This is a genomic window from Nocardioides sp. 1609 (assembly GCF_004522105.1).
Classification (GTDB): domain Bacteria; phylum Actinomycetota; class Actinomycetes; order Propionibacteriales; family Nocardioidaceae; genus Nocardioides.
The window spans coordinates 345,461-573,653 of record NZ_SPUJ01000001.1 but is presented as its reverse complement, the minus strand read 5'-3'; the positions used below and the strand labels follow the sequence as shown (position 1 = coordinate 573,653).

At 73.7% G+C, this 228,193-nt stretch carries 217 protein-coding genes, 1 tRNA gene, 1 pseudogene and 1 riboswitch (2 of these 220 cut by a window edge); of the genes and pseudogenes, 138 read left to right on the top strand and 81 right to left on the bottom strand.

Translation table 11 applies throughout. The features are described 5' to 3' along the window. The 5 genes from E4623_RS02605 to clpX all read left to right on the top strand — a co-directional run. Positions 1–907: the 3' portion of an alpha/beta fold hydrolase gene (locus tag E4623_RS02605; protein WP_134764937.1), read on the top strand. It extends 302 nt beyond the left edge of the window; only the last 907 of its 1,209 coding nucleotides appear in the window; its start codon lies off the left edge, out of view; it ends in the stop codon at positions 905–907. Between the two features lie 23 nt (positions 908–930). Continuing rightward, positions 931–1,419 carry an SRPBCC family protein gene (locus E4623_RS02600; protein ID WP_134764936.1) on the top strand — a complete coding sequence of 163 codons (489 nt, stop codon included), beginning with the start codon at positions 931–933 and terminating at the stop codon, positions 1,417–1,419. Positions 1,420–1,540: 121 nt separating this feature from the next. Next, complete coding sequence (locus E4623_RS02595; protein ID WP_280633633.1) at positions 1,541–2,146, top strand: ATP-dependent Clp protease proteolytic subunit; 606 nt, start codon at positions 1,541–1,543, stop codon at positions 2,144–2,146. Positions 2,147–2,156: 10 nt separating this feature from the next. Further along, a complete protein-coding gene (locus E4623_RS02590; RefSeq protein ID WP_134764935.1) occupies positions 2,157–2,762 on the top strand; it encodes an ATP-dependent Clp protease proteolytic subunit in 606 nt (201 codons plus the stop codon). Between the two features lie 146 nt (positions 2,763–2,908). Further along, positions 2,909–4,210, top strand: coding sequence for an ATP-dependent Clp protease ATP-binding subunit ClpX (gene clpX / locus E4623_RS02585; RefSeq protein ID WP_134764934.1), 1,302 nt, complete (start codon positions 2,909–2,911; stop codon positions 4,208–4,210). A 265-nt stretch (positions 4,211–4,475) separates the two neighbouring features. Here clpX and valS read toward each other — a convergent pair whose 3' ends face one another. From valS to E4623_RS02570, 3 genes are read right to left on the bottom strand one after another with little or no spacing between them, the layout of a single operon-like run. Then, positions 4,476–7,103 carry a valine--tRNA ligase gene (gene valS, locus E4623_RS02580; RefSeq protein ID WP_134764933.1) on the bottom strand — a complete coding sequence of 876 codons (2,628 nt, stop codon included), beginning with the start codon at positions 7,101–7,103 and terminating at the stop codon, positions 4,476–4,478. A gap of 56 nt (positions 7,104–7,159) precedes the next feature. Further along, the gene (locus E4623_RS02575; protein ID WP_134764932.1) at positions 7,160–7,819 is read right to left on the bottom strand and encodes a hypothetical protein; all 660 of its coding nucleotides are present in this window, start codon (positions 7,817–7,819) and stop codon (positions 7,160–7,162) included. After that, on the bottom strand, positions 7,816–8,385 hold the full coding sequence (locus tag E4623_RS02570) for a SigE family RNA polymerase sigma factor (protein WP_134764931.1): 570 nt from the start codon (positions 8,383–8,385) through the stop codon (positions 7,816–7,818). The genes E4623_RS02575 and E4623_RS02570 overlap by 4 nt, the downstream gene beginning before the upstream one ends. A gap of 143 nt (positions 8,386–8,528) precedes the next feature. On the opposite strand from E4623_RS02570, the gene E4623_RS02565 reads away from it, so the two are divergent. Both E4623_RS02565 and E4623_RS02560 read left to right on the top strand, forming a co-directional pair. Beyond that, positions 8,529–9,902: a folylpolyglutamate synthase/dihydrofolate synthase family protein gene (locus tag E4623_RS02565; RefSeq protein WP_134764930.1), complete on the top strand. Its 1,374-nt coding sequence runs from the start codon at positions 8,529–8,531 to the stop codon at positions 9,900–9,902. Then, complete coding sequence (locus tag E4623_RS02560) at positions 9,899–10,273, top strand: DUF4233 domain-containing protein (RefSeq protein WP_245154803.1); 375 nt, start codon at positions 9,899–9,901, stop codon at positions 10,271–10,273. The genes E4623_RS02565 and E4623_RS02560 overlap by 4 nt, the downstream gene beginning before the upstream one ends. Before the next feature lie 3 nt (positions 10,274–10,276). Here the strand turns inward: E4623_RS02560 and E4623_RS23100 are convergent, their stop codons facing one another. Both E4623_RS23100 and E4623_RS02555 read right to left on the bottom strand, forming a co-directional pair. After that, a complete protein-coding gene (locus E4623_RS23100; RefSeq protein WP_245154801.1) occupies positions 10,277–10,576 on the bottom strand; it encodes a hypothetical protein in 300 nt (99 codons plus the stop codon). A 9-nt stretch (positions 10,577–10,585) separates the two neighbouring features. Continuing rightward, on the bottom strand, positions 10,586–11,611 hold the full coding sequence (locus tag E4623_RS02555; RefSeq protein WP_245154800.1) for a PLP-dependent aminotransferase family protein: 1,026 nt from the start codon (positions 11,609–11,611) through the stop codon (positions 10,586–10,588). Between the two features lie 70 nt (positions 11,612–11,681). On the opposite strand from E4623_RS02555, the gene E4623_RS02550 reads away from it, so the two are divergent. The 11 genes from E4623_RS02550 to E4623_RS02500 all read left to right on the top strand — a co-directional run bounded on the left by E4623_RS02550 (position 11,682) and on the right by E4623_RS02500 (position 22,949). After that, positions 11,682–12,389: a pyridoxamine 5'-phosphate oxidase family protein gene (locus tag E4623_RS02550; protein WP_245154798.1), complete on the top strand. Its 708-nt coding sequence runs from the start codon at positions 11,682–11,684 to the stop codon at positions 12,387–12,389. 134 nt (positions 12,390–12,523) lie between these two features. Continuing rightward, the gene (gene ndk, locus E4623_RS02545; protein ID WP_134764929.1) at positions 12,524–12,934 is read left to right on the top strand and encodes a nucleoside-diphosphate kinase; all 411 of its coding nucleotides are present in this window, start codon (positions 12,524–12,526) and stop codon (positions 12,932–12,934) included. Positions 12,935–13,177: 243 nt separating this feature from the next. Further along, positions 13,178–14,209: a rod shape-determining protein gene (locus E4623_RS02540; RefSeq protein ID WP_134764928.1), complete on the top strand. Its 1,032-nt coding sequence runs from the start codon at positions 13,178–13,180 to the stop codon at positions 14,207–14,209. Next, the gene (gene mreC / locus E4623_RS02535) at positions 14,206–15,135 is read left to right on the top strand and encodes a rod shape-determining protein MreC (RefSeq protein ID WP_134764927.1); all 930 of its coding nucleotides are present in this window, start codon (positions 14,206–14,208) and stop codon (positions 15,133–15,135) included. The genes E4623_RS02540 and mreC overlap by 4 nt, the downstream gene beginning before the upstream one ends. Then, on the top strand, positions 15,132–15,650 hold the full coding sequence (gene mreD / locus E4623_RS02530) for a rod shape-determining protein MreD (RefSeq protein WP_134764926.1): 519 nt from the start codon (positions 15,132–15,134) through the stop codon (positions 15,648–15,650). Before mreC ends, mreD begins: the two co-directional genes overlap by 4 nt. Next, on the top strand, positions 15,647–17,782 hold the full coding sequence (gene mrdA, locus E4623_RS02525; protein WP_134764925.1) for a penicillin-binding protein 2: 2,136 nt from the start codon (positions 15,647–15,649) through the stop codon (positions 17,780–17,782). Before mreD ends, mrdA begins: the two co-directional genes overlap by 4 nt. A 10-nt stretch (positions 17,783–17,792) precedes the next feature. Then, on the top strand, positions 17,793–18,956 hold the full coding sequence (gene rodA / locus E4623_RS02520; RefSeq protein ID WP_134764924.1) for a rod shape-determining protein RodA: 1,164 nt from the start codon (positions 17,793–17,795) through the stop codon (positions 18,954–18,956). Positions 18,957–19,035: 79 nt separating this feature from the next. Beyond that, positions 19,036–19,584: a hypothetical protein gene (locus tag E4623_RS02515; protein ID WP_134764923.1), complete on the top strand. Its 549-nt coding sequence runs from the start codon at positions 19,036–19,038 to the stop codon at positions 19,582–19,584. Positions 19,585–19,672: 88 nt separating this feature from the next. After that, positions 19,673–20,434, top strand: coding sequence for a YcnI family protein (locus E4623_RS02510; protein ID WP_134764922.1), 762 nt, complete (start codon positions 19,673–19,675; stop codon positions 20,432–20,434). After that, the gene (locus tag E4623_RS02505; RefSeq protein ID WP_134764921.1) at positions 20,431–22,092 is read left to right on the top strand and encodes a copper resistance protein CopC; all 1,662 of its coding nucleotides are present in this window, start codon (positions 20,431–20,433) and stop codon (positions 22,090–22,092) included. Before E4623_RS02510 ends, E4623_RS02505 begins: the two co-directional genes overlap by 4 nt. Next, the gene (locus E4623_RS02500; protein WP_134764920.1) at positions 22,092–22,949 is read left to right on the top strand and encodes a hypothetical protein; all 858 of its coding nucleotides are present in this window, start codon (positions 22,092–22,094) and stop codon (positions 22,947–22,949) included. The genes E4623_RS02505 and E4623_RS02500 overlap by 1 nt, the downstream gene beginning before the upstream one ends. 8 nt (positions 22,950–22,957) lie before the next feature. On the opposite strand, the gene E4623_RS02495 is transcribed toward E4623_RS02500, so the two are convergent. The 3 genes from E4623_RS02495 to E4623_RS02485 form a co-directional block, all read right to left on the bottom strand. Beyond that, entirely contained in the window at positions 22,958–23,314 is a 357-nt protein-coding gene (locus E4623_RS02495; RefSeq protein WP_134764919.1) for a VOC family protein, read from the bottom strand. 58 nt (positions 23,315–23,372) lie between these two features. Beyond that, complete coding sequence (locus E4623_RS02490) at positions 23,373–23,780, bottom strand: hypothetical protein (RefSeq protein ID WP_134764918.1); 408 nt, start codon at positions 23,778–23,780, stop codon at positions 23,373–23,375. Between the two features lie 67 nt (positions 23,781–23,847). After that, positions 23,848–24,411 (bottom strand): DUF664 domain-containing protein, encoded by a 564-nt coding sequence (locus tag E4623_RS02485; RefSeq protein ID WP_134764917.1) that lies wholly within the window; start codon positions 24,409–24,411, stop codon positions 23,848–23,850. Positions 24,412–24,555: 144 nt separating this feature from the next. Here E4623_RS02485 and E4623_RS02480 point away from each other — a divergent pair, with 144 nt between their 5' ends. From E4623_RS02480 to E4623_RS02450, 7 genes are all read left to right on the top strand, one after another. Then, the gene (locus E4623_RS02480) at positions 24,556–27,492 is read left to right on the top strand and encodes a Na+/H+ antiporter subunit A (protein WP_209020510.1); all 2,937 of its coding nucleotides are present in this window, start codon (positions 24,556–24,558) and stop codon (positions 27,490–27,492) included. Beyond that, positions 27,492–27,926, top strand: a complete 435-nt coding sequence (locus E4623_RS02475) for a Na(+)/H(+) antiporter subunit C (RefSeq protein ID WP_134764915.1) — start codon at positions 27,492–27,494, stop codon at positions 27,924–27,926. Before E4623_RS02480 ends, E4623_RS02475 begins: the two co-directional genes overlap by 1 nt. 70 nt (positions 27,927–27,996) lie before the next feature. Then, a complete protein-coding gene (locus E4623_RS02470; RefSeq protein ID WP_245154794.1) occupies positions 27,997–29,682 on the top strand; it encodes a Na+/H+ antiporter subunit D in 1,686 nt (561 codons plus the stop codon). Beyond that, entirely contained in the window at positions 29,679–30,257 is a 579-nt protein-coding gene (locus tag E4623_RS02465; protein WP_134764914.1) for a Na+/H+ antiporter subunit E, read from the top strand. The genes E4623_RS02470 and E4623_RS02465 overlap by 4 nt, the downstream gene beginning before the upstream one ends. Then, positions 30,254–30,565 carry a monovalent cation/H+ antiporter complex subunit F gene (locus E4623_RS02460; RefSeq protein WP_209020454.1) on the top strand — a complete coding sequence of 104 codons (312 nt, stop codon included), beginning with the start codon at positions 30,254–30,256 and terminating at the stop codon, positions 30,563–30,565. The genes E4623_RS02465 and E4623_RS02460 overlap by 4 nt, the downstream gene beginning before the upstream one ends. Then, a complete protein-coding gene (gene mnhG / locus E4623_RS02455; RefSeq protein WP_134764913.1) occupies positions 30,562–30,951 on the top strand; it encodes a monovalent cation/H(+) antiporter subunit G in 390 nt (129 codons plus the stop codon). Before E4623_RS02460 ends, mnhG begins: the two co-directional genes overlap by 4 nt. A gap of 124 nt (positions 30,952–31,075) precedes the next feature. Further along, positions 31,076–33,061 (top strand): TIGR03960 family B12-binding radical SAM protein, encoded by a 1,986-nt coding sequence (locus tag E4623_RS02450; protein ID WP_134764912.1) that lies wholly within the window; start codon positions 31,076–31,078, stop codon positions 33,059–33,061. Between the two features lie 9 nt (positions 33,062–33,070). Here the strand turns inward: E4623_RS02450 and E4623_RS02445 are convergent, their stop codons facing one another. The 5 genes from E4623_RS02445 to E4623_RS02425 form a co-directional block, all read right to left on the bottom strand. Then, positions 33,071–33,574, bottom strand: coding sequence for a hypothetical protein (locus tag E4623_RS02445; RefSeq protein WP_134764911.1), 504 nt, complete (start codon positions 33,572–33,574; stop codon positions 33,071–33,073). Between the two features lie 14 nt (positions 33,575–33,588). After that, positions 33,589–34,686, bottom strand: a complete 1,098-nt coding sequence (locus E4623_RS02440; protein ID WP_134764910.1) for a hypothetical protein — start codon at positions 34,684–34,686, stop codon at positions 33,589–33,591. Continuing rightward, positions 34,679–35,014: a hypothetical protein gene (locus E4623_RS02435; protein ID WP_134764909.1), complete on the bottom strand. Its 336-nt coding sequence runs from the start codon at positions 35,012–35,014 to the stop codon at positions 34,679–34,681. Before E4623_RS02435 ends, E4623_RS02440 begins: the two co-directional genes overlap by 8 nt. Positions 35,015–35,047: 33 nt before the next feature. Then, positions 35,048–36,046 carry a hypothetical protein gene (locus tag E4623_RS02430; RefSeq protein ID WP_134764908.1) on the bottom strand — a complete coding sequence of 333 codons (999 nt, stop codon included), beginning with the start codon at positions 36,044–36,046 and terminating at the stop codon, positions 35,048–35,050. Positions 36,047–36,148: 102 nt separating this feature from the next. Then, positions 36,149–36,886 (bottom strand): DUF4190 domain-containing protein, encoded by a 738-nt coding sequence (locus E4623_RS02425; RefSeq protein WP_134764907.1) that lies wholly within the window; start codon positions 36,884–36,886, stop codon positions 36,149–36,151. Between the two features lie 105 nt (positions 36,887–36,991). Between E4623_RS02425 and E4623_RS02420 the strand changes: the two genes are divergently transcribed. From E4623_RS02420 to E4623_RS02375, 10 genes and pseudogenes are all read left to right on the top strand, one after another. Continuing rightward, a complete protein-coding gene (locus E4623_RS02420) occupies positions 36,992–38,176 on the top strand; it encodes a winged helix DNA-binding domain-containing protein (RefSeq protein ID WP_134764906.1) in 1,185 nt (394 codons plus the stop codon). Between the two features lie 25 nt (positions 38,177–38,201). Continuing rightward, on the top strand, positions 38,202–38,945 hold the full coding sequence (locus tag E4623_RS02415; protein ID WP_134764905.1) for a TIGR03936 family radical SAM-associated protein: 744 nt from the start codon (positions 38,202–38,204) through the stop codon (positions 38,943–38,945). Positions 38,946–39,270: 325 nt separating this feature from the next. After that, positions 39,271–42,978 carry an Rne/Rng family ribonuclease gene (locus E4623_RS02410; protein WP_209020453.1) on the top strand — a complete coding sequence of 1,236 codons (3,708 nt, stop codon included), beginning with the start codon at positions 39,271–39,273 and terminating at the stop codon, positions 42,976–42,978. A gap of 177 nt (positions 42,979–43,155) precedes the next feature. Then, positions 43,156–43,458, top strand: coding sequence for a 50S ribosomal protein L21 (rplU, locus tag E4623_RS02405; protein WP_134765405.1), 303 nt, complete (start codon positions 43,156–43,158; stop codon positions 43,456–43,458). Between the two features lie 34 nt (positions 43,459–43,492). Then, positions 43,493–43,747, top strand: a complete 255-nt coding sequence (gene rpmA / locus E4623_RS02400) for a 50S ribosomal protein L27 (RefSeq protein WP_134764904.1) — start codon at positions 43,493–43,495, stop codon at positions 43,745–43,747. 121 nt (positions 43,748–43,868) lie between these two features. Beyond that, positions 43,869–45,257: pseudogene (gene obgE / locus E4623_RS02395) on the top strand (GTPase ObgE); the annotation flags it as partial. 139 nt (positions 45,258–45,396) lie between these two features. After that, entirely contained in the window at positions 45,397–46,521 is a 1,125-nt protein-coding gene (gene proB, locus E4623_RS02390; protein ID WP_209020452.1) for a glutamate 5-kinase, read from the top strand. A 103-nt stretch (positions 46,522–46,624) separates the two neighbouring features. Next, positions 46,625–47,812 (top strand): cysteine desulfurase family protein, encoded by a 1,188-nt coding sequence (locus E4623_RS02385; protein ID WP_134764902.1) that lies wholly within the window; start codon positions 46,625–46,627, stop codon positions 47,810–47,812. Position 47,813: 1 nt separating this feature from the next. Continuing rightward, the gene (gene mnmA / locus E4623_RS02380) at positions 47,814–48,941 is read left to right on the top strand and encodes a tRNA 2-thiouridine(34) synthase MnmA (protein WP_280633627.1); all 1,128 of its coding nucleotides are present in this window, start codon (positions 47,814–47,816) and stop codon (positions 48,939–48,941) included. Between the two features lie 7 nt (positions 48,942–48,948). Next, entirely contained in the window at positions 48,949–49,962 is a 1,014-nt protein-coding gene (locus E4623_RS02375) for a methionine synthase (protein WP_134764900.1), read from the top strand. Between the two features lie 226 nt (positions 49,963–50,188). Here the strand turns inward: E4623_RS02375 and E4623_RS02370 are convergent, their stop codons facing one another. From E4623_RS02370 to E4623_RS02360, 3 genes are all read right to left on the bottom strand, one after another. Next, positions 50,189–51,796 (bottom strand): MFS transporter, encoded by a 1,608-nt coding sequence (locus tag E4623_RS02370; RefSeq protein WP_134764899.1) that lies wholly within the window; start codon positions 51,794–51,796, stop codon positions 50,189–50,191. After that, positions 51,793–52,446, bottom strand: a complete 654-nt coding sequence (locus tag E4623_RS02365; protein ID WP_245154792.1) for a TetR/AcrR family transcriptional regulator — start codon at positions 52,444–52,446, stop codon at positions 51,793–51,795. Before E4623_RS02365 ends, E4623_RS02370 begins: the two co-directional genes overlap by 4 nt. Positions 52,447–52,569: 123 nt before the next feature. Beyond that, positions 52,570–53,193, bottom strand: coding sequence for an alpha/beta fold hydrolase (locus E4623_RS02360; RefSeq protein ID WP_209020451.1), 624 nt, complete (start codon positions 53,191–53,193; stop codon positions 52,570–52,572). A gap of 74 nt (positions 53,194–53,267) precedes the next feature. Between E4623_RS02360 and ligA the strand changes: the two genes are divergently transcribed. Beyond that, complete coding sequence (ligA, locus tag E4623_RS02355) at positions 53,268–55,445, top strand: NAD-dependent DNA ligase LigA (protein ID WP_134764898.1); 2,178 nt, start codon at positions 53,268–53,270, stop codon at positions 55,443–55,445. Positions 55,446–55,449: 4 nt separating this feature from the next. Here ligA and E4623_RS02350 read toward each other — a convergent pair whose 3' ends face one another. The 3 genes from E4623_RS02350 to E4623_RS02340 all read right to left on the bottom strand — a co-directional run bounded on the left by E4623_RS02350 (position 55,450) and on the right by E4623_RS02340 (position 57,503). Continuing rightward, positions 55,450–55,737, bottom strand: coding sequence for a DUF1540 domain-containing protein (locus E4623_RS02350; RefSeq protein ID WP_134764897.1), 288 nt, complete (start codon positions 55,735–55,737; stop codon positions 55,450–55,452). An 81-nt stretch (positions 55,738–55,818) separates the two neighbouring features. Further along, positions 55,819–56,988: a hypothetical protein gene (locus E4623_RS02345; RefSeq protein WP_134764896.1), complete on the bottom strand. Its 1,170-nt coding sequence runs from the start codon at positions 56,986–56,988 to the stop codon at positions 55,819–55,821. Continuing rightward, positions 56,985–57,503, bottom strand: a complete 519-nt coding sequence (locus E4623_RS02340; protein WP_134764895.1) for a SigE family RNA polymerase sigma factor — start codon at positions 57,501–57,503, stop codon at positions 56,985–56,987. Before E4623_RS02340 ends, E4623_RS02345 begins: the two co-directional genes overlap by 4 nt. An 87-nt stretch (positions 57,504–57,590) precedes the next feature. Between E4623_RS02340 and E4623_RS02335 the strand changes: the two genes are divergently transcribed. Beyond that, positions 57,591–58,109 (top strand): MarR family transcriptional regulator, encoded by a 519-nt coding sequence (locus E4623_RS02335; protein ID WP_134764894.1) that lies wholly within the window; start codon positions 57,591–57,593, stop codon positions 58,107–58,109. Between the two features lie 54 nt (positions 58,110–58,163). On the opposite strand, the gene E4623_RS02330 is transcribed toward E4623_RS02335, so the two are convergent. Next, the gene (locus tag E4623_RS02330; protein WP_134764893.1) at positions 58,164–59,321 is read right to left on the bottom strand and encodes an acyl-CoA dehydrogenase family protein; all 1,158 of its coding nucleotides are present in this window, start codon (positions 59,319–59,321) and stop codon (positions 58,164–58,166) included. A gap of 71 nt (positions 59,322–59,392) precedes the next feature. On the opposite strand from E4623_RS02330, the gene E4623_RS02325 reads away from it, so the two are divergent. Beyond that, entirely contained in the window at positions 59,393–60,073 is a 681-nt protein-coding gene (locus tag E4623_RS02325) for a TetR/AcrR family transcriptional regulator (RefSeq protein ID WP_134764892.1), read from the top strand. Positions 60,074–60,095: 22 nt separating this feature from the next. Here E4623_RS02325 and wrbA read toward each other — a convergent pair whose 3' ends face one another. The 3 genes from wrbA to E4623_RS02310 form a co-directional block, all read right to left on the bottom strand. Next, a complete protein-coding gene (wrbA, locus tag E4623_RS02320; protein WP_134764891.1) occupies positions 60,096–60,689 on the bottom strand; it encodes an NAD(P)H:quinone oxidoreductase in 594 nt (197 codons plus the stop codon). 129 nt (positions 60,690–60,818) lie between these two features. Further along, positions 60,819–61,514, bottom strand: coding sequence for an FAD-binding oxidoreductase (locus tag E4623_RS02315; RefSeq protein ID WP_167736433.1), 696 nt, complete (start codon positions 61,512–61,514; stop codon positions 60,819–60,821). A gap of 8 nt (positions 61,515–61,522) precedes the next feature. Beyond that, complete coding sequence (locus tag E4623_RS02310) at positions 61,523–62,149, bottom strand: sulfite oxidase-like oxidoreductase (protein WP_134764890.1); 627 nt, start codon at positions 62,147–62,149, stop codon at positions 61,523–61,525. A gap of 41 nt (positions 62,150–62,190) precedes the next feature. On the opposite strand from E4623_RS02310, the gene gatC reads away from it, so the two are divergent. From gatC to E4623_RS22900, 21 genes are all read left to right on the top strand, one after another. Beyond that, positions 62,191–62,490 carry an Asp-tRNA(Asn)/Glu-tRNA(Gln) amidotransferase subunit GatC gene (gene gatC / locus E4623_RS02305; protein WP_134764889.1) on the top strand — a complete coding sequence of 100 codons (300 nt, stop codon included), beginning with the start codon at positions 62,191–62,193 and terminating at the stop codon, positions 62,488–62,490. A 41-nt stretch (positions 62,491–62,531) separates the two neighbouring features. After that, complete coding sequence (gatA, locus tag E4623_RS02300) at positions 62,532–64,019, top strand: Asp-tRNA(Asn)/Glu-tRNA(Gln) amidotransferase subunit GatA (RefSeq protein WP_134765401.1); 1,488 nt, start codon at positions 62,532–62,534, stop codon at positions 64,017–64,019. Next, positions 64,019–65,512, top strand: a complete 1,494-nt coding sequence (gene gatB / locus E4623_RS02295) for an Asp-tRNA(Asn)/Glu-tRNA(Gln) amidotransferase subunit GatB (protein ID WP_134764888.1) — start codon at positions 64,019–64,021, stop codon at positions 65,510–65,512. The genes gatA and gatB overlap by 1 nt, the downstream gene beginning before the upstream one ends. Positions 65,513–65,700: 188 nt before the next feature. After that, positions 65,701–65,777: riboswitch (cobalamin riboswitch) on the top strand. 92 nt (positions 65,778–65,869) lie between these two features. Next, positions 65,870–67,465: a prenyltransferase/squalene oxidase repeat-containing protein gene (locus tag E4623_RS02290; RefSeq protein ID WP_134764887.1), complete on the top strand. Its 1,596-nt coding sequence runs from the start codon at positions 65,870–65,872 to the stop codon at positions 67,463–67,465. A 2-nt stretch (positions 67,466–67,467) separates the two neighbouring features. Further along, on the top strand, positions 67,468–68,433 hold the full coding sequence (locus E4623_RS22435; protein ID WP_167736432.1) for a hypothetical protein: 966 nt from the start codon (positions 67,468–67,470) through the stop codon (positions 68,431–68,433). Between the two features lie 53 nt (positions 68,434–68,486). Continuing rightward, complete coding sequence (locus E4623_RS02275) at positions 68,487–69,557, top strand: energy-coupling factor transporter transmembrane component T (protein ID WP_134764884.1); 1,071 nt, start codon at positions 68,487–68,489, stop codon at positions 69,555–69,557. After that, positions 69,554–71,143 carry an ABC transporter ATP-binding protein gene (locus E4623_RS02270; protein ID WP_209020449.1) on the top strand — a complete coding sequence of 530 codons (1,590 nt, stop codon included), beginning with the start codon at positions 69,554–69,556 and terminating at the stop codon, positions 71,141–71,143. The genes E4623_RS02275 and E4623_RS02270 overlap by 4 nt, the downstream gene beginning before the upstream one ends. Further along, complete coding sequence (locus E4623_RS02265; RefSeq protein WP_348537279.1) at positions 71,140–71,988, top strand: ECF transporter S component; 849 nt, start codon at positions 71,140–71,142, stop codon at positions 71,986–71,988. The genes E4623_RS02270 and E4623_RS02265 overlap by 4 nt, the downstream gene beginning before the upstream one ends. Before the next feature lie 235 nt (positions 71,989–72,223). Next, positions 72,224–73,249, top strand: coding sequence for a phosphate ABC transporter permease subunit PstC (gene pstC / locus E4623_RS02260; RefSeq protein WP_245154791.1), 1,026 nt, complete (start codon positions 72,224–72,226; stop codon positions 73,247–73,249). Beyond that, positions 73,249–74,454 (top strand): phosphate ABC transporter permease PstA, encoded by a 1,206-nt coding sequence (gene pstA, locus E4623_RS02255; protein ID WP_134764883.1) that lies wholly within the window; start codon positions 73,249–73,251, stop codon positions 74,452–74,454. The genes pstC and pstA overlap by 1 nt, the downstream gene beginning before the upstream one ends. Beyond that, positions 74,451–76,220 (top strand): phosphate ABC transporter substrate-binding protein PstS, encoded by a 1,770-nt coding sequence (locus E4623_RS02250; RefSeq protein ID WP_134764882.1) that lies wholly within the window; start codon positions 74,451–74,453, stop codon positions 76,218–76,220. The genes pstA and E4623_RS02250 overlap by 4 nt, the downstream gene beginning before the upstream one ends. After that, entirely contained in the window at positions 76,217–78,835 is a 2,619-nt protein-coding gene (locus E4623_RS02245; protein ID WP_134764881.1) for a hypothetical protein, read from the top strand. The genes E4623_RS02250 and E4623_RS02245 overlap by 4 nt, the downstream gene beginning before the upstream one ends. Further along, on the top strand, positions 78,832–79,794 hold the full coding sequence (locus E4623_RS02240; RefSeq protein ID WP_134764880.1) for a class E sortase: 963 nt from the start codon (positions 78,832–78,834) through the stop codon (positions 79,792–79,794). The genes E4623_RS02245 and E4623_RS02240 overlap by 4 nt, the downstream gene beginning before the upstream one ends. Before the next feature lie 127 nt (positions 79,795–79,921). Continuing rightward, a complete protein-coding gene (locus E4623_RS02235; RefSeq protein WP_134764879.1) occupies positions 79,922–81,493 on the top strand; it encodes an Ig-like domain repeat protein in 1,572 nt (523 codons plus the stop codon). 96 nt (positions 81,494–81,589) lie between these two features. Continuing rightward, a complete protein-coding gene (locus tag E4623_RS02230; protein WP_134764878.1) occupies positions 81,590–82,417 on the top strand; it encodes a phosphate ABC transporter ATP-binding protein in 828 nt (275 codons plus the stop codon). Positions 82,418–82,482: 65 nt separating this feature from the next. Beyond that, the gene (locus tag E4623_RS02225) at positions 82,483–83,208 is read left to right on the top strand and encodes a siderophore-interacting protein (RefSeq protein WP_280633625.1); all 726 of its coding nucleotides are present in this window, start codon (positions 82,483–82,485) and stop codon (positions 83,206–83,208) included. A 203-nt stretch (positions 83,209–83,411) separates the two neighbouring features. Further along, entirely contained in the window at positions 83,412–84,911 is a 1,500-nt protein-coding gene (locus E4623_RS02220; protein ID WP_134764877.1) for an exopolysaccharide biosynthesis polyprenyl glycosylphosphotransferase, read from the top strand. Beyond that, positions 84,911–85,978: a glycosyltransferase family 4 protein gene (locus E4623_RS02215; protein WP_134764876.1), complete on the top strand. Its 1,068-nt coding sequence runs from the start codon at positions 84,911–84,913 to the stop codon at positions 85,976–85,978. The genes E4623_RS02220 and E4623_RS02215 overlap by 1 nt, the downstream gene beginning before the upstream one ends. Positions 85,979–86,107: 129 nt before the next feature. Further along, positions 86,108–89,686, top strand: a complete 3,579-nt coding sequence (gene mfd / locus E4623_RS02210) for a transcription-repair coupling factor (protein WP_134764875.1) — start codon at positions 86,108–86,110, stop codon at positions 89,684–89,686. Then, the gene (locus E4623_RS02205; protein WP_134764874.1) at positions 89,683–90,423 is read left to right on the top strand and encodes a hypothetical protein; all 741 of its coding nucleotides are present in this window, start codon (positions 89,683–89,685) and stop codon (positions 90,421–90,423) included. The genes mfd and E4623_RS02205 overlap by 4 nt, the downstream gene beginning before the upstream one ends. A 2-nt stretch (positions 90,424–90,425) precedes the next feature. Continuing rightward, entirely contained in the window at positions 90,426–91,679 is a 1,254-nt protein-coding gene (locus E4623_RS22900; RefSeq protein WP_245154789.1) for a MazG nucleotide pyrophosphohydrolase domain-containing protein, read from the top strand. A gap of 22 nt (positions 91,680–91,701) precedes the next feature. Here the strand turns inward: E4623_RS22900 and E4623_RS02195 are convergent, their stop codons facing one another. Both E4623_RS02195 and E4623_RS02190 read right to left on the bottom strand, forming a co-directional pair. Next, positions 91,702–92,955 carry an APC family permease gene (locus E4623_RS02195; protein WP_134764873.1) on the bottom strand — a complete coding sequence of 418 codons (1,254 nt, stop codon included), beginning with the start codon at positions 92,953–92,955 and terminating at the stop codon, positions 91,702–91,704. Positions 92,956–93,119: 164 nt separating this feature from the next. After that, positions 93,120–93,980 (bottom strand): M12 family metallo-peptidase, encoded by an 861-nt coding sequence (locus E4623_RS02190; protein ID WP_134764872.1) that lies wholly within the window; start codon positions 93,978–93,980, stop codon positions 93,120–93,122. 280 nt (positions 93,981–94,260) lie between these two features. On the opposite strand from E4623_RS02190, the gene eno reads away from it, so the two are divergent. The 10 genes from eno (at position 94,261) to E4623_RS02140 (ending at position 101,218) form a co-directional block, all read left to right on the top strand. Further along, complete coding sequence (gene eno, locus E4623_RS02185; RefSeq protein WP_134764871.1) at positions 94,261–95,538, top strand: phosphopyruvate hydratase; 1,278 nt, start codon at positions 94,261–94,263, stop codon at positions 95,536–95,538. 31 nt (positions 95,539–95,569) lie between these two features. Further along, a complete protein-coding gene (locus E4623_RS02180) occupies positions 95,570–96,184 on the top strand; it encodes a septum formation initiator family protein (protein WP_134764870.1) in 615 nt (204 codons plus the stop codon). Between the two features lie 7 nt (positions 96,185–96,191). Further along, on the top strand, positions 96,192–96,689 hold the full coding sequence (locus tag E4623_RS02175; RefSeq protein WP_134764869.1) for a DUF501 domain-containing protein: 498 nt from the start codon (positions 96,192–96,194) through the stop codon (positions 96,687–96,689). Then, positions 96,682–97,614 (top strand): exopolyphosphatase, encoded by a 933-nt coding sequence (locus tag E4623_RS22895; RefSeq protein WP_134764868.1) that lies wholly within the window; start codon positions 96,682–96,684, stop codon positions 97,612–97,614. The genes E4623_RS02175 and E4623_RS22895 overlap by 8 nt, the downstream gene beginning before the upstream one ends. After that, on the top strand, positions 97,599–98,315 hold the full coding sequence (locus E4623_RS02165; protein ID WP_209020448.1) for a uracil-DNA glycosylase: 717 nt from the start codon (positions 97,599–97,601) through the stop codon (positions 98,313–98,315). Before E4623_RS22895 ends, E4623_RS02165 begins: the two co-directional genes overlap by 16 nt. Next, positions 98,312–98,842: an ACT domain-containing protein gene (locus tag E4623_RS02160; RefSeq protein ID WP_245154787.1), complete on the top strand. Its 531-nt coding sequence runs from the start codon at positions 98,312–98,314 to the stop codon at positions 98,840–98,842. The genes E4623_RS02165 and E4623_RS02160 overlap by 4 nt, the downstream gene beginning before the upstream one ends. After that, positions 98,839–99,414 (top strand): peptide deformylase, encoded by a 576-nt coding sequence (gene def / locus E4623_RS02155; RefSeq protein WP_134764866.1) that lies wholly within the window; start codon positions 98,839–98,841, stop codon positions 99,412–99,414. The genes E4623_RS02160 and def overlap by 4 nt, the downstream gene beginning before the upstream one ends. 7 nt (positions 99,415–99,421) lie before the next feature. After that, positions 99,422–99,495: transfer RNA gene (locus E4623_RS02150), tRNA-Leu, on the top strand. Positions 99,496–99,561: 66 nt separating this feature from the next. Then, positions 99,562–100,194 (top strand): class I SAM-dependent methyltransferase, encoded by a 633-nt coding sequence (locus E4623_RS02145; protein ID WP_134764865.1) that lies wholly within the window; start codon positions 99,562–99,564, stop codon positions 100,192–100,194. 154 nt (positions 100,195–100,348) lie between these two features. Beyond that, positions 100,349–101,218, top strand: a complete 870-nt coding sequence (locus E4623_RS02140; protein ID WP_134764864.1) for a Bax inhibitor-1/YccA family protein — start codon at positions 100,349–100,351, stop codon at positions 101,216–101,218. A gap of 117 nt (positions 101,219–101,335) precedes the next feature. Here the strand turns inward: E4623_RS02140 and E4623_RS02135 are convergent, their stop codons facing one another. Then, complete coding sequence (locus E4623_RS02135; protein ID WP_134764863.1) at positions 101,336–102,364, bottom strand: SGNH/GDSL hydrolase family protein; 1,029 nt, start codon at positions 102,362–102,364, stop codon at positions 101,336–101,338. A gap of 44 nt (positions 102,365–102,408) precedes the next feature. On the opposite strand from E4623_RS02135, the gene E4623_RS02130 reads away from it, so the two are divergent. The 6 genes from E4623_RS02130 (at position 102,409) to E4623_RS02105 (ending at position 108,407) form a co-directional block, all read left to right on the top strand. Beyond that, the gene (locus E4623_RS02130) at positions 102,409–103,815 is read left to right on the top strand and encodes a cystathionine beta-synthase (RefSeq protein ID WP_134764862.1); all 1,407 of its coding nucleotides are present in this window, start codon (positions 102,409–102,411) and stop codon (positions 103,813–103,815) included. 113 nt (positions 103,816–103,928) lie between these two features. After that, positions 103,929–104,570: an ABC transporter permease gene (locus tag E4623_RS02125; protein WP_134764861.1), complete on the top strand. Its 642-nt coding sequence runs from the start codon at positions 103,929–103,931 to the stop codon at positions 104,568–104,570. Next, on the top strand, positions 104,567–105,754 hold the full coding sequence (locus E4623_RS02120; RefSeq protein ID WP_134764860.1) for an ABC transporter ATP-binding protein: 1,188 nt from the start codon (positions 104,567–104,569) through the stop codon (positions 105,752–105,754). Before E4623_RS02125 ends, E4623_RS02120 begins: the two co-directional genes overlap by 4 nt. Then, positions 105,747–106,565, top strand: coding sequence for an ABC transporter permease (locus E4623_RS02115; RefSeq protein WP_245154786.1), 819 nt, complete (start codon positions 105,747–105,749; stop codon positions 106,563–106,565). Before E4623_RS02120 ends, E4623_RS02115 begins: the two co-directional genes overlap by 8 nt. After that, a complete protein-coding gene (locus E4623_RS02110; RefSeq protein ID WP_134764859.1) occupies positions 106,565–107,557 on the top strand; it encodes a glycine betaine ABC transporter substrate-binding protein in 993 nt (330 codons plus the stop codon). The genes E4623_RS02115 and E4623_RS02110 overlap by 1 nt, the downstream gene beginning before the upstream one ends. Positions 107,558–107,609: 52 nt before the next feature. Further along, positions 107,610–108,407 (top strand): aminoglycoside phosphotransferase, encoded by a 798-nt coding sequence (locus tag E4623_RS02105; protein ID WP_134764858.1) that lies wholly within the window; start codon positions 107,610–107,612, stop codon positions 108,405–108,407. Positions 108,408–108,740: 333 nt separating this feature from the next. On the opposite strand, the gene E4623_RS02100 is transcribed toward E4623_RS02105, so the two are convergent. Continuing rightward, complete coding sequence (locus E4623_RS02100) at positions 108,741–109,112, bottom strand: YchJ family metal-binding protein (protein WP_348537278.1); 372 nt, start codon at positions 109,110–109,112, stop codon at positions 108,741–108,743. A 195-nt stretch (positions 109,113–109,307) separates the two neighbouring features. Between E4623_RS02100 and E4623_RS02095 the strand changes: the two genes are divergently transcribed. Then, complete coding sequence (locus E4623_RS02095) at positions 109,308–110,696, top strand: sigma 54-interacting transcriptional regulator (protein ID WP_134764857.1); 1,389 nt, start codon at positions 109,308–109,310, stop codon at positions 110,694–110,696. Continuing rightward, positions 110,689–112,743, top strand: coding sequence for a VWA domain-containing protein (locus E4623_RS02090; protein WP_134764856.1), 2,055 nt, complete (start codon positions 110,689–110,691; stop codon positions 112,741–112,743). Before E4623_RS02095 ends, E4623_RS02090 begins: the two co-directional genes overlap by 8 nt. Positions 112,744–112,837: 94 nt before the next feature. On the opposite strand, the gene E4623_RS02085 is transcribed toward E4623_RS02090, so the two are convergent. Together E4623_RS02085 and E4623_RS02080 are read right to left on the bottom strand one after the other, a co-directional pair. Next, positions 112,838–113,224, bottom strand: coding sequence for a hypothetical protein (locus E4623_RS02085; protein WP_134764855.1), 387 nt, complete (start codon positions 113,222–113,224; stop codon positions 112,838–112,840). A 60-nt stretch (positions 113,225–113,284) separates the two neighbouring features. Then, on the bottom strand, positions 113,285–114,166 hold the full coding sequence (locus tag E4623_RS02080; RefSeq protein ID WP_134764854.1) for a cobalamin-binding protein: 882 nt from the start codon (positions 114,164–114,166) through the stop codon (positions 113,285–113,287). 35 nt (positions 114,167–114,201) lie between these two features. On the opposite strand from E4623_RS02080, the gene E4623_RS02075 reads away from it, so the two are divergent. The 4 genes from E4623_RS02075 to E4623_RS02060 are packed head-to-tail and all read left to right on the top strand — an operon-like array spanning position 114,202 to position 117,103. After that, positions 114,202–114,981, top strand: coding sequence for a TSUP family transporter (locus E4623_RS02075; RefSeq protein ID WP_134764853.1), 780 nt, complete (start codon positions 114,202–114,204; stop codon positions 114,979–114,981). Then, positions 114,978–115,616, top strand: coding sequence for a YigZ family protein (locus E4623_RS02070; RefSeq protein WP_134764852.1), 639 nt, complete (start codon positions 114,978–114,980; stop codon positions 115,614–115,616). The genes E4623_RS02075 and E4623_RS02070 overlap by 4 nt, the downstream gene beginning before the upstream one ends. Positions 115,617–115,620: 4 nt before the next feature. Continuing rightward, a complete protein-coding gene (locus E4623_RS02065) occupies positions 115,621–116,421 on the top strand; it encodes a VOC family protein (protein WP_134764851.1) in 801 nt (266 codons plus the stop codon). Between the two features lie 40 nt (positions 116,422–116,461). Beyond that, entirely contained in the window at positions 116,462–117,103 is a 642-nt protein-coding gene (locus tag E4623_RS02060) for a DUF6518 family protein (protein WP_134764850.1), read from the top strand. A gap of 8 nt (positions 117,104–117,111) precedes the next feature. Here E4623_RS02060 and E4623_RS02055 read toward each other — a convergent pair whose 3' ends face one another. Further along, entirely contained in the window at positions 117,112–118,233 is a 1,122-nt protein-coding gene (locus tag E4623_RS02055) for a hypothetical protein (RefSeq protein ID WP_134764849.1), read from the bottom strand. After that, a complete protein-coding gene (locus tag E4623_RS02050) occupies positions 118,230–118,661 on the bottom strand; it encodes a hypothetical protein (RefSeq protein WP_134764848.1) in 432 nt (143 codons plus the stop codon). Before E4623_RS02050 ends, E4623_RS02055 begins: the two co-directional genes overlap by 4 nt. Positions 118,662–118,788: 127 nt before the next feature. Between E4623_RS02050 and E4623_RS02045 the strand changes: the two genes are divergently transcribed. Then, positions 118,789–119,325, top strand: coding sequence for a DinB family protein (locus E4623_RS02045; RefSeq protein WP_134764847.1), 537 nt, complete (start codon positions 118,789–118,791; stop codon positions 119,323–119,325). A 17-nt stretch (positions 119,326–119,342) separates the two neighbouring features. Next, positions 119,343–119,822, top strand: a complete 480-nt coding sequence (locus tag E4623_RS02040; protein WP_134764846.1) for a GNAT family N-acetyltransferase — start codon at positions 119,343–119,345, stop codon at positions 119,820–119,822. Between the two features lie 3 nt (positions 119,823–119,825). Here E4623_RS02040 and E4623_RS02035 read toward each other — a convergent pair whose 3' ends face one another. Beyond that, positions 119,826–121,163, bottom strand: a complete 1,338-nt coding sequence (locus E4623_RS02035) for an AarF/ABC1/UbiB kinase family protein (RefSeq protein ID WP_134764845.1) — start codon at positions 121,161–121,163, stop codon at positions 119,826–119,828. Positions 121,164–121,413: 250 nt separating this feature from the next. Here E4623_RS02035 and E4623_RS02030 point away from each other — a divergent pair, with 250 nt between their 5' ends. After that, complete coding sequence (locus E4623_RS02030) at positions 121,414–122,664, top strand: ArsO family NAD(P)H-dependent flavin-containing monooxygenase (protein WP_245154785.1); 1,251 nt, start codon at positions 121,414–121,416, stop codon at positions 122,662–122,664. Positions 122,665–122,811: 147 nt separating this feature from the next. Here the strand turns inward: E4623_RS02030 and E4623_RS02025 are convergent, their stop codons facing one another. Both E4623_RS02025 and E4623_RS02020 read right to left on the bottom strand, forming a co-directional pair. Beyond that, positions 122,812–123,405 (bottom strand): hypothetical protein, encoded by a 594-nt coding sequence (locus E4623_RS02025; RefSeq protein WP_134764844.1) that lies wholly within the window; start codon positions 123,403–123,405, stop codon positions 122,812–122,814. A gap of 142 nt (positions 123,406–123,547) precedes the next feature. Continuing rightward, the gene (locus E4623_RS02020; RefSeq protein WP_167736430.1) at positions 123,548–124,528 is read right to left on the bottom strand and encodes an NAD(P)H nitroreductase; all 981 of its coding nucleotides are present in this window, start codon (positions 124,526–124,528) and stop codon (positions 123,548–123,550) included. A gap of 234 nt (positions 124,529–124,762) precedes the next feature. Here E4623_RS02020 and E4623_RS02015 point away from each other — a divergent pair, with 234 nt between their 5' ends. Further along, positions 124,763–125,419, top strand: coding sequence for a response regulator transcription factor (locus tag E4623_RS02015; RefSeq protein WP_134764842.1), 657 nt, complete (start codon positions 124,763–124,765; stop codon positions 125,417–125,419). A gap of 29 nt (positions 125,420–125,448) precedes the next feature. On the opposite strand, the gene E4623_RS02010 is transcribed toward E4623_RS02015, so the two are convergent. Further along, positions 125,449–125,874, bottom strand: a complete 426-nt coding sequence (locus E4623_RS02010; protein WP_134764841.1) for a pyridoxamine 5'-phosphate oxidase family protein — start codon at positions 125,872–125,874, stop codon at positions 125,449–125,451. A gap of 194 nt (positions 125,875–126,068) precedes the next feature. Here E4623_RS02010 and E4623_RS02005 point away from each other — a divergent pair, with 194 nt between their 5' ends. Next, on the top strand, positions 126,069–127,778 hold the full coding sequence (locus E4623_RS02005) for a GAF domain-containing protein (protein WP_245154784.1): 1,710 nt from the start codon (positions 126,069–126,071) through the stop codon (positions 127,776–127,778). Positions 127,779–127,810: 32 nt separating this feature from the next. On the opposite strand, the gene msrA is transcribed toward E4623_RS02005, so the two are convergent. Further along, the gene (msrA, locus tag E4623_RS02000; RefSeq protein WP_134764839.1) at positions 127,811–128,461 is read right to left on the bottom strand and encodes a peptide-methionine (S)-S-oxide reductase MsrA; all 651 of its coding nucleotides are present in this window, start codon (positions 128,459–128,461) and stop codon (positions 127,811–127,813) included. A 124-nt stretch (positions 128,462–128,585) separates the two neighbouring features. On the opposite strand from msrA, the gene E4623_RS01995 reads away from it, so the two are divergent. The 4 genes from E4623_RS01995 to ilvA are packed head-to-tail and all read left to right on the top strand — an operon-like array spanning position 128,586 to position 133,850. Continuing rightward, positions 128,586–129,752, top strand: a complete 1,167-nt coding sequence (locus tag E4623_RS01995) for a cystathionine gamma-synthase (protein WP_245154783.1) — start codon at positions 128,586–128,588, stop codon at positions 129,750–129,752. Then, complete coding sequence (locus tag E4623_RS01990; protein ID WP_134764837.1) at positions 129,752–131,143, top strand: glutamate mutase L; 1,392 nt, start codon at positions 129,752–129,754, stop codon at positions 131,141–131,143. Before E4623_RS01995 ends, E4623_RS01990 begins: the two co-directional genes overlap by 1 nt. Continuing rightward, positions 131,140–132,636: an AI-2E family transporter gene (locus E4623_RS01980; protein WP_245154782.1), complete on the top strand. Its 1,497-nt coding sequence runs from the start codon at positions 131,140–131,142 to the stop codon at positions 132,634–132,636. The genes E4623_RS01990 and E4623_RS01980 overlap by 4 nt, the downstream gene beginning before the upstream one ends. After that, the gene (gene ilvA / locus E4623_RS01975) at positions 132,633–133,850 is read left to right on the top strand and encodes a threonine ammonia-lyase (protein WP_134764835.1); all 1,218 of its coding nucleotides are present in this window, start codon (positions 132,633–132,635) and stop codon (positions 133,848–133,850) included. Before E4623_RS01980 ends, ilvA begins: the two co-directional genes overlap by 4 nt. Before the next feature lie 647 nt (positions 133,851–134,497). Here ilvA and greA read toward each other — a convergent pair. Together greA and E4623_RS01965 are read right to left on the bottom strand one after the other, a co-directional pair. Then, a complete protein-coding gene (gene greA / locus E4623_RS01970) occupies positions 134,498–135,001 on the bottom strand; it encodes a transcription elongation factor GreA (RefSeq protein ID WP_134764834.1) in 504 nt (167 codons plus the stop codon). Positions 135,002–135,141: 140 nt separating this feature from the next. Beyond that, the gene (locus E4623_RS01965) at positions 135,142–135,543 is read right to left on the bottom strand and encodes a DUF4307 domain-containing protein (protein WP_134764833.1); all 402 of its coding nucleotides are present in this window, start codon (positions 135,541–135,543) and stop codon (positions 135,142–135,144) included. Between the two features lie 107 nt (positions 135,544–135,650). Between E4623_RS01965 and mca the strand changes: the two genes are divergently transcribed. The 4 genes from mca to E4623_RS01945 all read left to right on the top strand — a co-directional run bounded on the left by mca (position 135,651) and on the right by E4623_RS01945 (position 140,140). Further along, positions 135,651–136,526, top strand: coding sequence for a mycothiol conjugate amidase Mca (mca, locus tag E4623_RS01960; RefSeq protein ID WP_245154876.1), 876 nt, complete (start codon positions 135,651–135,653; stop codon positions 136,524–136,526). A gap of 1 nt (position 136,527) precedes the next feature. Further along, positions 136,528–136,872, top strand: a complete 345-nt coding sequence (locus tag E4623_RS01955) for a hypothetical protein (RefSeq protein WP_134764831.1) — start codon at positions 136,528–136,530, stop codon at positions 136,870–136,872. A gap of 125 nt (positions 136,873–136,997) precedes the next feature. Next, positions 136,998–138,596: a GMC family oxidoreductase N-terminal domain-containing protein gene (locus tag E4623_RS01950; protein ID WP_134764830.1), complete on the top strand. Its 1,599-nt coding sequence runs from the start codon at positions 136,998–137,000 to the stop codon at positions 138,594–138,596. Beyond that, entirely contained in the window at positions 138,593–140,140 is a 1,548-nt protein-coding gene (locus E4623_RS01945; protein WP_134764829.1) for an aldehyde dehydrogenase family protein, read from the top strand. The genes E4623_RS01950 and E4623_RS01945 overlap by 4 nt, the downstream gene beginning before the upstream one ends. A gap of 34 nt (positions 140,141–140,174) precedes the next feature. Here E4623_RS01945 and E4623_RS01940 read toward each other — a convergent pair whose 3' ends face one another. Continuing rightward, a complete protein-coding gene (locus E4623_RS01940) occupies positions 140,175–140,561 on the bottom strand; it encodes a thioredoxin domain-containing protein (RefSeq protein WP_134764828.1) in 387 nt (128 codons plus the stop codon). A gap of 46 nt (positions 140,562–140,607) precedes the next feature. Here E4623_RS01940 and E4623_RS01935 point away from each other — a divergent pair, with 46 nt between their 5' ends. Continuing rightward, the gene (locus E4623_RS01935; protein WP_134764827.1) at positions 140,608–141,033 is read left to right on the top strand and encodes an SRPBCC domain-containing protein; all 426 of its coding nucleotides are present in this window, start codon (positions 140,608–140,610) and stop codon (positions 141,031–141,033) included. A 24-nt stretch (positions 141,034–141,057) separates the two neighbouring features. Here the strand turns inward: E4623_RS01935 and E4623_RS01930 are convergent, their stop codons facing one another. The 3 genes from E4623_RS01930 to E4623_RS01920 form a co-directional block, all read right to left on the bottom strand. Then, entirely contained in the window at positions 141,058–141,801 is a 744-nt protein-coding gene (locus E4623_RS01930; RefSeq protein ID WP_209020447.1) for a hemolysin III family protein, read from the bottom strand. 85 nt (positions 141,802–141,886) lie between these two features. Beyond that, a complete protein-coding gene (locus E4623_RS01925; RefSeq protein ID WP_134764826.1) occupies positions 141,887–142,816 on the bottom strand; it encodes an ATP-binding protein in 930 nt (309 codons plus the stop codon). An 80-nt stretch (positions 142,817–142,896) separates the two neighbouring features. Next, entirely contained in the window at positions 142,897–143,829 is a 933-nt protein-coding gene (locus tag E4623_RS01920) for an AIM24 family protein (protein ID WP_134764825.1), read from the bottom strand. A 103-nt stretch (positions 143,830–143,932) separates the two neighbouring features. Between E4623_RS01920 and E4623_RS01915 the strand changes: the two genes are divergently transcribed. The 3 genes from E4623_RS01915 (at position 143,933) to E4623_RS01905 (ending at position 147,381) form a co-directional block, all read left to right on the top strand. After that, positions 143,933–144,706, top strand: coding sequence for an isoprenyl transferase (locus E4623_RS01915; protein ID WP_134764824.1), 774 nt, complete (start codon positions 143,933–143,935; stop codon positions 144,704–144,706). Positions 144,707–145,043: 337 nt separating this feature from the next. After that, complete coding sequence (locus E4623_RS01910; protein ID WP_134765390.1) at positions 145,044–146,372, top strand: PhoH family protein; 1,329 nt, start codon at positions 145,044–145,046, stop codon at positions 146,370–146,372. Positions 146,373–146,607: 235 nt separating this feature from the next. Beyond that, on the top strand, positions 146,608–147,381 hold the full coding sequence (locus tag E4623_RS01905) for a lytic transglycosylase domain-containing protein (protein WP_245154781.1): 774 nt from the start codon (positions 146,608–146,610) through the stop codon (positions 147,379–147,381). Between the two features lie 55 nt (positions 147,382–147,436). On the opposite strand, the gene E4623_RS01900 is transcribed toward E4623_RS01905, so the two are convergent. Genes E4623_RS01900 through E4623_RS01885 form a run of 4 tightly spaced genes read right to left on the bottom strand, consistent with a single transcriptional unit; the run spans position 147,437 to position 150,633 of the window. Further along, positions 147,437–147,898, bottom strand: coding sequence for a hypothetical protein (locus E4623_RS01900; protein ID WP_134764822.1), 462 nt, complete (start codon positions 147,896–147,898; stop codon positions 147,437–147,439). 37 nt (positions 147,899–147,935) lie between these two features. Then, complete coding sequence (locus E4623_RS01895) at positions 147,936–148,535, bottom strand: class I SAM-dependent methyltransferase (protein ID WP_134764821.1); 600 nt, start codon at positions 148,533–148,535, stop codon at positions 147,936–147,938. Then, the gene (locus E4623_RS01890) at positions 148,532–149,230 is read right to left on the bottom strand and encodes a class I SAM-dependent methyltransferase (protein ID WP_245154875.1); all 699 of its coding nucleotides are present in this window, start codon (positions 149,228–149,230) and stop codon (positions 148,532–148,534) included. The genes E4623_RS01895 and E4623_RS01890 overlap by 4 nt, the downstream gene beginning before the upstream one ends. A 2-nt stretch (positions 149,231–149,232) precedes the next feature. Beyond that, a complete protein-coding gene (locus E4623_RS01885; RefSeq protein ID WP_134764819.1) occupies positions 149,233–150,633 on the bottom strand; it encodes a class II fumarate hydratase in 1,401 nt (466 codons plus the stop codon). A 59-nt stretch (positions 150,634–150,692) separates the two neighbouring features. Between E4623_RS01885 and E4623_RS01880 the strand changes: the two genes are divergently transcribed. Genes E4623_RS01880 through E4623_RS01870 form a run of 3 tightly spaced genes read left to right on the top strand, consistent with a single transcriptional unit; the run spans position 150,693 to position 151,913 of the window. Continuing rightward, the gene (locus E4623_RS01880) at positions 150,693–151,070 is read left to right on the top strand and encodes a metalloregulator ArsR/SmtB family transcription factor (RefSeq protein WP_134764818.1); all 378 of its coding nucleotides are present in this window, start codon (positions 150,693–150,695) and stop codon (positions 151,068–151,070) included. Further along, the gene (locus E4623_RS01875) at positions 151,067–151,315 is read left to right on the top strand and encodes a hypothetical protein (RefSeq protein ID WP_134764817.1); all 249 of its coding nucleotides are present in this window, start codon (positions 151,067–151,069) and stop codon (positions 151,313–151,315) included. The genes E4623_RS01880 and E4623_RS01875 overlap by 4 nt, the downstream gene beginning before the upstream one ends. A 22-nt stretch (positions 151,316–151,337) precedes the next feature. Then, positions 151,338–151,913, top strand: coding sequence for a hypothetical protein (locus E4623_RS01870; protein ID WP_134764816.1), 576 nt, complete (start codon positions 151,338–151,340; stop codon positions 151,911–151,913). Positions 151,914–151,967: 54 nt separating this feature from the next. Here E4623_RS01870 and E4623_RS01865 read toward each other — a convergent pair whose 3' ends face one another. Both E4623_RS01865 and E4623_RS01860 read right to left on the bottom strand, forming a co-directional pair. Beyond that, a complete protein-coding gene (locus tag E4623_RS01865; protein ID WP_134764815.1) occupies positions 151,968–152,651 on the bottom strand; it encodes a hypothetical protein in 684 nt (227 codons plus the stop codon). A gap of 71 nt (positions 152,652–152,722) precedes the next feature. Further along, on the bottom strand, positions 152,723–153,085 hold the full coding sequence (locus tag E4623_RS01860; protein WP_134764814.1) for a helix-turn-helix domain-containing protein: 363 nt from the start codon (positions 153,083–153,085) through the stop codon (positions 152,723–152,725). A 94-nt stretch (positions 153,086–153,179) separates the two neighbouring features. On the opposite strand from E4623_RS01860, the gene E4623_RS01855 reads away from it, so the two are divergent. Together E4623_RS01855 and E4623_RS01850 are read left to right on the top strand one after the other, a co-directional pair. After that, positions 153,180–154,034: an SDR family oxidoreductase gene (locus E4623_RS01855; RefSeq protein WP_134764813.1), complete on the top strand. Its 855-nt coding sequence runs from the start codon at positions 153,180–153,182 to the stop codon at positions 154,032–154,034. 50 nt (positions 154,035–154,084) lie between these two features. Then, positions 154,085–154,273 carry a hypothetical protein gene (locus E4623_RS01850; RefSeq protein WP_134764812.1) on the top strand — a complete coding sequence of 63 codons (189 nt, stop codon included), beginning with the start codon at positions 154,085–154,087 and terminating at the stop codon, positions 154,271–154,273. Positions 154,274–154,328: 55 nt separating this feature from the next. Here the strand turns inward: E4623_RS01850 and E4623_RS01845 are convergent, their stop codons facing one another. Further along, on the bottom strand, positions 154,329–156,047 hold the full coding sequence (locus E4623_RS01845; RefSeq protein ID WP_134764811.1) for a fumarate hydratase: 1,719 nt from the start codon (positions 156,045–156,047) through the stop codon (positions 154,329–154,331). Positions 156,048–156,114: 67 nt separating this feature from the next. On the opposite strand from E4623_RS01845, the gene E4623_RS01840 reads away from it, so the two are divergent. Next, positions 156,115–156,744: a DUF1707 domain-containing protein gene (locus E4623_RS01840; RefSeq protein WP_134764810.1), complete on the top strand. Its 630-nt coding sequence runs from the start codon at positions 156,115–156,117 to the stop codon at positions 156,742–156,744. A 64-nt stretch (positions 156,745–156,808) separates the two neighbouring features. Here the strand turns inward: E4623_RS01840 and ugpC are convergent, their stop codons facing one another. The 5 genes from ugpC to E4623_RS01815 form a co-directional block, all read right to left on the bottom strand. Beyond that, on the bottom strand, positions 156,809–158,008 hold the full coding sequence (gene ugpC, locus E4623_RS01835; RefSeq protein WP_134764809.1) for a sn-glycerol-3-phosphate ABC transporter ATP-binding protein UgpC: 1,200 nt from the start codon (positions 158,006–158,008) through the stop codon (positions 156,809–156,811). A gap of 3 nt (positions 158,009–158,011) precedes the next feature. Further along, a complete protein-coding gene (locus E4623_RS01830) occupies positions 158,012–158,845 on the bottom strand; it encodes a carbohydrate ABC transporter permease (protein WP_134764808.1) in 834 nt (277 codons plus the stop codon). Continuing rightward, positions 158,845–159,786, bottom strand: coding sequence for a sugar ABC transporter permease (locus E4623_RS01825; RefSeq protein ID WP_245154780.1), 942 nt, complete (start codon positions 159,784–159,786; stop codon positions 158,845–158,847). Before E4623_RS01825 ends, E4623_RS01830 begins: the two co-directional genes overlap by 1 nt. Further along, complete coding sequence (locus E4623_RS01820) at positions 159,783–161,033, bottom strand: extracellular solute-binding protein (protein WP_167736429.1); 1,251 nt, start codon at positions 161,031–161,033, stop codon at positions 159,783–159,785. Before E4623_RS01820 ends, E4623_RS01825 begins: the two co-directional genes overlap by 4 nt. Before the next feature lie 311 nt (positions 161,034–161,344). Continuing rightward, a complete protein-coding gene (locus E4623_RS01815) occupies positions 161,345–162,271 on the bottom strand; it encodes an alpha/beta fold hydrolase (RefSeq protein ID WP_134764806.1) in 927 nt (308 codons plus the stop codon). A gap of 77 nt (positions 162,272–162,348) precedes the next feature. Between E4623_RS01815 and E4623_RS01810 the strand changes: the two genes are divergently transcribed. Further along, complete coding sequence (locus E4623_RS01810) at positions 162,349–163,179, top strand: alpha/beta fold hydrolase (RefSeq protein ID WP_167736428.1); 831 nt, start codon at positions 162,349–162,351, stop codon at positions 163,177–163,179. Between the two features lie 77 nt (positions 163,180–163,256). On the opposite strand, the gene glpX is transcribed toward E4623_RS01810, so the two are convergent. Then, complete coding sequence (gene glpX / locus E4623_RS01805) at positions 163,257–164,291, bottom strand: class II fructose-bisphosphatase (RefSeq protein ID WP_134764804.1); 1,035 nt, start codon at positions 164,289–164,291, stop codon at positions 163,257–163,259. A 35-nt stretch (positions 164,292–164,326) separates the two neighbouring features. After that, on the bottom strand, positions 164,327–165,550 hold the full coding sequence (locus E4623_RS01800) for an SLC13 family permease (protein WP_209020446.1): 1,224 nt from the start codon (positions 165,548–165,550) through the stop codon (positions 164,327–164,329). Positions 165,551–165,604: 54 nt separating this feature from the next. Here E4623_RS01800 and E4623_RS01795 point away from each other — a divergent pair, with 54 nt between their 5' ends. Continuing rightward, positions 165,605–166,207, top strand: a complete 603-nt coding sequence (locus E4623_RS01795; protein ID WP_134764803.1) for a DUF4245 family protein — start codon at positions 165,605–165,607, stop codon at positions 166,205–166,207. Here E4623_RS01795 and E4623_RS01790 read toward each other — a convergent pair. The 3 genes from E4623_RS01790 to E4623_RS01780 are packed head-to-tail and all read right to left on the bottom strand — an operon-like array spanning position 166,179 to position 168,038. Next, complete coding sequence (locus E4623_RS01790) at positions 166,179–166,391, bottom strand: exodeoxyribonuclease VII small subunit (RefSeq protein ID WP_134764802.1); 213 nt, start codon at positions 166,389–166,391, stop codon at positions 166,179–166,181. The two genes, E4623_RS01795 and E4623_RS01790, sit on opposite strands and share 29 nt — an antisense overlap. Continuing rightward, a complete protein-coding gene (gene xseA / locus E4623_RS01785) occupies positions 166,388–167,653 on the bottom strand; it encodes an exodeoxyribonuclease VII large subunit (RefSeq protein ID WP_134764801.1) in 1,266 nt (421 codons plus the stop codon). Before xseA ends, E4623_RS01790 begins: the two co-directional genes overlap by 4 nt. Before the next feature lie 10 nt (positions 167,654–167,663). Further along, complete coding sequence (locus E4623_RS01780) at positions 167,664–168,038, bottom strand: GntR family transcriptional regulator (protein WP_245154779.1); 375 nt, start codon at positions 168,036–168,038, stop codon at positions 167,664–167,666. A gap of 64 nt (positions 168,039–168,102) precedes the next feature. Here E4623_RS01780 and E4623_RS01775 point away from each other — a divergent pair, with 64 nt between their 5' ends. Beyond that, entirely contained in the window at positions 168,103–168,987 is an 885-nt protein-coding gene (locus E4623_RS01775; protein ID WP_134764799.1) for a PfkB family carbohydrate kinase, read from the top strand. Position 168,988: 1 nt separating this feature from the next. Here E4623_RS01775 and E4623_RS01770 read toward each other — a convergent pair whose 3' ends face one another. The 6 genes from E4623_RS01770 to E4623_RS01745 all read right to left on the bottom strand — a co-directional run bounded on the left by E4623_RS01770 (position 168,989) and on the right by E4623_RS01745 (position 176,872). After that, positions 168,989–169,822: a helix-turn-helix transcriptional regulator gene (locus E4623_RS01770; RefSeq protein ID WP_134764798.1), complete on the bottom strand. Its 834-nt coding sequence runs from the start codon at positions 169,820–169,822 to the stop codon at positions 168,989–168,991. A 32-nt stretch (positions 169,823–169,854) separates the two neighbouring features. Continuing rightward, the gene (locus tag E4623_RS01765; RefSeq protein WP_134764797.1) at positions 169,855–170,643 is read right to left on the bottom strand and encodes an SDR family oxidoreductase; all 789 of its coding nucleotides are present in this window, start codon (positions 170,641–170,643) and stop codon (positions 169,855–169,857) included. Positions 170,644–170,761: 118 nt separating this feature from the next. Continuing rightward, on the bottom strand, positions 170,762–172,426 hold the full coding sequence (locus tag E4623_RS01760; protein ID WP_134764796.1) for an FAD-dependent oxidoreductase: 1,665 nt from the start codon (positions 172,424–172,426) through the stop codon (positions 170,762–170,764). Between the two features lie 44 nt (positions 172,427–172,470). Next, on the bottom strand, positions 172,471–172,971 hold the full coding sequence (locus E4623_RS01755; protein WP_134764795.1) for a calcium-binding protein: 501 nt from the start codon (positions 172,969–172,971) through the stop codon (positions 172,471–172,473). A 66-nt stretch (positions 172,972–173,037) separates the two neighbouring features. Beyond that, entirely contained in the window at positions 173,038–176,052 is a 3,015-nt protein-coding gene (locus E4623_RS01750; RefSeq protein WP_134764794.1) for a BTAD domain-containing putative transcriptional regulator, read from the bottom strand. Positions 176,053–176,164: 112 nt separating this feature from the next. After that, positions 176,165–176,872 (bottom strand): calcium-binding protein, encoded by a 708-nt coding sequence (locus E4623_RS01745; protein WP_134764793.1) that lies wholly within the window; start codon positions 176,870–176,872, stop codon positions 176,165–176,167. A 130-nt stretch (positions 176,873–177,002) separates the two neighbouring features. Between E4623_RS01745 and truA the strand changes: the two genes are divergently transcribed. From truA to E4623_RS01730, 3 genes are read left to right on the top strand one after another with little or no spacing between them, the layout of a single operon-like run. Then, positions 177,003–177,821 (top strand): tRNA pseudouridine(38-40) synthase TruA, encoded by an 819-nt coding sequence (gene truA / locus E4623_RS01740; protein WP_245154778.1) that lies wholly within the window; start codon positions 177,003–177,005, stop codon positions 177,819–177,821. Continuing rightward, positions 177,814–178,464, top strand: coding sequence for a methyltransferase (locus tag E4623_RS01735; protein ID WP_209020445.1), 651 nt, complete (start codon positions 177,814–177,816; stop codon positions 178,462–178,464). Before truA ends, E4623_RS01735 begins: the two co-directional genes overlap by 8 nt. A 40-nt stretch (positions 178,465–178,504) precedes the next feature. Next, positions 178,505–178,960 (top strand): Clp protease N-terminal domain-containing protein, encoded by a 456-nt coding sequence (locus E4623_RS01730; protein ID WP_134764792.1) that lies wholly within the window; start codon positions 178,505–178,507, stop codon positions 178,958–178,960. A gap of 35 nt (positions 178,961–178,995) precedes the next feature. On the opposite strand, the gene E4623_RS01725 is transcribed toward E4623_RS01730, so the two are convergent. Genes E4623_RS01725 through E4623_RS01705 form a run of 5 tightly spaced genes read right to left on the bottom strand, consistent with a single transcriptional unit; the run spans position 178,996 to position 183,837 of the window. Beyond that, positions 178,996–180,315: an ABC transporter substrate-binding protein gene (locus E4623_RS01725; RefSeq protein WP_134764791.1), complete on the bottom strand. Its 1,320-nt coding sequence runs from the start codon at positions 180,313–180,315 to the stop codon at positions 178,996–178,998. Beyond that, complete coding sequence (locus E4623_RS01720; protein ID WP_134764790.1) at positions 180,312–181,463, bottom strand: branched-chain amino acid ABC transporter permease; 1,152 nt, start codon at positions 181,461–181,463, stop codon at positions 180,312–180,314. Before E4623_RS01720 ends, E4623_RS01725 begins: the two co-directional genes overlap by 4 nt. Further along, complete coding sequence (locus tag E4623_RS01715; RefSeq protein WP_134764789.1) at positions 181,463–182,341, bottom strand: branched-chain amino acid ABC transporter permease; 879 nt, start codon at positions 182,339–182,341, stop codon at positions 181,463–181,465. The genes E4623_RS01720 and E4623_RS01715 overlap by 1 nt, the downstream gene beginning before the upstream one ends. 12 nt (positions 182,342–182,353) lie before the next feature. Then, positions 182,354–183,055, bottom strand: coding sequence for an ABC transporter ATP-binding protein (locus E4623_RS01710; RefSeq protein WP_134764788.1), 702 nt, complete (start codon positions 183,053–183,055; stop codon positions 182,354–182,356). Further along, on the bottom strand, positions 183,055–183,837 hold the full coding sequence (locus tag E4623_RS01705) for an ABC transporter ATP-binding protein (protein ID WP_209020444.1): 783 nt from the start codon (positions 183,835–183,837) through the stop codon (positions 183,055–183,057). Before E4623_RS01705 ends, E4623_RS01710 begins: the two co-directional genes overlap by 1 nt. A 159-nt stretch (positions 183,838–183,996) precedes the next feature. On the opposite strand from E4623_RS01705, the gene E4623_RS01700 reads away from it, so the two are divergent. After that, a complete protein-coding gene (locus tag E4623_RS01700) occupies positions 183,997–185,226 on the top strand; it encodes a helix-turn-helix domain-containing protein (RefSeq protein WP_134764787.1) in 1,230 nt (409 codons plus the stop codon). Here E4623_RS01700 and E4623_RS01695 read toward each other — a convergent pair whose 3' ends face one another. The 6 genes from E4623_RS01695 to E4623_RS01670 all read right to left on the bottom strand — a co-directional run bounded on the left by E4623_RS01695 (position 185,227) and on the right by E4623_RS01670 (position 191,608). Further along, complete coding sequence (locus tag E4623_RS01695; protein WP_134764786.1) at positions 185,227–186,384, bottom strand: acyl-CoA dehydrogenase family protein; 1,158 nt, start codon at positions 186,382–186,384, stop codon at positions 185,227–185,229. Positions 186,385–186,497: 113 nt separating this feature from the next. Beyond that, on the bottom strand, positions 186,498–187,289 hold the full coding sequence (locus E4623_RS01690) for an SDR family NAD(P)-dependent oxidoreductase (protein ID WP_134764785.1): 792 nt from the start codon (positions 187,287–187,289) through the stop codon (positions 186,498–186,500). Positions 187,290–187,343: 54 nt separating this feature from the next. Beyond that, positions 187,344–188,096, bottom strand: a complete 753-nt coding sequence (locus E4623_RS01685) for an SDR family oxidoreductase (protein ID WP_134764784.1) — start codon at positions 188,094–188,096, stop codon at positions 187,344–187,346. Positions 188,097–188,106: 10 nt separating this feature from the next. Next, positions 188,107–189,261: an acyl-CoA dehydrogenase family protein gene (locus E4623_RS01680; RefSeq protein ID WP_134764783.1), complete on the bottom strand. Its 1,155-nt coding sequence runs from the start codon at positions 189,259–189,261 to the stop codon at positions 188,107–188,109. Positions 189,262–189,271: 10 nt separating this feature from the next. After that, entirely contained in the window at positions 189,272–190,420 is a 1,149-nt protein-coding gene (locus tag E4623_RS01675) for an acyl-CoA dehydrogenase family protein (protein ID WP_134764782.1), read from the bottom strand. 237 nt (positions 190,421–190,657) lie between these two features. Beyond that, positions 190,658–191,608 carry an aminoglycoside phosphotransferase family protein gene (locus E4623_RS01670; RefSeq protein WP_134764781.1) on the bottom strand — a complete coding sequence of 317 codons (951 nt, stop codon included), beginning with the start codon at positions 191,606–191,608 and terminating at the stop codon, positions 190,658–190,660. Positions 191,609–191,791: 183 nt separating this feature from the next. Between E4623_RS01670 and E4623_RS01665 the strand changes: the two genes are divergently transcribed. The 5 genes from E4623_RS01665 to E4623_RS01645 all read left to right on the top strand — a co-directional run bounded on the left by E4623_RS01665 (position 191,792) and on the right by E4623_RS01645 (position 198,258). Next, the gene (locus E4623_RS01665) at positions 191,792–192,343 is read left to right on the top strand and encodes a SigE family RNA polymerase sigma factor (RefSeq protein WP_245154777.1); all 552 of its coding nucleotides are present in this window, start codon (positions 191,792–191,794) and stop codon (positions 192,341–192,343) included. Next, complete coding sequence (locus E4623_RS01660) at positions 192,336–194,072, top strand: hypothetical protein (RefSeq protein ID WP_134764780.1); 1,737 nt, start codon at positions 192,336–192,338, stop codon at positions 194,070–194,072. Before E4623_RS01665 ends, E4623_RS01660 begins: the two co-directional genes overlap by 8 nt. 106 nt (positions 194,073–194,178) lie before the next feature. Continuing rightward, positions 194,179–195,468: a hypothetical protein gene (locus tag E4623_RS01655; RefSeq protein ID WP_134764779.1), complete on the top strand. Its 1,290-nt coding sequence runs from the start codon at positions 194,179–194,181 to the stop codon at positions 195,466–195,468. 55 nt (positions 195,469–195,523) lie between these two features. After that, positions 195,524–197,239: an ATP-binding cassette domain-containing protein gene (locus E4623_RS01650; protein ID WP_134764778.1), complete on the top strand. Its 1,716-nt coding sequence runs from the start codon at positions 195,524–195,526 to the stop codon at positions 197,237–197,239. After that, on the top strand, positions 197,236–198,258 hold the full coding sequence (locus E4623_RS01645) for a GNAT family N-acetyltransferase (RefSeq protein WP_167736427.1): 1,023 nt from the start codon (positions 197,236–197,238) through the stop codon (positions 198,256–198,258). Before E4623_RS01650 ends, E4623_RS01645 begins: the two co-directional genes overlap by 4 nt. Positions 198,259–198,382: 124 nt before the next feature. Here the strand turns inward: E4623_RS01645 and E4623_RS01640 are convergent, their stop codons facing one another. Then, positions 198,383–199,693: a trypsin-like peptidase domain-containing protein gene (locus tag E4623_RS01640; RefSeq protein WP_134764776.1), complete on the bottom strand. Its 1,311-nt coding sequence runs from the start codon at positions 199,691–199,693 to the stop codon at positions 198,383–198,385. 123 nt (positions 199,694–199,816) lie between these two features. On the opposite strand from E4623_RS01640, the gene E4623_RS01635 reads away from it, so the two are divergent. Together E4623_RS01635 and E4623_RS01630 are read left to right on the top strand one after the other, a co-directional pair. Continuing rightward, positions 199,817–201,394: a long-chain-fatty-acid--CoA ligase gene (locus tag E4623_RS01635; RefSeq protein ID WP_134764775.1), complete on the top strand. Its 1,578-nt coding sequence runs from the start codon at positions 199,817–199,819 to the stop codon at positions 201,392–201,394. Between the two features lie 33 nt (positions 201,395–201,427). Then, positions 201,428–202,399 (top strand): YihY/virulence factor BrkB family protein, encoded by a 972-nt coding sequence (locus E4623_RS01630; protein ID WP_134764774.1) that lies wholly within the window; start codon positions 201,428–201,430, stop codon positions 202,397–202,399. 53 nt (positions 202,400–202,452) lie between these two features. Here E4623_RS01630 and E4623_RS01625 read toward each other — a convergent pair whose 3' ends face one another. Next, the gene (locus E4623_RS01625; protein WP_167736426.1) at positions 202,453–203,631 is read right to left on the bottom strand and encodes an NAD(P)/FAD-dependent oxidoreductase; all 1,179 of its coding nucleotides are present in this window, start codon (positions 203,629–203,631) and stop codon (positions 202,453–202,455) included. A gap of 174 nt (positions 203,632–203,805) precedes the next feature. Here E4623_RS01625 and E4623_RS01620 point away from each other — a divergent pair, with 174 nt between their 5' ends. The 4 genes from E4623_RS01620 to E4623_RS01605 all read left to right on the top strand — a co-directional run bounded on the left by E4623_RS01620 (position 203,806) and on the right by E4623_RS01605 (position 210,481). Continuing rightward, a complete protein-coding gene (locus E4623_RS01620; RefSeq protein ID WP_209020443.1) occupies positions 203,806–204,273 on the top strand; it encodes an EVE domain-containing protein in 468 nt (155 codons plus the stop codon). Next, positions 204,270–205,178 (top strand): alpha/beta hydrolase, encoded by a 909-nt coding sequence (locus E4623_RS01615; protein ID WP_245154776.1) that lies wholly within the window; start codon positions 204,270–204,272, stop codon positions 205,176–205,178. Before E4623_RS01620 ends, E4623_RS01615 begins: the two co-directional genes overlap by 4 nt. Positions 205,179–205,310: 132 nt before the next feature. Continuing rightward, positions 205,311–209,183, top strand: coding sequence for a Pls/PosA family non-ribosomal peptide synthetase (locus E4623_RS01610; protein WP_134764771.1), 3,873 nt, complete (start codon positions 205,311–205,313; stop codon positions 209,181–209,183). After that, entirely contained in the window at positions 209,180–210,481 is a 1,302-nt protein-coding gene (locus tag E4623_RS01605; RefSeq protein WP_134764770.1) for a M1 family metallopeptidase, read from the top strand. Before E4623_RS01610 ends, E4623_RS01605 begins: the two co-directional genes overlap by 4 nt. Before the next feature lie 191 nt (positions 210,482–210,672). Here the strand turns inward: E4623_RS01605 and E4623_RS01600 are convergent, their stop codons facing one another. Then, positions 210,673–211,962: a citrate synthase gene (locus E4623_RS01600; protein WP_134764769.1), complete on the bottom strand. Its 1,290-nt coding sequence runs from the start codon at positions 211,960–211,962 to the stop codon at positions 210,673–210,675. Between the two features lie 284 nt (positions 211,963–212,246). Here E4623_RS01600 and rplM point away from each other — a divergent pair, with 284 nt between their 5' ends. The 7 genes from rplM to E4623_RS01565 all read left to right on the top strand — a co-directional run bounded on the left by rplM (position 212,247) and on the right by E4623_RS01565 (position 218,123). Further along, entirely contained in the window at positions 212,247–212,690 is a 444-nt protein-coding gene (gene rplM, locus E4623_RS01595) for a 50S ribosomal protein L13 (RefSeq protein WP_134764768.1), read from the top strand. 38 nt (positions 212,691–212,728) lie between these two features. Beyond that, positions 212,729–213,238 carry a 30S ribosomal protein S9 gene (gene rpsI / locus E4623_RS01590; RefSeq protein ID WP_134764767.1) on the top strand — a complete coding sequence of 170 codons (510 nt, stop codon included), beginning with the start codon at positions 212,729–212,731 and terminating at the stop codon, positions 213,236–213,238. Positions 213,239–213,357: 119 nt separating this feature from the next. Next, positions 213,358–214,707: a phosphoglucosamine mutase gene (gene glmM, locus E4623_RS01585; RefSeq protein ID WP_134764766.1), complete on the top strand. Its 1,350-nt coding sequence runs from the start codon at positions 213,358–213,360 to the stop codon at positions 214,705–214,707. Between the two features lie 70 nt (positions 214,708–214,777). Next, positions 214,778–215,803 carry a GNAT family N-acetyltransferase gene (locus tag E4623_RS01580; RefSeq protein ID WP_134764765.1) on the top strand — a complete coding sequence of 342 codons (1,026 nt, stop codon included), beginning with the start codon at positions 214,778–214,780 and terminating at the stop codon, positions 215,801–215,803. Between the two features lie 31 nt (positions 215,804–215,834). Continuing rightward, positions 215,835–216,380: an FKBP-type peptidyl-prolyl cis-trans isomerase gene (locus tag E4623_RS01575; protein ID WP_134764764.1), complete on the top strand. Its 546-nt coding sequence runs from the start codon at positions 215,835–215,837 to the stop codon at positions 216,378–216,380. 16 nt (positions 216,381–216,396) lie between these two features. After that, complete coding sequence (locus E4623_RS01570; RefSeq protein ID WP_209020442.1) at positions 216,397–217,323, top strand: ATP-binding cassette domain-containing protein; 927 nt, start codon at positions 216,397–216,399, stop codon at positions 217,321–217,323. After that, complete coding sequence (locus E4623_RS01565; protein ID WP_134764763.1) at positions 217,320–218,123, top strand: ABC transporter permease; 804 nt, start codon at positions 217,320–217,322, stop codon at positions 218,121–218,123. Before E4623_RS01570 ends, E4623_RS01565 begins: the two co-directional genes overlap by 4 nt. Positions 218,124–218,141: 18 nt before the next feature. On the opposite strand, the gene coaA is transcribed toward E4623_RS01565, so the two are convergent. Next, positions 218,142–219,140: a type I pantothenate kinase gene (gene coaA / locus E4623_RS01560; RefSeq protein ID WP_134764762.1), complete on the bottom strand. Its 999-nt coding sequence runs from the start codon at positions 219,138–219,140 to the stop codon at positions 218,142–218,144. A 67-nt stretch (positions 219,141–219,207) separates the two neighbouring features. Between coaA and glmS the strand changes: the two genes are divergently transcribed. The 9 genes from glmS to rimI all read left to right on the top strand — a co-directional run bounded on the left by glmS (position 219,208) and on the right by rimI (position 227,889). After that, the gene (gene glmS, locus E4623_RS01555; protein ID WP_134764761.1) at positions 219,208–221,064 is read left to right on the top strand and encodes a glutamine--fructose-6-phosphate transaminase (isomerizing); all 1,857 of its coding nucleotides are present in this window, start codon (positions 219,208–219,210) and stop codon (positions 221,062–221,064) included. Between the two features lie 133 nt (positions 221,065–221,197). Beyond that, on the top strand, positions 221,198–221,548 hold the full coding sequence (locus E4623_RS01550) for a holo-ACP synthase (protein ID WP_134764760.1): 351 nt from the start codon (positions 221,198–221,200) through the stop codon (positions 221,546–221,548). Positions 221,549–221,677: 129 nt separating this feature from the next. Beyond that, positions 221,678–223,081: a bifunctional ADP-dependent NAD(P)H-hydrate dehydratase/NAD(P)H-hydrate epimerase gene (locus tag E4623_RS01545; RefSeq protein WP_134764759.1), complete on the top strand. Its 1,404-nt coding sequence runs from the start codon at positions 221,678–221,680 to the stop codon at positions 223,079–223,081. Then, a complete protein-coding gene (alr, locus tag E4623_RS01540) occupies positions 223,078–224,220 on the top strand; it encodes an alanine racemase (RefSeq protein ID WP_134764758.1) in 1,143 nt (380 codons plus the stop codon). Before E4623_RS01545 ends, alr begins: the two co-directional genes overlap by 4 nt. A gap of 14 nt (positions 224,221–224,234) precedes the next feature. Further along, positions 224,235–225,302: an alpha/beta hydrolase gene (locus E4623_RS01535; protein ID WP_245154775.1), complete on the top strand. Its 1,068-nt coding sequence runs from the start codon at positions 224,235–224,237 to the stop codon at positions 225,300–225,302. Continuing rightward, positions 225,299–226,210 carry a tRNA (adenosine(37)-N6)-threonylcarbamoyltransferase complex ATPase subunit type 1 TsaE gene (tsaE, locus tag E4623_RS23420; RefSeq protein WP_348537277.1) on the top strand — a complete coding sequence of 304 codons (912 nt, stop codon included), beginning with the start codon at positions 225,299–225,301 and terminating at the stop codon, positions 226,208–226,210. Before E4623_RS01535 ends, tsaE begins: the two co-directional genes overlap by 4 nt. Continuing rightward, positions 226,207–226,767: an isochorismatase family protein gene (locus E4623_RS01525; RefSeq protein ID WP_167736425.1), complete on the top strand. Its 561-nt coding sequence runs from the start codon at positions 226,207–226,209 to the stop codon at positions 226,765–226,767. Before tsaE ends, E4623_RS01525 begins: the two co-directional genes overlap by 4 nt. A 10-nt stretch (positions 226,768–226,777) precedes the next feature. Next, a complete protein-coding gene (tsaB, locus tag E4623_RS01520) occupies positions 226,778–227,416 on the top strand; it encodes a tRNA (adenosine(37)-N6)-threonylcarbamoyltransferase complex dimerization subunit type 1 TsaB (protein WP_134764755.1) in 639 nt (212 codons plus the stop codon). Continuing rightward, positions 227,413–227,889 carry a ribosomal protein S18-alanine N-acetyltransferase gene (rimI, locus tag E4623_RS01515; RefSeq protein ID WP_134764754.1) on the top strand — a complete coding sequence of 159 codons (477 nt, stop codon included), beginning with the start codon at positions 227,413–227,415 and terminating at the stop codon, positions 227,887–227,889. The genes tsaB and rimI overlap by 4 nt, the downstream gene beginning before the upstream one ends. 16 nt (positions 227,890–227,905) lie before the next feature. Here the strand turns inward: rimI and E4623_RS01510 are convergent, their stop codons facing one another. Next, a protein-coding gene (locus tag E4623_RS01510) for a hypothetical protein (protein WP_134764753.1) crosses the window boundary here: on the bottom strand, positions 227,906–228,193 show its 3' end. It continues 1,095 nt past the right edge of the window; only the last 288 of its 1,383 coding nucleotides appear in the window; its start codon lies off the right edge, out of view; the stop codon is at positions 227,906–227,908.

Sequence of the window (228,193 nt, the reverse complement as noted above, 5' to 3'; positions counted from 1 at the left end):
GGCGGCCGCGGTCAACGGGCTGATCGGCGACCGGCTGCTCGAGGAGCGCCCCCAGCTCGCCATCGCGATGGCGGTCCGCCGCGACGAGGTCGACGTCGACCCCGAGCGCTCCGCCCTGGCCGCCGCGTTCCCGGACGCCGGCGGCCGCCTGGTCCTCTTCGTCCACGGGCTCTGCGAGGACGAGACCCACTGGTCGCGACACCGCGACCGCACCGGCACGACCTACGGCGAGGCGCTGGCCGCCGACGGCTGGACGCCGGTGTTCCTCCGCCTCAACACCGGCCTGCCGCTGCGCGAGAACGGCGTCGCGCTGGCCGCGCTGGCGCAACGGCTGGTCGAGCAGTGGCCGGTGCCGGTCGAGCGGATCGTGCTGGTCGGGCACTCGATGGGCGGGCTGGTCGTGCGCGCGGCCGGCGCCGTGGCGGCCGGCGGGGCGTCCGACGGCGCGGCGTCGGACGGCTCCGGGCCGGCGTCCGGCGACTGGAACGCGCTCGTCACCGACGTGGTCACCCTCGGGACGCCGCACCTCGGCGCGCCGGTCGCGCGCGGCGTCGGGCACGGCAGCCGCGGGCTGTCCCGGCTGCCCGAGACGGCGGCGTTCGGGCGGATCCTCGACTGGCGCTCGGCCGGTGTCCACGACCTCGTCGCCGGGCTGACCGACGACGTCGCGCCGCTGCCGCACGCGCGCTACCACCTCGTCTGCGCCACCCTCACGTCGTCCGAGCGCCACCCGGTGGGCCACGTCGTCGGCGACCTGCTCGTGCGTCCGGAGTCGGCGTACGGGAGGGACCGGTGGGGCGGCGAGCTCTTCCCCGGCGCCGACGTCCTGCACGTCGGCGGCACCGACCACTGGGGCCTGCTCAACCACCCCGACGTCCTGGCGTCGCTGCGGACCTGGCTCGCCTGACGGCCCGGTGCGACGATGCGACGATGAGCGCCCCCGCCGCCGACCGCGAGCTCCGTGCCGAGACGGTCGTCGCGGCGCGCCCGCCGCAGGTGTGGGCGGTCCTGAGCGACCTCGACCGGATGCCCGAGTGGAGCCCCGAGCTGGTCGCGATGAGGCCGCTGCTGCGCGGCGGGTTGCGGCTCGGTCAGCAGTACGTCGGCATCAACCGGCGCGGGCTCGTCGTCTGGCCGACCCGCTCCGTGGTGACCGCGCTGGACGTCGGCCGCGCCGTCGCGTGGGACACCCGGTCGAGCGGGGCGCGCTGGGTCTGGGAGCTCGAGCCCACCGCCGACGGGCACACCCGCGTGGTGCACCGCCGCCCGGTGCCGCGGCGGCTCACCGCGCTCAGCGGTGTCTTCGCGACCGTGCTCCTCGGCGGGACCGCGGGTCACGCCGACGAGCTCGAGGCCGGGATGGCGGCGAGCGTCGAGCGGCTGCGGGCCGCCGTCGAGGACGGCGCCGCGAGCGCCTGACACGCCGCCCCGGACGTGCCTTCTGCTGTCCGCGAACACCACCCGATCTCCCGTGGAAGTGTCGGTGTCACGGGCTAGGGTCGACGACGTGAACCAGAACTCCACTCACCCGGCCCCGATGATGGGTGGCGGCGGCGGGCTTAACGTGCTCGACGACCACATCTACCAGCGACTCCTGCGCGAGCGCATCGTCTTCCTCGGCTCCGAGGTCCGCGACCAGAACGCCAACGCGATCTGCGCCCAGCTCCTGCTGCTGTCGGCGGAGGACCCCGAGGCCGACATCTTCCTGCACATCAACTCGCCCGGTGGCTCCGTCGACGCCGGCATGGCGATCTACGACACCATGAACTACATCCCCAACGACGTCGCGACCGTCGGCATGGGCCTGGCCGCCTCGATGGGCCAGTTCCTGCTCTGCGCCGGCACCAAGGGCAAGCGCTACGCCCTGCCGCACGCGCGCATCATGATGCACCAGCCGTCCTCCGGCATGGGTGGCTCGGCCTCCGACATCAAGATCCAGGCCCAGCAGTCGCTGCACATCAAGAAGGTGCTGCTCGACCTCATCGCCGAGCACACCGGCCAGCCGGTCGAGCAGGTCATCGCCGACGCCGACCGCGACCGCTGGTTCACCGCCGACCAGGCCCAGGAGTACGGCCTCGTCGACCAGGTCATCAAGAGCGCCCGCGAGGCCGCCGACGACGGGCGCCCGGCCCGAGTGAAGGACTGAGGTAGCAGCTGTGAACTACTACATCCCCCAGTGGGAAGAGCGCACGTCCTACGGCTTCCGACGCATCGACCCCTACGGAAAGCTGTTCGAGGAGCGCATCATCTACCTCGGCACGCCGATCTCCGACGACGTCGCGAACGCCGTCATCGCCCAGCTGCTGTGCCTGCAGTCGATGAACCCCGACCAGGACATCAGCATCTACATCAACAGCCCCGGTGGCTCCTTCACCGCGCTGACCGCGATCTACGACACGATGCGGTTCATCAAGCCCGACGTGCAGACCGTGTGCCTGGGCCAGGCCGCCTCGGCGGCCGCGATCCTGCTCGCGGCCGGTTCTCCCGGCAAGCGGCTGGCGCTGCCCAACAGCCGGATCCTGATCCACCAGCCCTACACCGAGGGCACGTTCGGCCAGACCTCCGACATCGAGATCCAGGCCAACGAGATCCTCCGGATGCGCGACCTGCTCGAGAAGATGATCAGCGACCACAGCGGCCGACCGATCGAGGAGGTCAGCCGCGACATCGAGCGCGACAAGATCCTCACCGCCGAGCAGGCCGTCGAGTACGGCCTGATCGACTCGGTGCTCGAGTCGCTCAAGACCCCGGCCCTGGCCTGAGTCCTGCTTGACCGCCGTCGGTCCGCCGTGTCCGTCCCCGCCCGGGGACGGCGCGGGGTACCGTCGGAGGGTTCCGGCCCCGGCCGGCGCCCGCTGTCCCCGCACCACCCCCGGCTCGACTCGTCGCACATCTGGAGGATCCACCCGTGGCACGCATCGGTGACGGAGGCGACCTGCTCAAGTGCTCCTTCTGCGGAAAGAGCCAGAAGCAGGTGAAGAAGCTCATCGCCGGACCCGGCGTCTACATCTGCGACGAGTGCATCGACCTCTGCAACGAGATCATCGAGGAGGAGCTCAGCGAGGGCACCGAGGTCAGCCTCGACGAGCTGCCCAAGCCGAAGGAGATCTTCGACTTCCTCAACTCCTACGTGATCGGCCAGGAGCAGGCCAAGAAGTCGCTCGCCGTGGCGGTCTACAACCACTACAAGCGGGTCCAGGCCGGTCTCCAGCCGAACTCGGGCCAGGGTGGCAAGAGCGGCAAGCACACCAAGGACGAGGTCGTCGAGGTCGCCAAGTCCAACATCCTCGTGATCGGACCCACCGGCTGCGGCAAGACCTACCTCGCCCAGACCCTGGCCCGGATGCTGAACGTGCCCTTCGCGATCGCGGACGCCACGGCGCTCACCGAGGCCGGCTACGTCGGCGAGGACGTCGAGAACATCCTGCTCAAGCTGATCCAGGCCGCCGACTACGACGTCAAGAAGGCCGAGACGGGCATCATCTACATCGACGAGATCGACAAGGTGGCCCGCAAGTCGGAGAACCCCTCGATCACGCGCGACGTCTCCGGCGAGGGCGTGCAGCAGGCGCTGCTGAAGATCATCGAGGGCACCACCGCCTCGGTGCCGCCCCAGGGCGGTCGCAAGCACCCGCACCAGGAGTTCATCCAGATCGACACCACCAACATCCTGTTCGTGGTGGGCGGTGCCTTCGCCGGCCTCGAACACATCATCGAGCAGCGCGTCGGCAAGAAGACGCTCGGTTTCACCGCCGACGTCCGCGGTGCCGAGGAGCGCGCCCAGGAGGACCTGCTCGCCATGGTCCGCCCCGAGGACCTCACCAAGTTCGGCCTCATCCCCGAGTTCATCGGCCGGCTGCCCCTGATCGCGAGCGTCAACAAGCTCGACCAGGAGGCGCTGGTCCAGATCCTCGTCGAGCCGCGCAACGCGCTCACCAAGCAGTACCGCAAGCTCTTCGAGCTCGACAACGTCGAGCTCGAGTTCACCGACGACGCCATCGCCTCGATCGCCGACAAGGCCCTCGAGCGGGGCACCGGTGCCCGCGGGCTGCGCGCCATCATCGAGGAGGTCCTCCTCCACGTGATGTACGACGTCCCCTCCCGCGGCGACGTCACGAAGGTGATCATCACCCAGCAGGTCGTGCTGGGCGAGGAGGCCCCGACCCTCGTCCTGCGCGAGGCGGAGCCCAAGAAGAAGAAGTCGGCCTGACGCCAGGCCCCAGGAGCGCGGCGACGGGGTGCTGGCGTCGTCGGTGCTCGAGCGAGCGGCAGCCGAGGAACGAGGCCGCGACCCGCGGGCCGATACCCCCGGCCCACCGAGGCCATCGTCAGCACACACCCGCACGACATAGATCGACCCGTCACCTATGGGTGACGGGTCGACCTAGACACCGCGCTGACCCGTCACCTATGGGTGACGGGTCGGCCCAGACATCACGCTGACCCGTCACCTATAGGTGACGGGTCAGCGTTGGTCAGGACTCGGTGGGGGTGGGGGCGGGGGCGAGCTCCGCGGAGACCGCGATCTCGGTGGCGGACTCGTCGGTGGTGAGGACCAGGTCGCCGGTGATCCGGCCGACGGCGCGCAGGTCGGCCTCGGCCCTGCGGACGGCGTCGACGGCGTCGGCGGGGCCGGTGACCTCGACCCGCGACAGGGGCGCCTTCATGCCGACCTTGGCCTGCGACTTCGCGCCGCGGATGCCGCCCAGGGCGGCGGCGACGGCGTCGACCATGGCGGGGTCGGACGCGGCAGCGGAGCCGAGCTCGGTCGCGACCGGCCAGGCGGCGCGGTGGATCGAGCCCTCCTGCCACCACGACCAGACCTCCTCGGTCACGTAGGGCAGGAACGGCGCCAGCAGCCGCAGCTGCACCTGCAGCGCGAGGGAGAGCGTGGCGCGGGCCGACTCGCGGGCGGTCGACTCCTCCTCGGCGTACGCACGCTCCTTGACCAGCTCGAGGTAGTCGTCGCAGAACTCCCAGAAGAAGCGCTCGCTGACCTCGAGGGCCGTGGTGTAGTCGTAGGCGTCGAACGCGTCGGTGGCCCGGTCGATGACCCGGGCGAGCCGCCCGAGCAGCGCGCAGTCGATCGGCTCGACGACCCGCACGGGGTCGAGCGAGCTCGCGCCGACGTTGCCGAGCACGAACTTGGAGGCGTTGAGGACCTTCATGGCCAACCGGCGGCCGACCTTCATCTGCGTCTCGTCGAACGGCGAGTCGAGGCCCGGGCGGGCCATCGCGGCACGCCAGCGGACGGCGTCCGCGCCGAACTTGTCGAGCACCTCGGTCGGGACGACGACGTTGCCCTTGGACTTCGACATCTTCTTGCGGTCGGGATCGAGGATGAAGCCCGAGACCATGGCGTGCGACCACGGGGCGGCGTGGTTCTCGAAGTGGGCGCGCACGACCCGGGCGAAGAGCCAGGTGCGGATGATGTCGTGGGCCTGCGTGCAGAGGTCCATCGGGAAGACCCGCTCGAACAGGTCGGGGTCCTCCTCCCAGCCGCCGGCGATCTGCGGGGTCAGCGACGAGGTCGCCCAGGTGTCCATGACGTCGGGGTCGCCGAGGAACCCGCCCGCCTGGCCGCGCTGTGCCTCGTCGTAGCCGCGGGGGGCGTCGGTGGACGGGTCGACCGGCAGCTCGGCCTCGCTCGGGACCAGCGGGTGCGCGTAGTCGGGCTCGCCCTGGTCGTCGAGGGGGTACCAGACGGGGAACGGGATGCCGAAGAACCGCTGCCGCGAGATGAGCCAGTCGCCGTTGAGGCCGCCGACCCAGTTGTCGAAGCGGCTCTGCATGTGCGGCGGCAGCCACTGGATCTCGGTGCCGCGGTCGATCATCTCGGTGCGCAGCGCGGTGTCGCGGCCGCCGTTGGTGATGTACCACTGGCGGGTGGCGACGATCTCGAGCGGCTTGTCGCCCTTCTCGAAGAAGTTCGTCATCCGCTGGGTCGGCCGGGGCTCGCCGTCGAGGTCGCCGCTCGCGCGCAGGGCGGCGACGACGGCCTCGCGGGCCGAGAACACGGTCTTGCCCTGCAGCTCGGCGTACGCCGCCGCGGCGGTCTCGCTCGCGAGCCACTCCGGCGTCTCGCGCAGGAAGCGGCCGTCGCGACCGATGACGGTGCGCACCGGCAGCTGCAGCTCGCGCCACCACGTGACGTCGGTGAGGTCGCCGAACGTGCAGCACATCGCGATGCCGGCGCCCTTGTCGATCTCGGCGGCCGGGTGCGCGAGCACCGGGACCTCGACGCCGAAGACCGGCGAGGTGACCGTGGTGCCGAACAGCGGTTGGTAGCGCTCGTCGTCGGGGTGCGCGATCAGCGCGACGACGGACGGGATCAGCTCGGGGCGGGTCGTCTCGACGTGGAGCGGCTGGCCGTCGGGCCGGTGGAAGGCGACCCGGTGGTAGGCGCCGGCGTACTCGCGCGACTCGAGCTCGGCCTGTGCGACGGCGGTCTGGAAGGTGACGTCCCAGAGGGTCGGCGCCTCCTGGAGGTAGGCCTCACCGCGGGCGAAGTTGCGCAGGAACGCGCGCTGGCTGGCCACCTGGGCCTTCCGCCCGATGGTCGTGTAGTGCTGCTTCCAGTCGACGGACAGGCCGAGCGTGCGCCACAGCGACTCGAAGACCTGCTCGTCCTGCTCGACGAGCTCGGAGCAGAGCGCGATGAAGTTGGGCCGGCTGATCGGCACCTGCTTCTTCGGGTCCGGCTTCTCCGGCGGCGTGAAGTCGGCGTCGAAGGGCAGCGTGGGGTCGCAGCGGACGCCGTAGTAGTTCTGCACGCGGCGCTCGGTCGGCAGACCGTTGTCGTCCCAGCCCATCGGGTAGAAGACGGACTTGCCGCGCATCCGCTGGTAGCGCGCGACCAGGTCGGTGTGGGTGTAGGAGAAGACGTGCCCGACGTGCAGGCTGCCGCTCACCGTCGGCGGCGGGGTGTCGATCGAGTAGACGTTCTCGCGCGGCTGGGTGCGGTCGAAGGCGTAGGTGTCGTCGGCCTTCCACTGGTCGGCCCACTTCGTCTCGAGGCCCTCGAGAGCGGGCTTGTCGGGTACGACGAGCGCACGCTCGGGCGCGCTCGTCGTGTCCGTGGCCTGCTCGATGATCTCGGTCATGACCGAAATTCTAGGGCGGGTGCGTGGCCGCCGACGCATCGGCGCAGGTGGGAGGCTCAGGAGTGCGAGCCGAGCGCCTCGGTGGCCAGGGCGAGGATGGCCTCGACCTGACGGTCCGCCCCGGCGACCGGGACGGCCCCGCAGGCGGTGACGCTGGCGCCGATCGTCGCCGTCCCGCCGTTCCCGTCACCCACGACGAGGGCCCAGGCCGAGGGCTGGACCAGCATGGTGGCGCACTCGGGCGCCAGCTGCTCCAGGCGCGGGAGCGCCTCGATGTCGGCGACCAGCGCGGTGGCCTCCTCGCCGACGACCACCGCGCCCATCGCCTTCTCGCCGAGGTCCGCGCCCCCACCGACGCTCGACGTGGCGGGGCACAGGCGCGCCCAGGCCGCGTCGTCCGGGAGGTCGCCGGGCCGGAGCGCGTCGACGACCACCGGCGCGTCGGGGCACGGCTGCGGGGCCGGGACGGCCGGCTCCTCGGGCGCGGGGTCGTCGGCCACCTGCTGGCGCCCCGGGGCGTCACCGCCGTCGAGGGCGAGCGGGACGGCGACGCCGACGCCCACCACCGCGACGGCGGCGAGGGCGACCAGGGCGCGGTTGCGCCGGGTCACGGCGCGGGCGCGCTCGGTGACGGCGGTGGTGCGGGCCGCGGCCGCGAGGTCGGGCTGGTCGGGGGCGGTGCTGTCGAGCAGGTCCTTGAGATGACGGTCGGTCATGACGGGTCTCCTTCGAGCGGTTCGGACAGGTGGCCGCGCAGGGCGGGGGAGGAGCGCAGGCCGGACGTCGCGCGGGAGGCCTGGCTCTTGACGGTGCCGACGGACACGCCGAGCGCATCGGCGGTCTGCTGCTCGGTGAGGTCGTCGAAGTAGCGCAGCACCAGCACCGCGCGCTGCCCGCGGGGCAGGTCGGCGAGGGCGGTGAGGACGTCGTGCCGGGTCGCGGCCCGGGCGGCGACGTCCGGCTGGTCGGGACGGTCGGGGCGGTCGGGGAGCTGCCCGGTCGGTCGCTCGCCGTTCCAACGACGGCGCCACCAGTCGGTGTAGGTCGAGACGAGCGCGCGGCGCACGTAGGCCTCGGCGCCCTGGTGCCGCGTGATGGTGTCCCACTTGCGCCAGGTCTTCACCAGCGCGGTCTGCAGCAGGTCCTCGGCCTTCTGGGCGTCGCCGGTCAGCAGGAACGCGCTGCGCCACAGCGCCGTGGACCGGGCGGCGACGAAGTCCTCGAACGAGGCCCCGGTCCCGTGCTGCGGGCTCGTGGCGGTCTCACTCACTCCGGTGTCCATGTCTCACCCCTTCACCCTCCACGACGAGGCGGCCCGGCGCGAGGGTTGTCACCGCGCCCGAGGTTTCTGCGCTGGTCGGCGCGACGGCGGGCCGACTCGGCGTTGGGACCGGGCGCGGGGCGACGGCCTAGACTCGGCGTGACATGAGTGAGACCCCGGACGTACCTGACGCACCCCGCCTGGCCCAGAGCTTCGAGGAGGTCGAGGACGCGCTGCTGTCGCGCTGGCCCGAGTCGAAGCTGGAGCCCTCGCTCGACCGGATCCGGGCCTTCACCGAGATCCTGGGCGACCCCCAGACGTCGTACCGCTCGGTGCACCTGACCGGCACCAACGGCAAGACGTCCACCGCGCGGATGATCGACACCCTGCTGCGGGCGCTCGACCTGCGCACCGGCCGGTTCACCTCCCCGCACGTGGAGCGGATGACCGAGCGGATCAGCATCGACGGCGAGCACCTCGACGACGAGGCGTTCGTGCGGGCGTTCAACGACGTCGCGCCGTACACGCACCTCGTCGACGCCGACCAGCCGCACCCGCTGAGCTTCTTCGAGACCGTCGTGGCGATGGCCTACGCCGCCTTCGCCGACGCCCCGGTCGACGTCGCGGTGGTCGAGGTCGGCATGGGTGGGGCGTGGGACGCCACCAACGTGATCGACGCCGACGTCGCGGTGCTGCTGCCGATCGCCGTCGACCACGCGCGCTACCTCGGTGACACGCCGGCCTCGATCGCGCAGGAGAAGGTCGGCATCATCAAGCCGGGCTCCGTGGTGGTCTCGGCCGCGCAGGAGCCGGACGTCGCCGCCGTGATCGCCGAGCGGGCCGCCGAGGTGGGCGCGAGCGTGCTGCGCGAGGGCATCGACTTCGGGGTCGCCGCGCGCTCCGCGGCCGTCGGCGGGCAGGTCGTCTCCCTCCAGGGGATCCGGGCCCGCTACGACGACGTCTTCATCCCGCTGTTCGGGGCGCACCAGGCCCAGAACGCCGCCGTGGCGCTCGCCGCCGTGGAGGCGTTCGGGGGCGACCAGGCCCTCGACGACGACATCGTGCGTGCCGCCTTCGCCGAGGTCAGCTCGCCCGGCCGGCTCGAGGTCATCCGCCGCAGCCCGACCGTGATCCTCGACGCCGCCCACAACCCGCACGGCGCCGAGGCCACCGCCGCGGCGCTCGAGGACTCCTTCCAGCTCGACCCGATCATCGGCGTCATCGGCGTGATGAACGACAAGGACGCCGAGGCGCTGCTCGCCGCGTTCGAGCCGCACCTGGCCCACGTCGTCTGCACGCAGAGCTCGACCGAGCGGGCGCTCGCGGCCGCCGACCTCGGCAAGGTCGCGATCGAGGTGTTCGGCGAGGACCGGGTCACCGTCGAGCCGCGGCTGGCCGAGGCCATCGAGCAGGCCGCGACGCTCGCCGAGGCCGGTGAGGTGCTGAGCAGCTCGCTGAGCTCCGGCGCCGTCCTGGTCACGGGGTCGGTCATCACCGTCGGGGAGGCCCGCGCGCTCCTGAAGGGACGGACGGCGTGAGCGAGCGCACCCGCTCGCCGCGGCGCGGCATGTGTGCCGCCGTCCTGTCGCTCGAGGCGATCACCCTCGGGCTGAGCACGCCGGTGATGATCACCGTCGCCGGCGTCGCGCCCGGCACCGCGCTGCCGATCGGGATCGGCCTGACCGTCGCCTCCCTGCTCGTGGCCGGGATGCTCCGCCAGGAGTGGGGCTACGCGCTGGGGTGGGCGATCCAGGTGGCCGCCGTCGGCCTCGGGTTCCTGGTCACGACGATGTTCTTCCTGGGCGGGCTGTTCGGCCTGCTCTGGGCGACGGCGTACTTCCTGGGTGTGAAGATCGAGCGCGAGCGCGCGGCGGCGTACGCCGCGTTCGACGCCCAGCAGGGCACCTGACCCTCAGCCGCCGTCGAGGCCGCGGCGCAGCGCCGCCAGCGCCCGGTCGAGCTCGGCGTCGGTGACACCGCCGAAGCCGACGACCAGGCCGGTCAGCCCCGAGCCTCGGGTGTAGTCGGTGAGCAGCGGGACGTCGAAGCCGGCCCGCCGCGCCGCGTCCCGGGCGGACAGCGCGCGGTCCTGGTCGATCAGCCAGGTCGAGTACATGCCGGCGCTCGGTCCCGCCGGCGTCGCGCACGGCGCGAGCACCTCGGCCACCCGGGGGGCGCGCTCGGCGTAGACCCGCCGGGCGGAGCGGACCACCTTGTCGACCTACCCGTCGCGCAGCAGGGCGACGAACGCCCGCTGGACCGGCCAGGACACGCCGTCGTGCCGAGCGCTGCGCCGGCGGCAGACGGCGTCGAGCAGGTCGGGCGGCGGGACCATCCAGCCCAGGCGGAGGCTCGGCGCGACCGACTTGGACGCCGTCCCGACGTAGGCGACGCGGCGCCGGTCGAGCGCGGCCAGGGCCGGCACCGGGGCGACGTCGTAGCGGAACTCGGAGTCGTAGTCGTCCTCCACGACGACCGTGCCGGCGGCGCGCGCCGAGGCGAGCAGGGTGAGCCGGTCGGGAGCCGGCATCACCAGGCCGAGCGGGTGCTGGTGGGCGGGCGTCACGTAGGCGGCGGCGCTGCCGCCCAGGTCGGTGACCGGGCGCCCGGCCGGGAGGTCGACGACGTCGCGACCCGCGGAGCGCACCGTCTCGACCGCCGCGCGGTAGCCGGGGTCCTCGAGCGCGACCGAGCCGGGCGGCAGGACGTCGAGCAGGTGGCGCAGCCCGTCGGTGGTGCCGCCGGTGACCAGCACCTCCTCGGGGTCGACGCGCAGGCCGCGGGTGCGACCGATCCGCTCGGCGAGGGCGGCACGCAGCTCGGTCAGGCCGCGGGCGTCGTCGTACCCGCGCGGTGGGGTGGCCGCGGACACCTCGCGCCACGCCCGCCGCCAGCCGGCGCCGTGCCGCGGGTCGATCCAGGGCGTGCCGGCGTCGAGGCGGACCAGGGGCGGCTCGGCCGGGGTGAGGCGTCGCGGGGGAGCCGTCGCGGTCGCGTGGCCGGCCGTGGCGACGTACGTGCCCGACCCTCGGCGGGTGTCCAGCCAGCCCTCGGCGAGCAGCTGGTCGTAGGCCTGCTCGGCGACCGATCGCGAGACGCCGAGGTCGGCGGCGAGGGCCCGGGAGCTCGGCAGCCGGGCGCCGCGGGGCAGGACGCCGTCGACGACCAGGTCCCGCACCCCGGCGGAGAGCTGGCGGTGCAGCGGGTCGGCGGCCGTGCGGTCGAGGACGACGGGGAGGTTCGGCACGCGAGTGTCCTGTTCGACTGGTCGGGAAGTGGCCCGTTCGTGCAGGCCACTTCGGTGTCACCCTAGAGCCGTGAGCACGCCCCCGTCATCGTCCCCGTCATCGTCCCCGTCATCGCCGCTGTCCCCGACCGAGCGCACGACCGTCCGCCGCGGCAGCAACCGCGCGCTGGCCGACCGCGCCGAGATGTTCGCCCTGCTGGACGACGCCCTCGTCGCGCACGTCGGCGTCAACGTCGGCGACCACCCCGTGGTGCTGCCGGTCGCGTTCGCGGTCGACCCGGACGGCCCGGACGACGACGGCACGCTCTACATCCACGGCTCGGTCGCGGCCCGGTGGCTGACCGGGGCCGGCTCGACGACGATCTGCGTGACCGTGACCGAGCTCGACGGGCTGGTCGCCGCCCGGTCGGGGTTCCACCACTCGATGAACTACCGCTCGGTCGTCGTCATCGGGCCGGCCCGGATCGTCCGGGACCCCGACGAGAAGGCGCACGCCCTCGCCCTCACGGTCGACCACATGGTGCCGGGCCGCTCCGCCACGCTGCGGGCGAACACCCGCAAGGAGCTGGCCGCCACCTCGGTGCTCGCGGTCCCGCTCCGCGAGGCCTCGATGAAGAAGCGCGCTGAGGGTCCCGTCGACGACCCCGAGGACGTCGAGGCCGGCGTCTGGGGCGGCGTCATCCCGCTGCGCCGGGTCTCCTCCGGCCCGGTCTCCGGCGACGACTCCCACGACGACGTCCCGGCCGACGTCGTCGCCCGCGCCGCCTCGTTCGCCTAGCGAGCCCGGTTCGACGGGATCCGGTTCGACGGGGATCCGGTCCGACGGGGATCCGGTTCGACCGGGATCCGGTTCGACCGGGATCCGGATCACCGCGTCATCGCGCCCCACGACGGAGCACTACGCTGCCCGGTATGACGCAGCGCACCCTCGTCCTCCTCAAGCCCGACACCGTCCGCCGCGGACTGGTCGGGGAGGTCCTGTCGCGGTTCGAGGCCAAGGGGCTGACGATCGTCGCGATGGAGCACCGTGCCATCGACGGCGAGATAGCCGACCAGCACTACGCCGAGCACGTCGAGCGTGACTTCTACCCGCCGCTGCGCACCTTCGCGACCAGTGGCCCGCTCGTCTCGCTCGTGCTCGAGGGCGACGAGGCGATCGACGTCGTCCGTGCGATCAACGGCGCCACCGACGGCCGCAAGGCCGCGCCCGGCACGATCCGCGGCGACCTGTCGCTCTCGAACCGCGAGAACCTCGTGCACGCCTCCGACTCACCCGAGTCGGCCGAGCGCGAGATCGCGCTCTGGTTCCCCGCCCTGGGCTGAGGGGTGCTGCCGTGACGGCCGGCGACCCGGGCCGCGGCGTCCCGACGAGGAGCGCGGCGACCGCCCGGACGCGCCACCCGACGACCTGACCGGTCCCGCCGACGGTCGACCGGTTCGCGACACACCCCACGCGCCTCCGGCGTCACACCCGTCCCACTGCTTACGCTCGCTACCGGGTACGGCGTCCGTGCGCGCGTCATGCCTCCTTCCCCGGATCGCGCACGAGCAGTGAGGCGTGCGCGCATGGCGAACAGCATCATCGGCCGCGACATGGCCGTCGATCTCGGCACCGCCAACACGCTGGTCTACGTCCGGCGCAAGGGCGTGGTCCTCGACGAGCCGAGCGTGGTCGCCCTCAACGACACGACCGGCGAGGTGCTGGCGGTGGGCCACGAGGCCAAGCGGATGGTCGGGCGCACGCCCGACAACATCACCGCGCTGCGGCCGCTCAAGGACGGCGTCATCGCCGACTTCGACGCGACCGAGCAGATGCTGCGCCACTTTATCCAGCAGGTGCACCGCCGCCGCTACTTCGCCAAGCCCCGCATGGTCATCTGCGTGCCGTCCGGCATCACCGCCGTCGAGCAGCGTGCCGTCAAGGAGGCCGGTTACCAGGCCGGCGCCCGCCGGGTCTACATCGTCGAGGAGCCGATGGCCGCCGCGATCGGCGCCGGCCTGCCCGTGCACCAGCCGACCGGCAACATGGTCGTCGACGTCGGCGGCGGCACCACCGAGGTCGCGGTGATCTCGCTCGGCGGGATCGTCACCAGCCTCTCCATCCGAACCGCCGGCGACGAGATCGACCAGGCGATCGTGAGCTGGATGAAGAAGGAGCACTCCCTGATGCTGGGGGAGCGCACCGCCGAGGAGGTCAAGATGACCCTCGGGTCGGCGTTCCCCGCGACCGACGAGCCGGTCGCCGAGGTCCGCGGACGCGACCTGGTCAGCGGCCTGCCCCGCACCATCGAGGTCAGTGCGACCCAGATCCGGCACGCGATCGAGGAGCCGCTGCACGCGATCGTCGACGCCGTCCGCGTGACCCTCGACCAGACCCCGCCCGAGCTGGCCGGCGACATCATGGACCGCGGCATCGTGCTCACCGGTGGCGGCGCGATGCTCCGCGGCCTCGACGAGCGGCTGCGCCACGAGACCGGGATGCCGGTCCACGTCGCGGAGAAGCCGCTGCTCTCGGTCGCGCTCGGTGCCGGTCGCTGCGTCGAGGAGTTCGAGGCGCTGCAGCAGGTGCTCGTGGCCGACAACCGGCGGCACCGATGAAGCCCTTCCCCCAGCGCCGCTACGGCCTGGCCCGCAACGAGGGCGGCGAGCCCGGCAAGGGGACGCCGCCGCGCTCCCTCGTCCTCGCGCTCGTCCTGGCCTGCGCGAGCCTGATGGTCCTCGACCAGAGCGGCTCGGTGCTCGACCCGGCCCGCCGCGCCGTCGGCGAGGTCGTCGGACCCGCGCAGTCCTTCACCGCCGGCGCCGTCCGCCCGTTCGTCGAGCTGCCCGAGTGGTTCGAGGACAAGGACCAGATGCGCGGCGAGCTCGCCTCGCTCGAGGCCGAGAACGACCAGCTGCGCTCGCAGGTCCGCACCACCGACCTCGACCGCAACCGGCTCGCCGAGTTCGAGGGCCTCACCGCCGCTGCCACCGACCTCGGCACCGCGCTGGTGCCGGCCCGCGTCATCGGCATCGGCGCCTCCCAGTCCTTCTCGGCCACCGTCACCATCGACGCCGGCTCCAGCTCGGGCATCACCCCCGACCTCACCGTCCTCAACAACGACGGCCTGGTGGGCCGCGTCCTGCGCGTCACCAGCACCACCGCGACCGTCCTGCTCGTCGTCGACCCCGACTCCGCCGTCGGCGCCCGGGTCGCGGCCGACATGGAGCTGGGCTTCCTCACCGGCCGCGGCGACCTCGGCGACGAGGCCCGGCTCGACCTGGAGCTCGTCGACCAGACCGTCGTCCCGCGCGAGAGGGACGTCGTGGTGACGTGGGGGAGCCGCAACGGCGACAGCCCCTACCTCGCCGGGATCCCGGTCGGCGAGGTCGTCTCGGTCTACAACAGCGTCCGCGAGACCAGCCAGCGCGCGGTGATCGACCCGTTCGTGGACTTCGCCGCGCTCGACCTCGTCGGGGTCGCGGTGCCGTCGGGCACCCGCAGCGACCGCGCCGTCGTCGAGGCGGACGGGAGCCTGCGATGACCGGCCTCTCCTCGGTGCGCGTCGCCTTCGTCGCGCTCGCGGCGGCCGTCGCCCTCGTGCTGCAGACCACCGTCTTCCCGCACCTGGCCTGGCACGGCGTCGGGCCGAACGTCGTCCTGCTCGTCGTCGTCGCGGCGGGGCTCGCCCGCGGCGCGCACTTCGGGATGGTCCTCGGCTTCGGCGCCGGTCTGCTGCTCGACCTCGCGCCGCCCGCCGACCACGCCGCCGGTCGCTGGGCGCTGGCCCTGCTCGTGGTCGGGCACGTCGCGGGCCGGGTCCGCCAGGACGCGCCTGCCGGGGTGGGCGGTGCGCTCGCCGCCGTCGCCGCCTGCTCGTTCCTCGGCTCCTCGCTGTTCACGCTGACCGGGCTGCTGCTGGACCCGGGCGCCGGGGTGCCGGACCTGCTCGAGGTCGTGCTGGCCGGGGTCGTGTGGGACCTGGTCCTCGCGGCCTTCGTGGTCCCGGTCGTGATGCGCGGCCTGACCCGGCTCGACCCCGCGGCGCTCGCCACATGAGCGCCGCCACGTCCTCCGCGACCCGCAGCCGGCTGCGGCTGATCGTCATCCAGGCGCTGGTCTTCTCGCTGTTCGCGACGCTGCTGGTGCGGCTCTACTACCTGCAGGTCGTCAGCGGCGCCGAGTACCAGGGCCGCGCCGCCGCCCAGTCGGTGCGCGAGATCGTCGTCCAGCCGACGCGCGGCCTGATCGTCGACGACCAGGGCCGACCCCTGGTCACCAACCGCCTGACGTGGGTCGTCTCGCTCGACCGCACCGTGCTCGACAAGCTCGACGAGAAGGACCGCCGGACCCTGGTGAGGCGGGTGGGCAAGGTGATCGACGTCAGGCCGGGCCGGATCGAGAAGAAGCTGGTCACCTGCGGCGCCGAGGGCTCCGAGCCGGGTGTGTGCTGGAACGGCTCGCCGTACCAGCCGGTGCCCGTCGCCGAGGACCTCGCCCAGCGCAAGGCCCAGCAGCTGCGCGAGCAGCCCGAGGACTACCCGGGCGTGGTCGTCGACCAGCAGACCGTGCGCGCCTACCCGAAGCCCTTCGGGATCAACGCCGCCCACCTGCTCGGCTACCTCAGCCCGATCACCGAGGAGGAGCTCGACACCGCCGAGGGCAACGGCGACCGGTCGGTCAACGGGGCGTCGGTCGTCGGCCGCGCGGGCATCGAGCAGCAGTACGACCAGTGGCTGCGGGGCATGCCCGGCTACGACCAGGTCGAGGTCGACTCGATGGGTCGCGTGATGGGCGACGAGGAGCGGGTCGAGGCCCAGCCGGGCGACACCCTGGTCACCTCGATCGACGCGAAGGTCCAGAGCATCGTCGAGCAGCAGCTGCACGAGACGATCACCACCGCCCGCGCCACCCGCGACACCGTCACCGGTCGCAACTACGTCGCCGACGCGGGCGCCGCGATCGTGCTCGAGGCCGACACCGGCCGGGTCGTCGCCGCGGCCAGCCAGCCGACGTACGACCCGTCGGTCTGGGTCGGCGGCATCACCAAGAAGCAGCTCGCGGAGCTCTACTCCGAGGAGGCCGGCACCCCGCTGCTCAGCCGGGCCACGCAGGGCCAGTACGCCCCGGGCTCGACGTGGAAGCCGTTCATGACCGCCGGCGCGCTCACGCACGGCTACGACGAGGACACCCGGCTCAACTGCTCCTCGTCGCTGGCCGTCGGCAACCGCGACTTCAAGAACTACGAGTCCGGCGCCTACGGCTACATCTCCTTCGCCGAGGCCCTCGAGGTCTCGTGCAACACGTTCTTCTACCGGGTCGGCCTCGACTACTGGCAGCGCTACGGCTCCGACGTCGACGACGTCGACGCGCAGGACCCGCTGGTCGAGGAGGCGAAGAAGTTCGGCTTCGGCCAGGAGACCGGCATCGACCTCCCCGGCGAGGCGTCCGGCCGGATCGCGGACCGCCGCTGGAAGCGCTCCTACTACCAGTCGATGAAGGAGTACTACTGCGGGATCGCCGACGAGCCCCAGGACGACGACACCTCCGACTTCGTCTACACCTTCGCCCGTGAGTTCTGCATCGAGGGCTTCGCCTACCGCGCCGGCGACGCGGTGAACTTCGCGATCGGGCAGGGCGACACCATCGTCACCCCGCTCCAGCTCGCGCGGGCCTACGGTGCGATCGCCAACGGCGGGACGCTCTACGAGCCGCGGGTCGCGCGGGCCGTCGTCGCCGCCGACGGCACCGTGGTGCGCGACGTCAAGCCGCGCGTGGCCGGCACCGTCGACCTCCCCGACCACGTGATCGGCTACATCGACGACGCCCTCAAGGGGGTCACCCGCCAGGGCACGATGGCGTGGCGGATGACCGGCTTCCCGCTCGACGAGGTCGAGATCCGCTCGAAGACCGGCTCCGCGGAGGTCTACGGCAAGCAGTCGACCTCGTGGGTCGCGTCGTACTCCGACGACTACGTCGTGGTGATGATGGTCAGCCAGGGCGGCACCGGCTCGGGCACCTCGGGCCCGGCGGTCCGCAAGATCTGGGAGGCGCTGTACGGCGTCCGGGAGGACCGGGTCGTGCCCGACAAGGCCGCCGTGCCCGGCACGACGCTGCCGCGCGACCTGCCGGTCTTCCAGGACGACGGCTCGATCCTGCCGCCCGCCATCCGCACCGACGACGACCAGTGAGGGGCCACCTGTGAAGACCGTGCCCGGCCTCGACCGGCTGCTGCTCCTCGCCGTCGTCGCGCTCAGCGTGATCGGCTGCGTCCTGGTCTGGTCGGCGACCAGCGCGCGTGCCGACCTCACCGGCGGCGACCCGCGCGCCTACCTGCAGAAGCAGATCATCAACGTCGCCATCGGGCTCGGCCTGCTGGTCGTCGTCCTGATGACCGACCACCGGTGGGTGCGGATCGTCGCGCCGCTGGTCTACCTCGCCTCGATCGGCGGCCTGGTGCTGGTGCTGACGATGGGGTCGGTCGTCAACGGGTCGAAGTCCTGGTTGATGGTCGGCGGGATGTCGATCCAGCCGTCGGAGTTCGCCAAGCTCGCCGTCGTCATCGGCATGGCCCTCGTCGTGGCCGAGCGCTCGGAGGGACGCCGGCGCGGGCGGATCGGCCTGGGCGACGTCGTCCTGCTGCTGCTCATCGCCGGGGTGCCGGCCGTGCTGATCCTGCTCCAGCCCGACCTCGGCACCATGCTGGTGCTCTCGGCGACCGTCTTCGGCGTGCTCGCCGCGATGGGCACGCCGCGGCGCTGGCTCGCGCTGCTCGGTGCCGGCGGGGTCGCCGGCGTCGTCGCCGCGGTCACGGCCGGGGTCCTCGAGGACTACCAGGTCGACCGCTTCCTCGCCTTCATCGACCCCGACCTCGACCCGCGCGGAGCCGGCTACAACGTCGAGCAGGCCCGGATCGCCGTCGGCAACGGAGGGATGTTCGGCCAGGGCCTCTTCAACGGCTCGCAGACCCGGTCCGGGTTCGTCCCCGAGCAGCACACCGACTTCGTCTTCACCGTGGCCGGCGAGGAGCTCGGCCTGGTCGGGGCCGGCCTGCTCATCGCGCTGCTCGGCATCGTGCTGTGGCGCGCGCTGCGGATCGCCCAGCGCACCGACGACGTCTTCGGCCGGGTCGCCGCCGCCGGGATCGCCTGCTGGTTCGGGTTCCAGGCCTTCCAGAACATCGGCATGTGCCTCGGGATCATGCCCGTCACCGGCGTCCCGCTGCCCTTCGTCTCGTACGGCGGCAGCTCGATGTTCGCCTCGATGCTCGCCGTCGGCCTGCTCCTCAACATCTCCCGGCGGACCGCCGAGGCACCCGCGGCCCGGCTCCAGCCGACCTCGCGGGCGCTCGTCCCTGCCCGGTGACCCGCGCCCGCGCGTCCCGGAGCGTCGCAGGTTTCGGCCCGGCGCAGCGCCGCCGCGTCCGAACGGGCAGAATGAGCGGGTGCTGACGGTCCGAGTCCTGCCGCGCGAGGGTGTCACCCTCCGCGCCGCGGCGACGACCGTCGAGGTGACCGGCGTCCTGGCCCTGGGCCACCTGTGGGCCGGCGGCACGCTGCCCTCGGCCGCCTGGGTCGTCGCGATGTCCGTCGTCGTCCTCGGCGCCGGGCTCCTGGTGCTGCGCGGGCGCATCCGCCCGCTGGTCGCCGTCCCGGTGCTGGTCGCCGCGCAACTGCTGCTGCACGCCTGGATCACGGCGCTCACCCCGACCGCGATGTCGGGGGGCGACCCCCTGCACCACCACGTCCACGCCGTGCTCGACCCGCGGATGCTCGCCGTGCACGCCGCCGGGGGTCTCGTCACCGCCCTGGCCTGGGAGCTGCGGGCGCGCGCGGTCGAGGTCGTGGTCAGCTGGACCCGTCAGCAGCTGCCGCCGCTCCCGTCGCTGCGCCTGGCGCCCGCGCCGGTGCCGGCCCCGGTCGCGCTGCTCACCCGCTTCGTCGTCTCGGCCGCGCCCCGGCGCGGCCCACCGGTGGTCCCCGCCCCCGCCTGACCTCCGCCGACTCGTCGACGGACGGTCCGGTGAGTACGCCCGACCATCCTCCGCAGCGATCGCTGCACCCCTCGACGAAGGAACCACCATGACCACCCGACGCATGCTCGCGCGCCTCGGCGCCACCGCCGCCGGCACCTCCGTTCTCGCCCTGGGCCTCGTGGCCCCGGCCTCCGCCCACGTCACCGTGACGCCGTCCGACACCGCCGCCGGCGCCTACACCGTGCTGACCTTCAGCGTCGGCCACGGCTGCGAGGGCTCCCCGACGACGTCGATCGCGATCCAGATCCCCGAGGGGATCAACGCCGCGACCCCGACCCGCAACGACTACTACGACGTCGAGAAGACCGTCGAGAAGCTCGACCCGCCGGTGACCGACTCGCACGGCAACGAGCTCACCGAGCGGGTCTCGACGGTGACCTACACGGCGAGGACGCCGCTGCCCGACGGCTACCGCGACACCTTCGAGGTGCAGGTGCAGCTGCCCGAGGACGCCGAGGGCCAGGCCCTGGCGTTCCCGACGATCCAGACGTGCGAGAAGGGCGAGACGCCCTGGACCGAGATCGCCGCCGAGGGCCAGTCCGAGGACGACCTCGAGAGCCCGGCCCCGGCGTTCGAGGTGACCGCCGCCGGCGCCGACGCGCACGGTGCGGGCGAGGAGACGGCCGAGCCGGCCGAGGAGACCGCCGCGGAGACCTCGAGCGACACCGAGGCGTCCGCCGAGCCGGCGTCCGAGGCGTCGGACGACGACTCCGGCAACGGGCTCGCGATCGCCGGCCTGGTCGCCGGCATCGCCGGCATCCTCGTCGGTGGCTTCGCGCTCCTGCGCGGTCGCACCACCTCCGCGTGAGTCGAGGACCGGTCCCGCGGCTCCTCGGAGCCGCGGGGCTGGTGCTCGCCGTCCTCCTGCTGGTCGTGGGGGCGGCGGCACCGGCCTCCGCCCACGCCACGCTCGTCAGCAGCGACCCCACCGAGGGTGAGGTGCTGGCGAGCACGCCCGACGTCGTCACGTTCACCTTCGACGAGGCGGTGTCGCTGCCGGCCGACGGCGTCCTGGTCTTCGACGCCGCCGGTGACCCCGTCGCCGCCGACGCCTCGAGCAGCGACAAGGAGATCGTCGCCGACCTGCCCGACACCCTCGACGACGGCACGTACGTCGTGGTGTGGCGGGCGATCTCGGCCGACGGCCACCCGATCGCGGGGTCGCTGACGTTCTCGATCGGAGCGGCCAGCGCCGAGGTCGCGGCGCCGAAGGTGCCGGAGGCCGACCCCGGCCAGGTCCGCACGGCGCTGAGCGTCGTCCAGGGCCTCGGGTACGTCGGCCTGCTGACCGCCGCGGGCCTCGTGCTGTTCCTGGCGTGGGCCCTCGGCGGCGTCCGGGTCGACGACGCCGTCCGCCGGCGGCTCGAGACGGTGCTCTGGTCCGCCGCCGGCGTCGCCGTCCTCGCCGGCACCGCGGCCGTCCCGCTCGCCGGCGCCTACCAGCAGGGGCTCGCGCTGAACCAGCTCGGGGAGTCCACGGCCGTCGACCTCGAGTTCGTCGGCGACGACCTCCTGGTCCTGGCCCTCCAGGCCGTGGGGCTGCTGGTCGCCATCACCTGCCTCGGGACCACCCGGACCCGGCGGCGGGTCGCTGTCCTCGCCGCCGCGGTCGCGGCCCTGTCGCCCGCGCTGGTCGGGCACTCGCGCGCCATCGAGCCGGTGTGGCTGGTCACCACGACCGACCTGCTGCACCTCGCGGCCGGCTCCGCCTGGCTGGGGGGCCTGGCGGGCCTGGCCCTCACGCTGCGCTCGCTCAGCGGGCGCGAGCGCGACGCCGCCCTCGTGCTGAGCCGGTTCTCCACCGTGGCCGCGGGGTCGCTGGGCCTGCTCGCGGTGACCGGCGCGCTGATGGGCTGGCGGATCCTCGGCGGGTGGGGCCCGCTGTTCGAGACGACGTACGGGCGGCTCCTGCTCGTCAAGGTGGCCATCGCCGCCGTCGTCGGCCTCGTCGCCGGCTACAACCGCTTCCGGCTCCTCCCGGCGGCGACGGGCGGCATCGGCCACTCCGCCCGCCGCGGGGCCGTGCTGCGGGTGGGCGGCGCCGTCCGCGTCGAGACGGCGCTGATCGTCGTCCTGCTGGGGGTGACCGGGTTCCTCACGAACCAGTCGCCCCGCGAGGACGCGCCGACCCGCGCACCGGTGGCCTCGCGCGTCGAGGTCGGCGTGCTCGCCGACGCGAAGGTGCTCGCCACGATGGTCCCGGGCACCCGCGGGCCCAACACGGTCACCGTGCAGGTGCAGGACCAGGCCGGCGACCCGGTCGACGGGTTCGCGGAGCCCTCGGTCGCCATCCGCTCGGCCGACGGCAGCGTCGACCTCGGCGAGCAGCCGGTGCTGCCGGTCGCCGCGGGCACCTACGTCGTGGAGACGGTGGTCCCGTCGGCCGGCACGTGGGAGGTGCAGGTCAGCCTGCGCGCCAGCGAGTTCGAGAACCCGGTCACGACTGTCACGTTCGAGGTGGGCTGATGAGGAAGACATGGCCAGGACGCGCCCTCGCGGCGCTGGTGCTGCTGCTGGCGGTGGCCGGCTGCTCCGACGACCCGGAGGTCGAGGAGGGCCGCCAGGTGCTCTCCCCGGCCGGGGACGGCCAGCAGCACACCCACACGACGCTCCTCGGGGACGGCACCACGGCCGACGCCGGCGGGTACCGCCTCGCCGACCTGCAGTTCCCCGACGTGTCCCGCGAACCCGGCGACCTGACCTTCCGGATCCTCGACTCCCGGGGCGGGGCGGTCACCGACTACGTCGAGGAGCAGACCAAGCTCCTGCACCTCTACGTCGTGCGCGACGACCTGACCGACTTCCGGCACCTGCACCCCGTGCTCGAGGACGACGGCACGTGGCGCGCGCGGGTCGACGTCGCCGACCCCGGGGAGTACCGGGTGGTGGCGGAGTTCCTGCCGGCGGCGCAGGAGGACGGCAGCCACGTCGTCCTCGGGGTGCGGGCCCTCGTCGAGGGCACGTCCCCGCCGACCGGCGAGGCTCCGGGCAGCACCGCCTCGGACGGGGTGGTGACCATCGCCGGTCCGGAGACGCTGGCGGCGGGGGTGGACTCGCAGTTCGAGATGACCGTCAGCGACGGCGCGTCCGGGGTGCTGAACCTCGGGACCTACCTCGGCTCCTACGCCCACCTCACCGGCTTCGACGTCGAGACCGGCGCCTTCGTGCACGCCCACCCGATCGGGGCACCGACGACCACCGACGCCGGCAGCGACCTGACCTTCCACACCTCGTTCGACGTCGCCGGCACCTACCGGCTCTTCGTGCAGGTGCGGGTCGACGGGTTCGTGCACACGGTGCCGCTGACCACGACGGTCGCCTGAGCCGCCGATCAGCCCAGGCAGAGGCAGAACGGGTGCCCGGCCGGGTCGAGGAAGACCCGGAAGGTCGTGCCGGGCTGGTGCTCGTGCCTCGTCGCGCCGAGCTCGACGACGGCCTGCTCGGCCACGTCGAGGTCGTCGACCACGACGTCGAGGTGGCTCTGCTGCGGCACCTCCTGGGTCGGCCAGGTCGGGCGGCGGTAGTCCTCGACCTGCTGGAAGCACAGGCACGCGCCGTAGTCGGCCCGGACCTCGAACCACTCGCCCTCGTCGCGCACCTCCCAGTCGAGCAGGGCGCCGTAGAACCGGGCGAGGAGACCGGCGTCCGGGCAGTCGAGGACGGTGGTCGGGAAGCGTGCGATGGCCATGGCCGCAGGCTAGGACCGAACCCGGACGGACGGCGTCCTCGGAACGCGCAGGTGGGCCTCAGGGGTTGCGGCGGACCCGGATCGTCGGGCTCACGTCGGCCTTGCAGCCGGGCTTCGGGCCGACCTTGGCGAAGAAGCGGCCCTCCGTGCCGGTGTTGCCGGTCGACCAGACCCAGCTCGAGCCCTCGAGGCCGGTGGTGTCGGAGGCCCACAGGTGCGGCTCGCCGTCGACGAGCTTGAAGACCTTCACGGTGCGGTCGGCCGCGCAGAGCGCCGGGCGCGCGCTCTTGACCACGCCCGACATGTCGGTGCCCTCCGCGGTGATGGTCACGGTGACGGCGGCGCGCGCCGGTGCCGCCTGCGCCGGTGCTGCCTGGGCGGAGGTGCCGGCGCCTGCCGCGGCGAGCGCGACCCCGCCGGTCACGAGTGCGGCGGCGACGGCCTGGGTGATGATCGATGACTTCACGGATGCCTTCCCGGGGACGTGTCTCGCCCCTTCGGGAGGAGGAGCGCCGAGATCGCCGCGGGATACGTCAGCGGCCCGGTGGGACCCAGCCGGGGTCGGGGTCCTCACCGGTGCGGCCGTCGACGGCCTCGCGGAGCAGGTCGGCGTGGCCGGTGTGGCGCCCGTACTCCTCGAGGAGGTCGCACAGCAGCCGCCGCAGCGACGCGTGGTGGCCCTCGCCGTCGCTCGCGTGCACGAGCTGGTCGGGGCCGCCGTCCCGCAGCGCCGCCGCGAACCGCTCCCGCGAGCGGGCGACCGCGCCGTCGTACAGCGCGTGGAGGACGGCGGGGGTGTCGTCGGCCGCGCTGGTGAGCTCCCAGTCGTTGCTCCCGTCCCACCCGGTGCTCGCCCACGGCTCGCCGAGCGGCTCCCCGCGCAGCTTCACCGTGGAGTGGAAGTCCTCGGCGGCGGCGAGGTGCTTGAGCAGCCCGCCCAGCGTGAGCGACGAGGCGCCGACCGTCGTGGCCAGGCCGGCCGCGTCGAGGCCGTCGGCCTTCCAGCGGAACGTCGCCCGCATGCGGTCGATCGCGCCGACCAGGTGCTCTGCCTCGGTGCCGGCCAGGGGCGGCTCCCACGGGGGAGGGGTCGTCATGGCGCGACGCTACGGCGCCACGCGGACGGAATCCGTCCGCGAGGCGGCGCGGTGGGCGACGTCCGGGCACACCCGCCGTCCTTGTAAACTCATCCCCGGGTCGCCGGGAGCGCCGGCGACCTCCTCGCGCGCTCGCCCACCGTCCTGGGCCGCGCGTCCGTTCGACCTCTGGAAGGCCGACCCCTGCTCGCTCTCGTCCTGGCCCACGGCGTTGCTGCGGCTGTCGCGCCCGGGTTGGTGCGGTGGCTGGGTCGTCGCGCCTTCCTGGTGCTCGCCCTCGTCCCGCTCGTCGCGGTGGCCTGGGCCGTCACGCAGAGCACCGAGGTGCTCGACGGCGGCGTCCTGACCGAGACGACGCGGTGGATCCCCTCGCTCGGGTTCGGGGTCGACCTGACCCTCGACGCGCTGCGCTGGCTGATGGTCCTCGTCGTCGCCGGCGTCGGGGTGGTCGTGCTGGCCTACTGCGCCTGGTACTTCGAGGACGGCGCCCCCGGGCTGGTCGGCTTCGCCAGCAGCTTCTCGGCGTTCGTCGGCGCCATGCTCGGGCTCGTCCTGTCCGACAACCTGCTCCTGCTGTTCGTGTTCTGGGAGCTCACCACCATCTCCTCGTTCCTGCTGATCGGGTTCGACCCGACCAACCGGGCGAGCCGGCGGGCCGCCATCCAGGCGCTGCTCGTCACCACGCTCGGCGGGCTGGCGATGCTGGTCGGGATGCTGCTGCTGGGCCACGAGGCCGGCTCGTTCTCCCTCGCCGAGATCGTGGCCGACCCGCCGTCCGGCACCGCGACCACGGTGGCCGTCTGGCTGGTCCTGGTGGGCGCGCTGAGCAAGTCCGCGATCGTCCCGTTCCAGTTCTGGCTGCCCGGCGCGATGGCGGCGCCCACCCCGGTGAGCGCCTACCTGCACGCGGCGTCGATGGTGAAGGCCGGGCTGCTCCTCGTGGCGCTGCTCGCCCCGGCGTTCGCCGACGTCCCCGGCTGGCGTCCGGTGCTGCTGACCCTCGGCGTCGCGACGATGATCTCCGGCGGCTGGCGCGCCCTGCGCCAGATCGACGTCAAGCTGCTGCTGGCGCACGGCACCGTCAGCCAGCTGGGCTTCCTGCTCGTCCTGCTGGCCATCGGCAGCCGCACCGCCGCCCTGGCCGGCACGGCTCTGGTGCTGGCGCACGCGCTGTTCAAGTCCACCCTCTTCCTCACCGTCGGCATCGTCGACAAGCTCGCCGGCACCCGCGACCTGCACGTCCTCAGCGGCGTCGGACGTCGGATGCCGGTCCTCGCCGTCGCCGCCGCGCTGGCCGGCGCCTCGATGGCCGGGCTGCCGCCGCTCGTCGGCTTCCTCGGCAAGGAGACGATGTGGGCCGCGCTCGTGGAGCTCACCCACGCGGGCAACCCGGTCGGCGTCGCGCCGTGGGCCGGCTGGCTGCTCGTCGTCGGCGTCCTGGTCGGGTCGAGCTTCACCGTCGCCTACACCGCCCGCTTCCTGTGGGGCGCCTTCGCGACCAAGCCCGACGTCGCGCCCACGCCGCTCGCCCCCCTCGCCGTGCCGTTCGCGGCGGGACCGGTGCTGCTCTCGGCGCTCGGTCTCGGTCTCGGCCTCGCCGGCGCCGCGCTCACCTCGGCGTTCGACCCCTACGTCGTGCAGCTCGCCGCGGGCGACCACGACGAGTACCTCGCCCTCTGGCACGGCCTCGAGCTGCCCCTGCTCCTGACCGCCACCACCCTGGCCGCCGGACTCGGGCTCTTCGCGGTGCGTGACCGGCTCTGCGCGTTCCAGCAACGCGTCGAGCTGCCGATCTCGGGCGGCCGCGTCTACCGCGCGATCCTGCGCGACATCGACCGGCTGGCCGTCGAGGTCACCGGCACGGTGCAGCGCGGCTCGGCGGCGGCGTACCTCGCGATCATCCTGCTGGTGCTCGTCGCGGGCCCCGGGACCGCGCTCGTGCTGGCCCTCCTCGACGGACCCGACCTCCGCGTCGTCGCCTGGGACGGCTGGGGCCAGCCCGTCGTGGGCCTGGTGATGATCGTGGCGGCGGTCATGACGGTGCGCTCGCGCCGGCGGCTGCGCGCGTTCATCCTCGCCGGCGTGACCGGCTACGGCTGCGCGCTGCTCTTCGTGCTGAACGGCGCACCCGACATCGCGCTGACCCAGGTCCTGGTCGAGACGGTCGCGCTGGTCGTCGTCGTCCTCGTGCTGCGGCGGCTGCCCGACTACTTCACCGACCGGCCGCTGCGCCCGATCCGCTACGCGCGGATGGCCCTGGCCGCGGTCATCGGCGCCGTCGTGTCGGGGATCCTCGTCGTCGCCGGGAGCTCGCGCACCACCGAGGCCGTCTCGACGGGGTTCGCCAAGGCCGCCTACGAGTTCGGCTACGGCCGCAACGTCGTCAACGTGACCCTGGTCGACATCCGGGCGTGGGACACCTTCGGCGAGATCTCGGTGCTCGTCGTCGCCGCCACCGGCGTCGCGAGCCTGATCTTCCTCGACACCCGCAGCGGCGGCGTACGACGGCTGGCGGAGGCCGACCCGCAGGCCGTCGAGACGACGGGTGCGCCCGGCGCGACCCGGGTGCGCCGGATCTGGCTGCCGGCGCCCGGCACGCTGAGCCCGGACCGTCGCTCGATCGTCTTCGAGGTCGTGACGCGGCTGGTCTTCCACAGCATCATGGTCTTCTCCGTCTACCTGCTCGTCGCCGGGCACAACCTGCCCGGCGGCGGGTTCGCGGCCGGCATGGTCGCCGGCCTCGCGCTGATGGTGCGCTACCTCGCGGGCGGTCGCTACGAGCTCGCCGAGGCGCTGCCCGTCGACGCCGGGGTCATCATCGGCACGGGCCTCTTCGTCGCCGCCGTCTCGGGCCTCGGCCCGGTCGCCTTCGGGGGCGAGGTGCTGCAGACCGCCGACGTCTACGTGAGCCTGCCGCTGCTCGGTGAGCTGCACCTGGTCTCGTCGGTCGGCTTCGACATCGGCGTCTACCTCGTCGTCATGGGGCTGGTGCTCGACCTGCTGCGCACCTTCGGCGCCAACCTCGACCGTCAGATCCTGCGGGCCCAGCGCGAGGCGGAGAGCCAGGAGGTGGACGCCTGATGGAGGTCAACCTGACCCTCGTCCTCGTCGCCGGCGCCCTCGTCGGCTGCGGTGCCTACCTGCTGCTCGAGCGCAGCCTGACCCGGGTCCTCGTCGGGCTCGTGCTCCTCAGCAACGGCGTCAACATCGCCCTGCTCTCCACCGGCGGCCGGGCCGGCGACGCCCCGTTCTACGGCTCCACCGCGGTCGACGACATGTCCGACCCGCTGCCCCAGGCGATGATCCTCACCGCCATCGTCATCACCCTCGCCACGCTCGCGTTCCTGCTGGCCATGGCCCACCGCAGCTGGCAGCTCACCGGCCACGACGACGTCCAGGACGACACCGAGGACGCTCGCATCCGCCGGCTCGCCGTCGACGACGCGACGTCCGACAGCTACGGACTGACCGCCGACGGCCAGGACGACGACGACCCCCGGCAGGAGGGCTCCTGATGGACCACCCCACCCGGGTCCCGACCTCCTGCGCCGTGCCCGTCCGACCGACAACCGTCCGGGGACCCCGATGACGATCACCTCCCTCGTGCCGCTCCCGGTGCTGCTGCCCCTGCTGGGGTCGGGCGCCGCGCTGATGCTGTTCCGCTACCCGAAGGCGCAGCGGCTGGTCAGCGTCGTCGTCCTCGCGGCGGTGGTGGTCGTCGCCGCGGTCCTGCTCGTCGTGGTCGACCGCGAAGGCCCCCAGGTCGTCTGGCTCGGTGGCTGGAACGAGCTCGGGGTCGCGCTGGTCGCCGACCGCCTGGCCGCGCTGATGCTGCTGGTCTCGGCGATCGTGACGCTCGCCGTCCTGCTGTACTCGCTCGGGCAGGGCATCTCCGACAGCAACCGCTCGGCGCCCGTCTCGATCTACCACCCGACGTTCCTGACCCTGGTCGCCGGCGTCAGCAACGCGTTCCTCGCCGGCGACCTGTTCAACCTCTTCGTCAGCTTCGAGATCCTGCTCTTCGCCAGCTACGTCCTGCTCACCCTCGGCGGCACCGGCGGCCGCATCCGCGCGGGCACGATCTACGTCGTCGTCAACGCGCTCTCCTCGATGCTGTTCCTCATCACGATCGCCGCGATCTACGCCGCGGTGGGCACGCTCAACCTCGCCCAGATCGCCGTCCGCCTCGACGACCTCCCCGACTCCACGCAGCTCATGCTGCACCTGCTGCTGCTGGTGACCTTCTCGATCAAGGCGGCGGTCTTCCCGCTGTCGCTGTGGCTGCCCGACAGCTACCCCACCGCGCCCGCGCCGGTCACCGCGGTCTTCGCCGGCCTGCTCACCAAGGTCGGCGTCTACGCGATCATCCGTACCGAGACGCTCCTCTTCCCCGGCGGTGAGCTGCGCACCCTGCTGATGGTCTTCGCGATGGCCTCGATGCTGATCGGCATCCTCGGCGCGATCGCCCAGTCGGACATGAAGCGACTGCTGTCCTTCACCCTGGTCAGCCACATCGGCTACATGATCTTCGGCATCGGCCTGGCCAGCGGTGCCGGCATGGCGGGCGCGGTGTTCTACGTCGCGCACCACATCACCATCCAGACGGCCCTGTTCCTCGTCGTCGGCCTCATCGAGCGGCAGGCCGGCAGCACCGCCCTGCTCCGGCTCGGCGGCCTGGCGCGGCTCTTCCCGCTGCTCGGCGTGCTGTTCTTCGTCGCCGGGATGAACCTGGCCGGCATCCCGCCGCTGTCCGGCTTCATCGGCAAGGTCGGCCTGCTCGAGGCGGGCATCGCCGACGGCGGCGCGATGGCCTGGACCCTCGTCGTCGCGGGCACCGTGACCAGCCTGCTCACGCTGTACGCCGTCGCGAAGAGCTGGTCGCTGGCGTTCTGGCGCTCCCCGCAGGAGGCGCACGCGATGGCCGAGGAGCTGGCGGTCGCCGACGGCGTCCAGACCGCCGGCTCGCCCACCGTCGGGCGACGCGGCCAGGTGCGCCTCGACACGACGTCGTACGACGCGGGCGAGGTGCGCGAGGCCGGCGCGATCGTCGACGGCGACCGGCCCGACCGCGACCTGCACCAGCGCCTCGAGGACGACGGCATGCCGACCCGGCTGCCGGTCCTGATGACCGCCCCCGCGGCCGCCCTGGTCGCCGTCAGCGTCGGCATCACGGTGGTCGCCGGCCCCCTCTACGCCTACACCGAGCGGGCCTCGCTCGACCTGATGGACCGCGGCCGCTACACCACCGCGGTCGACGAGGCCGCCCGGTGAACGCCGCGCGCCGGCGCCGGGTGTCCCAGCGCGCCCGCCGGCACGTGCAGTGGCCGATGGTGCTGTGGCTGACGCTCGTGTGGTGGGTGCTGTGGGGCACGTGGTCGGCGATGTCGCTCGTCGGGGGCGCCCTGGTCGCCACCGCCGCGCTGCTGCTCTTCCCGCTGCCGCCGCTCGACCTCGACGTGCGGGTCAGGCCGGTCGGCACGCTGGTGCTCGTCGGACGCTTCCTCGCGGACGTCGTCGTGGCGAGCCTGCAGGTCGCCTGGACGGTCCTGCGGCCCCCGCGCGACCTGCGCAACGCGCTCGTCCGGGTCCCGCTGCGCAGCGAGTCCGACCTGGTGCTCGTGATGGTGGCCGAGCTCGTGTCACTGGTGCCCGGCACCGTCGTGGTCGAGGTGCACCGCTCCTCGTTCACGCTCTACCTGCACGTGCTCGACGTCCGGTCGGCGGCGGACGTGGAGCCGGTCCGCGAGCGGGTCTGGGCCCAGGAGGCGCGGGTGCTCGCGGCGCTCTCGCCGCGTCCGGCCGAGCCCGTCGCCGAGCCCGCGGGTGGGGCGGAGGAGGCGCCGTGACCGCCGTGCTCGTCGTCGCCGCCGTCGTCCTCGGGATCGCGGCCGTGCTCGTCGTCGTCCGGATGGCGATCGGCCCGACCATGCTCGACCGCGCGATCGCCTTCGACGTGATCATCGCGATCTCGATCGCCGCCGTCTCGATCGACGCGGCCCACCGCCGCACGGCCGAGAACCTGCCGCTGCTCCTCGTGGCCACCCTGCTCGGCTTCGTCGGCTCCGTCAGCCTCGCCCGGTTCAGCCCCGGCAGCGACGACGTCGAGGAGTCCGACGACGACTCCGACGACCCGACCGCCGAGGAGGCGCGATGAACGACGTGCTCGACGTCGTCGGCGCGGTCTGCCTGCTGCTCGGCTCGCTGCTCAGCCTGGTCGCTGCGATCGGCGTCCTGCGGCTGCCGGACCTGCTCACCCGCATGCACGCGGCCACCAAGCCGCAGGTGCTGGGCCTGGTGCTCGTGGTGCTCGGGCTCTCGCTGGTGCTGCGCTCGCCGTCGGCCGCGGCGCTCGGCGTCGTCGTCGTCCTCGCGCAGATGGTGACCGCCCCCGTCGCGGCGCACATGGTGGGCCGGGCGTCGTACCGGGCCGGACAGGTGCGCGACGACCTCCTCGTCGTCGACGAGCTCACCGGCGAGATCGACCCGGACCTGGGCCGTCGTCCGGGTGCCGGCTGGCCCGAGGTCGACCCCCCGCGCTGACCGACCCGCCCGCGCCCGACCCTCCCGCCCGCGCCGCCCGCGCCGACCCGTCAGCTATCGGGGACGGGTCGGCGCCGTGGTGAGGAATCGGAGCAGTCGGGGAGGCGCTCGTAGACTGGAACCCATGTCCGCCAGCGTCTTCCCCCGTCTCGAGCCGCACCTGCCCTCGGTCTCCAAGCCGATCCAGTACGTCGGCGGCGAGCTCAACTCCACGGTCAAGGAGTGGGACTGCGGCGCGGACACCGAGCCGGGCGAGACCGTGCGCTGGGCGCTGATGTACCCGGACGCCTACGAGGTGGGCCTGCCCAACCAGGGCGTCCAGATCCTCTACGAGGTGCTCAACGAGCGCGACTGGATCCTCGCCGAGCGCACGTACGCGGTCTGGCCCGACATGGAGGCGGTGATGCGGACCGGCGACGCGCTCGGACCGATCCCGCAGTTCACCGTCGACGCCCACCGCCCGGTGCGCGACTTCGACGTGTTCGGCCTCAGCTTCTCCACCGAGCTGGGCTACACCAACATGCTCAACGCCCTCGACCTCGCCGGCATCGCGCTGCACGCCGCCGACCGCACCGACGCCGACCCCGTCGTCCTCGCGGGCGGTCACGCGGCGTTCAACCCCGAGCCGATCGCCGACTTCGTCGACGCCGCCGTCCTCGGTGACGGCGAGGAGGTCGTCCTCGCGATCTCCGAGGTCGTGCGCGAGTGGAAGCTCCAGGGCCGGCCCGCGGGGGAGATGGCGTCCGGGCGCGAAGAGCTGCTGCGCCGGCTCGCCGTCACCGGCAACATCTACGTGCCGCGCTTCTACGACGTCTCCTACGCCGACGACGGCGCCATCACCGCCGTCGTCCCGAACCGGCCGGGCATCCCGCACCGCGTCACCAAGCACACGCTGATGGACCTCGACGCCTGGCCCTACCCCGCCAAGCCGCTGGTGCCGCTCGCCGAGACCGTGCACGAGCGGTTCAGCGTCGAGATCTTCCGCGGCTGCACCCGCGGCTGCCGGTTCTGCCAGGCCGGGATGATCACCCGGCCCGTCCGCGAGCGGTCGATCGAGACGATCGGCGCGATGGTGGAGAACGGCATCCGCCAGACCGGCTTCGAGGAGGTCGGCCTGCTCTCGCTGTCGAGTGCCGACCACACCGAGATCGGCGAGGTCGCCGCCGACCTGGCCGACCGCTACGAGGGCACCAACGTCTCGCTGTCGCTGCCCTCGACCCGGGTGGACGCCTTCAACATCACCCTGGCCAACGAGTTCTCCCGCAACGGACGCCGCTCCGGACTGACGTTCGCGCCCGAGGGCGGCAGCGAGCGGATGCGCAAGGTCATCAACAAGATGGTGACCGAGGAGGACCTGATCCGGACCGTCGCGACGGCCTACTCCCACGGCTGGCGGCAGGTGAAGCTCTACTTCATGGTCGGGCTGCCCACCGAGGAGCTCGAGGACGTCCTCCAGGTCGCCACGCTCGCCAAGGCCGTCATCGCCAAGGGGCGCGAGGTGACCGGCCGCAACGACATCCGCTGCACGGTCTCGATCGGCGGTTTCGTCCCCAAGCCGCACACGCCGTTCCAGTGGGCCGCCCAGCTCGACGTCGAGACCACCGACGACCGCCTCAAGCAGCTGCGCGACATCGTCCGCGACGACAAGCGGTTCGGCCGCGCCATCGGCTTCCGCTACCACGACGGCAAGCCCGGCATCATCGAGGGCCTGCTCTCGCGCGGCGACCGCCGCGTCGGCCGCGTGATCGAGGCCGTGTGGCGCGACGGCGGCCGCTTCGACGGCTGGAGCGAGCACTTCTCCTACGACCGCTGGATCGCCGCGACCGAGACCGGGCTGGCCGGCACCGGCGTCGACCTCGCCTGGTTCACCACCCGCGAGCGCGGCTACGACGAGACCCTGCCCTGGGACCACCTCGACTCCGGCCTCGACAAGGACTGGCTCTGGGCCGACTGGGAGGACGCCCTCGCGGTCGCCGACGGCACCTCCGACGTGGAGGTCGAGGACTGCCGCTGGACGCCGTGCTACGACTGCGGCGTGTGCCCCGAGATGAACACCGAGATCCAGATCGGCCCCACCGGACGCCGGCTGCTGCCGCTCGCCGTCGTCTGAGGGACAGCCTCAACGGGCGCCGTTGGCCCAGACCAGGGCCAGGTTCCAGAGGTGGTCCTCGATGAGCTGCTCGGCCGCCTGCCCGGCGGCCGAGCAGAACTCCTCCTCGCTGGACCGCCTCGCCGTGCCCGGGGCGACCGACGCGGTCCAGGTGAACAACCCGACCGCGGCCAGCCCGACCGCGCCGTCGTGCGACACTCCCCGCGCGACGATGTTGTCGCGTGCCTCGCGCCGCTCGCTCTGCGCGGGGGTCCGGGGGGCGCCCTCACCCCGGACCTGGCGGCCCAGCTGCTCGCTCTTGAACCGGTAGTACTCCTGCATGCGCGCCACCCAGAGCAGCCGGCCGAGCTGCGCGAGCTTGTCGGCCAGCCGGTCGTCGGTGGTGTAGGCGTAGTAGCCGGAGGCCAGGCTCACCGTCACGCGGGTGCGGCCGTGCAACGTCGCCGAGGCCGTCTCGTCGGGCGTGGTCGCGGAGACCACCAGGGTGTCGAGGTGGCGACCCATCTCGCTCATCACGGGCCTCGCTCTCAGTCGGGCTTGCCGAAGTGGTCGTCGTCCTGGGCGTTCCCCGGGGTCGTGTCGGCGAGCGCCGGGCGCGGCAGGGAGAACTCGTGCACGGTGGCCTGCGAGTACGTGTGACCGCTCGTGGGCGCGCCCACGTTGGGATACCGCGGCAGCGGCGGCGAGTCCTCGGAGGGGGCGGTGTAGCCGCTGATGAGGTCGGTCAGGCTGCGGATCTTGTCGCGGATGAAGATCTCGTTCTCGATCCACTGCAGCTTCATGTCGGCGACCGCCTGGCGCAGCGACACGGCGATGTCGGCGGGGGTGTCACCGCTGATGTCGAGCTCCTTCTTCGGCTCGGCCGGGTAGCCAACGACCGCCCCGGTCACGCCGATCGCCGAGCCCGCGATGGCCCAGTACAGCGCGGCCGACGTGCCGCCGGTGAAGGGGACGGCGGCGACCGCGACGACGGCACCGATGATGCTCAAGGCCAGCACGGCGTCGGCGGCGCCCTTGCCGCCCTCGTAGTCGTCGAGCGCCGAGTTGGTCTCGTCGATGAGGTCCGAGACGTCCTTGCGCGCCTGCTTCCACATCTCCCCGGCCGCGAGGAGGGGGGAGCGCAGGCTGACGATCGCCTCGAACTCGTTGTGCGCCACCCGCTCCAGCGGCGGGATGAAGTTCGACTTGAAGGCGTCGGCGGCGATCCCGTTCCAGTCGGCCAGGTAGGTGGGGACGCTCTGGAGCTTGTCGAAGGAGGCGGACGGTGCGTACTCGGTGCCGCCGGAGATGTCGGTGTGGCCGCTGGGGCCGGACATGATGCTCAGCGCGGGGTTGAGGGACTGGGCGGTGGAGAGCAGCGTGCCCGGGTCGGGCAGGTCGGCCAGCTCGTCGAAGAGCTCCTCGATGTCCTCGAACCAGGAACGGATCTCGCCGTACCACTGGTCGCTGTAGACCTGGAGCTCGCGTGCGCGGCGTTCGTTGGTCCAGGCGTGCGCGTCGTCGAGCGACCCGTCCTCGGCCGCGGTCTCGAACGCGAGCATCGCCTGGTGGCGGGTCTCCAGCTCGGCGAAGCGGTCGACGAGCGTGGTCGCCTCGCCGCGGACGTCTCCGTAGTTGTCACTCATAGGGGATCGCCGCCTGCCGCTCCTTGAAGTCCTGGGCGACGTCGGCGTCGGTGGAGGTGAAGGTGTCGATGCAGATCCGCATGGCCGCCGCGCTGTCGTCGAGGCTGCTCGCGTTGGTCGTGAGCATGCCGACGATCTGGTCGCGCAGGTAGGACCAGTCGCTGTAGAAGCCGGAGCTCCCGAGCCCGATGCCGGCGGGCCGGTCCAGGGCGTCGGCCGCGTCGCACCCGCCGACGGTCGAGGCCGCCTGGGTGTGCGCCTGGGCCATCTCGGTGCACGACTGCTCGGCGAACCAGAGGTCGTGCAGGTCAACGACAAGGTCGGCCATGGGTGGTGCCTTTCTGTGACGGCGGCTGCAGGCTCAGCTGAGCTCGACGGTGAAGGTGAGGGCGAGTTCGTCGGTGGCGGGGGCGCTCCCCGGACCCGAGTCGCGGGCGAGCGCGACGCTCTGGGTGATCTCGAGGGTGGCGGTCTCGGCGCGGGGGACCTCGGCGGTCACGGTCGCGCTCCACCCGCCCTGGGGTGTCTGCGCCGCCTCCCCGAGGACGACGGCCGCGGTGCGGTCCAGGCTGACCTCGGTGTCGGTCCCGGTGACGCGGTACGACGCCACGGCCCCGCCCGCGGGTCGGTGGAACGTGGAGGGCGTCAGGGTCACGTCGGCCACCAGGAAGGTCGTGCCGGCGTCGGCGACCCAGCCCCGGCCGGCGACGTAGGGCACCGAGGCGACCGCCGGCACCGCGCACGTGACGGTGAACTGGAGGCCGTCCCCGGCTCGTCCGGGCCCCTGCGCCGGGCAGTCGCCGCGCAGGGTGGGCGTGTCGGTGTAGAACCCGTCGGCGGGCCCGGGCGCCCGCTCGCCCGTGGTGAGGTCGAAGGTCTGGGTCAGCCCGTCGTAGTCGACCGCGAGCCGTCCCGCGTCGCCGTCGACCGGGACCCAGGCGACACCGTTGGCGGTGCCGTCGAGCTCCGGGGGGCCGAGCAGCGTGACGTCGAGGTCCGACCCGCCCCGGTCGACGGTGACGGTCGCGACCTCGGGATCGGTCCCGTGCAGGACCGGGCCGAACTCCGGAGCGGGGCCGGCCGGCTCCCAGGCGAGCCCGACGTACTGCGTGTCGTCGTCGGCCGGCGCGTCGACGTCGTCGGGCAGGTCCGTGACGGGCTCCCCGACGGTGAAGGTGAAGGCGCCGCTGGGCACGACGACGTCGAACTCGACGCCCTCGACCGTGGTGGTGTCCGTGCCGAGGAGGACGGTGGAGCCACTGTCACCCGAGGGCTCCGGCGACTCGTCCCCGCACCCGGCGGCCAGCCCGGCCACGAGGAGCGGGACGACGACGAGTCGACGCATCGACGAAGGTGCCATGTCGTCGTGTCTCCTCGTGCCAGCCCGGTCCGGTCCCAGGACTTCTTCTCCACGCGGGGGCGGGTGAAACCTGGCGGCCGCGTGGAGCCGGCCGGGGGTGGGTCAGAGGATCGGCTCGGTGAGGTCGGCGCCGCCGCCGTCCTCGGCGTAGCAGATGAACTTGTCACCGGTGGAGATGTCGGCGGGGTCGTCGATGACGGCGTTGATCCGGTAGCCGCCGTCGGTCAGGGTCGCCGCGTCCTCCGGGTCCAACCGGTCGACGCAGACGTTGCCGGCCTCCGACTCGAGCGCGCTGGCGTCCTCGCCGGCCTTGCCGACGTAGACGATCTCGGCCTCGTGCTTCTCGTCGCAGTCCTTCTTCGACATGCTGACGTTGTCGTCGTCGTCGGTGTCGACGTTCACGCACTGGCCGGCCTCGGCGTTGTCGGGCGTGACGACGGTCTTCGCGGCGATCACGACGGCGACGATGATGCCGGCGAAGGCCAACGTGCCGAGGACGCCGATGATCGCGGCGGAGATCGCCGCCCAGCGGCCCTTGCGCTTGCCGCCCTTGGTGCGACCGAGGCCGATGAAGCCGAGGACCGCGCCCACGACGGAGAGGCAGCAGGTCAGGCTGAGCACGAAGCCGGTGATCGAGACGGCGTCGGTCTTCTTCGGGGCCTCGCCGTAGGGGTTCGGGGCGCCGCCGCCGTACGGGTTGTCGTACCCGCCACCGGCGTACCCGCCGCCGTAGCCGCCGTAGCCCTGACCGCTGCCGGGCTCGGAGCCGTAGGGCTGGCCCTGGTTCGGCTGGCCCTGGTTCGGCTGGCTCGGGTTGTAGGGGTCGTAGGGGTTGCTCATCGTGGTTCCTCGGGGTCCGGCGGTCGGCCCGGTGCGGCCCGGCGCGGTCGGCAGGTCTGGCGCACAGTGTCGCAGCACCGCGGGGCGGGCGGGCAGGATGTCGGGGTGCGCCACATCACCGACGACGAACGACGTCGCCGCCTGGCCCGCCGGCACGCGCTGGCCCCGTGGTCGCGGGTCGCGACGGCCGAGGCCGCGACCCGGGCGATGACGGTGCTGCACGCCACCGAGCCCGCGACCGTCTACCTCTCCCTGGCCGCCCGCGTCCCCGGCCTCACGGTCGCCGACGTCGACCGCGCGCTGTACGACGACCGCTCGCTCGTCAAGCAGCTGGCGATGCGGCGCACCCTGTTCGTCCTCCCGCGCGACCTGCTTCCGGCCGCGTGGGGGAGCGCGTCGGCGCGGGTCGCCGAGGCCGAGCTGAGACGGATGGCCAAGGACGTCGAGAAGGCCGGCATCGCCGCCGACGGCACGGCCTGGGTGCTGGACGCCCGGGCCGCCGTCCTCGGCGCGCTCGCCGAGCGCCCCGACGGGCTGACCGCGGTCGAGGTGCGCGAGCTGCTGCCCGAGGTCGCGGTGAAGTTCGAGGTGACGGCCGGGTCGGTGTGGAACCACGGCCGCGTCCTGACCCACCTCGGGCTGACCGCCGACGTCGTGCGCGGCACCAACACCCAGCACTGGCGGCTCTCGCGGCCGCGGTGGACGCGGATGGCCGACTGGCTCGGCGAGGCGCCCGCGGCACCGGCGTCGGTCGACGACGGGTACGCCGAGATCGTCGGGCGCTGGCTGCGCACCTTCGGCCCGGGCACGACCGACGACGTCGTGTGGTGGCTCGGCGGCACGAAGGGTGCCGTGCGGACGGCGTTCGCCCGCGTCGGCGCCGTCGAGGTCGCGCTCGACGGGGGCCGGACCGGCTGGGTGCTCCCCGACGACGTCGACGAGGAGCCGGCCGCGGAGGACCACTGGGCCGCGCTGCTGCCGGTCCTCGACCCCACGGTCATGGGCTGGAAGGAGCGTGGCTTCTACCTCGGCGAGCACGGCCCGCACCTCTTCGACCGCAACGGCAACGCGGGCACGACGGCGTGGGTCGACGGCCGGATCGTCGGCTGCTGGGTCCAGGACGACGCCGGCACCGTCGCCGTCCGGCTCCTCGAGCCGGTGACGTCGGCCGCCCGGGCGGCCCTCGACGCGGAGGCCGTCCGGCTGACCGGGTGGCTCGACGGGCAGCGGGTCGGCACCGTCTACCCGTCCGCGCTGATGAAGCTCCCGCGTGAAACCCTGGTGCCGTGAGTGCCGTGAGTGCCGTGATGTCGTCGTGAGCCGCCAGCAGCCCGAGCAGCAGGCGCCGCCGGTCCAGCGGCTGCGGATCCGCTACGCCAAGCGGGGACGGCTCCGCTTCACCAGCCACCGCGACTTCAGCCGTGCCTTCGAGCGCGCCGTCTTCCGTGCCCGGGTGCCGATGGCCTACTCGTCGGGCTTCAACCCGCACCCCCGGATCTCGTACGCCGGCGCGGCGCCGACCGGGTCGGCCAGCGAGGCCGAGTACCTCGAGATCGGGCTCGCGCAGGTCGTCGACCCGGCCGACGTCCACGCCCAGCTCGAGGAGGCGCTCCCCGACGGCCTCGACGTCCTCCGGGTGGTCGACGCGACGGTCCCGCTCGGCACCCCCAGCGTCGGCCTCGCCGACCTGCTCCAGGCCAGCCGGTGGGTCATCGGCCCGCTCGCCGTCCCCGCGACCGTGGCCCAGGACTCCGTCGCGGCGTTCCTCGGTGAGGACTCGGTCGTGGTCGAGCGGATGACGAAGAAGGGGCTGCGCGAGTTCGACTGCCGCGCCGCCGTCCTGCGGCTCGCCGCGGTGTCGGACGCCGGCGACACGCCCGACGTCCGCCTCGACCTGGTGCTGCGCCACACGGTCCCCGCCGTCCGGCCCGACGACGTCCTGACCGGCATCAGCCGGCTGACGGACCTCGATCCGGGCCCGGCGCCGCTGCTCACCCGGACCCAGCAGGGCCCCCTCGACGAGGCCACCGGCGAGGTCGGCGACCCGTTCGCCGGCTGACTCGCGAATCTCCCGGCGGATCGTGGTGTGCGATACTCCCGGTGGTGGCCGAACGGTGCTCCCCAGCCTCGTGAGGCCACTCGACGACGAACTTGTCGGCCCAGCACAGGGGTCGACACGGTGGAGCAGGTCGTCGCCAGACCGCGACGCGGTCCGGGATCGGTGACAGCGATCCGGGCACAGCGACCGCGGCAGGTGACGGGTCAGGTCCAGCGCCGCGCCGCGGAGGACGTCGCCGCCGACCAGACTTCGTGCTGCCGATCCTGTCCACCCCGGCGCGGCAGCACCAGACCCCGGCTCCGCCGGGTGGAGGAGCAGCACTCTCATGGCTGACGACGAACTGCAGAGCACCGACGACCAGGTCTCCGGCACCGACGGCCCCGCCGCCGACGCGCCGGCCAAGAAGGCCGCCGCGCGCAAGACCGCCGCCAAGAAGGCCGGCGCCGCCAAGAGGGCGCCCGCCAAGCGGGCGAGCAAGAAGGCCGCGGCCGCCGAGCCCGCAGCCGAGCCCGCAGCCGAGGTTGCCCCGGAGGCGCCCGTGGAGGCCGCCGGTGAGCCCGAGGCGAAGCCGGCCAGGAAGGCCGCCGCCAAGAAGACGACGGCCAAGAAGGCCGCCGCGAAGAAGACCACCACCAAGAAGGCCGCCGCGAAGAGGGCGGCCGAGCCGGAGTCGGTGCCCGACGAGCCCGCCGCCGACGAGACCACGACCCCGGCCGCCGAGCCGGCGCCGTCCGGCACGATGCCGCTGTTCCAGGTCCCGGAGACCGGTGAGAAGCCGACCCGCAAGCGCGCCGCCGCGAAGAAGGCCCCTGCCAAGCGCTCCACCGTGCGTTCCCGTGCCGCCGAGGCCGCCGCTGCCGAGGCGCTCGCCGCGGAGACCGCCCCCGAGGAGCTCGAGGAGCCGATCGACACGACCGCGGTGGACGCCGCCCCCGAGGTGGCCGTCGAGAGCGTCGAGGCGACCGAGGCCGCCGAGCAGGACCCGACCGACGTGATCGACCCGACCGATGAGGCCGACCCGACCGATCAGGCCGACGAGGCCGACGAGTCCGACGAGGGCTCCGACGACGGTGCCGGGGACGAGGGTGACGACTCCGGTCCGCGCCGCCGTCGTCGCCGTGGCGGACGACGCCGCCGTCGCAGTGGCGACGGTGGCGACGGTGCCGATGCCGGGGGAGACGCCGGCAACGACGTCGCCGAGGCCGACGCCCCCGCCGACCGGGGCGGGCGCGGTGGCCGCGGTGGCCGCGGCGCGGCCAAGGCCGAGACGCCCGCCGCCCAGGGCGAGAGCGCCGGTGACTCCTCCGACCACGACGCCGACCCGAGCAGCGACGGTGGCGCCGACAGGAACGGCGACGAGAAGTCCGACGGCACCGACGCCGCCGAGGGCGGCACCGGCACCCGCCGACGCCGCAAGCGCCGCCGCGAGGGCGACTCCGGTGACGGGGGCGGCGACGACCCGAGCCACACCACGACCCGGGTGCGCCGCACGCGCTCTCCCGAGGACGAGATCACCTCGATCGCCGGCTCCACCCGTCTCGAGGCCAAGAAGCAGCGCCGCCGCGACGGCCGCGAGGCCGGTCGCCGACGTGCCCCGATCGTCAGCGAGGCCGAGTTCCTCGCCCGCCGCGAGTCGGTCGAGCGGGTCATGGTCGTGCGCCAGCGCGACGAGCTGACCCAGATCGGCGTCGTCGAGGACAAGGTCCTCGTCGAGCACTACGTCGCCCGCGAGTCGCAGACCTCCCTCATCGGCAACGTCTACCTCGGGCGGGTCCAGAACGTGCTCCCCTCCATGGAGGCGGCGTTCATCGACATCGGCAAGGGACGCAACGCGGTCCTGTACGCCGGCGAGGTCAACTGGTCGCAGCTCGGCCACAAGGACGGCAACCCGCGCAAGATCGAGTCGGTCCTCTCCTCGGGCCAGACCATCCTCGTGCAGGTCAGCAAGGACCCCATCGGCAACAAGGGCGCCCGGCTCACCAGCCAGATCAGCCTGGCCGGGCGGTTCCTGGTCTACGTGCCGGACGGCACGACGTCCGGGATCTCCCGCAAGCTGCCCGACACCGAGCGCAACCGGCTCAAGACCCTCCTCAAGGAGGTCGTCCCGTCGACGGCCGGCGTCATCGTGCGCACGGCCGCGGAGGGCGCGAGCGAGGAGGAGCTGACGCAGGACGTCGAGCGACTCAAGTCCCGCTGGGAGGAGATCGAGGGCAAGGCCAAGGGCAAGGGCGGCAACCCGCAGCTCCTGCACGGTGAGCCCGACCTGACCCTCAAGGTCGTCCGCGACCTCTTCACCGAGGACTTCGCCAAGCTGGTCATCCAGGGCGACGACGCCTGGGACCTCGTCCTCGGCTACGTCCGCGACGTCGCGCCCGACCTCGAGGACCGCCTCGAGAAGTACGACGCGCGCGAGCACAACGACGTCGACCTGTTCTCCGCCTACCGGATCGACGAGCAGATCGCCAAGGCCCTCGACCGCAAGGTGTTCCTGCCCTCCGGCGGCTCGCTGGTCATCGACCGCACCGAGGCGATGACCGTCGTCGACGTCAACACCGGCAAGTTCACCGGCTCCGGCGGCAACCTCGAGGAGACGGTCACCAAGAACAACCTCGAGGCGGCCGAGGAGGTCGTGCGCCAGCTCAGGCTGCGCGACATCGGCGGCATCATCGTCGTCGACTTCATCGACATGGTCCTCGAGGCCAACCGGGACCTGGTCCTGCGCCGGATGGTCGAGTGCCTCGGTCGTGACCGGACCCGCCACCAGGTCGCCGAGGTGACCTCGCTCGGCCTGGTGCAGATGACGCGCAAGCGGATCGGCACCGGCCTGCTGGAGTCGTTCAGCGAGAACTGCGAGCACTGCCAGGGCCGCGGCGTCGTCATCCACGACGCGCCGATCGAGCCCCGGCGGGGCCAGGACGAGCGGGGCGGCAACACCGGCGGCGGCAACGGCGGCGGCAACGGCGGCGGCAACGGCGGTGGCGGCGGCGGCAACGGCGGCGGTGGCAGTGCCGGCGGTGCCGAAGGCGAACGACGCACCGGACGTCGTCGTGGCGGCCGCGGCCGCACCGGCGACGACGCCCAGGCGGCTCCGGCCACGGCCCCCGCCGCGCACAAGCCGACCCCGGCCGAGTTCGCCGCGATGGCGAGCGCAGAGCTGCTCAAGGACGGCGTCGAGCCCGTGACGCCCGCCTCCGAGTCCCCCGAGGTCGAGACACCGGCGGCCGAGGCCCCGGTGTCCGAGGCCCCGGCGTCCGAGCCGGCTGCCCCGAAGGTCGTCACCCGGACCCGTCGCGGCGTGAGCCGCACCGTGGCGGCGACCACCGAGACCGAGACCGGGGCGGAGGTCGCCGTCGAGGCACCGAGCCCCGTCGTCGAGCAGCCCGAGGCGTCCGCGGAGGCACCGGTCGAGCCGGCCGCCCCGAAGGTCGTCACCCGGACCCGTCGCGGCGTGAGCCGCACCGTGGCGCCGACCACCGAGACCGAGGCGCAGGTCGCCGTCGAGGCGCCGAGCCCCGCCGTCGAGCAGCCCGCGGCGTCCGCGGAGGCCCCGGCCGAGCCGGCCGCCCCGAAGGTCGTCACCCGGTCGCGTCGCGGCGTGAGCCGCACCGTGACGCCGGCCCCCGAGGCCGCCGAGCCCACCGCGGTGACCGCGGCGCCCGTTCCCGAGCCCGTCGAGCCCGCAGCGGCGGCCGAGGCGCCCGTGGGGGCGCCGGCCGAGCCGGCCGCCCCCCAGGTGGTCACCCGGTCCCGACGCGGCGTGACGCGCACGGTGGCGAGCACCACGGCGGTCACCGCCGTCACCACCGCGCAGCCGACGGAGCAGCCCGTGGCGGCCGAGGAGGCCCCGGTCGCGCCCGAGCCGCCCCAGGTGGTCACCCGGACCCGCGGCCGGTCCGCGAGCCGGGTCGCCGGCACGCCGACCGACGAGACGGCGTCCGCGCAGGCTCCCGGGACGGCCGACGACGACACCACCGAGCAGGCCGAGGACACGGGGCTGCACGTCCCGGTCAAGCGCAAGGGCCGCAAGCGCTGAACCGGCCGCCAGGGTGCGGGGGAGGCCCGTTTTGCTCCTCCGCGCCCTGATCCGTACGATTGACCCTCGTGCGTCCTCGCCGGACGCACCACTCCTGCCCGGCACCCCCCTCGTTCCCGAGAGCGGTCGGCCGTGCCGCAGGACCCGCTAGCAGTGAAGACGACGAAGGAGACCGCGGTGTACGCGATCGTGCGCGCAGGCGCCAAGCAGCAGAAGGTCGCTGTCGGCGACGTCATCGAGATCGACAAGGTCTCGACGCCGGTCGGTGACACGCTGGCCCTGCCGGTCGTGATGGCCGTCGACGGCGAGACCGTCACCGCCACCGGCCTCGACAAGGCCGCCGTGACCGTCGAGGTCCTCGGCGCCACCAAGGGCCCGAAGATCGTCATCCAGAAGTACAAGAACAAGACCGGCTACAAGAAGCGCCAGGGTCACCGCCAGAAGTACACCCAGGTCAAGGTCACCGACATCACGCTCTGAGTCTCTCGACTCACCCACCCGAGAAGGAACTGAGATGGCTCACAAGAAGGGCGCCGCGTCCACCAAGAACGGTCGCGACTCCAACTCCCAGCGCCTCGGCGTCAAGCGCTTCGGCGGCCAGGCCGTCAACGCCGGCGAGATCATCGTCCGCCAGCGGGGCACGCACTTCCACCCGGGCAGCGGCGTCGGCCGCGGCGGTGACGACACCCTCTTCGCGCTGATCCCCGGCGCCGTCGAGTTCGGCCGCAAGCGCGGCCGCAAGGTCGTCAACATCACGCCCGTCGACTGAGCGTGCGACACCCGGGCGAGTGATCCGTCACTCACCCAGCACCATCCCAGGCTTCACCACGAGAGGGCGTCCCGTGCCGGGGCGCCCTTCGTGTTTTACCTAGCTGCTCAGGAGCACCACCATGGCCGTCCCCACCTTCGTCGATCGCGTCACGCTGCACGTCACGGCCGGGCGCGGCGGTCACGGTGTCGCCTCCGTGCACCGCGAGAAGTTCAAGCCGCTCGGTGGCCCCGACGGCGGCAACGGTGGCCCGGGCGGCTCGATCATCCTGCGGGTCGACCCCGACGTCACCACGCTCGTCGACTACCACCACAGCCCGCACCGCAAGGCCGAGCACGGCGGCCAGGGCGCCGGCTCGCACCGCAACGGCGCGCACGGTGCCGACATGGTGCTGTCGGTCCCCGACGGCACCGTCGTCAGCATCAGGAGCACCGGCGAGGTCGTCGCCGACCTGGTCGGTCCGGGCACCGAGCTCGTCGTCGCCCAGGGCGGCCGCGGCGGGCTCGGCAACGCCGCGCTGGCCAGCGCCAAGCGCAAGGCCCCCGGCTTCGCGCTGCTCGGCGAGCCCGGCGAGGAGGTCGAGGTCGTCCTCGAGCTCAAGGTCGTCGCCGACATCGGTCTGGTCGGCTTCCCGAGCGCCGGCAAGTCGAGCCTGATCGCCTCGATCTCGCGCGCCCGGCCCAAGATCGCCGACTACCCGTTCACGACCCTGGTGCCCAACCTCGGCGTCGTCACCGGCGGCGACACCACCTTCACCGTCGCCGACGTCCCCGGCCTGATCGAGGGTGCCAGCGACGGGCGCGGCCTCGGCCACGACTTCCTGCGCCACGTCGAGCGGTGCGCTGCGATCGTGCACGTCCTCGACACCGCCACCTTCGAGCCCGGCCGCAACCCCGCCGACGACCTCGACATCATCGAGAACGAGCTCGCCCGCTACGGCGGCCTCGAGGACCGGCCGCGGCTGGTCGCGCTCAACAAGATCGACGTGCCCGACGGCCGCGACCTCTCCGACATCGTGATCGACGACCTCCGCGAGCGCGGGCTGCGGGTCTTCCCGGTCTCCGCGGCGTCGGGGGAGGGCACCCGCGAGCTCGTCTTCGCGATGGCCGAGATCGTGCTGGCCGCGCGCGAGGAGAAGGCCGTCGAGGTCGCCGAGCGGATCATCCTGCGCCCGCCGAGCGTCGACGGCGCCGACTTCACCGTCACCCGGACCGACGACGGCTGGCGGGTCCGCGGCACCAAGCCCGAGCGCTGGGTCCGCCAGACCGACTTCAGCAACGACGAGGCCGTCGGCTTCCTCGCCGACCGGCTCAACCGCCTCGGCGTCGAGAAGAAGCTCATCGAGGTCGGCGCGGAGGAGGGCGACACCGTCCTCATCGGGCACCCCGACGACTCCGTCGTCTTCGACTTCCGGCCGAGCCTCGACGCGGGCGCCGAGAACCTCGCCCGCCGCGGTGAGGACGACCGGCTCAAGGAGGAGCGCCCGGCGCACGGCCGTCGCAAGGCGATCCAGGAGGCGCTGCCCGAGCGCGGGGAGAACGAGACCCGCGCCGACGTCGCCCGCCGCATCGACAAGCCGGAGGTGTACGGCCCGTCGTCCTACGAGATCGGTTCGGCCGAGGACCCCGACTGGGCCGAGAGCGATCCCGGTGACCAGGTCTGAGACCCGGCCCGAGGTGGCGACCGCCCGGCGCGTCGTCGTCAAGGTCGGCTCCTCCTCGCTGACGACCGCCCACGGCGGGATCGACCCGGAGCGGCTGCGCGCGCTCGTCGACGTCCTGGCGGCCGCCCGGTCCCGTGGCGTCGAGGTGGTGCTGGTCTCCTCCGGTGCGATCGCGGCCGGCCTCGCGCCGCTGGGGATGAAGCGCCGACCGGCCGGGCTCGCCGCCCAGCAGGCCGCCGCGTCGGTCGGGCAGGGCCTGCTGGTGCACCGCTACACCGAGGAGCTCGCCCGGCACGAGCTGGTCGCCGGGCAGGTGCTGCTCACCGCCGACGACGTCACCCGCCGCAGCCACTACCGCAACGCCCACCAGACCTTCGCCAAGCTCCTCGAGCTCGGGGTGCTGCCGATCGTCAACGAGAACGACACCGTCGCCACGACGGAGATCCGGTTCGGCGACAACGACCGGCTCGCGGCCCTGGTCGCCCACCTCGTGCACGCCGACCTGCTGGTGCTGCTCTCCGACGTCGACGGCCTCTACGACGGCAACCCGGCCGAGCCGGGCAGCACGCTGCTCGAGGTGGTGGTCGGCGACGCCGACCTCGACGGCGTCCGCATCGGGCGCACCGGTGCGGCGGGCCTCGGCACCGGCGGCATGCAGACGAAGGTCGAGGCGGCCCGGATCGCGACCGGCGCCGGCATCCCGGTCGTGCTGACCTCCGCGCCGCTCGCCGGTCCCGCGCTGGCCGGCGAGAACGTCGGCACGCTGTTCCGGCCGACCGGCCGCAGGCAGCCGACCCGGCTGCTCTGGCTGGCCCACGCCACCGAGGCCCACGGCACCCTGCAGCTGGACGCCGGCGCGGTGCGCGCCGTCGTCGACCGGCGGGCCTCGCTGCTGCCCGCCGGCATCACCGGCGTCACCGGCGCCTTCGTCGCCGGCGACCCGGTCGACCTCACCGGCCCGGACGGCGTCCCCGTGGCCCGCGGCCTGGTCAACTTCGACGCCGACGAGGTGCCGGCCCTGATCGGGCGCTCCACCCACGACCTCAAGCGCGAGCTCGGTGCCGGCTACGAGCGTGAGGTCGTCCACCGCGACGACCTCGTGCTGCTCTGAGCGCGCGCAGGTCCACCGCACGGGGTGCTGCGCGGCCGTGGCGAGGAGCACATGCTGGTCACCCGTGGCTCCGGGTGACCCGAGCCGTAGTCTGGAGGATGCGATGAACCCGCCCGTCCACTACCTCGACCACGCCGCGACCACGCCGATGGTGCCCGCGGCGCTCGAGGCGATGACGGCGCACCTCGCGAACGCCGGCAACCCGAGCTCGCTGCACGCCTCCGGGCGGCAGGCGCGGCGGGTCGTGGAGGAGTCGCGCGAGACGATCGCGCAGGCGCTGGACTGCCGTCCCGGCGAGGTCGTCTTCACCTCCGGCGGCACCGAGTCCAACAACCTGGCCCTCAAGGGCCTGTACTGGTCGCGCCGGGCCGGCGACCCGGGGCGACGCCGGATCCTGACCACCGCGATCGAGCACCACGCCGTCCTCGACCCCCTCGACTGGCTCGCCGAGAGCGAGGGCGCCGAGGTCGAGCTGCTGCCGGTCGACCGCTCGGGCCGACTCGACGTCGCGGCGTTCCGCGCCACGCTCGAGCGCGACCCCGCCTCGGTGGCGCTGGTCTCGGTGATGTGGGCCAACAACGAGGTCGGCACCCTGCAACCGGTCGACGAGGTCGTCGCCCTGGCCCGCCCGCACGGCATCCCGGTCCACACCGACGCCGTGCAGGCCCTCGGGTCGGTGCCGCTCGACTTCGCCGCCTCGGGCGTCGACGCGATGACGATCACCGGGCACAAGGTCGGCGGTCCCTTCGGCGCCGGCGCGCTCGTCGTGCGGCGCGAGCTCGACCTGGTCGCCCTCGCGCACGGCGGCGGCCAGGAGCGCGACATCCGCAGCGGCACGATCGACACCCCGGCGATCGCCGGACTGGCCGCGGCCGTCGAGCTCGCCGTCAAGCACCAGGCCGAGCACTCCGCCCACGTCGGCGCGCTGCGCGACGAGCTGGTCCGCCGGGTCGTCGAGGTCGTCCCCGACGCGCACCTGCACGGGGCGCCGCTCGAGCCCCGCAGCGCCCGGCTGCCGGGCAACGCGCACCTCGGCTTCCCCGGCTGCGAGGGCGACTCGCTGCTGATGCTGCTCGACGCCCGGGGCATCGAGTGCTCCACGGGCTCGGCCTGCTCGGCCGGCGTCGCACAGCCCTCCCACGTGCTGCTCGCCATGGGCTGCACCGACGACGCCGCGCGGCACTCGCTCCGGTTCTCCTTCGGCCACACCTCCACCGAGGCCGACGTCGACGCCGTCGTCGAGGCGATCGGAGCGGTCGTGGAGCGCGCCCGGGCCGCGCGGAGGGTCTGACGTGCGGGCAGTCCCTGAGCAGCAGGCACAGGAGCCCCGCCGGGTGGTTGCCGCCATGTCCGGTGGGGTCGACTCGGCCGTCGCGGCCGCGCGCGCGGTCGAGGCCGGCCACGACGTCACCGGCATCCACCTGGCGCTCTCGCGCAACCCGAAGTCCTACCGCACCGGCGCGCGCGGCTGCTGCACCATCGAGGACGCCAACGACGCCCGCCGGGCCGCCGACGTGATCGGCATCCCGTTCTACGTCTGGGACCTCTCCGAGCGGTTCCACGACGACGTCGTCGAGGACTTCATGGACGAGTACGCCGCCGGCCGCACGCCCAACCCGTGCCTGCGGTGCAACGAGAAGATCAAGTTCGCCGCCGTCCTGGAGCGGGCGCTCGCGCTGGGCTACGACGCCGTCGCGACCGGGCACTACGCCCAGCTGCGCCCGGGGCCGGCGAGCCGCGGGGGCGCCATCGAGATGCACCGCGCCGTCGACCACGGCAAGGACCAGTCCTACGTGCTCGGCGTCCTCGACCAGCACCAGCTGGCCCACTCCCTGTTCCCGCTCGGCGACTCGACCAAGCCCGAGGTGCGTGCCGAGGCCGCCGCGCGCGGGCTGCTGGTCGCCGACAAGCCCGACAGCCACGACATCTGCTTCGTCGCCGACGGCGACAACGCCGGCTGGCTGCGCGACAGGCTCGGCGACCGGGCGCCCAACCACGGCGGCCCGATCATCGACGACGCCACCGGCGAGGAGCTCGGCCGCCACGACGGCACCTACGGCTTCACCATCGGCCAGCGCAAGGGGCTGCGGATCGGCCGGCCGGCCCCCGACGGCAAGCCGCGCTTCGTGCTCGACATCGAGCCGGTCTCCGGCACCGTGACCGTCGGGCCCCACGAGCGCCTGGCGGTGCGTCGCCTCACCGCGATCAAGCCGCGCTGGTGCGGCACCGTCCCCTCGCAGGTCGACGGCACGGTGCAGCTGCGCGCCCACGGCGCCGAGCTGCCGGCGACCGTGGTCGTCGCCGACGACGTCCGGATCGAGCTCCACGAGCCGGCGTACGGGATCGCGCCCGGCCAGGCCGCCGTCGTCTACGACGGCACCCGCGTGGTCGGCTCCGCGACGATCGCGGCGACGGCGTGAGGCGCTGATGGCGACCGGGAGCGGCGTCGGTTCGATGCCGGGGGAGTCCTTCGACGAGGCGCAGCGCGCGGTCCTCGGCGTCCTCGGGGAGGCCGGCAGCGGCGTCCCGCACCTCGTCGAGGTGCCCGGTCGTGGCATCACCGCCGGCATGCTCGGGCGCGCGCTCGGCCTGGTCACCGACCTCGGCATCGACCTCCAACCCGCCGGCTGGCGGCTGCTCGGCGACTCCGGGTCCTCGGGCGTCGACCACCGCCGCGCCCGCAGCCTGCTCGCGCAGGACCTCGACGGCGTCGAGGAGCTCACCCAGGGCTACACCGGCGCGTTCAAGCTGCAGGTCGCCGGACCGTGGACGCTGGCCGCGACGGTCGAGAAGCCGCGCGGCGACAAGGTCCTCAGCGACCCCGGCGCGCGACGCGACCTCGCCCAGGCGCTCGCCGAGGGCGTCCGCACGCACGTGCGCGACGTGCGCCGGCGGGTGACCGGGGCCGACCGGCTCGTCGTCCAGGTCGACGAGCCGTCGCTGGCGGCCGTGATGGCCGGGCAGATCTCCACGGCGTCCGGCTTCGGGCGGCACCGCACCGTGCACCCGCCCGAGGCCTCGGAGGCACTGGGCTGGGTGCTGGCGGCGATCGCGGAGGAGGGGGCGGAGCCGTGGGTGCACTCGTGCGCGCCGGGCACCCCCCTCGACCTCCTCCGCGGCGCGGGGGCGCTCGGCCTCGCCGTCGACCTCGCCACCCTCGACGCCGCCGGCCACGACGTCCTGGCCACGGCGCTCGAGGCCGGGGAGGCCGTCGCGCTCGGCATCGTCGCCGCGACCGACCCCGGGCCCGGCGACGACGCCACCGACACCGTGCTCGTCGAGCAGGTGCTGCGCTGGCTCGACATGCTGGGACTCGACCCCGAGGTCGTCGGCGCGCAGGTCGTCGTCACCCCGTCCTGCGGGCTGGCCGGCGCCTCCGGCGCGTGGGCCCGGCGGGCCCTGACCCTCGCCGCCGCCACGGCCGGGCACCTGCCTGGCTGAGTCGACCGGGGGTGGGGGATTTCCCCGGTCGACCGGGGAAACCTGAACCTGGGGGCCGGGATCCCGGCCCCCAGGTTCAGGTTTCGGCCGCCCAGTGGGTCGGGGCCGCCCGGTGCGCCTCCGCGGCCCGGTGCGCCCGCGCCGGACGACGGCGCGCCGCCCGGAACGGGACCGGCCCCGCAGCGACGTCGAGTCGGTGCGGGGCCGGTGGTGGAGCGGGTGGGGATCAGCCGACGTGGATGCCCTCGGGGCCGTCGGTGGCGAGCTCCTCGTGCTTGACGTTGAGGAACGTCCAGATGGCGGCCGAGCCGATCGCGATCAGGATCGCGCCGACCAGGAAGGCGGCCGTGGCGCCCTCGGTGAAGGAGCCGATGAACGCGAGCTGGGTCGCGTTCTCGGACGGGATGCCCTGTGCCGTGAGGTCACGGGCCAGGTCGGTCTTGGTGCCGTCGGCGAAGTGCAGCGACACGGTGGCCAGGATGGCGAGGCCGAGGGCGCCACCGACCTGCTGCATCGTGTTGAGCACACCGGAGCCGATGCCGGAGTCCTCGGAGCGGAGGTGGTGCACCGCGGTGAGGGTGAGGGGCACGAACGTCGCGCCCATGCCGATCGACATCAGGACGATGAAGGGGAAGATCGACGTCCAGTAGTTCACGTCGGCGCCGAGGAAGCCGTCGCCGTTCGCAACGGCGAGCAGGTCGGCCGTACCGGTGGGGACCTCGAGCCGCGAGAACCCGAACAGGGCGACCGTGGCCATGAGCGTGCCGACGCCGGCGATGAAGCGCGGGTCGATCCGGTTGACGAGGTTCGACGAGAGCGCCGCGCCGACCACGATGCCGAACGAGAACGGCAGGAACGCGAACCCGGTGTTCAGCGGGCTGTAGCCCACGACCAGCTGGATGAAGAGGCTCAGGAAGTAGAACATCGCGAACATCGCGGCCGGCACGAGCATCATCACCAGGAAGCTGGTGGCGCGGGTGCGGTTCGCGAAGACGCGGACCGGCAGCAGCGGGTGCTTCACGCGGGACTCGACGACGGCGAACACCACCAGCAGCGCGACGCCGGCAGCCAGCGACGCGAGGGTCCACGGGTCGCCCCAGCCGTGTGCGGCCTCGCCGGCCCGGCTGAAGCCGTAGACCAGGCCGAGCAGACCGAGGGTGCCGGTGATGGCACCGGGCACGTCGAGCTCGCCGGGGTGCGACTCGGACTCGTGGAGGAAGCGGGGCGCCAGCGACGCGGCGACCAGGCCGATCGGGACGTTGATGAGGAAGGTCAGGCGCCAGCCCTCGAGGCCGATGACCGGGTCGAGGCCGGTGAGCCAGCCACCGAGGATGAGGCCGACGGCCGCACCCGCGCCGGACATGGCGGCGTACACCGCGAAGGCGCGGTTGCGTGCCGGACCGGCCGGGAACGTCGTGGTGATCAGCGCCAGCGCGGCGGGGGAGGCGAGCGCGGCGCCGAGGCCCTGGAGGCCACGCGAGCCGAGCAGCATGGCCTCGTTCTGCGCGAAGCCGCCGATGAGCGAGGCGATCGCGAAGACCGCCAGGCCGATCATGAACACGCGGCGGCGACCGTAGAGGTCACCCAGGCGGCCACCGAGCAGCAGCAGCCCACCGAAGGCGAGCGCGTAGCCGGTGACGATCCACGTGAGGTTGGCGTCGTTGATGTTGAGGTCCTCGCCGATGAACGGCAGGGCGATGTTGGCGATGGAGGCGTCGAGCACCACCATCAGCTGGGCGATCGAGATGAGGACGAGCGCCCACCCGAGGTGGAGCTCCTTCTTCTCTCGGGCCGGCTCGGGAGCCACGGGCTCCGTCAGGGTCTGGTCGGTCATCGGTCTTCTTTCGTCTCGGGTGAGGAGGTGGAGCTGGTGTCGTGGGGCCGGCCGGCGACAGCGACGGCAGGCAGGATGATCTGGTCGATGACGCGCTCGACGGCGGAGGCGTCGATGGCCTCGCCCATCAGGAACTGCCGGTGGAGCAGCAGCCCGGGAAGGGCGGGGACGATGAGGTCGAGGTCGACGTCGTCACGGATCTCGCCCCGCTCGCGGGCGCGGACGAAGACCTGGTGGTTCATGGCCGCCTTGGGGCCGATGAACTGCTCACGGAAGGCCTCGGCGAAGTCCTGGTCGCGGCCGATGGCGGTGATCACGCTGGCGAGGATGGCGATCTGCCGCGCGTCGGTGAGCCCGCCCATGCCGCAGAACATGGAGACCAGGTCGCCGCGCAGGGTGCCGGTGTCCGGCATCGCGTGCGGCTCCTTCATCGAGCAGAGGGAGTCGATGACCAGGGCCGCCTTGCTGTTCCAGCGGCGGTAGAGCGTGGCCTTCGAGGCACGGGCGCCTGCGGCGACCGCGTCCATCGTCAGTCGGTCGTAGCCGACGTCCGCGAGGACGGTGAGCGTCGCCTCGTGGATCTCCTGCTCGCGGTCGCCCTCGACGCGGGGCCGGGCGACGACCTCGGTGGTCGGGTCGGTCGGTGTCACGTGTGTCCTTGGTCACTCGATGGAACGGTACGGTTTCGTACTGCCCAAGAGAGTACGGATCCGTTCCATTCCCGACAACCCAAATAAGTTCGAGAAGATTTTCTCGCGGGGGACCTGCCGAGGTCAGCCGAGGAGCCGCAGGCACTCCGAGGCAGCGACGTCGTTCCACGCCGCGACCCGGCGGAACAGGTAGTGCCCGACCCGCCCCATGTCGTGGAAGCGAGCCTCGGCGGCCCACGGCTCGGCGCGGGCCAGGAACCGCCGCGTCATCCGGGCGGAGGTGATCTTGTCGCTGCGCCCGTGGGCGGCGATGACCGCCTTGCCGCGCAGCGCGTCGACCGGGTCGTCGGGCTGCCACCACGGCGCGAGCGCGACGACGCCGACCACCGACGCGTCGTCGGCGACGTGGGCCGCCGTGCGGCCGCCCATCGAGTGGCCGAGCAGGACGACGGGCACCTCGCCGTGCGTGCGGCGCACCTCCTCGAGCGCCCACCGGGCATCGGCGACGGGAGCGCCGCCGTTCCAGCCCCGGACGCGGTAGCGCAGCAGCCAGGTGGCGACGCCGGCCTGGTGCAGGGTCGGTGTGATCGCGCGCTGCAGCGCCGCCATCCGGCGCCACGACGCGCTCCGGGCGTCGACCGGGGCGCGACTGGCCTGCTTCCCGCCGTGCAGCAGCAGGACGACGGCACGGGTCGCCTCGGGCTCGAGCCGCGTGAGGGCGTGCGGCAGCGCGGTCTCGGTCGTCACGTCCGGAGTTCGGAGCAGCACGCCGACGCGGATGGGTGGCGGCGGTTGTCGGTGGCGCGCGGCAAGATGGGCCCGTGCCCGAGGAGACGAAGCCGAACGAGCCGGCTGGCCCGACGCCGGTCACCGACGCCGCGCGCGAGGAGCACCGCGTGCTGGCGGAGGAGATCGACGACGCCCGCTACCGCTACTACATGCTCGACTCGCCGACGCTCGACGACGCCGACTTCGACCGGCGGATGCGCCGGCTGGAGGCGATCGAGGAGGAGTTCCCCGAGCTCCGCACGCCCGACTCGCCGACCCAGAAGGTCGGGGGCGCGGTCTCGACCGACTTCGACAAGGTCGACCACCTGCAGCGCATGGAGAGCCTCGACAACGCCTTCTCCTACGACGAGCTCGCCTCCTGGCACGCGCGGCTGGCCCGCGACGGCGTCGAGGCGGCCGACCTGCTGTGCGAGCTCAAGGTCGACGGGCTGGCCATCAACCTGCTCTACGAGCAGGGCCGCCTCGTCCGCGCCCTGACGCGCGGCGACGGCCGCACCGGCGAGGACGTCACCCACAACGTCAAGACCATCGACAGCGTCCCGCACCGGCTGAGGGCGTCGGAGGACTACCCGGTCCCCGACCTCCTCGAGGTGCGTGGCGAGGTGTTCCTGCCGGTGGTGGCCTTCGAGCGTCTCAACGAGGCGATGACCGAGGCCGGCAAGCCGCCGTTCGCCAACCCCCGCAACGCCGCCGCCGGGTCGCTGCGCCAGAAGGACCCGCGGGTCACCGCCACGCGGGCGCTCGGCATGGTCTGCCACGGCATCGGCGCCCGCCGCGGCTTCGAGCCGAAGGCGCAGTCGCAGTCCTACGAGGCCCTCGCCGCCTGGGGCCTCCCGACCTCCGACCAGGTCCGGGTCGTGCCGGCGCTCGCCGACGTCGAGGCCTACGTCGAGCACGCCGGCGCGCACCGGCACACGATCGTCCCCTACGAGATCGACGGCGTCGTGGTCAAGGTCGACGACGTCACCCTGCAGCGCCGGCTCGGCTCGACGAGCCGGGCCCCGCGCTGGGCGATCGCCTTCAAGTACCCACCGGAGGAGGTCAACGCCAGGCTCCTCGAGATCCGGGTCAACGTCGGCCGCACCGGCCGCGTCACGCCGTACGGCGTGATGGAGCCGACCCGCGTCGCCGGCTCCACCGTCGAGAACGCCACCCTGCACAACGCCCACGAGGTCAAGCGCAAGGACGTCCGTCCCGGCGACACCGTGGTCCTGCGCAAGGCCGGCGACGTGATCCCGGAGATCGTCGGCCCGGTGCTGCCGCTGCGCCCGAAGGGGCTGCGGCCGTGGCGGATGCCGACCAGGTGCCCGGCCTGCCGCACGCCGCTGGCCCAGCAGAAGGAGGGTGACAAGGACCTGCGCTGCCCCAACCACGAACGCTGCCCCGCCCAGGTCCGCGAGCGTGTCTTCCACGTGGCCGGCCGCGGCGCCTTCGACATCGAGGGGCTCGGCTACGAGGCGGCGGTCGCGCTGCTCGACGCCGGAGCGATCGGCAACGAGGGCGACGTGTTCGACCTCGACGCCGACCTGGTGCTGAAGGCGCCCCTGTTCACCAGGGCGCCGAGGAAGGGCGAGGAGGGTCCGCAGCTCTCGGCCAACGGGCAGCGGCTGCTCGACAACCTCGGCCGGGCCACCGACGCCCCGCTGTGGCGTGCTCTGGTCGGCCTCTCGATCCGCCACGTCGGGCCGACGGCGGCGCGGGCGCTCGCCCAGGAGTTCGGCTCCTGGGAGGCGATCCGCGACGCCTCCGAGGAGCAGCTCGCCGGGGCGGAGGGGGTCGGTCCGACGATCGCCGCCGCCGTGGTCGAGTGGCGCGAGGTGCCCTGGCACCTCGAGATCGTGCAGAAGTGGGCCCGGCACCTCGCGCTCGCCGACGAGCGCGACGAGTCGGTGCCGCGCACCCTCGAGGGGCTCACCGTCGTGGTCACGGGCTCGCTCGTCGACTTCAGCCGCGACTCCGCCAAGGAGGCGATCCTGGTCCGCGGCGGCAAGGCGTCCGGATCGGTGTCGAAGAAGACCGACTACGTCGTCGTCGGCGACAACGCCGGGTCCAAGGCCGAGAAGGCCGAGCAGCTCGGCGTCCCCGTGCTCGACGAGGACGGGTTCAAGGCGCTGCTCGCCGACGGCCCGCCGCCGGCCGAGCCGACCACCGAGCCGGCCGAGCCGGCCGAGCCGACCAGCGAGCCGGCCGCCGACGCCGGGGGCGCGTGAGGCCTCAGCGTGCCTGGAAGGTGAGGCAGTCGGCCACGTCGGCGGCCGGGCCGATCTCGACGCTGGACGCCGAGCACTCCAGCCGGTCGTTGTGGACGCAGTCCGACCGGTGGCAGGCGCCGACCTGCGCGGTCGTGTCGGTGCCGGCCTCGGCCGCCACGTCGACGTAGGTGCCGCAGGCGCTGCTCGCACCGAGCACGGTGATGGCTGCCGCGTGGCAGTCGTGGTCGTGGTTGTAGGAGCACCCGTCGACGCTGCAGGTGCTGACGAGCGGCAGGTTCATGGTGGTCATGGCTCCACCGTGGACCTACCGGCCCGCCCCGTCCAGACCGGTGAGCCTTGCCTCACCCGGTCCGGACGGGTGGCGCGGTGCTCAGCTCCACCCGGTGCTGCCGCCGAGGGCGAGGTCGTCGTCGTGGTTCTCGGTGCCCTCCATCGAGCACTCCGAGCTGCCGTCGGCGAACTCGTGGCACACCTCCTCCCCGACGTCGTCGGGGTACTGGTTCGGGAGGACGTCGAGGTCGAGCCGGGTGGTCGTGCACGGCCTGGACCCGCAGACCACGAGCTCGCCGAGGTCGGAGACGGTGAACGGCCGGCCGTCGGCGGTCCAGCCCCAGCGGCCCGGGCTGCCCGGCAGGGTGGTCGGCGTGCCCGTCGTGAGGTCGTAGAGGTCGAACTGGCGCTGCTGGCGCGACTGGTCGACGTAGCGCGCGTAGCGCCCGCCGGGGGAGAGCTGGAAGTATCCGGCCGATCTCTCGGTCACGTCGCGCGAGACGATCTCCTCGCCCGTAGCGACGTCGATGACGGCGACGTGGCCGCCGTAGCCCAGGTTGCTCCGGCCGCCGGCGACCTCGTCGACGACCTCGAGGGCGGGGGCGACCCTCACCTCCTCGGTCCGGAGGTCGACGTCGAGGACGCCGGTGTCGCTGCCGCCGACGTAGACGTGCTCGCCGTCGAGGCGGGCGGGGGCGAAGCCACCCGGGTGGTCCGGCAGCGGGATCTCGGCGACGCGCTCGTCGGTCCACACGTCCTGGGCCACGACGGTCACCACGCCGTCGACCTCGGTCGTCCACACGAGCAGCGGCGACCCGGGATCCGACGTGGCGCTCGAGGGCACGTCGAGGTCGCTCACGGTGCCGTCGGCCGCCACCAGGTGCGTGCCGAGCGGTTCCTGATCGGCGTCGTAGGCCTGCACGACGACGCCGACCGAGGTGTAGCTCAGGTTGCCCACGCGCGGGACCGGGAGCGTGGCGCTCACCGCGCCGTCGCGCAGGTGGACGGTGCTGCCGATCGCGAAGGCCGCGCCGAGGTCGGTCGTGGGCGGGCCGGCCGGCTCGACGGCGTCCTGGTCGGACGGGCCGGGGTCGAGCAGCGCGTAGCCGCCTCCGAGGGCGACGACGGCGGCCAGGGCCGCGACGCCGGTGGTGGCCCGGCGACGCCCGCGCAGCCGCCGTCCGTCGGCGAGGATGCCCGCCGCGGGCGCCCGGGGCACGTCGAGCCGGTCGGCCTCGCGGGCCAGGAGGTCGTGCAGGTCGTCGCTCATCGGGTGGCTCCGTTGGTCTGGGGGAGGACGTCGTCGCCGAGCAGCGCGCGCAGCTTGGTCAGGGCGTCGGAGGTCTGGCTCTTGACGGTGCCCTCGGTGATCGCGAGGGCGGAGGCGGTCTCGGCGACGCTGAGGTCGTCGTAGTACCGCAGGACGACGACGGCCCGCTGCCGCGGCGGCAGCTGGGCCAGTGCGGCGACCAGGGCCGGCCGGTCGCTGGGGTCCGACCCGACCGTCCCGTGGTCGGGCAGCGTCGCGGTCGGCCGCTCGTTGCGCCACGACCGGCGCCGGAACCACGAGGTCGCGGTGTTGACCAGCGTGGTGCGGGCGTAGCCCGGCCCCGCCTCCAGCGAGCGCACCCTGCCCCAGGACGCGTAGGTCTTGGCCAGCGCGCTCTGGACGAGGTCCTCGGCCTCGGCGCGGTCGCCGAGCAGCAGGTAGGCGGTGCGGTACAGCGACGGCCAGGCCGCGTGCACCAGCTCGGTGAAGTCCTCGTCCGAGGGTGGTCGGGTCATCTGCGTTCTCCTGCGGGCGGGTGGCGGGTCACCCTGAGAGATGCGGCCGCGCGCCGATCGGTTGGTCGATCAGTAGCATTCACGCCGATGACCATCCGCCGGAGCAGCCCCACCGGGCGCGACCCGATCGCCGAGGCCCGGCGTCAGTGGTTCGCGCACGGCTGGGACGACGCCGCCGACGGCATGGCCGCGGTGACGTCGGTGATGCGGGCCCAGCAGCTGATGCTCACCCAGATCGACGCGTCGCTGCGGCCCTTCGGGCTCACCTTCGCCCGCTTCGAGCTGCTGCGCCTGCTCAGCTTCGCCTCCGAGCAGCGGATGACCATGCTCCGCGCCGGCCACCGGCTCCAGGTGCACCCGACGTCGCTGACCAGCCTGGCCCGCCGGCTGCGCGACGACGGACTCGTCGACCGGGTCTCGAACCCCGACGACGGCCGCTCGGCGATCCTCGAGCTGACCCCGGCGGGGCTGGCGCTGGTCGAGGAGGCCACCGAGGCGCTCAACGCCGAGGTTTTCCAGGACGTCGGGCTCTCCGCCGACGACATCGCGACCCTGGTCGACGTCCTGGGCCGGTTCCGCGCCGGCCGGGGCGACTTCGCCGGCTGACCCGGGCCGATCGCGGCTGCCACTGGCCGAGCCCGGCCGACCCCGGCCGAGGGGTCAGTCCAGGAGCTTGCGCGCCACGACGACGCGCTGGACCTGGTTGGTGCCCTCGTAGATCTGGGTGATCTTGGCGTCGCGCATCATCCGCTCGACGGGGAAGTCCTGGGTGTAGCCGTAGCCGCCGAGGAGCTGGACGGCGTCGACGGTGATGTCCATCGCCGCGTCGGAGGCCAGGCACTTGGCGGCAGCGCCGAAGAAGCCGAGGTCGGCGTCGTCGCGCTCCGACTTCGCCGCGGCGACGTAGACCATCTGGCGGGCCGACTCGAGCTTCATCGCCATGTCGGCGAGCATGAACTGGATGCCCTGGAAGTCGGCGATCCGCTTGCCGAACTGCTGGCGCTCCTTGACGTAGCCGACGGCGAAGTCCAGCGCGCCCTGGGCGATGCCGACGGCCTGGGCGCCGATCGTGACGCGGGTGTGGTCGAGGGTGCGCAGCGCGAGCGGCAGGCCCGTGCCGGGCTCGCCGATCATCCGGTCGGCGGGGATCCGGACGTCGTCGAGGAGCAGCTCGCGGGTGGGGGAGCCCTTGATGCCGAGCTTGCGCTCCTTCTCGCCGAAGGTGAAGCCCGCGTCGGACTTCTCCACGACGAAGGCGCTGATGCCCTTGCCGCGCGGGGCGTCGGGGTCGGTGACGGCCAGGACGGTGTAGAACTCCGAGACGCCGGCGTTGGTGATCCACGACTTCTGGCCGTTGAGCACGTAGTGGTCACCGTCGCGGACCGCGCGGGTCCTCATCGAGGCGGTGTCGGAGCCCGCGTCGCGCTCCGACAGCCCGTAGGAGAAGCCCTCGCCGGCGGCGAGACGGGGGAGGTAGCGCTGCTTGAGCTCGGGCGAGCCGCCCAGGACGAGCGGCAGCGAGCCGAGCTTGTTGACCGCCGGGATCAGCGACGAGGACGCGCAGCCGCGGGCGACCTCCTCGATGACGATGCAGGTGGCGAGCGCGTCGGCGCCGACGCCGTCGTACTCCTCGGGGACGTGCGGGGCGTGGAAGTCGGAGGCGACCAGGGCGTCGTGCGCGGCCTGCGGGTACGACGCGGTCTCGTCGACCTCGGCGGCGTACGGTGCGACCTTGTTGTCGACGAGGTCGCGGACGGCGGCGCGCAGCTCCTCGTGGTCGTCGGAGGTGCGGAAGAGGTCGAACTGCGTGCCGGTCATGTGCTGCCCCTGAAACTCGGTATCGTCCTGATGGAACTCAGTGTCACACACGGGGAGAGGAAGGGCCCACCATGGCTGCGAGCACGCGTGAGCGACTGGCCGACGCGGCGTTCGCGCTGTTCGACGAGCAGGGGTACGACGCCACCACCGTCGAGCAGGTCGTCGAGCGGGCGGGGGTGAGCCGCTCGACGTTCTTCCGGGCGTTCGGCACCAAGGAGGACGTGATCTTCCCGCGCCACGACGACCTGCTGGCCCGGATCGGGGCGCGGCTGGCGACCGGGACGCCGCAGACCTACCTGCACGCGATCCGCGAGGGTGCCGCGCTGGTGCTCGAGCAGTACCTCGCGGAGGGCCACGTCGCGCTGAGCCGCTACCGGCTGACCCGGTCGGTGCCGGCCCTGCGCGACCGCGAGATCGCCAGCACCCTCGGCTACCAGCGACTCTTCCGCGAGCACGCCCGCCGCTGGCTCACCGAGCTCGGCGGGCCCGACGTCGAGCTGCACGCCGAGCTGCTCGCGGCGTCCGTGGTGACGGCCCACAACGTGGTGCTCCGCCGCTGGCTGCGGGGCGAGACCGCCGAGCCGTGGCGCGAGTTCGAGGACGCGATGGACACCGTGCTCGTCGGGCCGGGCGGCGGTCCAGGGCCGTCGCGGCCGACCGGGAGCGCCGTGGTGGTGGTGCGCAGCGACCTCCCGGCCGACGAGGTCGCCGCGCGGGTCGCCGCCGCGCTCGAGGGGACGCCGCCCGGCTGATGCGACGACGCCCCCTGTTGCGTCAGGCGGAGAGCTTGCCCGCCACCGTGAGCACCCGGGTGACCAGGTGGTCGAGGGCGGCGTTGTCGGTGTCGTCGAGGTCGGAGCCGTTGCCGGTGACCTTGCCGACGCCGTACGGGTTGCCGTCGGCGAACTTCACCGGGTCGGTGTAGCCGGGCGGCACGATGATGCCGCCGAAGTGGGCGAACGTCGTGTTGAGGGCCTCGAGGGTCGTCTCCTGCCCGCCGTGCAGCGTCTGGCTGGACGTGAAGCCGGCGTAGACCTTGTCGGCGAGCCGACCCTGGCCCCACAGCGGGCCCAGGGTGTCGATGAACGACTGCAGCTGGCTGGTGATGTGGCCGTAGCGGGTGCCGGAGCCGAAGATCGCGGCGTCGGCCCAGTCGAGGTCGTCGGGCGAGGCGACCGGCTCCCCCTGCATCTCCGCGACGTGGGCGGCCCAGGCCTCCTGGCTCTGCACCGCCTCGTCGGGGGCGGTCTCCCGCACGTGCCGCTTCCGGACCTCCGCGCCCTGCGCCTCGGCGGTCGCCGCGAGTCGGTTGGCCATCGCGTGGGCGGTGCCCATGCTCGAGTAGTAGATGATCGCGAGCTTCGTCATGCTGGGGGAACCTCCATCGTCGGGGCTGTCGGTTGACAGTTCAACCACTCACTGTAGGCAGGTCGGTCCGGCGCCCGTCTCACCCCGCCGGGGTCGGTCGGAGCCCGCTGCCGGGTGTCGGCGTGGCGCTCAGCCGGTCGCGCCGAACTGCTCGACCCGCACCTCGGAGGCGCGCATCCCGGCCTCCCCGAGCACCCGCTGGGCGAACGACGCGAACCCCACCGACCCGCACACGTAGGCCCGCTCGGCCGGCGTCGGGAGGTCGACGAGGGTGCGCACCTCCTCGGGGTACGGCGGCGCGGCGACCCGGCTGCCCAGGTTCTCCCGGGTGAGCGCGACGAAGGCGCCGCCCGCGATGAGCTCCTCGGCGTAGGGGAGCTCGTCGAGCGTCCGGCCGACCGCGACGAGCCGCAGCCGGTCGGCGATCCCGAGCCGGCGCGCGTGCCGCAGCATCGAGACGAGGGGGACGACGCCGGTGCCGCCGCCGATCGCCACCGCGGTGACGTCGCCGGTCCAGGTGAACCAGCCGCCGATCGGGCCGCGCACCTCCAGCACGTCGCCGACCTCGGCGACGTCGTGCAGGTGGCCGGACACCTCGCCGTCCGGCAGGCACTCGACCATCAGCTCGACGAGCGGGTCGGCGGGGTCGGACGCGATCGAGTACGACCGTTGCGCGGTGTAGCCGTCGGCCGCACGCAGCCGCACGACGTAGTGCTGACCCGGCAGGTGCTCCTGGCGCCCGTCGACGTCGAGGCGCAGCCGGACCAGGCGGGTGCCGTCGCGCTCGATCCCGGCGATCGTCGCCGACGTCCAGCGGGTCTCCACCAGGGCCACTACGGGTCGCCCTGGTAGCGCTGCTCGAGCCACGGGTCGCCGCGGTCGTGGTAGCCGTTCTGCTCCCAGAAGCCCGGCCGGTCGCTCGCCATCAGCTCGAGCCGGGTGACCCACTTGGCCGACTTCCAGAAGTACAGGTGCGGCACGAGCAGGCGCACGGGGCCGCCGTGGTCGATGCTGAGCGGCTCCCCGTCGAAGTCCCACACCACCCACGCCCTGCCGCCCGTGACGTCGGCGATCGGCAGGTTGGTCGTGTAGCCGGTGGTCGAGTGCGCCATCACGTACGCCGCCTCGGGCAGCGGCCCGGCCGCCTCGAGCAGGGTGTCGACGCTGACACCGGTGAAGGTCGTGTCGAATTTGCTCCACGTGGTCACGCAGTGGATGTCACCGAAGTACGACGACCCCGGGAGCGCGTGGATCTCGCGCCACGACCACGACCGCGGGGTCTCGACCAGCCCGTCGACGCGCATCGACCAGCGCTCCACGTCGACGCGCGGCGTCGCCTCGGCGGTCAGCGACGGCCAGTCGCTGCCGGTGTCGTACTGACCGGGGGGCAGCCGCTCCGCGCGCTGCTGGTCGGCGGCGGCGCCGCGGCGCTTGCCGGTGAAGCCACGGGTGACAGGCATGCGGCCCATTCTGCCTCCGACCCCGGCACTAGGCTGACCCCATGCCTGAGATCACTCGTGACGAGGTCGCCCACCTGGCGACGCTCGCCCGGATCGACCTGGACGACGCGGAGCTCGACCACCTCGCGCCCCAGCTGTCGGTCATCCTCGAGTCGGTGGCCTCGATCGCCGGTGCCGCCGGCGACGACGTCCCCGCCACGTCGCACCCGCTGCCGCTGACCAACGTCTTCCGCGACGACGTCGTCGTCCCCGGCCTGACCGCCGAGCAGGCGCTGTCGGGTGCCCCGGCGCAGGAGCAGCAGCGCTTCGCCGTCCCGCGGATCCTGGGGGACGAGCAGTGAGCACCCCCGGAGGGGCAGTGACCCGCGAGACCGCCGCCGCGATGGCGGCCGCCCTCGCCGACGGCACGACCACCTCGGTCGCGCTCACCCAGGCCCACCTCGACCGGATCGCCGCGGTCGACGGCGCCGTCCACGCGTTCCTGCACGTCGACGCCGAGGGCGCGCTCGCCGCGGCCGCACGCTCCGACGAGCGTCGCGCCGAGGGCGCGGTGGCCTCGCCGCTCGACGGCGTCCCGATCGCCGTCAAGGACGTCCTGGCCACCGAGGGCCTGCCGACCACCTGCGGGTCGCGGATCCTCGAGGGCTGGATCCCGCCGTACGACGCCACGGTGGTCACCCGGCTCCGCGCGGCCGGCCTGCCGATCCTCGGCAAGACCAACATGGACGAGTTCGCGATGGGCTCCTCCACCGAGCACTCGGCCTACGGCCCGACCCACAACCCGTGGGACCTCGACCGGATCCCCGGCGGCTCCGGCGGCGGCTCGGCCGCGGCCGTGGCCGCCTTCGAGGCCCCGCTGGCCCTCGGCACCGACACCGGCGGCTCGATCCGCCAGCCCGGGGCCGTCACCGGCACGGTCGGGGTGAAGCCGACCTACGGCGGCGTCTCGCGCTACGGCCTCGTCGCGATGGCCAACTCCCTCGACCAGGTCGGCCCGGTCACCCGCACCGTGCTCGACTCCGCGCTGCTGCACGAGCTCATCGGCGGGCACGACCCGCGCGACTCCACCTCGGTCGACGCGCCGCTGCCCGACCTCGTCGGCGCCGCCCGCCGCGGCGCCGAGGGCGACATGTCCGGCGTCCGGATCGGCGTCATCACCGAGCTCGGCGGCGACGGCTGGCAGCCCGGCGTGATGGCGCGCTTCCAGGAGTCCCTCGACCTGCTGGTCGCGGCCGGCGCCGAGGTCGTCGAGGTGTCGTGCCCGAGCTTCGTGCACGCCCTGGCGACCTACTACCTGATCATGCCGTGCGAGGCCTCCAGCAACCTCGCCAAGTTCGACGCCATGCGCTACGGCCTGCGGGTGCTGCCCGAGGGCGTCGACTCGCCCTCGGCCGAGGACGTCATGCGGGCCACCCGCGACGCCGGCTTCGGCGACGAGGTCAAGCGGCGCATCATCCTGGGCACCTACGCCCTCTCGAGCGGCTACTACGACGCCTACTACGGCAAGGCCCAGAAGGTGCGCACGCTCATCCAGCGCGACTTCGACGCCGCGTTCGGGAAGGTCGACGTCCTGGTCTCGCCCACGGCGCCGACGACGGCGTTCAGGCTGGGCGAGAAGCTCGACGACCCGCTCGCGATGTACCTCAACGACCTCGCCACCATCCCGGCCAACCTCGCCGGCGTCCCCGGCATCTCGGTGCCGAGCGGCCTCGCCGACGAGGACGGCCTGCCGGCCGGGTTCCAGGTGCTGGCGCCCGCGCTCGCCGACGACCGGCTCTACCGGGTCGGCGCGGCGCTCGAGGCCGGACTGACCGAGAAGTGGGGCGGGCCGCTGCTGGCCCAGGCCCCCGACCTGAGCGGAGAGAGCTGATGAGCGCGACCCTGGTCGGCTACGACGACGTCCTGGCGGCCTACGACCCCGCCATCGGGCTCGAGGTCCACGTGGAGCTCAACACGGCCACCAAGATGTTCTGCGGCTGCCCGGCGGTCTTCGGCGGCGAGCCCAACACGCAGGTCTGCCCGACCTGCCTGGGCCTGCCCGGCGCGATGCCCGCCGTCAACGGCAAGGCCGTCGAGTCGGCGATCCGGATCGGCCTCGCGCTGAACTGCGACATCGCCGAGTGGTGCCGGTTCGCGCGCAAGAACTACTTCTACCCCGACATGCCGAAGAACTTCCAGACCTCCCAGTACGACGAGCCGATCGCCTTCGACGGCTGGATGGACGTCGACCTGGACGGGGAGACCTTCCGCGTCGAGATCGAGCGCGCCCACATGGAGGAGGACACCGGCAAGTCGCTGCACATGGGCGGCGCGACCGGCCGGATCCACGGCGCCGACTACTCCCTCGTCGACTACAACCGCGCCGGCATCCCGCTCATCGAGATCGTCACCCGCCCGATCATGGGTGCCGGTGCGCGGGCTCCGGAGATCGCCCGCGCCTACGTCTCGCAGCTGCGCGACCTGATCGTGGCGCTCGGCGTCTCCGAGGCCCGGATGGACCAGGGCAACCTGCGCGCCGACGTCAACCTGTCGCTGGCGCCGAGGGGCACCGGCACCCTCGGCACCCGCACCGAGACCAAGAACGTCAACTCGTTCCGGTCGGTCGAGCGCGCCGTCCGCTACGAGATGCAGCGCCACGCCGCCGTCCTCGACGGCGGGGGCTCGATCCTGCAGGAGACCCGGCACTGGCACGAGGACACCGGCGTCACCACGTCGGGCCGCGAGAAGTCGGACGCCGAGGACTACCGCTACTTCCCGGAGCCCGACCTCGTGCCGGTCGCCCCGTCGCGGGAGTGGGTCGACGAGCTGCGCGGCACCCTGCCCGAGAACCCGGTGGCCCGCAGGGCCCGGCTGCAGGCCGACTGGGGCTACACCGACCTCGAGATGCGCGACGTCGTCGCCTCCGGGGCGCTCGTCGTCATCGAGGAGACCATCGCGGCGGGTGCCTCGGCCCAGGCGGCCCGCAAGTGGTGGCTCGCCGAGCTCGGCCGCCGGGCCAACGACGCCGGCGTCGAGCTGACCGAGGTCGGGGTCACGCCGGCCCAGGTGGCCGCCGTCCAGGCCCTCGTCGACGCCAGGACCATCAACGACAAGCTCGCCCGCCAGGTCTTCGACGGCCTGATCGCCGGCGAGGGCACGCCCGAGGAGATCGTCGCGACGCGCGGCCTGGCCGTCGTGTCCGACGACGGCGCCCTCGGTGCCGCCGTCGACGCCGCGATCGCCGCGAACCCCGACGTGGCCGCCAAGATCCGCGACGGCAAGCACGCCGCGGCGGGTGCCCTCATCGGCGCGGTGATGAAGGAGATGCGGGGGCAGGCCGACGCCGCCCGGGTGCGCGAGCTGGTGCTGGAGAAGCTGGCCTGAGCCCGACCCGCCCCCAGGCCACCCCCAGGTCGTCGGGAGCCGGGAGTCGTGTGCTCCAGCACGGTCCCAGGACCGTCCTCGGGCACACGACCGGCCGGGCGTCCCGCGGGCGGTGTGACGATCGCGATACCGGCCCCTCGGCGCCCGGGCGATAGGGTGCGCGGACACACCAAACACGCCCGTGGCGGGGGAAGCCGGTCTGATTCCGGCGCTGTCCCGCAACCGTAGGTGGTCCCGAGCGATCGGGTCCGCGAGCCGGAGTACCTGTCCCGGGACGTCCTCACCATTCGCTGTCGTGGAACGCAGCGGGGTGCGTCCCACCGGACGGTCCCGCTGAGCTGCAGCGGGAAGGAACCCATGTCCAGCAAGATCGTGCGCGGCGCCGCCGTGCTCACGGGCTCCGCCCTGGCTCTCTCCCTGAGCCTGTCGGTGCCGAGTGCCCAGGCGGCCGTCGTGCCGGCCCCGGCCGGCGCAGACCCCGGCCCGGCGGCGGGGGCCGCGGCGTTCCTGGCCGCCCAGCCCGGCCCGGACGGCATCATCAAGACCTTCTACGAGTACCCGCCGGGCACGTTCGACAGCTACGTCGACTACGGGCTCACCGTCGACGCCGGTTACGCGCTGGACGCCGTCGGCGGCCAGGGCCCCGCCCTCACCGCGCTCACCGACGCCCTCGCGGCCAGCATCGACGACTACGCCACCAGCGGCGGCGCCCGGGCCAAGCTCTCCTCTTTCCTCCTGTCCCAGGGGCGGACCGGCGCGGCCGTGGACGCCCTCGTCGACGACCTCGAGGGCAACATCGCCACGTCCGCCCCGAACGCCGGGCGCCTGGTCGACCCCGACCCGAACGACTACAACACGCCGCTCACCCAGGCCTACGCCGTCTCGGCGCTCCACGACGCCGGCTCCTCGCTGGCGGCCCCCGCGCTCGACTTCGCGCTCGACCAGCAGTGCGACGAAGGGTTCTTCCGGTCCTCGTTCGCGGCGAAGACCGCGCCCGACCAGGCCTGCGACGCCGACCCGGACGCGTCCGGCAGCGTCGACACCACCGCGCTGACCGTCCTGATGCTCCAGGACCAGAAGGCCGCGCCGTCGGTCCAGGCGAGCATCACCGAGGCGCTGGACTGGCTGGAGGACCACCAGGCCGCCGACGGGTCGTTCTCCAGCGGCAACGCGAACGCCACCGGCCTCGCCGGCTGGGCGCTCGGGGTCTCGGGTCGCACGGCGCCGGCGCGGGAGGCGGCCGGCTGGGTGCGCGCCCACCAGCTCGTCAACGCCGGCTCGTGCAAGCCGTACGCCGCCGCGAGCAACGGCGCGGTCGTCCTCGACGACCTGGGTCTCCTCAACGCGGCCTCCGGCCCGCTGGACCAGGTCGACAACAGCGTCGCGACCCGCGCCACGACCCAGGCACTCCCGGCCCTGCTGTGGGCCGCGGGCGGCCCCCGCGCCGGCGCCACCACGCTGACCGGCACGACGTCGTACGTCGCCGACCAGACCAAGCAGGCCGTCAAGGTCCAGGGCGCGCCCGGCAACACCCTGTGCGTCAAGGCCGGGGCCAAGGCCGGCCAGCGAGTCGTGCTCGGGGCCGACGGCCGCGCGTCGGTCGCGGTGACCCTGCCGAAGGGCACCAGGAGGACCGTCGTCTCCTCCGTGGACGCCGCGGGCCGCACCGCCACCACGACCTACACCGCGCTCGGTGCCTCCAAGCTCGAGGTGAGCGCCCCGAAGAGCGTCAAGCGCGGCGCCAGGGCCACCGTCAAGGTCACCAGGCTCGCCGCCGGCGAGAAGGTGAAGGTCTCCTTCCGTGGCAAGGTCGTCGTCCGCGGCACCGCGAACGCGCGTGGCGTCTTCCGGACCAAGATCGTCGCCAAGGGCAAGCCCGGCAAGGTCCGGGTCCGGGCCGTCGGGCAGGTCGCCGACCGCAAGGGCTCGACGGCGATCGTCGTCAAGCGCTGACCGTGGTGCTCCGCTCGCTCACGAGGCTCGTCGCCGCGGTCGTCACGACCGCGGCGGCGGGCCTGGCGCTGCCCCTGGCCGGCCCGGTCGCCCCCGCCGCGGCCGCGACCTGCTCGAGCAGCGGCGGCGTCACCGTCGTCGTCGACTTCAACGAGCTCGGGGGAGGGGTCCAGGGAAGCTGCGTCGCCGGCGGTGCCGGCAAGGCCGCGTCCTCGCTCTTCCCGAGTGCCGGTTTCGCGCTCACCCCGGTGAGCGGCGGCACCGGGTTCTTCGTGTGCCGGGTCTCCGGACTTCCCCAGGGCTCCGAGGAGGGCTGCAACGAGACCCCGCCCGACACGGCGTACTGGGGTCTGTGGTGGTCCGACGGCACGAGCGGGCGGTGGACGTACTCGAACTACGGCGTCAACGGTCTCAAGGTGCCGGACGGCGCCTGGGTCGGCCTGTCGTGGAAGCAGGGCACCGGCTCGGCCGACGCGCCCGGGGTCTCCCCGCGGACGCCGGCGCCGCCGGCCCCCACGCCCACCCAGTCCTCGACGCAGCCGTCGGGCCAGCCGAGCCAGCCGTCCGGCCAGCCGTCGAACCAGCCGTCGAACCAGCCGTCGAACCAGCCCTCCACGCAGGCGCCGGGCGGCGGCGGGAACGGCGGCGGCGACGATCCGTCGGCCGACCCCTCGACGGCGCCGGGCGGGACGACCCCACCCGGCACGACGGCGCCGACGACGCCCGGCACGACGACCCCGGGCGCGTCGCCGTCCCAGACGCCGACGGACGCCGCCACCACCCCCGGTCCCACGACCTCCGACACCCTGCCCCCGGCCTCGACGGTCGCGGAGCCGCTGGAGCCCGTCGCCGCACCGTCCGACGACGGGGGGCTGCCCGGCTGGGTCGCGCCCGGCGTCATCGTGCTGCTCTTCGCGGGCGCCGGCGTCGCGCTGGTGGTGCGGCGGCGGGGCACACCGACACCATGACGGCCCCGTGACCGGCCCCGCGACCGGCCCCGTGACCGGCCGGTGACGGCGCCGTGAGGGCGCTGCCGCGCGACCTGCACCCCGTGGCCTGGTGGCTGTGGGCGATCGGTCTCGCGACGGCGGCGTCCCTGACCACCAACCCGTGGGTGCTGCTCATGATCGTCGGCGTCGTCGCGGTGGTGGTGACCCTGCGCCGGACCGACCACCCGTGGGCGCGGTCGTTCCGGTTCTACGTGTGGCTCGGGGTGGCTGCGGTCGTGCTGCGCGTGCTGTGGCGCGTCGTCCTGGGCGGCGGCTACCCGGGCGAGGTGGTGCTCGACCTGCCCGAGGTGCCGCTGCCCGACTTCGTGCTCGGCATCACCCTGCTCGGCCCGGTCACCGGGGAGGCGCTGCTGGCCGGTCTCTACGAGGGCTTGCGGCTCGCGACGCTGGTGATCTGCGTCGGCGCCGCCAACTCGCTCGCCAACCCCAAGCGGCTGCTGCGCAGCCTGCCGCCGGCGCTCTACGAGATCGGGACCGCGCTCGTGGTCGCGGTGACGGTGCTGCCGCAGTTCACCCAGAGCATCCAGCGGGTGCGGGCCGCCCAGGCGCTGCGCGCGGGTGACACCGGCCGGGTCCGGCGCCTGCGCCGGTTCCTGGTGCCGGTCCTCGAGGACACCTTCGACCGGTCCCTCGCGCTCGCCGCCGGCATGGACACCCGTGGCTACGGCCGCTCCGGCACGGCCTCGCCGGGGGAGCGGCGCACCACCGGTGCGCTACTGCTCGGCGGGCTCTGCGGCGTCGCGGTCGGCGTCTACGCGCTGCTCGACCAGACCGCTCCGCGCCTGTTGGCCGGGCCGATGCTGGCGCTCGGGGCCGCGGTCGCGATCGCCGGGCTGGTCAGCGCAGGGCGCCGGGTCGAGCGCACCCGCTACCGCCCCGACCGCTGGCAGGGCCCCGAGCTCGCCGTGGTCGCCGTCGGCGCGGCCGTCGCCGTCCTCGGCTGGTGGGTGAGCCACCACCAGCTGCTCGTCGCCTACCCGGCCCTCGGCAGCGCGCCCGAGGTCAGCCTCACCGCGCTCGCCGCCGCGCTCCTGGGCCTGGCCGCCGTCGCCGTCACCCCGCCCCCGGCGGTGACCCGGTGACCGACCTCCTCTCGCTGCGCGCGATCACCTTCGGCTACGAGGCCGGCGCACCGATCCTCGACGACGTGCACCTCGACGTCGACGAGGGCGAGCTGCTGCTCGTCTCCGGGCCGACCGGCGTCGGCAAGTCGACGCTGCTCGGCGTCGTCACCGGTCTCGTCCCGCGCTTCAGCGGGGGAGTGCTGCGCGGAGACCTGCTGCTCGACGGCACCAGCATCATCGACACCCCGCCGCGCGAGCGCGCCCACGCCATCGGCTACGTCGGCCAGGACCCCGTCGCCGGGTTCGTCACCGACAGCGCCGAGGAGGAGCTCGCCTACGGGATGGAGCAGCTCGGCCTCCCGCCGGAGACGATGCGCCGCCGCGTCGAGGAGACCCTCGACCTCCTCGGCATCGCGCACCTGCGCCGCCGCGACCTGCACACCCTGTCCGGTGGCGAGCAGCAGCGCGTCGCGATCGGCTCGGTGCTCACCATGCACCCCCGGCTGCTGGTGCTCGACGAGCCGACGTCGGCGCTCGACCCCACCGCCGCCGAGGAGGTGCTGGCCACCATCACCCGCCTGGTCCACGACCTGGGCGTCTCGGTGCTGCTCGCCGAGCACCGGCTCGAGCGGGTCGTGCCGTTCGCCGACCGGATGGTCCTGCTCACCGGGGGCGGGCGGGTCGACGTCGGTGCGCCGGCCGAGCTGCTGGCCACCTCACCCGTCGTGCCCCCGATCGTCGCGCTGGGCCGCGCGGCCGGGTGGTCGCCGCTGCCGCTGAGCGTCCGCGAGGCCCGCCGCCCGGCCCGCGCGCTGGTGCTCACCCCGCCCGCCGACGAGCCCCCGGCGACGCCCGACCCGCTGCTCACCGCGAGCGGCGTCGGCGTGAGCGTCGGGGGCACGGTCGCCCTGCGCGGCGTCGACCTCGCCCTGGACGCCGGTCGCGTGACCGCCCTGATGGGGCGCAACGGCGCCGGCAAGTCCACCCTGCTCTGGACCCTCCAGGGCACCCGCAAGCGGCAGGCCGGCCGGGTCCGGGTGGGTCGCGCGGACGCCGCGGCCGACCCCGCCACGCTCGACGCCGCCGGACGCCGCGGCCTGGTCGGGCTGCTGCCGCAGACGGCGTCCGACCTGCTCTACCTCGAGACCGTCGCCGACGAGTGCGCCGCCGGGGGAGCGGGCGCCCGGGCGATCCTCGACCGGCTCGCGCCCGGCATCGACGACGAGCACCACCCGCGCGACCTGTCCGAGGGCCAGCGCCTCGCCCTCGCCCTCGCGCTGGTGCTCGCGCCCGAGCCGAGCGTCGTCCTGCTCGACGAGCCGACCCGCGGCCTCGACTACGCCGCCAAGGGCGAGCTCGCCCGGATCCTGCGCGACCTCGCCGGCCGCGGGCACGCCGTCCTGGTGGCCACGCACGACGTCGAGTTCACCGCGATCGCGGCCGACGACGTCGTCGTCCTGGCCGAGGGCGAGGTCGTCTCGGCCGGACCGACCCGGCGCGTGGTGGCCGAGTCGCCGGCGTTCGCGCCCCAGGTGATGAAGGTTCTCGGCAGCCCGTGGCTCCGCGTCGACGAGGTCGTGGCCCGGATGGTGGCGCGACCGTGAGCGCCGCCGACAGGACCACCCTCGACCCTCGCGCCCTCCCGCTCGGCGGGCGCACCCGGCTCACCCTGGCGCTCGCCTCCCTCGTCGGGCTGATGATGCTCTGCTGGCCGCTCCTGGTGCGCGTCGCGCCGGGCTCGGAGGCGCGGATCGACCCGCCGTTCCTCTTCCTCGTGCTGCTCCCGGTGGTGATCGCCGTCGTGCTCGCGGAGATGAGCGAGGGCGGGATGGACTCGCGGGTGCTCGCCGTCCTGGGGGTGCTCGCCGCGATCAACGCGCTGATGCGGGTGCTCTCGGCGGGCACCGCCGGCGTCGAGCTGGTCTTCTTCCTGCTGATCCTGTCCGGGCGGGTCTTCGGTGCCGGGTTCGGCTTCGTGCTCGGCGTGACGTCGTTGTTCGCGTCCGCGCTGATGACCGCCGGCGTGGGTCCGTGGCTGCCCTTCCAGATGCTCTGCGCCGCCTGGGTCGGGATGGGGGCGGGGCTGCTGCCGCGCCGGGTGCTCGGGCGGGAGGTCCGGGGGCGCTGGGAGATCGCGGTGCTCGCCGCGTACGGCGTCGTCGCCGCCTACCTGTTCGGCGCCCTGATGAACCTCTCGAGCTGGCCGTTCCTGCTCGGTGTCGCCGTGCCCGGCCACGACGGCAACCTCTCCTTCGACCCCGCCGCCGGCGTCGGCGAGAACCTGCGGACCTTCGGCGTCTACACGCTCATCACTTCCACCGGCAGCTTCGACACCGGTCGGGCGATCACCACCGCGGTGGCCGTCGTCGTCCTCGGCCCGGCGGTGCTCACGACGCTGCGGCGGGCCTCGCGGCGCGCGATCGTGCAGCAGGTCGAGACCGCTCCCTGACCGTCCGGGCGGTCCCCCTGGCCCGGTCGGACCAGGCGGGATAGTCACTCCGGGCCAGGCTCCTCCCCAGGGTCCGGCCTTGTTGGTCGAACGCCGCCGTCCTGTTCGTCCGTCGTTCACGGCCGACGCCCTCGGCGTTACGTCGGCCTCCCGAGACTGCTCGCGGCTCGCCGGGTGGACCCCGCGCGGACCAGTCAACGGACCTTTCTTCACCCGAGCGGGGACAGCAACACAGGTGACGACCACACTGCCCGACCTCGACCGCACCGAGCGGTCCGAGGCCGACGACCAGCCGCGCCGGCTCTCGAAGCGCAGCACCGGCGCGGACGCCGTGTTCGTCTGGAGCGTCCGCGTCGTCGGCGCCTCGGTGCTCGTCATCACCGGCGGCGTCGCGATCTTCCTCGGCGCCCAGCTGAAGCCGACGCTGGACCGCTACGGCCTCGCCTTCTTCACCACCCAGGAGTGGTCGCCCGACACCGACGTCGTCGGCATCGCCGCGGTGATGCTCGGGTCGATCGCCATCGGCCTGACCGCGATGGCCATGGCCTTCCCGCTCGCGGTGCTGATGGCGCTCTACGTCAGCGAGTACGCGCCGGCCCGGCTCCGCAGCACGCTGGTCTCGGTGATCGACCTGATGGCCGCCGTGCCGTCGATCGTCTACGGGCTGTGGGCCAAGGACCTGATCATGCCGCACTCGTCGGCGTTCGCCCGCTGGCTGCACCAGAACCTCGGCTGGATCCCGCTCTTCGACGTGCCCGGCACCGACCCGAACGCCGCGATCCCCGACTCCACGCGCTACATCTCCTCGTCGTTCTGCGCCTCGATCGCGGTCGCGATGATGGTGATGCCGATGGCCTGCGCGGTGATGCGGCAGGTCTTCTCGCAGACCCCGCAGGGCGAGAAGGAGGCGGCCCTGGCCCTCGGCGCCACGAAGTGGGGCGTCGTCACCAACGTCGTCCTGCCGTTCGGCCGCGGCGGCATGATCGGCGGGACGATGCTCGGCCTGGGCCGGGCGCTCGGCGAGACGATCGCGGTGCTGCTGATCATCTCGCCGGTCTACGACATCAAGTGGAGCCTCACCGAGATCGGGTCGAGCAGCGTCAGCGCGCTCATCGCCGGCCGGTTCAGCGACGCCTCCGACGCCCAGCTGTCGGCGCTCCTCGCCGCCGGGTTCGCGCTCTTCCTGCTCACCCTCGCCGTGAACACGGTCGCCGCGCTGATCGTGAACCGGAGCCGTTCCGGTGCGGGGGTCGACGCCTGATGACGCTCACCGCGGACACCCCGGACACCACCACCGGGACCACCGGCACCGGCGACGACCCGGCGCCGCGCACCCACCTCCCGTCGTACGACGCCGACGCGCCGCCCCGCGCACCGCGGGCCGGCCTGGGGCGGCGGTCGCCCGACGAGCTGTTCGTCCGGGTCGGCGCGTGGTTCTCGGCCCTGGGCCTGGCGTGGCTGATCACCCAGCGGCTGCTGCCCCTGGAGGGGATCCCCTGGTTCGTCGTCGTCTGGTTCGTCGCGGGTGTCGTCGTCACCGGGGTCGCGACCGCGATGACCGGGACGTCCGTCGACGTCAAGGACCGGGTCGCCGCGGTCGTCGTGCACGGCGCGATGGTGGTCGTGCTCGGAGCGCTGGTGAGCGTGGTCGTGTTCATCGTCCTGCAGGGCTGGCGCCCGCTGACCAACGCCAACTTCTTCGTCGACGACATGAGCGGGGTGGGGCCGCGCGACTCCTTCGACAAGGGCGGCGTCGGCCACGCGATCGCGGGCTCGCTCGTCCAGGTGGGGATCGCCGTCGCGATCACGCTACCGCTCGGCATCGGCACCGCCGTCTTCATGACCGAGGTCGGCGGGCGCTTCGCGCGCATCGTCCGGACCGTCGTGGAGGCGATGACCGCGCTCCCCTCGATCGTGGCGGGACTGTTCATCTACACGGTCTGGATCATCGCGCTCGGCCAGGAGCGCTCGGGCCTGGCCGCGGGCCTGGCGATCTCGGTGATGATGCTGCCGATCATCGCCCGGGCCGCCGACGTCGTGCTCCGGGTCGTGCCCGGCGGTCTGCGGGAGGCGAGCCTCGCGCTCGGCGCCAGCCGGTGGCGCACGGTGTGGCACGTGGTCCTCCCGACCGCACGCCCCGGCCTGGCCACGGCGCTGATCCTCGGTGTCGCCCGCGGGATCGGCGAGACCAGCCCGGTGCTGCTCACCTCGGGCTCGGCGGCCTTCTACAACTCCGACCCGGCGCACGGCTCGATGACCTCGCTCCCGCTGTTCATCTTCGACAGCGTCCGCAGCGGCGACAACGCGCTGATGCAGCGCGGCTACGGCGCCGCCCTCGCGCTGCTGCTCCTCGTCCTCGTCCTCTTCGTCGTGGCGCGTCTCCTCGCGCGGCCCCGCGGCAACCGCCCGACCCTGCGCAGCCGCCTGCGCCGGTCCTCCTCCTCGCGCACCCGGAAGGCCTCATGAACGCCCACCTCCTCCGCCGGCGGGCCGCCACGCTCGTGCTGGCCGCGGTCGCGCTGCTCACCGCCGCCGTCCCGTCGGTCGCCGACGACGCTCGGGACCCGGCTCCGCGCGGATCGGCCCCGACGGCCCGGACGGCCGCGCCCGTCCCGACCGGCCCGTCGACCCCGGCGGTCCCGGCGGCCGGGCGCGCGGCGTACGCGACCATCGAGGGCACCGGCTCGACGTGGTCGAAGATCATGGTCGACCAGTGGATCGCCGACGTCGACTCCAGCGGCATCCGGGTCGTCTACTCCGGCGGAGGCTCGACGAAGGGCCGGCGCGACTTCGCCCTCAACACCAACGACTTCGCCATCTCCGAGATCCCGTTCCAGGGCACCGACGAGGACGGCAACGCCGACACGAGCAACGGACGCGAGTTCGCCTACCTGCCCATCGTGGCCGGCGGCACCGCCTTCACCTACCAGCTCAAGGTCGGCAACGAGCAGGTCAAGAACCTGAGGCTCTCGGGCGAGACGATCGCCAAGATCTTCACCAACCAGATCACCATGTGGAACGACCCCGCGATCCAGGCCGACAACAACGGCCGCGGCTTCCCGGCGATCCCGATCACCCCGGTCGTCCGCTCCGACGGCTCCGGGACGACGGCCCAGCTCACGACCTGGCTCGACAAGGCCTACCCCTCGCACTGGCGTCCGTACTTCGGCAAGTCCGGCCTCACGTCGTACTACCCGCGCAAGGGCCGGATGATCGGCCAGTCGGGCTCGGACCAGGTCATGTCGACGATCAAGGCGGCGACCGGCAACGGCACCATCGGCTACGTCGAGTACTCCTACCCGCGCGAGGCCGGCTACCCCGTGGTGAAGGTGCTCAACAAGGCCGGCTACTACGTCGAGCCGACGGAGTACAACACCGCCGTCGCGCTGACGAAGGCGCGGATCAACACCACCGACAAGAACAACCCGAGCACCTACCTCACCCAGATCCTCGACGGCGTCTACACGAACGCCGACCCGCGCGCGTACCCCATCTCCTCCTACTCCTACATGATCATCCCGACCGGTGCGGGGGACCGGCGACTCGACTCGACGGCGAAGCGGCAGACCCTGGCCGACTTCATGTACTACTCGCTGTGCGGCGGGCAGGACAAGGCCGGCGACTACGGCTACTCGCCGCTGCCGCTCAACCTGGTGCAGGCCGGCTTCGAGCAGCTCGCCAAGCTGAAGAAGGCCGACCCGGCCGTCGTGCTCGACAACCGCGACGTCACCACCTGCGCCAACCCGACCTTCGACGGCACGAACCCCAACAAGAACGTCCTCGCGGAGAAGGCCCCGATGCCCGCGTCCTGCGACAAGCAGGGGGCCGGGCCGTGCGGCACCGAGACCGGGACCGGCGAGCCCAGCACCGACGACCCCGCGGCTCCGTCCACCGACGGCGCCGGACCCGGCACCGGCACCGGCCAGGACGGCGGCGGCACCGGAGCACCCGGCACGGGTCCGGGCGGCGCCGGCCAGGACGCACCGGGAGGCGGAGCCGCACCGGAGCAGGTCGACCCCGAGACCGGCGCCGTCGTCGGCACCGCGGACGCCGGCGGCGCGACGTCGGTCGACGAGATCTACGCGACCTCGACGCTCGTCGACGACCGTCCCATGGACGCCCGGACCTTCGGCTGGGTGGCCGTGGTCGAGCTGCTCGCCCTGGTGCTGGTGCCGGGCATCGTGGTCTCGGTCCTGCGCCGCCGACGCCGCGAGGGGCAGGTCGCGCGATGACCCCCCGGACGCCCCGCTCCCGCCGACGGCCCCTCGCCCTGCTCGGCGCGCTCCTCCTGGCCGCCCTGCTCCTCGCCGTGCCCAACGGCGCCGAGGGCCGGGCCGCCGCCGATCCGGGCGCACCCGGAGCGCCCGCCGGCGGCTACGAGAAGACCCGCACCCTCACCCGGACCTTCGTCGACGCGCAGGGCCAGCCGGTCGTCGACTCGACCTACGACGTCACCGTGAGCGCCGACCAGACCACCGACCTCCGCGGCCGGCAGCGCGTGGAGGTGTCGTGGAGCGGCGCCCGGCCGAGCGCGGGCCGCGCCAGCAACCCCTACGGCGTGGGCGGGCTCCAGCAGGAGTACCCGGTCGTCGTCCTGCAGTGCCGCGGGCGCGACGACGCGACCCTGCCCCTCGACCAGCAGCTGCGTCCCGAGACGTGCTGGACCTCGGCGTACGCCCAGCGCTCGCAGGTGCAGAAGTCGATCGCCGTCGAGTCGACCTGGACCAAGGACCTGTACGCCGACCCGACCGACAAGCAGCGCGTGTCCGGCATGGAGCCGCTGCCCGACGCGACCCTCTGCCCGACCGCCGACACCGAGGGCTTCGCCACCCACCTGACCGAGTTCGTGACGGCCGCGGGGAAGGTCTTCCCGGCGTGCGACGCCGAGCAGATGCCCCCGGAGGCCGCCGTCGGCGGCGCGTTCCCGCCCGCCGAGGTCGCGGCCTTCACCGACCTCGACGGCAACGGGTCGGTGCAGTTCGAGGTCCGCAGCAACGTCGAGAACGAGTCGCTGGGCTGCTCCCACGAGGTCGACTGCTCGATCGTCGTCCTCCCGATCGTCGGCCTCAGCTGCGACCAGGAGGCCGCGGAGCCCACCCGCCTGGACCGCGAGTGCCGCTCGTCCGGCGTCTTCGGGGCCGGGTCCAGCAACTTCACCAACCTCGGGGCCGCGCAGGCCGTCAGCCCGTCCCTGTGGTGGGCGGCGTCGAACTGGCGCCACCGGTTCACCATCCCGATCACCTTCGGCCTGCCGCCCAGCGTGTGCGACGTGCTCGACTCCCGCTCGCCGGTGGGCTTCTACGGCTCCGAGCTGCTCGCCCAGGCCGCGTTGCAGTGGGCCCCGGCGTACTGCCTGGACGAGAAGCGGTTCAAGTTCGAGCTCAACCAGATGTCCGACGTCGCCGGGTTCACCCTGATGCAGGAGGGTCGGGCGCCGGCGGCGGTGGTCTCCTCCGAGCACGAGCGGACCGGGGGACCGGTCGGCTACGCACCGACCGCGCTCACCGGCTTCGGCATCGGCTACGTCGTCGACCGGCCCGACAACGCCGGCGAGTTCACCGACCTCCGGCTGACGCCACGCCTGATCGCCAAGCTGCTCACCCAGAGCTACCTCGGCTCCGACCTCGGGCGCGGGCACCCCGGCATGGCCGACAACCCGCTCGCGATCGTCGAGGACCCCGAGTTCCAGGCGCTCAACCGCGGCCTCAGCACCAACGCCCAGGAGGCGGCGGCCACCCTGCTCGCCCTGTCCGACGACTCCGACGTGATCCAGCAGCTGACCGAGTACATCGCCCAGGACCGCGCCGCGATGGCGTTCGTCAAGGGCAAGCCCGACGAGTCGGGCATGGTCGTCAACCCGAGCTACCGGGGCATCGAGCTCCCGCGCGCCGAGTGGCCGCTGCTCGACACCTACGTCCCGGAGACGCAGGACGTGTGCCGCACCGCCAACCCGGCGGTCTACTTCAACCAGCTCGCCGCTCCCGTGACCCGGCTGCGGCAGGTCGCCGAGGCCGTCCTCGACGGGTGGCCGAACGTGCAGACCCGCTGCGAGCGCGACCCCGCGACCGGCCGCGACAAGACCGGTCGCGTCGACCAGCAGTCCTACGGCTCCCGGTTCATGCTCGGCATCGTCAGCCTCGGCGACGCCGCCCGCTACGGTCTGCGCGTCGCGCGGCTCCAGACCGGACCGGGCACCTTCGTCGCGCCGACCGAGCGGTCGCTCGGCGCCGCGATCGGGATCTCCGAGCAGGCCGGGCCGCGTCGTCCGTTCGCGCTCGACCAGGCCGACGTCGTCCGGAACCGCCAGGCCTACCCCGGCACCATGGTCGTCTACACCGCCGCCAAGACCCGCGGCCTCGAGAAGGACCTCGCCGCCGACGTCGCCTCCTTCATCCGGATCGCGACGACCGAGGGGCAGCGCCAGGGGAGCGCCAACGGACGGCTGCCGGGCGGCTTCGTGCCGATCCGGGCCACCGGGCCGACCGCCAAGCTGCTCACCTCGGCCCGCGAGGTCGCCGCCGCCATCGAGGCGCAGACGCCGAAGCCGGCGGAGCCGACCGAGGAGCCGGACGTCGACGGCGGGACCCCGCCGCCGGGGCAGGCCCCCGCCGAGGAGGACCTGACGCCACCGGCGGACCCCGTGCCGAGCGCGGCACCGACGGCCGCCGCCCCGACCGAGGTGGTGGCCGAGGTGGACGCCGAGGTGGCGCCGACCGCGGCCACGGCCTCGGAGTCGTCCGGGCTGGCCGGCGCGCTCTTCCCGGCCCTGCTCGGGGTGGGTCTGCTCGCGCTGGCCGGCACCGTCGGGTCGCGGTTCTTCGTGCGACCGCCGCGGAGCCTCTCGTGACGCTCACCAGCGACCCGCCCGCCGGCCCGGTGCCCGTCGATGCGCCCGCCGAGGCGCCGGCGACAGCCCCGGGGGCGACCGCCCCGGGCCGTGCGCCGCGCGCGCCCCGGCCACCCAGGCCGCCCGCCGAGGGCGCGCACGCCGTCGTCCAGACCACCCTGGTGATGGTGGCGATCGTCTGCCTCTGGACCTGCGCGCAGGTGCTCGTGCTCAGCGGGATCTCCCAGGACCGCGAGCAGAGCCTGCTCCACGACCGGTTCCGCACCCAGCTGGCCGACCTCACCGCGCCGATCGGCCCCGTCGTGCCCGCGGGCGACCCGGTCGCGCTGCTCAGCGTCCCGGCCATCGGGCTCGAGGAGGTGGTCGTCGAGGGCACCGCGTCCGGCGACCTCCGGGCCGGGCCGGGCCACCGCCGCGACACGGTGCTCCCGGGCCAGGTCGGCGTCTCGCAGGTCTACGGCCGGGCCGGCACCTACGGCGCCCCGTTCCAGCGGCTGACGTCCCTGCAGGTCGGCGACGAGGTCGGCGTCGTCACCGCCCAGGGCGAGCGCACCCTGCGGGTCATCGGCGTCCGGTACGACGGCGACCCGCTCCCGCAGCCGCCGGTCGACGGCGTCGCGCGGCTGACCCTCGTCTCCGCGGTCGGCGACGGCCGGCTGTCGGCGCTGACACCCGACACCACGGTCTACGTCGACGCCGAGACGACCGACGGCGCGCCCGCGCCGGGCGGGCGGCCCGTCGTCCTCCCGGAGTCGGAGCGGGCGATGGCCACCGACGGCGCCGCGCTTCCCCTGCTCGCCCTCTGTCTTGCCCTCCTGCTGGCGCTGACGCTCGGGGTCGTCGCCGCCCGACAACGCTGGTCGGCCGCCCTGGTCTGGGTGCTCGCGAGTCCGCTCGCGCTCGCCCTGGCCTGGTGGACCACGGACACGCTCGTGCGTCTCCTGCCGAACCTGGTCTAGCCGGCCCGCGTCGCTCCATCCGCACGATCCGCACCACCCGCAGCACCGCAGCACCCGCACCACCGCAGCACCCGCACCACTCCTGAACCACCCCAACGCAGCACCATCTCTGAGGAGCTCACTCGTCATGTTCGTACGCAGGTCTCTCGCCGGCGTCCTGTCGGCCACCGTGGTCGGCTCGGCCCTCGTGCTCGTCTCCAGCGGCGCTGCCCACGCAGCCGTCGACCCCGACGACACCGCCTTCACCCCCGTTGCCGCCGACCTCGTCGGCGCCGGCTCCGACACCACCCAGAACGCGCTGTTCCGGCTGGCGAACGCCTACAACGCCACCACGCCGACCCCGGCCAACCGGCTCGCGACCTTCGCCGCCACCGGCGGGGGCGACGTCACCCTCCGCGCCGGCGTCACCATCGCGCGACCGAACGGCTCCGGTGCCGGCAAGGGCCGGCTGTACGGCGCGAACGACACCGCCGAGCTCGACTTCGCCCGCTCCTCCTCCGAGCTCAACGCGGCGGAGGCCAACGCCGGCCTCCAGGCCTTCCCCTTCGCCCTGGACTCCCTCGGCGTCGCGGTGTCCGGCTCCACGGCCTCGAACGCCCCGACCGGCCTGACCGGCGCGCAGATCCTCGGGATCTACAAGGGCGACTTCACGACCTGGAACCAGGTCGGCGGCACGAGCAACGCCACCATCAAGCCGCTCATCCCGCAGGACGGCTCGGGCACCCGGTCGTTCTTCCTCAACGAGCTCAAGGCCCTCAACGGCGGCACCACCGTGACCCTCGGCGTGAACGTCGCCGTCGTGCAGGAGAACGACCCGGCCCCGATCAGGAACGACGCGAACGCCGTCGGCCCGTTCTCCATCGGCCGCGCGGGCCTGCTCGGCACCCAGCTGCGCATCCCGACCGGCTTCAAGGCCGACCGGGCGCTCTACAACGTCGTCCGCGGCACCGACGCCAGCAAGCCCGAGATCACGAAGGTCTTCGGTCCGGCCGGCTTCGTCTGCTCGGACGCCGCCCTCCCGCTCATCGAGGCGGCCGGCTTCAAGCAGCTCGCCACCGCCGAGAACGACGGCGTGTGCGGTGAGGCCACCCAGGCCAAGACGACCGACTTCACCACCAACGAGCCGGTCGCCGCGGTCACGACCCGGACGACGGTCGCCGGCGTCAGCACGGCGGCCCGCACGCTGCGTCTCACCGCCCGCGTCGCCGGGTCCTCCACGCCGGCCGGCACCGTGCAGTTCCTCGCCAACGGCACCGTCCTCGGCTCCGTCGGCCTCAGCGGCGGCACCGCCGTCCTGAGCCGGACCGGCGTCGCGCCCGGCACGTACGCCGTCACCGCCCGCTTCGTGCCTGCCAGCGGGTCGGCCTACGTCGCCTCGCAGGCCGCCGGCAGGGTCACGGTCAAGGCCGCCTCGTCGATCAAGGAGACCTTCCCGGCTTCGGTGGCGAAGAAGGCGAAGGTCGCCAAGGGCGCCGTCACCGTCACGTTCGCCGCGACCTCGACCAAGCCCAGCGGCAAGGTCACGATCAAGGAGGGCGCCAAGACCGTCGGGACCGGCGTGCTGCGCGGCGGCACCGTGACCATCACCCTGAAGCGGGCCAAGGTCGGCGCCGGCCGGAGCACGCTGAAGGTCGTCTACGGCGGCGACGCCAACGGCTTCGGCTCCTCGAAGAGCTTCACCGTCACCTTCAAGAAGTAGCAGCACCCCTTCGGGCCGGGCGGTCGCACCCCGCGGCCGCCCGGCACCGGACCGGACACGAGACAGCCACGAGATCGGACCCCGATGACCAGCCTGATGCCCGCGCAGACCGCGCCCGCCGACCCCGCTCCCGCTCCCGCGAGCCCGGCCCTCGCCGAGATCGAGGGCCGCGAGATCAGCGCGTGGTTCGGCGACCGCAAGGTGCTCGACCGGGTCTCGCTGGTCATGCCGGCCGGCGGCGTCACCGCGCTCATCGGCCCCTCCGGCTGCGGGAAGTCGACCTTCCTGCGGATCCTCAACCGGATGCACGAGCTCGTCCCGTCGGCCGCGCTCGCGGGCGAGGTGCTGCTCGACGGCGAGGACATCTACGACCCCGGCAAGCGGCTCATCGACGCCCGCCGGTCGATCGGCATGGTCTTCCAGAAGCCCAACCCGTTCCCGGCGATGTCGATCCGGGAGAACGTGCTGGCCGGGCTGAAGCTCACCGGCGCCCGGGCCTCGCGCAGCGAGAAGGACGACCTCGTCGAGTCCTGCCTGGTCAAGGGCGGGCTGTGGAACGAGGTCAAGGACCGTCTCGACGCCCCCGGAGGTGGCCTGTCGGGCGGCCAGCAGCAGCGGCTGTGCATCGCGAGGTCGCTGGCGATCAAGCCGCGCGTGCTGCTGATGGACGAGCCCTGCTCCGCGCTCGACCCGACCTCGACCCGGGTCATCGAGGAGACGATGCTCGACCTGGCCCGCGAGGTCACGATCGTCATCGTCACCCACAACATGCAGCAAGCGGCGCGCGTCTCCGACCAGTGCGCGTTCTTCCTGGCCTCCCACGGCACGCCCGGGGTGATCGTCGAGCACGGCGAGACCCAGGCCATGTTCGGGAGCCCCCGCGACCAGCGCACCAGCGACTACGTCAACGGCCGGTTCGGCTGATCCCGCACCTCGTGGGGACCTCGTCGCCCGGACGGCCGTGTGGAGCGGCGACGTAGGTTCGCGGGGTGCCAGGGACGACGACGCTCGACGTGACCGCGACGCAACGACTGACCCCGGGCATGGTCCGGGTCCGGTTCCGCAGCGCCGACCTCTCGGCGTTCGCCGACAGCGTGTTCACCGACCGCTACGTCAAGCTCGTGCTCGGCACCGACGACGCGCCCGTGGTGCGCACCTACACCGTCGTCGAGCCCGACGTCGCCAACCGGACGCTCGCGATCGACTTCGTCGTCCACGGCGACGAAGGTGTCGCCGGGCCGTGGGCCGTGGCGGCGCAGCCCGGTGACCGCGTCGAGGTCCGGGGGCCGGGCGGCGCCTACGCGCCCGACCCGGCCGCCGACTGGCACCTGCTGGCCGGCGACTCCTCGGCGCTGCCGGCGATCCGCGCGGCGCTCGCCGCGCTGCCGTCCCACGCCGTCGGCGACGTCGTCCTCGACGTCCCGGGACCCGAGCACGAGCAGCCGCTCGACGGTCCGGGTGGGGTGCGGGTCACGTGGGTGCGCGGCGGGCTCGAGGCCGCCGTCCGGGCGGTGCCCTGGCGTCCCGGTCGGGTGCACGCGTTCGTGCACGGCGAGGCCCGGTCCGTGATGCACGGCGTGCGGCCCTACCTGCTCCAGGAGCGGGGCGTGCCCCGCGCGGACGCCTCCGTCTCGGGCTACTGGCGGGCCGGTCGCACCGAGGAGGGGTTCCGCGAGTGGAAGTCGCGGCTCGCGGCCTCCGAGTCACCGCGATAGTGCCGCAGGTCACGGTGCTGTGGATCACACGTGACCTGATGTGGGGTCGTCCGTTAATGTTCTGTGTAACCCGTATTTGGATGATGTGTCCAGTGCGGTTCTCAGTTCATGATTCACACGTCCGGCGTCGGCTCGCCGGACGGGCTCCGTTCATCGGGGTTCATCGGGGGATGTAGCCGGCAGGTCCTGGGGGGGATCATCAGATGGCGCAGATGTTCGACGTGTCGGAGCACCATGCTCACTTCGTGGCCCAGCGGGCCCGGACGGCCCACGGGCCGGACGTCCCGCTCGAGCTCGCAGCCGCACCACGGCTCGCAGCGGCACCACGGTTCGCACCCGCACCCGCGCCGCGGCTCGGAGCCCGCATCACCCGCTCCGTGCTGCGGCTGCCGTGGGTCACGCTCCTGGTCAGCTCGCTCGCCGTCCTCCTGACCGCCGTCGCGGTCGGCGCGGACGTGCGGGCCGCCCTCGGCGTGCTCGCGCTGACCTGGGTGCAGGTGCCCGCGGCCCAGCACCGCTCCGGTCCCGCGCCGGCCGCCGTGTCGGCGGCCACGGCGCGTCACCTCGCGCTCGGCACGGCCGTCCTGGTCGTGGCGCTCCACCTGCTCGCCGGAGCCTCGGCCGTCCTCGACGACACCCTGGTCCTCGGAGGGGCGTCCCTCGTGGTCGCCACCGGTGCGGCCGCCCTGGGTGCCCGTCGGGCGCACCCGCCGCGGGTCCTCGTCGTCGGCGACCTCCCGCAGGTGCGCGGCATGATCGCCCGCTGGATCGACGACGGCAGCGTGCGCGTGGTCGGCGGGCTCGCCCTCGGCACCACCCCGGAGTGCGCGGCCGCCGGCCTGGGCGACCTCGGGATCGCCGCGATCGGCACGCTCGACGACGTCGTCGAGCACGTGCGCCGCCACCCCACCGACCTCGTCGTCGTCGCGCCCGGGGTCGTCGTGACCCCCGACGACCTGCGGCGCCTCTCGTGGAACCTGCAGGCCACCGAGACCCGGCTCGCCGTGGTCAGCGCCACCGACGACGTCGCCCCGCACCGCATCGTGGTCACGGCCGTCGGCGGCTCGACCGTCGAGCTCGTCGCCGCCCCGGGCGGCAGCACCACCTACGCCCTCGCGAAGACCGTCGCCGACCGCGTGCTCGCCGCCGCCCTGGTGGTCGCGGTCTCGCCCGTGCTGCTCGTCGCCGCGCTCGCCATCCGACTCGACTCGGCCGGACCGGCCCTGTTCCGCCAGGTCCGGGTCGGGCGAGACGGCGTCCCGTTCACGATGTACAAGCTGCGCACCATGACGACCGAGGCCGAGCACCTCCGCGCCGAGCTCGAGGGGCAGGACGACGGCAACGGCGTCCTGTTCAAGCTGCACCGCGACCCGCGCGTCACCCGGGTCGGCCGCCTGCTCCGGAGCTCCTCGCTCGACGAGCTGCCGCAGCTGCTCAACGTCGTCCTGGGCGAGATGTCGCTGGTCGGCCCGCGGCCCGCGCTGCCCCAGGAGGTCGCCTGCTTCACCGAGGGCGAGCGGCGCCGGCTCGCGGTCAAGCCCGGGATCACCGGACTGTGGCAGGTGAGCGGCCGGTCGCTGCTGAGCCGGGAGCGCTCGATGCGACTCGACACCGGCTACGTCGACAACGGCCGGGCCGTCGCGGACATCTCGATCCTGCTGCGCACCGTGACCGCGGTGGCCTCCCGGAGGGGCGCTTTCTGATGCGCGTCCTCCACGTCGGCGGCATCGACCACCGACGGGGGCTTCGCGACCGGTACCTCCTCGACCTGGTCCTCGCGCAACGCACGGCCGGTCACGACGTCGACGACCTCGCCGACCCCACCGCCGCCGTGGTGGGGGTGCTCCACCGCACGAGGCCCGACGTCGTGCACCTGCACCACGCGCCGGTGCCGTCGCTCCTGGCCGCTGCGGCGGCGGCGTCGGCGGCAGGAGTGCCGACCGTCCTGACCCTCGACCACGACCTCGCGCCGCCCGACCCGGCCGGGGTCGCCGCGACCCCCGACCACCGGGTCCCGCTCCGCAGCCCGGCCGGGACCCCTCGGCCGCTCGCGGCGCCCGTCCGGCCCGGCTGGACTGCGGGGCTCGGGCAGGTCGACGTGCTGGTCTGCGCGAGCGAGGCCCAGCGCCGCGCCCTGGCGCAGCGCGGTCTCGACCCGGTCCGGCTCGTGCCCCTCGACACCGCCATCGACGTCGACGCCGTCGCGCCTGCGCGCCGGCCGGGGCACGGGGTCCTGTACGCGGGCCGGATCGGTCACGACGACGGACTCGACGTACTGGTCGACGCCGTGCGCCACCTGCCCCGGGGCCTGCCGGTGACGATCGCCGGCGACGGCCCCGCGCGCGCGGGGCTCGAGCGCCAGGCCGCCGAGGTGGTGCCCGGCCGCGTCACCTTCCGGGCCCGCCTCGACGAGGCCGAGCGGCACCAGCGGATGCGCGACGCCGCGGTCGTCGTGGTGCCCGCGCGGGCCGACGAGTTCCGTCCCAGGGTGCTCCTCGAGGCGTTCAGCGCCGCTCGACCCGTGGTCGCCACCCGGACCAGCGGCCTGTCCGAGCTGGTCGACGACGGCGTCACCGGTGCCCTCGTCGAGCCCGACGACCCCCACGCGCTGGCCGAGGCGCTGCGGATCCTCACGATGGACCCGGCGGTGGCCTTCCAACAGGGTCGCGAGGCCCGCCGCCGGGCCGAGGAGCGCTTCGCGCTCGCCGGCCACGTCGCCGCCCTCGACCGGATCTACGCGGCGGCGCTCTCGCGACGCCACGTCGCCTGACGCCGCGGGTCTGCCCCCGGGCCGGCGCGCGGCGGACTCGTCGGTGCCACGGCCTATCCTTCAGAGAGGTCCCCCTCTCGAGTCCGGGCGGGGGCGTTCGTGCTGCTCATCGATCCTCGGAGACCACCCGTGTCGCTGCCCGCCCTGGCCCGCCTCGTCCTGGCGACGCCGCCGTACGCCGCCCTGTCGCACCGGGCGCGCGACGCCGCGGCGGGCGACGCGACCCTCGACCTCACCGGCCCGGCCGCGCTCCGCCCCTTCGTGACGTCGGCGCTGGTCGCGGCCGACCGGACGGTGCTGGTCGTCACCGCGACCACCCGCGAGGCCGAGGAGCTCACCGCCGAGCTCGGCGACCTCGTCGGACCCGAGGTCGTCGCGCACTACCCCAGCTGGGAGACGCTGCCGCACGAGCGGCTCAGCCCCCGCAGCGACACCGTCGGCAAGCGCCTGGCGGTGCTGCGCCGGCTGGTGCACCCCGGCGACGACGTCAGCAACGGTCCGCTCCGGGTCGTCGTGGCGCCGGTCCGGTCGGTCCTCCAGCCGCAGGTGAAGGGGCTGGCCGACCTCGAGCCGGTCGAGCTCTCCGTCGGCGACACCGTCGGGCACGACGCGCTGGTCCGGCGTCTCGCCGACGCCGCCTACTCCCGTGTCGACCTGGTCGAGCGGCGCGGCGAGTTCGCCGTCCGTGGCGGCATCGTCGACGTGTTCCCGCCGACCGAGGAGCACCCGCTGCGCGTCGAGCTGTGGGGCGACGACGTCGAGGAGATCCGCTCGTTCTCGGTGGCCGACCAGCGCACGCTCGACAAGGTCGACCGCCTCTGGGCGCCGCCGTGCCGCGAGCTGCTGCTGACCGAGCAGGTGCGGGCCCGCGCGGCCGACCTGGGGCGTGCCCACCCCCAGCTCCTCGAGCTCACCGACAAGATCGCCGCCGGCATCGCCACCGAGGGCATGGAGTCGCTGGCCCCGGTGCTGGTCGACGACATGGAGCTGCTCGTCGACCTCCTGCCGGCGACCACCCACGTCCTGGTCGTCGACCCCGAGCGGGTCCGCAGCCGCGCCCACGACCTCGTCGCGACCAGCGAGGAGTTCCTCGGCGCGAGCTGGGCGGCCGCCGCGAGCGGTGGCACCGCCCCGATCGACCTGGGCGCGGCCTCGTACCGCTCGATCGGCGACGTGCGCGAGCTGACCCTGGCCGCCGGTCGTGCCTGGTGGACGCTGAGCCCGTTCGGGCTCGGCGGCGCCGGCGGGGACGACGCCGGCGCCGACACCGCGATCGGGCGTCTCGACAGCGACGTCACCCTGACGGCGTCGCCGGTCCCGCCCTACCACGGTGACGTCGAGCGGGCGATGGACGACCTGGCCCGCTGGAGCGGCGAGGGCTACCACGTCGTCGCCGTCCACCCCGGCCACGGACCGGCCCAGCGGATGGTCGAGGTGCTGGGCGAGCGCGACGTCCCGGCCCGGCTCGTCGAGCCGACCGACGCGGTCGACGCCGCCGTCGTCTCGGTCACCTGCGGGTCCCTGACCCACGGGTTCGTCGACGACCAGGCGCGGATCGCCGTCGTCACCAGCGAGGACGTCTCGGGCCAGAAGGCCTCCACGCGCGACATGCGCAAGATGCCGGCGCGACGCAAGAAGCAGATCGACCCGCTCGAGCTGGAGGCCGGCGACCACGTCGTCCACGAGCAGCACGGCGTCGGGCGCTTCGTGGAGATGAAGCAGCGCGCGGTGCAGGGCGCCACCCGCGAGTACCTCGTCCTCGAGTACGGCGCCAGCAAGCGCGGCGCCCCGCCCGACCGGCTCTACGTGCCGGCCGACGCCCTCGACCAGGTCACCCGCTACGTCGGCGGCGAGCAGCCCAGCCTCGACCGGCTCGGTGGCGCCGACTGGACCAAGCGCAAGAACCGCGCCCGCAAGGCGGTCCGCGAGATCGCGGCCGAGCTCATCAAGCTGTACGCCGCGCGCCAGGCCACCAAGGGCTACGCCTTCGGGCCCGACACCCCGTGGCAGCGCGAGCTCGAGGACGCCTTCCCGTTCACCGAGACCCCCGACCAGCTGAGCACCGTCGAGGAGGTCAAGTCCGACATGCGCCAGGTCGTGCCGATGGACCGGCTCATCTGCGGCGACGTCGGCTACGGCAAGACCGAGATCGCGGTGCGCGCGGCCTTCAAGGCGGTCCAGGACGGCAAGCAGGTCGCCGTCCTGGTGCCGACCACGCTGCTCGTGACCCAGCACCTGAGCACGTTCACCGAGCGGATGAGCGGCTTCCCGGTCGTCATCAAGGGGCTGAGCCGGTTCCAGACCGACAAGGAGGCCAGGGAGGTCTCCGCCGGCCTGGCCGAGGGCAGCATCGACATCGTCGTCGGCACCCACCGGCTGCTCAACCCCGACATCCGGATGAAGGACCTCGGGCTGATCATCGTCGACGAGGAGCAGCGCTTCGGTGTCGAGCACAAGGAGCAGATGAAGCGGCTGCGCACGTCGGTCGACGTGCTCAGCATGAGCGCGACGCCGATCCCGCGGACGCTCGAGATGTCCATCACCGGCATCCGCGAGATGTCGACGATCACCACGCCGCCCGAGGAGCGGCACCCGGTGCTCACCTACGTCGGCGGCTACGAGGACCGGCAGGTCACCGCCGCCGTCCGGCGCGAGCTGCTGCGCGACGGCCAGGTCTTCTACATCCACAACCGGGTCAGCTCGATCGAGAAGGCCGCCGCCCGGATCCGCGAGCTGGTGCCCGAGGCGCGGGTCGCGGTGGCGCACGGGCAGATGAACGAGAAGCTGCTCGAGCAGGTGATGCTCGACTTCTGGGAGAAGACCTTCGACGTCCTGGTGTGCACGACCCTGGTCGAGTCGGGCCTCGACGTGTCGAACGCCAACACGATGATCATCGAGCGGGCCGACACCCTCGGCCTGTCGCAGCTGCACCAGCTGCGCGGCCGGGTCGGGCGCTCGCGCGAGCGGGCCTACGCCTACTTCCTCTACCCGCCCGAGAAGCCGCTCACCGAGACCGCGCACGAGCGGCTCGCGACGCTGGCCCAGCACTCCGACCTCGGCGGGGGCATGGCGATCGCGATGAAGGACCTCGAGATCCGCGGCGCCGGCAACCTGCTCGGTGGCGAGCAGTCGGGGCACATCGCCGACGTCGGGTTCGACCTCTACGTCCGCCTGGTCGGCGAGGCGGTCAACGAGTTCAAGGGCACCCCGGACGCCGACCAGGGACTCAACGAGGTCCGCATCGAGCTGCCCGTCGACGCGCACCTCCCGCACGACTACATCGAGAGCGAGCGGCTGCGCCTGGAGATGTACCGCCGCCTCGCCGAGGTGCGCAGCGACGACGACGTAGACGTGCTGGCGGAGGAGATGGTCGACCGCTACGGGGAGCCGCCGGTCGAGGTGCTGTCGCTGCAGCTGGTCGCCCGGTTCCGTGCGCGGGCCCGGCAGGCCGGCATCGGCGAGGTCACCATCGCCGGGCGCAACGTGCGGTTCGCGCCGGTCGTGCTGCCGGAGTCGCGCACCGTGCGGCTCGGCCGCCTCTACCCGAAGTCGATCGTCAAGCACGCCGTCGACACCGTGCTCGTGCCGCGACCGGGCACGCCGGGCGCCACCGGGCGCCCGCTCGAGGGGATCGCCCTGCTTGAATGGGCGAGGGGCGTCATCGACAGCGTCCTGGACCCGAAGCCCACGCAGGAGTCGTCATCGTGAGTCGCCCGACGCGCCGTACCGGCGTCCGCCCGTCGTTGCTCGCCCTCGCGGCGAGCCTGACCGCCGCCGCCCTGCTCTCCGGGTGCGGCGTCTCCGACGGCGACCTCCGTCCGGGCGTCGCCGTCTCCGCCGACGGCACCGACGTCTCGCTCACCGACGTCGACGAGGCCACCGAGGCCGTGTGCTCCTACCTCGGCTCCGGCGAGGTCGAGCAGTTCACGCCGTTCCCGCGCGCCATCCAGCGCCAGACCACGGCCACCGTGCTGCTCCAGGAGGTCGCGCTGCGCGCGCTCATGAGCGAGCAGGACCTCGCGCTCCCCGACGACTACGGGCAGACCCTCTCCGACCTCCAGGCCCAGTTCGCCGACCTCGACGACGACGTCCGCGACGAGGTCGTCGACTACGCCACCACCAACACCTACGTCGGCGCCGCGGCCTCCGCGGTCGGCCTCGCCGCGTTCGAGGCGGAGGACTCCGCCCCCGGCTCCGCCGACATCGTCCAGCAGCGCGGCCTGACCGCCGCCGCCGCCTGGCTGGAGGACCACGACGCCGTCGTCAACCCGGTGCTGGGCCTGGCCCTCACCGAGTCGGGCCCCGTGCCCACCGACGACGACGTGTCGGTCGCTGCGAGCGACCGGGCCGTGGCCGGCGTCCTCGACCTCGAGGACCCCGCCGTCACCGAGAAGATCGCGGGACTCGTGGCCACGCTGCCCGCCGAGCAGGTGTGCGGCGCCTGACCGTGCCGGACACCGGAGCGCTGCTCGAGCTCCTCGAGGTGATGCGACGGCTGCGGGCCGAGTGCCCCTGGAAGGCCCGGCAGACCCACCGCTCGCTGGTGCGCTACCTCGTCGAGGAGCTGCACGAGACCGTCGACGCCATCGAGTCGGGCACGCCCGACGACCTGCGTGAGGAGCTCGGCGACCTGCTGCTCCAGGTCTACTTCCACGCGGTCGTCGCGGAGGAGAACGGCGACTTCACCCTCGACGACGTCGCCGCCGGCATCGTGGAGAAGATGCGCCGGCGCAACCCGCACGTGTTCGCACCGGACGACGTCGAGGTGCCGGCCGACGCGGCCGCGGTCAACGAGCTGTGGGAGTCGGTCAAGGCGGCCGAGAAGCGACGAGACTCCGTCACCGACGGTCTCGCGCCCACCCTGCCCGCGCTGCTGTACGCCGACAAGGTGATCGACCGGCTCGGCCGGACCGACGCGCCGACCGCCCTCGCGGCCCCGGTCCTGCTGCTCGTGCCGAGCCCGCTCCTCGGACCGGCGACCTGGGCGCCGGTGGCCTGGTGGCTGCGGGGCGCCGGCCACGACGTCGAGGTGGTCGACCTCGGCGACGCACCGCGGACGCCGTCCGCCGTGGTGGCAGCGGTGGTGTCGGCGGCGGCCGGGCGGCCCGTCGTCCTGGTGCCGCACAGCAACGCCGGCCTGTACGCCCCGCACCTCGCGACGCTGCTCGACGTCCGCGCGACGGTCTACGTCGACGCCGCCCTGCCGACGTCGGGCCCGACGGCGCCGCTCGCGCCGCCGGCCCTGCTCGCGATGCTCACCTCGCTCGCGGACGACGGTGTCGTGCCGGTCTGGACGCAGTGGTGGGGTGACGTCGACCGGCTGTTCCCGGACGTGGCGTCGCGCGCCGCGGTCGAGGCCGAGCAGGTGCGCGTGCCGCTGGCCTACTTCCACGAGCACGTCCCGGTCCCGGCCGACTGGGCCCGGGCGCCGTCCGCCTACCTCTCCCTCGGCGACACCTACGCCGACGAGCGGAGCCTCGCGCGCGCCTCCGGCTGGCCCGTCCGCACCCTCGACGGCACCCACCTGCACGCCCTGCACGACCCGGCCGGCGTCGGTGCCGCGGTCTCCGGGCTGCTCGACGACCTGCTCGGCTCTCGCACGGGCGAGCGGCTGCTCGACGTGGTGCGCGACGGCCACGCCGGCGGCGTGGACCCCGAGCAGGCGCTGCGCGACGCCGTGCGGCGGTTGCTGGGTCGCTGAGGTCGCGGGTCCGGCCTCGGGGTCACGGCGCCCGCCGGTCCAGACGCAGGCGGACGAGGCGGCCGGCGACCCCGACGGCGATGACGGCCAGTCCGGCGACGACGGCCGGCACCGGGAGCGCGGCGGCGAGGACCAGGCAGCCGAGGAGACCCGTGACGTTGAGGGCGCGTGGCCAGCGACGTGCGGCGAGGGGCTGGCGCAGGGCGGCGAGGTTGGCGACGGCGTAGTAGACGAGGACGCCGAAGGAGGAGAAGCCGATCGCGCCGCGGAGGTCGGCGACCAGCACGAGGACGACGACCGCGGCGCCGACGACGAGCTGGGCGTGGTGGGGGACCCGGTGCCGGGGGTGGACGACGGCGAGCCGCGACGGGAGGTCGCGCTCGCGGGCCATCGCCAGCGTCGTGCGTCCGATGCCGGCGAGGAGGGCCAGCAGCGCGCCGAGCGAGGCGGCGGCGGCACCGACCCGGACCACCGGTCCGGCCCAGGGCGCGCCGGCCGCGGTCACGGCCGCCGCCACCGGCTCACCGGACCCGGCGAGTCCCTCGCCGAGGACGTGCAGCAGGGCGACCCCGACCACGGCGTAGAGGGTGACGACGATCCCCAGCGCCACGAGCACCGCCCGGCCGAGCGTCGCCGGCGTGCGGACCTCCTCGGCGAGCGTGGCGATCCGGGCGTAGCCGGCGAAGGCGAAGAAGAGCAGGCCGGCCGCCTGCAGCACCCCGAGGACGCCGCCGGTCGCCGTCCACCGTCCGGCCGACGGGGCCGCGTCGCCGCCGGCCATCACGACGAGGGCGACCACGAGGGTGGCAGCGGTCAGGCCGAGCAGGACCCGGGCGACGAGGGCGGTCCGAGTGATGCCGCGCACGGTGGCGACCGTCAGCACGACCACGGCGGCCACGGCGGCGAGGCGGCGCACCCACTCCTCGCCCGGGACGGCGTACGCGGCGAAGGTCATCGCCATCGCCGCGCACGACGCGGTCTTGCCGACGACGAACCCCCAGCCCGCGACGAAGCCCCACCACGGTCCGAGCACCTCGCGGCCGAACAGGTAGGTGCCGCCCGAGGCCGGGTACGCCGACGCCAGCTGGGCCGACGCCACCGCGTTGCAGGCGGCGACGACGGCGGCCAGCGCCAGCCCGGCGAGGAGCAGCGACCCGGCGGCCTCGGCCGCCGGGGCGAAGACCGAGAACACCCCGGCCCCGATCATCGCCGTCAGCCCGACGACGACGGCGTCCCCCGTGCCGAGGCGGCGGGCGAGGGTGGGCTGGTCGGTCACCGGGCCATCATCCTCACCGGCGCCTCGTCACCCGCACGACGGCCCGGCGACCCCTCGGTCGCCGGGGGAGGAACGGGCCGGTGGTGACCCGCCCCGGACGCACCGGACCCCGGCGAGCGCCGCTCGCCGGGGTCCGGGTGGTCCGTGCCAGGACGGCAGGGAGGTCAGTAGACCTCCTTCACACCCTCGGCGTCGAGCGCGGAGAAGGTGAGGTCGTCGGAGCTGCCGTTGCACTGGGGGTAGTGCATGATCGAGGCCGAGTCGTACGGGGTGAGCGGGCGCCAGTTGGAGTCCTCGAAGCAGGTGCCGGACTCCGGACGGGTGTGCTCGTGGCGGAAGCCCAGGGTGTGGCCGAGCTCGTGGGCCATGATGTTGACCGGGTCCCAGCCGGAGCTGACGAGCGAGTCGGGGTTCACGAGCACGTTCATCTCGTAGTCCGAGGAGCTCGGGAAGAACGCGCGGGCGATGAACGAGGTGTCGGACGTCGGCTCGACGGAGAACAGCACGTCGTCGTTGCCGGTGGTGCAGTCGGCGTCGGCCGAGGGGTCGTGGACGAAGTCGATCGTGCTCGCCTCGGCCTCCCAGATCCCGGCCCCGGAGGCCATCGCGTCGACCACGGTGGCCTTGTCGGCGCCGAAGGCGTCGCTGACGCAGTAGCTCAGGTTGCCGGCCTCGGCCGCGGTCCAGAGGTCGTCCCCCGACGGACCCTGGTTGACGACGAGGCTCGTGGAGCCGTCCTGGGCCGGACCGCCGTCGGCGATCATCCGGTCGTAGTAGCGCCGCAGCTCGGCGCGGTCCGACAGTGCCTCGTCGCCGTTGACGATGTAGAGGCCCTTGTCGTCGCGGTGGGTCGTGGCGGCGAACTCCTCGAACGACGGGGGGTTCTCCTGCTTCACCGTGCCACCGGACCCTTCGGCTCCGCCCTCGGCGCCGGACGCCGTCGGCAGCACGCCACCGCCCAGGCCGGCGGCGACGACCGCGGCGGCAGCCAGCGTGATCTGGAAGGGGCGACGGGAGTGCTGCATGGTTGTCTCCTGGTGGGTTCGTCCATGTCGTCACTCGTCCAGTGCTCCGGACGAGGTCGCCCCACCGTGTCGGTCGGGGTGGGGGTCCGGTAACCGGGCTAACCCTTGCGACCTCCCTACGGCTGCCGAGCGGCTCGCCGGGTGGCGGTCCCGGTGACGGGCCGGGTGCGGCGGTCGGACGCCGGACCGGGAGAGCGGATGTCGGCTCGGACGGATACGGTGAGCTCACCGGTCCCCGCGGCCCCCACTCGTCATCAGACCCACCAGCACAGGAGCACACGTGGCAGCCATCGAAGCCGTCGGAGCACGCGAGATCCTCGACTCGCGCGGCAACCCCACCGTCGAGGTCGAGGTCGCCCTCGACGACGGCGCGTTCGCCCGGGCCGCCGTGCCCAGCGGCGCGTCCACCGGAGCCTTCGAGGCGGTCGAGCTGCGCGACGGCGGCGACCGCTACCTCGGCAAGGGCGTCCTGCAGGCCGTCGACGCGGTGATCTCGAAGATCGCCCCGGCCGTCGAGGGCATGACGGTCGACGACCAGCGCCTCATCGACCAGACCATGCTCGACCTCGACGGCACGCCCAACAAGGCCGAGCTCGGTGCCAACGCCATCCTCGGCGTCTCGCTGGCCGTGGCCCGCGCGGCGGCCGACTCCTCCGGCCTCCCGCTCTACCGCTACATCGGCGGCCCCAACGCCCACGTGCTGCCCGTCCCCATGATGAACATCCTCAACGGGGGCTCGCACGCCGACTCCAACGTCGACGTCCAGGAGTTCATGATCGCCCCGATCGGCGCGCCGACCTTCCGCGAGGCGCTGCGCCAGGGCGCGGAGGTCTACCACGCGCTCAAGTCGGTGCTGAAGAAGAAGGGCCTGGCCACCGGTCTCGGCGACGAGGGCGGTTTCGCGCCGAACCTCGAGTCGAACCGCGCCGCCCTCGACCTGATCGCCGAGGCCGTCGAGGCCGCCGGGCTGTCGCTCGGCACCGACATCGCGCTCGCCATGGACGTCGCCGCGAGCGAGTTCCACGACGACGGGACCTACGCCTTCGAGGGTGGCTCGAAGAACAGCGCCGAGATGACCGCCTACTACGCCGAGCTGTGCGAGGCGTTCCCGATCGTCTCGATCGAGGACCCCCTCGACGAGGACGACTGGGACGGCTGGAAGACGATGACCGACCAGCTCGGCTCGAGGATCCAGATCGTCGGCGACGACCTGTTCGTCACCAACGTCGAGCGGCTCCAGCGCGGCATCACCGGCGGCAACGCCAACGCCCTGCTCGTGAAGGTCAACCAGATCGGTTCGCTCACCGAGACCCTCGACTCCGTCGACCTCGCCCACCGCAACGGCTTCCGGTGCATGATGAGCCACCGCTCGGGCGAGACCGAGGACACCACGATCGCCGACCTCGCCGTCGCCACCAACTGCGGCCAGATCAAGACCGGCGCCCCGGCCCGCTCCGAGCGGGTCGCCAAGTACAACCAGCTGCTCCGCATCGAGGAGGAGCTCGGCGACGCCGCGCGGTACGCAGGAGCTTCGGCTTTCCCGCGTTTCGCGCGCTGATCGCGGCCTTCCTCGGGGGAGGATGATGGGCATGTCGCAGTCCGGTGGTCGTCGCACGCCCGCGCGCGGACCCCGGACGACGCCCGGCAGCCGCAAGCCACGCGCCACCGCCCGGCCCGCCCCGCGTGGGTCGGGCGGTCGCGCGTCGGCCGTGCCCGACAGGCCCGTCGCCGCCCCGGCGCGCCCGCGTCCGCGGATCACCAGCCGCGCCGCCGTCCTCGTCGTGATCGTGGCGGTGCTGGCGGTCTCCTACGCCTCCTCGCTCAAGGCCTACCTGCAGCAGCGCGACCACATCCAGGACGCCCAGGAGCGGATCGCCGCGAGCGAGGCGACGATCGCCGACCTCGAGAAGGAGAAGCAGAGGTTCGAGGACCCTGCCTACATCGAGCAGCAGGCGCGGGCACGCTTCGGCTACGTGATGCCCGGCGAGAAGCCGTTCGTCGTGCTGCGCGGCGGCGAGCCGATCGACGTCGAGGGCTCGCTGAGCGATCCCGACAGCATCGATCCGAGCGAGCCGCCGCCGTGGTGGGACGACGCCTGGACCACCATGGAGATCGCCGGGGACCCGCCCCGCAAGACCGACCCGCCGCCGCTGACCCTCGTCGACGAGCCCGACGGCGCGCCAGACCAGGAGAGCTCCCCGTGATCGAGCAGTGATCGACGAGGCCGACGAGAAGGCGATCCGCGCCCAGCTCGGACGACCGCCGCGGGCCATCGCGGGCGTCGGGCACCGGTGCCCCTGCGGCAACCCCGACGTCGTCACGACCGAGCCGCGGCTGCCGAACGGCGACCCGTTCCCGACCACCTTCTACCTCACCTGCCCGCGCGCGGCGTCCCTGATCGGGACCCTCGAGGGCGGCGGGGTGATGAAGGAGATGCAGGCCCGGCTCGGCGACGACGAGGAGCTCGCCGCGGCCTACCGCGCGGCCCACGAGTCCTACCTCGCCTTCCGGGCCACCCTCGGCGACGTCCCCGAGATCGACGGCGTCTCCGCCGGCGGCATGCCCGACCGCGTCAAGTGCCTGCACGTCCTCGCCGGCCACGCTCTCGCCGCCGGACCCGGCGTCAACCCGCTCGGCGACGAGGTGCTCGAGCGGCTCGGCGACTGGTGGGCCGCGGGCCCGTGCGTCCCGACCGCGGTCGATGACTGAGGCGCGGGCGCCGCGAGTCCCGGAGCCCGTGGCCGCGATCGACTGCGGCACCAACACGATCAAGCTGCTGGTCCGCCGCGGCGACCAGGACCTCGTCCGCGTCGCCCGGATGGTCCGCCTCGGTCAGGACGTCGACCGCACCGGCCGCCTGGCCGACGAGGCGCTGGCGCGGACCTTCGCCGCCGTCGAGGAGTACGCCGGCCTGCTGCGCGAGCACGGGGTCGGGCGGACCCGGTTCTGCGCGACGTCGGCCACCCGGGACGCCGCGAACGCCGACGCCTTCCGCGCCGGCGTCCGCGAGCGGCTCGGGGTGGAGCCGGAGGTGCTGTCAGGCGCCGAGGAGGCCGCGCTCGCCTTCGACGGCGCGGTCCGCAACCTCGCCTCGGCCCCCGCGACCCCGGTGCTCGTGGTCGACGTCGGGGGCGGCTCGACCGAGCTCGTCCTCAGCCGGTCCGTCGGTGCGCCGCCGGACGCCGCGCACTCCATGGACATCGGGTCGGTCCGTCTCCACGAGCGGCACGTGCGCCACGACCCCCCGACGCCCGCGGAGGTGGCGGCGGTCCTCGCCGACGTCGACGCCGCCCTCGCCGGGTGCCCCGTCGACGCGAGCGCCGCGGCGACCGTGGTGGGCGTCGCCGGGACGGTCACCACGGTCGCCGCCGGCGTCCTCGGGCTGCCGGCGTACGACCGGGCGGCGATCGACCAGGCGGTGCTGTCGGCCCCCGACGTCGCCGCCCACGTCGCGCGCCTGGTCGCGATGACCGTCGCCGACCGGCGCGCGCTGCCGTGGATGCACCCCGGGCGGGCCGACGTCATCGGCGTCGGTGCGCTGATCCTCGAGCGGGTGCTGGCCCGTACCGGCGCCGACCACCTGGTCGTGTCGGAGTCCGACATCCTGGACGGCATCGCGTGGTCGCTCGCCTGAGGTCGCTGCCCACCGTCGAGGCGCTCGACGCCCGGGTCGTCGACTGCCGTCGGTGCCCGCGGCTGGTGCGCTGGCGCGAGAAGGTGGCGGCCGAGAAGCGCGCCGCGTACGCCGACGAGGAGTACTGGGGGCGCCCGGTGCCGGGGTTCGGGGTGGCCGCCCCCGTCGTCCTGGTCGTCGGGCTCGCCCCCGCCGCGCACGGCGCCAACCGCACCGGACGGATGTTCACCGGTGACCGCTCCGGCGACTGGCTCTTCGCCTCGATGCACCGGGTCGGGCTGGCCAACCAGCCGACCAGCACCCACCTCGACGACGGGCTGCGGCTGGTCGGGACCCGGGTGACCGCGACCGTCCGGTGCGCACCGCCGGACAACAAGCCGACCACCACGGAGAAGCAGCGGTGCGCACCGTGGCTGGACGCCGAGCTGCGCCTGGTCGCGCCGTCGGTCCGGGTGGTGGTGGCGCTCGGGTCGATCGGCTGGGACGCCGCGCTGCGCGCCGTCCGCGGGGCGGGCTGGACCGTCCCGACGCCGAAGCCGCGCTTCGGCCACGGCGCCGAGGCGGTGCTGGGCGGACCGCACGGCGACGTCCTGCTGCTCGGCAGCTACCACCCGAGCCAGCAGAACACCTTCACCGGTCGGCTGACCGAGCCGATGCTGGACGACGTCCTCGGTCGGGCGGCTGCGATGATTCCCCGGTGAGCCAGCCCGTGACCTCCTACGCCATCACCGTCCTGGGCCACGACCGGCCCGGCATCATCGCCGAGACCACCGACCGGATCGCCGGCCTGGGCCTCAACCTCGAGGACTCGACGATGACCCTGCTCCGCGGACACTTCGCGATGATGCTGGTCTGTGCGGGAGAGGCCTCCGACGACGAGATCCGCGCCGCGCTCGCCCCCCTCACCGTCGACGGGACCCTGGGCGTCACGGTGCGCGAGGTGCCGGCCGAGGATGCCGCCGGGGGCCCCGGCGCTCCCTGGGTGCTGACCGTGCACGGCGGCGACCGCCCCGGCATCGTGTCGGCCGTCGTGGCCGAGGTGGCCCGTGTCGGCGGCAACATCACCGACCTCACGACCCGCCTGGCCGGCGACCTGTACCTGCTCGTCGCGGAGATCGACCTGCCCGTCGAGGCCGACGAGGCCGCCCTCGAGGCGGCTATCAAGACCGCGGCGACCGCGCTCGGCGTGGGCGCCACGCTGCGTCCCGCCGACGCCGACGAGCTGTGAGCACCCCGGCCACGGCGCGGACCTCCGAGCGCCTGCGGGCCTGGACCGAGGCCGAGCTGGGGGTCGAGGGTCGCGTCCTGGACGTCGTCCGCGCGCCCGACCCGGTGCTCTCGACGCCCGGCGGCGCCGTCGACCCGACCGACGCCGCCGTCGTCCAGCTGGCCGCCGACCTCGTCGCGACCATGCGGGTCAGTCCCGGCTGCGTCGGTCTGGCCGCCCCGCAGGTGGGTCTCGCGGTCACGGTGTTCTGCGTCGACGTCTCCGCCCACCCCAAGACCCGCGAGCACCACGGCACCTTCGTGCTCTGCAACGCCGAGGTCGTGGAGTCCTCGCGCAACGACAAGGGCCGCGAGGGGTGCATGAGCGTCCCCGACCTCACCGGCGACGTGAAGCGGGCCTCCCGCGTCGTCGTCCGGGGGGCGCTGCCGGGCACCGGCGAGGTGGTCGAGGTGGCCGCCACCGCCTTCGAGGCCCGCGCCCTCCAGCACGAGATCGACCACTGCGCCGGTCTGCTCTTCCTGGACCGCGTCGCCGGCGCGCACGCCGTCTACGCTCGCCAGACCTACCTGTAGGCAGTCGGCCCCCGTATCCCAATCGGTAGAGGAAGTCGCCTTAAAAGCGACGAGGTGTGGGTTCGAGTCCCACCGGGGGCACATCGTCCGACCGGTTCGCCCGGGCGGACTTGCCTTCAGGTCGACCTGAAGTGTCACGGTGGTCCCATGACCGATCTCCGCGACATGTTCACCCGTGAGTTCTGGGACGAGCGCTACTCGTCCTCCCACCGCATCTGGTCCGGCAAGCCGAACCTGCGCCTCGTCGACCAGGTCGAGGCGCTGGCGCCCGGCACCGCCCTCGACGTCGGCTGCGGCGAGGGGGCCGACGCCGTCTGGCTGGCCGGCCGCGGCTGGACCGTGACCGGCGTCGACGTCTCGGGCGTCGCGCTCGAGCGGGCCGCTGAGCACGCCCACGAGGCGGGCGTGGGGGAGCGGACGTCGTGGCTGCGCGCCGACGTGTTCGCCGGCGACCCGCTGCCGGGTGGGTTCGACCTCGTGTCGGCGGCGTACGTGCACGTCCCGCCGGAGGACTTCGAGGCCGTCTACACCGCGCTGGCGGGCTCCGTCGCCCCCGGCGGCTCGCTCGTCGTGCTGGCCCACCACCCCGACGACGTCCACACCGGCCTGCGCAACACCGAGCTCTCGCACCTGCTCTTCGGCCCCGACGCCGTCACCTCGCTGCTCGACCCCGCGGTGTGGGAGGTCGTGGCCGCCGAGACCCCGACCCGCCCGATCACCCACGAGGGCCGCGACATCGACGTCACCGACACCGTCGTCCGGGCCGTGCGGCGCGCCTGACCCCCGCCCCGGCGGCCTGGCTGAACACCTCCTGAGAACGGAACTTTCTCCGCGTCCTCGCGCGTTCAACCAGGTGACCAGCCGTCTAGACTGACGGCAGATCAGAGGGTGAACCGTCACAGGGACGGTCACCACCGGCCTCCAAGGAGAGACCATGCGAAGCAACAACCCGGTTTTCCGTCGCTCGGAGGAGTTCAACCGGGCTGGCGGACAGACTCAGCAGCAGACCTACGCCCAGTACGGCCAGCAGGCGCCCTCCACCTGGCAGACCGGCCCCGCCGGCGGCGCCTACGGCTACGACGACGTCCGGCAGACCCCCGCGGACCGCGGCGGCGCCATGTCGATCGACTCGGTGGTCCAGAAGACCGCGATCACCCTCGGGGTCGTGATCCTGACCGCCCTCGCGACGTGGGTCCTCACGCCCGACATCGACGGCTTCACCACCTCCTCCGAGATGGGCACCATCTACGGCGCCGCGATGTTCGGCGCGCTCGGTGCCTTCGCGCTGTCGATGGTCAACTCGTTCAAGCGGGTCGTCAGCCCCGCCCTGGTCCTCGCCTTCGCCGCCCTCGAGGGCGTCGCGCTCGGCGCGATCAGCAAGGCCTTCGACGCCCAGTTCGGCGACGGTGTCGTGTCCGGCGCCGTCATCGGCACCTTCGCCGCCTTCGCCGGCACGCTGACCGCCTACAAGGTGTTCAACATCCAGGTCGGCGCGAAGTTCAAGATGTTCGTGATGGCCGCCGTGTTCGGCATGATCGGGCTCAGCCTGATGGAGCTCGTCCTCGGCCTGTTCGGTGCCCAGATCGGCCTGTTCGGCGTCAGCGGCCTCGGCATGGTCACCGCGTTCGCGGGCCTGATCCTCGGTGTGTTCATGCTGATCATGGACTTCGACTTCGTCGAGCAGGGCATCCGCAACCAGCTCCCCGAGCGGGAGTCGTGGCGCGCGGCGTTCGCGATGACCGTGAGCCTGGTCTGGATCTACACCAACCTCCTGCGCATCCTGGCGTTCTTCAGCCAGGACTGAGCTCCCGCAGCACCCAGCGCCACCGCAGGGCCCCGGACGTCGTCCGGGGCCCTGCGTGCGTCTGCGGCCAGGACGGCGGCCGGCGGTAGCGGCAAGCGGTAGGGGGCGGCGGTGAGCTCAGCGGTCGGAGGCCGGTGCGGTGTGCTCGGCGTCCTCGGGCGCCTCGCCCCGTGTCTGCGGACGACGGCGGCGGTGCCGCAGCTCGACCCACAGGCCCCGGACCCCGGCGCGGTTGCCGCCGACCTCGGTGCCGTCGAGCTCGGTGCCGGGCTCGTTGACCGCCTGGATCGCCGCCCGGGCGACCGGCATGACGCCCTCGCCGCGGTGGATCTCGGGACGGGCCTCCTCGTCGGGGGCCAGGCCGAGCCCGGCCAGCACCGACGGGAGCAGGATCCGCGCCAGGGCGCGGTAGCCCTCGGCGGAGGGGTGGAACTGGTCGGGTCCGAACAGCAGGGCGGGTGCGGCCAGGAACTCGGGTCCGAGGATCGAGCCGAGCGAGACCGTCCGGCCGCCCTCCTTGATCACCGCGATGGTCTGGGCCGCGGCGAGGCGGCGCGACCACGCGCGAGCGACCTGCTTGAGCGGCGGGGCGATCGGCTTGATGGTCCCGAGGTCGGGGCAGGTGCCGACCACGACGTGGACGCCGGCCTCCCGCAGCCGCCGCACGCCCTCGGAGAGGTGGCGGACCGACTGCGACGGCATCGTGACGTGGGTGACGTCGTTGGCGCCGATCAGGATGACGGCGAGGTGCGGCTCGATCGGCAGGGCCCGGTCGATCTGGCCCGCGAGGTCGGCCGAGACGGCCCCGACCTTGCAGAACTCGCGCAGGTAGACCCGGCGGTCGCCCTGCTCGGCGACGCCGCTGCCCAGCAGCGCGCCCGGGACCTCCTCGACCCGGTGGACGCCGTACCCGGCGGCGCTGGAGTCGCCGAAGAGCGCGATCTTGAGCGCCGGGCCCGGCCGGCCGCGGCCGTACCAGCCCGTGGCGTCAGGGGTGGGGTCGGACGACGCCTCGCCGATCGTCTTGCGGGCGAGCTTCGCCTCGGCCGTCAGGACGCCGTACAGACCGGCACCGAGCAGGGAGAGGCCACCGCCGCCGAATGCCGCCGCGGACGCCAGTTTGCGCGCCGCTCCTGCTTTCCCCACGTGCCGATCCTACGAACCCGACGGATTGGCTCTAGTTTGAGGGGGTGGAGTACGCGAACTCAGTCCTGGACCTCATCGGCAACACCCCGCTCGTCCGGCTGTCCCGGACCCTCGACCTGCCCGGCGCGGGCGACGGGTCCGCGGCGGGCCCGCTCGTGCTGGCCAAGATCGAGTACCTCAACCCCGGCGGGTCCGTGAAGGACCGCATCGCCACCCGGATGATCGACGCCGCCGAGGCCTCCGGTGCGCTGCAGCCCGGCGGGACGATCGTCGAGCCGACGTCCGGCAACACCGGCGTGGGCCTGGCGATGGTGGCCCAGCAGCGGGGCTACAGCTGCGTCTTCGTGTGCCCCGACAAGGTCAGCGAGGACAAGCGCAACGTGCTGCGCGCCTACGGCGCCGAGGTCGTGGTCTGCCCGACCGCCGTCGCCCCCGAGCACCCCGACTCCTACTACAACGTCTCCGACCGGCTCGCCTCCCAGCCCGGCGCCTGGAAGCCCGACCAGTACTCCAACCCGCACAACCCGCGCTCGCACTACGAGACGACCGGCCCCGAGATCTGGGCGCAGACCGAGGGCCGGATCACGCACTTCGTGGCCGGGATGGGCACCGGCGGCACGATCAGCGGGGTCGGCCGCTACCTCAAGGAGCAGAACCCGGGTGTGAAGGTCATCGGAGCCGACCCCGCCGGTTCGGTCTACTCCGGTGGCACGGGTCGCCCCTACCTCGTCGAGGGCGTCGGCGAGGACTTCTGGCCCGAGACGTACGACCCCACCGTGGCCGACCGGGTCATCGAGGTCAGCGACGCCGACTCCTTCGCCTTCACCCGGCGCCTGGCCCGCGAGGAGGCGCTGCTCGTCGGCGGCTCCTGCGGCATGGCCGCCCACGCCGCCCGCACGCTCGCCCACGAGCTGGCCGGCACCCCGGAGGGCGAGGACGCCGTCATCGTCGTGATCCTCCCCGACTCCGGCCGCGGCTACCTCACCAAGATCTTCAACGACGAGTGGCTGGCGCAGTACGGCTTCTCCAGCGGCAACCAGGCGCCGTCGCAGACGGTCGGCGAGGTGCTGCGCGGCAAGTCGGGCCGGATGCCCGAGCTCGTGCACACCCACCCGAGCGAGACCGTCGCCGAGGCCGTCGCGATCCTGCAGGAGTACGGCGTCTCGCAGATGCCCGTGGTCCGTGCCGAGCCGCCGATCGTGGCCGCCGAGGTGGCCGGCTCCGTCTCCGACCGCACCCTGCTCGACGCGCTGTTCGCCGGGCACGCCCGCCTGACCGACCCGGTCGAGCAGCACATGTCGCCCCCGCTCCCGACGATCGGCTCCGGCGAGGACGCCGACGCGGCCGTCGCGCTGCTCGAGGCGGCCGACGCCGTCCTGGTGCACGAGGACGGCAAGCCGGTCGGCGTCCTGACCCGTCAGGACCTCCTCGCGCACCTCGTCCGCGCCTGACCCCACCGACGGACCACCTCCGCCCCACCCCTAGGGGTGGTCTAGACGGTCCCGCTTCGTGATGGTGTCGGTGGTTCCGTTCAGCCGAGGGTTTCGAGAGGTGCACCGAGAGCGTGTGGGACTTCATCGTCGAGCGCCGTGAAGCGCTGCTGTACAACACCTTCCAGCACGCCAACCTCGTCGTCCAGGCGGTGCTCGTCGCGACCGTCATCGCCGTCCTGCTGGCCGTGCTCATCACCCGCGTGCCCCGGCTCGAGGGTCCGGCCAACGCCATCAGCGCGATCGGGCTGACCATCCCGTCGTTCGCGCTCGTCAGCCTGCTCCTCACCTTCTTCTCCTTCGGCTCGTTGCCGGCGTTCATCGCGGTGGCGTTCTACGCCGTGCTGCCGGTGCTCCGCAACGCCGTCGTCGGCCTCCAGGGGGTCGACGCGACGCTGCTGGAGTCGGCGCGCGGCATGGGCATGAGCGAGGTGACGACCCTGGTCCGGGTCCGGCTGCCGCTCGCCTGGCCGGTGATCCTGGCCGGCGTCCGGGTCTCCATGCAGATGTCGATGGGCGTCGCGGCCATCGCGGCCTACGTCGGCGGCCCCGGTCTCGGGACCTACATCCTCAAGGGCCTCACCCAGATCGGTGGGGCCAACGCCATCAACTACGCCCTCGTCGGCACGATCGGCGTCGTCGTGGTGGCGCTGCTCGCCGACCTCGTCCTGCTGCTCGTGGGCCGGGCGACCATCTCGAAGGGAATCCGGGTATGACCACCGACCTGACCAAGGAGCCGGAGCGCACCCCGGCCGCCCAGGAGGGCGCCGCGGAGATCAGCGGTGCCGAGATCGTCCTGGAGGGCGTCGTCAAGAAGTACCCGGGGCAGAAGGCCGCGGCCGTCGAGTCGTTGTCGCTGACGATCCCGGCCGGCGAGATCGTGATGTTCATCGGCCCGTCGGGCTGCGGCAAGACGACGTCGCTGAAGATGATCAACCGGCTCATCGAGCCGACCTCGGGCACCATCCGCATCGGCGGCGAGGACATCCGCGGGCAGAGCGAGAACGAGCTGCGCCGCAACATCGGCTACGTCATCCAGGGCGGCAGCCTCTTCCCGCACATGACCGTGGCCAAGAACATCGCGCTCGTGCCCAAGCTCCTCGGCTGGGACGCCAAGCGGATCAGCACCCGGGTCGAGGAGCTGCTCGACCTGGTCGGGCTCGACCCCAGCCGCTACCGCGACCGCTACCCGCGCGAGCTCTCGGGCGGTCAGCAGCAGCGCGTCGGCGTCGCCCGCGGCCTCGCTGCCGACCCGCCGGTCATCTTGATGGACGAGCCGTTCGGTGCCGTCGACCCGATCACGCGGCAGCGGCTGCAGGACGAGCTGCTCAGCATCCAGCGCGAGCTGCGCAAGACGATCGTCTGCGTCACCCACGACATCGACGAGGCGATCAAGCTCGGCGACCGGATCCTCATCCTCCAGGAGGGCGCCCAGATCGCGCAGTACGACACCCCCGAGGTGATCCTGGGCGCGCCGGCCAACGAGTTCGTCGAGGACTTCGTCGGCTCCGGCTCGTCGCTGAAGCAGCTCAGCCTGACCCGGGTGAGCGAGGTCGAGCTGCGCAGGCCGACCACGGCGACGGTGGGGGAGCAGGTCGCGGAGGTGAAGCGTCGCGCCGAGGCCAACGGCGACCGCTCGGTCATCGTGCTCGACAGCCGCAACCGCCCGGTGGGCTGGCCGTGGTTGCGCCAGCTCAAGGGCGACGTCGTCCTCGAGCCCACCGAGGACCTCGTCAACCTCGACCAACGCGCCACGCTCAACGACGCGCTCGACACCATGCTCAGCTCGAGCCACGGCGGCGCCGTCGTCACCGGTGACCGCGACCAGTACCTCGGCGTGGTCGTGTTCGACGCCGTGACCGACCACATCCGCTCCCTGGAGGAGCAGGCCCGTGGCTGACACCCGGACCGCGGCGCGCGACCCGCACGCCGGCATCGTGATGGAGGCCGAGCCGGAGACCGGCGCGAAGCAGGGTCGCCGGATCGACCGCGAGACCGTGCTCATGCTCACGGTGCCGCCCGCCCTGGTCCTCATCGCCTTCGCCGCCTTCGTCGTGTGGCGCCAGAGCGCCGAGTTCAACGAGACCGAGCTGCGCCAGCTCGCCTGGACCGAGATCCGCAGCCTGCTGTGGCAGCACGTCAAGCTCACCGTGACGTCGTCCGTGCTCGTCGTCCTGATCGCGGTCCCGCTCGGCATCGCCCTGACCCGCAGCGGCCTGCGCAAGTTCTCCCCGTTCGTGGTCGGCTTCGCCAACATCGGCCAGGGGGCACCGTCGATCGGTCTCATCGTGCTGCTCGCGATCTGGCTCGGCTACGGCTTCTGGACCTCCGTCCTCGCCCTCACCCTGTACGGCCTGCTGCCCGTGCTGCGCAACACCATCGTCGGCCTGGACGGCGTCGACCCGACCCTCGTCGAGGCCGGCCGCGGGCTCGGCATGTCGGCCGGCCTGGTGCTGCTGCGCGTCGAGCTGCCGCTGGCGCTCTCGGTCATCATGGCCGGCGTCCGCACCTCGCTCGTGCTGGTGGTCGGCACCGCCACCCTGGCGACGTTCATCAACGGCGGTGGGCTCGGCGCGATCATCCAGACCGGGATCTCGCTGTTCCTGCCCAAGCTGATCGTCGCCGGCGCCCTGCTGGTCGCGCTCCTCGCCCTGTTCGTCGAGTGGCTCGGCCGGGTCCTGGAGTTCCTGGCCCGGCCGAAGGGAGTCTGATGAAGACCCGCCTGAGGAACGTCCTGGCCGGGGCGGCCGCTGCGGCCGTCGTCACCACGACCGCGGGCTGCGGGCTCGGCACGGCGGGCGGTTTCGTCCCGGACGCGAAGCTCGCGGGCCCGCTCGCCGACGCCCCCCGCCTCGACGGCGTCCCGATCACCGTCGGGTCGAAGAACTTCTCCGAGAACATCCTGCTCGGCAAGATGGCGCTGATCCTGTTCAAGGCGGCCGGCGCCGACACCGAGGACCTCACCAACATCCCCGGCAGCGCGCCGGCCCGACAGGCCCACGTCGAGGGCGACATCGACGCGATGTGGGAGTACACCGGCACCGGGTGGCTGGTCTACCTCGGTCACCCCGAACCGGTGCAGGGCAAGGACGAGCAGTACGCCGCCGTCCGCGACGAGGACCTCGAGGTCAACGGCCTCGACTGGCTCCCGCCGGCGCCGATGAACAACACCTACGCCTTCGCGGTCACCAAGGAGAGCCAGGAGAAGTACGGCATCACCAAGCTGTCGGAGATCAAGGAGAAGGTGCCGAAGGCCGAGCGCACGTTCTGCGTCGAGTCGGAGTTCCGCAACCGCGCCGACGGTCTCGAGGGCATGCTCAAGGCCTACGACGTCCCGCTCGGCAACGAGGTCCCGAGCGGCAACCTGCAGACCTACCAGACCGGCGCCATCTACGACGCGACCGCGTCGGGGCAGTGCCTGTTCGGTGAGGTGTTCACGACCGACGGCCGGATCCTGGCCCTCGACCTGCAGGTGCTCGAGGACGACAAGGCCTACTTCCCCAACTACAACGTCTCGCTCGTCGTCCGCTCGGGCCTCCTCAAGGACCACCCCGAGATCGAGGACCTGATGGCGCCGGTCACCGAGAAGCTCACCGACGACGTGATGAAGCAGCTCAACGCCGAGATCGACGTCGACGGCCGTGAGCCGGAGGACGTCGCCTTCGACTGGCTGAAGTCGGAGGGCTTCGTCAGCGACCCGTGATCGGCGGCCGGTGCGGCGCAGGTCGGGCGGCAACCCGGTTACGGTCGTGGGTGTGAGCTCGCCCCCCACCGAGGTCCTCGACCTCTTCGCCGTGCCCCACGTCGTCGAGCCGCTCCCCGGCGGCTCGGGCAGCAGCGTCCGCGCCGGCGACCTCGTGCTCTCGCCCGGGCGCGACGAGACGACGGCGTCCTGGCTGAACCCGGTGCTGGCCCGGCTCGCCGTGCGGCTCGACGAGAGCCCGACCCGGCGTCCGCGCGACCTGCGCATCGCGATGCCGGTGCCGGCGCGCGACGGCGCGTGGGTGGTCGCGGGGTGGGGAGCCAGCCGCTACGAGCCGGGCACGACCGGCTGCGACGACCTCGACGTCACCCTGGCCGCGGGACGCCTGCTGCACGCCGAGCTCGCCTCGGTGGTCGGACGGCGCCCGGCCGCGCTCGACGCCCGCACCGACCGTGCGGCGGTCGCCGAGCGGGTGGCGTTCGGGGAGGCGGGGGAGCTGTCCGGCCCGGTGGCCGGTCGCCTCGCACCGCTGCTGGACGACACCCCGCTGGGCCCCGACCAGCTCGTCCACGCCGACCTCGCCGGCAACGTGCTCCTCGACGCCGCCGGCGCCCCGGTCGTCCTCGACGTCGTCCCCGCGTGGCGCCCGACCGTCTGGGCCGAGGCGGTCGCGGTGCTCGACACCGTCCTCCGCGCGGGTGCCCCGGCGTCGGCGCTGCAGCGGTGGACGACGGCACGGGAGCGCCAGGCCATGCTCCGCGCGGTCCTCTTCCGCGCGCTCGCCGCCGACGTCCACGACCGCGACCTCTACGCTCCCGTGCTCGACGTCGTCGCTCCCTCCGGAGGTTGAGCAAGCGAGCCCTGGCGAGCGCCGACGAGACACCGGAGCCGTGTGCCGACTCGACCACCGTCGTCACGCCCGTCGGTGCCGGCCTCCGAGGGGAGCTGGGGCGACCTCGCCGGCGGAGGCCGAGGTTGTGCTGGGACTCGCGGGTGTCCAGCGGCTGGTTCGTGCTGCCGGCGTAGTAGGAACCGTCGGCGCACTCGAGGAGGTAGGTCCAGGCCATGGACCACCGGTCCCCGCCGGTGGCCGGTGGCGAAACAGCCGGCACGTGGGCCTGTGGACAGGGGCGGGTGGCGGGGTCGGTGTCGCTGCCGACGGGAGGTGTTGGTGCTTGCTTGCTCAGCCCTCGGTGGGGAGGGCGTCGAGGTAGAACCAGCGCCCGGCGCGGTGCTCGAAGCGGCTGCGCTCGTGCAGGCGGCCGGGCCGGCCGCCCTGCTCGAACGACGCGGTGAACTCGACCTCGTCGCCGGCGGCGTCCTCGACGACCAGGCCGGTCCAGCGCAGGGCCGGGTCGGGGTTGACGTCGAGGGGGCGGGTGCGGGGGTGCCAGGTGCGCCAGACGTAGCCGCCGTCGCCGACGGCGTAGGCGGCGTACCGGGAGCGCATCAGCTCCTCCGGCGTCGCCGCCTGGGCGGCGCCGCGGTGCAGACGGCCGCAGCAGGCGTCGTAGGTCACGCCGGTGCCGCAGGGGCAGTCGGGTCGCAGGCTCACGGGGTCCATCATCGGGCCAGGGCCGGACGGCGACGTCGTCCGGCCCCACAGCGGCGATAGTCCCGGCCGTTTGGGCCCCCAGATCGACGATCTCAGGACCCAAACGGCCGGGACTACCGCAGCTCGGGCCGCTACGGCTGACCCCCGACCTCGACGCGCGCGACACCCGCGTTCGGACCCCGGGAGTAGCGTAAAATGGTGACTCGACCCACCCTTTCCACCCTCGGCGAGCTCCGCGCCGCCGGGCACGTCCAGAAGTCCCTCCGCACCGAGATCCGTGACAACCTGCTGGCCAAGCTGGCCGCCGGCGAGGATCCCTGGCCCGGCCTGCACGGCTTCGAGAACACCGTCGTCCCGCAGCTCGAGCGGGCCCTCATCGCCGGCCACGACATCGTCCTGCTCGGCGAGCGCGGCCAGGGCAAGACCCGGCTGCTGCGCACCATGGTCGGCCTGCTCGACGAGTGGACGCCGGTCATCGGCGGCTCCGACCTCGGCGAGCACCCGTTCGAGCCGATCACCCACGAGTCGCGGCGCCGCGCGACCGAGGAGGGCGACCGGCTGCCGGTCGAGTGGCGCCACCGCGACGAGCGGTACGCCGAGAAGCTCGCCACCCCCGACACCAGCGTCGCCGACCTGATCGGCGACGTGGACCCGATGAAGGTCGCCGAGGGCCGCTCGCTCGGTGATCCCGAGACCATCCACTTCGGCCTCATCCCGCGCAGCCACCGCGGCATCGTGGCGATCAACGAGCTGCCCGACCTGGCCGAGCGGATCCAGGTCGCGATGCTCAACGTCATGGAGGAGCGCGACATCCAGATCCGCGGGTACGTCGTGCGGCTCCCGCTCGACGTCCTCGTCGTGGCCAGCGCCAACCCCGAGGACTACACCAACCGCGGCCGGATCATCACGCCGCTCAAGGACCGCTTCGGCGCCGAGATCCGCACCCACTACCCGACCGAGCTGGACGCCGAGATCGCCGTCATCCGCCAGGAGGCCGACCTGGTCGCCGACGTCCCCGACTACCTCGTCGAGATCCTGGCCCGCTTCACCCGCCAGCTGCGGGAGTCGTCGTCGGTCGACCAGCGCTCCGGCGTCTCGGCCAGGTTCGCGATCGCCGGCGCCGAGACGATCGCCGCCGCCGCGCTTCACCGCGCGACCGTGCAGCACGAGGACGAGGCGGTGGCTCGCGTGGTCGACCTCGAGACCGCCGTCGACGTCCTCGGCGGCAAGATCGAGTTCGAGACCGGCGAGGAGGGGCGCGAGGACGAGGTCCTCACGCACCTGCTCCGCACCGCGACCGCCGAGACCGTCCGGGCGCACTTCCGCGGCCTCGACTTCGGCGTCCTCGTGGCCGCTATCGAGAACGGCGCCATGGTCACCACCGGTGAGCAGGTCACCGCCCGCGACTTCCTCACCGGCCTGCCGGTGCTCGGCGAGTCCGAGCTGTACGACGACGTCTGCGACCGCCTCGACGCCACCGACGACGGCACCCGCGCCGGCGCCATCGAGCTCGCGCTCGAGGGGCTCTACCTGGCCCGCAAGATCGGCAAGGACTCCGACGGATCCGAGACGGTCTATGGCTAGGACGCGCTCGAACCGCTTCAAGAGCTACGACGGCGGCGACCCGCTCGCCCCGCCGGTGGACCTGGCCGAGGCGCTGGACGCCATCGGCGAGGACGTGATGGCCGGCTACAGCCCCGAGCGCGCGATGCGGGAGTTCCTGCGTCGCGGTGGCCAGGACCAGCGCGGGCTCGACGACCTCGCCCGCCGGGTGGCCGAGCGGCGGCGCGAGCTGCTCGAGCAGCACGACCTCGACGGCACGTTGCAGGAGGTCCGCGAGCTGCTCGACAACGCGGTCCTCGAGGAGCGCAAGCAGCTGGCCCGCGACGCGATGATGGACGACGGCGACCGTGCCCTGCGCGAGATGCAGATGGACAACCTGCCGCCCAGCACCGCCGCCGCGGTCAGCGAGCTCGGCGAGTACGACTGGCAGAGCAGCCGGGCCCGCGAGGACTTCGAGAAGATCAAGGACCTCCTCGGCCGCGAGCTGCTCGACCAGCGCTTCGCCGGCATGAAGGAGGCGCTCGCGAACGCCTCGGACGCCGACCGCGCCGCCGTCCAGGAGATGCTCGGCGACCTCAACGAGCTGCTCGACAAGCACCGCCGCGGCGAGGACACGCAGCAGGACTTCGACGACTTCATGGCCGAGCACGGGGAGTACTTCCCCGAGGGTCCGGAGAACCTCGAGGAGCTGCTCGACACGATGGCCCAGCGAGCCGCAGCCGCCCAGCGGATGCTGAACTCGATGTCACCCGAGCAGCGGCAGGAGCTGATGGAGCTCAGCGCCCAGGCGTTCGGCTCGCCCGAGCTGATGGACCAGCTGGCCCAGCTCGACGCCAACCTGCAGTCGCTGCGTCCCGGCGAGGACTGGGGCGGCTCGGAGCAGATGGGCGAGGGCGGCGAGGGCGTCGGGCTCGGCGACGGCACCGGTGTCTTCCAGGACCTCGCCGACCTCGACCAGCTCTCCGAGCAGCTCTCGCAGTCCTACGGCGGCGCGCGGCTCGACGACCTCGACCTCGACGCACTCGCCCGCCAGCTCGGTGACGGCGCGGCCGTCGACGCCCGCACGCTCCAGCAGCTGGAGAAGGCGCTGCGCGACGGCGGCACCCTGCGCCGGGGCTCGGACGGCCAGCTCAGCCTGACGCCGAAGGCGATGCGCCAGCTCGGCAAGGCGCTGCTGCGCGACGTCGCGCAGAAGCTCAGCGGTCGTCAGGGACAGCGCGACCTCGACAAGGCCGGGGCGGCGGGGGAGCGCTCGGGAGCGACCCGGGAGTGGCAGTTCGGCGACACCGAGCCGTGGGACATCCCCCGCTCGGTGCTCAACGGCGTCCGCCGTCGCGCGACCGACCCGACCGACCGGCGGGTGCTCGCCATCGACGACGTCGAGGTCCAGGAGACCGAGGCGCGCACACAGGCCGCCGTCGCGCTGCTGGTCGACACGTCGTTCTCGATGGCGATGGACGGCCGGTGGGTGCCGATGAAACGGACGGCGCTGGCCCTGCACACGCTGATCCGCACCCGGTTCCGCGGCGACCACCTCCAGCTGATCGGCTTCGGGCGGCAGGCGGAGGTGATGGACATCGAGCAGCTCACCGCGCTCGACGCGATGTGGGACAAGGGCACCAACCTGCACCACGCCCTGCTGCTGGCCAACCGGCACTTCCGCAAGCACCCCAACGCCCAGCCGGTGCTGCTCATCGTCACCGACGGCGAGCCGACGTCGCACCTCGAGGCCAGCGGCGAGGTCTACTTCTCCTACCCGCCGCACCCGATGACGATCGCCCACGCCGTCCGTGAGCTCGACAACTCGCGCCGGATGGGTGCCCAGACGACGTTCTTCCGGCTCGGCGACGACCCCGGCCTGGCGCGGTTCATCGAGCAGATGGCGCAGCGCGTCGACGGGCGGATGGTCAGTCCCGAGCTCGACGACCTGGGCGCCGCCGTCGTCGGCTCCTACCTCGGCTCGCGCGACGCGGGTCGTCCCGGTGGCTCCGGCGGCATCATGTCGGGCCTCCGGTCGCACTACGGCGACTGGATGGGTGGCCGCGGCTCCTGGGTCGGCGACGACTGAGCCGGTCCCGGCACGGCACGAGGCCCGTGGCTCCGTCGGTCGACGAAGGCACGGGCCTCGGTGCTGTGCGGGTGCGGTCGGGGACCGCGGGACGTCAGCCGCGGGTGATGCAGCCGACGAACTTCGAGGCGCTCCGGTTGCGGGGCGTCGGCGGGGCGACGACCTTGAAGCACTGGCCGGGGCGGCCGGAGAACAGGAACTTGAAGCCGCCCTGGGCGTTGGTCTTCTGGACCTTGAACTTCGAGTAGTTGCCCTTGCGGCCGTTGGCGCGCTGGAGGATGACGTTCTTCTTCTTGAGCGTCTTGATCTTGCCCTTGGCGTAGAAGACGTTCGCCTTCGGCGTGTTGCCGGCGGTGACGCTGCTCAGGTTGTGCTTGGGCTTGGCGGGGGCGGCGGCGTGGGTGGGCGACGCGACCAGCGAGGTCATCGTGGCGGCCATGACCAGGGCGGCCACGGCAGCGATCGTGCGGAACATGCGCATGCGGAATCCCTTAGAACGAGTGAATGGGGTCGCGGACACCTTAGGCTCCGCGGGCCCGTCCTAAACCTCCTGGGTCCCACGAGTTCCGTCCCGGGGCCGCCGCAGCACCTCGGCCAGCTCCTCGATCCCGTCGACGAGACGCGGCCCCGGCCGCGCCCACATCGCGTCGGCGTCCACGGCGTGCACGAGGACGCCGTCCGGGAGCATCCCCGCCGCCACCAGCGCGTCGGCCTGGGCCTGCGCCCCCGCGCGGTCGTAGCCGCACGGCGCCACCACGACGACGTCCGGTCGCGCGTCGTGCACGGCCGACCACGGCACCCGCGTCGACTTCTCACCCGCGGCGCCCAGCACGCACTCGCCGCCGGCCAGGGCGACCATCTCCGGGATCCAGTGGCCCGGGGCGTACGGCGGGTCGGTCCACTCCAGGACGACGACCCGCGGCCGGTGCGCGACGTGCGCGACCTGCGTCGAGACGGCGTCCAGGCGGGCCCGGAGGTCGGCCACGAGGGCCTGCGCCGCGGCGAGCCGGCCGGTGGCCTCCCCGAGCCGGACGATCGAGGCGAGGACGTCGTCCAGGGTGTGCGGGTCGAGCGTGAGCACGTCGGCGGTGCAGCCGAGGTGCGCCAGCGCGTCGTCGACGAGGGTGACGTCGATCGCGCAGACGGCGCAGAGGTCCTGGGTGACGACGAGGTCGGCGTCCAGGTCGGCCAGGGCACCCGCGTCGAGGCGGTAGAGGTCCTCGCCCCGGGCGACCGCGGCGGCCACGTGGGCGTCGATGGCGGCGGGCGTGAGGCCCTCGGGCATCGACGAGGTCGAGACGATGCGGCGCCGCCGGGCCTCCGGCGGGTGGTCGCACTCGAAGGTGACCCCGACGACGTCGTCGCCGGCGCCGACGGCGAACAGGATCTCGGTGGTCGAGGGGAGCAGGGAGACGATGCGCACCCGGCCACGCTACGGCCCACCACTACGGTGAGCCGGTGAGCGAGCCGACCCTGACCGTGCTCGCGCTCCTGGCCCTGGCCGGCCTGGTCGCGGGGTACGTCGACGCGGTGGTCGGCGGCGGCGGGTTGATCCAGCTGCCGGCGCTGCTGCTCGGCCTCCCCGGGGCGGCACCCGTCGAGATCCTGGCCACCAACAAGCTCGGCTCGATCTGCGGGACGTCGGTCAGCTCGATCACCTACTACCGGCGGGTGCGCCCCGACCCCCGCACGTTCCTGCCGCTGATGGGCTTCGCCTTCACCGGGTCGGTGCTCGGTGCGTTCGTCGCCAGCCACATCCCCCGCAGCGCGTTCGACCCGATCGTCCTGGTGGTGCTGGTGCTGGTCGGCACCTACGTCGTCGTCAAGCCCGACCTCGGCGACGAGACCACGCTGCGGTTCGGCGGCCACCGGCACACGCTGATGGCGGTGCTCACCGGCCTGGGGGTCGGGTTCTACGACGGCGCGCTCGGCCCGGGCACCGGGAGCTTCTTCGTCTTCCTGCTCGTCGGGCTGCTCGGCTACAACTTCCTCGAGGCCAGCGCCAAGGCACGGCTGGCGAACTGGGCGACCAACCTGGCCGCGCTGTGCGTCTTCGTGCCGCAGGGCGCCGTGCTGTGGCACGTCGGGCTGACCCTCGGCGCGGCCAACCTCGTCGGCGGCTACCTGGGGGCCCGGACCGCCATCGCGAAGGGCGCCGGCTTCGTGCGGGGGTTCTTCATCGTCGTCGTCGCGGGCTTCGTCGTCCGGATCGGCGGCGGGGTCGTCGGGCTGTGGTGAGCGCCGGGTCCTACCTCACGATCGCGCGCGACACCGAGGCCGAGACCGAGGTCAGGCGGTCGCGGTTCCTCTGCACCCTCGAGCGCGTCGAGACCGAGGACGCCGCCCGCGCCGTCGTCGACCGCCTGCGTCGCGCGCACCACGACGCCCGGCACCACTGCTCGGCGTTCGTGCTGGGGCCGCCGGGCGGGGGACAGGTCGTGCGGTCCAGCGACGACGGCGAGCCGTCCGGCACGGCGGGCGCCCCGATGCTGGAGGTGCTGCGCGGGCACGGCCTGGCCGATGTCGTGGCGGTGGTCACCCGGTGGTTCGGCGGCACCCTGCTGGGCGCGGGAGGGCTGGTACGCGCCTACGGCGACGCCGTCCGCGCCGCCGCCGACGGCGCCGGCACCCTGCGTCGGGGGCTGCTCCGCGAGCTCGCGCTCGAGGTCGGGCACGACGTCGCCGGACGGGTCGAGAGCGACCTGCGGGGCCGGGGGGTCGTCGTCCTCGACACGGCGTACGGCGCCGCGGTGACGCTGCGGCTCGGCGTGCCGCCCGCGGAGGAGGACGCCGTCCGCGCGCTCGTCGCCGAGCTCTCCGGCGGCGCGGCCGAGGCGGTCGTGGTGGGCGAGCGGTGGGTCGACCTACGGTGAGGCCATGACGACCTCCGAGCCGACCACCGAGCCGACCACCGGGTCGAGCCCGACCTGGCTCACCGCCTTCCTCGACCTCGCCGCGGACGACTTCGAGCGGGGCGTCGTGTTCTGGGCGGGCGTCACCGGTCACGAGGTGTCGCCCAGCCGGGGGCTCCACGACGAGTTCGCCACCCTCGTGGCCGCCGACGGCGACGACCACCTGCGGGTCCAGTGCCTGCGGGCCGGCCGGTCGGGGGTGCACCTCGACCTGCACGTCACGGACCCGTGGACCGCGGCCCAGCGCGCGGTCCGGCTCGGGGCGAGCGTCGTGGCCGACCGGGGCCACGTCGTCCTGGAGAGCCCGGCCGGGCTGACGTTCTGCCTCGTCCCCGAGCCCGCCCCCGCCCGGCTGGTGCGGTCGGCGCCGGCGTCGTGGCCCGGCGGCCGCTCGCAGGTCGACCAGGTCTGCCTCGACGTCGGCCCGGCGGCGTACGACGTCGAGTGCGCCTTCTGGCAGGAGCTCACCGGCTTCGACCCCACCCCCGTCGACGAGCCCGAGTTCCGGCGGCTCGACGGCGCCGGGATGCCGCTGCGGCTCCTGCTGCAGCGGCTCGACGAGGAGCGCGCGCCCGGCATCCACCTCGACCTGGCCGCCGACGACCGCGCGGCCGAGGTCGCGCGGCACCTGGCCCTCGGCGCCGTCCCGGCCCCGGCGCCGGCAGGGCCCGACCGCGGCTTCACCGTGCTGGTCGACCCGGCCGGGTCGTCGTACTGCATCACCGACCGGACGCCCGGCACCTGGGGTGCCGGCAGCGGCACCTGAGGTGGAGGTCGGGGCCGTCGCGGACTCGTAGGTTCGCGGCATGACCCTCCTCCAGCCCCGTCCCGGCGCCTCCTCCTCGGCGGTCCCCGCCGACCGGTCCGCCGCCTCCGCGCTGTCGCTCGCGGTCGCGCTGGGCATCGTGCTGGGCGTGGTCGACCTCCTCCTGCAGACCACGTTGCCGTACCCGTGGGCCGACCTGGCCAACTCCTCGGCCGGGTGGGCGGTGGCGGCGTTCGCGCTGGCCCGGGTGGTGGCGCCCACGGGGACGGTCGGCGCGATCGCCGGGGCGGTCCTCCTCGTCGTCGCCGTCGAGGCGTACTACGTGGCGGCGATCGCGGTCGACCTGGCCTCGCCGTCCTCGCTCGTCGCGGCGTCGTCGATGGCCTGGGTGCTCTTCGGCGTGGTCGCGGGCCTCGGGTTCGGGCTCGCCGGCGTGTGGTCGCGCGCGGGCGACACCTGGTCGGCGGCGGCAGGTCTCGGGCTGGCCTCGGCGGTCCTGGTCGCCGAGGCGTGGCTGCGGCTCGGCACCCCCGGCACCGCCGTCCTCACCGGGACGGCGGGGCTGCTGGTCCTCGCGAGCGCCGTGCGCCGTCCGGTGCTGCTGGGCCGGGCCGCGCTGTGCGCCGGCGCGCTGGTGGTGCCGTGCCACCTCGCCTTCGGGGTCGCCGGCTTCGGCGGCTGAGCCGAGCGCTAGTTCAGGTTGGTTGCTGGGACGGGGCGCAACCCGAACTGGCTGCCGACGTCGTCCATCAGCCCGAGCAGCCCCTGGGCGCTGAAGCTGTTCTCGACGTAGCCCTCCCCGGCGCCGCCGGCGTCGATCTGGTCCATGCCGGCGCGGTAGTTGAGGTAGTACTCGTCGTACATCGACGTCTGCAGGCACTCGTAGATCTCGTCGGCCCGCTGCACCTGGGCGAAGGCCTTCTTGTCCGGCATCAGGTTGGATCCGGTGAGGTCGTCGATGTCCTGCATCACCGCGGTCGTCTGGGAGTACAGGCCGCGGAGCTCGTTGACCTCCCCGACGATCGGGATCTTCCCGGCGAGGTCGAGCGTGCTGCCGACGAGGCTGGCCATGTCGCCGACCCACGGCGGCCACTCCCCGGGCTCGTTGGGCTGGTCGCCGCCGTCGTGGACCCAGTGGTCCAGCTGGCTCTCGAGGTTCTTCCGCAGGCTGTCGGCGGTCTTGCCGGCCCCCTGCTGGGCGCCGGCGATGAGGCGGGCCGCGAGGGAGAAGCCGAGGTTGATCCAGCCGGTGAACACGCCGAACCGGGACACCACGTCGTTGTAGTTGTCGTAGAAGATCCGGAAGTTGTTGGCGAACCGGCCGTCCCAGTCGGCCGCGGCGCCGCCGAGCTCGAGCCAGTCGTCGTTGACGCTGAGCTCGAGCTGGCTGACCACGCGCGCCTGCATCATCTCGATGGCCCCGGTCATGGTCGGGACGAAGGGCTCGGTGAACTGGGCGCAGACATCGCGCATCTGCCCGGCCACCCCGTTCGCCCACGAGGGCCCGAAGCGCCAGGCGGTGTCCATGGCCTGCTTCAGCCCGTCGACCTGGGCCTTGATGTTCTCGGGGCTGCTGTCCCAACCGGCCTGGGTGTCGATGCTCGGGTACTTCCAGTACTCGACCTTGAACCGACCGTCCGGACACGGCGTCGAGTAGCTGAACTCGCCCAGGGCCGGGGGCATCTCGATGGTGCCGAGACCGTACTCGTGGAAGGTCTGCCAGGCGAGCTCGTTGCCCTTGAGGTAGCCCAGGCAGGTCTCGATCCTGTCGAGCGCGTCGTCGAAGGCGCCCTGGTCGAAGCCGCTCGTCATCGGCCCGGGTGGTAGCCGTCGGGGTCGACGGCGTCGGGTGTGGAGGGCACGTGTCCGCCGTCCTCGCTGTTCGCGCCGGGTGTCTCGAGGTCGCGGTAGTCGGGCGGGAGGGGCGCGGGGGTCAGGTGCTCGTACTTCTTCTCGGCCTGCTCGTCGGTGCCGTGGAAGTCGTCGGCGGTCATCACCAGCGCGACCCCGATGTTGTTGAGGGAGCCGACCGTCTTGCGCAGCTCGTCGTAGACGTCGCTGCCCACCTGCAGCAGGTTGCGCAGGGCGGTCGGGTCCCCGGCGAGGGCGCTCATCGAGTTCAGCGAGCCGAGACCGTCGAAGAGGTCCTGTGCCACCCTCGCCATGCGCTCGGCCTGGTCCGGCACGTTGACCGTGCCGCGCGTGCGCAGCTGCTGCGGGTCGATCCTGAGCTCGCCCATCGCTGTCCTCTCCGAGGGCCGCGGCGCGGCCACGCCGGAGAACCTCCCCCGGGTCCGGCGGGCGAAACGCCGGGACGGCGCCGGAACACGGGTGACGAGCGCGCCCCCGCGGGCTAGCGTCGCGCGGATGACGACCTCGGAGCACGTCCGCACCACCCCGCCCCACGTCGCCGACGAGCTGACGATGCTGCGGTCCTACCTCGACTACCACCGCGCGACGCTGCGCCGGAAGACGGCGGGCCTCACCCGGGAGCAGCTCGCCACCCCGCACCCGCCGTCCGACCTCACGCTCGCCGGCCTGGTCAAGCACCTGGCCTACGTCGAGGACTGGTGGTGCGGCGTCAACCTGGCGGGCCGGCCGCCGTCCCCGCCGTTCGACGACGACGCGGTGTGGGAGCTCTCCGACGACTGGGAGCTCGAGTCGGCCACGGACGACGCCCCCGAGGAGCTGTTCGGGCTCTGGGAGCGGCTCGTCGCGACGAGCGACGCCGAGATCTCGGCGGCCGCCGACGGTGTCGACACCATCGCCGTCCGACGCCACCCGGAGACCGGCGAGGGCCTCAGCCTGCGCTGGATCCTGCTGCACCTGATCGAGGAGTACGCCCGCCACAACGGCCACGCCGACCTGATCCGGGAGGCCGTCGACGGCGCGGTGGGCGAGTGAGCGGCACGATCCGACCCATGACCCCCGGCGACTGGCCGCGGGTGTGGCCGTTCTTCCGCGACGTCGTCGAGGCGGGGGAGACCTACGCCTACCCGCTCGACCTGACCAGCGAGCAGGCCCGCGACCTCTGGACGATGCGTCCGCCCGGCGTCACGGTCGTGCTCGAGGACGCCGACGAACCGGGCCGGGTGCTCGGCAGCGCGACCATGGGGCCGAACCGGCCCGGTCGTGGCGCGCACGTCGGCACGGCGTCGTTCATGGTCGCCGCGGACGCGCGCGGGCGCGGCGTCGGCCGCCGCCTCGGGGAGCACGTGGTCGCGTGGCACCGCGAGCAGGGCTTCGCGGCGATCCAGTTCAACGCGGTCGTGGAGACCAACACGGCCGCCGTCCGCCTGTGGGAGAGCCTCGGGTTCCGCATCCTCGGCACCGTCCCCGAGGCGTTCGACTCCCGCGCGCACGGCCGGGTCGGCCTGCACGTCATGCACCTCGGGCTGTGAGGCTCAGGACGGGTCGGCGAAGCCCGGCAGGTAGTCGATGAGGATGTCGCGGAACGGGGCCTCGGCGTCGAGCTGGCTCAGCACCCCGATGCCGCCCACCCAGGTGCGGTGGATCAGCAGGTACGACGGCGGCAGGTTGAGCTTGATCGCGATCGTGTAGGCGGGCTCGCGCGGGTTGTTGATGCGCTGGAACTGCGCGCGCATCCACTCCCGGCTGAACCGGAACCGCTCGACCAGGGTCGGCTCGACGAACGGGGCGAGGTAGTCCATCAGCAGCTGGGCGTCGAGCTTGATCTTCTCGCGGACGAAGCCCTCCGCGCGCAGCCCCTCGAGCACCCGGTCGGCGTCGCCGGTCGCGCACAGGCGCATCAGGATGCCGATGGACTCGGGGAGCCGCTCGTCGGGCAGCCGCGCCACCGCGCCGTAGTCGAGGACGCCGAGCCGGCCGAGGCCGCCGTCGTCGGCCGGGATGATGCGGAAGTTCCCGGGGTGCGGGTCGGCGTGCAGCATGCCGGTGCGGGACGGGCCGGAGAAGAGGAAGCGCGCGAACAGCTCGCCGTAGTGGTCGCGCTCCTCCGGGGTCCCCTCGGCGATCACCTTCGCCAGCGACGAGGTGGAGTCGAGCCACTCGGTGACCAGCACGGTCGGCCCGACCTCGACGACCGGCGGGACGACGATCTCCCGGTCGTCGGCGTACGCCGCGGCGAACGCGCGCTGGGCCTCGGCCTCGAGGGCGTAGTCGAGCTCGTCCTCGGCGCGGGCCTGCATCTCGTCGATCAGCGGCTTCACGTCGATGCCGGGGAAGAGCGGGCCGATCGTGCGGCCGAGCCGGGCGAGCTGGCGCAGGTCGGAGCGGAGCGCGTCACCCGCCCCGGGGTACTGGACCTTGACCGCGACGTCGCGGCCGTCGTGCCAGCGGCCGCGGTGCACCTGCCCGATCGAGGCGGACGCCGTCGGGCCACCGTCGAGCCAGACCAGGCGCTCCTTCCAGTCGGCACCGAGCTCGGCGGCGAGGATGTCGCGCACGGTCTGGGTCGGCATGGGCGGAGCGGAGTCCTGCAGCTTGGTGAGCTGCTCGCGGTAGGGACCGGCGACCTCCTCGGGCAGGGCGGCCTCGAAGACCGACAGCGCCTGCCCGAACTTCATCGCACCGCCCTTGAGCTCGCCCAGGGTGCGGAAGAGCTGCTCGGCGGTGCGCTGCTGGATCTCGGTCATCACCGCATCGGCCGGGGCGCCGCCCATCCGGCGTCCGAGCCCGACCGTCTTGCGACCCGCGTAGCCCAGCGGCAGCGCGGCCAGCCGGGCGGTGCGGCGGACGGCCTTGCGAGGGAGATCGGCCATGTCCCCATCCTCGCGCACCGCACCAACCGCGCGTCTCACCCCACCGTCGTCCCGACGTCGTCCTCGCGTGCCGCCCCGGCGGTGCTGTCGACGTCGCTCGACGGTGTCAACATCGACGGTGATCGATGTAAGCTGGACCCATGACGGCGGAGCTCGCGACGTGGCTGCCCGGGCACCGCCGGGTGGCCGAGCCCGCCGGCGCCTGGCGTGAGACGGTGCTGCTCGAACGCCGTCGCGACGACGCGGCGGCGTGAGCGCGACGCCCCGGGGCGGGGTCGCCGACGTCGAGCAGGTCGACGTGGCCGTGGTCGGAGCGGGGCAGTCCGGTCTCGCGATGGGCTACCACCTGCGACGACTCCACCAGCGTCACCTCCGTGAGGGCGGCCACGGGTTCTCGTTCGTGCTGCTCGACGCGCAGCCGGGACCGGGCGGGGCGTGGGTCGGCACGTGGGACTCGCTCACCCTGTTCTCGCCGGCCTCCCACAGCTCGCTGGCCGGGTGGCCGATGCCGGCCTGGAACCGCGAGGGCACCCCGTCGGCGGGTCATGTCGCCCGCTACCTGGCCGACTACGAGGCCCGGTACGACCTGCCGGTGCGTCGCCCGCACCGGGTCGTCGACGTCCGTGGGGTCGACGGGGCCGACGTGGCCGACGGGGCCGACTGGGCCGACGGTAGGTTGGCGGTCACCGCCGACAGCGGCGCGTCGTGGCACGCCCGCGTCGTGGTCAACGCCACCGGCAGCTGGAGCCGGCCGTTCTGGCCGGCCGTCCCCGGTGCCGAGGTGTTCGGCGGGCGGCAGCTGCACGCCGCCGACTACCGCGCCGCCTCCGACCTGGCCGGAGCGAACGTCCTGGTCGTCGGGGGCGGGAACTCCGGCGCCCAGGTCGCAGCGGACCTCCTCCTGCACGCCGGCGTCGCGGGGCACGTGACGTGGGCGACCCGGGGGCGGCCGCGGTTCCTGCCCGACGACGTCGACGGGCGGGTCCTCTTCGAGGTGGCCAGCCAGGCCGTCCGCGACCGTGCGGCCGGGCGGTCCAACCCCGGCGTCGGCGGTCTGGGAGACGTCGTGGCCGTGCCCGCCGTGCGGCAGGCGCGCGACCACCACGGCCTGCGCGCCGTCGACATGCCGCGCCGACTGACCGAGAGTGCGGCGGTCTGGGACGACGGGACCACCCGGGAGCTGGACGTGATCGTGTGGTGCACCGGCTTCCGACCCGCCCTGCGACACCTGCACCCCCTCCGCCTGTCCCACGAGCGGGGGCACCCCACGACCACGGCACCTACCCACGACTCGACCGCCGCGGTCTCGACCGACGACCCGCGTCTCTGGTTCCTCGGGTACGGCGACTGGTGTGCACCCGGCTCGGCCACCCTGATCGGTGTCAACCGCCCGGCACGCGACACCGCCGCCGCCGTGGTCGACCGCCTGCGCGGCAGGACGGCGGAGGCACGCCCGTCGAGGGGGCGGCCGAGCGGTGACGTGGCTGGACGCGAGGCGTAGGTCCGGGTCACCACCGATGCCTGTCGGAGTCGCTCGCCGTGGGTCCAACGCCTTGTCCGGCCTTCCGTCCTCGCCGCCGCGGGCGGACGCAGGGCGGCCCCGGTGACGGCGTTCGTCCTCGGGGCCGGACCTCGGCGGTGGGAGGGGCTAGCGGAGGATCGGGACCGACGACGCGATCGACGTGCGTGCCCACCAGCGGCCGAGCCCCCAGGTGGTGCCGGCGTGGGTGGCGGCCAGGACGACGAGCGTGACGGCGCCGAGCAGGTGGTCGTCCAGCACGGGGTTGTTCTCCGGCGGCAGGACGACCGACCACATCAGGACGTAGAGCAACGCGCCCGCCGCGGCCGCGGCCCGCATGCCGATGCCGAGCACCAGGGCGGTCCCGATCCCGAGGAGGCCGAGCATGAAGAGCCAGTCCGCCCACGCGGCACCGGCGATCGAGCGGTAGAGCTCGGCGAACGGGCCGTCGGCCCCGAAGGCGAGGAAGCCCTCCGTCGGGCTTCCGCCGTTGATCCAGGCGGCGTCGCCGAACCGGTCGAGGGTGCCGGCCTGGTCGTAGCCGGTGTGGAACCCGAGCGCCAGCACCTTGTCGAGGAAGGCCCAGAGGAAGGTCAGCCCGAAGCCGATGCGGAGCACGGCCAGGGCGCGGCGCGCGAACGTGCTGAGGTCGGTCGACCCGTCCTGCCGCGCTGCCGCAACGGCTGCCGCATCAGGGGGGCTGTGCGGGTGGAGGATGCTCATCGTCTTCTCCTTCTCGGGGGCCTGCTGGCTGTCGGTCCCAGCCTGGTGGCGGCCGGCCACGGCCGGCAGGGGCGATCGCCTCGACGACGGGGGCCTTTCGTCCCGTCCGGGAGCAACCGGCACGACGCCGGACGCCGTGACCTCACGGGACCAGCACGTCCGTCACCGGCCGGCGAGGAGTGCGAGGAAGGTGGCGGCGGCTGATCGCCTGCCAGCCCACGCGCAGGACCAGGTGGGGAGCGGCGACACCGAGGAGCACCTGGTGCTGCAACGACGACCGGGTCTCGTCGACCTCGACCACCTGGCTCAGCGGGACGATCGCCAGCCCGTCCTGGACGGCGTGGAGCCAGACGGCCCCGAGGGCCTCACCGGTCGCCACCCAGGACGCGCGGTCGTCCGCCGCGCCGCACAGGACGACGACGCCGTCGGTGGTCTCGATCTCGTGGTCGCGGTCCTCGAGGCTCCCGTCCGGGAAGCGGGTGCGCCGGCTGGGGACCTCGTCCGTCGCCGGCGGGACCACGACAGCCGGCACGCCGTCGTACGGGCCGTGGTCGGTCCACCGCCGGTGCTCCTCGAGCAGCGCGGGATCGGCGGCCTGCGCGAGTCGCGCCCGACCCACCAGGTGCTCGAGACGGAACCGGTCGATGACGTCGTGCAGCGCGATCGCGTCGCCCCGGGACTCCCTCGCCACCTCGACCAGTCGTTCGAGGCGCGCACCCTGGACCGGCCAGGAGGTGAAGCGACGGCGGTCGGTGCGTCTCTCGCGGAGGGCCCGCAGGAGAGCGACGTCGTCGGCCGACCGGGCGGCGGGAGAGAGCGAGACCCGGGCGAGGAGGTCGGACTCCGGCCCGTCCGGCCACCGCTGGACCGCCGGACGGTAGCCGAGTCCCCGCGCCGCGACCTGCGCGTGGTGCAGCGCGGCGCCGCAGCTGATGGCGAGGCTCCGGCCCCGGGGGTCGGTGTGGGGCAGGCGGCGTCCGGGGTCGGCGAGGAGCTCGACGACGGCGTCGTCCACCCGCCACCTCCACGGCTGGGTGTTGTGGATGCTGGGCGCGCGGCACGCCGCCTCGACGACCGCGCGAGCGGAGGGGGCGTCGACCGGACGGCGGGCGGCAGCGGGCACGGGAGGCACGGGCTCGCGGTCAGGGCGCCTGGACGGCGACGACGCCGGGGACGCCCGCCGCCCGGGTCACGGTGACGGGGTCGGTCGTCATGACGTCCTCGACGAGCATCGGGTCTCCTTGGGTGGGGCCCTCCACAGTGCGCCCCGCGGTCGCGCTGGGGCAGGGACGAAGGTCCCGTCGGCGCAGGGCGGGAGTCGGGTCCTCGCCCGCGGACCGCGGTCTAGGTTGAGGGCATGCCTGAAGCTCCTGCCGCACCCGACCCGATCCGGGTCTTCCTCCTCGACGACCACGAGCTGGTCCGGCGAGGCATCAAGGAGCTGCTGGAGAGCGAGGGCGACATCGTCGTGGTGGGGGAGTCCGGCCTGGCCGAGGAGGCGGCCCGCCGGATCCCGGCGCTGCGTCCGGACGTCGCCATCCTCGACGGCCGGTTGCCCGACGGGTCCGGTGTCGACGTCTGCCGCGAGGTGCGATCGCGCGACCCCCGGATCAAGGCGCTCATCCTCACGTCGTACGACGACGACGACGCGCTGTTCGCGGCGATCATGGCGGGAGCGGCCGGCTACATCCTCAAGCAGGTGCGGGGCACCGACTTCATCGACACCGTACGTCGGGTGGCGGCCGGCCAGTCGATGCTCGACCCGCAGGTCACCGCCCAGGTGCTGGAGCGCGTGCGCAACGGCCCGCCCGTCGACAAGGAGCTCGAGCACCTCACCGGGCAGGAGCAGCGCATCCTCGAGCTGATCGGGGAGGGGATGACGAACCGCCAGATCGCCGAGACGATGTACCTGGCGGAGAAGACGGTGAAGAACTACGTCTCGTCGCTGCTCGCGAAGCTCAACCTGACCAGCCGGACCCAGGCCGCGATCTTCACGACCAAGCACCAGCAGTAGCCGTCCCGGTCGTCGCGACGGCCTCCCGCTCAGCGGGCCGGGTCGCCCGCAGCCGGCGGCAGCCGGCGTCCGGTGACCTCGGTCGCCTCGATCCGCACGACCAGCGGACGGGAACCGGCCGGCCAGGTGTCGACGTCGTCGTCGGGGCCGACGTGGTCGAGGTGCGCCCGACCTCGCAGGAGGACGCTCCACCCGCTGCGGGTCGTCGGCTCGACGGCGTCGACCTGGAAGGCCACCGGGCTGTCGTCGCACTCACGCGCGGCTGCGGAGTACGCGGCCGTCCGCAGGAGGACCTCACCCCCTCCGGCCCGGTAGTTGACCGGGACGACGGTCAGTCCCGCCGAGCCCTGCCACGCGAGCCGGCCCACGTCGCGCGTGGCGACCAGCTCCCAGCACTCCTCCTCGGTGAGGTCGATCAGGTGTCGTGCCCGGGCGTCCTGCTGTCCTGGGGTCATGTCCTCGTCCTCTCGGTCCTCCACCCAGCGTGCGCCTGCGGTGCCGGCGGTCGCAGGTGCCGCGGTCCCGGGACCACGGGACGAACGTCACGGGATCCCCGATGTTGCTAGCGTGCGCACCAGTCGCCACCACCGTGGCGCGCGGGAGGACAGATGACCTGGTCGAGCGGATGCGCGCCGGAGGAGCGGCGGCCGTGACGACGCCGCTGTCGGGGGCCGACTTCGACGAGCTGCTGCGCGAGGTCCTGGCGCGGGTCGAGGGAGTCCTCGACGAGCAGGCGCGGCTGCGCCTGCTCCTCGACGCCGTCGTGACCATGGCGGCCGACCTGACCCTCGACGGGGTGCTGGCGCGGATCGTGTCGATCGCGAGCGCCCTCGTCGACGCGAGGTACGCCGCGCTGGGGATCCTCAGCGGCGGGGTGGAGCGACCCCTGCGGACCTTCATCCACCACGGGGTGACCCCCGGCCAGGTGGCCGAGATCGGCGAGCTCCCGGCGGGCCACGGTCTCCTCGGGCTGATCATCGAGCGGCCCGAGCCGCTGCGGCTGCACGACATCGCCGCACACCCGGAGTCGTTCGGGTTCCCCCCGCACCACCCGCCGATGAGCTCCTTCCTCGGTGTCCCCGTGCGCATCCGGGACCAGGTCTTCGGCAACCTGTACCTCACGGAGAAGAGCGGGGGGATCGACTTCACCGAGCAGGACGAGAACGTGGTGGTCGCCCTGGCGGCCGCCGCGGGCGTCGTCATCGAGAACGCCCGGCTCTACGAGCGGGCCGCCCAGCGGGAGCACTGGCTGGCTGCGACCGCCGAGATCACCCGCCTGCTCGCGAGCGCCAACCTGGAGGTCGACCCGCTCCAGACCGTGGCCGACCTCGCCCGCGAGGTGTCCGGTGCGGACGTGTCGTGGATCGTCGTGGGCGCGGGCAGCGACGAGCTGGTCCTGCGGGTGGTCTCGGGCCTGGAGGCCGACCCGGTGGCGATGCGGTCGCTGGCGCTCGAGGAGTCGCTGGCCAGCAGCGTCGTGCGGACCGGCGAGGCCGTCTCGGTCGACGACCTCGCCGCCGACACCCGGGCGCTCGATCCGTCCGGGCTCCTGGGGTGGCCACGGCTCGGACCGGCCATCGTCGTCCCTCTCGGGTCGGCGACGGGGTCGGAGGGGGTCCTCGCGCTGGCGTGGACCCACCAGCACCGCGACCGGTTCCACGACGTCGACTCGTCGCTGCCGGCCAGCTTCGCCGAGCAGGCGGCCCTCGCCCTGCAGGTGGCGCGGGCCCGTCGCGACCAGCAGCGCCTGGCCGTCCTCCAGGACCGCGACCGGATCGGGCGCGACCTCCACGACCTGGTGATCCAGCGCCTGTTCGCGGTCGGGCTGGGCCTGCAGAGCACCTCGCGGCTGACGGACCGCCCCGAGGTCGCCGACCGGCTCGACCAGGCGGTCGACGACCTCGACGCCACGATCAAGGACATCCGCCGCTCGATCTTCGGCCTCGGTGCCCTGGAGTCCTCGGCCGACCTCCAGGCCGAGGTGACCCGTCTCGTCGAGCGCGCGGCCGCGACGCTCAAGTTCCGCCCGTCGCTCCGCTTCGAGGGCCCGGTCCGCACGATGGTCGGCGAGGACGTGGCGCCCGACCTGCTCGCCGTCCTGGCCGAGGCGCTGTCGAACGCGAGCAGGCACGCCGCTGCCTCGGCCGTCGACGTGGTCGTCGCGGTCACGGGTGCCGAGGTCGCCCTCACGGTCGGCGACAACGGGCGCGGGCTCCCCGAGGAGTGGCGCGAGAGCGGGGTCGCCAACATGCGCAGCCGCGCGGAGGGTCACGGCGGGACGTTCCTGCTCCGTTCCGAGCCCGGCGGCGGGACCCGGCTCCGGTGGGCGGTGCCCACCTCGGCCTCAGCGGCGCCCTGAGCCGGAACCCCGGTCGCGGAGGGGCCGGGCGGTCAGTGCGTCGCCGGGAACCTCACGCCGGTGTTGGCGTGGCAGCGGTAGCCGAACGGGTTCTTGGCCAGGTACTGCTGGTGGGCCTCCTCGGCGTAGTAGTACGGCGTCTCGGCGGCCGGGCGGATCTCGGTGGTGATGTCGCCGAGGCGGCGCCGGGCGAGCTCGTCGCCGTAGACCTTGGTGAGGTCGCGGGCGACCTGCTCCTGCTCGGGGGAGGTGTAGTAGATCGCCGAGCGGTACTGGGTGCCGACGTCGTTGCCCTGGCGCATGCCCTGCGTCGGGTCGTGGACCTCGAAGAACACCTTCACCAGGTCGGCGAACGAGACGACGGCCGGGTCGAAGACGATCCGCACGGCCTCGGTGTGACCGGTGCGGCCGCTGCAGACCTCCTCGTACGACGGGTGGCCGGTGTGCCCGCCCGCGTAGCCGACCGAGGTCGACCAGACGCCCTTCTTCTGCCAGTAGATCTCCTCGGCGCCCCAGAAGCACCCGAGCCCGAAGATCGCGACCTCGTGGCCGTCGGGCACCTCGTCGGTGACCACGGGGGTGCCCAGGACGACGTGCTCGTCGCTGCGCTGGAACGGGTCGGAGTCGCGCCCGGGCAGGGCGTGGTCGGCGTCGACGAGGGTGGTCTTGGCGCGGGAGAACATGTCTCCATCATCCCAGGCCGGGCAAGTCCCCGCGGGGTGGTCCACCGCCGTGGCGCGGGCCGTCGGCCGACTCGACCGCGACCGAGCAGGTCGCGCTCCCCCGGGGCTGGGTAGCCTCGTCCAGGTGACCCAGAACGAGATCTCCAAGGCCGGGTTCGAGACGCGTGCGATCCACGCCGGCTACGACCCCGACCCGACCACCGGCGCGGTGATCCCGCCGATCTACGCCACCTCGACCTACAAGCAGGACGGCGTCGGCGGACTGCGCGGCGGCTACGAGTACAGCCGCTCGGCGAACCCGACCCGCACCGCGCTCGAGGGTGCGCTCGCCTCGGTCGAGGAGGGGGAGCGCGGGTTCGTCTTCGCCTCCGGTCTCGCCGGCGAGGACACCCTGGTGCGCTCGACCTGCCGGCCGGGCGACCACGTCGTCCTGCCCGACGACGCCTACGGCGGCACCTACCGCCTCTTCGACAAGGTCGAGCAGGCCTGGGGCGTCGAGCACACCCCGGCGGCGGTCTCCGACGTGGACGCCGTGCGCGCGGCGATCCGGCCCGGGCGCACCAAGCTGGTCTGGCTCGAGACTCCCACCAACCCGCTGCTCAACATCGGCGACATCGAGGCGCTCGCCGCCGTCGCCCACGACGCCGGCGCGCTGCTCGTCGTCGACAACACCTTCGCCTCGCCGTACCTCCAGCAGCCGCTGACCCTCGGCGCCGACGTCGTCGTCCACTCCACCACCAAGTACGTCGGCGGCCACTCCGACGTCGTCGGCGGCGCGCTCGTCGTGCGCGACCACGAGCTCGCCGAGCAGGTCGCCTTCCACCAGAACGCCATCGGCGCCGTCCCCGGCCCGTTCGACTGCTTCCTGACCCACCGCGGCCTCAAGACGCTCGGGGTCCGGATGGACCGGCACTGCGACAACGCCGAGCGGGTCGTGGAGTTCCTCACCGGCCACCCGGCCGTGACCCAGGTCATCTACCCGGGCCTGCCCGAGCACCCCGGCCACGTCGTCGCGAGCCGCCAGATGAAGCGGTACGGCGGCATGGTGTCCTTCCGCGTCGCCGGCGGCGTCGAGCAGGCCCTCGCCGTGTGCGAGCGCGCGAGCGTGTTCACCCTCGGCGAGTCGCTGGGCGGCGTCGAGTCGCTGATCGAGCACCCCGGCCGGATGACCCACGCGAGCGTCGCCGGCACCGAGCTCGAGGTGCCCGACGACCTGGTGCGGCTGTCGGTCGGCATCGAGACCGCCGACGACCTGCTGGCCGACCTCGACCGCGCCCTCGGTCCGAGGTAGTGCCGGCCGGGCCCGCGGAGGGGACGTCCTCGGGGTCTCGGGACCCGGAGGTCCTCTGCGTCGACTTCGGCTCCACCTACACCAAGGCGACACTCGTCGACCTCGCCACCGGCGTGGTCGTCGGCCGCACCGAGCACCGCACCACGATCGACACCGACGTCCTCGACGGGCTCGACGCCTGCCTGGCGACGCTCGGCCTCGCGGACGCCGTCGGCCGCGGTGAGGTGCCGGTGCTGGCCTGCTCGAGCGCCGGGGGCGGGCTGCGGATCGCCGTCGTCGGCAACGAGGAGCTCGTCACGGCCGAGGCCGGGCGCCGGGTCGCGCTGTCCAGCGGCGGCAAGGTGGTCGCCGTCGTGGCCGCCGCGGCCGGCCCCGTCGAGCTCGGCGCGCTGGCCGACCCCGACGTCGTCCTGCTCACCGGCGGCACCGACGGCGGCAACGCCGAGGTGATCATCGCCGCGACCCGCTCGCTGGTCGGGTCCGGCTGGCGGGGCCCGGTCGTCGTGGCCGGCAACGCCGACGCCGTCGAGGAGGTCTCGGCCCTGCTCGGCGACGTCCCGCACGTCGTCGCGGCCAACGTCGTCCCACAGATCGGGGTCCTGCACCCGGACGGCGCACGGGCGGCGGTCCGCGAGATGTTCCTGTCCCACGTCATCGGCGGCAAGGAGCTCAGCGCCCGCGGGGACGGCGAGGAGTTCGTCGCGATGGTCCGGGGCGCCACACCGGACGTCGTCCTCACCGGGGTCGAGGTGCTCGCGGCGTCCGCCGGCGACGTCGTCGTCGTCGACGTCGGGGGCGCGACCACCGACGTCCACTCGGTGGTCGACCTCGACCCGGAGGACGGGGCCCTGGCCCGCGACGTCGTCGCGCCGACCGCCGTCACCCGCACCGTCGAGGGCGACCTCGGGATGCGCTGGTCGGCCGTCACCACCGCCGAGGCCGCCGGCGACGACACGCTCGCGGCGGCCGCCGCCCGCCGCACCGCCGACCCGGCGTACCTCCCCGAGAGCGACGCCGACCGCGACGACGACGAGGCGATCGCCCGGGCCGCTGCCGGGCTGGCCCTGCGCCGGCACGCCGGCCGGTCGCGCGTCGTGGTCGGGCCCGAGGGCCGCGTCGTGGAGCGCACCGGCACCGACCTGCGCGAGGTCGACCTCGTGGTGGCCTCCGGGGGAGCGCTGCGGCACGGCCGCCCCGGCGTGGTCGACCGGGTCCTGGCCGGCAGCACCGGCCCCGCCGTCGAGGGCGGTTGGCAGCTCCCCGAGCGGGCCCGCGTCGTCCTGGACGCCGACCACGTGCTCGCCGCGGTCGGGCTGCTCGCCGCCGAGCACCCCGGGACCGCCCGGCTGCTGGCCGGCAGCCTGCTCGGCGCGCCTAGGGTGGCCCGGTGACCCCCGACGATCCCGAGGTGCGCGACCTCGAGAAGACCCCCAGCGGTGCGCCCGCCGACCGCCCCGCTGAGCAGCCCGTCGACCGGCCCGTCGACCGGCCCGTCGACCGGCCCGTCGACCGGCCCGTCGACCGGCCCGTCGACCGGCCCGTCGACCAGCCCGCGCACCCCGCGGGGCGGGCCGAGGAGGAGAGCAGCCGCCGCCGCCGCTGGCAGCGCGGCGCCGAGCACACCGCGGAGGCACGGGAGCGCGAGCGCGAGGAGCGTGTGGTCGCCCGGATCGCCGCCCAGTGGGCGCAGATGCGCGAGGAGCGCCGCCACGACGCCGCCTCGACGCCGGCCGTCGCGGGCGGGGCCTCGAACTTCAGCCAGGCGCAGGTGCCGTGGGGCCTCGACCTCGCCGCGGCCTGGGGCTGGCGCTTCCTGGTCATCTGCGCGGCGGGCTACGTCATCTTGTGGCTCACGGCGTTCTTCGCGGTGGTGACGCTGCCCCTGGCGATCGCGCTGCTCATCACCGCGCTGTCCAGCCCTGTCGTGTCCGGGCTGCGCCGTCTCGGTCTCCCGCGCGGGCTCGCGGCGATCGTCGTCGTGGTCGGGCTGCTCGGCTTCATCGCGATGCTGCTCACCTTCGCCGGTCAGCAGGTGGCCAGCGGCGCCAACGACCTCGCCGACTCGACCGTCAAGGGGCTCGACGAGATCCGCGACTGGCTCAAGGACGGTCCGCTGCACGCCAGCGACACCCAGATCAACTCCTACATCGAGCAGGCCCAGGCCACGATCACCGACCGGACCCGTGACAACGACTGGTTCGCGCAGGCCACCGAGGTCGGCAGCGCGCTCGGCCACGTCCTCGCCGGGTTCTTCATCATCTTGTTCTCGACCTACTTCTTCCTCGCCGACGGCGACCGCATCTGGTCCTGGCTGGTGCGGCTCTCCCCGCGCGCGGCGCGCGAGCGGGTCGACGCCTCGGGCCGGGTCGCCTGGATCTCGCTGACCCAGTTCGTGCGGGCCACGGTCATCGTCGCGGCGGTCGACGCGATCGGCATCGTGATCGGCGCCGCGGTGCTCGACGTGCCCTTCGTGCTCGCCATCGGCGTGCTGGTCTTCCTCGGCGCGTTCGTGCCCATGATCGGTGCCACCATCGCCGGCACGGTCGCCGTCCTCGTCGCGCTCGTCGACCAGGGTCCGATCACGGCGCTGATCATGCTGGCCGTCGTCATCGGCGTGCAGCAGATCGAGGGCCACATCCTGCAGCCGTTCCTGATGGGCCGGTGGGTGTCGGTGCACCCGCTCGGCGTCATCCTCGCGATCGCGGGCGGCGTCCTGGTGGCCGGCATCGCCGGCGCCCTCGTCGCGGTCCCGCTCGCCGCGGCGGTCAACGCCGTCGTCCAGCACCTGGCGTCCTACACCGAGCCCGGCTCGGATCCCGAGGAGGAGCTCGCCGAGGACTACGAGGAGTCACGGGCGACGTCCGAGCTCGAGGGACGGGCGTGAGCGCTCCCGGCGAGGGCATCGGGATCGACGACGTCCGTGCCGCCCGCGAGGTGCTGCGCGGTGTCGCGATCGAGACGGCGATGGAGGAGTCGCGCTGGCTCTCCGCGCTCGTCGGCGGGCCGGTGTCGCTGAAGTGCGAGAACCTCCAGCGCACCGGGTCGTTCAAGGCCCGCGGCGCCTACGTGCGGATCTCCCGGCTCTCGGCCGAGGAGCGGACCCGCGGCGTGGTCGCGGCGTCGGCCGGCAACCACGCGCAGGGCGTCGCCCTGGCTGCCCAGCGGCTCGGGATCCGGGCCACGGTCTTCATGCCCGAGGGGGCGCCGATCCCGAAGGAGAAGGCGACCCGCGGCTACGGCGCCGAGGTGGTCTTCGAGGGCCGCTACCTGGAGGACGCGCTCGTCGGGGCCCGCCGCTTCGCCGCCGAGACCGGCGCCGTGCTGATCCACCCCTTCGACCACGCCGACGTGATGGCCGGTCAGGGCACCGTCGGTCTGGAGATCCTCGAGCAGGTGCCCGACGTCGAGACGGTCGTCGTCCCGACCGGGGGCGGCGGGCTGCTCGCCGGCATCGCGATCGCGGTCAAGGCGCTGCGGCCCGAGGTCTCGGTCATCGGCGTCCAGGCCAAGGGCGCCGCCGCCTACCCGGGGTCGCTGCGGCAGGGCGCCCCGGTGCCGCTGACCTCGATGAAGACGATGGCCGACGGCATCGCGGTCGGCATGCCGGGCGACCTCACCTTCGCCGCGGTCCGTGACTTCGTCGACGAGATCGTCACCGTCACCGAGGAGGAGATGTCACGCGCCCTCCTCGCCCTGATGGAGCGCGCCAAGATGGTCGTCGAGCCGGCCGGCGCCGCGGCCGTGGCCGCGCTGCTGGCCGACCCCACGGCGTACCGGACGCCCGCCGTGGCCGTCCTCTCCGGTGGCAACATCGACCCCATCCTGCTCGGCAAGGTGATCCAGCACGGCATGGCCGCGGCCGGCCGCTACCTCAACCTGCACGTCAACATCCCCGACGTCCCGGGTGGGCTGGCGCGGCTGCTCGCCGAGGTCGGCGAGACCGGTGCCAACGTGCTCGAGGTCGCCCACGAGCGCATCTCGCCCTCGCTGCACCTCGACGAGGTCGACGTCCACCTCCAGCTCGAGACGCGCGGGCTGCCGCACGCCGAGCTCGTCACCGGGCGCCTGCGCGCCCGCGGCTACCGCGTCCTGGAGTAACCCCGCCCCCGGCGGTCGAGCCGGGCCGCTTCCCGGTGGTCGAGCTGGCCGCGACCCCCGGTGGTCGAGCCGCGGGGGACGGAGTCACCGCGAGTCGAGACCCTCCGTGTGGGTGGTCTCGACTCGGCTCGCCAGCGCTCGCCAGCGCTCGCCAGCGCTCGCCGGCTCGACCAGCGGGTTGGGGTGTGGGGGTCTCGACTCGGCTCGCTGGCGCTCGCCGGCTCGACCAGCGGTTGCCGGTGGTCGAGCCGCGGGGACGGAGTCACCGCGAGTCGAGACCTCGGGTGCGGGTGGTCTCGACTCGGCTCGCTGGCGCTCGCCGGCTCGACCAGCGGTTGCCGGTCGAGCCGCGGGGACGGAGTCACCGCGAGTCGAGACCTCGGTGTGGGGGTCTCGACTCGGCTCGCTGGCGCTCGCCGGCTCGACCAGCGGGTTCGGGTGTGGGTGGTCTCGACTCGGCTCGCTGGCGGTCGCCGGCTCGGCCAGCGGAGGTGCGGGGTGGTCTCGACTCGGCTCGCTGGCGCTCGCCGGCTCGACCAGCGGGCGTGCGGGGTGGTCGCGGCTCGACCAGCGGGGGTGCGGGGTGGTCTCGGCCCGGCCAGCGGGTTCGGGTCCGAGGGGATCGACCGGGTCGAGCGAGGGGAGGGTCAGTCGGTGTACGGCGCGACGTCGAGGACGACGACCTGCAGCGTCTTGCCGGTCGGGGCCTCGAAGGCGACGCTGTCGCCCTTGCTGGCGCCGAGGAGGGCCTCGCCGAGGGGGGCCTGCGGTGAGTAGACGTCGACGTCTACGTAGTCCTCGTTCTCGCGGGCACCGAGGAGGAAGCGCTCGGCCTCGTCGTCGTCGTCGCCCTCGAACTTGTAGGTGATGACCTTGCCGACGCCGACGACGCCGTCGTCGTCGGGGTCGTCGGAGACCGCCTTGAGCAGGAGCTCCTCGAGCAGGCGGATGTTGCCCTCGTTCTTGCCCTGCTCCTCGCGGGCGGCGTGGTAGCCGCCGTTCTCCTTGAGGTCGCCCTCGTCGCGAGCCTCGCTGATCCGGGTCACGATCTCCTCGCGCACCGGGCCCTTGAGGTTCTCCAGCTCGGCCTTCAGCTGGTCGTGGGCGCGGCGGGTGAGCCAGGTGGTGCCGGGCTCGGTCGACTGGGTCATGGGGGTACTCCTGTGCTGCTCGGGGGTGCGTGGGTTCGTACGTCGAAAGGGCCGCCGCGGGCCACGGAAGGGGCCCAGCGCGGACGGCCGAATGATCGACACTACCAACAGGACGGTCACCCGGGGGTGCGCCAGCACGGTCAGCGCGGTCGGCTCTGCCCCGGGGCGGTGCACCCGACCAGCTCGACGGACGTCGCCCGGCGGTCGGTCGACACGTCCCGCTCGACCGTGCCGCTGGTGCCGGCCCCGACCACGAACGACACCGTGCCGACCAGGTTGTGGTCCTCGGCGTAGGCCCGGAGCGTGCAGGTCGCCTCGACGTCGTCGTCCTTGTCGACGGTGAACCGGGCGGACGCCGTCCGGTCGTCGACGACGTCGAAGGTGAGCTGGCCCGAGGCGACGTCGGGGTCGGCCTGGCCCTTGATGATCCATCCCAGGACGGCCGCCGCGGCCACGACCACGACCACGACCGCGGTCAGGAGTGCGGGACGCCGCCAGGTGGCGCGGGTGCCGTAGCGGTCGGCCAGGTCGGTGTCGCTCACCGTGCCACTCTACGATTGGCCCCATGCCGCAGGACCCGCAGGACCAGCCCGACCAGCAGCCGTCCCACCAGCCCGGTGACCCGGCGACGTACGCCGGGTTCCGCCTGATGCACGTGCACGCGCACCCCGACGACGAGTCGAGCAAGGGAGCGGCGTCCACGGCGATGTACGTGAAGCAGGGCGTCGACGTCCACGTCGTCACCTGCACCGGCGGCGAGCGCGGCTCGATCCTCAACCCGAAGATGGACCGGCCCGACGTGCTGGCCAACATCACCGAGATCCGCCGCCAGGAGATGGAGCGGGCCCGCGACATCCTCGGCGTCCGGCAGGACTGGCTCGGCTTCGTCGACTCCGGCTGGCCCGAGGGCGACCCCAAGCCGCCGCTGCCCGACGGGTGCTTCGCGCTGGTGCCGCTGGAGGAGTCGACCGAGCGGCTGGTCCGCTTCATCCGCAGCTTCCGGCCGCACGTGATGACGACGTACGACGAGCGCGGCGGCTACCCGCACCCCGACCACATCCGCTGCCACGAGGTGAGCGTCGCGGCCTTCGAGGCCGCCGCCGACCCGGAGCGCTACCCCGAGGCCGGGGAGCCGTGGCAGGTGCTCAAGCTCTACTACCACCACGGCTGGAGCTGGGAGAAGACCAACCGCCTGCACCAGGCGATGCTCGACCACGACCTCGAGTCGCCCTACACCGAGCGGCTGCGCGAGTGGAAGCGCGAGCCCGACTGGGACGACCGGATCACCACGCGGGTCCCGTGCGGGGAGTACTTCGGCGTCCGCGACCAGGCGCTGCTCGCCCACGCCACCCAGATCGACCCCGACGGCATGTGGTTCGCGATCCCGCGCGAGCTGCAGGTCGAGGTCTGGCCCACCGAGGACTTCGAGCTCGTGACCAGTCACGTGCCGAGCACGCTGCCGGAGGACGACCTGTTCGCCGGCATCCCCGCACCCGTACCCGACACCGACACCGAGAAGGTCTGACATGGCCGCCACCCTCACGCAGCTCGCCCAGGTCGCCGTGATGGCGGTCCCCGAGGACGAGGACGTCGTCGCCGGCTGGACGGCGTTCCTCATCTTCGGCCTGCTCATCGCCGCGGTCGTGATCCTCGGCTTCAGCCTCACCAAGCGGCTCAAGAACGTCGACCGGGCCGAGGAGGCCGGGCTCTACGACCCCACCGACAAGAAGCCGCGCCCCGGCGTCCCGCTCCGCGGGCTGGCGGCGGCGCGACAGGTGCGCGAGCAGGCCGCCGCCGACGAGGCCGGTGACGGCGCCGGCGGTGGCGCCCCCCGCCTCGGCAAGGACGCCGACCCCGAGTCAGGACGCTAGGCCGCCAGGCGGGCGACCCCCGGGGTCGCGGCCCGGGGCCCGGGGGTCGATCGACCCGCCGGACCAGGGTCCGCGAACAGCGCCGACCCCCTGACGTGCGCCCTACTGAGGAGTACGTTCGCGTCGTGACCTACGACACGTACGACTACGTCATCGTCGGCGCCGGCAGCGCCGGTGCCGTCCTGGCGAACCGCCTGACCGCGGACCCCGCCACCACGGTGCTCCTGCTCGAGGCGGGCGGCACCCCGGACGTCGACGAGGTCGCCATCCCGGCGGCCTTCGCCGCCCTCGCCAAGACGAAGTGGGACTGGAACTACCAGACCACCGAGCAGAAGCAGCTGCACGGCCGCCGGGCGGCCTGGCCGCGGATGAAGGCGCTCGGCGGGTGCTCCTCGATCAACGCGATGATCTACATCCGCGGCAACCGGGTCGACTACGACGCCTGGCGCGACGAGCACGGCGCGACCGGCTGGGGCTACGACGACGTCCTGCCGTACTTCGTGCGGGCCGAGGCCAACACCCGCCTCGGCGGACCGTTCCACGGCACCGACGGGCCGCTCGTGGTCGAGGACCGTCGCTACACCCACGAGCTGACCTCGACGTGGGTCGAGAGCGCGGTCGCGGCCGGGCTGAAGCGCAACGACGACTTCAACGGCGCCGAGCAGGAGGGCGCCGGCCCCTACCAGGTCACCTGCAACGGGGGTCGCCGTTGGTCGACGTACGAGGCCTACCTGAAGCCTGTCCTGGCGCGGCCCAACCTGACCATCGCCACCGGCGCGTTCGCGACCGGCCTCGACCTGACGACACCCGCGCACGGGTCGACGCCCGTCGCGTCGGGCGTGACGTTCCGCCAGGGCGGCCGCGAGCACTCCGCGCGCGCCCGTCGCGAGGTGCTGCTCAGCGGCGGGGCGATCAACTCCCCGCAGCTGCTGATGCTCTCGGGCATCGGCCCGGCCGCCCACCTGGCCGAGGTCGGCATCACCGCCAGGGTCGAGCTCGGCGGCGTCGGCAGCGGGATGCAGGACCACCCCTACACGCCGATGGTGTGGCACACCCGCGACACCACCGACCTGGCCGAGCTGAACACGCTGCGCAACTTCCTGCGGTGGAAGACCCGCAAGCAGGGGCCGCTGACCTCCAACATCGCCGAGACCGGCGGGTTCTGGCGCTCCCGCGACGGACTTCCCGCGCCCGACCTGCAGGCCCACGTGCTGCCCACCGGGCTGTACGGCGACGGCATGGTCGAGCCGACCAGCCGGATGGTCACGGTGCTGGCCACCCTCGTCGGCACCGCCAGCCGGGGCAGCGTCCGGCTCCGCTCGGCCGACCCGGGCTGGCACCCGGCCATCGACGCGGCGTACTTCGACGACCAGACCGACCTCGACGCCATGCTGGCCGGCTGCCGCCGGGTCATGGAGATCACCCAGCAGGGCCCGATGGCGGCGCTGGTCGACCGTCCGTTCGGCCTCGACGCGGCGCCGTCCGACGAGGAGCTGGTCGAGCACATCCGCACCTACACGCAGACCACGTTCCACCCGACCTCGACGTGCGCGATGGGCAGCGGCGAGGACGCCGTCGTCGACGAGCACCTGCGGGTCCGCGGCGTCGAGGGCCTGCGCGTCGTCGACGCCTCGGTGATGCCCTCGGTGCCCCGCGGCAACACCAACGCCCCGACCATCATGGTCGCCGAGAAGGCGGCCGACCTCATCAGGAGCGCACGATGACGATCCACGACGACCGGCAGCCCACCCACGAGGAGGGCGCCCGGCAGAGCTTCGACTCGCTCAGCCCGATCACCGGCGACGTCGTCGCCAGCCACCCCGTGCACGGCGAGGAGGACGTCGCGGCCGCCGTCCTGGCCGCTCGCGAGGAGGCCGCCTGGTGGGGCGCCCTCACCTTCGACGAGCGGGCCGAGCGGCTGGTGGCCTGGAAGGGCGTCATCACCCGCCGCCTGGCCCAGCTCGCCGACCTCGTGCACCAGGAGACGGGCAAGCCGCACGGCGACGCGCTGCTCGAGGCCTCCCTCGGCATCGACCACCTCGGCTGGGCCGCCACCCACGCCGCGAAGCACCTCGGCCGGCGCAAGGTGTCGTCCGGGCTGCTGATGGCCAACCAGGCCGCGACGGTCGAGTACAAGCCGCTCGGCGTCGTCGGCGTCATCGGCCCGTGGAACTACCCGGTCTTCACGCCGATGGGCTCGATCGGCTACGCCCTCGCCGCGGGCAACGCGGTCGTCTTCAAGCCCTCGGAGTTCACCCCCGGCGTCGGGGAGTGGCTGGCCCGCACCTTCCGCGAGGCCGTCGGTCGCCCGGTCCTCTCCGTGGTCACCGGGTACGGCGACACCGGCGCCGCGCTCTGCCGCGCCGGCGTCGACAAGGTCGCCTTCACCGGCTCCACCGCCACCGGCAAGCGGGTGATGGCGGCCTGCGCCGAGACGCTCACCCCCGTCGTCATCGAGGCCGGCGGCAAGGACGCCGTCATCGTCGACCACGACGCCGACCTCGACGCCGCCGCCGACGCCACCCTGTGGGGCGCGTGCAGCAACGCCGGGCAGACCTGCACCGGCGTCGAGCGCGTCTACGTCCACGAGAAGGTCTACGACGAGTTCCTCGCCCTGCTGGTCGCCAAGGCCGAGGGGCTGCGCGCCGACGACTCGCTGGACTCGCCCCTCGGGCCGATCACGATGCCGAAGCAGCTCGACGTCATCCGCGCCCACATCGCCGACGCCCTCGCCCGCGGCGGCCGAGCCCTCGTCGGCGGCGCGGACGCCGTCGGCGACCGCTACGTGCAGCCGACGATCCTGGTCGACGTGCCCGAGGACTCGCGCGCCGTTTGCGAGGAGACCTTCGGACCCACCGTCACCGTGGCCCGGGTCGGCACGGTCGAGGAGGCGATCCGACGCACCAACGCGACGTCGTACGGGCTCGGCTCGACGGTGTTCTCGAAGGCCCGCGGCATGGAGATCGCCGGGCAGATCCGCTCCGGCATGACCGCGGTCAACGGCGTCATCACCTTCGCCGCCGTGCCGTCCCTGCCCTTCGGCGGCGTGGGCGACTCCGGCTTCGGCCGCATCCACGGTCCCGACGGCCTGCGCGAGTTCACCTACGCCAAGGCGATCGCCCGCCAGCGTTTCAAGGCCGCCCTGCCGCTGACGTCGTTCACCCGCACCGAGAAGCACGAGCAGCAGCTGGTCCAGCTGATGACGATGCTGCACGGGCGCGGCACGACGCTGCCGAAGCTCGGCCGGAAGGTGAAGCGCGCGAGGTAGGGGTGGGCGGGGCGGCCCGGGCGGAGCGGCGGCGTCAGGCCTGCCCGGCCGACTCCGAGCTCGCCGCCGCCGCGGCGACCTGGCGCCGCACGTCGTCCATGTCGAGTCCCTGGACGCCGGCGATCACCTGGTCGAGGGCGGCCGGCGGGAGGGCACCGGGCTGGGAGAAGACCAGGATGCCCTGGCGGAACGCCATGAGCGTCGGGATCGAGCGGATGCCGGCGGATGCCGCGAGCTGCTGCTGCTCCTCGGTGTTGATGGAGCCGAAGGTGATGTCCGGGTGCGCCTCGCTGGCCGCCTCGTAGGTCGGCGCGAACTGCTGGCACGGACCGCACCAGCTGGCCCAGAAGTCGACGAGGAGGATGTCGTCGCCCTCGACGTGCGAGGCGAAGTTGTCACTGGTCAGCTCGATGGTGGCCATGCCTGCACGGTAGCCGGAGGGCTGAGGAGCGGGAGAGACTGCGGCCATGAGCGAGCACGCCCTGCACCTGGACCGCACCGTCGACGCCTCGCCCGCGACCGTCTGGGCCGCCTGGACGACGTCCGAGGGGCTCGCGGGCTGGTGGTGGAGCCACTGGCCCGGCACGACCTACGACGTCGACGCGCGGACAGGCGGCCGCTACCGCATCGAGGCGCCCGAGGCCGGTGTCGGGGTCACGGGGGAGTACGTCGAGCTCGACGCTCCCCGTCGCCTGGTGCAGACCTGGGAGTGGCTCGACGACGGCGTCCCGGGCGTCACCGACCGGATCGAGGTGACCCTGACTGCCGAGGGGGCCGGGACCCGGGTGGACGTCGTCCACGTAGGGCCGGGGATGGACGCCGACTCGCGCGCCGACTACGCGTCGGGGTGGGCCTTCGTGCTGGACGCGCTGGTCGGCACCCACGGCACCTGACGGACCCGGGCAGGGACGCCGGGCTCAGCGCAGGGAGTAGGTCGCGATCGAGACGCCGACGTAGTGGCTGACGAAGGCCAGGATCGTGAAGGTGTGGAAGATCTCGTGGAACCCGAACCACTCCGGCCACGGGTCGGGCTTCTTGAAGCCGTAGACGACGGCGCCGATCGTGTAGAGCAGGCCGCCCGCCGCGATCAGCACCAGGACCGTGATCCCCACGCCGGTGCTCAGGACGGCGTTCGCCCCGTCGATGAAGCCGGGGACGAAGAACACCGCCGCCCAGCCCAGACCGATGTAGAGCGGCGTGTAGAGCCACCGCGGTGCGTCGGTCCAGAAGACGCGGAACAGCACCCCGAGGACGGCGCACGACCAGACCGTCGTGAGCAGCACGACCCGTTGGGTGCCCTCCAGGAGCATCAGCGTCAACGGCGTGTAGGTGCCGGCGATGAGCACGAAGATGTTGGCGTGGTCGAAGCGCCGCAGGAAGGCCCAGACCCGCGGCGACCAGGTGCCGGTGTGGTAGATCGCCGACACCCCGAACAGCAGCAGGGCGCTGAGCGCGAAGACCGCCGACCCCACGCGGGTGGTCGTGGTGGGGGAGAGGACGACCAGCACGATGCCACCGGCGAGCGCCAACGGCGTCAGGCCCAGGTGGAGCCAGCCGCGCAGCCGCGGCTTGACGGCCGCGAACTTCACGGCGGCCTTGTCGCCGAGGGTCTCCAGCCCGGCGCGCATCGCGTCGTTGGCGTCGTGGAAGGCCCGGTTCATGCCCGAATCGTAGCCGGGGACGACGAACGGGAGGGCGTCGGCGGCGGATGGGATCGGTCACCGACGCGGCCGGGCCGGACGGCCCTCACGTCTCGGCGACGAACCAGACGGTCGTGCCGACGACGTCGACCTCCGAGCCCCACCGAGCCGCCAGGGCCTCGACCAGCTGGAGGCCGCGCCCGTGCACCCGCAGCGGCTCGTCCGGGACGGTCCCGTCGGCCCCGTCGCGGTCGCTCGCCGGCCGGTGGCCGTGGTGGTTGCCGGCGTCGCGCACCGTCGTGGTGAGGACGCCGTCCTCGAGGGTCACCCGCAGCTCGGAGGCCGCCCCGGTGTGGATGACGGCGTTGGTGACGATCTCGGAGAGACACAGCACGACGGTGTCGACCGTGTCGTCGTCGACGCCCCACTCGGTCAGCCGCCGGCGGACGAACCGGCGGGCCGCGCCGACCGCGCGCGGGTCGCCGTCGACATCGAGGTCGGCGACCAGGACGCCGTCCGGCACGGGCTCGTCGCTCAGCGCCGCGCCCTGGCGCGGCGAGCGGAGCTGGGCGCGCCGCAGCCGCTCGCCGAGCGCCGTGACGCCGGCGGTGAGCGCGTCGCGGCGCGGCGGCTCGAGGTCCTCGGTGCTCTCGAGCTGCAGCAGGACGCCGCCGAGCACCTGGCCGTGCACCACCATCGGGGCCGCGACGACGCCCGCGGTCGGACCTCCGACCTGGCGGGCGATCCAGCCGGGGAACAGCGGGGCGAGGTCCTCGAGGGTGCCCGCGACCCGCTCGCCGGTGCGGACCGTCATGGTCAGCGGCAGGTCGTCGTAGGCGTCGATGTGGCACCACTCGACGGCGACGCCGGTGCGGTCGGACGCGGTGAACCGCAACCGCCGGCCGCCGCCCTCGGTCAGGGCCAGGGCGGCGCGGTGCACGCCCGGCGTGGCGGCGAGGTCGGTCAGGGCGGCCCTCGCGACGACGTCGAGCGGGACGACGGCGGCGCGGGCGGTGCGCGCGCCGTCGTCCGCCATGGGGTCGAGCCTAGAGCGGGAGGGGCGGTCGCGGGGCCGAACGAGCCGACGGCCCCGCGACCCGGCGACGACGGGGTCGACTACTGGCCGGGGACCTGCGGACCCTCGGAGGGCTGCACGATGACGAAACCCTGACCCTGGAACGACACCTGCACTGCCTCGCCCGAGCCGCGGCCGATGAGTGCGCCGGCGCTCATCGTCGACTTCAGCGAGGTGTCGAGGTGGGCCGACCAGGCGACGATCGCGTCGGTGTCGGCGAACGTCGGCGCCTCGCCGGCGTTGAGGACCACGGGCTCGCCGTCGGTCACGATCGCGACCCACCCGGTGCCGCGCAGCGTGGTGTTGAACAGGCCGCCGGCCATCATGCTCGCGCCCTTGACCCGCTCGATGTTCCACTGCAGCGACGCCGAGAACGCCAGCACGTTCTTGCCGTTGGCCGAGATCCCGGTGTTCGTGAGGTGCAGCAGGTGCACGTGCTTGGCGGTGTCGGCGATGAACACGTCACCCTGGCCCTCGACCCGCATGAGGGGCAGGCCCTCGCCGGTCAGCGCCTTCTTGATGACCCGGCCGGCGCCGCCGCCCTGGAAGGCGAAGGTGACGTTGCCCTGGTAGGCGACCATCGAGCCCTGCCGCGCCATGAACGGCTCGGTGACCCGCACCCGGAGCAGCTTGTTGTTCTGCAGCTGCGGGCCGGAGCCGGTCACCTCGGAGAAGCGGCCGTCGATGAGGTCGCCGGAGATCCCGTTGAACGCCTGCCCGGGCACGCCCTGCTGTCCACCCTGCTGCGCACCCTGCTGCGCACCCTGCTGGCTGCCGTGCTGCTGGGCCGGCTGGCCGCCGTGCTGCTGGGCCGGCTGGCCCGCCTGCTCGGGCTTGGCCTGCTCGGAGGGGGCGGCGTCGAGCGGCGCCGTGGACTGCACGCCGTTGTCGACCACGTGCTCGGTCCACTGGGAGCCGTCCCAGTAGCGCAGCTCGTGTCGACCGGTCGGGTCCGGATGCCAGTCAGCGTTCATCGTTCGTGTCTCCTGTCGTGGATGCGTCGACCGGGGACATCGTGACACCGCCGAGCCGACCTGACGACCAGCGGACCGGCACGGGGTGACCTACGATCGGGGCGTGGCCGACTGGAAGCGGGGGATCAGGAGTGTGCTGTACCCGGCCTACGAGGCCCGGGTGCTGCGGCGACTGCCCGGCAGCCTGCCCCAGCACGTCGGGGTGATGCTCGACGGCAACCGTCGCTGGGCCAAGGCGGTCGGCCGCGACACCTCGCAGGGCCACCAGGCCGGCGCCGCCAACATCGAGCCGCTGCTCGGCTGGTGCGACGAGGTCGGCATCGAGGTCGTCACCCTGTGGCTGCTGAGCACCGACAACCTCAACCGCCCGGCCGCCGAGCTCGAGCCGCTGCTCGCGATCATCGCGGACGCCGTCGACTCCCTCGCCGACCAGCGTCGCTGGCGGCTGCACCCCGTCGGCGCGCTCGACCTGCTGCCCGACGACGTCGCCCGGCGCCTCAAGGCCGCCGCCGAGGCCACCGCCGACGTCGACGGCATGCTCGTCAACGTCGCGGTCGGGTACGGCGGCCGGCGCGAGATCGCCGACGCCGTCCGCTCGCTGCTCCACGAGCACGCCGCGATGGGGACCTCGCTCGAGGAGCTCGCCCAGATCCTCGACGTCGAGCACATCGCCGACCACCTCTACACCAAGGGCCAGCCCGACCCCGACCTGGTGATCCGCACCTCGGGGGAGCAGCGGCTCGGTGGGTTCCTGCTGTGGCAGAGCGCCAAGTCGGAGTTCTACTTCTGCGAGGCCTACTGGCCCGACTTCCGTCGCGTCGACTTCCTGCGGGCCATCCGCGCCTACGCCCAGCGCGAGCGCCGCTTCGGTTCCTGAGGAGCCAGCGGAGCGAGCGTCTCGACGGACGGTTCCCGAGGACTTAACACGCCGTTCACCCGCGGCCGGGCGTGTCTGCCCGCAACCGTCCCTCGGCGGTCGTAGCGTCGTCGGCAACAGCGGGTGGGGAAGCCCGCTGCATCGGGAGGCCCCAGCGTGAGCGATCACGACCATCACAGCGACGGTGCTCGCACCGCCGTGCGAGGACGCCGGCACTCCGGCGCTGGGGCATCTCTCCGGTCCATCTGCTCGAGGTAGGGACCGGGCGAGGAGTGCGCGCGCGGTCCGGATACAGGGGATCACCGTGGCCACTGCCGCAGCTCGCACCGCCGGACCGATCGACGGATCCACCGAGGGGCCCCTCGACGGGCACACCCGCACCTACGTGCTCGACACGAGCGTCCTGCTCGCCGACCCCGGTGCCATCCGCCGCTTCGACGAGCACGAGGTCGTCCTGCCCGTCGTGGTGATCACCGAGCTGGAGGGGAAGCGGCACCACCCCGAGCTCGGCTTCTTCGCCCGCTCGGCCCTCCGGGCGCTCGACGACCTGCGGGTCGTCCACGGCCGGCTCGACGAGCCCGTCCCGGTCGGCGATTACGGCGGCACCCTGCGTGTCGAGCTCAACCACACCGACCCGGCGGCCCTGCCGTCCGGGTTCCGGCTGGGTGACAACGACACCCGCATCCTCGCCGTCGCCTGCAACCTGGCCGGCGAGGGCCGCGACGTGACGCTGGTCTCCAAGGACCTGCCGATGCGGATCAAGGCCTCGGCGGTCGGACTGGACGCCCAGGAGTACCGCGCCGAGGCGATCTCCGACTCCGACACCGGCTACTCCGGCATGACCGAGCTCGACGTCGAGGCGGCGGCCCTCGACGAGCTGTACGACGACGGCGTCCTCGACCTCGCCGCGGCGCGCGACCTGCCCTGCCACCAGGGCCTCGTGCTGCTGTCGGACCGCGGGACGGCGCTGGGCCGGGTCGGTCCCGACAAGCAGGTCCACCTGGTGCGCGGCGACCGCGAGGCGTTCGGGATCCACGGTCGCAGCGCCGAGCAGCGGGTCGCGCTCGAGCTGCTCCTCGACCCGGAGGTCGGGATCGTCTCCCTCGGGGGTCGCGCCGGCACCGGCAAGTCCGCGATGGCGCTGTGCGCCGGCCTGGAGGCCGTCCTCGAGCGCGGCCAGCACCAGAAGGTCGTCGTGTTCCGGCCGCTGTTCGCCGTCGGCGGGCAGGAGCTCGGCTACCTGCCCGGCTCGGAGACCGAGAAGATGTCGCCCTGGGGCCAGGCGGTCTTCGACACCCTGGGGTCGATGGCCTCGAAGGAGGTCGTCGAGGAGATCCTCGCCCGCGGCATGCTCGAGGTGCTGCCGCTGACCCACATTCGCGGCCGCTCGCTGCACGACTCGTTCGTGATCGTCGACGAGGCCCAGTCGCTGGAGCGCAACGTGCTGCTCACGGTGCTGTCCCGCATCGGCGCGAACTCCAAGGTCGTGCTCACCCACGACGTCGCCCAGCGCGACAACCTGCGGGTCGGGCGGCACGACGGCGTCGTCGCAGTGATCGAGAAGCTCAAGGGCCACCCGCTCTTCGCCCACGTCACGCTCACCCGCTCCGAGCGCTCGCCGATCGCGGCGCTGGTGACCGAGATGCTGGAGAACGTCACCCACTGAGGGTCCCGGCCGCCGTCGGGGCGGGTGGTTCCCCTGTGACGCACGGGACTGCCCGCCCCGGCCCCGTCGACCGGGATCGGTCCACGGACAGCCCCGCCGGGTTTGCACGCAGCCATCCCAGGAGGCATGGTGGGCCGAGATCTCTCGTGGTCCAGCACCGGACCCAGCCGATCGCCCGCCCCGAGTGGCAACCGACTGTCGTCTATCCCCTGGGTCTGAGCTCTTGTCGAAGCACGTGAAGCACGTCCCGAAGCACCGCGGCGCGCCGGCGCGTCCTGCCGTCACCACCGCCGTCGCCGGCGCGGTGGCCGAGGCGCCCCGCAAGATCGTGGGCACCACCGTGATCCTGTCGTCGCTGGCCGTCGCCGCGACCGGCGTCACGATCACCGGCGGCCTCGTCGCCACGTCGCCGGGCAGCACTGCCGCAGCGGTCGACCAGGCCAACCCGGTCGGTGCCGACACCGCGGCCGACGACGCCACGACCGACCCCGGCAGCCCCGTCGACAGCTCCACCGACAGCCCCGTCGACAGTGCGGAGCAGACCGCGGCCGACGTCGCCGAGCTGGCCGCCGCCGTCGAGCCGGCCACGCGCACGCCGGTCCTGTCGCGCTCGGCCGACCGCCGCCAGGCCACCGACCCGCTCAAGGAGGCCGCACTGGCCGCCGAGGCCGCCGGGCCCGCCGAGGCCGGCAGCCAGGACCTCTCCGACGCCGACCCGCGCGACATCGCGCGGGCGCTGCTCGCCGAGTTCGGCTTCTCCGCCGACCAGTTCGGCTGCCTCGACTCGCTGTACACCCGCGAGTCCGGCTGGAACGTCTACGCCGACAACCCGTCGTCCTCGGCCTACGGCATCCCGCAGTCGCTGCCCGGCTCCAAGATGGCCTCCGCCGGCGCCGACTGGGCGACGAACCCGGTCACCCAGATCCGCTGGGGCCTGGGCTACATCGAGGACCGCTACGGCAGCCCCTGCGGCGCCTGGGCCCACAGCGAGTCCCACGGCTGGTACTGACCCGCCTGCGCGAGCCCCTCGGCTCGCGTGTCGCCGGACCCGGCCCGACGCGCCGTCAGGGCCGCAGGTTGGTCCGCGAGATCGGCTGCTCGCGCGGACCGCCGGCCTGCGTCGTCGTCAGGACGTCCACGAGGGCGGCGACGACCAGAAGGATCGAGGTGCCGAGCAGGATCTGCGCGCCGGGCCCGAACGACGGCGGGTTGCTCCCGCTCTCCGGCTGGAGGACCAGCATCGCGATCGCGACCACCCCGATCGCGATCGTCGCGAGCGGGACGGCGTAGCCCGCTGGTCCGGTCGCTCCCATCAGCGCGGTGAGCACCAGGGCGCCGACGAGCAGCAGCCCGAGGAGCGCCGCGCCGGGCCCGTCCGTCTCGACCGCCGACCAGAGGTTCATCGTGCGGTAGACGCTGTCGGGGCGGTCGGCGTCCGGTTCGTAGAGCTGGACGAACGAGCCGACGAAGGCGAGCGCCGCGCCGATGAGGTAGAGCTGGCCGAAGACGGGGTGGCGGGGGGTCACGACCGGCACCTACCCACGCCCCGGCCGGGCCAACCGCTCAGGTGCGGGCGACCAGCAGGTAGCGCTCGTCGGTGATCGGCCCGCCCCAGAACACCTCGTCCGGCATCGGGACGACGCGCACGTCGGCCACGTGGGCGCCGACCAGGCGCTCGGACTCCGCCGCGGTCAGGCCCCCGCCGGTGTGCCACCGTCCCTCGACCAGCACCAGCCGTCCACCCGGCCGCAGCAGCGCCGTCCAGCGCGCGAGCGCGGACGCCGGGTCGGGCAGGGCCCAGAGCACGTGCCGGCACAGCACGACGTCGGTCGAACCCGGCTCGTACGGCGGGTCGCCGGCGTCACCGATCGCGAACGGCACGTCGAGCCCGGCGGCCGTCGCCTTGGCCCGGGCGCGCTCGACCATCCGCGGCGCGAGGTCGACCCCACGGACGCGGTGGCCCGCGTCGGCCAGGAGCAGCGCCAGCGTGCCGGTGCCGCAGCCGACGTCGACGACGTCGGCCGGGGCGGCGGGCAGGTGGGCGGCGAGCAGCTGGCGCCAGGCCTCCCGGGTGGCCGGGTCGCCGAGCCCGTGGTCGGGCTCGTCGTCGAAGTGCTCGGCCTCGCCGTCCCAGTAGGTCCGCTGGGCGTCGGGCTCGCTCACCGCGCCACGAAGACGGTCACGTGACCGGCGTACTCGCGCGGACCCTCGAACGGCGGGAGCGACCAGGTGACGTCGTCGGGCCAGGACGCCAGGTAGGCCACGGCCGCGGTGTGGTCGGCGAAGAACGCGCGGGTGCTGAGGTCGTCGCGGGTGACCTCGTCGAAGTGCTCGCGCAGGGCGGCCTCGCCGTTCTCGCTGGAGAACTGGGTGCGGAGCGGGGTGCCGCCCGCGTCGCGGCGCAGGTCGCCGAGGTGGTCGTCGCCGTTGGTGACCGCGACCAGGATGCCGTCGGGTCGCAGCACGCGCCGCGCCTCGGCGAGCCCGCGGTGCAGGTCGGGCAGGTGGTAGAGCATCCACATCGCGGCGACCGCGTCGAACGCGTCGTCGGCGAACGGCAGGTCGAGGGCGTCGGCGACCCGTGCCTCGACGCCGCGCGACGCCGTCAGCTCGACCAGGCGGGCCGACTGGTCGACCGCCACGACCTCGGCGTCGGGCAGCGCGTTCGCGAGCCGGCCGGCGAAGGCGCCGGTGCCGCAGCCGACCTCCAGCACCCGCCGCGGCGCGGTCGCGACGATGGCGGCCAGGGCCTCGGTGGCCGGGTCGCGCCCCTCGCGCGTCGGGTGCCAGACGGACTGCCGGATCTCGAGGTGCACCTCGGTGCGGTACTGCTCGTGCACGTGGTCGCGGTCGGTCATGCTCACGGGTGCGTCATCCCCTCAAGGTCGAGGGCGGCGTCGAGCTCGGCCTCGGTGAGCTCGCCGCGCTCGACGTACCCGAGTGCGAGCACGGTCTCGCGGATGGTGCGGCCCTCGGCGAGCGCCTGCTTGGCGATCGCGGCGGCGGCCTCGTAGCCGAGGTGCTTGTTGAGCGGCGTGACCACCGACGGCGACGACTCGGCGTAGCGGCGCATCCGCTCGGCGTCCGCGGTGATGCCGTCGACGCACCGGTGTGCGAGCAGGGTCGTCGACGTCGAGAGCAACCGCACCGACTCGAGCACGTTGCGGGCCATCACCGGCATCGCGACGTTCAGCTCGAAGCTGCCGCTGGCACCGGCCACGGTCACGGCGGCGTCGTTGCCCACGACCTGGAAGCAGACCATGAGGGTGGCCTCGGGCAGGACCGGGTTGACCTTGCCGGGCATGATGCTCGAGCCCGGCTGCAGGTCGGGGAGGTGGATCTCGGCGAGCCCGGTGGTCGGCCCCGACGACATCCAACGCAGGTCGTTGCAGATCTTGGTCAGACCGACGGCGACCGTGCGGAGCACCCCGCTCAGCTCGACCAGCGAGTCGCGGGTGCCCTGTGCCTCGAAGTGGTTGCGGGCCTCAGTGAAGTCCTGGCCGGTGGCCTGCGAGAGCACCTCGATCACGCGGGCCGCGAAGCCGGGCGGGGTGTTGATCCCCGTGCCGACCGCGGTGCCGCCCAGCGGGAGCTCGCGGACGCGGGGCAGCACCGACTCGAGCCGTTCGACGGCGAACCGGAGCGTGGCGGCGTACCCGCCGAGCTCCTGGCCGAGCATCACCGGTGTCGCGTCCATCAGGTGCGTCCGTCCGGACTTCACCAGGCCGCCGAACTCGTCGGCCTTCGCCTCGAACGAGCCGGCCAGCGTGCGCAGCGCCGGGACCAGGCTCTCGACGACGGCGAGGGTGACGGCGACGTGGATCGCGGTCGGGAACGTGTCGTTGCTCGACTGGCTCGCGTTGACGTGGTCGTTGGGGTGCGCCTGGACCCCGGCCTGCGCGGCCAGGGAGGCGATCACCTCGTTGGCGTTCATGTTGCTGCTCGTGCCCGACCCGGTCTGGAAGACGTCGATCGGGAACTCGGCGTCGTGCTCGCCGGCCGCCACGGCACGGGCGGCGGTGGCGATCGCGTCGGCGACCGCAGCGTCGACGACGCCGAGCTCGCCGTTCACGACGGCGGCCGCGGCCTTCACGTGACCGAGGGCGTGGACCAGGGCCGGCTCGATCGGGGTCCCGCTGATCGGGAAGTTCTGGACGGCGCGCTGCGTCTGGGCGCGCCACAGGGCGGAGGCGGGAACCTCGACCTCGCCCATGGAGTCGTGCTCGATCCGGACGGCGTCGGTGGGGGGCTGCTGGTTCATCAGGCCAACCTAACCTCTCACCCTTGACGCATCAGTAACACATCCGTTACCAATAGCGGGTGGACCCGTTCTCCGCCGTCTCCGACCCGGTCCGTCGCGAGCTGCTGCGCTCGCTCCTCGCCGGGCCGGCTCGGGTGGTCGACCTCGCGGCGTCCCGCTCGATCAGCCGGCCCGCCGTCAGCAGGCACCTGCGTCTGCTCGTCGAGGCGGGCCTCGCGACCGTCGAGGACCGGGGTCGGGAGCGTCACTACGCGCTGGCCCCGGACGGCCTGGCCCCGCTCCAGGGCCTGATCGACGACCTGCGTCCACGGGTCCGCCTCGACGAGGGCGTGCTCGACGCGCTCGACCTCGAGGTCCGCCGCACGGTCCGCGACCACCGGGCCGAGCTCGCCGACCCACCCCGCGCCCGACCCGACGCACCCGAGGAGACCGCATGACCGCCACCCCCACCGGACGCCGGGAGACCCGGCACGGGCACGACAGCGTCGTGCTCGAGCGCACCCTCCGCGCCCCCGTCGAGTCGGTGTGGGCGGCGATCACGGAGTCCGACCGCCTGGCCCGCCGGGAGTGGTACCTCGACCGGTTGGCCGCCGCCGAGACCGGCGGCGACGTCGCGGGCCTCGACCTCGGCGACCACCACCCGGCGCTGGAGGAGCACTACCGGGAGATGTTCCGCGCCTGACCCGCGACACTAGGCTCGCCGCATGTCGCGGTGGCTGGAAGACCTGAGCACCCTCCAGGTGCTGCTCCTCGTGCTCGGCGTCCTGCTCGGCGGCTCCGTGCTCGCGGCCATCGTCGGCGGGGTGCTGGTGCGGCTCGGGATGCGGCGTCCGTGGGTCGTCGACCGCTCCAGCCGGCTCTCGATGCGGGCGCTCGGGCTCATCAAGCGCCCGCTGACGATCGTGGTGCTCGACGAGGTCGCCGCGGTGATCCAGACCGGGCACTACACCAAGAACATCTCCGACGCCCTGCTCGAGAACCATGACGAGATCAAGGCGATGGTGGCCGAGAAGGTCCGCTCCGACCCGAACGCGCGCATCGTGAGCAGACTCCCGGGCTACGACACCATCGTCTCCGAGGTGTCCGAGACGGTGATGCGGGTGCTCATCGACATGCTCAGCGACCCGCGGATGGACGAGCTCGTCGCCGACCTGCTCCGCAACAACCTCGACCAGATCAAGAGCGCCGTCCGCGAGCGCGCGCACGAGGACGTCGTCGTGGTGCCGGCCGACCCGGTCCCGGCGTCCGCTCCCCGTCCGCGACCCCGCCCGGGGCCCTGACGGCGGCCCTGACGGTGCGTCCCGACCGCGGTCCCGCCTGGCCGTCGTCGAGGCTCAGACCGTGCCGACGTAGAGCCAGTAGTGCTCGTCGCGCTCCTGGAGCCGGACGTCGTGCCGCTCGGCGCGCGTGGTCGAGAAGACCGCCGCCAGCGAGCGCTCGAGGTCCGGCGCCTCGGCGGCCGACCACACCGCCACCGCGCCGCCCGGTCGCAGCATCGCGCGCACGCTCCGCAGGAACGGCGGCTCGTAGAGCACGGCGTTCGCGTCGTGCACGAGGTAGCCGGGGCCGTTGTCGACGTCGAGCAGCAGCAGGTCGTACGACGCCGGCCGGGCCTCCGCCACCGCGACCGCGATGTCGGCCACCACCACGCTCACCCGCTCGTCGGCCAGCAGGGCCGGGCCGTGGGCGATGGTGCCGTCGCGCATCCAGTCGACGAGCGCCTGCTCGACCTCGACCACGGCGCACGTCTCCACGCGCGAGTCGGCCAGCACCTGGTGCATGGTGAACCCGAGGCCGAGGCCGCCCACGGCCACCGCGCGCGGGTCGGCGACCACCGTCAGTGCCGCGGTGGCCAGCGCCTGCTCGGTCGCGACCTCGCGGGTGTCCATCACGAAGACGCCGTTGGCGCGCAGCTCGAGCGCGGTGGGAGCGCCGGCGTCGTCGGGACCGGGACGGCGCTCGCGCAGCACCAGCTCCCCGCGCTCGGACTCGGCGCGGGCGATCTCGACGTGCTCCACGGGTACCTCCACCGGTCGGGGTCGGTCCCAGGGTTCCACCCCGCCCGCGGGGGGCGTCCACCCCGGGGGTCTCAGCCGTCGCCGACGATGGCGTCGGCGTGCGCGGCGATCCAGGCGAGGAGCGGCGACATCGCCTCGACCAGGTCGCCGCCGAGCGGCGTCAGGCTGTAGTCGACGCGGGGCGGGATGGTCGCCTGCGCGTCGCGGACGACGAGGCCGTCGGCCACGAACGTCCGCAGGGTCGCCGCGAGCATCTTCTCGCTGATGCCGTCGACGGTGCGGCGCAGCTCGCCCCACCTCAGGGTGCCCTCGGCGAGCGCGGCCAGCACGAGCACACCCCACTTGCTCGTGACGTGGTCGAGCACCACCCGGGTCGGGCAGCCGTCGGTGAACGCGGTGGGCGCGTCGCCCCGGATCTCACGCAGGCTCAGCATCCACCCACCTTACCAAAAGGTGGGTACCTGCATCTGGGAAGTACCAAGCCGGGGCGACCGTTCCCCTCGTGAACCGTCCACGAAAGGAACCATCATGACCCTCCTCGTCACCGCCGCCTCCGGCCAGCTCAGCCGTCTCGTCCTCGACGCGCTCCTCGACCGCGGCGTCGCCCCGGCCGACGTCCGGGCCGGCGCCCGCACCCCCGACCGCCTCGCCGCCTACGCCGAGCGCGGCGTCGACGTGGTCGCCCTCGACTACTCCGACCCGGCCACGGTCGGTGCCGCCCTGGAGGGCGTCGACCGCGTGCTGCTCGTCTCCGGCACCGACGTCGGCCAGCGGGTGTCGCAGCACACCGCCGTCGTCGACGCCGCGCGGGCGGCCGGCGTGGACCTGCTCGTCTACACCAGCGCACCGCACGCCCGCGAGGCCGACTTCGTCCTCGCGCCCGATCACCGGGCCACCGAGGAGGCGATCGAGGCGGCCGGCGTCCCGGCGGCGATCCTGCGCAACAACTGGTACCACGAGAACTACGCCCAGGCCCTCGACACCGCCCGCTCGACCGGCGTGCTGACGACCAGCGCCGGGGACGGGCTGGTGGCCAGCGCCGCGCGGGCCGACTTCGCCGAGGCTGCCGCCGTCGTGCTGTCCACCGACGGCCACGCGGGCCGGGTCTACGAGCTCGGCGGCGACGTCGCCTGGGACCAGCCGACCCTCGCGGCGGCCCTCGGCGAGGTGCTCGGCCGTGAGGTCGAGCTCCAGCAGCTGAGCACCGACGAGCACGTCGCCCTGCTCGAGGGTGTCGGCCTCGACGCCGGCACCGCGGGCTTCGTCGCCGGCATCGACACCGGCATCCGCGACGGCGTCCTGGGCGACGTGGACGGCACGCTGTCGCGCCTCATCGGTCGTCCGACCACGCCGCTCGTCGAGGGGCTGCGCGCCCTGCTCTGAGCACCGTCGGGGTGGACCGGGGGCGCACCCCGGTCTGCCACGGTGGAGGGATGAACAGCCAGAAGCCCGGGGACGAGGGCGGCCAGGTCTCGCAGGTCGCCAAGATGGACCCCGACGACGCCGACACCCCGATCGACGACAGCCAGGGCGTGGCCGGCAACCCGGACGCACCGCCGCCGGAGGAGCTCAAGGAAGCCGGTCCGAACGCCAACCCGCACGCCGGCGAGGACACCCACTAGCCACCACCTCGATGCCGGGTCGGCGCGACGTCGCGCCGACCCGGCATCGTGACGTTCACTCCGCGCTGCGGACCCGCAGTCCTGACCCACCCAGCGAGCTCAGCGGGACCGTGACCGTGCCGGCGGGGTCGGTGAAGAAGTCGTTGCCCTTGTCGTCGACGACGATGAAGGCGGGGAAGTCCTCGACCTCGATCTTCCAGACCGCCTCCATGCCGAGCTCGGCGTACTCCAGGACCTCCTGGCTGCGGATGCAGTCCTGGGCCAGCCGAGCAGCGGGGCCGCCGATCGAGCCGAGGTAGAAGCCGCCGTGGGTGGCGCAGGCCTCGGTGACGACCTTCGAGCGGTTGCCCTTGGCCAGCATCACCATCGAGCCACCGGCGGCCTGGAAGGACTCGACGTAGGAGTCCATCCGGCCCGCGGTGGTCGGCCCGAACGAGCCGGAGGCCATGCCCGCGGGCGTCTTCGCGGGGCCGGCGTAGTAGACGGGGTGGTCCTTGAGGTAGCCGGGCATCTCCTCGCCGGCGTCGAGCCGCTCCTGGATCTTGGCGTGGGCGATGTCGCGTGCCACGACGAGCGGACCGGTGAGGGAGAGCCGGGTCTTGACGGGGTGCTTGCGCAGCTCGGCCAGGATGTCGGCCATCGGCTGGTTGAGGTCGATGGCCACGACCTCGCCGCCGGCGCCCCCCGACGAGATCGTGTCGGCGACGCCGGCGTCCGGCATGTACTGCGCCGGGTCGGTCTCGAGCTGCTCGAGGAAGACGCCCTCGGCGGTGATCTTGCCGAGCGCCTGCCGGTCGGCCGAGCACGACACCGCGATCGCGACGGGGCAGGAGGCGCCGTGGCGCGGCAGCCGGACGACGCGGACGTCGTGGCAGAAGTACTTGCCGCCGAACTGCGCTCCGATCCCGAACGACTGGGTCAGCTGGAAGACCTGCTCCTCCAGCTCGAGGTCGCGGAAGCCGTGCGCGCTCGCCGAGCCCTCGGTCGGGAGGTTGTCGAGGTAGTGCGCGGAGGCGTACTTCGCGGTCTTGAGGGCGAACTCCGCCGACGTGCCACCGATGACGACGGCCAGGTGGTACGGCGGGCAGGCGGCCGTGCCGAGCGAGCGGATCTTCTCGTCGAGGAAGCTCAGCATCCGCTTCGGGTTGAGGATCGCCTTGGTCTCCTGGAACAGGAAGGACTTGTTGGCCGAACCCCCGCCCTTGGCCATGAAGAGGAACTTGTACTCGGGGTCGTGTCCCGGTCCGCCGGGCGTCGAGTACAGCTCGATCTGGGCCGGCAGGTTCGTCCCGGTGTTCTTCTCCTCGTACGTCGTGAGCGGCGCCAGCTGCGAGTAGCGCAGGTTGAGCTTCGTGTAGGCGTCGTAGACGCCGTGCGAGATCGCCTCCGCGTCGTCGGCGCCGGTGAGCACGCCCTCGGACTTCTTGCCCATCACGATCGCGGTGCCGGTGTCCTGGCACATCGGCAGCACGCCGCCGGCGGAGATGTTGACGTTCTTGAGCAGGTCGAGCGCCACGAACCGGTCGTTGCCCGACGACTCGGGGTCGTCGATGATCCGCCGCAGCTGGGCGAGGTGCGCCGGGCGCAGGTAGTGGCTGATGTCGTGCATCGCCTCCGACGTCAGCAGCCGCAGCGCCTCCGGCGCGACCTTGAGGAACCTCTGCCCGTCGACCTCGACGGTCGAGACACCCTCGGTCGACACGAGCCGGTACGGCGTGTCGTCGGCGCCCGTCGGCAGCAGGTCGGAGTAGCGGAACTCGGCGTCGGTGCTCACGAGCAGTCATCGTAGGCGCCGCCCTGCGGGCTCGATCGTCGAGACCCGTGCGCCGTAGGCTGGCCGGGTGGACGACGCCGACCGCAGCCCCGAGCTGCGCATCTCCGACGACGAGCGGCACGCCGTCGCCGAGCAGCTGCGCGAGGCGGCGGGGGAGGGCAGGCTCGACCTCGAGGAGCTCGACGAGCGGCTCGCCGCCGCCTACGCCGCCCGCACGTACGCCGACCTGGTGCCGCTCACCCGCGACCTGCCGTCGACGTCCACCCCGGCGCGGCGGACGTCGTCCGTCACCCCGGTGAGCGACCCCGGGAAGCTCCGGGGGATCGCCGTGATGAGCGGGTTCGAGCGCAAGGGTGTGTGGACCGCGCCCGGGTCGATGACGGTCGTCTGCGTGATGGGTGGCGCCACGCTCGACTTCCGCGAGGCGCGGTTCGCCGCGCAGGAGAGCGTCCTGACGATCAGCGTGGTGATGGGCGGCGCCGAGATCGTCGTCGGCCCCGAGGTCGAGGTGGTCGTGGACGGGATCGGGATCATGGGCGCTTTCGTCGGGCCGTCGGACAAGGTCGAGGCCGAGCTCACCGCCGCCTCGCCCGTGCTGCGGATCAGGGGTTTCGCCTTCTGGGGCGGCGTCAACGTCGTCCGCAGGCCCCACCGTGACGACCTGCCGCCGGACCGCAAGCCGCACCGCCTGCACTGAGACGCAGCACGCGCCGTACCCGCTCCGAGGAGCAGGTACGGCGCGTCGGTGCCGTGCGGGTGGCTCAGACCGAGTTCAGGGCCCGCGACTCGAGCCGGCCGGCGCGCTCCTTGTCGACGGTGAGGTTCTCACCTGTCTGCGGGTCGAAGAGGTGGATCTTCTTCGTGTTGACCCAGATCTCGGCGTCGTCGCCGGCGGCGACGCGGCTCGTGCCGTCGAGGCCGACGACCAGCTGGGTGCGCAGCGACTCGCCGTCGAGGTCGCGCTCGAGCTGCTGGAGCTGCGCCTGCACCTCCGGCGGGGCCTCGAACGGCAGGTAGGCGTAGGCCTCGTTGCCGAGCCACTCGACCACGTCGACCTTGGCGCGGAACGTCGAGCCGGTGCGGTCGGCGTCGACCACCGAGGCGTCCTCGAAGTCGCCGGGACGGATGCCTGCGATGAGCAGGCCCTTGTCCTGGACCTTCTCGGCCTTGTCGGCGGGGATGTCCACCGAGCCGAACGGCAGCTTCACCGAGGTGCCCTCGACCGTCGCCGGCAGGAAGTTCATCGGGGGAGACCCGATGAAGCCCGCGACGAACAGGTTGCCGGGGTTCTCGTAGAGCTCGCGCGGCGTGGCGAGCTGCTGCAGGACGCCACGCTTGAGGACGGCGACCCGGTCGCCCAGCGTCATCGCCTCGGTCTGGTCGTGGGTGACGTAGACCGTCGTGATGCCCAGGCGCTTCTGGAGCCGCGCGATCTCGCTGCGCATCTGGCCGCGGAGCTTGGCGTCGAGGTTCGACAGCGGCTCGTCGAACAGGAACGCGTCGGCGTCGCGGACGATCGCGCGACCCATCGCGACCCGCTGGCGCTGACCACCCGACAGGTTGCCGGGCTTGCGCTCCAGGTGCTCGTCGAGCTCCAGCGTCTTCGACGCCGCCCGGACCTTCTCGTCGACCTCGGCGTCGGGCGTCTTGGCCAGGCGCAGCGGGAAGGCGATGTTCTCGTAGACCGTCAGGTGCGGGTAGAGCGCGTAGTTCTGGAAGACCATCGAGAGGTTGCGGTCACGCGGCGCGAGGTCGTTGACCCGCTTCTCGCCGATCATCATGTCGCCCGAGGTGATGTCCTCGAGGCCCACGATCATCCGCAGCAGCGTCGACTTCCCGCACCCCGACGGGCCGACGAGGATCATGAACTCGCCGTCCTGGACGTCGATGCTGACGTCGTTCACCGCCGGGAAACCGTCGCCGTACTTCTTGACGATGTTCTTCATGTCGATAGCAGCCATGGCTCAACCCTTCACTGCGCCGGAGGTCAGGCCGGCGACGATCTTGCGCTGGAAAATCAGGATGATGACGATGATCGGGATCGTCGAGATGACGGCGCCCGCCGCGAGCAGCGAGGCCGGCCGGTTGAACGGGTCGGCACCGACGAAGAACGAGAGCGACGCCGGGATCGGCCGGGCTGCCTCGGTCGAGGTCAGGGAGATCCCGAAGACGAAGTCGTTCCAGGCGAAGAAGAACGTCAGGATCGCCGCGGTGAACACACCGGGAGCCGCGAGCGGCACGATCACCCGCCGGAACGCCTGCCAGGAGGTGGCGCCGTCGACCTGGGCCGCCTGCTCCATCTCCCACGGGATCTCGCGGAAGAAGGCCGACAGCGTCCAGATCGCCAGCGGCAGCGTGAAGGACATGTAGGGGATGATGAGGCCGGGCCAGGTGTCGTACAGGCCGATGGCGCGCCACATGTCGAACAGCGGGCCCACCAGCGAGACCACCGGGAACATCGCGATGACCAGCGCCATCGTGAGGACCAGCTTCTTGCCCCGGAACTCCAGGCGCGCGATGGCGTAGGCCGCCAGCGTCGCGATGATCACCGAGAGCGCCGTGGCGATCAGGCTGATGCCGATCGAGTTGAAGATCGCCCGACGGAACTGCTCGTTGTCCCACACGTCCTGGTAGTTCTGCCAGCCGGCACCCGCGCCGTCGGCGGGGAAGAATCCCGGGCTGCCGTTGGTGATCGCGGTCTGGGACTTGAAGGACAGCGAGATGATCCACGCGACGGGCAGCAGGCACCAGGCCAGGATCAGTGCGACCCCGACCACCATTCCGATCTTCTGCTTCATCACTTCTCCTGCCGTGCGTCGGCGAGGTCGACGCGGAAGATCTTCACGATGAGGAACGCGATCACCAGCACCGACAGGAACAGCAGCACCGACAGCGCCGAGCCGATGCCGATCTGGAACTGCTCGATCGTCTGCCGGTAGGTCAGGAAGCTGATCGACTCGGTGTTCTGCGCTCCCGCCGTCATCACGAAGATGTTGTCGAAGATGCGGTAGGCGTCGAGGGCACGGAAGAGCACCGCGACCATGATCGCGGCCCGCATGTTGGGGAGGATGACGCGCGTCAGGCGCTGCGTCCACGTGGCGCCGTCGACCTTGGCGGCCTCGATCATGTCCTCCGACACCTGGGCCAGGCCGGCGAGCAGGAGCAGCGACATGAACGGCGTCGTCTTCCAGATCTCCGAGACCATGATCGCGATCACGGCCGGCGTGGTCTCGCCGAACCAGTTGAAGTCCGCGGCGAGGCCGGGGATCCAGCTGTTCACGAAGCCGTTCTGGTAGCTGAACGCGAACTGCCACGCGAAGCCGGAGACCACGGTGATGATGCCGTAGGGCACCAGGATCGAGGTCCGGATGATGCCCCGGGCGAAGATCACCCGGTGCATCACCATCGCGAAGGCGAAGCCGATGACCAGCTCGAAGGCGACGGTGACCACCATGTAGAGCACGGTGATGCCGGTGGTCTTCCACAGCAGCGGGTCGGTCAGGGCGACGGCGTAGTTGCCGAACCAGATGAACTCGCGGTCGTCGGGCGCGGTCAGCGAGTAGTTGAACAGCGACAGGTACAGCGCCCGCAGCATCGGGAACGCGGTCACCACCAGCATCAGGATGATGGCCGGCGCGACCAGCTTCTGACCCAGCCGGGCCTCGGCCTTCGACCGGTCGCTCTCGACCGGCTTGGCGGCGCGGCGGTCCTTCACGGGGGTCTCGGTCTGTGTCGTCACAGGAGGGCCTTCCCGTCGAGGACGTCCTGCAGGAACTTCGCCGACTCGGCCGGGGTCGAGTCCGGGTCGACCGACGTCGGGGAGTGCCAACGGCTCTGCACGGCCTGCGAGATCAGCGCGTAGTAGGCGCTCTTGGGCCGGGCACCGCCCTCGTCGAGGCTGGTCTGCCAGAGCTCGAGCAGCTCGGGCGGGTAGGCCTCCTGGAGCTCGGGCGAGTCGTAGTTGGCGCCGCGGGCGGGCATCAGGCCGGCGTCGCGGGCCAGGGCGACCTGCGCCTCGTCGGAGGCGACGCACTGGGCGGCCTCGAGGGCGTACTCCGGGTACTCGGTGAACGCGCCGACGCCGATGTCGATGCCGCCGACCGGCGGGGCCGACGGCTCGCCCTCGACGGTCTGCGGGTAGCGCGCGAAGCCGAGGTCGTCGAACTGCTCCTGGGTGATGTCGCCGGTGTCGACGAGCCCCTCGTAGTTCTTGTAGGCGAAGGTCCAGTTGAGCATGAACTCACCCGGACCGTCGGCGGGGAACATCAGCCCGAGGCTGGTGCCCTCGTTCGAGACCGTGAGGTCGCTCTGCGCGGCGTCGGAGTCGGCGAGCTTCTGGATGACGGCGGCAGCGGCCTTGCCGGCGTCGGAGTCGATGTCGACCTTGGCGTCCTTGCCGGCCTCGGTGTCGGAGACGATGTCGCCGCCGGCGCCGAGGATCATCGCGTTGATCCACACGACGTAGGCCTCGTAGCGGTTCGCCTGGACGCCGAGGGTGCCGCCGTTGTCGGCAGCCGCGTCGATGACCTGGTCGAAGGTGACCGGCTGGGTCATGTCGAGGCCGGCGGCCTTGGCGAGCGACTTGCGGTACCAGAGGACCTGGGTGTTGGCCCACTGCGGTGCGGCGTAGACCTTGTCCTCCCACATCACGGTGTCGAGCGGGCCGTCCAGGACGCCCTCGGTCACCGCGTCACCGGCCTCTCCCTCGAACTCCAGCAGCCAGCCCGCGTTCGCGAACTCCGGCACGAAGACCGGGTCGAGGCTCATCAGGTCGGTCGAGGAGTCCTCGGCGGCCAGGCGCCGGGCCAGCTGGGTGCGCTGGTCCGTCGCGCCGGAGGGCAGCAGCTGGATCTCGATGTCGTAGTCGTCGGTGCTGCACTCGGCGGCGTACTGCGTCAGCACCTCGACGCCGTCCGGGTTCACGTACCAGTTGAGCGTCGGCTTCCCGCTGCTGCCGCACGCGCTCAGCAGGGTCGCCGTCAACACGGTCACCGACCCTGCGGCCGCGGCTCTCCTGAGCCGACTGCGTGGACGCACTCTCGCGCCCCCTCCGACCTTCTGCATGTCTGGACACCCTCCCGTTGTGGTCTGTCCCACACCTTGGCCGGATTGCCGGGACGTGTCTAGTCCATGACGGGGTGGTGTCCACTTCACGGATGAACGGCTGCGCGTCGCGCTCCGCCCTGCCGTTGACCCCGATCCACGCGGGTGGCGCTGGGGACGCTAGCCCACCGGACCGCGGTCCCGGCGGGTGGGTTCCGCGGGCCGATCGGGGGGCGGGGACCGGCGGGCGGGCCTCAGCCGCGCTCGCCGGCCGTGGCGCGGTCGGCGTTGCGGCGGATCGTCTGCGCGAAGGTCTCGAACAGGGCCGGCGGCATGTCGTGGCCCATGCCGTCGACGAGCAGCAGCTCGGCGCCCGGGACGGCAGCCGCGGTCGCCCGGCCACCCGACACGTGCACCATCTTGTCGGCCAGGCCGTGGATGACGGCGGTCGGCACGGGCAGCGCGCGCAGGCCCGGCGTCCGGTCGGCCTGGGTGACGATGGCGGCCATCTGGCGGGTCATCCCGGCCAGCGTCACGCCGCGGTCGTAGGTCTCGCCCGCCCGCTTCTCGGTGGCCTCCCGCGTGGTCGGGTAGCCGGGGGAGCCGATGAGCCTCCAGGTCGCGACGGTGGACTGGATGTAGCCGGCGCGGCCGCTGCCGCGGGCCAGCAGGTTCTTGAACAGCACCGGGTGCTGCCAGCCGACCGTGCGGCGTCCGGTGGTCGACATGATGCTGGTCAGCGAGCGCACCCGCCCGGGGTGGGCGATCGCCATCGCCTGGGCGATCATCCCGCCCATCGACACGCCCGCGACGTGCGCCGACTCCAGGCCGAGGTGGTCGAGCAGACCGACGACGTCCCCGGCCATGTCGTCGAGGGTGTACGGCGCCCGCACCGGCAGCCCGGCGAAGGCGCGGACCAGCATGGAGCGGGTGACCCGGCCCGTGCCCCGGCTCGAGCGGCCGGCGTCCCGGTTGTCGAAGCGGACGACGTGGAAGCCGGCACGCGCGAGCAGCTCGCAGAGCTCGGGGTCCCACCAGGTCATCGGTCCGCCGAGGCCCATCACGAGCAGCAGCGGCTCGTCGGCGGGGTCGCCGTAGGTCTGGTAGCAGAGCTCGATCTCCGGCGAGATGGGGGCGAAGAGCTCCTCGGAGACGGTCACGGGCGTCGCGCTGGAGGTCATCCCCCCATCAAACCAAACGAGCGTTGGCCAGGGTGTTCCCCCTCCCGGTCGCGAAACCTCCCCGTAGCATGCGCCGCGTGACCGACAGTCCGCTCGCCTCCTTCCTGCTGCCCGAGGGCTACGCCCGGCCGTCGCTGGCCGCGGTGCTGCAGGAGCGCACCGTGGTCGCCGAGGCCGGCCGGTACGTCGTCCGGGCCCGGCAGGAGCGTCGCGAGCGCCGGTCGCGGCCCTACACCGGCCGCTCGGCCGCGCGCGCCGTCGAGCCGGTCATCCTGGTGCCGGGCTTCATGGCCGGCGACGGCTCGCTGCGGCTGATGGCCCGCACCCTGCGCGGGCGCGGCTACCGCACCTACCGCTCGCACATCCACGCCAACGTCGGCTGCACGCTCAACGCCGCCGCCCAGCTCGAGTCGCGGCTCGAGGCGATCGCGCTGCGCCGCGGCACGCGGGTGCAGGTCGTGGGGCACAGCCTCGGCGGGATGATCGCCCGCGGGATCGCGGTCCGGCGTCCCGACCTGGTCTCCGGCATCGTCACCCTGGGCAGCCCGATGCTCGCCCCCGCCGCCCACCACGTGGCACTGTCGTGGGGGGTCGAGACGCTGGTGCGGCTCAGCCGGGCCGGGGTGCCGGGGCTGATGTCGGAGGAGTGCGTCGCCGGCGTCTGCGCCCGCCAGAGCTTCGACGAGTGCCGCACCGCGCTCTCGCCCGACGTGACCTTCACCGCGATCTACTCCCGCCGCGACGGCGTCGTCGACTGGCGTGCCTGCATCGACCCGACCGCCGTCGCCGTGGAGGTCGACGCCTCCCACCTCGGGATGGCCCTCGACCCCACCGTCATCGACCACGTCGGCGCGGCCCTGCGCCGCGGTGCCGACGGCGTCGGCGTCCGCGGCCTGCAGATCGCCTGACGGGTCTTCCGCCACCACGCCGTCGAGGTCCGCGGGAGGCCTACCCGCCGACCGTGCCGGTCTCGACCCGGCTCCCTCTACGCGCCGCCGAAGTCGATGGCGGAGAAGTGGCGGAGCTTCTCGAGGGCGTGGTCGGAGTGGATGGAGCGGATGGTGCCGCTGCGCGAGCGCATGACGAGGGAGTGGGTGCTGACGCCGCCGGAGGTGTAGCGGACGCCCTTGAGCAGCTCACCGTCGGTGATGCCGGTGGCGACGAAGAAGCAGTCGTCGCCCGAGACCAGCTCGTCGGTCGTGAGGACCGTCTCGGGGCTCAGGTCGTGGCCGGCGTCGAGGGCGCGCTGGCGCTCCTCGTCGTCCTTGGGCCACAACCGGCCCTGGATGACGCCGTCCATGCACTTCAGCGCGCAGGCCGCGATGATCCCCTCGGGGGTGCCGCCGATGCCGAGCAGCAGGTCGATGCCGGTCTCGGGCCGCGCCGCCATGATCGCGCCCGCGACGTCGCCGTCGGAGATGAACTTGATCATCGCGCCGGTGGCGCGGATGTCGTCGACGAGCTGGCTGTGGCGCGGCCGGTCGAGCAGCACGACGGTGACGTCGGAGGGCCGCTTGCGCTTGGCCTTCGCGACCTGGTGGATGTTCTCGGCGACGGGGTGTCGCAGGTCCACGACGTCGGCCGCCTCGGGGCCGGTGACCAGCTTCTCCATGTAGAAGACCGCGGACGGGTCGTACATCGAGCCGCGCGGCGAGACCGCCAGCACGGCGACGGCGTTCGTCATGCCCTTGGCGGTGAGCGTGGTGCCGTCGATCGGGTCGACGGCGACGTCGCACTCCGGTCCGGTGCCGTCGCCGACCTCCTCGCCGTTGTAGAGCATGGGGGCGTTGTCCTTCTCGCCCTCGCCGATCACGACGGTGCCGCGCATCCCGATCGTCGAGATCATCACGCGCATCGCGTTCACCGCGACCTCGTCGGCGCCGTCCTTGTCGCCGCGGCCCACCCAGCGGCCGGCGGCCATCGCGGCCGCCTCGGTGACGCGCACCAGCTCGAGCGCGAGGTTGCGGTCGGGCTGCGACGGATGGACCTCGAAGGGCTGGGGGACGGCGGCGTGACTCATGGCCGGATCGTATCGGCCCGCCGAGGTCGCGATCGTCAGGCGAACAGGTGAAGCGTGCTCACCGCGGCCAGCAGCGACACGGGGGTCAGCAGCAGGGCGACGCGGTGGAACTCCGCCAGCGACGCGTGCTCCCCGGAGGCGTGCAGGGTGCGCCGCCACAGCAGGTTGGCGAGCGAGCCGGACAAGGTGAGCCCGGAGCCGACGTTGAGCCCGACCAGCGCGGCCAGCACCGCGACGTCCCCGAGCGGGGCGACCAGCGGCACCAGGAGCAGCGTCGCCGACAGGTTGGTCAGCACGTTGGCCAGGGCGGTGGCGAGGAGCGCGACGACGAGCAGGCCCACGAACGACGTCGTGTCCGGGACGACGCCGGCCACCGCCTCGCCCAGGAACCCCTCCGCGATCGCGGCGACGACGACGCCCAGCGCGAGGACCAGCAGGGCGAACTCGGTGTGGGCCGACCGGGCGACGTCCCCGGCCGCGAGCAGGCCCCGCCCGGCGCCCCACGCCACCAGCACCGCCGCGGCCGCACCGGCGACCCAGGCCGGGTCGACGCCGTACGGCGAGGTCGCGGCGAAGCCGACCAGCATGGCGACGACGACGAGCGCCGGCACCGCCGGGAACGGGACGTCGGGAGCGTCGCCCCCGGTCGCAGGGGCGGCCAGGTCGCGGCGGAACAGCAGCCGCAGGCCGACGTACTCGACCGCGAGGACGACGACCAGGACCGGCGCCATCCGGGCCGCGAACCCCGCGAAGGTCAGGTCGAGGGAGGGGAGCGCGAGCAGGTTGGTCAGGTTGGAGACCGGGAGCAGCAGGGACGCCGAGTTCGCCATCCGCAGGCAGGCGTAGGCGCCCGGCCGGGGCAGGACGCCGTCGGCCCGCGCGGCGGCGACGACCACCGGGGTCAGCAGCACGACGGTCGCGTCCAGGCTGAGCACGGCGGTCACCGCGGCCGCGACCAGGAACGCGACGGTCAGCAGCCGGGTCGGGCCGCCGTGCCGCAGCAGGCGCCCGGACGCGGCGAACAGGCCCGCGCGGTCGCACACGTGCGCGGTCACCAGGATCGCCACCAGGAACAGCACGACGGGCAGCAGGTCCACGACGGTGTCGCGGGCCTCGTCGAGGGTGATCAGCCCGCACGCCAGGACGGTCGCGATCGCGGCCAGCGACACCAGCGCCTCGACGCGGCGCCGCGGGTGCCGGTAGGCCACCACGAGCAGGGCGAGGAGCGCGGCCACGGCGGGCAGGTCGACCAGTGGCACCCCGGCAATCTAGTCGGGTTGTCGCCTGGGACGATGGTCGCGTGGTGAACGTCGATGAGTGAACGGGGCGGTCGCTACGAACGTTCCTTCGGTGGGCTCATCGGGGCGATGGTCGTGGCGGTCATCATCGTCCTGGTCCTGGTGGTGGCGCGCGGCCTGCTCAGCAGCGACGTCGACAACACCGACCGGCCGGCCGTCGACTACCTCGAGAACGTCGAGCAGCTGCAGCGCAGCGACATCGGGGTCGTCTACCCCGCCAGCCTGCCGAGCGGGTGGAGCGTGACCGCCGTCGACGTCGCCGACATCGAGCGCCCCGGAGCACTGCCCGCGATCGGCTTCGACCTGCTCACCGACGACGACAAGTACGTCGGCATCAAGGTCGAGCAGGAGTCGGCCGATGACCTGCTCGAGGAGTACGTCGACGAGGACCCCGCCGAGGCCGACCCGCTGACCGGTGCCGGCGGGCCCGGCCTGACCACCGACTGGGCGGGCTGGGAGGACGACGGCGGCGACCGCGCCTTCACCGCGACCTACGGCGAGGACCGGACCGTGCTGGTGCTCGGCGCGGTGCCGGCCGACGAGCTCGCCGACCTGGTCGGGCGGCTCACCGACGCCACCCTGCCGGGGGTCACCCCTCAGGCTGCCCCTTCGCCATGACGGCCTCGAGGCGCTGACGCGCCCCGTCGAGCCAGTCCTGGCACACGGTGGCGAGCGCCTCACCGCGCTCCCACAGCGCCAGCGACTCCTCGAGCGTCGTGCCCCCGGTCTCGAGGCGGCGGACGACGTCGACGAGCTCCTCGCGCGCCTCCTCGTAGCTGGGGGTCTGGTCGGTGGCGCTCATGGGGTGGGCTCCTCGCTCGGTGCTGCGGCCGCGGCCGCCGGGGTGCTGGTGGTGGTGGAGGTGACGTCGGCGTGCACCCGGCCGTCGACGACGCGGACGCTGACGGCGTCGCCGCCGTGCAGGCCGGCGACCGAGGTGACGACGTGCCCGTCGGCGTCCTGGAGGACGGCGTAGCCACGTTCGAGCGTGGCCAGCGGCGACAGCGCCCGGGCCCGGGCCCGTTGGTGGCCGATGTCGTCGGAGGCCCGGTCGAGCGCGTGCCGCAGGGTGCGGCGGGCCCGCTCGCGCAGGGTCGCCAGCTCCTCGGTGCGGCGGTCGACGAGCGTGCGGGGGTCGGCGAGCGCCGGTCGTGAGCGCAGCGCGTCGAGCCCGGCCTGCTCGCGGGCCACGGCGCCGAGCACGAGCGATCGCAGCCGCTCGCGGGCCGAGGCGACGGCGTGGGCCTCCGCCGCGACGTCGGGCACGACGAGCTTGGCGGCGTCGGTGGGGGTCGCGGCCCGGACGTCGGCGACGAGGTCGAGCAGCGGGTTGTCCTGCTCGTGGCCGATCGCCGAGACGACCGGGGTGCGGGCCTTCGCCACCGCACGGAGCAGGCCCTCGTCGGAGAAGGGGAGGAGGTCCTCGACCGAGCCGCCGCCCCGGGCGATGACGATGACGTCGACGGCGTCGTCGCGGTCGAGCCGGGCCAGCGCCTCCATCACCTCGCCGGCGGCCCGCGGACCCTGCATCGTCGCGTGGGCGACGCTGAACCCGACGGCCGGCCAGCGCCGTCTGGCGAGGTCGAGGACGTCGCGCTCCGCGGCCGACCGCGGGGCGGTGACCAGCCCGACCCTGGCGGGCAGGAACGGCAGGGTGCGCTTGAGCGCCGGGTCGAAGAGTCCCTCCGCGGCCAGCAGCTGGCGGCGTCGCTCGATCTGGGCCAGCAGCTCGCCGAGCCCGACCATCCGGATCTCGCGGGCGTGCAGCGACAGGGTGCCCCGGTTGGCGTAGTAGGACGGCTTGGCGTGCACCAGCACGCTCGCGCCCTCCACGAGCGGCGGGTTCATCGAGTCGAGCAGCGTGCGTGAGCAGGTGACCGGCACCGAGATGTCGGCGACGGAGTCACGCAGGGTCAGGAACACCGTCTGCAGGCCGGGCCGCCTGCTCAGCTGCGCGATCTGGCCCTCGACCCACACGGCGCCGAGCCGGTCGATCCAGCCCGAGATCGCGTTCGCGACCTGCCGGACGGGGGCCGGCTGCTCGGGTGAGGTGTCCAGGGCCATGCCCGGGAGGCTACTGGTGCCTCCCGACAGCGCCGCCGGCCCACCGCGACTCCAGCAGCCGTACCGCCTCGGCGAGCGTGAGCCCGAGCCTGCGGGCGGTGGCGGCGAACTCGTCGGCCGCGTCGGCGGCGTCGGCCGGGGCCGCGGGAGCCGCGACGAAGGTGCCGCGGCGGCCCTCGGTGACCACGACGCCGTCGGCCTCCAGCTCGGTGTAGACCCGCTGCACCGTGCGGACGCCGACGCCGAGCTCCTCGGCGAGCCCGCGGACCGTGGGGAGCCGGGTGCCCGCGGGGAGGTCGCCCGAGGCGGCTCGCCCGGCGACCTGGGCCCGCAGCTGCTCGTAGATCGGTGAGGAGGACTGCGGGTCGGGGGGCTGGATGCTCACGGTGCCACCGTACGCAGGACCACGGACAGCCGCACCGGCTCGACGGGCTGGTAGGAAGTGGGGCATGACCTACGTGCTGGTGGTCGGTGAGTCCCTCGTCGACGTGGTGACCGACGCGGGCGGGACGACCGTGGAGCGGCCCGGCGGGAGCGCGGCCAACGTCGCCGTCGCCCTCGCCCGGCTGGGACGGCGCTCGCGGTTCGTGACGTCGTACGCCGACGACGAGCGCGGCCGCTCGATCGCGGAGCACCTGGCCGGCTCGGGCGTCGAGCTGGCCACCGACCCGCACGTCCTCGAGCGCACGTCGAGCGCGGCCGCCACGATCGGGCCCGACGGCTCGGCGACCTACGTCTTCGACCTGGACTGGCGCTTCGGGCCGGTGGGCGAGGAGACGCCGCGGTTCGTGCACGTCTGCTCGATCGGCGCCGTCCTCGAGCCCGGCGCCGACGACGTGCTCGCGCTGCTCGACCGCCTGGTCGGGGCCGGTGGTCGCGGCGTCCACGCCGACCGTCCGACCGTCACCTACGACGTCAACGCCCGCGCGGCGATCACCGGCACGGGCCCCGAGGTCGTCGGCCGGGTCGAGGCCGTCGCCCGCCGCGCCGACGTCGTCAAGGCCAGCGACGAGGACCTCGCCGTCCTCTACCCGACGCTCGGGCTCGCGGAGGCCGCCGGCCACCTGCGCTCGCTCGGGCCCCGCGCCGTCGTGGTGACCCGCGGCGAGGGCGGGGCGACCTGGTACGGCGACGGCGAGCCGCTCTCGGTCGCCGCCACGCCGGTCACGGTCGTCGACACCATCGGCGCCGGCGACACCTTCTCCGCGGGCATCGTCGACGCGCTCTGGGACGGGCTCGACCCCGCCGCCACGCTCGCCCACGCCGCGCGGGCCGCCGCCGTCACCGTGTCGCGCCCCGGTGCGGACCCACCGACCCGCGCCGAGCTCGGCTGAGTCACAGCGACTGCGCGCCGATCACCCCGAGGAGCTTCAGCCTCTCGAAGCTCTCGGTGCCCGGGGTCGCGGTGAAGACCAGCAGGCCCTGGTCCTGGTCGACGTCGTAGAGGGTCTGGCAGAAGACCTCGACGACGCCGACCTCGGGGTGCACGATCCGCTTGTGCCTGGAGTGTGGCCGGGCGACCTCGTGCTCGGCCCACACGGCGCGGAACTCCGGGCTGCGGGCCTCCAGGTCGGCCACGACCTCGGCGGCCAGGGAGCCGGCGCCGTCGCGGGTGAAGGCGGCGCGGAGCTCGGCGGTGAAGGCGCGCCCGATGCCGTCCTGGTCCTCCTCGGGGTAGCGGAGCCGGCTCTGCGGCAGCGTCCACCAGCGGTGCGTGACGCAGCGGGCGAGGCCCTCGTAGGACGTCTCGTCGCCCAGGAGCGCCACGCACGGCGGCGTCTGCACGAGCGTCTCGCCGGTGCTGCCGACCACCATGGCCGGGACGTCGACCAGGCGGTCGACGATCCGCATCAGCCCCGCCTCGACGTGGTCGCCGCGGCGGACCCGGCCCGGGGCGGCGTACCCGCCGAGCCGGAACAGGTGGTCGCGCTCGGCTGTCGACAGGCGCAGCCCGCGGGCGAGGGAGGCGAGCATCTGCTCCGACGGGTTCGGGCCGCGCTGCTGCTCGATCCGGCCGTAGTAGTCGGCCGACATGTCGGCGAGCACGGCGACCTCCTCGCGGCGCAGCCCGCCGGTGCGGCGGCGCGAGCCGCGGGGGAGGCCGACGTCCTCCGGTTGCAGGGCCTCGCGGCGGGTGCGGAGGAAGTCGGCGAGCTGGGCCCGGTCCATGCCGACCATCCTCTCCTGGTGTGCCGGTCCCGTCAGAGGTTCATCCCGCCGGAGACCTCGACGCGCTGCCCGGTCACCCAGCCCATCCCGGGTCCGGCCAGGGCGGCGACGGCGGCGCCGACGTCGTCCGGCTCACCCACGTGGCCCATCGCGGTGACCGCGCCGAGGTGGGCCCGGACGGCCTCGTCGTCGCGCAGCGAGCCGCCGCCGAAGTCGGTGCCGGTGGCGCCGGGCGCGATGGTGTTGACCGCGATCCGGCGCGGGCCGAGCTCCTGGGCCAGGTAGCGGGTGTAGACCTCGACCGCGCCCTTGACCGAGGCGTAGACCGAGTAGCCGAAGTCGCCGGTGAAGCGCGCCAGTCCGGTGGAGGTGTTGATGATCCGGCCGCCGTCGACGAGCAGCGGCACGAGCTCCTGGGTGAGCAGGACGACGCCGGTCAGGTGCACCGCGACGAGCTCGGCGATCGTCGCCGCGTCGGTGCCGCCGAGCGGCGTCGCCCGGGCGAAGCCGGCGTTGTTGACGAGGACGTCGAACGTCTCGCGCCCCCACGTGGTGCCCAGGGTCGCGCGCAGCGTCGCGACGAACCCGACGAACGTGTCGGGCTCGGTCGTGTCGAGCTGCAGCGCGACCGCGCGGCGACCGAGCGCCGCGACCTCGGCGACGACGGCGGCGGCCTGCTCCTCGCCCGCGCGGTAGGTGAGGACGACGTCGGTGCCGCTCGCCGCGAGGGCGAGCACCGAGCTGCGGCCGAGGCCGCGGTTGCCGCCCGTCACGAGGGCGATCCGGCTGGAGGGGTTCTGGTCGGGTGTCTGCGTGGTCATGCCTCGAGCCTGCCGCGCCGCCGGCGTCCGATGAAGGTCGCGCTCAACCGGGGATCGACGGTCCCCGGCTACCGAGCGCCCCGGGGTCGGCCGGGCGGCCCGGCGGGAGAGGCCGTCGTCAGGGCGCGAGCCAGGTGTGCACCAGCGGGACGACGCTCGCGCCCTCGCCGGAGGCGGAGGCGACCCGCTTCATCGACCCGGCCCGGATGTCGCCGACCGCGAACACCCCCGGCACGGTGGTGGCCAGGTTGGCCGGCGGCCGGTCGCCCGCCCAGACGTCGCGCGGGACGTCGCGCCCGGTGAGCACGAAGCCGTGGTCGTCGCGGGCCAGGTCGTCGGGGAGCCAGTCGCAGTGCGGCGCGGCCCCCAGCAGCAGGAACAGCGCCTGGGCGTCGCGGCGGGTGACCCGGCCGGTCTCGACGTCGCGGACGTCGAGCCACTCGAGGCGGCCCTCGCCGCCGCCGTCGGCGACCTCGACGCACGTCTGCACGGTGATCCTCGGGTTGTAGGCGATCTCGCCGACGAGGTAGGACGACATGGTCGCCTCGAGCGACGCCCGGCGCACCATGATCGTCACCGTGCGCGCGAACTTCGCGAGGTGGATCGCCGCCTGGCCGGCCGAGTTGCCGCCGCCGACCACGACGACGTCGTACCCCTCGGTCTCGCGGGCCGCCGTCATCGCCGAGCCGTAGTGGACGCCCAGCCCGACCAGGTCCTCGACGCCGGGGACGCCGAGCTTGCGGTAGGCGACCCCGGTGGCGACCACGACCGAGCGGGCCTGCACGAGGCCGCCGTCGGTGTGGAGCAGGTGGGTGCCGCCGTGCTCGGCGGCCGGCTCGAGCGCGGTGACCTCCCAGCCGGTGAGGAACCGGGCGCCGAACCGGATCGCCTGGTTGCGGGCCCGTTGGGACAGCCGCATCCCGGAGATCCCGCGCGGGAAGCCGAGGTAGTTGCGGATCATCGAGGACGTGCCGGCCTGGCCGCCGACGGCCTCGGCCTCCAGCACCACCGTCGTGAGGCCCTCGCTGGCGCCGTACACGGCCGCGGCGAGCCCGGCGGGACCGGCGCCGACGATGGCGAGGTCGACGACCTCGTCGACCCCGGTCGTCTCCGGCGTGGCGAACAGGTGCAGCGCGACGTCGCGGACGGTGGCGGGTGTGTGGGTGCCGCGCGTCATCACGCGCAGCAGCGGGAACGACGTCGTCAGGCCGGCCGCCTCGTGCTCGGCGATGGTCTCGCGGCCCTCGTCGGTTTCGGGCGCGAAGACCCGGGTGGGCATGCCCATCCGCTCGGTGTACTCCCGGATCGAGGCGGTCAGCGGCAGCCCGGGCGGCGCCACGATGCGCACCGTCTCGACCTCGGGGGCGGCCACCGTGGAGCCCCAGTCGGAGAGCAGCTCGGTGATGGCGCCGTGGAACTCCTCGTCGCGCACGCCGCGCGGCATCAGCAGGTAGGCGTCGTACTTGCCCTTGGCGAGGCCCGGGCGGAGCTCTGCGGCCTGCACCAGGAACCGCTCGTACGGCGCCGCGACGACGCGCCGCGCGGTCGGGACCTTCGCGCGCCACTCGCCGAACGCGACCAGCGGGTGGGCGTCGGGCAGGTCGCCGTCCTGGACGATGAGGGCGACCGATCCGCCCTCGTCGCGGACGGCGTGGATCTCCGCCATCGCCTCGGCGCTGGAGCCGGCGGTGCGGAGGTCGTAGTCGCGGGCGTAGCGCCCGAACTCGTCGAGGAGGAAGTCGGCATGACGGGCCGAGACGATCAGGATCGCGGGGTCGGGCACGAGGGAAGTATGACGCGGCGGGGTGACCGGGCGTGCGCGTCCGCTCAGTACTCCACGCGCTGAGCCGTGTCGTGCTCCTCGGGAGCGATGTAGGCGTCCCAGCCGGGACCGCCGTCGACGTCGTCGGGCCCGATCCCTCCGTAGAGCACGTCGCTGTCCTCGTCCCCGCGCAGCGCGTCCCTGCCCTGGTCGCCCTCGAGGCGGTCGTTGCCGGTCCCGCCGTCCAGGCAGTCGTCGCCGGTGCCGCCGAACAGGCCGTCGTGGCCGGCGCCGCCCAGGAGGACGTCGTCGCCGCCGCGACCGCGGATGACGTCGTCGCCACCCAGGCCGAGGATCACGTCGCGCCCGGGTGTGCCGAGGAGCACGTCGGGGCCGGGGGTCCCGCGCACGAGCTGTCCGTCGGTGGCGCACGGGTTCATCTGCCGGTCGGCGACGGCGGCCGGGCCGACGGCGGCGAGGGCGGTGGTCAGCAGCGACGCGGCGACCAACGAGGTGCGGCGACGGGCCGGGCGGTGGGTCGGGCGGTGGGTCGGGCGGTGGGTCATGGTGGTGTCCTCACGAGGTCGGTACGGGGTGGGTGGAGCGGTCGCCGCGACGGTGCCATCGCGGCGTCATCGTGGCGTCAGAACGTCGGTCGCCGGTGCCGGGACGTCGACCTCGTGCATCGCCTTGGCCCACCGGCCGAACGCGCGCCGGGCCTCGCCGTGCCGCCCGGACCGGACGAGGGTGCGCACCAGGCCGCGGTGCACCCGCTCGTCGTACGGGTCCACCGAGAGCAGCCGGGTCAGCAGGGTGGTCGCGTCGGTGCTGCGGCCCTGCTGGGCGGCGATGGTGGCCAGGTGCCGCAGCGAGCGGAGCCAGGCGGCCCGGGTCTCCTCGCGCACGTCGCCCGCCCACAGCTCGCCCGCCTCGTCGGCGAGCGCCTCCCCCCGGTAGCGGGCGTCGACGGCGGCCAGGAGCGGGACGGCGGCCTCCGGGTCGCCGGACGAGAGGAGCTCGGCACCCTGGTCGGCGTCGGCCAGCAGGTCGACCGCGTCGATCCCGACGCGACGCAGGTCCAGCCAGACGCCCCAGGTGTCCGAGGCGACGTAGCGGTCCGAGGGCCAGGCCCGGTCGGGGTCGAGCACGGTGCGGACGGTGGCGAGCAGGACCGACAGCCGGTGGGACGTCCGGAGCGGGTCGTCGTCGGGCCAGAGCAGCTCGCAGACGAGCGCTCGGCTGGTCGGGACGCCTCGTCGGGCGGCGAGGATCTTGACCAGCGTCCGGGCCTGCCGGGAGCGCCACGCGGTCAGCGGCACCGGGCGGCCGGAGACCAGCACCTCGAACCGGCCGAGCACGACGACGTCGACCTCCCTGCCCGCCGGGTCGTCGCCGAAGGGCCGCCCGTGGACGGCGGTCACGCCGGTGCGCCGCAGGCGGGTGGCCGCCTCGCGCCCCCGTGACCGGGTGGCCCGGTCGGCGCCGTCGAGGCGACCGAGGAGGACCTCGACCCGGCACGCGTCGGGCTCGGCGCCGCCCTCGCGCCAGATCGACAGCGCCTCCTCGAGCGCCGCCCGCGCCCGGTCCGGGACGGCGGCGACCGCGGCGGCGAGCTCCAGGGACTCGGCGAGCAGGTCCAGGGACTGGTCGGCGCGCGCCTGGGCGGCGGCCTCCTCGGCGAGGGCCGCGGCCTGCTCCCGGTGGCCCGTGGTCTCCTCGACCCAGCCGAGCCCGAGCAGCGCGTACGGCGCCAGCGAGCGGGTCGCCAGCGTGCCGGCCTCCTCGGCGAGCCCCCGCGCCACCTCGGGCTCGGTCTCGACGACGAGGCGGGCCAGCCCGGCGAGGGCGGGCACCAGCACCTGCAGCTCCTGGGAGGCACGGGCCAGCCGGACCGCCTCCTCGTACGACGCCCGACCCTGCTCGCGGTGCCCGAGCGCTCGGTGGACGTCGCCGAGGCCCGCCAGGCTCGACGCCGCCCGGTGCGGCCCGACCCGCCGGCTCAGCGCGACCGCGCGCCGCAGGTGCCAGCGCGCCTCGTCGTGCTCACCGGTGCGGCTGAGCGCCTCGGCGAGGTTGTGCAGGGCGGCCACGAGAGCGCCGCGCGGACGCACCAGCTCGGCCGCGTGGACGGCCTGCCGGGAGACCCCGACCGCCTCGGTGTAGCGGGCGCCGGCCAGCAGCACGTAGGACTGGTTGCCCAGCACCCGTGCGAGGGAGACCGCGTCGCCGGCTCGGCGGGCCGCCTGGACCGCCAGTGCCAGGTGGGCCTCCTTGCGCGACCCGGTGCTGGTCCGGGCCACCGCCTGGTGGGCGGCGGTGAGGTCGGTCGGGTCGCCGGAGCGGGTGGCGAGGAGGAGGGCCTCCGTGGCCAGCTCCCCGGCGGTCGCCTCGCCCAGCACCGAGGCGACGGTGGCCCTCGCGGCCCGCCAGGCGACCGCGTCGTGGTCGTCGGTCAGCCGGTCCCGGGCGACGCGGTCGAGCACGTCGCGGGCGACCGTGAGCTCACCCTGGCTGAAGTGGACCGCCGCGACCGCGACGGCGAGGCCGGCGTCCCAGCCCTCGCCGCCGGCCCGGTCCTCGGGCGGGAGCAGCGACGCGAAGACGCCGCGGGCTGCGACGCCGTCGCCGGTGTGGGCGAGCGCCTCGGCGAGGATGCGGCTCAGGTGGGCCGGACGTCGCCCCGACGGCGTGGCCGGCCCGGACGGCGTGGCCGGTGTGGGTGACGGCGGGGCGAGGATCGCCACGACCCCCGCGGCGTCGCCCTGGGCGAGCATCCGCGAGGCATGGCCGGCGACCAGCCGCTCGGCCCCGGTGCGGTCGCCGCAGCGCAGCCGGGCCTCGGCGGCGGCGTAGGGGTGACCGTGCTGCTCGTACCACGCGGCCGCGCGGTGCAGGGTGCGCTCGGACGTCGGCGGGAGCAGGGACCGGACCACCGGCACGAGGCGGTGGCCCTCGTGCCCGAGCAGCTCCGCGCGGGGGTGCGGGACGAGCAGCCCGAGGGCGACGAGGTGCGCGAGGGCGAGGCCGGGCGCGCCGGGTGCGCCGGGCGCACCGAGGTGCTCGACGAGGCCGCAGGTCACCAGGTCGAGCCCGGCCAGGTCGTCGAGCAGCGCCGCGACGTCGTCCGGCACCGCGGCGAGCACCTCGGTGCGCAGCCAGGCCTCGGCGGGGGCGCCGGGGGCGGCCAGCCGGGCGACCGGGTCCGCCTCCGGGTGACCGGCGAGCGCCTCGGCCGCGAGGTGCACCAGGACCGGCCAGCCCGCGGTCGCCGCGTGGACCCGCGCGGGCAGCTCCGGGTCGGTCAGACCGTGCTCGTCGGCGAGGAGGGCGGCGACGGCGGCGGTGGTCAGGCGGAGGTCGGCAGGTCCGACCTCGACGAGCGGGGCGGGCAGCGCGGCGCGGACCTCGGGGTGGAGCGGGGCGCGGGAGGTGACGGTGAGCGCGGTGGTGCGTGGCAGGTCGGCGAGCCCGGCGAGCTCGGCCAGCTGCTGCGGCACGGACCGGCGGTGGAGGTCCTCGACGACGACGTGCTCCCCGCCCGGGACCGGCCGGGTCTCCGCCCACGTCGTCCGGCCGTAGCCGGCCGCGGCGACGACGAGGGTCGGCGCGCAGGCACGGGCGCTGGGTCGGTCGGTCCGTGGGGTCATGGTCCTCGGAGGACCGGCAGCGGAGGGCCCCTGATACATCCGGCTACGAACCGACGGCGCGCCGACGGGCCCGGGACGACGTCGAGGTCGACCCGGGCCCGCTGCCGAGGGCTCAGCAGCTGACGGCGATCGCGACGCGCACGCACGCGTCGGGACCGGCGCCGCCGTGGGCGAAGTCCGGTCCGGCCTGGCCGTCGAGCAGGTCGCGGCCGTCGGCGCCGAACAGGTCGTCGTCACCGTCGCCGCCGAAGAGCCGGTCGTCGTCGGAGCCGCCGTCGAGCACGTCGTCGCCGGCCCCGCCGTCGAGGACGTCGGCGCCCGTGAACCCGAGCACGCGGTCGACACCGCCCCCGCCGAACAGCCGGTCGTCGTCGAACCCGCCGTCGACCCGGTCGACACCGGACTGGCCGTCGAGGCGGTCGACGCCGGACTGGCCGAAGACCGCGTCGTCGCCGTTGCCGCCGTCGACCCGGTCGTCGCCGCTCTCGCCGAGCAGCCGGTCGGCCCCGTCGCCGCCGTTCACGAGGTCGTCGCAGGCGCCGGCGGTGACCTCGTCGTCGCCGTCGCCGGCGAGGATGGTGTCGGCGCCGCCGCCGCCGTCGATGACGTCGTCCCCGGGTCCCGCGACGATCAGGTCGTTGAACGGGGTGCCGACGAGGACGTCGTCGCCGTTGCCGCCGGGGATGAACGCGCCGTTGGTGACGCAGCCCGGTGCCGACGCCTGCGCCGCCGTGGCGGAGGAGGAGGCGAGCGCGGGTCCGAGCGAGGTGACGAGAAACCCGGCGCCGACGAGGGCGGCGAGGGTGGTCGGGATCTTCATGGTGGTGGTCCTCTGGCTGGGGCCGGCAGGGTGCCGGCCGGGTGGGTGGTGCGGGAGGCCAGAGGACCGCGGAGGCCTCAGCGTGGGATCAGCGTCCGGTCACAACGCTGGCGCCTGCGACAATCACCGGGTGCGCCTGCGGATCGATCTCGCCTACGACGGGACCGACTTCCGTGGCTGGGCGGCCCAGCCCGGGCTGCGGACCGTGCAGGGCGAGCTCACCACCGCGCTGACGACCGTGCTGCGGGTCCCGGACGACGCCCGCGTCGCCGTCGTGTGCGCCGGTCGCACCGACGCCGGCGTCCACGCGCGCGGCCAGGTCGTGCACACCGACCTCCCTGCCGGCGTCGACCCGCTGCCGGCCGACGAGCTCGACCGGCTCGCCCGCCGGCTCAACGGCGTCCTGCCCCACGACGTCCGGGTCCGTCGCGCGCGCGAGGCCGCCCCTGGGTTCGACGCCCGGTTCGGGGCGCTGTGGCGGCGCTACGCCTACCGCGTCGCCGACGCCACCGAGCTGCTCGACCCGCTGACCCGTCGCCACGTCCTCGCGTGGCCGCGCCGGCTCGACCTCGACGCGATGAACCGGGCCTGTGCGCTGCTCGTCGGGCAGCACGACTTCGCGTCGTTCTGCAAGCAGCGCGAGGGCGCGACCACGATCCGCACGCTGCTCGACCTGTCCTGGGTGCGCGACGACGCGGGTCTCGCGGTCGCCACCGTGCGGGCCGACGCGTTCTGCCACAGCATGGTGCGCGCGCTGGTCGGCTGCCTGCTGGCCGTCGGCGAGGGACGACGTCCGGTGGCGTGGGTCGGTGAGGTCCTGGCCGCGACCGCGCGCGAGGGGGCGGCGGCCGTCGTCCACGCGCACGGGCTGACCCTGGAGGAAGTGGCCTACCCGGCCGACGAGGACCTCGTCGCCCGGGCCGAGCAGACGAGGGCGAAGCGTGGTTGAGGAGACCGACGAGCAGGCCGACGGGGGCGAGCACTACTTCACCGCCGACCCGACGGTGCCGTTCAAGCGAGCGGCCGTGGTGGCCGAGGTGTGGGGGACGCGCCTCGAGCTCGCGTCGGGCTCGGGGGTCTTCGCCCGCGGGCGCCTCGACGTCGGCACCGCGATCCTCTTCCGCGAGACCGGGCCGCCGGCGCTGGCAGCGGGCAGCCGGGTGCTCGACCTGGGCTGCGGGTACGGCGTCATCGGGCTCGCGCTCGCCGCGTGCGTGCCGGGCGCGCTCGTCACCGCGGTCGACGTCAACGAGCGGGCCCTGCTCCTGACCCGCGAGAACGCCGCCGCCCTCGGCCTGGCCGACCGGGTCACGGCCGCCACCCCGGACGCCGTCGACGCGGGCGACCCGGGGGCGACGTACGACGAGATCTGGTCGAACCCGCCGATCCGGATCGGCAAGGAGGCACTGCACGCGCTGCTGCTGACCTGGCTGCCGCGGCTGGCCCCCGGCGGCCGGGCGGTGCTGGTGGTCGGCAAGAACCTCGGCGCCGACTCCCTGCAGCGCTGGCTCGGCGAGCAGGGCTTCCCGACCACGCGGCTGGCCAGCGCCAAGGGCTTCCGGGTCCTGGAGTCGCGACGGGCCGGCGACTGACCCGCTCGTCCCCGTCACCCGGGCGCCGTACCGTGGCGGGGTGACCGACCGCCGGGACGTGCACCCGCACCACCTGTTGCGCGCGGTGCTCGCCGACCGGCCGGCGCGCGAGGTCCTCGCCGCGGTCGGGGTCGCGGCCGACGACGTGCTGCTCACGCTCGACGGTCTCTGGCTGGCGGCGTCCGACACGATCGACGTCGAGGAGGTGCAGGCGCGCGGGATCGACGTCGCCACCGTGCTCGCCGTGGTCAACCCACCGTTCGAGGGCGAGCCCGACTGGGGCGGACGACGCGTCACCGACGCCACCCGCGACGTCCTCGTGCGGTCGCTGGCGATGCGGCGGGCCGGCGGGGCCAGGCCGGTGACCAGCGGGCACCTGCTGCTCGGGCTCCTCGCCAGTCGCGACCGCCTCGTCAGCGGCACCTTCCGCGCCCACGGCCTGCGGTTGCGCGACGTCCGGCCGGTCGTCGACCGGCTCGGACGTCGCGCCCCCTAGCGGCCCGCCGCCGGCGGGACGTGCGCCGGGGCCGGCTACTCCGGGACGCCGCTCTCGGGCGGGGCGTCCTCGGCCTGGGCGGAGGAGTCCTCCTCGATCGGGGCGTCCCCGATGTCGGTGACGAGCACGGGGGTCTTCGGCTCACCGACCCCGCCGCGGAGCGCCACCACCCGCATGCCCGAGATCCCGAGGTGGCTGTCGGCGCCGTAGCGGAACGGCGCGAGCTGCGGGCCCTCGGCGTCACCGAGTCCCTCGACGGCCTCGACCAGGCCGTCGCGCGTGAGGTCCTCGCCGGCGGCGGCCAGGGCCTGGACGAACGCGTAGGCCTGGGACATGCCGTAGATCCGGTAGTTGGTGAGCTCGCCGTCGGCGCCGTGCTCGTCCCAGACCTTCTGCCACAGCTGCACCCACGGGTCGTCCGCGGCGTCGACCCCGGCGATGTACTCGGTGGTCATCACGCCGTCGAGCGCGCTGGAGCCGCCCTCGACCGCTCCCTCGGAGAACTGGGCCAGCAGCCCGCCCACGAGGGTCGGGTCGGAGCCGACGTTGCTGTAGACCCACTGCGGCTGGTAGCCCAGGCCGAGTGCCGTCAGCTGCGTGAGCGCCGTGTACGACGGGGTGTTGAACCCGATCACCACGTCGGCCCCGTCGGCCTGGAGGGCCGTCACCTGGGGGGCCACCTCGGTGTTGCCGGAGGTGTAGCGCTGCACCGAGACGATCTGGTCGTCGAGGAACTGCCGCAGGCCCTTCTCGCCGTCGGTCCCGAAGTCGTCGTCCTGGAGGAAGAGGCCGACCTTGGCGTCGGGGAGGTTCTCGGCGACGTACTGGCCGATGATCTTCCCCTCGCTCTCGTAGTCGGTCTGCCAGCCGAAGGTGTACGGCTTCGCCTCGACGTCGTCGCCCCACTGCAGCGAGCCGGAGGAGACGAAGAGGTCGGGCACCTTCTCCTCGTTGAGGAAGTCGACGACGGTGCGGTGGGTGGGCGTGCCCAACCCGCCGACCATCGCGAAGATCTCCTCGTCGAGCACCAGCTCGTTGGTGACCGCGCCGGTCTTCGACGGGTCGTAGCCGTCGTCCTTGACGACGTACTCGATGGTGCGGCCGTTGATGCCGCCCGCGGCGTTGACGTAGTCGAAGTACGCCTGCGCGCCGGTGGGGATCTCGGAGTAGCCGGGCGCCGCGACGCCGGTCAGGGGGAAGTGGGCACCGATCTTGACGGAGGTGTCGGTGACGCCGACGGTGTCGACCTCCTCGCCGGGCTCGTCGCCCTCGTCGCGCCCGCCCGCCCCGCACCCGGCGAGGACGAGCGCGGCCAGGAGGGTGCCGACGGCTGGGACCCAGGTGTGTCTCTTCATGGTGCTCCTTCATCGGTGGTGGTGCGGGTGGGGGTGGCGGACGACGGGGTGGCGGACGACGGGGTGGCGGACGACGGGGTGGCGGCCGGCGGGGGCGGGCCGGGGGAGAAGCGGCGGCGCAGGCGGTGCGCCGGAGCAGCGAGCGAGCCGACCAGGCCGCGGGGGGCCAGCAGGATGACCAGCACCATCACCAGGCCGTAGACCAGGGGCGACAGCTCGGCGGCCCGGATGTCGCTGAGGCCGAGGTCGCTGCCGGCGTCGGTGACCACCTTGGGCAGGAACGTGAGCAGCGCGGCCCCCACCAGGGCGCCGGTGAGGCTGCCGAGGCCGCCGAGGACGACGATCGCGAGCAGCGTCAGGCTCAGGGTCAGGGAGAACGCGCCGGGGCTGACGCCGCGGTTCCACAGCGCGAGCAGCGCCCCGGCGGCGCCCGCGGTGGCCGCGCTCACGGTGAACGCGCTGATCCTGGCCCGGCCGAGGTCGATCCCCGCGAGCTCGGCGGCGACCTCGTCGTCGCGGACGGCCGCCCACCGCCGTCCGACCCGGCTGCGGGCCAGGTTGGCGAGCAGCACGAAGACGACGATGAGCACCATCCACGCGACGAACGAGACGTACTTGCTGCGCGTCGGGTCGCTGCCGGTGAGGTAGTAGGCGGTGTCGGTGGCCCAGCGCGGGATCTCCGGCACGCTCACGCGGAGTCCCTGGTCACCGCCGAGCCGGCCGTCGAAGTGCAGCGCGATGCCGGGCACCGCGATCGCCAGCGCCAGGGTGGCGCCGGCGAGGTACGGGCCGTGCAGCCGGGCCGCGGCGAAGCCGACCACGACGCCGACGACGACGGTCAGCGCGGTGGCCGCCAGGATCACCAGCGGCAGCGGCGTCCCGGCGTCCTGGTCGGGGAGCAGCAGCGCCGTCGTGTAGGCGCCGAAGGCCATCAGGGCGCCGTGCCCGAGGGAGATCTGGCCGTTGAGCCCGGTGAGGACGGTCAGCCCGCCCGCCGCGGTCGCGAGGTAGGCCATCTGGGTGAGCTGGGTGCTGCGGTAGTCGCTGACCGCGGTCAGCACCGCCACGACGAGGACGACGGCGACGGCCGCGACGACGAGGTGCCGGACCAGCGTCTGCTCGCGCACCCGTGCGAGGAGCGCCCGCATCAGACCCTCCTCGCCGGGGTCGTGGAGAAGAGGCCACCGGGTCGCAGGGTGAGGACCGCGATCAGGATCACCAGGGCCGTCAGCGCCACCAGCTGCGACCCGACGTACCCGCTGACGAAGCTGAGGGCCACCCCGAGCAGCAGCCCCCCGACGACCGCGCCGACCGGGCTGTCGAGACCGCCGAGCACCGCGGCGACGAAGCCGAAGACGACGACGGAGTCCATGTAGTTGGGGTTCACGAGGTCGCCGCCGGCGATGAGGATCCCGGACAGCGAGCCGACCACCGAAGCCAGCGCCCAGCCCAGCGTCAGCATGCCGCCGACCCTGACGCCGAGCAGCCGCGCGACCTCGGGCTCGTGGGCGGCCGCACGCATCCGCAGGCCGAGGTCGGTGAAGCGGAAGAGCAGCACCAGCAGGGCCATCGTGACGAGCACCGCCGCGATCGTGAACATCCCGAACCCGGTGATCGCGTACGTCGTCCCCCCGATCTCGGTGCCGCGGACGCCGAACGGCGCCGGGAAGGACCGGACGCCGTTGCCGAAGAGCAGCGCGGCGGCGGCGTGCAGCACGATGAACAGCCCGAGCGTGAGGATCACCGCGTTGATCTCGCTCTTGCCCTCGACGGGCCGGACGACGACGCGCTCGATGACGGCGCCGAGCACCAGGCCGCTGACGAGGGCGACGGCGAACGCGAGCCAGAACGACGCCCCGCCCTCGATCAGCTCGAGCGCGAGGAGCGTGGTCACCATCGCCATCGGCGCCTGCGCGAAGTTCACCACCCGCGTCGAGCGCCAGATCAGCACCAGCGCCAGGGCGAACGCGGCGTAGACCATCCCGAGGGTGAGCCCCCCGAGAGCGGTGTTCACGAGCTGTTGCACCGGTGCTCCTCCTCAGAATCCCAGATAGGCGTGTCGGAGCTTCTCGTCGCCGGCCAGCCGGTCGGCGACGTCGTCGGCCACCACGCGGCCGAGGTCGAGGACGACGCCGCGGTCGGCCACCGACAGGGCGCTGCGCGCGTTCTGCTCGACCAGCAGGACCGTCAGCCCCTCCTCGCGGACCAGGTCGCGGAGCAGCCCGAAGATCTGCGTGACGATGCGCGGGGCGAGGCCGAGCGACGGCTCGTCGAGCAGCAGCACGGTCGGTCGAGCCATCAGGGCCCGGCCGATCACGAGCATCTGCCGCTCGCCGCCGGACAACGTGCCGGCCGGCTTGGCGCGCCGCTCGCCGAGCGGTCCGAAGAGCCCGTAGACCCGGTCGAGGTCGTCGGGACGGACCCGCCCGCGGGCCAGCCCGCCGAGCCGCAGGTTCTCCTCGACGGTGAGCTCGACGATGACGCCGCGCCCCTCGGGCACGTGGGACATGCCGAGCGCCGGCATCCGCTCGGCGGCGGTGCGGGTGATGTCGCGCCCGGCCAGCCCGACGGTGCCGGCCCGGGCACGGTGCAGGCCGGAGACGGTGCGCAGCAGCGTCGTCTTCCCCGCGCCGTTGGCGCCGAGGACGGCGGTGATCCGGCCCTCCTCCGCGCCGAGCGTGACGTCGTGCAGCGCGGTGATCGGCCCGTAGCCGGCGGTGAGCCCGGAGACGGTGAGCATCAGTCCACCGCCTCGCCGAGGTAGGCCGCGAGCACGGCCGGGTCGTTGCGGACGACCTCCGGTGTGCCGTGCGCGATCACCCGGCCGAAGTCGAGCACCGTGATCTCGTCGCACACCCGCATCACCAGGTCCATGTGGTGCTCGACGAGCATCACCGCCATCCGGTCGGTGAGCCCCCGGACCAGGTCGCCGAGGTCGCTGATCTCGTCGGACGACAACCCGCTGGCGGGCTCGTCGAGCAGCAGCAGGTCGGGCTCGGCGACCAGCGCCCGGGCCAGCGCGACCCGCTTGCGGACGGGGTAGGGGAGGCTCGGCGGGTAGCGGTCCGCGTGCTCGAGCACGTGCAGCCCGGCGAGGGCCTCGCGCGCCCTCTCGCGCAGCCGCCGCTCCTCCCGCGAGGAGGGCGGCAACCCGGCCAGCGACCCGAGGAAGCCGGTCCGGGCGTGCCGGTCGGCACCGACGACGACGTTGTCGAGGACGGTGAGCCGGTCGAAGAGACCGAGACCCTGGAGGGTGCGGGCCACGCCGAGCCCGGCCAGGTGGTGGGGCCGGTGGCGCTGCCGCTCGCGGCCCCGGATCTCGAGCGTGCCCTCGTCGAGCGCGACGAAGCCGCACACCACGTTGAACAGGGTGGTCTTGCCGGCGCCGTTGGGTCCGATCACGCCGTGCACCGTGCGGGGGGCGACCGCGAGCCCGACGTCGGACAGGGCCGTCAGCCCACCGAACCGCACGGTGGCACCGCGCAGCACGAGCTCGGGCGAGGTCGGGTCCGGCGCATCCACGAGCGGCTCTCCCAGGACTCTCGGCGGTGTGACGTCCACCACCTTGGTGCGCGGAGACCAGTCGCCGCATTGGGCGACGAGCACAGAAGTCGTTGGTGGATGCGTCCGGAATCGGCGCAGGGGCTGGTCAGAGTTGTGCTCGGAGTGCGACCGTGCCGCATGGTCTCCGAGACCGACGCCACCCGCTCGGCGCGGCTGGCGCACGCCTGGTCCCAGCTCGTCGACGGCTCGGACGCCATCGCCGACAGCATCACGCTGACCCTCTTCGAGCGCGACGTCGAGCTCTACGAGCGGATCGGGCCCGAGCTGCGGGCCGACGTCCGGGCGAGCTGCCGCCAGCACATCCGCCGGGGCCTGGAGATCCTCTCCGGGCAGAGCGCGAGCGGGTCGGCGAAGGAGCTGTGGCGCGAGACCGGACGGCGCCGGGCCCGCCAGGGCGTCCCGCTCGAGCTCGTGCTCAACGCCTACACGCTCGGCGCCCGCGTGCTGTGGGAGGCCCTGATCACCCACGGCTCGCGTGCGGAGGGGGCGGCCGTCGACGAGGGCATGCTGCTCTCGGCGGCGCGGACCGTGTGGGCCAACCTCGACGTCCAGAGTGCCCTCCTCATCGACGCCTACCGCCGCGAGAGCCGGCGCCTGCACCGCCAGGACCTCCAGCGCCAGCACGCGGCCCTCGACGCGCTGCTCGAGGGTCGCGGCGCCGATCCCGCCTACGTCGAGGAGGCGCGGGCCGCCCTCGACGTCGGCCCGGACGACGGCCTGGCCTGCGTCACCGTGCTGCCCGGCGGACAGGACCACGGTGCCGACCTCGACCACACCGACCGGCTCGGCGCGGTCGAGGACCGCCTGGACCGCGCCGGGCTGCGCACCCACTGGCACGTGCGCGACGGCATCTCGTTCGGGCTGGTCTGCGGCGACCTGCCCGACGAGGCCGGCCTCGTCGAGCTGCTCAGCCCGCGGGCGCCGGCCCGGATCGGCGTGGCCCTGTCGGGCGACGGCCTGGCGGGCTTCGCGACGGCGTACCTGCTCGCGACCCGGGCGGCGCAGACCCTCGACCGGCACGACCGCCGCGCCGTGGCCGTCACCGACCGGCTCCCGGAGGTGCTGCTCGTCGGCAGCCCGCAGGTCGGCCAGCTGCTCGTCGACCAGGCCCTCGGCGGCCTCCTCGCGCAGCCCGAGTCCCAGCGCGACTCGCTGCTGCTGACCCTCGCCGCGCTGCTGCGCCACGACGGGTCACCGACGCACGCCGCGGCCGACCTGTTCTGCCACCGCAACACCGTCATCTACCGGCTCAAGCAGATCGAGGCCCTCACCGGTCGCTCGCTGGGCGACCCGCGCGACAAGATGCTGCTCGGCCTCGCGCTGGCCGCCCACGGGCACGAGGAGTGATCAGACGAAGGCGCTGATGCCGGTCTCGTCCCGGCCGATCAGCAGCTTCTGGACCTGGCTGGTGCCTTCGTAGAGGGTCATCACGCGGGCGTCGCGGAGGTACTTCGCGGCGGGGTACTCATCGACGTACCCGGCGCCGCCGTGGATCTGGATGGCGAGGTTGGCGGCGCGGACGGCGGCCTCGGAGGCGAACAGCTTGGCCTTGGACGCCGCGACGCCGAACGGCTCGTGGCGGTCGACGAGGTCGGCGCAGCGCCACACCAGCAGGCGTGCGGCGTCGGCGTCGAGGGAGATGTCGGCGATCATGTCCTGCACCAGCTGGAAGCCGGCGATCGGCCGCCCGAACTGGGTGCGGCTCCGCGCGTACTCCACGGAGGTCTCCAGGCAGCCCTGCACGATCCCGACGCAGCCCGCGGCGACGGCGAGCCGGCCCTTGTCGAGGCTCGACATGGCGATCTTGAAGCCCTGGCCCTCCTCGCCGAGCAGCGCGGACGACGGCACCCGCACCCGGTCGAGGAACAGCTCGGCGGTGGCCTGGCCGCGCAGCCCGAGCTTGCCCTGGATCTCGCGCGCCTCGAACCCCGCGGCGTCGGTGGGCACGAGGAACGCCGAGATCCCGCGCGGACCGCTGCCCGGCTCCCCGGTGCGCGCGAAGACCAGGGCGACGTCGGCCCAGGTGCCGTTGGTGATGAACAGCTTCTGGCCGGTGATCAGGTAGTCGTCGCCGTCGCGCTCGGCGCGGGAGGTGAGGTTGCCGGCGTCCGACCCGGTGCCGGGCTCGGTCAGGCCGAAGCACCCCAGCCGGGTCGCCGCCGCGAGCTGCGGCAGCCACTCCCGCTTCTGCTCCTCGGAGCCGAAGAAGAGGATCGACTTGCCCACCAGCCCGCTGCTCACCGAGACGATCCCGCGCAGTGCGGAGTCGGCCCGCCCGAGCTCCTCCATGGCCAGCGCGTAGGTCACGTAGTCGCCGCCGACCCCGCCGTGCTCCTCGGGGATGGTCAGGCCGAAGAACCCGATCTCGGCCATCTTCGGCACGATCGCGAGGTCGACGGACTCGTCCCGGTCCCACTGCGTGCGGTGCGGCACCGCCTCCCGGTCGAGGAAGTCGCGGGCCAGGTCGCGGAAGGCCTGCTGCTCGTCGCTCAGCGAGAGATCCATGCCGTCACTGTTCCACGGGGCGCCTACTCACAGCCGCCGCCGTCGCCGACGTCCACCCACCGTCGTGACACGGGTGCCGGGTCGGCGGCCTCGGTGCCCGGGCTCCGTGCCGTTCAGCCGAGCCCGTCGACCTTGGTCTGCAGCCGGCGCATGCCCGCCAGCCAGCGGCCGGTGTCGGCGGCGCGGGCGGCGTAGTAGCCGGCGACCTCGGGGTGGGGGAGCACGAGGAACCGGTCGTCGTCGAGCGAGTCGACCCACGCCGCGGCGACGGCCTCGGGGGCCAGCGCCTCGTCGTGCGACAGCAGGTCCTTGAGCGGGCCCGCCTGGTCGAGCATCGCGGTCTGCACGCCCTGCGGGCAGATCGCCTGCACGGTGACGCCGCGGTCGCCGTAGGTGACCGAGAGCCACTCGGCGAAGCCGACGGCGGCGTGCTTGGTCGTCGAGTACGCCGCCGCGCCGATCATCGTGAGCAGGCCGGCCGCCGACGCGGTGACCACGAACCGGCCGCCGCGCCCGTCGTCGAGCCACGACGGGACGATCGCGCGGGCGGCCCGCACGTGGCCCATCACGTTGACCTCGAGCATCCGGGCCCACTCGGCGTCCGGGAGCTGCAGGGAGTCGGCCATGGTGCGGTCGATGCCGGCGTTGGCGCAGTAGACGTCGATCCGGCCGAGCGCGTGGGTCGCGGCGGCGACCAGGGCCTCGACCCCGTCGGTGGAGGCGGCGTCGCCCGGGACGGCGGTCGCGCCGATCTCCGCCGCGGTGACGGCCAGCTGGTCGGCGTCGACGTCGTTGACCACCACGCGGGCGCCCTCGGTGACCAGGCGGGCGGCCAGCGCGCGGCCGATGCCGCCCGCGGCGCCGGTGACGACGACGCCGCGCCCCTCGAGCTTCTCGTGGCCCATCAGTGCTCTCCCTCGATCAGTGCCGGCCGGTCTCTGCCTGTCTCGGCCGGTCGGTCAGTGCTGGCCCTGCAGTGCGATGCCGCCGTCGGCGACGACCGTCTGGCCGGTCAGCCAGGACGCCTCGTCGGAGAGGAGGAACGCCACCAGCGAGCCGATGTCGTCGGGCTCGCCGAGCCGCTTCAGCGGGTACGCCGCCGACGCCTCCTCCTCGCGGCCGACGTAGAGCGCCTCGGCGAACCGCGTCTTCACCACCGCCGGGGCGACCGCGTTGACCCGGATGCCGGGGCCGAGCTCCTGGGCGAGGGTCTCGGTGAGGCTGACGAGCGCGGCCTTGCTGGCGCCGTACATCGCGATGAACGGCGCGGGCCGCACGCCCGACAGCGACGACACGTTGACGACGGCGCCGCCGTGCTCCTTCATCCACCCGCGGTGGACCTCCTGGGTCCAGCCGAGGGCCGCGACGACGTTGACGTCCATGATCTTGCGGGCGGCGTCGAGGTCGAGGTCCATCAGCAGGCCGAACGCCGGGTTGATGCCGGTGTTGTTGACCAGCAGGTCGACGCTGCCGTACGTCGCGATCGCGGCCGCGACCGTGTCGCGCCGGTGGTCGGCGTCGGCGGCGTTGCCGGGGACGCCGAGCGCGTGCTCGGGCCCGCCGAGCGACTCCACGGCCGCGGCCAGGGCCTCGGGCTTGCGGGCCGTGACCACGACCCTCGCGCCCTCGTCGACCAGCCGCTGCGCGACGCCGAGGCCGATGCCGCGGCTGGCGCCGGTGACGATCGCGGTCTTGCCGGCCAACCCCCTCACGACCGGTGCCTCACTGCGTCGCCGTCCGGTCGAGCGGGTCGATGACGCCGTGGTCGCCGAGCGTCGCGTCGAGCGTGCGCAGGTGGTGGCCGGCGTCGCCGAGCAGGTGGTCGAGCGCGGTCAGGTGGGCGGTGAACGTGCCGACGTTGTACTCCGCGGTCATCGCGATGCCGCCGTGCAGCTGGATCGCCTCCTGGCCGACGTGTCGCCCGGCCCGGCTGACCTGCAGGCCCGCGCGGGCGGCGGCGTCCGCGACCTGCGCCGGGCCACCGGCCGCGACGACCATCGTGGCCCAGTCGACCATGCTGTGGGTCAGCTCGAGGCTGGTGTACATGTCGGCCGCGCGGAAGGTGAGCGCCTGGAAGGTGTTGAGCGTGACGCCGAACTGCTTGCGGCTCTTGAGGTACTCCGTGGTCGCCCCCAGCTGGGTCTGCATCGCGCCGAGCGCCTCGTTGGCGGCCATGATCCGGGTGATGTCCTGGACCGTGGCGATGCTCGCGGTGACGTCGGCGGCGGACGCGCCGAGCGGCGTCGCCGGCGTGGCGTCGAAGGTGATCCGGGCCGCGCGCCCGCCGTCGTACGTCGGGTAGCCGGAGCGCTCGACCGAGGCCAGCGCGTCCCCGGCGACGAGGAACAGGCCGGTGCCGCCCTCGGGGAGGACCGCGCTCACGACCAGCACGTCGGCGCGGGCGCCGTGCAGGACGCCGTCCTTGGTGCCGGTCAGGGCGCCGGAGCCGTCGGCGGTGACGTCGTGGGCCTCGGCGCCCCAGCGGTGCCCGGGCTCGTCGTGGGCGAAGGCCAGCACGCTCTCGCCGCCGGACAGCGCGCCGAGGAGCTCCTGGCGCTGCTCGGGCGTGCCGACCGCGGACACGAGGCCGCCGGCGAGCACCACCGAGGAGAGGTACGGCTCGGGCGCGAGCACCCGGCCGAGCTCGCGGCACACGATGCCGATCTCGACCGGTCCGGCGCCGACACCGCCGTCGTCCTCGCTGAAGGGCAGGCCCAGCAGGCCCATCTCGGCCATCTGGGTCCACAGCTTCTCGTCGAAGCCCGGGTCCTCCCTGGTGGCGCGACGGCGCTGCTCGTAGTCGGCGTAGGCCTTGCCGACCAGGCCGCGCACGGCGTCGCGGAGGGCGGTCTGCTCGTCGTCGTAGGTGAAGTCCATGTCAGCCCTCTCAGAGACCCAGGATGTTGCGGCTGATGATCTGGCGCTGGATCTCGTTGGACCCGCCGTAGATCGACGCCTTGCGGAGGTTGAGGTACGTCGGCGTCGAGCGCCGGTACCAGTCGAGCGTCGCGTCGCCCTCGCCGCTGGCGAGGGTGGCCGGGCCGCCGAGGTCGACCACGAGCTCGCTGACGGCCTGCTGCAGCTCGGTGCCCTTGAGCTTGAGCACCGAGGACGCCGGGTGCGGCTCGGCGCCGGCGGAGTGCGCGGCGACGCGGAGGGCGGTGAGCTCGAGGGCGAGCAGCTCGTTCTCGAGCTCGACGACGCGGGCCCGCAGCAGCGGGTCGTCGGCGAGGGTGGCCGCGCCGAGCTCCTTGGCGCGGGCCAGGACGCGCTTGGTGGCCCCGACCGGCGCGACGCCGACCCGCTCGTTGCCGAGCAGGAACTTGGCCTGCGTCCAGCCGCTGTTGACCTCGCCGACGAGGTTCTCGCCGGGGACGCGCACGTCGGTGAACCAGACCTCGTTGACCTCGTGGCCGCCGTCGATGAGCTCGATCGGCCGGACCTCGACGCCCGGGGTCGTCATGTCGATGAGCAGCATCGAGATGCCGGCCTGCTTCTTCACCTCGGGGTCGGTGCGCACCAGGGTGAAGATCCAGTCGCCGTACTGCCCGAGCGTCGTCCAGGTCTTCTGGCCGTTGACGATCCAGTCGTCGCCGTCGAGGACGGCGGTGGTGCGCAGCGAGGCGAGGTCGGAGCCGGCGTCGGGCTCGGAGAAGCCCTGGCTCCACCAGATGTCGAGGTTCGCGGTCCTCGGCAGGAACTTCTCCTTCTGCTCCTGGGTGCCGAACTGGGCGATGACCGGGCCGATCATGCTGGCGTTGAACGCGAGCGGGACCGGCACGGACGCCGCCTGCATCTCCTCGTGCCAGATGTGTCGCTTGAGCTCGCTCCAGCCGCGGCCGCCCCACTCCTCGGGCCAGTGCGGGACGGCGAGGCCGGCCGCGTTGAGCGCCTGCTGGCTCTCGACGATCTGCTCCCTGGTGAGCTCGCGCCCCTCCTCGACGGTGCGCCGGATCTCCTCCGGGAACTCCGTGGTGAAGAACGTGCGCATCTCCTCCCGGAACGCCTGGTCGTCCTCGGTCAGTGCGAGCTGCATGCGGGGTGCCTCCTGCGACATCGACGGGTGGTGCGCGCGGTCACACCCATCTAACTCGCCAGTAGCAAAGCCGCGCCAGCGGGTCCGGGCAACGGACCGGGGGTCCTTCCGGAGGTTCACCGAGCGAGCGCCGGCACCGGCCGTCGACCGAGCGAGCGCCCGCACCGGGCGTCTCGGTCGCGCCGCTTGCTCGACGACCATCGAGCTGACTCGCCCTCGCGAGCTCGGGCAGTCAGCTCAGGGCCGGCCGTCGACGAACATCCTCAGTCGGGTCACCGTGCTGGCGGGGTCGTCGTCGACGTGACCGTGGACCGCGCGGCACGCCCAGCCCAGCCGGGCGCCGAGGTCGGCGGCGTCGGCGAGGACGGCCACCGAGGTCCCGCAGGCCTCGGCGAACGGCGCCAGGTAGGTGTCGCGGTAGGGCGCGACGTCCTCGGAGCCGGCCACGTCGTCGACGCCCCACGCGATCACGCCGAGCAGGGTGACGGCGAGGGTGAGGAAGGGGTGCGAGACGCAGGCGTCACCCCAGTCGAGCACCCGGTGCCGACCACCCGGCGCGTCGTCCGGGGTGACGAAGACCTGGCCGTCGTGGAGGTCGTCGTGCTGGACGGTCTCCTCGATCCCGTACGACGCCAGCCGGTCGGCCATCGGCCCGACCCGGTCCGCGGCGTCGCGCAGGCGGGGCTCGACCACGTCGTCCCCGAGCCGGCCGACCAGGTCGGCGTACCCCGCGGCGAGGTCGGCGAGCCGCAGGTGCGGCATCCCGGTGGCGAGCAGCGCGGGCACGTCGGCCCGGGAGGCGAGCTGCACCCGGGCGTAGCCGTCGAGCGCGTCGTGCCAGCGGGCCAGGCTGCGCTCCTCCTCGACGACCTCGCGCAGCCGGCGCCCGGCGTCCGCGGCGAGCAGCCAGCCGCGGTCGAGGTCGGCGGCGAGCAGGGGCGGCACCCGCTCCGGAGAGCGCGCCGCGACGATCGAGTGCACCGCCGCCTCGTGCCGGAGCGCGGGCTCGGTGGCCTTGAACCACAGCGTGCCGCCGTCGGTCGGCACCCGCAGCACGGTGCCCCACGGGCGCACGTGCGGCTGCTCGACCGCGTCGGTGCGGCGCAACCCCAGGTCGGTCACCTGCTCGTCGATCCACCCGTGCGCCGTCGCCAGCCAGGCGGGGTCGGTCCAGGGCATCTCGCTCACGAGCGGTCACCCTGGACCGTCGGTCGCGCGGTGCGCAACCGGGTTGACGTGGTCGGACGTGCGGGGAGGCGCTGCTCGTCCCGGTCTCCGCTGGAAGACACGCGGAGACCGCCCGCGACCGCAGACGTGTCCGTCCGGCTACGAGCGTCGCAACACGAACCGGGCCCCGAGCGTTGAAGATGCGTGACGACGGTCGACAGGGTGCGCGAGGAGGCGGCAGTGGTGGTGCCGGACTTCGACGCGTGGGTCGCCGCGCGCGGGCCGGCGCTGCTCCGGCTGGCCTACACGCTGACCGGCGACGCGGCCGACGCGGAGGACGTCGTCCAGGAGGCGCTGTCGCGGGCGCTCCCGCGCTGGGAGCGGATCCGCCGGGTCGAGGACGTCGACGCCTACGTGCGCCGGATGGTCGTCAACGCCCACACCTCGCGCTGGCGGGCCTGGCGGCGGCGGGTCTCGCCGGTGGAGCGGGTCGCGGAGGTCGCCGACCGGGCGGTCATCGACGACCCCGGCGTCGAGCACGACGAGCGGCGCCGGATCTGGCTCGCGTGCCGCGCCCTGCCGGAGGACCAACGCACCGCTGTCGTCCTGCGCTACTACGAACAGCTCGAGTACGCCGAGATCGCCGCGCTCACCGGCGTGCGCGAGGGGTCGGTCCGGTCGCGGGTGTCCCGCGGTCTCGCCGTCCTGCGCGTGGAGCTGGGTCCGGCGCCCGAGGAGGAGAGGGACCATGAGTGACTTCGAGGACCGGCTGTCCGACGCCCTCGCCGAGGGCGCCGAGGACGCGCCGGACGCCGGCGGCCTGGCGGCAGCGGCCCGCACCCGGGCCGGCGGGCGGCGTCGCCGCCGGGTGGCCGTCGGCGCGGCGGCGGCCGTGGTCGCCGTCCTGGTGCCGGTGGCCGTCGTGGCGTCGCTCGACGACGACCCCTCGCCCGACGAGCCGCCCGCGGACCGGACGGCGGAGACCCTGGTGACCTGCGGGGGTGCGTCCTGGCCGGTCTCGGCGATGGACGGCGGCCTGACCGAGGTCGCCGCCGACGTCGAGGTCCGGGCGGCGGTCGAGGCGCTGCCCGCGCAGCTCGGGATCGACAGCCCGGACGTGTCGCGGTGGATCGTCCTCGCCGCCGACGACGACGGCGTCACGATCGGGACCGGCACCTGGTCGTCGGCGGCCGGGCCCGCGCGTCGCGCGGAGACGGTGGAGTTCGACCGTGCCGACGACGGCACGCTCGACTACGCGGGCCTGGGCGGCTGTCAGCTGTCGGTGGTGCGGCCGCCGGGGCGGTGGCAGGTGGAGCTGTCGGCACCGGGTGCGGGCGTCGACCCCACCACCGACCGGCCGGTGGTGCTGGCCACCGAACGAGAGTGCGCCAGTGGGCGCGACCCGCGGCCGTACCTGTCGGACCCGGTGGTCGTCGAGACCGACGACCGGGTCGTCGTGACGATCACCTCCCACGGCGACGGCAACTACACCTGCGTGGACAACCCGAGCGTCCCGGTCACGCTCGACCTCGACGAGCCCCTCGGCGACCGGGAGATCGTCGACGGCGGCACCTGGCCGCAGACGCCGCTGCCGGTGGTCGAGGACCGGGTCGAGGAGCCGTGGCAGACCGTCGAGCACGCCGGCGTCGCGGTCGACGTACCCGCCAACTGGACCACCGAGACAGCGGGGTGTGGACCGGACGCGGTGGCACGGGGGCCACGAGCCAAGGGGCGCGACAGGACGTGCGACACGTTGGTGTCGGTCACCTCCGAGGGTGCCGCCGATGGTTCGGACGGGCTCTTCGGAGCGAGCGCCGACGTCGTCGTCGGCGACCGGCTTGTCGGCGTGCAAACCGTCGACTTCGGGACGACGCGCCGCATCGCCGCGTCGGCGCGACCGGTGGGGGAGCCGACGCCAGCCGTGGCCGAGTGGCGGACCGTCCACCTCGACGCGACGTTCGTCGTCGACGTACCCGTGGGGGCCGGCGTCGACGTCGCCGTACGGCCGGGCATTGCGCGCTGCGACCCGCGGGGGTCGGCGGCCGAACCCACCGCGGACGGCCGGTGGCAGGCCGGGTCGTGCGCGGACCGGCTGGTCACGGTCACGGCGCCGACCGAGGTGCTCGCCAACCTCGTCGTCGGCTCGATCCGACGGTCCGACCTGCCCGCGGGGGCATGGCAGGTCGCGGTCGTCCGCGACGTCCTCGTCGAGCTGCCCAGCGACTGGACGACGCCTCCTGCGTGCGGCGGGCTCGGGGCAGACGCGCCGCTGTGGGGTCCCGCGGACGGCGCCGACGATTGCCGAGCCACGCCCGGTGTCTTTCGCTACGCCGCCGCCACCTTCGACCCGGCGTTCGACCCCGGCGTGCAGGAGTGTGAGGGCGCCTATTGCGGCTACCAGGTCGTCGGTGATGCGGTGATCGTCGTCAGGGAAGTCGACGAGGCGACCGCGCGGCGGGTGCTCGACTCGGCCACCCCCACCTGAGGCGGGAGGGTTGCCGGTTGCCAGCCGACCAGGACGGGGGTGACACTGACGACCGACGTCCGGGAGAGCCATGACCAAGCGACACACGCGATGGTGGGTCGCAGGCGTGGTGGCCCTCGTCGCCGTCGCGGCGGTGGTCGTCGCGGTCCGGCTCGGACCATCGGGGCCGGGCGAGGCGGCGGACGACCCCGTCGTCCGCGTCGTCGGGGCGGCCACCGACGGCTGGCAGACGCTCGAGGCGGAGCTGCCCGGCAACCGGCGGGACGAGACGGTGCGGGTGCTCGTCGACGTGCCGGGGGAGTGGGCGCCGATCGACGCCGACCCGGACTCGGTCTGCGGCTACTACTCCTACGGGGCGGACCCGGACGACTGCGGCGAGAACGAGGTCGTCGCGGTGTACGGCAACCTGGTCTCCGACTACCACTTCGGTTCGGGGCTGAGGCCCGCCGAGGACTACGACACCCCGATCGAGTCCGACTGGATCGGGCACGTCTCCGTCGGCGGGATCGACGTGAGCGTGAGCAGCGACGACCGCGACCTGGCGCTCCGGGTGCTCGGCTCGGCCCGGCTCGCGGGCGACGAGATCCCCGACCTCACCGGGGCGTGGACCGACGTCGAGGTCGACGCGATCTCCTACCCCGTGCCGACCACCGTGCCCGAGGGCCTCCACGTCGACGTGAAGGACCGGTCCGGGCCGCGCCGCTCCGCCGAGGGGGAGCAGGCCGGGCCGGGTCGGTGGCACGCCGTCGCCACGGTAGGCCGCTCGAACGTCGTGGCGGTGGCTCCCACCCGGGCGCTCGCCGAGCTCGTCGCCGGGTCGGCGCGGAAGGTGACCACTGCGTGGTCGACGGTCGAGGCCGCCCCCGGCGTGGTGGTCGACCTTCCCCCGGCCTGGGCGCGGGTCGCCGGCGGCTGCGGCGACGGTGCGGTCCGGTTCGGTGCGTCTGGCACGCGCGGCTGCGACGGACCCGGGATCGAGGTCCGCTCCGGCGACTCGGTCGACGCGAGCACACCCGCCGGCCTCGACGGCGGCGAGGGTCTCGTCCGCTCCGGCGACGTCGTCGTCAGCGCCGTCGGACTGCCGCACGAGGTGGCCCAGCAAGTGCTCGGATCGGTTCGCGCGACCGACGACCCGTTCCCCGGCTCGCCGCTCGGGTGGGCGGCGACCGAGGTCGGGAGCCCCAACGACCACGTCGAGCAGCCGCAGCGCGCTGACGTCCGGGTCGACTCCGTCGCCGACGACTGCGACGACGGGCAGGAAGCCGGGGCGCGGACGGCCGCGACGCGCGACGGCGACGGGTGGCTGGCCACGGCCTGCGGCGGTGACGCCTACGAGGTCCGGGCGCCGACCCAGGCGCTGGCCGACCTGGTGGCCGCCAGCCTGCGTCCCGCCTGACCCCGACCGAAACCCGGGTGCGCGAGCGGCGCCGGGTGGCGGACAATGCTCCTTCGTGGGACACGTCGACGTCAGTGGAGTCCGGTTCGAGCTGCCCGACGGGCGGGTGCTGCTCGAGGACGTCTCGTTCCGGGTGGGCGAGGGTGCCAAGGTCGCGCTGGTCGGGGCCAACGGCGCCGGGAAGACGACCCTGCTCAAGATCATCACCGGCGACCTGCAGCCGCACGCCGGCGCGGTCACCCGCACCGGCGGCCTCGGCGTCATGCGCCAGGACGTCAAGCAGGGGCTGTCGGCCGAGCCGACCGTCGCCGAGCTGCTGCTGAGCGTGAGCCCGCCGCGGATCCGGACCGCCGCCGGGCACGTCGACCGGTGCGAGCTCGCGCTGATGGAGACCGACGACGAGAAGACCCAGATGCGCTACGCCGAGGCGCTCCACGAGTACGCCGACGCCGGCGGCTACGACCTCGAGGTCACCTGGGACGTCTGCACGACCAAGGCGCTCGGCGTCCCCTACGACCGCGCGAAGTACCGCGAGCTGCGCACCCTGTCGGGCGGCGAGCAGAAGCGCCTGGTGCTGGAGTACCTGCTGGCCGGGCCCGACGAGGTGCTCCTGCTCGACGAGCCGGACAACTACCTCGACGTCCCCGGCAAGGTCTGGCTCGAGGCGAGGATCCGCAGCTCCGACAAGACCATCCTGTTCATCAGCCACGACCGCGAGCTGCTCGACAACACCGCGACCCGCGTCGTCACCGTGGAGCTCGGTCACGCCGGGAACCTGGTGTGGACCCACGTCGGCGGCTTCGCGAGCTACCACGCGGCGCGCAAGGACCGCTTCGCGCGCTTCGAGGAGATGCGCAAGCGGTGGGACGAGGAGCACGCGAAGCTCAAGGCGCTGGTGCTGCGCATGAAGATCAAGGCCGAGTACAACGACGGCATGGCGAGCCAGTACAAGGCGGCGCAGACCCGGCTGCGCAAGTTCGAGGAGGCCGGCCCGCCGATGGAGCAGCCGCGCGAGCAGCAGGTCTCGATGCGGCTCAAGGGCGGCCGCACCGGCAAGCGGGCCGTCGTCTGCACCGACCTCGAGCTCACCGGCCTGATGCGGCCCTTCGACCTCGAGGTCTGGTACGGCGAGCGGGTCGCCGTCCTCGGCTCCAACGGGTCCGGCAAGTCGCACTTCCTGCGCCTGCTCGCGATCGGCGGCAGCGACCCCGACGTCGAGCACCAGCCGGTCGGCGACGTCGACATCAAGCCGGTGCCGCACCGCGGGAGTGCCAAGCTCGGCGCCCGGGTGCGCCCGGGCTGGTTCGTGCAGACCCACGAGCACCCCGAGCTGGTCGGACGGACCCTCGTCGAGATCCTGCACCGCGGCGAGGGTGGTCGCGTCGACGCCGACGGCCGGATGGCCGGCCGGATCGGGATGGGCCGCGAGCAGGCCAGCCGGGTGCTCGACCGCTACGAGCTCAGCGCCCAGGCCGAGCAGCGGTTCGAGACCCTCAGCGGCGGCCAGCAGGCCCGGTTCCAGATCCTGCTGCTCGAGCTGTCCGGGGCCACCCTGCTGCTGCTCGACGAGCCGACCGACAACCTCGACGTCCAGTCCGCCGAGGCACTGGAGGAGGGCCTCGACGCCTTCGACGGCACCGTCCTCGCCGTCACCCACGACCGGTGGTTCGCGCGCGGCTTCGACCGGTTCCTGGTCTACGGCTCCGACGGCGAGGTCTACGAGTCCGACGGCCCGGTGTGGGACGAGGGCCGCGTGGAGCGGGCCCGGTGAGCGGGCTCGAGGTCGCGCTGCTCGACCCGTTCGACGACGCGACGTTCGCGCCGTGGCACGCCGTCCGCGCCGCCGCCCTCGAGGACGCCGTGGGCGCGGACGCCGCCCAGGTCTACGACCTCGACGAGACCCGCGTGCAGTGGCAGGAGCCGTCCGACGGCAAGGAGCGGATCGGCTACCTGGGGCGAGCCGGGGGCGAGGTCGTCGTCGCCGGGGCCCTGGTGCTGCCGCAGCGCGACAACCTGACCAAGGCCTTCGTCGAGGTCGCCGTCGCACCCACCCACCAGCGCCGGGGACACGGGCGCGCGATGCTCGAGCACCTCGAGACGACCGCGGCCGCGGCCGGCCGGTCGCTGCTCGACGCCGAGGTGTCCTGGCGCTACGAGCACGGCACCGACGGCACGGGGTCCCGCGACGTCGCCTTCGCCCGGGCGGCGGGCTTCGCGCTCGGGCTGAGCGACGTGCAGCGCTGGCTCGACGTGCCGGTCGACGCCGTCCTGCTCGACGCGCTCGCCGCCGAGGCGGCGCAGCACCACGCCGGCTACGAGATCCGGTCGTGGGTCGGCGACGTCCCCGACGAGCTCGCCGAGGGCTGGCTCGCCCTCGACGCGTCCCTGACGACCGAGGCGCCCACCGGCGACATCGAGGTCGAGCCGCTCGACGTCGACGTCGCGCTGCTGCGCCAGGTCGAGGCCAACGTCGCCAAGCAGGGCCGGACGCCGTTCCACACCGTCGCCCTCGACGCGGACGGCACCGTGGTCGCGTACTCGATGATCGTCCACGGCCGCACCACCACCGCTTTCCAGTGGGGCACCCTCGTGCACCGCGACCACCGCGGCCACCGGCTGGGCATGGCCGTGAAGGTCGCCAACCACCGCCTGCTGGAGGCCGAGCGGCCCGACGTCGTCCGCGTCTCCACCTGGAACGCCGAGGTCAACGACCACATGATCGGCGTCAACCGGCGGATGGGCTTCTACCCCGTCTCCCGCATGGGCGAGTTCCAGAAGCGCCTGACCTGAGCGCCGGGTCGGCGCGGCGTCGTGACGTCGCGCTGGCTGGACGCATCCGTGCAATTGCCGCGAATCGGCCAGCTCTCGAGCGAGAAACCGAGCCGATCGCGGCAATTGCACGGGATGGGCCGCCTCAGGACGTGCCGGCGTCGGAGTCGAGGGTGAGGTCGACCGTCTGCTCCTCGCCACCGCGCAGGTAGGTGATCGTCACGTCGTCGCCGGGGCGGTAGGACCGCACGGTCGCGATGAGCGAGTCGGAGCCGGTGACGAGGGTGTCGTCGACCTTGGTGATGACGTCGCCGTCCTGCAGGCCGGCCTGGCCGGCGGCCGAGTCGTCGCTGACCTGGGAGATCTGCGCGCCGTCGACGACAGCGGCACCGGGCTGCGATCCCGGCGTCGCGCCGGCGTCCTGCACCGACACGCCGATCCGGGCGTGGGTGGGCGTCTCGCCCGCCTTCATCTGGTCGATGACCGGGAGCACCTCGTCGATCGGGATCGCGAAGCCGAGGCCGATCGAGCCCGCCTCGCCGCCGGCGGACGCCGTCGACTTGATCGAGGAGTTGATGCCGATGACGTGACCCTCCAGGTCGACCAGCGGCCCGCCGCTGTTGCCGGGGTTGATCGCGGCGTCGGTCTGGATCGCCGGGTAGACCGTGGCGTTGCCCTGCTCGTCGGAGCCGACGTCGACCGGTCGGTCGAGCGCGCTGACGATGCCCGAGGTGACCGTGGCGTCGAGGCCGTACGGCGAGCCGATCGCGACGACCTGCTCGCCGACGTCGACCTGGCCCGACTCGCCGATGGTCGCGGGGGTGAGCCCCTCGACGTCCTCGGCCTGCACGAGGGCGGTGTCGGTCAGCGGGTCGGTGCCGACGATCGTGGCGCTGGCGTGGCTGCCGTCGGAGAACGACACGGAGATGCTGCCGCCGTCGCCGGCCACCGAGGCGACGTGGTCGTTGGTGAGGATCAGCCCGTCGGAGCTGAGGATGATCCCCGACCCCGAGCCGGACTCGCTCGCCCCGGAGACGTCGAGCTTGACCACCGACGGCAGCACCGCGGCGGCCACCTGCTCGACGGTGCCCTCGGCGGCCGGCTCGTCCGGGGTGCTGACGACCTGGCTGGTGCCGACCGTCGAGGCGCTGCCGCCACCGGCGTCGCTGTCGCCGTCGATCGCGTCGTACGCCGCCGCGCCACCGAGCCCGGCGCCACCGCCCACGACGAGGGCGGCCGCCACGACGGCGGCCGCGAAGCCCTTGCGTCCCCGTCCGGGCGGAGCCGCCGGGGGTCCTGCATGGCCTCCGGTGTGGGCCGGCGCCTGCGCCGGGAGCGCCTGGGTGCCGAAGGGGCTGGGCGCGGCCTCCGGGCGGTAGGGCGGCGGCGGCGGGGGCGGGGCGTCGCGGTAGTCGTCGAATCCCGGGTGCTCGGGGCGGGAGGGCGTGTCGTTCATGGTTCGAGGTTCCTCCGCGCTCCTGTGACGGCGCTGAGACCCTGCTGGGGGAGAGGGAAGAAGCTGTCTCGAATCGGCGGCCGGGCTGTGGCGCGGCTCACACCGCCCCGTCATGATCGCGGCATGAGCGCTCCCGAGCCGCAGTTCGTCGACGACCGCATCGCCCACTGGGCGACCGAGACCCCGGACGCCGAGGCGATGACCTACCTGTCCCGCACCTTCACCTGGAGCGAGTGGGACGACCGCGTCCGCCGCAACGCCGGCGGCCTGCTGGCCCACGGGATCGGCCGCGGCGACGTGGTCGCGTTCCTCGACCGGAACCACCCGGCCTGCGTCGAGACCTCGCTCGGCGCGGCGTCCCTCGGCGCGGCCAACGCGATCGTCAACTGGCGCTCGGCCGGCGACGAGGTCGACTACGCGCTCAACGACTGCGGTGCCCGGGTGCTCTTCGTCGGCTCCGAGCTGATGCCCACGATCGAGAAGATCCGCGACCGGCTGACGAGCGTGGAGCGGGTCATCGAGGTGACCCCGGACGGCGTCGACGACGAGTACGAGGCCTGGCTGGCCGCGGCGACCCCGGTGTCGCGCCAGCCCGACGTCACCCCGGAGGACACCTGCCTGGTCATGTACTCCTCGGGCACGACGGGCCGGCCCAAGGGCGTCATGCTCAGCCACCGCAACATGGTCAGCCACACCCGCAGCGCCCACGACGGCTGGAGCTTCGAACCGGGCGACAAGTGCATGGTGGCGATGCCGCTCTTCCACGTCGGCGGGTCCTCCTACGTCCTGTTCCCGATCAACGACGGCGTCCCGAGCGTGATGACCCGCGACCCCGACGGCGCGTCGCTGGCCGGCGCGATCCTCGCCGGCGCCAACCGGACGTTCCTCGTGCCGGCCGTGCTCGCGCAGGTGCTCCAGACCGGGCCGGACGCCGTGAGGCTCTTCGGCGCGCTCAAGACCTACACCTACGGAGCCGCCCCGATGCCGCCGCCGCTGCTGCGGGCCGCGATGGAGGCCTGGCCCGACACCGACTTCCTCCAGGTCTACGGCCTGACCGAGGTCGGCGGCGTCGCGACCCAGCTCTCGGCCGAGGACCACCGCACCGCCGTCGCCGACGGGCACCCGGAGCGGCTGGTCTCGGCCGGCAAGCCGATCCCCGGCGTCGAGGTGAAGGTCGTCGACCCCGGCACGCTCGAGGACGTCGCCGTCGGCGAGCACGGCGAGCTGTGGCTGCGCACGCCGCAGGTCTTCCAGGGCTACCTCGGCAAGCCCGAGGAGACCGCCCAGGTCATCACCGACGACGGCTGGTTCCGTACCGGCGACCTCGGCAAGGTCGACGCCGACGGCTACGTCTTCGTGCAGGACCGGCTCAAGGACATGATCATCAGCGGCGGGGAGAACATCTACTCGCCCGAGGTGGAGCGCGTCCTGGCCGAGCACCCCGCCGTGATGGAGGTCGCCATCATCGGGATCCCCGACGACACCTGGGGCGAGTCGGTCAAGGCCGTCGTCTCGTTCCACGAGGGTGCGAGCGCCACCGAGGCCGAGCTGGTGGCCTTCTGCCGCGAGCACCTGGCAGCGTTCAAGTGTCCCCGCTCGGTCGACATCACCGGCCCGCTGCCGCGCAACCCCACCGGCAAGATCCTCAAGCGCGACCTGCGCAAGCCCTACTGGGCCGACCGCGAGCGCCAGGTCAACTGAGGGTCGCCGTCGGGGGGACGCCATGCTTCTCCCATGACCACCGCCCGGCTCGTGCCCGTCACGACCGAGATGGACGGCGAGGAGCTCGACGCCGAGGACGCCTGGCACCTCGCCCGGCAGCACGGCCTGGGCGCGGTGCTGCGCGGCGCGTTCGTCCGGTTCCGCTACGGCGACGGGTTCACCAACAGTCGGGCGCTGGCGCTGCAGACCTGCCTGGGCGTCGTCCCGTTCCTGCTCGCGGTCACCGGCCTGGCCGCCGACGTCGACGACGAGCGCTGGGCCCGGGTGATCGCCCGGACCGTGGAGGCGGTCTCGCCCGGCGGTGACGGCAAGGACGCACTCGCCGGGGCCGTCTCGGGCGGCTCCGAGCGGGCCGGCGAGGTGGCCCTCGTGCTCGGCCTGCTGCTGGCACTGGTCTCGATGACGACCGCGATGGCCCAGGTCGAGCGCGGCAGCAACCGCATCTACGGCATCCGCCGCGACCGGCCCGCCCTGGCCAAGTACGGCCGCGCCGCGGTGCTGACGGCCGTGCTGGTGCTGCCGGTCGGCCTCGGGTTCTTCCTGCTCGTCGCGGGCGGGGCCTTCGGCGACGCGATGGTCTCGGAGTACGGGTGGTCCGGCACCGCCCACACCACCTGGCAGGTCCTGCGGTGGCCGGCCGGCCTGGCCCTGCTGGTCACCACGATCGCCGTCCTGCTCGACCACGCACCGCGGCGCCGGCAGCCGGCATTGTCGTGGCTGGCGCTGGGGTCGGGCGTCGCCGTCGTCCTCAGCATGGCCGCGGCCGCCGGCCTCGCGCTGTACGTCAACGTGAGCGGCTCCTTCGGCAGCACCTACGGGCCGCTCGCCGGCATCGTGGCGCTGCTGCTCTGGAGCCTGATGTCGGCGATCTCGTTGTTCCTCGGTGTCGCGGTCTGCGCCCAGCTCGAGGCCCTGCGGGCCCACCAGCCCGATCCGGCCGACCCCGACCCCGGCCGGCCGCACGAGAGGGTCGTCGAGGGCTGAGCGTGCCCGGCGGACCGCGGTCGGGGACCGACGTCGCGCGACCCGCGAGTCGCTCAGCCGGGCAGCGTCCAGGTCGTCCAGGGCGACGTCCGGTCCCCGCACAGCGTGCCGACCAGCAGCGGCGCGACGCCCGGGACCCGGGTGAGCAGCGGCGCGAGCCCGTCGCGCGGCCAGGCCAGCGGGGCGAGGTCGCTCTGGAAGACGGGCATCATCAGCCGGGTCGCCCACTGGTACCAGCGCAGGTGCGCCGCGCGGTCGCGGGCGTAGGCGCCGAGGGCGTCGGCGAGCGCGGGCCGGGTGCCGAGGGCGTGGGCCAGCGACCAGGCGTCGGCCAGCGCCAACGAGGTGCCGGTGCCGAGCTGCGGGCTCATCGCGTGTGCGCTGTCGCCGACCAGCGCGGCGCCGTACCGGCCCTCGACCCGCACCGGCGTCCGCACCACGACGTCGCGGTAGGTCGCCGGCAGCAGCTCGGTGACCCGGTCGAGGAGCGCGGCGTGCGGTCCGGCGTACGGCGCCGCCGCGGCCCGCCAGGCCGGGAGGCCGGCGGCGAGGACCCGGGCGGTGTCGCGGGTGCGGACCGACCAGAACATCGACGTCCGGCCGCGACCGGTCGGCAGCACGCCGAGGTAGGCCGAGGTGCCGCCCAGGCACTGGAAGAGGGTGTCGGTGGCGGTCTCGTCGGGGTCGTCGACGACCGACCAGAGCGCGCCGTACCCGTAGGGCTGGTCGCGGGCGGTGACGCGCATGCTCCACCGCACCCGCGAGCGGGCGCCGTCACAGCCGACCACGAGGTCGAACGAGCCGAGGTCACCGCCGTCCGTCTCGACGGTCATCCCGGACGCCGTCGGCCGGACGCCGGTGACCGGCACCCCCAGCCGGACGTCGACGCCGCGCGCCAGCACCGCGTCGTGCAGCACCGTGAACAGCGCCCCGCGGTGAACGCCGAGGGCCGGCACGGCGCCCGGTAGGGCGTCGTACCCGAGGTCGACGAGGCGGCGTCCGGACGCCGTCATGATGGTGACCCGCTCCACCGGGCGCGAGACCGCGCGCAGCTGCTCCAGGAGGCCGAGCCGGCCCAGCACCTCCTGCCCCATCGCCTGCAGCCAGATGCCCGCCCCGACCGGCCGCGGGTCGGTGGCCTGCTCGACGACGGTGACGTCGTGCCCGGCGTCGGTGAGCAGGCAGGCGAGCGTCGTCCCGCCGGTCCCGAGCCCCACGATCCCGATCCGCATGGGGCCCATCATCGCGGGTGGGCCCGGTGGCCGGGGTTTCCCCGGTCGGCCGGGGAAATCTGAACTTGGGGGCCGGGATCCCGGCCGACAAGTTCAGGTATCGGCCGCCCAGTCCGCCCGGGCTACGTCGGGATGGGCGCAGAACCGTCTCCGCCCCCTGCTTGGCTGGACGACGTGCCGCGCCACTGGATCAACACGATCAGCCACGACCACGTCTTGCTCGGGGTGGAGGGCGGGTTCACCCAGGCCGGCCACGGCACCGACACCCGGTTGAAGCGGCTGGCACGCGGCGACGGGATCGCCTTCTACTCGCCGCGGGAGACCATCGGGGCCGGCAGGCCGCTGCAGCGGTTCACCGCGCTCGGTGTGGTCGCCGACGACGAGCCCTACCGCGTCGAGGTGGGTCCCGGCCTCCGCCCGTGGCGGCGCCGCGTCGAGTTCGAGCGGGTCGTGGCGGTCCCGGTCCGGCCGCTGCTGCCGGTGCTCGGCTTCGTCGACGACGAGGAGCACTGGGGGCTGCCGTTCCGGCGCGGGCTGTTCGAGGTGCCGGCCGGGGACTTCGCCGCCGTGGCGGGCGCGATGCGCGACGCCGCGTGGGCGGGCGATGAGTCCGCTCGGGTGATCGGGTCACCACCGCCGTGAGCACCAGCACGCAGGTCCCGGTCGGCGACGTCGAGCTGTGCGTCGAGGCCTTCGGCGACCCGGGCGACCCGCTCGTCGTCCTGCTGTCCGGAGCGGCCGCCTCCATGGACGGGTGGTCGCCCGACTGGTGCGCAGCGCTCGCCGCCGGCGGCCGCCACGTCGTCCGCTACGACCACCGCGACACCGGCCGCTCGACCACGGGCCCGCCCGGCGCCCCGGCGTACGACGGCGACGCGCTCGACCGCGACGCCGAGGGTCTCCTGGAGGCGCTCGACCTGGGCCCGGCCCACCTCGTCGGGGTCTCGATGGGCGGCGGCATCGCGCAGTCGGTCGCCCTGCGCCGACCCGACCTGGTCGCGTCGCTGACCCTCGTCGCCACCAGCGCGATCGGCGGGATCGACGCGCCGCTGCCCGGTCCGGCCCCGGCGGCCGCGGCCTGGTTCGAGGACCCGCCGCCCGATCCCGACTGGAGCGACCGCGACGCGGTGGTCGCGTGGTCCCTGGCCGGCGAGCGCGCCTTCTCGGGAGCCCTGGGCGTCGACGTCGACGACGCCCGGGCGGCCGCCGGGGCGACGTTCGACCGCAGCCACGACGTCGCGGCCGCCGGCAACCACTGGCTCGTCGTCGGCGGCGAGGACGGCGGTGAGGACGGCGGTGAGGACGGTGAGGACGACCGCCCGCCGCCCGACGTCCACCACCTCGCCGTCCCGACCCTCGTCGTCCACGGCAGCCAGGACCCGCTCTTCCCGCTCGCCCACGGCGAGGCGCTGGCGGTCGCCGTCCCCGGTGCGCGGCTGCTCGTCGTCGAGGGCATGGGCCACCAGGTGCCGCCCCGGTCCACGTGGAGCGACGTGGTCCCCGCGATCCACGCCCACACCGCGGGCCCCGCCCGACCCGGTCGGTAGCACGCCGGCTGCGCACCCGCACCAGGCGGAACGGCGAGGAGCCTCCGGAGCCGCGCGCCCGGCAACCGCGGCCGCGGCCGCGGCCTGGACGCCGTCACCTCCCGTTCACCCTCATGAGGGAGGGTGTGTCCAGTGAACGACCACCCCGGCGACCCGCTGCTCCGAGGCGCGCACGCACCGCCCCCGCGCACCCTCGTCGAGATCTTCCGGGAGACCGTCGCGCAGGCCGCCGACGAGCCGGCGGTCGACGCCGGCACCGGCGTCCTCACCTACGCCGAGCTCGAGGAGTCGGCCGACGAGCTGGCCGCCGAGCTCGCCGCTCTCGGCGTCGGCCCCGGCGACAAGGTCGGCGTCCGGGTCTCCTCGGGCACCACCGACCTGTACGTCGCCATCATCGGCATCCTGCTCGCCGGCGCCGCCTACGTGCCCGTCGACGCCGACGACCCCGAGGAGCGCGCCCGGCTCGTCTTCGGCGAGGCGGACGTCGCCGCGGTGGTCGGCAACGACCTGGTCGTCGTCCCGCGTCGCCCGGCCGCGGCCCCCGACCAGCGCCGGCCGAGCGACCCCGGTCTCGACGACGACGCCTGGGTGATCTTCACCTCCGGCTCGACGGGGCGGCCCAAGGGGGTCGCGGTCACCCACCGCTCGGCAGCGGCGTTCGTGGACGCCGAGTCGCGGATGTTCTGCCAGGACCGCCCCCTCGGCGTCGGGGACCGGGTGATGGCCGGCCTCTCGGTCGCCTTCGACGCCAGCTGCGAGGAGATGTGGCTCGCGTGGCGCTACGGCGGGTGCCTGGTCCCGGCCCCGCGCGCCCTCGTACGCAGCGGCATCGACGTCGGGCCGTGGCTCGTCGCCAACCGGGTCACCGTCGTCTCGACCGTGCCCACCCTGGTCGCCCTCTGGCCGGCCGCCGCGCTCACCGACGTCCGGCTCCTGATCATGGGCGGGGAGGCCTGCCCGCCCGAGCTCGCTGCACGCCTGGTCGCCCCCGGCCGCGAGGTCTGGAACACCTACGGACCCACCGAGGCGACGGTGGTCGCCTGCGGCACCGAGCTGACGGGGGAGGGGCCCGTGCGGATCGGCCTGCCGCTCGACGGCTGGGACCTCGCCGTCGTCGACGCGGAGGGCCACCGCGTGCCGGAGGGCGCGACCGGCGAGCTGATCATCGGCGGCGTCGGGCTGGCCCGCTACCTCGACCCCGCCAAGGACGCCGAGAAGTACGCCGCGATGCCGACACTCGGCTGGGACCGTGCCTACCGCAGCGGCGACCTCGTGGTCCACGACCCCGCCGGACTGCTGTTCGGCGGCCGCGCCGACGACCAGGTCAAGCTCGGCGGCCGCCGGATCGAGCTCGGCGAGATCGACAGCGCGCTGCTCGCGCTGCCCGGCGTCCACGGCGCCGCCGCGGCCGTGCGGAGGTCGGCGGCCGGCAACAGCCTGCTCGTCGGCTACGTGTCGGTCGACGACGACTTCGACCAGACCGCGGCCCTCGCGCTCCTGCGCCGCGACATGCCGGCCGCCCTCGTGCCGCGTCTCGCCGTCGTCGACACCCTGCCCACCCGGACGTCGGGCAAGGTCGACCGCGACGCCCTCCCGTGGCCGCTGCCCCGCTCCACCGACCCGACGGCGTCCGGGTTCAGCGCCACCGAGGCCTGGGTCGCGGACCTCTGGCTCGACATCCTCGGCTCCGGCGCCGAGACGCGCACGGCCGACTTCTTCGACCTCGGCGGCGGTAGCCTGTCCGCCGCCCAGCTCGTCTCGCGGCTCCGGGCGCGCTTCCCCGAGGTCGTGGTGGGCGACCTCTACGAGCACCCCACCCTCGGCGACCTCGGCGCCCACCTCGAGGGGATGGCCGCCGCGGGGCCCGCCTCCGACCGCAGCGTGCGTCCGACGCCGCTCAAGACGCAGGCCGGCCAGGTCGTGGCGACCGCGCTGGTCCGCTGCCTGGCCGTTCCGCGCTGGCTGTTCTGGGTCGGTCTCGCCTGCCTGCTGCTCGGCACCCTCGACGGGCTGGGCTGGCTGCCCGACGTCCCGGCCTGGCTGCTCGTCGTGCTCGGCGCGGCCTTCGTCGCCCCGCCGGGCCGGATGCTGCTCGCCGCCGGCGCCGCGCGGATCCTGCTGCGCCCGGTCGAGCCGGGCGACCACCCCCGCGGCGGCAAGGCGCACCTGCGGCTCTGGCTCGCCGGGCACGTCGCCGACGAGCTCGGCGCGGTCGGCCTGGCCGCGGCGCCGTTCATGACCTGGTACGCCCGGCTGCTCGGCGCCCAGGTCGGACGCGACGTCGACCTGCACTCGGTGCCGCCGATCACCGGCCTGCTCACCCTCGGCCGGGGGTGCTCGATCGAGCCCGAGGTCGACCTCTCCGGCTACTGGGTCGACGGCGACGTCCTGCACCTCGGCGCGGTGCGGGTGGGCGCCCGCGCGCGCGTCGGTGCACGCTCGATGCTCTGCCCCGGCGCCCACGTCGGCGCGGACGCCGAGGTCGGGCCGGGCTCGTCGGTCTTCGGGCACGTGCCCGACGGCGGGTTCTGGTCGGGCTCGCCCGCCGAGCGGATCTCCGACGACGCCCGCGGTCCGTGGTCCGAGCGGCCCAGCAACAGCCGGTGGTGGGTGGCCGCCTACGGCACGGTCGCGCTGCTCCTCGCCGCCCTCCCGGTCGTGGCCGTGCTGGTGGGGGCGCTGCCACCGCTGTTCCTCGCCGACCGGCCCGACGACGCCGCCGGGCTGCTCGCCCTGGCGGCCTGGCTGCCGCTCTCGACCGTCGTCGGCCTGGTCGCGCTCGCGCTCCTCGTGCTGGCCGTCGTCCGTGTGGCGGGGAAGGCCGTCGTGACCGGCGTCCACCCGGTGCGGAGCCGACCGGCCCTGGCCGTCTGGACGACGATGCGGGTGCTCGACGAGGCCCGCACCTGGCTCTTCCCGCTCTACTCCTCGACGCTGACGCCGTACTGGCTGCGCGCCCTCGGCGCCCGGATCGGCAAGGACGTCGAGGCGTCCACGGTGCTGATGATCCCCTCGCTCACCCAGGTCAACGACGAGTCGTTCCTCGCCGACGACACGCTGATCGGCGGCTACGAGCTCGGCGGCGGCTGGCTGCGCGCCGAGCGGGTCAAGATCGGCAAGCGCGCCTTCGTCGGCAACTCCGGCATGGCCGCGCCGGGGCGTCGGGTGCCGAAGGCGTCCCTCGTCGCGGTGCTGTCGGCAGCGCCGCAGCGCCGCACGGCGTCCAAGGGCGAGTCCTGGCTCGGCAGCCCGCCGGCCCCGCTGCGTCGTACGGCGCCCGCGACCGCCGACGACCGCACGTTCGACCCTCCGACGCGGCTGCGGGTCTACCGTGCGCTCGTCGAGGTGTGCCGACTGGTGCCGGCGATGGTCGGGTTCGGGCTCGCGGGCCTGGTCACGACCGGCGTCGTCGCGCTGCTCGACGGTCCCGGCGTCGTCGCCGCCGTGCTGCTCACCGGCCCGCTCCTGGTGGCGGCGGGGCTCGCCGCCGCGCTCGTCGCGGTCGCCGCGAAGTGGGTGCTGATCGGGCGCCTCCGGCCCGGCAGCCACCCGCTCTGGAGCGGCTTCGTGTGGCGCAACGAGCTCTCCGACACCTTCGTCGAGGTGGTCGCCGCGCCGTGGTTCGCCCGCGCGGTGAGCGGCACCCCGATCCTCAACGCGTGGTTCCGCCTGCTCGGCGCGAAGATCGGCCGCGGCGTCTGGTGCGAGACCTACTGGATGCCCGAGACCGACCTGGTCGAGCTCGGTGACGGCGCGACGGTCAACCAGGGCAGCGTGGTGCAGACCCACCTGTTCCACGACCGGCGCTTCTCCACCGACGTGGTCACCCTGGAGCGCGGTGCGACCCTTGGTCCCAACAGCGTCATCCTGCCCGCGGCGACCCTCGGGCGGCACGCTACGGTCGGCCCCGTGTCGTTGGTGATGAGGGGCGAGTCGGTGCCGGACCGGACCACGTGGATCGGGAACCCGATCGGACCGTGGGACGGCGGGCACCAGCCGCGATGAGGAACCTGCCCACCGCCGACCCGTACCTCCCCGACCACGGCGACCCGAGCTGGAGCGCCGAGCACTACGACCTCGACCTCTCCTACGACCTGGTGCGCAACCACCTGCGCGGCCAGGCCGAGATCCGGGCGCGCGCGAGCGCCGACGCGGACCGGGTCGTGCTCGACCTGGCCCACCTCACCGCCACCAAGGTCACCCTCGACGGCGCGGCGCCGCGCTTCACCCAGCGCGGCCACCGCCTCGTCGTCACCCCGCGGACGCCGCTCGCCGCCGGGACGACCTTCACGCTCCGCATCGCCTACGCCGGCAACCCCCAGCCCCTGGTCGCCAAGCACCTCGGCGAAGCCGGGTGGGAGGAGCTCACCGACGGCGTCATCGTCGCCGCCCAGCCGCACGGCGCGCCGACCTGGTACCCCTGCAACGACCGGCCCGACGACAAGGCCTCCTACCGGATCGCCGTCGCCGCACCGCACGGCTACACCGTCGTCTCCAACGGCACGCAGACCGGGCGCCAGCGTGGCGCGAGCACCACGACGTGGGTCCACGAGCAGGTCGAGCCGATGTCGACGTACCTCGCGACCGTGCAGATCGGCCGGTACGACGTCCGCGAGCTCGGCACCGACCCGCCGCTGAGGGCCGCGGTGCCCGCGGACGCGGGGGAGGGGTTCGAGGCCGCCTTCGGCCGCAACGCCGAGATGCTGGCCACCTTCGCCGAGCTGTTCGGGCCCTACCCGTTCCCGGCGTACGCCGTCGTCGTCACCGACGACGACCTGGAGATCCCGCTGGAGTCGCAGAGCCTGTCGACGTTCGGCCGCAACTTCATGACCGGCGACTGGGACTCCGTGCGGCTGGTCGCCCACGAGCTCGCGCACCAGTGGTTCGGCAACGCCGTGACGCTGCGCCGCTGGCAGGACATCTGGCTGCACGAGGGTTTCGCCTGCTACAGCGAGTGGCTGTGGTCGGAGGCCTCCGGCGGCGACAGCGCCGACGAGTGGGCCGCCCACCACCACGAGCGGCTCTCGCGCCTCGACGAGGACCTGCTGCTCTCCGACCCCGGCCCGGAGCTGATGTTCGACGACCGCGTCTACAAGCGCGGCGCCCTCGCCCTGCACGCCCTGCGCCGCACCGTCGGCGACGACGCGTTCTTCGACCTGCTGCGCGGCTGGGTCGCCGACCACGCCGGCGGCAACGTCACCACCGCCGACTTCGAGCGCGAGGCCGCCGAACGCACCGGCCACGACCTCGACGCCCTCTTCGAGAGCTGGCTGCACCGCACCGAGCTGCCCGACCTCCCGTGACGCTGACCCGTCACCTATGGGTGACGGGTCGGCGGAGACAGCACTGACCCGTTACCTATCGGCGACGGATCGGCGGAGACAGCGCTGACCCGTCACCTATGGGTGACGGGTCGGCGGAGACAGCACTGACCCGTCACCTATGGGTGACGGGTCAGCGGGGTGTGGAGCTCAGGCGGGTCGGCCCGGTCAGGTCACGCCCAGCGCTCGGAGGCGGGGGTGAAGGTGAGCTGGCGGTCGCCGGTGTAGATCTGCTTCGGCCGGGCGATCTTCTGCTCCTTGTCCTGGACGAGCTCGAGCCACTGCGCCAGCCAGCCGGGGGTGCGGCCGATGGCGAAGAGGACCGTGAACATCTCGGGCGGGAACTGGAAGGCCTCGTAGATCAGGCCGGAGTAGAAGTCGACGTTCGGGTAGAGCTTGCGGCTCACGAAGTACTCGTCCTCGAGCGCGATCTTCTCGAGCTCGAGGGCGATGTCGAGGAGCGGGTTGGTGCCGGTGACGTCGAAGACGTCCTCGGCGGCCTTCTTGATGATCCGCGCGCGCGGGTCGTAGTTCTTGTAGACCCGGTGGCCGAAGCCCATCAGCCGCTCGTTGCCGTCCTTGACGCCCTGGATGAAGGCGGGGATGTTCTCCTTCGACCCGATCCGCTTGAGGGAGCGCAGCACGGCCTCGTTGGCGCCGCCGTGGAGCGGGCCGTAGAGGGCGCCGACGCCGGCCGCGACCGCGGAGTACGGGTCGACCTGCGACGAGCCGACCGAGCGGACGGCGTTCGTCGAGCAGTTCTGCTCGTGGTCGGCGTGCAGGATGAAGAGCACGTCGAGGGCCTTGACGAGTCGCTCGTCGGGCTCGTAGCGCTGCTCGCTCATCTTGAACAGCATCGAGAGGAAGTTCGCGGTGTAGCTGAGCTCGTTGTCGGGGTAGACGAACGGCTTGCCCTGGGCGTTGCGGAAGGACCAGGCGCCGAGGGTCGGCATCTTCGCGATCATCCGGACGATCTGCATGTGCCGGTTGTCGGCGTCCTTGATGTCGGCGGCCTCGGGGTAGAACGTCGAGAGGGCCCCGACCGACGCCATCAGCATCCCCATCGGGTGCGCGTCGTAGCGGAAGCCCTCCATGAACGTCTTGACGTTCTCGTGGACGAACGTGTGGTAGGTGATCTCGTGCACCCAGGCGTCGTACTCGGCCTTGGTGGGGAGCGCTCCGTGCACCAGGAGGTAGGCCACCTCGAGGAAGCTGGACCCCTCGGCCAGCTGCTCGATGGGGTACCCGCGGTACTCGAGGATGCCCTTGTCGCCGTCGATGTAGGTGACGGCGGAGCGGCAGGAGGCGGTGTTGACGAAGCCCGGGTCGTAGACCGCGAGGCCGGGGGTCTCGTCGTCGGTGCGGATCTTCCCGAGGTCGGCGGCCTTGATGGTGCCGTCGGTGATCGGGACGTCGTACTCCGAGCCGGTGCGGTTGTCGCGGACGGTGAGAGAGTCGGTCACCCTCCCAACGTAGTCGGCGGGGCGAGGGCCCGCGAACCCGGCATCACCTGACGGACGCCGGAGGCGGGGCCGACGTCCCGAATTGCCGTACTCCGCGCGGTGACCGTATCTTGGTGGGTCGAGTCTCCTGCCGCGTCCCGACCGCCGTACCCACGGTCGAGATGCAGATCCGGACGAAGAGGAGCCGGACAGAGTTCGTCAGAAGACCCACGCACCCGGATCCTCGGGCGCACCCCCGCCAGGGCACCCCCTGCCGGATCCCACGAACGAGAATGAGCACCTACATGCGTACGTACGCTCCCAAGCCCGGTGACATCGAGCGCACCTGGCACGTCATCGACGCCCAGGACATCGTCCTGGGCCGCCTCGCGGTCGTGTGCGCCACCCTGCTGCGTGGCAAGCACAAGCCGACCTACGCCCCGAACGTCGACGGCGGCGACTTCGTCATCGTCGTGAACGCCGAGAAGGTCGCGCTGGCCGGCAACAAGGCCACCACCAAGAAGGTCTACCGCCACTCCGGCTTCCCGGGCGGCCTCACCGAGACCGCGATCGGCGACGTCCTCGCCAAGGACGCCCGCAAGGTCATCGAGCGGGCCGTGTGGGGCATGCTCCCCAAGAACAAGCTCAGCCGTCAGCAGCTCACCAAGCTGAAGGTGTACGCCGGCCCCGACCACCCGCACGCCGCTCAGAAGGCCGTGCCCCACGAGATCGTCCAGATCTCCCAGTAACACGACCTTCCACGACGAGCAGAGCAGGTAGAGAACAGATGTCTGAGAACACCACCGAGGTCACCGAGGTCGAGGAGACCTTCGAGACCGACGAGTCCGGCGTGGCCTACACGTCCGAGAGCGCCGCCGGCGCCGACACCCCGGCCCGCCCGGCGACGATCGCCCCCGCCGCCGCGACCGGCCGCCGCAAGGAGGCCGTCGCCCGCGTGCGCATCGTCCCCGGCACCGGCAACTTCCGCATCAACGGCCGCACGATGGACTCCTACTTCCCCAACAAGCTGCACCAGCAGGTCGTGAACGAGCCGTTCGCCGCCCTGCAGCTCGAGGGTCGCTTCGACGTCATCGCCCGCATCCACGGCGGCGGCATCACCGGCCAGGCCGGTGCGCTGCGCCTCGGCATCGCGCGCTGCCTCAACGAGATCGACCTCGAGACCAACCGCGCCACGCTCAAGAAGGCCGGGCTGCTGACCCGCGACTCGCGCGTCATCGAGCGCAAGAAGGCCGGTCTCAAGAAGGCCCGCAAGGCGCCCCAGTTCAGCAAGCGCTGATCGCCTGCCGCGGTGCTTGTCCCCAGCACCGCGGCGGCACCCACATCGGTCGGCGGCCCGTCCCGGGCCGCCGACCGGCGTGCTTCTGGACCGTTGCCCGCGATGGGAGAAGGATCCTCATGCCCCGCATCTTCGGAACCGACGGCGTCCGCGGCCTGGCCAACGGCTTGCTGACCGCCGAGCTCGCCCTCGACCTCGGTGTCGCCGCCGCGCGCGTCCTGGTCGACCGCGGCGGCTACTCCGGGCAGCGTCCCCTGGCGGTCGTCGGTCGTGACACCCGGATCTCCGGGCAGTTCCTCGAGCACGCCGTCGTGGCCGGGCTGGCCTCGGCCGGCGTCGACGTCCTGCGCCTGCGGGTGCTGCCGACGCCCGGCGTCGCCTACTTCACCGACGCCCTCGGCGCCGACGTCGGCGTCGTCATCAGCGCCTCCCACAACGCGATGCCCGACAACGGCATCAAGTTCCTCGCCCGCGGCGGCGTCAAGCTCGACGACGCCCTCGAGCGCGAGATCGAGGCGCACCTCGGCCAGGAGTGGGACCGCCCCACCGGCGGCGACGTCGGCCGGGTGCGGCCCTACGCGCCCACGGTGGAGGAGTACGCCGCCCACCTGGCCCGCACCCTCGACGGGACCATCGGCCCGCTGCGCGTCGTCCTCGACTGCGCCCACGGGGCGGCCAGCGAGGTCGGGCCGCGCGCCTTCGCCGACGCCGGCATCGACGTCGTCACCATCGGCGCCGAGCCCGACGGGCTCAACATCAACGACGGCTACGGCTCCACCCACCTCGACCGGCTGCAGCGTGCGGTGGTGGACCACGGCGCGCACGCCGGCTTCGCCGTCGACGGGGACGCCGACCGGTGCCTCGCCGTCGACGCCACCGGCGCCGTCGTGGACGGCGACCAGATCCTCGCGATCCTGGCGCTGGCCCTGCGCGACGGGGGCCGCCTGGTCGACGACACGGTGGTCGCGACCGTGATGAGCAACCTCGGCTTCGTCCGGGCGATGACCGCCGCCGGGATCGTCGTGCGCCAGACCGGGGTCGGCGACCGCTACGTGCTCGAGGACATGAACGCCGGCGGCTACAACCTCGGCGGCGAGCAGTCCGGCCACGTCATCATGCGCGACCACGCCACCACCGGCGACGGCGTCCTGACCGCCCTGCACGTGCTGCAGCGGATGGTCACCACCGGCCGCTCGCTGCGCGACCTCGCCGCCGTCGTCACCCGGTTCCCGCAGGTGCTGGTCAACGTGCCCGGCGTCGACAAGGCACGGTGCAGCACCGACGAGGTCCTCGCCGCCGCGGTGGCGGCCGAGGAGGCCGCGCTCGGCGACGAGGGTCGCGTGCTGCTGCGCCCGTCGGGCACCGAGCCGCTGGTGCGGGTGATGGTCGAGGCCGCCACCCAGGAGCGCGCCGACGGCGTCGCGCACCGCCTCGCCGACGTCGTCCGGGAGCGGCTCAGCCTGTCCTAGGCCGGTCGCGGGCCCAGCCGTGGGTCCGGCCGTCGGTCCGGCCGTCGGTCCGGTCGTAGGGTGGGCGCCCATGAGCGGCGACGGGATCCAGGTCCTCGGCTTCCCGGTGACCAGCACCCCGTTCCTGCACGCCTGGTGGTACGTCGCGCTGTGGTCGCGCGAGCACGTCCTCCTCGACACGTTCCCGGCCTGGCCGGACGCGCAGCGGCACTGGACGACGCCGCACCCCGATCGCGAGCAGCACCACCTGCTCGCCCGGCGCGACGGCGACCCGGTCGGTGCCGCCGTGGTGCGCACGGTCGGGCGCGACAACCCGCACCTGGCGTTCGTGGAGGTCTACTGCCTGCCCGGCAGCCGTCGCCTGGGAGTCGGCACGGCCCTCCTGCGCGAGGCCGAGCACCTGGCCCTCGGTCTGGGACGCCGCACCCTCCTGGCCGAGACGATCGCGCCGCCGGGACAGGAGAGCCCGGGGCTGGTCTTTGCCGCCGCGCACGGCTACCGGCGGGCCGGCCTGGAGGAGCGGAAGAGCGTCGACCTGGCCGCCACCGAGCACCGGTGGGACGACGTCGACGCCGAGGTCGCCGAGCGCTCGGCCGGTTACGACGTCCTCTGGTGGGGCGACACCACGCCCGACGACCAGGTCGACCGGGTCTGTGCCCTCTACACGCGCTTCCTCGGCGAGGTCCCGCTCGGCGAGGTCGACCTCCGGCCGGAGTCCTGGGACGCCGACCGGCTCCGCGAGACCGAGGCCCACCAGGCCGCCGTCGGTCGGCACCGCCTGCTCGTGGCCGCGCGCGCCCCCGACGGGAGCCTGGTCGGCTACAGCGAGGCCGTCCGCGCGAACGCCGTCCCGCACCGCTGCGGCATCTCCGGCACCCTGGTCGTGCCCGAGCACCGGGGGCACGCCCTCGGCCTGGCCCTCAAGGTGCGCCTGCACCGGCTCGTCCGCGCGCAGTGGCCCGACTGCGCCACGGTGCTGACCGGGAACGCCGGCAGCAACGCCGCCATGAACGCCGTCAACGACCGTCTCGGGTACGTCGCCGTCGAGGACGGGCACCAGCTCCAGAAGGTGCTTCCGCCACCCCCGTCCGGCTGACCCGCGCGGGGCGGCGAATACCCTCGGCGCCATGTCCCACACCGCTGCCCGGTCCCGCCGCGCCCTCCGAGTCGTCGCCGCTCCGGCCCTCGCGCTGACCCTCGCCCTGTCCCTCGCCGCCTGCGGCGGGGACGACGGCGACGAGACGGCGTCCGACACCTCCGGCGAGACCCCGACCGACTGGGCCCCCGCGATCGAGACGAACGAGGAGGGTGACGTCACCGGTCTCGACTTCGCCGACACCACCGAGCCCGGCGACGAGCTCGAGGTGCGGATCGTCGAGGAGGGCGACGGCGCGGAGGTCACCGCCGGCCAGACGATCCAGGCCGACTACTGGGGCCAGAGCTACGGCACCGAGGAGCCCTTCGACGAGAGCTACAGCGGGGAGCCGTTCACGGCGCAGATCGGCGTCGGCCAGCTGATCCCGGGCTGGGACCAGGCCCTGGTGGGCGTCCCGGTGGGCAGCCGGGTGCTGCTCTCCATCCCGCCGGACCTCGGCTACGGCGACCAGGACCAGCCGGGCATCCCCGGGGGCTCGACGCTGTACTTCGTGCTGGACATCATCAGCGCCGCGTGACGGCGAGGCCGCCCCGGTGATCGCCGCACCCTCGCTCGGGGTCGACGGGCTCACGAAGACCTTCGGGCCCCTTCGAGCCGTCGACGACCTGACGTTCGAGGTGCGCCCAGGCGCGGTGACCGGGTTTCTCGGCCCGAACGGTGCCGGCAAGACCACGACGCTGCGGATGCTGCTGGGGCTGGCGACACCGACGTCCGGCAGCACCCGGGTCGGCGACCGCCCGTACGCCGCGCACCCGCAGCCGGCGCGGGTCGTCGGCGCCGCCCTCGAGGCCACCGGGTTCCACCCCGGTCGCACCGGCCTCGGGCACCTGCAGGTCTACGCGCCGCAGGTCGGGGCGGACCTCGACCGGTGCCACGAGCTCCTCGACACCGTGGGGCTCTCGGCGGCGGCCGGCCGCCGGGTCGGCCAGTACTCGATGGGCATGCGGCAGCGCCTCGGGCTCGCGACCGCGCTGCTCGGGGACCCGCCGTGCCTCGTGCTGGACGAGCCGACCAACGGGCTCGACCCCGAGGGCATCCGGTGGCTGCGGACCCTGCTGCGCGGCTTCGCCGCCGAGGGCCGCACCGTGCTGGTCTCCAGCCACCTCCTCGGCGAGGTCCAGAACACCGTCGACGACGTCGTCGTCATCGTCCGCGGCCGACTCGTGCACGCCTCGTCGCTGGCCGACCTGGCCGCGCTGGCCGAGCCCGGGGCGTACGTCGTCTCGCCGACCGCCGGCGCCGTCGCCGACCTGGCCCGGCGCCAGGGCTGGCCGGTCCGGGCGCACGAGCGCGGGCTCGTGGTCGACGGCGTGACCGCCGACGTGGTCGGCACGGCGGCGCACCGCGACGGGGTCGAGCTGCACGAGCTCACGCCGCGCGGCACCGACCTCGAGGACGTCTTCCTCCGGCTGACCGCGACCGGTCACGACCTCGCCGGGACGCCGGGAGGAGCCCGGTGAGGGCCGCGCTCCGGTCGGAGGTCCGCAAGCTCCTGAGCACCCGGCTGTGGTGGGTGCTGCTGCTGGCGATGGCCGGCTACCTCGCCTTCATCGGCGCCACCCTCGGGCTCGCGCTCGCCCTCGGTGGCGACGTCGAGGAGTCGGGCGGCGCGCCGGTCCTCGGCGGTGTCGACGCGGCCACCACCGTCTACAGCCTGGTCAGCGCGATCGGGTACGTCTTCCCGCTGGTCGTCGGCAGCCTCGCCGTCACCACCGAGTTCCGGCACCACACGATCACCCAGACCCTGCTGGCCGAGCCGCGCCGCGGCGTCCTCCTGGCGGCGAAGCTGCTGGCGACCGTGCCCGTCGGCCTGGCGTACGGCGTCGTGGGGGCCCTCGCGATCGTGCTCGGCGGCGCGCCGGCGCTCGCGATCGCGGGCGACGGGGCGTTCCTGACGGACGGCGACGTCGTGCAGGTCCTCCTCCTCGACGTCCTGGTCACCGTCCTCTGGGCACTGCTCGGCGCGGCGTTCGGCCTGCTCGTGACCCAGCAGGTGGCCGCGATCGTGGTCATCCTGGCGTTCACCCAGTTCGTCGAGCCGGTCGCGCGGCTCGCGCTCGGTGCGGTGGACGCGCTCGCCGGCGTCGGGGCGTTCCTGCCGGGCGCGGCCGCCGACGCCCTGATCGGAGCCAGCTTCTTCGGCGAGCTGGGGTCGGCCGACCTGCTCCCTCGCTGGGCAGGGGCGCTGGTCCTGCTGGCCTACATCGGCACCTTCGCCACCGTCGGCCGGCTGACGACGTTGCGCCGCGACGTCGCCTGAGGGACGGCGTTCGGCGACTCAGAGCTTGCGGAGCCGGACGTAGCGGACCGAGTGGTCGCGGTCCTTGCGCATCACCAGCGTGGCTCGCGACCGGGTCGGCAGGATGTTCTGGACCAGGTTGGGGCCGTTGATCGTGGCCCAGATGCGCTCGGCCTCGGCGACGGCCTCGTCGTGGGTGAGCTCGGCGTACTTCGAGAAGTACGACTCCGGGTCGCGGAACGCCGTCTCGCGCAGCCGCAGGAACCGCGAGACGTACCAGTCGCGGATCTTGTCGCGCCCGGCGTCGACGTAGATGGAGAAGTCGAAGAAGTCGCTCAGCGTCAGCCCGGCGCTGCCGTCGTCGCGCACCCGCGCGGGCTGGAGCACGTTGAGGCCCTCGATGATGACGATGTCGGGTCGCTTGATGGTGATCCGTTCGTCCGGCACGACGTCGTAGACCAGGTGGGAGTACGTCGGCGCCTCCACCTCGTCGCGGCCGGACTTGATGTCGACGACGAACCGCAGCAGCGCGCGCCGGTCGTAGGACTCCGGGAAGCCCTTGCGCTGCATGATCCCGCGCCGCTCGAGCTCGGCGTTCGGGTAGAGGAAGCCGTCGGTCGTGACGAGGGCGACGTTGGGGTGCTCGGGCCAGTGGGCGAGCATCTGCTGCAGCACCCGCGCGGTGGTCGACTTGCCCACTGCCACCGAGCCCGCGAGCCCGATCACGAACGGCGTGCGCGGCGGCGTCCTCTGGTGGAGGAACCGCTCCTGGTCGCGGTGCAGCTGCCCGGCCGAGCCGACGTACAGGCTGAGCAGCCGCGACAGGGGGAGGTAGACCTCCTCGACCTCGCGCAGGTCGAGGGAGTCGCCCAACCCGCGCAGCGTGCGGACCTCGTCCTCCGTCAGGGGGCTCTCGGTCTCGTGCGCCAGGGCGGCCCAGGCGCTGCGGTCGAGCTCGATGTAGGGCGAGGACTCCCGCGCCGCCTCCCGGCCCAGCGGGTCGGTGTCATGGCGCCGACCGGCACCCGCGTGGGACATGGCCGCGATTCTTGCAGCAGCCGCGCCCGTGGGAGGCGGCAGTCCGTCTCTCGTAGGCTGGCGCGCTATGTGCGGAATCGTGGGTTACGTCGGACCGAAGCAGGCCCAGGACGTCGTGGTCGAGGGGTTGCGGCGCCTCGAGTACCGCGGCTACGACTCGGCCGGGGTCGCGCTCGTCGTCCCCGGCGGTGCGTCGGGCGTGATCGCCGACGCCAAGAAGGCCGGCAAGCTGGCCAACCTCGAGAAGGTGATCGCCGACAGCACGCTGCCGCCGTCCCACACCGGGATCGGGCACACCCGCTGGGCGACGCACGGCGCGCCGACCGACGCCAACGCCCACCCGCACCTCGGGCGCGAGCGCCGGGTCGCGCTGGTGCACAACGGCATCATCGAGAACTTCGCCGAGCTGCGCACCCGCCTCGAGGACGACGGCCACGTGCTGCTCTCGGAGACCGACACCGAGGTCGCGGCCCACCTGCTCGAGCTCGCGGTGACCGCCGGCGCCGACCTGACGACCGCGATGCAGCAGGTCTGCCGCCGCCTCGAGGGCGCCTTCACCCTGGTGGCCGTCGACGCCCACGACCCCGACCGGGTGGTGGCAGCGCGCCGCAACTCGCCGCTGGTCGTCGGGGTGGGGGAGGGCGAGCACTTCCTCGGGTCCGACGTCGCGGCGTTCATCGAGCACACGCGCGAGGCGGTCGAGCTCGGCCAGGACCAGGTCGTCACGATCACCCGTGACGCCGTCGCGATCACCGACTTCGACGGCCGCCCGGGCCAGGGGCGGGCCTACCACGTCGACTGGGACCTGTCGGCCGCCGAGAAGGACGGTCACGACTGGTTCATGCGCAAGGAGATCTTCGAGCAGCCCCACGCCGTCGCCGACTCGCTGCTGGGCCGTCGCACGCCGTCCGGCCTGCTCCAGCTCGACGAGATGCGGCTCTCCGACGACGAGATCCGCGACGTCGACAAGATCATCATCATCGCCGCCGGCACCTCGTTCTACGCCGGCATGGTCGCGAAGTACGCCATCGAGCACTGGACGCGGATCCCCGTCGAGGTCGAGCTCAGCTCGGAGTTCCGCTACCGCGACCCGATCCTCGACCACTCGACCCTCGTCGTCGCGATCAGCCAGTCCGGCGAGACCGCCGACACGCTGCAGGCGATCCGGCACGCCCGCTCGCAGCGCTCGAAGGTCCTCGCGATCTGCAACACCAACGGCTCGACCATCCCCCGCGAGTCCGACGCGGTCATCTACACCCACGCCGGACCCGAGATCGGCGTCGCCTCGACCAAGGGCTTCCTGACCCAGCTGGTCGCCTGCTACCTGCTGGCGCTGTACGTCGCGCAGGTGAAGGGCACCCGCTTCGGCGACGAGATCGAGGAGGTCATGAGCCAGCTCGAGGCGATGCCCGGGCACATCGCGACGGTCCTCGCCGGCGCCGACCAGGTCTACGACCTCGCGCGCGCCCACACCGGCACCCGCTCGGTGCTCTTCCTCGGCCGGCACGCCGGCTACCCCGTCGCGCTCGAGGGCGCGCTGAAGCTCAAGGAGATCGCCTACCTGCACGCCGAGGGCTTCGCGGCCGGCGAGCTCAAGCACGGCCCGATCGCCCTGGTCGAGGAGGGTCTGCCGGTTCTGTGCATCGTCCCGCCCCGTGGGCGCGACCAGCTGCACGAGAAGATGATCTCCGGCATCCAGGAGGTCCGCGCCCGGGGCGCGCAGACCATCTGCCTGGCCGAGGAGGGCGACACCCGGATCGAGCCGTACGCCGACGTCCTGATCCGGCTGCCGAAGGTGCCGGTGCTGCTGCAGCCGCTCGTCGCCGTCGTCCCGCTCCAGCTGTTCGCCTGCGAGCTCGCCACCGCGCTCGGCCACGACGTCGACCAGCCCCGCAACCTGGCCAAGTCCGTCACGGTCGAGTGATGGTCCCGTCGTCCGCGCGCAGGTCCTCGTCGTGCGCCCCTGGCGCGCAATTGCATCGAATGGGGCAGCTCGGTCCGGAAAACCCGAGCCGATCGCGGCAATTGCGCGAATCGGCCACCCCGGGAGCCCCCCGGTGATCATCGGCGTGGGCATCGACGTGTGCGACCTCGACCGGTTCGCGGCGTCGATGGAGCGGACGCCGGGCCTGCGCGACCGGCTGTTCACCCCGGCCGAGGCCGTGCGCCCGCTGGCCTCGCTCGCGGCCAGGTTCGCCGCCAAGGAGGCCCTCGCCAAGGCGCTCGGCGCACCGGCCGGCCTCGCGTGGCACGACGCCGAGGTGTTCTCCGAGGAGTCAGGTCGGCCCCGGTTCGAGCTGCGGGGCACCGTCCTGGCCCGCGCCGACGAGCTCGGCGTCGGCCACGTGCACGTCTCGCTCTCCCACGACGCCGGCATCGCCTCGGCCGTCGTCGTCCTGGAGTCGTAGCCGGCCGCCCGGGCGGGATTTCCCCGGTCGACCGGGGAAGTCTGAACTGGGGGGCCGGGATCCCGGCCGACAAGTTCAGGGATCCCCGGTCGACCGGGGAAACCCCGGGCCACTGGCTACGGTGGTCGGATGAGGCAGGCACACACGGTCGAGCAGGTGCGGGAGGCCGAGCGGGCGCTGATGGCGCGGCTGCCGGACGGCGCGCTGATGCAGCGGGCCGCGCACGGACTGGCGCACGCGGTGCTCGACCTGCTCGGGACGGCCGGGACGGTCCACGGACGCCGGGTGCTGCTCCTGGTCGGCTCCGGCGACAACGGGGGTGACGCCCTGTACGCCGGCGCGGTGCTCGCGCGGCGCGGGGTCGCCGTCGAGGCGTGGCTGCTGTCCGACCACGCCCACGAGGCCGGACTCGCGGCCCTGAGGCGGGCGGGGGGTCGCCCGGTCACGGCCGCGCCGCGCGCCCGGCCCGACCTCGTCGTCGACGGGATCGTCGGGATCGGGGGCCGGCCCGGGCTGAGGCCCGAGGCCCAGCGGGCGCTGGACGCCGTCGCCGGCGTGCCGGTCGTCGCGGTCGACGTGCCGAGCGGGGTCGACGTCGACACCGGCGAGGTCGACGGCCCGCACGTCGAGGCGGTGCTCACGGTCACCTTCGGCACCCACAAGCTCGCCCACCTCGTCGACCCCGCGGCGCGTGCCGCCGGCACCGTGCACCTCGTCGACCTCGGCCTCGACCTGCCCGCGCCGGCCGCGGAGGCCCTGCAGCGCGCCGACGTCGCCGCCCTCCTGCCGCGCCCCGGCCCGGACGCCCAGAAGTACTCCCGCGGCGTCGTCGGCGTCCGCGCCGGGTCCGACGCCTACCCGGGCGCCGGGCTGCTCTCCGTCGCCGGGGCGAGCTGCGGCCTCGCCGGGATGGTCCGCTACGTCGGCGACCGCGGCGTCCTCGACCTGGTCCACGCCCAGCACCCCGAGGTCGTCGGCGCCGGCCGTGTGCAGGCGTGGGTGGTCGGCAGCGGCAGCGGCGACGGCGCCGCCGGGACCCTGGCCGAGGCGCTCGCCGACGCCGTCCCGACCCTCGTGGACGCCGACGCGCTGGCGCACGCACCCCGCGGCGGCGGGCACGAGTCGCTGGTCCTCACCCCGCACGCCGGCGAGCTGGCCCGGATGCTCGACGTCGACCGCGACGACGTCGAGGCACGTCCCCTCGAGCACGCCCGCCGCGCCGTCGAGACCTACGGTGCCGTGGTGCTGCTCAAGGGCCGCCACACCCTCGTCGTGCACCCCGACGGCCGGGTGCGGGTCACCACCACGGGCACGCCGTGGCTGGCCACGGCGGGCGCCGGCGACGTCCTCGGCGGCGTGGTCGGCGCGCTGCTGGCCGCCGGCCTCGCCCCCTACGACGCCGCGTCGGTCGGCTCCTGGCTGCACGGCGCCGCGGCGACGGCCGCCTCCGCCGACGGTCCGATCACCGCCGGTGACGTCGCGCGTGGCCTGCCACGCGTGCTCGGGTCGCTGCTGCGAGAATCGACGACATGACCCGAGCCGAGATCGTCGTCGACCTCGCGGCCATCCGTCACAACGTCCGGCTGCTGCGCGAGCTGGTCGGCGGCACGATGATCACCGTGGTCAAGGCCGACGGCTACGGCCACGGGATGGTCGAGGTCGCCCGCGCCGCCCGCGACGCTGGCGCCGAGTGGCTCGCCGTCGCCACCCTCGACGAGGCCCGCGCGCTCCGCGCCGGCGGCGACACCGGCCCCGTGCTCACCTGGCTGACGGTCCCCGGCGAGCGCTACGACGACGTGGTCCGCGCCGGGATCGACCTCACGGCGTACTCCGTCGCCGAGCTCGACGAGATCGCCGCCGCCGACGCCGGTGTCCCGGCCCGCGTGCAGCTCAAGGTCGACACCGGGCTGGGACGGGGGGGAGCGACCCGCGCCGACTGGGAGCGGTTCTTCGCCTGCGCCCGGGCCGGGGAGGAGGCCGGTGCCTGGACGGTCACCGGGATCTGGTCGCACCTCGCCTGCGCCGACGAGCCCGACCACCCCGCCAACGACGCCCAGCAGGCCGCCTTCGACGACGCCCTCGTGCTGGCCGACGCGGCCGGGCTGCGGCCCGCGCTGCGCCACCTCGCCAACTCGGCCGCCGCGATCCTGCGCCCCGGCGCACGCTACGACGCCGTCCGGGTCGGCCTCGCCAGCTACGGCCTCGACCCCGCCCCGACCGTCGACCACGGCACCGACCTGCGCCCGGCGATGACCGTGCGCGCCGACCTCGCGCTGGTCAAGCACCTCGCTGCCGGCGACTCCGTCTCCTACGGTCACACCTGGACCGCCGACGCCCCGACGACCATCGGCCTGGTCCCCGCCGGGTACGCCGAGGGCGTGCCCGTCGCGGGCAGCGGCCGGCTCGAGGTCGCCGTCGCCGGCACGCGGCGTCCGCTGCGTGGCCGGGTCTGCATGGACCAGGTGCTGGTCGACCTCGGCGGTGAGGAGCCGCCCGCCGGCACCGACGTCGTCCTGTTCGGCCCGCCCGGCGACGGTCGCGCGACCGCCCAGGACTGGGCCGAGGCGTGCGGCACCATCAGCTACGAGATCGTCACCCGGGTCGGCGGCCGGATGCCGCGCCGCCACGTCGACCACGATCACGACCACGACCACGACCGGGACCGGCGATGAGCACGAAGGGCAGGGTGATCGGATCCATCGGCGGCGCCCTCGGCGTCGCGGCGGCCGGCACCGCCGTCGGCATCCTGCGCCAGCACCGCGCGATCAGCCGGGTCGCGGGCGCCGACGTCCCGTTCGGCTCGCTGCGCTCACCGGCGGTCACCGTGGTCGCCGAGGACGGCGTCCCGCTGCACGTCGAGATCGACGACGTCGACCCCGGCACCGCCGAGGGCCGTCGCGGCCGACGCGCCGGCGCCACCCCGCCGGTCACCGTCGTCTTCGTGCACGGCTACTGCCTCAACCTGGACTGCTGGCACTTCCAGCGCGCCGCCTACCGGGGCCTGGTCCGCAGCGTCTACTACGACCAGCGCTCCCACGGGCGCTCCGGTCGCTCCGACCGCGAGCACGCCACGATCGACCAGCTCGGCCGCGACCTCGCGCAGGTCATCGACGTGGTCGTGCCCGACGGCCCGGTGGTGCTGGTCGGACACTCGATGGGCGGCATGACCGTCGTGGCCCTCGCCGAGCAGCTCCCCGAGCTGATCGGCACGAAGGTGATCGGGGTCGCGCTGATCTCGACCACCGCCGGCGGGTTCGACCCCAGCCGGATCCTGCTCCCGATGCTCCCCGCGCGCCTGACCGGTCGGCTGACGCACCGCGCGATGGCGACGCTGCACCGCGGCCACGGCGCCATCGACTCGGCCCGCCGCGTCGGCCGGGCGGTCGCCAACGTCGCGACGCGGCAGTTCGCCTTCGGCGGCGACGTCCCGCGCTCCTACGTCTCGTTCGTCGACGACATGCTGTCGCAGACGCCGTTCGAGGTGGTCGCCGACTTCTTCCCGAGCTTCCGCGACCTCGACAAGTTCGACTTCGTCGAGGTGCTCGACGAGGTCCCGGTCTCGATCATCTGCGGCAACGCCGACAAGCTGACCTCGATCGGGCACTCCCGCAAGCTGCACGTCCGGATCCCCGGCTCCCGGCTGCTCGAGTGCGACGGCGCCGGCCACATGGTGCCGCTGGAGCGCCACGACCAGGTGAACGCCGAGCTCGACCAGCTCATCACGGCGGCCACGACCCGAGCAGCCGGCCGGTGAGCGAGGTCAGCGTCCGTCGCGTCGGCCCCGAGTCCGCCGCGGCCGTGCTCGCGATCGTCCGCGACGCCTTCGGCAGCCGCCCGCCGCTGGACCCGCCGGCCGACGCGCTCACCGAGACCGAGGCGTCGATCGCCACCCGGCTGGCCCTCGGCGGCGGTCTGGTCGCCCGGGTCGACGGCGTACCGGTCGGGGCCCTGCTGCTCGACGCCGTCGGCGACGCCGTCTACCTGCGCCGGTTCGGCGTGGTCGCGGCCGCGCGCGGCCACGGCGTCGCGGGCGCACTGATCCAGGCGGCGTCCGAGGCCGCCGTCGGCCGGCCGTGGCTGCGGGTGGTCGCGCGCGAGGAGCTGCCGGCGACCGTCGCCTTCTGGGTGCGCCGCGGGTTCGTCCAGACCGACCGCCGCTCGCCCTACGTCGAGCTGGTCCGGCCGGTGCCCGCCTTCCACGAGGTGCCCACCGCCGACGACATGCGCGCGCTCGGCGTCCGTGTCGCCCGGACGCTGCGACCCGGCGACCTCGTCGTCCTCACCGGCGACCTCGGAGCGGGCAAGACCACCTTCACCCAGGGCCTGGGCCGCGGGCTCGGCGTCGAGGGCGCGGTGACCTCGCCGACGTTCGTCATCGCGCGCGAGCACCGCTCGACCTCCGGCGGCCCCGAGCTGGTGCACGTCGACGCCTACCGCCTCGGCGGTGCCGCCGAGCTCGACGACCTCGACCTCGACACGTCCTTCGACCACGCCGTCACCGTGGTCGAGTGGGGCGAGGGGGTCGCCGAGGACCTCGCCGACTCCCGCCTCCAGATCCGCATCACGCGATCCGCGGGCGCCACGGACCGGGGGGTCGACGGCGAGCTCGACCCGCGGACCGTCGAGATCCTGCGGCTCGGACCGCGCTGGGCGACGTCGTGACCCCGGCGGCGACCGCGCTGGTCGTCGTCGACCTGCAGCGTGAGTACGTCAGGGCGGACCCGCCGCCGTTCGACGTCGCGGGCCTCCTGACGGCGGTGGGCGGCCTGCTCGACGCCGCCCGGGCCGCCGGCGCGCTCGTCGTGCACGTGCGCGACGTCGGCACCGCCGACCCGCGCTTCCCGGCCGTCGGCCCGGGCCGCGACCTCGTCCTGCCGGTCGTGCCGACCGACGTCGTCCTCGACAAGCAGGACGACGACCCGTTCGCCACCACGGCGCTGGCCCGGCACCTCCGCGCCCACCGGACGGTCGTCGTCGCCGGGCTGCAGAGCGAGATGTGCGTGGCCGCCACGGCGCGCGGCGCGCTCCTGCGCGGTTACACCGTCGTGCTGCCCTGCGACGCCCACACGACCTACGACGTGCCTCCCGGGCCGGCCGGGCCAGCGGTCACGGCCGCGCAGGTGCGCCACGTGGCCGCCTGGTCGCTCGGCGACGGCGTGCACCTGCCGCCCCGCTCGGCGGAGGTGGCCTTCGAACCGGCCCCGCCTGCCATGGCCTAACGTCGGGGCCGTGCTGCTCGCGTTCGACACCGCCTCGCCCACCGTGACCGTCGCCCTCCTCGACGACGGCGAGGTGCTGGCCGAGCTCGTCTCGGAGGAGACGATGCGGCACGGCGAGCAGCTGGCGCCGCTGATCGACGAGGCGCTGCGCCGGTGCGACGCGCTGCGGTCCGACGTGACGGCGGTCGCCGTCGGTGTCGGCCCGGGTCCGTTCACCGGGTTGCGGGTCGGTCTGGTCACCGCCCGCACGCTGGCCTTCGTCCTCGACGTCCCCGTCTACGGCGTGTGCAGCCTCGACGCGCTGGCCGTCGAGGCGATCGACACCGGAGCGGTGCACGGAGGCTTCGTGGTCGCCACCGACGCGCGCCGCAAGGAGGTCTACCTCGCGGCGTACGACGAGGACGGCGTCCGCACCGGTGGCCCGGCCGTCGACCGGCCCGCGACCGTCGCCACCACCGTCCCGGTGGTGGGGGAGGGCGCGGTCCTCTACCCGGACTCCTTCCCCAACCGGGTCGGCCCGGTGCGTCCGTCGGCGGGCTGGCTGGGACGGGCTGTCGGCGAGGAGCGGGTCGAGCTGCTCGACCCCGAGCCGCTCTACCTGCGACGTCCCGACGCCGTCGTGCCCGGCGCCGCCAAGCCCGTCCCGTGACCCCCGACGCCGGCCCGGCGACCGCCCCGACCATCCGTCCGGCCGACCCGGGCGACGCCGCCGCGGTCGCCGACCTCGAGGCCGAGAACCTCGGCGCCGACGCGTGGCCCCTCGGCCTGGTCGCCGCGGGTGTCGCGGGTGAGGCGCCGACCGTGACCTACCTCGTCGCCGACGTCGGCGGCCTCGTGGTCGGGTACGCCGCCGCCAGCGTCGTCGCCGACATCGCCGAGCTGCAGCGCGTCGCGGTCACCCCCGGCCACCGACGTGCAGGGGTCGCGGGCCTGCTGCTCGACGGCGTCGTCGGCCTGGCCCGGTCCGGCGGGGCCGACCGGGTGCTGCTCGAGGTGCGGGAGGACAACGAAGCCGCGCTGGGCTTCTACGCCCAGCGCGGCTTCGTGGAGATCGACCGCCGACGCAGGTACTACCGCGACGGCGCGACCGCCGTGGTGATGCTGCTCCCGGTCGACCGCTGAGGCCGCCCGGGCGTCCTCAGTCGAGGACCTCGGGTGCCACGCCGTCGTCGTCGATCCAGTCGCGACCGTCGTCGAAGAGGTCGCGGTCGCGCCCCTGCTCGTCCTGGTCCCTGCCCGAGCGGCGCCCGGCGCCGGCGGCTCCCACGCCGCCCTGGCCACGGCCCCCGGCCGTGCCGCGGGTGCCCTTGGCGCTGCCGTTGCGCGAGCCCGCCGCCCCGGCGGCGCCGGCCGCTCCGCGGCCCGTGCCCCGGCCTGCGGTGCCGCGCCCGGCCGCGCCGCCCAGGCCGCCCGCCGGCCGCGACGT

Bases quoted from the DNA above. Each gene is read 5' to 3' on its own strand.
- E4623_RS02215 (WP_134764876.1), top strand. From the start codon at position 84,911: ATGCGCGTCCTCCACGTCGGCGGCATCGACCACCGACGGGGGCTTCGC.
- E4623_RS01625 (WP_167736426.1), bottom strand. From the start codon at position 203,631: ATGCGGATCGGGATCGTGGGGCTCGGGACCGGCGGGACGACGCTCGCC.
- E4623_RS02180 (WP_134764870.1), top strand. From the start codon at position 95,570: ATGTCGCAGTCCGGTGGTCGTCGCACGCCCGCGCGCGGACCCCGGACG.
- E4623_RS02065 (WP_134764851.1), top strand. From the start codon at position 115,621: ATGACGACCTCCGAGCCGACCACCGAGCCGACCACCGGGTCGAGCCCG.
- E4623_RS01850 (WP_134764812.1), top strand. From the start codon at position 154,085: ATGAACAGCCAGAAGCCCGGGGACGAGGGCGGCCAGGTCTCGCAGGTC.
- gatC (WP_134764889.1), top strand. From the start codon at position 62,191: ATGCCTGAGATCACTCGTGACGAGGTCGCCCACCTGGCGACGCTCGCC.
- E4623_RS01680 (WP_134764783.1), bottom strand. From the start codon at position 189,261: ATGGACTTCACCTACGACGACGAGCAGACCGCCCTCCGCGACGCCGTG.
- E4623_RS01830 (WP_134764808.1), bottom strand. From the start codon at position 158,845: ATGAAGCAGAAGATCGGAATGGTGGTCGGGGTCGCACTGATCCTGGCC.
- rpsI (WP_134764767.1), top strand. From the start codon at position 212,729: ATGTCTGAGAACACCACCGAGGTCACCGAGGTCGAGGAGACCTTCGAG.
- E4623_RS02445 (WP_134764911.1), bottom strand. From the start codon at position 33,574: ATGAGCGAGATGGGTCGCCACCTCGACACCCTGGTGGTCTCCGCGACC.
- E4623_RS01795 (WP_134764803.1), top strand. From the start codon at position 165,605: ATGAGTGAACGGGGCGGTCGCTACGAACGTTCCTTCGGTGGGCTCATC.
- E4623_RS01860 (WP_134764814.1), bottom strand. From the start codon at position 153,085: ATGCTGAGCCTGCGTGAGATCCGGGGCGACGCGCCCACCGCGTTCACC.
- E4623_RS02475 (WP_134764915.1), top strand. From the start codon at position 27,492: ATGGAGGTCAACCTGACCCTCGTCCTCGTCGCCGGCGCCCTCGTCGGC.
- E4623_RS02220 (WP_134764877.1), top strand. From the start codon at position 83,412: ATGGCGCAGATGTTCGACGTGTCGGAGCACCATGCTCACTTCGTGGCC.
- mnhG (WP_134764913.1), top strand. From the start codon at position 30,562: ATGAACGACGTGCTCGACGTCGTCGGCGCGGTCTGCCTGCTGCTCGGC.
- E4623_RS01720 (WP_134764790.1), bottom strand. From the start codon at position 181,463: ATGCGGGCGCTCCTCGCACGGGTGCGCGAGCAGACGCTGGTCCGGCAC.
- E4623_RS02140 (WP_134764864.1), top strand. From the start codon at position 100,349: ATGCGAAGCAACAACCCGGTTTTCCGTCGCTCGGAGGAGTTCAACCGG.
- E4623_RS01790 (WP_134764802.1), bottom strand. From the start codon at position 166,391: ATGAGCGCCACCGACCAGACCCCCAGCTACGAGGAGGCGCGCGAGGAG.
- rplM (WP_134764768.1), top strand. From the start codon at position 212,247: ATGCGTACGTACGCTCCCAAGCCCGGTGACATCGAGCGCACCTGGCAC.
- E4623_RS01700 (WP_134764787.1), top strand. From the start codon at position 183,997: ATGGTCTCCGAGACCGACGCCACCCGCTCGGCGCGGCTGGCGCACGCC.
- E4623_RS02290 (WP_134764887.1), top strand. From the start codon at position 65,870: ATGTCCAGCAAGATCGTGCGCGGCGCCGCCGTGCTCACGGGCTCCGCC.
- E4623_RS02595 (WP_280633633.1), top strand. From the start codon at position 1,541: ATGGGTGGCGGCGGCGGGCTTAACGTGCTCGACGACCACATCTACCAG.
- E4623_RS02310 (WP_134764890.1), bottom strand. From the start codon at position 62,149: ATGCCTGTCACCCGTGGCTTCACCGGCAAGCGCCGCGGCGCCGCCGCC.
- E4623_RS02085 (WP_134764855.1), bottom strand. From the start codon at position 113,224: ATGCGCATGTTCCGCACGATCGCTGCCGTGGCCGCCCTGGTCATGGCC.
- msrA (WP_134764839.1), bottom strand. From the start codon at position 128,461: ATGTTCTCCCGCGCCAAGACCACCCTCGTCGACGCCGACCACGCCCTG.
- E4623_RS01575 (WP_134764764.1), top strand. From the start codon at position 215,835: ATGTCCCACACCGCTGCCCGGTCCCGCCGCGCCCTCCGAGTCGTCGCC.
- E4623_RS01815 (WP_134764806.1), bottom strand. From the start codon at position 162,271: ATGACCTCCAGCGCGACGCCCGTGACCGTCTCCGAGGAGCTCTTCGCC.
- E4623_RS01750 (WP_134764794.1), bottom strand. From the start codon at position 176,052: ATGACCCCACGGACCGACCGACCCAGCGCCCGTGCCTGCGCGCCGACC.
- E4623_RS02345 (WP_134764896.1), bottom strand. From the start codon at position 56,988: ATGAGCGACGACCTGCACGACCTCCTGGCCCGCGAGGCCGACCGGCTC.
- E4623_RS02055 (WP_134764849.1), bottom strand. From the start codon at position 118,233: ATGACGAGCGGCTTCGACCAGGGCGCCTTCGACGACGCGCTCGACAGG.
- E4623_RS02235 (WP_134764879.1), top strand. From the start codon at position 79,922: ATGTTCGTACGCAGGTCTCTCGCCGGCGTCCTGTCGGCCACCGTGGTC.
- alr (WP_134764758.1), top strand. From the start codon at position 223,078: ATGACCCGAGCCGAGATCGTCGTCGACCTCGCGGCCATCCGTCACAAC.
- E4623_RS01885 (WP_134764819.1), bottom strand. From the start codon at position 150,633: ATGAACCAGCAGCCCCCCACCGACGCCGTCCGGATCGAGCACGACTCC.
- E4623_RS01580 (WP_134764765.1), top strand. From the start codon at position 214,778: ATGAGCGGCGACGGGATCCAGGTCCTCGGCTTCCCGGTGACCAGCACC.
- E4623_RS02060 (WP_134764850.1), top strand. From the start codon at position 116,462: ATGACCCTCCTCCAGCCCCGTCCCGGCGCCTCCTCCTCGGCGGTCCCC.
- gatA (WP_134765401.1), top strand. From the start codon at position 62,532: ATGGCGGCCGCCCTCGCCGACGGCACGACCACCTCGGTCGCGCTCACC.
- E4623_RS01635 (WP_134764775.1), top strand. From the start codon at position 199,817: ATGAGCGCTCCCGAGCCGCAGTTCGTCGACGACCGCATCGCCCACTGG.
- E4623_RS02050 (WP_134764848.1), bottom strand. From the start codon at position 118,661: ATGGGCGAGCTCAGGATCGACCCGCAGCAGCTGCGCACGCGCGGCACG.
- E4623_RS02010 (WP_134764841.1), bottom strand. From the start codon at position 125,874: ATGACCCCAGGACAGCAGGACGCCCGGGCACGACACCTGATCGACCTC.
- glmM (WP_134764766.1), top strand. From the start codon at position 213,358: ATGCCCCGCATCTTCGGAACCGACGGCGTCCGCGGCCTGGCCAACGGC.
- E4623_RS02485 (WP_134764917.1), bottom strand. From the start codon at position 24,411: ATGACGACCCCTCCCCCGTGGGAGCCGCCCCTGGCCGGCACCGAGGCA.
- E4623_RS02570 (WP_134764931.1), bottom strand. From the start codon at position 8,385: ATGGACACCGGAGTGAGTGAGACCGCCACGAGCCCGCAGCACGGGACC.
- E4623_RS02425 (WP_134764907.1), bottom strand. From the start codon at position 36,886: ATGAGCAACCCCTACGACCCCTACAACCCGAGCCAGCCGAACCAGGGC.
- E4623_RS01920 (WP_134764825.1), bottom strand. From the start codon at position 143,829: ATGAACGCTGACTGGCATCCGGACCCGACCGGTCGACACGAGCTGCGC.
- E4623_RS02095 (WP_134764857.1), top strand. From the start codon at position 109,308: ATGGTGACTCGACCCACCCTTTCCACCCTCGGCGAGCTCCGCGCCGCC.
- E4623_RS02565 (WP_134764930.1), top strand. From the start codon at position 8,529: ATGAGTGAGACCCCGGACGTACCTGACGCACCCCGCCTGGCCCAGAGC.
- E4623_RS02025 (WP_134764844.1), bottom strand. From the start codon at position 123,405: ATGAGCATCCTCCACCCGCACAGCCCCCCTGATGCGGCAGCCGTTGCG.
- E4623_RS02035 (WP_134764845.1), bottom strand. From the start codon at position 121,163: ATGGCCGATCTCCCTCGCAAGGCCGTCCGCCGCACCGCCCGGCTGGCC.
- E4623_RS02145 (WP_134764865.1), top strand. From the start codon at position 99,562: ATGACCGATCTCCGCGACATGTTCACCCGTGAGTTCTGGGACGAGCGC.
- E4623_RS02370 (WP_134764899.1), bottom strand. From the start codon at position 51,796: ATGACCGACCAGACCCTGACGGAGCCCGTGGCTCCCGAGCCGGCCCGA.
- E4623_RS02090 (WP_134764856.1), top strand. From the start codon at position 110,689: ATGGCTAGGACGCGCTCGAACCGCTTCAAGAGCTACGACGGCGGCGAC.
- glpX (WP_134764804.1), bottom strand. From the start codon at position 164,291: ATGAGTCACGCCGCCGTCCCCCAGCCCTTCGAGGTCCATCCGTCGCAG.
- E4623_RS01745 (WP_134764793.1), bottom strand. From the start codon at position 176,872: ATGAAGATCCCGACCACCCTCGCCGCCCTCGTCGGCGCCGGGTTTCTC.
- wrbA (WP_134764891.1), bottom strand. From the start codon at position 60,689: ATGACGAAGCTCGCGATCATCTACTACTCGAGCATGGGCACCGCCCAC.
- E4623_RS01855 (WP_134764813.1), top strand. From the start codon at position 153,180: ATGACCCTCCTCGTCACCGCCGCCTCCGGCCAGCTCAGCCGTCTCGTC.
- E4623_RS02120 (WP_134764860.1), top strand. From the start codon at position 104,567: ATGACCACCGACCTGACCAAGGAGCCGGAGCGCACCCCGGCCGCCCAG.
- E4623_RS02245 (WP_134764881.1), top strand. From the start codon at position 76,217: ATGACCCCCCGGACGCCCCGCTCCCGCCGACGGCCCCTCGCCCTGCTC.
- coaA (WP_134764762.1), bottom strand. From the start codon at position 219,140: ATGTCCCACGCGGGTGCCGGTCGGCGCCATGACACCGACCCGCTGGGC.
- E4623_RS01945 (WP_134764829.1), top strand. From the start codon at position 138,593: ATGACGATCCACGACGACCGGCAGCCCACCCACGAGGAGGGCGCCCGG.
- E4623_RS01925 (WP_134764826.1), bottom strand. From the start codon at position 142,816: ATGGCGGACGACGGCGCGCGCACCGCCCGCGCCGCCGTCGTCCCGCTC.
- E4623_RS02450 (WP_134764912.1), top strand. From the start codon at position 31,076: ATGTCCGCCAGCGTCTTCCCCCGTCTCGAGCCGCACCTGCCCTCGGTC.
- rpmA (WP_134764904.1), top strand. From the start codon at position 43,493: ATGGCTCACAAGAAGGGCGCCGCGTCCACCAAGAACGGTCGCGACTCC.
- E4623_RS02040 (WP_134764846.1), top strand. From the start codon at position 119,343: ATGACCCCCGGCGACTGGCCGCGGGTGTGGCCGTTCTTCCGCGACGTC.
- E4623_RS01725 (WP_134764791.1), bottom strand. From the start codon at position 180,315: ATGAAGAGACACACCTGGGTCCCAGCCGTCGGCACCCTCCTGGCCGCG.
- E4623_RS02335 (WP_134764894.1), top strand. From the start codon at position 57,591: ATGACCATCCGCCGGAGCAGCCCCACCGGGCGCGACCCGATCGCCGAG.
- E4623_RS01935 (WP_134764827.1), top strand. From the start codon at position 140,608: ATGAGCGAGCACGCCCTGCACCTGGACCGCACCGTCGACGCCTCGCCC.
- E4623_RS01770 (WP_134764798.1), bottom strand. From the start codon at position 169,822: ATGGACCGGGCCCAGCTCGCCGACTTCCTCCGCACCCGCCGCGAGGCC.
- ugpC (WP_134764809.1), bottom strand. From the start codon at position 158,008: ATGGCTGCTATCGACATGAAGAACATCGTCAAGAAGTACGGCGACGGT.
- pstA (WP_134764883.1), top strand. From the start codon at position 73,249: ATGACGCTCACCGCGGACACCCCGGACACCACCACCGGGACCACCGGC.
- E4623_RS02045 (WP_134764847.1), top strand. From the start codon at position 118,789: ATGACGACCTCGGAGCACGTCCGCACCACCCCGCCCCACGTCGCCGAC.
- mreD (WP_134764926.1), top strand. From the start codon at position 15,132: ATGACCGGCCTCTCCTCGGTGCGCGTCGCCTTCGTCGCGCTCGCGGCG.
- E4623_RS02385 (WP_134764902.1), top strand. From the start codon at position 46,625: ATGAACCCGCCCGTCCACTACCTCGACCACGCCGCGACCACGCCGATG.
- E4623_RS01545 (WP_134764759.1), top strand. From the start codon at position 221,678: ATGAGGCAGGCACACACGGTCGAGCAGGTGCGGGAGGCCGAGCGGGCG.
- E4623_RS02340 (WP_134764895.1), bottom strand. From the start codon at position 57,503: ATGACCCGACCACCCTCGGACGAGGACTTCACCGAGCTGGTGCACGCG.
- E4623_RS01875 (WP_134764817.1), top strand. From the start codon at position 151,067: ATGACCGCCACCCCCACCGGACGCCGGGAGACCCGGCACGGGCACGAC.
- mca (WP_245154876.1), top strand. From the start codon at position 135,651: ATGCACGTGCACGCGCACCCCGACGACGAGTCGAGCAAGGGAGCGGCG.
- E4623_RS01755 (WP_134764795.1), bottom strand. From the start codon at position 172,971: ATGACCCACCGCCCGACCCACCGCCCGACCCACCGCCCGGCCCGTCGC.
- E4623_RS01890 (WP_245154875.1), bottom strand. From the start codon at position 149,230: ATGACCGACCGCGACCACGTGCACGAGCAGTACCGCACCGAGGTGCAC.
- E4623_RS01695 (WP_134764786.1), bottom strand. From the start codon at position 186,384: ATGGATCTCTCGCTGAGCGACGAGCAGCAGGCCTTCCGCGACCTGGCC.
- E4623_RS01955 (WP_134764831.1), top strand. From the start codon at position 136,528: ATGGCCGCCACCCTCACGCAGCTCGCCCAGGTCGCCGTGATGGCGGTC.
- greA (WP_134764834.1), bottom strand. From the start codon at position 135,001: ATGACCCAGTCGACCGAGCCCGGCACCACCTGGCTCACCCGCCGCGCC.
- E4623_RS02325 (WP_134764892.1), top strand. From the start codon at position 59,393: ATGGCTGCGAGCACGCGTGAGCGACTGGCCGACGCGGCGTTCGCGCTG.
- E4623_RS01930 (WP_209020447.1), bottom strand. From the start codon at position 141,801: ATGAACCGGGCCTTCCACGACGCCAACGACGCGATGCGCGCCGGGCTG.
- mreC (WP_134764927.1), top strand. From the start codon at position 14,206: ATGAAGCCCTTCCCCCAGCGCCGCTACGGCCTGGCCCGCAACGAGGGC.
- glmS (WP_134764761.1), top strand. From the start codon at position 219,208: ATGTGCGGAATCGTGGGTTACGTCGGACCGAAGCAGGCCCAGGACGTC.
- E4623_RS02500 (WP_134764920.1), top strand. From the start codon at position 22,092: ATGAGGAAGACATGGCCAGGACGCGCCCTCGCGGCGCTGGTGCTGCTG.
- E4623_RS22895 (WP_134764868.1), top strand. From the start codon at position 96,682: ATGACTGAGGCGCGGGCGCCGCGAGTCCCGGAGCCCGTGGCCGCGATC.
- E4623_RS01710 (WP_134764788.1), bottom strand. From the start codon at position 183,055: ATGCTCACCGTCTCCGGGCTCACCGCCGGCTACGGGCCGATCACCGCG.
- E4623_RS02375 (WP_134764900.1), top strand. From the start codon at position 48,949: ATGGCGACCGGGAGCGGCGTCGGTTCGATGCCGGGGGAGTCCTTCGAC.
- mrdA (WP_134764925.1), top strand. From the start codon at position 15,647: ATGAGCGCCGCCACGTCCTCCGCGACCCGCAGCCGGCTGCGGCTGATC.
- E4623_RS02435 (WP_134764909.1), bottom strand. From the start codon at position 35,014: ATGGCCGACCTTGTCGTTGACCTGCACGACCTCTGGTTCGCCGAGCAG.
- E4623_RS02015 (WP_134764842.1), top strand. From the start codon at position 124,763: ATGCCTGAAGCTCCTGCCGCACCCGACCCGATCCGGGTCTTCCTCCTC.
- E4623_RS02110 (WP_134764859.1), top strand. From the start codon at position 106,565: ATGAAGACCCGCCTGAGGAACGTCCTGGCCGGGGCGGCCGCTGCGGCC.
- E4623_RS02350 (WP_134764897.1), bottom strand. From the start codon at position 55,737: ATGACCACCATGAACCTGCCGCTCGTCAGCACCTGCAGCGTCGACGGG.
- E4623_RS01640 (WP_134764776.1), bottom strand. From the start codon at position 199,693: ATGAACGACACGCCCTCCCGCCCCGAGCACCCGGGATTCGACGACTAC.
- E4623_RS01660 (WP_134764780.1), top strand. From the start codon at position 192,336: ATGAGTGACTTCGAGGACCGGCTGTCCGACGCCCTCGCCGAGGGCGCC.
- E4623_RS02430 (WP_134764908.1), bottom strand. From the start codon at position 36,046: ATGGCACCTTCGTCGATGCGTCGACTCGTCGTCGTCCCGCTCCTCGTG.
- E4623_RS01765 (WP_134764797.1), bottom strand. From the start codon at position 170,643: ATGACCACGCAGACACCCGACCAGAACCCCTCCAGCCGGATCGCCCTC.
- E4623_RS02330 (WP_134764893.1), bottom strand. From the start codon at position 59,321: ATGACCGGCACGCAGTTCGACCTCTTCCGCACCTCCGACGACCACGAG.
- E4623_RS02575 (WP_134764932.1), bottom strand. From the start codon at position 7,819: ATGACCGACCGTCATCTCAAGGACCTGCTCGACAGCACCGCCCCCGAC.
- E4623_RS01940 (WP_134764828.1), bottom strand. From the start codon at position 140,561: ATGGCCACCATCGAGCTGACCAGTGACAACTTCGCCTCGCACGTCGAG.
- E4623_RS01775 (WP_134764799.1), top strand. From the start codon at position 168,103: ATGACCTACGTGCTGGTGGTCGGTGAGTCCCTCGTCGACGTGGTGACC.
- E4623_RS02470 (WP_245154794.1), top strand. From the start codon at position 27,997: ATGACGATCACCTCCCTCGTGCCGCTCCCGGTGCTGCTGCCCCTGCTG.
- E4623_RS02495 (WP_134764919.1), bottom strand. From the start codon at position 23,314: ATGGCCATCGCACGCTTCCCGACCACCGTCCTCGACTGCCCGGACGCC.
- E4623_RS02230 (WP_134764878.1), top strand. From the start codon at position 81,590: ATGCCCGCGCAGACCGCGCCCGCCGACCCCGCTCCCGCTCCCGCGAGC.
- E4623_RS02410 (WP_209020453.1), top strand. From the start codon at position 39,271: ATGGCTGACGACGAACTGCAGAGCACCGACGACCAGGTCTCCGGCACC.
- E4623_RS02250 (WP_134764882.1), top strand. From the start codon at position 74,451: ATGAACGCCCACCTCCTCCGCCGGCGGGCCGCCACGCTCGTGCTGGCC.
- E4623_RS01605 (WP_134764770.1), top strand. From the start codon at position 209,180: ATGAGGAACCTGCCCACCGCCGACCCGTACCTCCCCGACCACGGCGAC.
- E4623_RS01675 (WP_134764782.1), bottom strand. From the start codon at position 190,420: ATGCAGCTCGCACTGACCGAGGACGACCAGGCGTTCCGGGAGGAGATG.
- E4623_RS02510 (WP_134764922.1), top strand. From the start codon at position 19,673: ATGACCACCCGACGCATGCTCGCGCGCCTCGGCGCCACCGCCGCCGGC.
- E4623_RS02190 (WP_134764872.1), bottom strand. From the start codon at position 93,980: ATGCAGCACTCCCGTCGCCCCTTCCAGATCACGCTGGCTGCCGCCGCG.
- xseA (WP_134764801.1), bottom strand. From the start codon at position 167,653: ATGGCCCTGGACACCTCACCCGAGCAGCCGGCCCCCGTCCGGCAGGTC.
- E4623_RS01690 (WP_134764785.1), bottom strand. From the start codon at position 187,289: ATGGGCCACGAGAAGCTCGAGGGGCGCGGCGTCGTCGTCACCGGCGCC.
- E4623_RS02440 (WP_134764910.1), bottom strand. From the start codon at position 34,686: ATGAGTGACAACTACGGAGACGTCCGCGGCGAGGCGACCACGCTCGTC.
- ndk (WP_134764929.1), top strand. From the start codon at position 12,524: ATGACGCAGCGCACCCTCGTCCTCCTCAAGCCCGACACCGTCCGCCGC.
- E4623_RS02540 (WP_134764928.1), top strand. From the start codon at position 13,178: ATGGCGAACAGCATCATCGGCCGCGACATGGCCGTCGATCTCGGCACC.
- gatB (WP_134764888.1), top strand. From the start codon at position 64,019: ATGAGCGCGACCCTGGTCGGCTACGACGACGTCCTGGCGGCCTACGAC.
- E4623_RS01870 (WP_134764816.1), top strand. From the start codon at position 151,338: ATGTCGCGGTGGCTGGAAGACCTGAGCACCCTCCAGGTGCTGCTCCTC.
- E4623_RS02600 (WP_134764936.1), top strand. From the start codon at position 931: ATGAGCGCCCCCGCCGCCGACCGCGAGCTCCGTGCCGAGACGGTCGTC.
- valS (WP_134764933.1), bottom strand. From the start codon at position 7,103: ATGACCGAGATCATCGAGCAGGCCACGGACACGACGAGCGCGCCCGAG.
- E4623_RS01630 (WP_134764774.1), top strand. From the start codon at position 201,428: ATGACCACCGCCCGGCTCGTGCCCGTCACGACCGAGATGGACGGCGAG.